This is a genomic window from Herbaspirillum sp. 1173 (genome assembly GCF_031455335.1).
GTDB classification, from domain to species: domain Bacteria; phylum Pseudomonadota; class Gammaproteobacteria; order Burkholderiales; family Burkholderiaceae_D; genus Herbaspirillum; species Herbaspirillum huttiense.
In genome coordinates, this window is record NZ_JAVDSP010000001.1 from 1,147,964 (window position 1) to 1,378,649 (window position 230,686).

175 protein-coding genes, 2 tRNA genes and 6 pseudogenes (2 of these 183 cut by a window edge) are annotated in these 230,686 nt (G+C 60.2%); 75 read left to right on the forward strand and 108 right to left on the reverse strand.

Annotated features, from left to right (window positions below):
- Both J2X56_RS05250 and J2X56_RS05255 read left to right on the forward strand, forming a co-directional pair.
- Positions 1-585: the 3' end of an efflux RND transporter periplasmic adaptor subunit gene (locus J2X56_RS05250; RefSeq protein WP_121041638.1), read on the forward strand. Its footprint begins 660 nt before the window's first position; 585 of the gene's 1,245 nt are visible here — the last part of the coding sequence; its start codon lies beyond the left edge, outside the window; its stop codon occupies positions 583-585.
- Positions 586-635: 50 nt separating this feature from the next.
- Positions 636-2,204 (forward strand): DHA2 family efflux MFS transporter permease subunit, encoded by a 1,569-nt coding sequence (locus J2X56_RS05255; protein WP_310158634.1) that lies wholly within the window; start codon positions 636-638, stop codon positions 2,202-2,204.
- A gap of 19 nt (positions 2,205-2,223) precedes the next feature.
- Here the strand turns inward: J2X56_RS05255 and J2X56_RS05260 are convergent, their stop codons facing one another.
- Positions 2,224-3,141 (reverse strand): LysR family transcriptional regulator, encoded by a 918-nt coding sequence (locus J2X56_RS05260; protein WP_039785660.1) that lies wholly within the window; start codon positions 3,139-3,141, stop codon positions 2,224-2,226.
- Positions 3,142-3,253: 112 nt separating this feature from the next.
- On the opposite strand from J2X56_RS05260, the gene J2X56_RS05265 reads away from it, so the two are divergent.
- Together J2X56_RS05265 and J2X56_RS05270 are read left to right on the forward strand one after the other, a co-directional pair.
- On the forward strand, positions 3,254-4,243 hold the full coding sequence (locus tag J2X56_RS05265) for an aldo/keto reductase (RefSeq protein ID WP_121041642.1): 990 nt from the start codon (positions 3,254-3,256) through the stop codon (positions 4,241-4,243).
- A gap of 46 nt (positions 4,244-4,289) precedes the next feature.
- Positions 4,290-5,213: a Gfo/Idh/MocA family protein gene (locus tag J2X56_RS05270; RefSeq protein WP_121041644.1), complete on the forward strand. Its 924-nt coding sequence runs from the start codon at positions 4,290-4,292 to the stop codon at positions 5,211-5,213.
- Positions 5,214-5,292: 79 nt separating this feature from the next.
- Here J2X56_RS05270 and J2X56_RS05275 read toward each other — a convergent pair whose 3' ends face one another.
- The 3 genes from J2X56_RS05275 to J2X56_RS05285 all read right to left on the reverse strand — a co-directional run bounded on the left by J2X56_RS05275 (position 5,293) and on the right by J2X56_RS05285 (position 8,053).
- Positions 5,293-5,766 carry a hypothetical protein gene (locus J2X56_RS05275; RefSeq protein WP_209570743.1) on the reverse strand — a complete coding sequence of 158 codons (474 nt, stop codon included), beginning with the start codon at positions 5,764-5,766 and terminating at the stop codon, positions 5,293-5,295.
- 318 nt (positions 5,767-6,084) lie between these two features.
- The gene (fghA, locus tag J2X56_RS05280; RefSeq protein ID WP_121041648.1) at positions 6,085-6,936 is read right to left on the reverse strand and encodes an S-formylglutathione hydrolase; all 852 of its coding nucleotides are present in this window, start codon (positions 6,934-6,936) and stop codon (positions 6,085-6,087) included.
- Positions 6,937-6,946: 10 nt separating this feature from the next.
- On the reverse strand, positions 6,947-8,053 hold the full coding sequence (locus tag J2X56_RS05285; RefSeq protein ID WP_013234687.1) for an S-(hydroxymethyl)glutathione dehydrogenase/class III alcohol dehydrogenase: 1,107 nt from the start codon (positions 8,051-8,053) through the stop codon (positions 6,947-6,949).
- Between the two features lie 638 nt (positions 8,054-8,691).
- Between J2X56_RS05285 and J2X56_RS05290 the strand changes: the two genes are divergently transcribed.
- A complete protein-coding gene (locus tag J2X56_RS05290; protein ID WP_252695819.1) occupies positions 8,692-11,895 on the forward strand; it encodes an EAL domain-containing protein in 3,204 nt (1,067 codons plus the stop codon).
- A gap of 24 nt (positions 11,896-11,919) precedes the next feature.
- Here J2X56_RS05290 and J2X56_RS05295 read toward each other — a convergent pair whose 3' ends face one another.
- Entirely contained in the window at positions 11,920-13,191 is a 1,272-nt protein-coding gene (locus tag J2X56_RS05295; protein ID WP_121041652.1) for an MFS transporter, read from the reverse strand.
- Between the two features lie 198 nt (positions 13,192-13,389).
- Between J2X56_RS05295 and J2X56_RS05300 the strand changes: the two genes are divergently transcribed.
- Complete coding sequence (locus tag J2X56_RS05300; RefSeq protein WP_121041654.1) at positions 13,390-14,439, forward strand: NADP(H)-dependent aldo-keto reductase; 1,050 nt, start codon at positions 13,390-13,392, stop codon at positions 14,437-14,439.
- A gap of 84 nt (positions 14,440-14,523) precedes the next feature.
- Here the strand turns inward: J2X56_RS05300 and J2X56_RS05305 are convergent, their stop codons facing one another.
- From J2X56_RS05305 to J2X56_RS05340, 8 genes are all read right to left on the reverse strand, one after another.
- Positions 14,524-15,531, reverse strand: a complete 1,008-nt coding sequence (locus tag J2X56_RS05305; protein WP_310158642.1) for a bile acid:sodium symporter family protein — start codon at positions 15,529-15,531, stop codon at positions 14,524-14,526.
- 126 nt (positions 15,532-15,657) lie between these two features.
- Positions 15,658-15,993 carry a zinc ribbon domain-containing protein YjdM gene (locus J2X56_RS05310; RefSeq protein ID WP_034330597.1) on the reverse strand — a complete coding sequence of 112 codons (336 nt, stop codon included), beginning with the start codon at positions 15,991-15,993 and terminating at the stop codon, positions 15,658-15,660.
- 166 nt (positions 15,994-16,159) lie between these two features.
- A complete protein-coding gene (locus J2X56_RS05315) occupies positions 16,160-17,497 on the reverse strand; it encodes a 4Fe-4S binding protein (protein WP_121041658.1) in 1,338 nt (445 codons plus the stop codon).
- 56 nt (positions 17,498-17,553) lie between these two features.
- A complete protein-coding gene (locus tag J2X56_RS05320) occupies positions 17,554-18,432 on the reverse strand; it encodes an FTR1 family protein (protein ID WP_134135871.1) in 879 nt (292 codons plus the stop codon).
- Between the two features lie 64 nt (positions 18,433-18,496).
- On the reverse strand, positions 18,497-18,847 hold the full coding sequence (locus J2X56_RS05325) for a cupredoxin domain-containing protein (protein WP_039785565.1): 351 nt from the start codon (positions 18,845-18,847) through the stop codon (positions 18,497-18,499).
- Positions 18,848-18,953: 106 nt separating this feature from the next.
- On the reverse strand, positions 18,954-19,499 hold the full coding sequence (locus J2X56_RS05330; RefSeq protein ID WP_039785564.1) for an iron transporter: 546 nt from the start codon (positions 19,497-19,499) through the stop codon (positions 18,954-18,956).
- A gap of 247 nt (positions 19,500-19,746) precedes the next feature.
- Entirely contained in the window at positions 19,747-21,387 is a 1,641-nt protein-coding gene (locus J2X56_RS05335) for a methyl-accepting chemotaxis protein (RefSeq protein ID WP_121041662.1), read from the reverse strand.
- 105 nt (positions 21,388-21,492) lie between these two features.
- Entirely contained in the window at positions 21,493-22,608 is a 1,116-nt protein-coding gene (locus J2X56_RS05340; RefSeq protein ID WP_134135873.1) for a patatin-like phospholipase family protein, read from the reverse strand.
- A gap of 482 nt (positions 22,609-23,090) precedes the next feature.
- On the opposite strand from J2X56_RS05340, the gene J2X56_RS05345 reads away from it, so the two are divergent.
- Complete coding sequence (locus tag J2X56_RS05345; protein WP_245201982.1) at positions 23,091-23,507, forward strand: response regulator; 417 nt, start codon at positions 23,091-23,093, stop codon at positions 23,505-23,507.
- Positions 23,508-23,623: 116 nt separating this feature from the next.
- On the opposite strand, the gene J2X56_RS05350 is transcribed toward J2X56_RS05345, so the two are convergent.
- A tRNA-Arg gene (locus tag J2X56_RS05350) sits at positions 23,624-23,700 on the reverse strand.
- A 231-nt stretch (positions 23,701-23,931) separates the two neighbouring features.
- On the opposite strand from J2X56_RS05350, the gene J2X56_RS05355 reads away from it, so the two are divergent.
- The 3 genes from J2X56_RS05355 to J2X56_RS05365 all read left to right on the forward strand — a co-directional run bounded on the left by J2X56_RS05355 (position 23,932) and on the right by J2X56_RS05365 (position 27,237).
- Positions 23,932-24,591: a sensor histidine kinase gene (locus J2X56_RS05355; RefSeq protein ID WP_134135875.1), complete on the forward strand. Its 660-nt coding sequence runs from the start codon at positions 23,932-23,934 to the stop codon at positions 24,589-24,591.
- 74 nt (positions 24,592-24,665) lie between these two features.
- Entirely contained in the window at positions 24,666-25,319 is a 654-nt protein-coding gene (locus tag J2X56_RS05360) for a response regulator transcription factor (RefSeq protein ID WP_121041669.1), read from the forward strand.
- 295 nt (positions 25,320-25,614) lie between these two features.
- Complete coding sequence (locus tag J2X56_RS05365; RefSeq protein ID WP_034332073.1) at positions 25,615-27,237, forward strand: GGDEF domain-containing protein; 1,623 nt, start codon at positions 25,615-25,617, stop codon at positions 27,235-27,237.
- Between the two features lie 20 nt (positions 27,238-27,257).
- On the opposite strand, the gene pnuC is transcribed toward J2X56_RS05365, so the two are convergent.
- The 11 genes from pnuC to J2X56_RS05420 form a co-directional block, all read right to left on the reverse strand.
- Positions 27,258-27,863, reverse strand: a complete 606-nt coding sequence (gene pnuC, locus J2X56_RS05370) for a nicotinamide riboside transporter PnuC (RefSeq protein WP_134135877.1) — start codon at positions 27,861-27,863, stop codon at positions 27,258-27,260.
- A gap of 23 nt (positions 27,864-27,886) precedes the next feature.
- Complete coding sequence (gene ftsB, locus J2X56_RS05375; protein ID WP_121041673.1) at positions 27,887-28,279, reverse strand: cell division protein FtsB; 393 nt, start codon at positions 28,277-28,279, stop codon at positions 27,887-27,889.
- A 54-nt stretch (positions 28,280-28,333) separates the two neighbouring features.
- Complete coding sequence (eno, locus tag J2X56_RS05380) at positions 28,334-29,617, reverse strand: phosphopyruvate hydratase (RefSeq protein ID WP_013234743.1); 1,284 nt, start codon at positions 29,615-29,617, stop codon at positions 28,334-28,336.
- Positions 29,618-29,748: 131 nt separating this feature from the next.
- Entirely contained in the window at positions 29,749-30,603 is an 855-nt protein-coding gene (kdsA, locus tag J2X56_RS05385; RefSeq protein WP_121041675.1) for a 3-deoxy-8-phosphooctulonate synthase, read from the reverse strand.
- Positions 30,600-32,270: a CTP synthase gene (locus J2X56_RS05390; protein ID WP_039785542.1), complete on the reverse strand. Its 1,671-nt coding sequence runs from the start codon at positions 32,268-32,270 to the stop codon at positions 30,600-30,602. The genes kdsA and J2X56_RS05390 overlap by 4 nt, the downstream gene beginning before the upstream one ends.
- 179 nt (positions 32,271-32,449) lie before the next feature.
- Positions 32,450-33,268 carry an alpha/beta fold hydrolase gene (locus tag J2X56_RS05395; RefSeq protein ID WP_204726567.1) on the reverse strand — a complete coding sequence of 273 codons (819 nt, stop codon included), beginning with the start codon at positions 33,266-33,268 and terminating at the stop codon, positions 32,450-32,452.
- 117 nt (positions 33,269-33,385) lie between these two features.
- The gene (locus J2X56_RS05400; protein WP_310158659.1) at positions 33,386-35,875 is read right to left on the reverse strand and encodes a DNA internalization-related competence protein ComEC/Rec2; all 2,490 of its coding nucleotides are present in this window, start codon (positions 35,873-35,875) and stop codon (positions 33,386-33,388) included.
- Positions 35,875-36,681, reverse strand: a complete 807-nt coding sequence (locus tag J2X56_RS05405; protein WP_134135881.1) for a TatD family hydrolase — start codon at positions 36,679-36,681, stop codon at positions 35,875-35,877. Before J2X56_RS05405 ends, J2X56_RS05400 begins: the two co-directional genes overlap by 1 nt.
- 316 nt (positions 36,682-36,997) lie before the next feature.
- Positions 36,998-38,170 (reverse strand): acetylornithine deacetylase, encoded by a 1,173-nt coding sequence (argE, locus tag J2X56_RS05410; protein WP_310158662.1) that lies wholly within the window; start codon positions 38,168-38,170, stop codon positions 36,998-37,000.
- 106 nt (positions 38,171-38,276) lie between these two features.
- Positions 38,277-38,993 carry a lipoprotein-releasing ABC transporter ATP-binding protein LolD gene (gene lolD, locus J2X56_RS05415; protein ID WP_134135883.1) on the reverse strand — a complete coding sequence of 239 codons (717 nt, stop codon included), beginning with the start codon at positions 38,991-38,993 and terminating at the stop codon, positions 38,277-38,279.
- Positions 38,986-40,251 (reverse strand): lipoprotein-releasing ABC transporter permease subunit, encoded by a 1,266-nt coding sequence (locus J2X56_RS05420; protein ID WP_121041685.1) that lies wholly within the window; start codon positions 40,249-40,251, stop codon positions 38,986-38,988. The genes lolD and J2X56_RS05420 overlap by 8 nt, the downstream gene beginning before the upstream one ends.
- Before the next feature lie 329 nt (positions 40,252-40,580).
- On the opposite strand from J2X56_RS05420, the gene J2X56_RS05425 reads away from it, so the two are divergent.
- The 4 genes from J2X56_RS05425 to J2X56_RS05440 all read left to right on the forward strand — a co-directional run bounded on the left by J2X56_RS05425 (position 40,581) and on the right by J2X56_RS05440 (position 47,409).
- On the forward strand, positions 40,581-42,704 hold the full coding sequence (locus J2X56_RS05425) for an ATP-dependent helicase (protein ID WP_310158665.1): 2,124 nt from the start codon (positions 40,581-40,583) through the stop codon (positions 42,702-42,704).
- Between the two features lie 72 nt (positions 42,705-42,776).
- Positions 42,777-43,808 (forward strand): hypothetical protein, encoded by a 1,032-nt coding sequence (locus J2X56_RS05430; protein ID WP_204726570.1) that lies wholly within the window; start codon positions 42,777-42,779, stop codon positions 43,806-43,808.
- The gene (gene recJ / locus J2X56_RS05435; protein ID WP_310158667.1) at positions 43,805-45,499 is read left to right on the forward strand and encodes a single-stranded-DNA-specific exonuclease RecJ; all 1,695 of its coding nucleotides are present in this window, start codon (positions 43,805-43,807) and stop codon (positions 45,497-45,499) included. The genes J2X56_RS05430 and recJ overlap by 4 nt, the downstream gene beginning before the upstream one ends.
- A gap of 224 nt (positions 45,500-45,723) precedes the next feature.
- Positions 45,724-47,409 carry a diguanylate cyclase domain-containing protein gene (locus J2X56_RS05440; RefSeq protein ID WP_310158669.1) on the forward strand — a complete coding sequence of 562 codons (1,686 nt, stop codon included), beginning with the start codon at positions 45,724-45,726 and terminating at the stop codon, positions 47,407-47,409.
- On the opposite strand, the gene J2X56_RS05445 is transcribed toward J2X56_RS05440, so the two are convergent.
- On the reverse strand, positions 47,351-48,082 hold the full coding sequence (locus tag J2X56_RS05445) for a hypothetical protein (RefSeq protein ID WP_310158670.1): 732 nt from the start codon (positions 48,080-48,082) through the stop codon (positions 47,351-47,353). The two genes, J2X56_RS05440 and J2X56_RS05445, sit on opposite strands and share 59 nt — an antisense overlap.
- A gap of 89 nt (positions 48,083-48,171) precedes the next feature.
- The gene (locus J2X56_RS05450; protein ID WP_134135891.1) at positions 48,172-50,127 is read right to left on the reverse strand and encodes a PhoX family phosphatase; all 1,956 of its coding nucleotides are present in this window, start codon (positions 50,125-50,127) and stop codon (positions 48,172-48,174) included.
- A gap of 177 nt (positions 50,128-50,304) precedes the next feature.
- Between J2X56_RS05450 and prfB the strand changes: the two genes are divergently transcribed.
- From prfB to J2X56_RS05480, 6 genes are all read left to right on the forward strand, one after another.
- Positions 50,305-51,409 (forward strand): peptide chain release factor 2 gene (prfB, locus tag J2X56_RS05455; protein ID WP_121041699.1). Its coding sequence is split into 2 segments (ribosomal slippage): positions 50,305-50,385 and positions 50,387-51,409, totalling 1,104 coding nucleotides; the frame shifts between segments, so codons are not numbered across the junction.
- Positions 51,410-51,484: 75 nt separating this feature from the next.
- Entirely contained in the window at positions 51,485-53,026 is a 1,542-nt protein-coding gene (gene lysS, locus J2X56_RS05460) for a lysine--tRNA ligase (protein ID WP_310158673.1), read from the forward strand.
- Between the two features lie 298 nt (positions 53,027-53,324).
- Positions 53,325-54,023 carry a glycine zipper 2TM domain-containing protein gene (locus J2X56_RS05465; protein ID WP_209566797.1) on the forward strand — a complete coding sequence of 233 codons (699 nt, stop codon included), beginning with the start codon at positions 53,325-53,327 and terminating at the stop codon, positions 54,021-54,023.
- A 418-nt stretch (positions 54,024-54,441) separates the two neighbouring features.
- Complete coding sequence (locus J2X56_RS05470) at positions 54,442-55,374, forward strand: carboxylesterase (protein ID WP_121041705.1); 933 nt, start codon at positions 54,442-54,444, stop codon at positions 55,372-55,374.
- Between the two features lie 108 nt (positions 55,375-55,482).
- Positions 55,483-55,998 carry a DUF4118 domain-containing protein gene (locus J2X56_RS05475; protein WP_209566801.1) on the forward strand — a complete coding sequence of 172 codons (516 nt, stop codon included), beginning with the start codon at positions 55,483-55,485 and terminating at the stop codon, positions 55,996-55,998.
- A gap of 113 nt (positions 55,999-56,111) precedes the next feature.
- The gene (locus tag J2X56_RS05480) at positions 56,112-56,546 is read left to right on the forward strand and encodes a histidine kinase (RefSeq protein ID WP_121041709.1); all 435 of its coding nucleotides are present in this window, start codon (positions 56,112-56,114) and stop codon (positions 56,544-56,546) included.
- Here the strand turns inward: J2X56_RS05480 and J2X56_RS05485 are convergent.
- On the reverse strand, positions 56,528-58,003 hold the full coding sequence (locus J2X56_RS05485) for a PLP-dependent aminotransferase family protein (RefSeq protein ID WP_310158682.1): 1,476 nt from the start codon (positions 58,001-58,003) through the stop codon (positions 56,528-56,530). The two genes, J2X56_RS05480 and J2X56_RS05485, sit on opposite strands and share 19 nt — an antisense overlap.
- Before the next feature lie 104 nt (positions 58,004-58,107).
- Between J2X56_RS05485 and J2X56_RS05490 the strand changes: the two genes are divergently transcribed.
- A complete protein-coding gene (locus J2X56_RS05490) occupies positions 58,108-58,851 on the forward strand; it encodes a GNAT family protein (protein ID WP_310158683.1) in 744 nt (247 codons plus the stop codon).
- On the opposite strand, the gene J2X56_RS05495 is transcribed toward J2X56_RS05490, so the two are convergent.
- Positions 58,826-59,743: a LysR family transcriptional regulator gene (locus J2X56_RS05495; RefSeq protein ID WP_121041715.1), complete on the reverse strand. Its 918-nt coding sequence runs from the start codon at positions 59,741-59,743 to the stop codon at positions 58,826-58,828. The two genes, J2X56_RS05490 and J2X56_RS05495, sit on opposite strands and share 26 nt — an antisense overlap.
- A gap of 164 nt (positions 59,744-59,907) precedes the next feature.
- Between J2X56_RS05495 and argC the strand changes: the two genes are divergently transcribed.
- Both argC and J2X56_RS05505 read left to right on the forward strand, forming a co-directional pair.
- The gene (argC, locus tag J2X56_RS05500; RefSeq protein WP_121041717.1) at positions 59,908-60,840 is read left to right on the forward strand and encodes an N-acetyl-gamma-glutamyl-phosphate reductase; all 933 of its coding nucleotides are present in this window, start codon (positions 59,908-59,910) and stop codon (positions 60,838-60,840) included.
- Positions 60,841-61,068: 228 nt separating this feature from the next.
- On the forward strand, positions 61,069-61,296 hold the full coding sequence (locus J2X56_RS05505) for a hypothetical protein (RefSeq protein WP_039785514.1): 228 nt from the start codon (positions 61,069-61,071) through the stop codon (positions 61,294-61,296).
- A gap of 82 nt (positions 61,297-61,378) precedes the next feature.
- On the opposite strand, the gene J2X56_RS05510 is transcribed toward J2X56_RS05505, so the two are convergent.
- The 6 genes from J2X56_RS05510 to J2X56_RS05535 form a co-directional block, all read right to left on the reverse strand.
- Positions 61,379-62,404, reverse strand: a complete 1,026-nt coding sequence (locus J2X56_RS05510) for a TRAP transporter substrate-binding protein (RefSeq protein ID WP_121041718.1) — start codon at positions 62,402-62,404, stop codon at positions 61,379-61,381.
- A 54-nt stretch (positions 62,405-62,458) separates the two neighbouring features.
- Positions 62,459-63,583 (reverse strand): zinc-dependent alcohol dehydrogenase family protein, encoded by a 1,125-nt coding sequence (locus J2X56_RS05515; protein ID WP_310158689.1) that lies wholly within the window; start codon positions 63,581-63,583, stop codon positions 62,459-62,461.
- Positions 63,584-63,659: 76 nt separating this feature from the next.
- On the reverse strand, positions 63,660-64,499 hold the full coding sequence (locus tag J2X56_RS05520) for a CoA ester lyase (protein WP_310158691.1): 840 nt from the start codon (positions 64,497-64,499) through the stop codon (positions 63,660-63,662).
- Positions 64,499-65,689 (reverse strand): CaiB/BaiF CoA-transferase family protein, encoded by a 1,191-nt coding sequence (locus J2X56_RS05525; protein ID WP_310158693.1) that lies wholly within the window; start codon positions 65,687-65,689, stop codon positions 64,499-64,501. The genes J2X56_RS05520 and J2X56_RS05525 overlap by 1 nt, the downstream gene beginning before the upstream one ends.
- A 24-nt stretch (positions 65,690-65,713) precedes the next feature.
- On the reverse strand, positions 65,714-66,880 hold the full coding sequence (locus J2X56_RS05530) for an acyl-CoA dehydrogenase family protein (protein ID WP_310158695.1): 1,167 nt from the start codon (positions 66,878-66,880) through the stop codon (positions 65,714-65,716).
- A 43-nt stretch (positions 66,881-66,923) separates the two neighbouring features.
- Positions 66,924-67,784 carry a MaoC family dehydratase N-terminal domain-containing protein gene (locus J2X56_RS05535; protein ID WP_310158696.1) on the reverse strand — a complete coding sequence of 287 codons (861 nt, stop codon included), beginning with the start codon at positions 67,782-67,784 and terminating at the stop codon, positions 66,924-66,926.
- Between the two features lie 295 nt (positions 67,785-68,079).
- On the opposite strand from J2X56_RS05535, the gene J2X56_RS05540 reads away from it, so the two are divergent.
- On the forward strand, positions 68,080-69,018 hold the full coding sequence (locus tag J2X56_RS05540; protein WP_310158697.1) for a LysR family transcriptional regulator: 939 nt from the start codon (positions 68,080-68,082) through the stop codon (positions 69,016-69,018).
- Between the two features lie 20 nt (positions 69,019-69,038).
- Here J2X56_RS05540 and J2X56_RS05545 read toward each other — a convergent pair whose 3' ends face one another.
- On the reverse strand, positions 69,039-69,803 hold the full coding sequence (locus tag J2X56_RS05545; protein ID WP_039789598.1) for a sulfite exporter TauE/SafE family protein: 765 nt from the start codon (positions 69,801-69,803) through the stop codon (positions 69,039-69,041).
- Positions 69,804-69,815: 12 nt separating this feature from the next.
- Between J2X56_RS05545 and J2X56_RS05550 the strand changes: the two genes are divergently transcribed.
- From J2X56_RS05550 to J2X56_RS05565, 4 genes are all read left to right on the forward strand, one after another.
- Entirely contained in the window at positions 69,816-69,962 is a 147-nt protein-coding gene (locus tag J2X56_RS05550; protein ID WP_157845819.1) for a hypothetical protein, read from the forward strand.
- Between the two features lie 96 nt (positions 69,963-70,058).
- Positions 70,059-70,847, forward strand: coding sequence for an SDR family oxidoreductase (locus J2X56_RS05555; RefSeq protein ID WP_310158699.1), 789 nt, complete (start codon positions 70,059-70,061; stop codon positions 70,845-70,847).
- Between the two features lie 123 nt (positions 70,848-70,970).
- Positions 70,971-71,060, forward strand: a tRNA-Ser gene (locus J2X56_RS05560).
- Positions 71,061-71,178: 118 nt separating this feature from the next.
- Entirely contained in the window at positions 71,179-73,089 is a 1,911-nt protein-coding gene (locus J2X56_RS05565) for a DUF6538 domain-containing protein (protein WP_310158701.1), read from the forward strand.
- A 131-nt stretch (positions 73,090-73,220) separates the two neighbouring features.
- Here J2X56_RS05565 and J2X56_RS05570 read toward each other — a convergent pair whose 3' ends face one another.
- The 5 genes from J2X56_RS05570 to J2X56_RS05590 form a co-directional block, all read right to left on the reverse strand.
- Complete coding sequence (locus J2X56_RS05570; protein ID WP_310158703.1) at positions 73,221-73,757, reverse strand: hypothetical protein; 537 nt, start codon at positions 73,755-73,757, stop codon at positions 73,221-73,223.
- A 345-nt stretch (positions 73,758-74,102) separates the two neighbouring features.
- Complete coding sequence (locus J2X56_RS05575) at positions 74,103-74,645, reverse strand: hypothetical protein (protein WP_310158705.1); 543 nt, start codon at positions 74,643-74,645, stop codon at positions 74,103-74,105.
- 193 nt (positions 74,646-74,838) lie between these two features.
- A complete protein-coding gene (locus J2X56_RS05580) occupies positions 74,839-75,162 on the reverse strand; it encodes a hypothetical protein (protein WP_310158707.1) in 324 nt (107 codons plus the stop codon).
- A gap of 17 nt (positions 75,163-75,179) precedes the next feature.
- Positions 75,180-75,995, reverse strand: a complete 816-nt coding sequence (locus tag J2X56_RS05585; protein WP_310158709.1) for a hypothetical protein — start codon at positions 75,993-75,995, stop codon at positions 75,180-75,182.
- 112 nt (positions 75,996-76,107) lie between these two features.
- Complete coding sequence (locus J2X56_RS05590; RefSeq protein WP_310158711.1) at positions 76,108-76,629, reverse strand: hypothetical protein; 522 nt, start codon at positions 76,627-76,629, stop codon at positions 76,108-76,110.
- Between the two features lie 181 nt (positions 76,630-76,810).
- Here J2X56_RS05590 and J2X56_RS05595 point away from each other — a divergent pair, with 181 nt between their 5' ends.
- The gene (locus tag J2X56_RS05595; RefSeq protein ID WP_310158713.1) at positions 76,811-77,059 is read left to right on the forward strand and encodes a helix-turn-helix transcriptional regulator; all 249 of its coding nucleotides are present in this window, start codon (positions 76,811-76,813) and stop codon (positions 77,057-77,059) included.
- A 35-nt stretch (positions 77,060-77,094) separates the two neighbouring features.
- Here J2X56_RS05595 and J2X56_RS05600 read toward each other — a convergent pair whose 3' ends face one another.
- From J2X56_RS05600 to J2X56_RS05620, 5 genes are all read right to left on the reverse strand, one after another.
- Positions 77,095-77,673: an SHOCT domain-containing protein gene (locus J2X56_RS05600; RefSeq protein ID WP_310158715.1), complete on the reverse strand. Its 579-nt coding sequence runs from the start codon at positions 77,671-77,673 to the stop codon at positions 77,095-77,097.
- Positions 77,674-77,726: 53 nt separating this feature from the next.
- Entirely contained in the window at positions 77,727-78,374 is a 648-nt protein-coding gene (locus J2X56_RS05605; RefSeq protein ID WP_310158717.1) for a hypothetical protein, read from the reverse strand.
- Positions 78,371-82,870 (reverse strand): AAA domain-containing protein, encoded by a 4,500-nt coding sequence (locus tag J2X56_RS05610; protein ID WP_310158719.1) that lies wholly within the window; start codon positions 82,868-82,870, stop codon positions 78,371-78,373. The genes J2X56_RS05605 and J2X56_RS05610 overlap by 4 nt, the downstream gene beginning before the upstream one ends.
- A gap of 500 nt (positions 82,871-83,370) precedes the next feature.
- Positions 83,371-84,642 carry a phage/plasmid primase, P4 family gene (locus J2X56_RS05615; protein WP_310158720.1) on the reverse strand — a complete coding sequence of 424 codons (1,272 nt, stop codon included), beginning with the start codon at positions 84,640-84,642 and terminating at the stop codon, positions 83,371-83,373.
- Positions 84,639-84,890, reverse strand: a complete 252-nt coding sequence (locus J2X56_RS05620; RefSeq protein WP_310158721.1) for a helix-turn-helix domain-containing protein — start codon at positions 84,888-84,890, stop codon at positions 84,639-84,641. The genes J2X56_RS05615 and J2X56_RS05620 overlap by 4 nt, the downstream gene beginning before the upstream one ends.
- 358 nt (positions 84,891-85,248) lie before the next feature.
- Here J2X56_RS05620 and J2X56_RS05625 point away from each other — a divergent pair, with 358 nt between their 5' ends.
- Positions 85,249-86,175 carry a hypothetical protein gene (locus J2X56_RS05625; protein ID WP_310158722.1) on the forward strand — a complete coding sequence of 309 codons (927 nt, stop codon included), beginning with the start codon at positions 85,249-85,251 and terminating at the stop codon, positions 86,173-86,175.
- 43 nt (positions 86,176-86,218) lie between these two features.
- Here the strand turns inward: J2X56_RS05625 and J2X56_RS05630 are convergent, their stop codons facing one another.
- Positions 86,219-87,010, reverse strand: a complete 792-nt coding sequence (locus J2X56_RS05630) for a replication-relaxation family protein (RefSeq protein WP_310158725.1) — start codon at positions 87,008-87,010, stop codon at positions 86,219-86,221.
- A gap of 1,004 nt (positions 87,011-88,014) precedes the next feature.
- Here J2X56_RS05630 and J2X56_RS05635 point away from each other — a divergent pair.
- Positions 88,015-88,998, forward strand: coding sequence for a hypothetical protein (locus J2X56_RS05635; RefSeq protein WP_310158728.1), 984 nt, complete (start codon positions 88,015-88,017; stop codon positions 88,996-88,998).
- Between the two features lie 737 nt (positions 88,999-89,735).
- Here the strand turns inward: J2X56_RS05635 and J2X56_RS05640 are convergent.
- Positions 89,736-91,130 (reverse strand): DUF6602 domain-containing protein, encoded by a 1,395-nt coding sequence (locus J2X56_RS05640; RefSeq protein WP_310158731.1) that lies wholly within the window; start codon positions 91,128-91,130, stop codon positions 89,736-89,738.
- A 53-nt stretch (positions 91,131-91,183) separates the two neighbouring features.
- A complete protein-coding gene (locus tag J2X56_RS05645; protein ID WP_310158734.1) occupies positions 91,184-92,356 on the reverse strand; it encodes a helix-hairpin-helix domain-containing protein in 1,173 nt (390 codons plus the stop codon).
- Between the two features lie 1,107 nt (positions 92,357-93,463).
- On the opposite strand from J2X56_RS05645, the gene J2X56_RS05650 reads away from it, so the two are divergent.
- Positions 93,464-94,036 carry a recombinase family protein gene (locus J2X56_RS05650; protein WP_310158737.1) on the forward strand — a complete coding sequence of 191 codons (573 nt, stop codon included), beginning with the start codon at positions 93,464-93,466 and terminating at the stop codon, positions 94,034-94,036.
- 64 nt (positions 94,037-94,100) lie between these two features.
- Here J2X56_RS05650 and J2X56_RS05655 read toward each other — a convergent pair whose 3' ends face one another.
- The gene (locus J2X56_RS05655; RefSeq protein WP_310158739.1) at positions 94,101-94,745 is read right to left on the reverse strand and encodes a hypothetical protein; all 645 of its coding nucleotides are present in this window, start codon (positions 94,743-94,745) and stop codon (positions 94,101-94,103) included.
- Positions 94,746-95,005: 260 nt separating this feature from the next.
- Here J2X56_RS05655 and J2X56_RS05660 point away from each other — a divergent pair, with 260 nt between their 5' ends.
- The 3 genes from J2X56_RS05660 to J2X56_RS05670 all read left to right on the forward strand — a co-directional run bounded on the left by J2X56_RS05660 (position 95,006) and on the right by J2X56_RS05670 (position 100,730).
- Positions 95,006-97,591, forward strand: coding sequence for an AAA family ATPase (locus J2X56_RS05660; RefSeq protein ID WP_310158742.1), 2,586 nt, complete (start codon positions 95,006-95,008; stop codon positions 97,589-97,591).
- A 251-nt stretch (positions 97,592-97,842) separates the two neighbouring features.
- On the forward strand, positions 97,843-99,468 hold the full coding sequence (locus tag J2X56_RS05665; RefSeq protein WP_310158745.1) for an AAA family ATPase: 1,626 nt from the start codon (positions 97,843-97,845) through the stop codon (positions 99,466-99,468).
- Positions 99,465-100,730, forward strand: a complete 1,266-nt coding sequence (locus tag J2X56_RS05670) for a hypothetical protein (protein WP_310158748.1) — start codon at positions 99,465-99,467, stop codon at positions 100,728-100,730. The genes J2X56_RS05665 and J2X56_RS05670 overlap by 4 nt, the downstream gene beginning before the upstream one ends.
- Before the next feature lie 604 nt (positions 100,731-101,334).
- On the opposite strand, the gene J2X56_RS05675 is transcribed toward J2X56_RS05670, so the two are convergent.
- From J2X56_RS05675 to J2X56_RS05700, 6 genes are all read right to left on the reverse strand, one after another.
- Positions 101,335-101,604 carry a hypothetical protein gene (locus J2X56_RS05675; protein WP_310158752.1) on the reverse strand — a complete coding sequence of 90 codons (270 nt, stop codon included), beginning with the start codon at positions 101,602-101,604 and terminating at the stop codon, positions 101,335-101,337.
- 192 nt (positions 101,605-101,796) lie between these two features.
- Complete coding sequence (locus tag J2X56_RS05680) at positions 101,797-102,000, reverse strand: hypothetical protein (protein ID WP_310158756.1); 204 nt, start codon at positions 101,998-102,000, stop codon at positions 101,797-101,799.
- A gap of 123 nt (positions 102,001-102,123) precedes the next feature.
- The gene (locus J2X56_RS05685) at positions 102,124-105,297 is read right to left on the reverse strand and encodes a UvrD-helicase domain-containing protein (RefSeq protein WP_310158759.1); all 3,174 of its coding nucleotides are present in this window, start codon (positions 105,295-105,297) and stop codon (positions 102,124-102,126) included.
- On the reverse strand, positions 105,297-107,915 hold the full coding sequence (locus tag J2X56_RS05690) for a PD-(D/E)XK nuclease family protein (RefSeq protein WP_310158762.1): 2,619 nt from the start codon (positions 107,913-107,915) through the stop codon (positions 105,297-105,299). Before J2X56_RS05690 ends, J2X56_RS05685 begins: the two co-directional genes overlap by 1 nt.
- Before the next feature lie 157 nt (positions 107,916-108,072).
- The gene (locus J2X56_RS05695; protein WP_310158765.1) at positions 108,073-108,249 is read right to left on the reverse strand and encodes a hypothetical protein; all 177 of its coding nucleotides are present in this window, start codon (positions 108,247-108,249) and stop codon (positions 108,073-108,075) included.
- 370 nt (positions 108,250-108,619) lie between these two features.
- Complete coding sequence (locus J2X56_RS05700; protein WP_310158768.1) at positions 108,620-109,612, reverse strand: WYL domain-containing protein; 993 nt, start codon at positions 109,610-109,612, stop codon at positions 108,620-108,622.
- Positions 109,613-110,686: 1,074 nt separating this feature from the next.
- Between J2X56_RS05700 and J2X56_RS05705 the strand changes: the two genes are divergently transcribed.
- The 3 genes from J2X56_RS05705 to J2X56_RS05715 all read left to right on the forward strand — a co-directional run bounded on the left by J2X56_RS05705 (position 110,687) and on the right by J2X56_RS05715 (position 113,657).
- Positions 110,687-111,628, forward strand: a complete 942-nt coding sequence (locus J2X56_RS05705) for a DUF932 domain-containing protein (RefSeq protein ID WP_310158769.1) — start codon at positions 110,687-110,689, stop codon at positions 111,626-111,628.
- Between the two features lie 68 nt (positions 111,629-111,696).
- On the forward strand, positions 111,697-112,704 hold the full coding sequence (locus J2X56_RS05710; protein ID WP_310158771.1) for a lambda-exonuclease family protein: 1,008 nt from the start codon (positions 111,697-111,699) through the stop codon (positions 112,702-112,704).
- A 50-nt stretch (positions 112,705-112,754) separates the two neighbouring features.
- Positions 112,755-113,657, forward strand: a complete 903-nt coding sequence (locus tag J2X56_RS05715; RefSeq protein ID WP_310158772.1) for a hydrolase or metal-binding protein — start codon at positions 112,755-112,757, stop codon at positions 113,655-113,657.
- 15 nt (positions 113,658-113,672) lie between these two features.
- On the opposite strand, the gene J2X56_RS05720 is transcribed toward J2X56_RS05715, so the two are convergent.
- Positions 113,673-113,936, reverse strand: a complete 264-nt coding sequence (locus J2X56_RS05720) for a helix-turn-helix transcriptional regulator (protein WP_310158774.1) — start codon at positions 113,934-113,936, stop codon at positions 113,673-113,675.
- Between the two features lie 66 nt (positions 113,937-114,002).
- On the opposite strand from J2X56_RS05720, the gene J2X56_RS05725 reads away from it, so the two are divergent.
- Genes J2X56_RS05725 through J2X56_RS05740 form a run of 4 tightly spaced genes read left to right on the forward strand, consistent with a single transcriptional unit; the run spans position 114,003 to position 115,430 of the window.
- On the forward strand, positions 114,003-114,344 hold the full coding sequence (locus J2X56_RS05725; RefSeq protein ID WP_310158776.1) for a hypothetical protein: 342 nt from the start codon (positions 114,003-114,005) through the stop codon (positions 114,342-114,344).
- A gap of 29 nt (positions 114,345-114,373) precedes the next feature.
- Complete coding sequence (locus J2X56_RS05730) at positions 114,374-114,679, forward strand: hypothetical protein (protein ID WP_310158778.1); 306 nt, start codon at positions 114,374-114,376, stop codon at positions 114,677-114,679.
- A 53-nt stretch (positions 114,680-114,732) separates the two neighbouring features.
- Positions 114,733-115,065 carry a lysozyme inhibitor LprI family protein gene (locus J2X56_RS05735; RefSeq protein ID WP_310158780.1) on the forward strand — a complete coding sequence of 111 codons (333 nt, stop codon included), beginning with the start codon at positions 114,733-114,735 and terminating at the stop codon, positions 115,063-115,065.
- Between the two features lie 26 nt (positions 115,066-115,091).
- Entirely contained in the window at positions 115,092-115,430 is a 339-nt protein-coding gene (locus J2X56_RS05740; protein ID WP_310158783.1) for a hypothetical protein, read from the forward strand.
- A gap of 330 nt (positions 115,431-115,760) precedes the next feature.
- Here J2X56_RS05740 and J2X56_RS05745 read toward each other — a convergent pair whose 3' ends face one another.
- The 4 genes from J2X56_RS05745 to J2X56_RS27015 form a co-directional block, all read right to left on the reverse strand.
- Complete coding sequence (locus J2X56_RS05745) at positions 115,761-116,873, reverse strand: hypothetical protein (protein WP_310158785.1); 1,113 nt, start codon at positions 116,871-116,873, stop codon at positions 115,761-115,763.
- Positions 116,867-118,306, reverse strand: a complete 1,440-nt coding sequence (locus tag J2X56_RS05750) for an inovirus-type Gp2 protein (protein ID WP_310158786.1) — start codon at positions 118,304-118,306, stop codon at positions 116,867-116,869. The genes J2X56_RS05745 and J2X56_RS05750 overlap by 7 nt, the downstream gene beginning before the upstream one ends.
- Positions 118,307-118,544: 238 nt before the next feature.
- Complete coding sequence (locus J2X56_RS05755) at positions 118,545-120,011, reverse strand: DUF3987 domain-containing protein (protein WP_310158788.1); 1,467 nt, start codon at positions 120,009-120,011, stop codon at positions 118,545-118,547.
- Entirely contained in the window at positions 120,008-120,238 is a 231-nt protein-coding gene (locus J2X56_RS27015) for a helix-turn-helix transcriptional regulator (protein WP_409025205.1), read from the reverse strand. Before J2X56_RS27015 ends, J2X56_RS05755 begins: the two co-directional genes overlap by 4 nt.
- A 148-nt stretch (positions 120,239-120,386) precedes the next feature.
- On the opposite strand from J2X56_RS27015, the gene J2X56_RS05760 reads away from it, so the two are divergent.
- The 5 genes and pseudogenes from J2X56_RS05760 to J2X56_RS05775 all read left to right on the forward strand — a co-directional run bounded on the left by J2X56_RS05760 (position 120,387) and on the right by J2X56_RS05775 (position 123,204).
- Positions 120,387-121,748: a hypothetical protein gene (locus J2X56_RS05760; protein ID WP_310158790.1), complete on the forward strand. Its 1,362-nt coding sequence runs from the start codon at positions 120,387-120,389 to the stop codon at positions 121,746-121,748.
- A 117-nt stretch (positions 121,749-121,865) separates the two neighbouring features.
- Complete coding sequence (locus J2X56_RS05765; protein WP_310158792.1) at positions 121,866-122,117, forward strand: hypothetical protein; 252 nt, start codon at positions 121,866-121,868, stop codon at positions 122,115-122,117.
- Positions 122,118-122,234: 117 nt separating this feature from the next.
- Positions 122,235-122,359, forward strand: a pseudogene (locus J2X56_RS27020) (IS5/IS1182 family transposase); the annotation flags it as partial.
- Positions 122,360-122,581, forward strand: coding sequence for a hypothetical protein (locus J2X56_RS27025; protein ID WP_409025212.1), 222 nt, complete (start codon positions 122,360-122,362; stop codon positions 122,579-122,581). It abuts the pseudogene before it with no gap.
- 305 nt (positions 122,582-122,886) lie between these two features.
- The gene (locus tag J2X56_RS05775; RefSeq protein WP_310158794.1) at positions 122,887-123,204 is read left to right on the forward strand and encodes a hypothetical protein; all 318 of its coding nucleotides are present in this window, start codon (positions 122,887-122,889) and stop codon (positions 123,202-123,204) included.
- Positions 123,205-123,339: 135 nt separating this feature from the next.
- On the opposite strand, the gene tssA is transcribed toward J2X56_RS05775, so the two are convergent.
- The 7 genes from tssA to J2X56_RS05810 form a co-directional block, all read right to left on the reverse strand.
- Positions 123,340-124,932: a type VI secretion system protein TssA gene (gene tssA, locus J2X56_RS05780; protein ID WP_310158796.1), complete on the reverse strand. Its 1,593-nt coding sequence runs from the start codon at positions 124,930-124,932 to the stop codon at positions 123,340-123,342.
- A 60-nt stretch (positions 124,933-124,992) separates the two neighbouring features.
- Entirely contained in the window at positions 124,993-125,730 is a 738-nt protein-coding gene (locus tag J2X56_RS05785; protein ID WP_310158798.1) for a response regulator transcription factor, read from the reverse strand.
- A gap of 10 nt (positions 125,731-125,740) precedes the next feature.
- Positions 125,741-127,975 (reverse strand): ATP-binding protein, encoded by a 2,235-nt coding sequence (locus J2X56_RS05790; protein WP_310158800.1) that lies wholly within the window; start codon positions 127,973-127,975, stop codon positions 125,741-125,743.
- Positions 127,976-127,983: 8 nt separating this feature from the next.
- Positions 127,984-131,928 carry a type VI secretion protein IcmF/TssM N-terminal domain-containing protein gene (locus tag J2X56_RS05795; RefSeq protein WP_310158802.1) on the reverse strand — a complete coding sequence of 1,315 codons (3,945 nt, stop codon included), beginning with the start codon at positions 131,926-131,928 and terminating at the stop codon, positions 127,984-127,986.
- Complete coding sequence (locus tag J2X56_RS05800; RefSeq protein ID WP_310158804.1) at positions 131,925-132,614, reverse strand: DotU family type IV/VI secretion system protein; 690 nt, start codon at positions 132,612-132,614, stop codon at positions 131,925-131,927. The genes J2X56_RS05795 and J2X56_RS05800 overlap by 4 nt, the downstream gene beginning before the upstream one ends.
- 66 nt (positions 132,615-132,680) lie before the next feature.
- Positions 132,681-134,069, reverse strand: a complete 1,389-nt coding sequence (tssK, locus tag J2X56_RS05805) for a type VI secretion system baseplate subunit TssK (RefSeq protein WP_310158805.1) — start codon at positions 134,067-134,069, stop codon at positions 132,681-132,683.
- Positions 134,070-134,076: 7 nt separating this feature from the next.
- Positions 134,077-134,838 (reverse strand): type VI secretion lipoprotein TssJ, encoded by a 762-nt coding sequence (locus tag J2X56_RS05810; protein WP_310158807.1) that lies wholly within the window; start codon positions 134,836-134,838, stop codon positions 134,077-134,079.
- Positions 134,839-135,204: 366 nt separating this feature from the next.
- On the opposite strand from J2X56_RS05810, the gene J2X56_RS05815 reads away from it, so the two are divergent.
- Positions 135,205-136,011 (forward strand): hypothetical protein, encoded by an 807-nt coding sequence (locus tag J2X56_RS05815; protein ID WP_310158809.1) that lies wholly within the window; start codon positions 135,205-135,207, stop codon positions 136,009-136,011.
- Positions 136,012-136,119: 108 nt separating this feature from the next.
- Here J2X56_RS05815 and J2X56_RS05820 read toward each other — a convergent pair whose 3' ends face one another.
- The 17 genes from J2X56_RS05820 to J2X56_RS05900 all read right to left on the reverse strand — a co-directional run bounded on the left by J2X56_RS05820 (position 136,120) and on the right by J2X56_RS05900 (position 160,695).
- Positions 136,120-138,819, reverse strand: a complete 2,700-nt coding sequence (locus J2X56_RS05820) for a DUF2169 domain-containing protein (RefSeq protein WP_310158811.1) — start codon at positions 138,817-138,819, stop codon at positions 136,120-136,122.
- Positions 138,820-138,833: 14 nt separating this feature from the next.
- Positions 138,834-141,563, reverse strand: a complete 2,730-nt coding sequence (locus J2X56_RS05825) for a type VI secretion system tip protein TssI/VgrG (protein WP_310158813.1) — start codon at positions 141,561-141,563, stop codon at positions 138,834-138,836.
- Between the two features lie 16 nt (positions 141,564-141,579).
- Positions 141,580-142,359 carry a hypothetical protein gene (locus J2X56_RS05830; RefSeq protein ID WP_310158814.1) on the reverse strand — a complete coding sequence of 260 codons (780 nt, stop codon included), beginning with the start codon at positions 142,357-142,359 and terminating at the stop codon, positions 141,580-141,582.
- Between the two features lie 180 nt (positions 142,360-142,539).
- Positions 142,540-142,935: a DUF4150 domain-containing protein gene (locus J2X56_RS05835; RefSeq protein ID WP_310158816.1), complete on the reverse strand. Its 396-nt coding sequence runs from the start codon at positions 142,933-142,935 to the stop codon at positions 142,540-142,542.
- 49 nt (positions 142,936-142,984) lie between these two features.
- Entirely contained in the window at positions 142,985-143,641 is a 657-nt protein-coding gene (locus J2X56_RS05840) for a DUF3540 domain-containing protein (RefSeq protein ID WP_310158818.1), read from the reverse strand.
- 89 nt (positions 143,642-143,730) lie between these two features.
- Complete coding sequence (locus tag J2X56_RS05845; RefSeq protein ID WP_310158820.1) at positions 143,731-144,735, reverse strand: pentapeptide repeat-containing protein; 1,005 nt, start codon at positions 144,733-144,735, stop codon at positions 143,731-143,733.
- Positions 144,736-144,762: 27 nt separating this feature from the next.
- On the reverse strand, positions 144,763-147,459 hold the full coding sequence (locus J2X56_RS05850; RefSeq protein ID WP_310158821.1) for a DUF2169 domain-containing protein: 2,697 nt from the start codon (positions 147,457-147,459) through the stop codon (positions 144,763-144,765).
- Between the two features lies 1 nt (position 147,460).
- The gene (locus J2X56_RS05855; RefSeq protein WP_310158823.1) at positions 147,461-150,151 is read right to left on the reverse strand and encodes a type VI secretion system tip protein TssI/VgrG; all 2,691 of its coding nucleotides are present in this window, start codon (positions 150,149-150,151) and stop codon (positions 147,461-147,463) included.
- A 177-nt stretch (positions 150,152-150,328) separates the two neighbouring features.
- Positions 150,329-152,968, reverse strand: coding sequence for a type VI secretion system ATPase TssH (gene tssH / locus J2X56_RS05860; RefSeq protein WP_310158825.1), 2,640 nt, complete (start codon positions 152,966-152,968; stop codon positions 150,329-150,331).
- Positions 152,969-153,098: 130 nt separating this feature from the next.
- A complete protein-coding gene (gene tssG, locus J2X56_RS05865) occupies positions 153,099-154,052 on the reverse strand; it encodes a type VI secretion system baseplate subunit TssG (RefSeq protein WP_310158828.1) in 954 nt (317 codons plus the stop codon).
- Complete coding sequence (gene tssF / locus J2X56_RS05870; protein ID WP_310158830.1) at positions 154,049-155,773, reverse strand: type VI secretion system baseplate subunit TssF; 1,725 nt, start codon at positions 155,771-155,773, stop codon at positions 154,049-154,051. The genes tssG and tssF overlap by 4 nt, the downstream gene beginning before the upstream one ends.
- 145 nt (positions 155,774-155,918) lie before the next feature.
- Complete coding sequence (tssE, locus tag J2X56_RS05875; RefSeq protein ID WP_310158832.1) at positions 155,919-156,335, reverse strand: type VI secretion system baseplate subunit TssE; 417 nt, start codon at positions 156,333-156,335, stop codon at positions 155,919-155,921.
- Positions 156,336-156,361: 26 nt separating this feature from the next.
- Positions 156,362-156,850 carry an Hcp family type VI secretion system effector gene (locus J2X56_RS05880; RefSeq protein ID WP_310158834.1) on the reverse strand — a complete coding sequence of 163 codons (489 nt, stop codon included), beginning with the start codon at positions 156,848-156,850 and terminating at the stop codon, positions 156,362-156,364.
- Positions 156,851-157,308: 458 nt separating this feature from the next.
- A complete protein-coding gene (gene tssC, locus J2X56_RS05885) occupies positions 157,309-158,793 on the reverse strand; it encodes a type VI secretion system contractile sheath large subunit (RefSeq protein WP_310158835.1) in 1,485 nt (494 codons plus the stop codon).
- 84 nt (positions 158,794-158,877) lie between these two features.
- Complete coding sequence (tssB, locus tag J2X56_RS05890) at positions 158,878-159,372, reverse strand: type VI secretion system contractile sheath small subunit (RefSeq protein ID WP_310158837.1); 495 nt, start codon at positions 159,370-159,372, stop codon at positions 158,878-158,880.
- A 423-nt stretch (positions 159,373-159,795) separates the two neighbouring features.
- Positions 159,796-160,140 (reverse strand): STAS domain-containing protein, encoded by a 345-nt coding sequence (locus J2X56_RS05895; protein WP_310158839.1) that lies wholly within the window; start codon positions 160,138-160,140, stop codon positions 159,796-159,798.
- Positions 160,141-160,248: 108 nt separating this feature from the next.
- Positions 160,249-160,695 carry an ATP-binding protein gene (locus J2X56_RS05900; protein WP_310158841.1) on the reverse strand — a complete coding sequence of 149 codons (447 nt, stop codon included), beginning with the start codon at positions 160,693-160,695 and terminating at the stop codon, positions 160,249-160,251.
- 378 nt (positions 160,696-161,073) lie between these two features.
- On the opposite strand from J2X56_RS05900, the gene J2X56_RS05905 reads away from it, so the two are divergent.
- The 7 genes from J2X56_RS05905 to J2X56_RS05935 all read left to right on the forward strand — a co-directional run bounded on the left by J2X56_RS05905 (position 161,074) and on the right by J2X56_RS05935 (position 171,685).
- Positions 161,074-161,925, forward strand: coding sequence for a formyltransferase family protein (locus tag J2X56_RS05905; RefSeq protein WP_310158843.1), 852 nt, complete (start codon positions 161,074-161,076; stop codon positions 161,923-161,925).
- Positions 161,926-161,947: 22 nt separating this feature from the next.
- Positions 161,948-162,844 carry a diaminopimelate epimerase gene (gene dapF / locus J2X56_RS05910; RefSeq protein WP_310158846.1) on the forward strand — a complete coding sequence of 299 codons (897 nt, stop codon included), beginning with the start codon at positions 161,948-161,950 and terminating at the stop codon, positions 162,842-162,844.
- Positions 162,841-163,617 carry a hypothetical protein gene (locus tag J2X56_RS05915; RefSeq protein ID WP_310158848.1) on the forward strand — a complete coding sequence of 259 codons (777 nt, stop codon included), beginning with the start codon at positions 162,841-162,843 and terminating at the stop codon, positions 163,615-163,617. The genes dapF and J2X56_RS05915 overlap by 4 nt, the downstream gene beginning before the upstream one ends.
- 1 nt (position 163,618) lies before the next feature.
- On the forward strand, positions 163,619-166,648 hold the full coding sequence (locus J2X56_RS05920; RefSeq protein WP_310158850.1) for a PP2C family protein-serine/threonine phosphatase: 3,030 nt from the start codon (positions 163,619-163,621) through the stop codon (positions 166,646-166,648).
- Positions 166,645-169,173 carry an MFS transporter gene (locus J2X56_RS05925; RefSeq protein WP_310158852.1) on the forward strand — a complete coding sequence of 843 codons (2,529 nt, stop codon included), beginning with the start codon at positions 166,645-166,647 and terminating at the stop codon, positions 169,171-169,173. Before J2X56_RS05920 ends, J2X56_RS05925 begins: the two co-directional genes overlap by 4 nt.
- Positions 169,170-170,258 (forward strand): ABC transporter substrate-binding protein, encoded by a 1,089-nt coding sequence (locus J2X56_RS05930; protein ID WP_310158854.1) that lies wholly within the window; start codon positions 169,170-169,172, stop codon positions 170,256-170,258. The genes J2X56_RS05925 and J2X56_RS05930 overlap by 4 nt, the downstream gene beginning before the upstream one ends.
- A 76-nt stretch (positions 170,259-170,334) precedes the next feature.
- Positions 170,335-171,685 (forward strand): IS3 family transposase gene (locus tag J2X56_RS05935; RefSeq protein WP_310159364.1). Its coding sequence is split into 2 segments (ribosomal slippage): positions 170,335-170,792 and positions 170,791-171,685, totalling 1,353 coding nucleotides; the frame shifts between segments, so codons are not numbered across the junction.
- Between the two features lie 175 nt (positions 171,686-171,860).
- Here J2X56_RS05935 and J2X56_RS05940 read toward each other — a convergent pair.
- The 3 genes from J2X56_RS05940 to J2X56_RS05950 all read right to left on the reverse strand — a co-directional run bounded on the left by J2X56_RS05940 (position 171,861) and on the right by J2X56_RS05950 (position 173,758).
- Complete coding sequence (locus J2X56_RS05940) at positions 171,861-172,007, reverse strand: hypothetical protein (protein WP_310158857.1); 147 nt, start codon at positions 172,005-172,007, stop codon at positions 171,861-171,863.
- Between the two features lie 205 nt (positions 172,008-172,212).
- Positions 172,213-173,169 (reverse strand): DUF4868 domain-containing protein, encoded by a 957-nt coding sequence (locus J2X56_RS05945; protein ID WP_310158859.1) that lies wholly within the window; start codon positions 173,167-173,169, stop codon positions 172,213-172,215.
- Positions 173,156-173,758, reverse strand: a complete 603-nt coding sequence (locus tag J2X56_RS05950; protein ID WP_310158860.1) for a hypothetical protein — start codon at positions 173,756-173,758, stop codon at positions 173,156-173,158. The genes J2X56_RS05945 and J2X56_RS05950 overlap by 14 nt, the downstream gene beginning before the upstream one ends.
- A gap of 273 nt (positions 173,759-174,031) precedes the next feature.
- On the opposite strand from J2X56_RS05950, the gene J2X56_RS05955 reads away from it, so the two are divergent.
- Complete coding sequence (locus tag J2X56_RS05955) at positions 174,032-174,178, forward strand: hypothetical protein (RefSeq protein ID WP_310158861.1); 147 nt, start codon at positions 174,032-174,034, stop codon at positions 174,176-174,178.
- Positions 174,179-174,442: 264 nt separating this feature from the next.
- Here J2X56_RS05955 and J2X56_RS05960 read toward each other — a convergent pair whose 3' ends face one another.
- Positions 174,443-174,634 (reverse strand): hypothetical protein, encoded by a 192-nt coding sequence (locus J2X56_RS05960; RefSeq protein ID WP_310158863.1) that lies wholly within the window; start codon positions 174,632-174,634, stop codon positions 174,443-174,445.
- An 8-nt stretch (positions 174,635-174,642) separates the two neighbouring features.
- The gene (locus J2X56_RS05965) at positions 174,643-174,966 is read right to left on the reverse strand and encodes a hypothetical protein (RefSeq protein ID WP_310158865.1); all 324 of its coding nucleotides are present in this window, start codon (positions 174,964-174,966) and stop codon (positions 174,643-174,645) included.
- A gap of 343 nt (positions 174,967-175,309) precedes the next feature.
- On the opposite strand from J2X56_RS05965, the pseudogene J2X56_RS05970 reads away from it, so the two are divergent.
- Positions 175,310-175,492, forward strand: a pseudogene (locus J2X56_RS05970) (GntR family transcriptional regulator); the annotation flags it as partial.
- Positions 175,493-175,553: 61 nt separating this feature from the next.
- Here the strand turns inward: J2X56_RS05970 and J2X56_RS05975 are convergent.
- From J2X56_RS05975 to J2X56_RS06010, 8 genes are all read right to left on the reverse strand, one after another.
- Positions 175,554-176,225: a DUF2169 domain-containing protein gene (locus J2X56_RS05975; RefSeq protein WP_310158867.1), complete on the reverse strand. Its 672-nt coding sequence runs from the start codon at positions 176,223-176,225 to the stop codon at positions 175,554-175,556.
- A gap of 3 nt (positions 176,226-176,228) precedes the next feature.
- Positions 176,229-179,159: a type VI secretion system tip protein TssI/VgrG gene (locus tag J2X56_RS05980; RefSeq protein WP_310158869.1), complete on the reverse strand. Its 2,931-nt coding sequence runs from the start codon at positions 179,157-179,159 to the stop codon at positions 176,229-176,231.
- 81 nt (positions 179,160-179,240) lie between these two features.
- Positions 179,241-179,729 (reverse strand): Hcp family type VI secretion system effector, encoded by a 489-nt coding sequence (locus J2X56_RS05985; protein ID WP_310158871.1) that lies wholly within the window; start codon positions 179,727-179,729, stop codon positions 179,241-179,243.
- A gap of 515 nt (positions 179,730-180,244) precedes the next feature.
- Positions 180,245-181,351, reverse strand: a complete 1,107-nt coding sequence (locus tag J2X56_RS05990; RefSeq protein WP_310158874.1) for an ATP-binding protein — start codon at positions 181,349-181,351, stop codon at positions 180,245-180,247.
- Between the two features lie 741 nt (positions 181,352-182,092).
- On the reverse strand, positions 182,093-182,794 hold the full coding sequence (locus J2X56_RS05995; RefSeq protein WP_310158876.1) for a response regulator transcription factor: 702 nt from the start codon (positions 182,792-182,794) through the stop codon (positions 182,093-182,095).
- Positions 182,795-182,879: 85 nt separating this feature from the next.
- On the reverse strand, positions 182,880-184,154 hold the full coding sequence (locus tag J2X56_RS06000) for a hypothetical protein (RefSeq protein ID WP_310158878.1): 1,275 nt from the start codon (positions 184,152-184,154) through the stop codon (positions 182,880-182,882).
- Positions 184,155-184,303: 149 nt separating this feature from the next.
- Complete coding sequence (locus J2X56_RS06005) at positions 184,304-184,792, reverse strand: Hcp family type VI secretion system effector (RefSeq protein ID WP_310158880.1); 489 nt, start codon at positions 184,790-184,792, stop codon at positions 184,304-184,306.
- Positions 184,793-184,907: 115 nt separating this feature from the next.
- Positions 184,908-185,117 carry a hypothetical protein gene (locus J2X56_RS06010; protein ID WP_310158882.1) on the reverse strand — a complete coding sequence of 70 codons (210 nt, stop codon included), beginning with the start codon at positions 185,115-185,117 and terminating at the stop codon, positions 184,908-184,910.
- 146 nt (positions 185,118-185,263) lie between these two features.
- Between J2X56_RS06010 and J2X56_RS06015 the strand changes: the two are divergent.
- Positions 185,264-186,259: pseudogene (locus J2X56_RS06015) on the forward strand (serine hydrolase domain-containing protein); the annotation flags it as partial.
- Between the two features lie 267 nt (positions 186,260-186,526).
- Here the strand turns inward: J2X56_RS06015 and J2X56_RS06020 are convergent.
- Positions 186,527-187,011, reverse strand: a pseudogene (locus J2X56_RS06020) (transposase); the annotation flags it as partial.
- A gap of 850 nt (positions 187,012-187,861) precedes the next feature.
- On the opposite strand from J2X56_RS06020, the gene J2X56_RS06025 reads away from it, so the two are divergent.
- The 10 genes and pseudogenes from J2X56_RS06025 (at position 187,862) to J2X56_RS06070 (ending at position 202,462) form a co-directional block, all read left to right on the forward strand.
- The gene (locus J2X56_RS06025; RefSeq protein WP_310158884.1) at positions 187,862-188,923 is read left to right on the forward strand and encodes a hypothetical protein; all 1,062 of its coding nucleotides are present in this window, start codon (positions 187,862-187,864) and stop codon (positions 188,921-188,923) included.
- 143 nt (positions 188,924-189,066) lie between these two features.
- Complete coding sequence (locus tag J2X56_RS06030) at positions 189,067-189,309, forward strand: hypothetical protein (protein WP_310158885.1); 243 nt, start codon at positions 189,067-189,069, stop codon at positions 189,307-189,309.
- A gap of 292 nt (positions 189,310-189,601) precedes the next feature.
- The gene (locus tag J2X56_RS06035; protein ID WP_310158887.1) at positions 189,602-190,270 is read left to right on the forward strand and encodes a hypothetical protein; all 669 of its coding nucleotides are present in this window, start codon (positions 189,602-189,604) and stop codon (positions 190,268-190,270) included.
- A gap of 824 nt (positions 190,271-191,094) precedes the next feature.
- Positions 191,095-192,648 (forward strand): glycosyltransferase family 39 protein, encoded by a 1,554-nt coding sequence (locus tag J2X56_RS06040; protein WP_310158890.1) that lies wholly within the window; start codon positions 191,095-191,097, stop codon positions 192,646-192,648.
- A 272-nt stretch (positions 192,649-192,920) separates the two neighbouring features.
- Positions 192,921-195,701 (forward strand): pitrilysin family protein, encoded by a 2,781-nt coding sequence (locus J2X56_RS06045; RefSeq protein ID WP_310158892.1) that lies wholly within the window; start codon positions 192,921-192,923, stop codon positions 195,699-195,701.
- A 298-nt stretch (positions 195,702-195,999) separates the two neighbouring features.
- On the forward strand, positions 196,000-196,329 hold the full coding sequence (locus J2X56_RS06050) for a hypothetical protein (protein WP_310158896.1): 330 nt from the start codon (positions 196,000-196,002) through the stop codon (positions 196,327-196,329).
- A gap of 854 nt (positions 196,330-197,183) precedes the next feature.
- Positions 197,184-200,438, forward strand: a complete 3,255-nt coding sequence (locus J2X56_RS06055; protein ID WP_310158899.1) for an autotransporter domain-containing protein — start codon at positions 197,184-197,186, stop codon at positions 200,436-200,438.
- A gap of 150 nt (positions 200,439-200,588) precedes the next feature.
- Positions 200,589-201,044 carry a DUF4440 domain-containing protein gene (locus J2X56_RS06060; protein ID WP_310158901.1) on the forward strand — a complete coding sequence of 152 codons (456 nt, stop codon included), beginning with the start codon at positions 200,589-200,591 and terminating at the stop codon, positions 201,042-201,044.
- 771 nt (positions 201,045-201,815) lie between these two features.
- Positions 201,816-202,010: pseudogene (locus tag J2X56_RS06065) on the forward strand (DUF1153 domain-containing protein); the annotation flags it as partial.
- A 41-nt stretch (positions 202,011-202,051) separates the two neighbouring features.
- Entirely contained in the window at positions 202,052-202,462 is a 411-nt protein-coding gene (locus J2X56_RS06070) for a hypothetical protein (RefSeq protein ID WP_310158903.1), read from the forward strand.
- Between the two features lie 241 nt (positions 202,463-202,703).
- Here J2X56_RS06070 and J2X56_RS06075 read toward each other — a convergent pair whose 3' ends face one another.
- Positions 202,704-203,903, reverse strand: a complete 1,200-nt coding sequence (locus tag J2X56_RS06075) for a phage integrase central domain-containing protein (protein WP_310158905.1) — start codon at positions 203,901-203,903, stop codon at positions 202,704-202,706.
- Positions 203,904-204,446: 543 nt separating this feature from the next.
- On the opposite strand from J2X56_RS06075, the gene J2X56_RS06080 reads away from it, so the two are divergent.
- Entirely contained in the window at positions 204,447-205,622 is a 1,176-nt protein-coding gene (locus tag J2X56_RS06080) for a hypothetical protein (RefSeq protein ID WP_310158907.1), read from the forward strand.
- Positions 205,623-205,672: 50 nt separating this feature from the next.
- On the opposite strand, the pseudogene J2X56_RS06085 reads toward J2X56_RS06080, so the two are convergent.
- Both J2X56_RS06085 and J2X56_RS06090 read right to left on the reverse strand, forming a co-directional pair.
- Positions 205,673-205,777 (reverse strand): annotated as a pseudogene (locus J2X56_RS06085) (VOC family protein); the annotation flags it as partial.
- Positions 205,778-205,909: 132 nt separating this feature from the next.
- Positions 205,910-208,483, reverse strand: coding sequence for an EAL domain-containing protein (locus tag J2X56_RS06090; RefSeq protein WP_310158909.1), 2,574 nt, complete (start codon positions 208,481-208,483; stop codon positions 205,910-205,912).
- A 340-nt stretch (positions 208,484-208,823) separates the two neighbouring features.
- Between J2X56_RS06090 and J2X56_RS06095 the strand changes: the two genes are divergently transcribed.
- The gene (locus J2X56_RS06095) at positions 208,824-210,014 is read left to right on the forward strand and encodes an MFS transporter (RefSeq protein WP_166675567.1); all 1,191 of its coding nucleotides are present in this window, start codon (positions 208,824-208,826) and stop codon (positions 210,012-210,014) included.
- A 27-nt stretch (positions 210,015-210,041) separates the two neighbouring features.
- Here the strand turns inward: J2X56_RS06095 and J2X56_RS06100 are convergent, their stop codons facing one another.
- From J2X56_RS06100 to J2X56_RS06115, 4 genes are all read right to left on the reverse strand, one after another.
- A complete protein-coding gene (locus J2X56_RS06100; RefSeq protein WP_134135910.1) occupies positions 210,042-211,496 on the reverse strand; it encodes a TolC family protein in 1,455 nt (484 codons plus the stop codon).
- Complete coding sequence (locus J2X56_RS06105) at positions 211,486-212,829, reverse strand: HlyD family type I secretion periplasmic adaptor subunit (RefSeq protein ID WP_134135912.1); 1,344 nt, start codon at positions 212,827-212,829, stop codon at positions 211,486-211,488. Before J2X56_RS06105 ends, J2X56_RS06100 begins: the two co-directional genes overlap by 11 nt.
- On the reverse strand, positions 212,826-215,003 hold the full coding sequence (locus J2X56_RS06110; RefSeq protein ID WP_121041750.1) for a type I secretion system permease/ATPase: 2,178 nt from the start codon (positions 215,001-215,003) through the stop codon (positions 212,826-212,828). The genes J2X56_RS06105 and J2X56_RS06110 overlap by 4 nt, the downstream gene beginning before the upstream one ends.
- A gap of 91 nt (positions 215,004-215,094) precedes the next feature.
- On the reverse strand, positions 215,095-218,682 hold the full coding sequence (locus J2X56_RS06115) for a calcium-binding protein (protein ID WP_310158915.1): 3,588 nt from the start codon (positions 218,680-218,682) through the stop codon (positions 215,095-215,097).
- Positions 218,683-219,463: 781 nt separating this feature from the next.
- Between J2X56_RS06115 and J2X56_RS06120 the strand changes: the two genes are divergently transcribed.
- The 5 genes from J2X56_RS06120 to J2X56_RS06140 all read left to right on the forward strand — a co-directional run bounded on the left by J2X56_RS06120 (position 219,464) and on the right by J2X56_RS06140 (position 227,742).
- Positions 219,464-220,450: a helix-turn-helix domain-containing protein gene (locus J2X56_RS06120; protein ID WP_134135913.1), complete on the forward strand. Its 987-nt coding sequence runs from the start codon at positions 219,464-219,466 to the stop codon at positions 220,448-220,450.
- 696 nt (positions 220,451-221,146) lie between these two features.
- Positions 221,147-222,508, forward strand: a complete 1,362-nt coding sequence (locus tag J2X56_RS06125; RefSeq protein WP_310158918.1) for a DUF1329 domain-containing protein — start codon at positions 221,147-221,149, stop codon at positions 222,506-222,508.
- Between the two features lie 40 nt (positions 222,509-222,548).
- On the forward strand, positions 222,549-224,240 hold the full coding sequence (locus J2X56_RS06130) for a DUF1302 domain-containing protein (protein ID WP_310158919.1): 1,692 nt from the start codon (positions 222,549-222,551) through the stop codon (positions 224,238-224,240).
- Between the two features lie 114 nt (positions 224,241-224,354).
- The gene (locus J2X56_RS06135) at positions 224,355-226,724 is read left to right on the forward strand and encodes an RND family transporter (RefSeq protein ID WP_209566834.1); all 2,370 of its coding nucleotides are present in this window, start codon (positions 224,355-224,357) and stop codon (positions 226,722-226,724) included.
- A gap of 22 nt (positions 226,725-226,746) precedes the next feature.
- Positions 226,747-227,742, forward strand: a complete 996-nt coding sequence (locus J2X56_RS06140; protein ID WP_310158926.1) for a YCF48-related protein — start codon at positions 226,747-226,749, stop codon at positions 227,740-227,742.
- Positions 227,743-227,834: 92 nt separating this feature from the next.
- Here the strand turns inward: J2X56_RS06140 and J2X56_RS06145 are convergent, their stop codons facing one another.
- Both J2X56_RS06145 and tynA read right to left on the reverse strand, forming a co-directional pair.
- On the reverse strand, positions 227,835-229,265 hold the full coding sequence (locus J2X56_RS06145) for an aldehyde dehydrogenase family protein (RefSeq protein ID WP_310158929.1): 1,431 nt from the start codon (positions 229,263-229,265) through the stop codon (positions 227,835-227,837).
- Between the two features lie 71 nt (positions 229,266-229,336).
- Positions 229,337-230,686 carry the 3' portion of a primary-amine oxidase gene (tynA, locus tag J2X56_RS06150; RefSeq protein ID WP_310158932.1) on the reverse strand. Its footprint extends 942 nt past the window's final position, so 1,350 of the gene's 2,292 nt are visible here — the last part of the coding sequence; the start codon falls outside the window, past its right edge; its stop codon occupies positions 229,337-229,339.

Here is a 230,686-nt window from a genome sequence, read left to right on the forward strand (position 1 = left end):
TATGCCCGCGTGAACATCGTGGCACCGGTCTCCGGTTTCGTCTCCAAGCGTTCGGTGCAGGTCGGCCAGCGCATCGCGGCCGGCAATCCGCTCATGGCCATCGTGCCGCTGGAACAGATCTGGATCGACGCCAACTTCAAGGAAAGCCAGTTGCAGCACATCCGCCTGGGGCAGCCGGTGGAAGTGATCGCTGACGTCTACGGTTCCAGCGTCAAGTACAAGGGCACCGTGATCGGCTTCTCGGCCGGGACCGGTGGCGCCTTCTCGCTGCTGCCGGCACAGAACGCCACCGGCAACTGGATCAAGGTGGTGCAGCGCGTACCAGTGCGCATTGCGCTCGATCCGGAACAGGTGCGCGCGCATCCGCTGCGCATCGGCCTGTCCACTACCGCCACTGTGGACATCCATGGCGATGGCCGTGCGCTGGAAGCGGTGCCGACCAATTACCAGACCAATGTCTATGACGACCTCGGCAAGCAGGCCGATGCCATCGTCGAGCGCATCATCAGCGACAACGCCAGCGGCCTGCCGCAGGCGCGCAAGAGCAAGGCGGCCGCCGCACCGGTGGCGGTGCCGCACACCTGATGGGGTGCGGCTGTCCCTACCCGACCTTCACCGGACATTGATCAAGCCTTATGGCCACTACTCCCCCCAAACCCTACACGCCGCCACCGCCGCTGACGGGTGCCAACCTGGTGCTGGGCACCTTGTCGGTGTCGCTGGCGGTGTTCATGAACGTGCTGGATTCCTCCATCGCCAACGTCGCCATTCCGACCATCTCGGGCAACCTGGGTGTGTCGGTCGATGAGGGCACCTGGGTCATCACCTCGTTTGCCGCTGCCAACGCCATCTCGATCCCGCTGACCGGATGGCTGACGCAGCGCCTGGGCGCGGTGCGCCTGTTCGTAACCTCGGTGCTGCTGTTCGTGCTGGCCTCCTGGCTGTGCGGCCTGGCGCCCACCCTGCCCATCCTGCTGGCCGCGCGCGTGCTGCAAGGCCTGGTGGCCGGCCCCATGGTGCCGCTGTCGCAATCGCTGCTGCTGGGGGCCTACCCCAAATCGAAATCCTCCTTCGCCCTGGCGCTATGGGGCATGACGGCGGTGGTGGCACCGGTGGCCGGCCCCGCGCTGGGCGGCTGGATCACCGACAGCTACACCTGGCCCTGGATCTTCTACATCAACATCCCGGTGGGCCTGATTGCCGCCGGCCTCACGCTGGCCATCTACCGTTCGCGCGAGACGCCGACCCACAAGCTGCCCATCGACAAGATCGGCCTGGCGCTGCTGGTGACCTGGGTCGCGGCCTTCCAGATCATGCTCGACAAGGGCAAGGACCTGGACTGGTTCTCCTCGCCCACCATCGTCACGCTGGGCATCATCGCGCTGATCGCCTTTGCCTACTTCGTCGTGTGGGAACTGAACAATGACCATCCGGTGGTGGACCTGCGCCTGTTCGGCCGGCGCAATTTCGCCGGCGGCACCATCGCCATTTCCATCGGCTACGGGGTCTTCTTCGGCAACCTGGTGATCCTGCCGCAATGGCTGCAGCAATACCTGGGCTATCGCTCGATCGACTCGGGGCTGTCGACCGCACCGATCGGCATCTTCGCGGTGATCCTGATGCCGCTCATCGGACGCTTCCTGCCGCTGGTGGATGCGCGCAAGGTGGCCACGGCGTCCTTCATCGGCTTTGCCATCGTGTTCTGGCTGCGCTCGCGCTACAACCTGCAGGTGGATCAGATGACGGTGATCCTGCCCACGCTGCTGCAGGGGATTCCGACGGCCATGTTCTTCGTGCCGCTGACGGTGCTGCTGCTCTCCGGCCTGCCACCGGAACGCATCCCGGCGGCGGCCGGCCTGTCGTCCTTCGTGCGCGTGTTCTGCGGCGCGGTCGGCACCTCCATTTCGACCACGGCCTGGAACAACCGCACCATCATGCACCACGCACAGCTGACCGAACACGCCACCCCCTACAGCCCCTGGCTGCAGGAAACCGTCAACAACCTCAGCAGCACCTTGGGCCTGAACGCCGAGCAGACCGCAGGCATGCTGGAGCGGACCATTACCTTCCAGGCGGCCATGCTGGGCATCAATGACATTTTCTATGTCTCGGCGGTGATCTTCATCGTCATCATCCCGCTGATCTGGATCATCAAGCCCTCCAAGGGCGGCGCGGGTGCGGCCGAAGCGTCGGCGGCACACTGAACTGGCCGGCCTGTGGCGGCTAACGCAGCCGTGACAGGCCGTGCTGCAGGCGGATGATGTCGATGAGCTTGCGCAAGGCCGGATGCGCATGGCGGCGGCTGCTGTAGTACATGTGAAACGGCTCGCTGGGGGCCGCCCATTCTTCCAGGATGGCTTCCAGCGAGCCTTCATCGATTTCCTTGCTGATCCTTCCCTCCAACAGATAGGCGATACCCACCCCGGCCTTGGCCGCCGCGATGGTGGCTGCCGTATTGTTGATCGTCACCAGGCCCGGCACGCGAATGCGCTGGCGGTGCTTGCCTTTACCGAATTCCCACTGGTAGCTGGAGTTGTCACCCAGAAGCAATTGCAGGCAGGTGTGCTGCTGCAGGTCTTCCAATGTGAGCGGCCGTCCATGCCGATCCAGATACGCCGGCGAGGCCGCTGCCACCCAGCGATGCGCGCGCGTGAGCGGCGCAGTCACCATGCCCTCCGGCACGTAGTGGCCGTAACGGATGCCGGCGTCATAGCCTTCGCTGACGATGTCGATGGGCTTGTCATCGACCACGATGGTGAGCTTGACCTTGGGACATAGCCGCACGAATTCGGGAATGGCCGGCTCGATCAGCAGATGGGCGGCGTCGGCGAAAACGTTGATGCGCAATTCGCCCAGGCTCCCCTCTGCCGAGCTTTCCAGCTGGCCCAGCGCCTGCGCGATCTGCTCAAATCCTTCTTCCAGCCGGGCCGCCAGTTCACTGCCGGCCGCCGTGGGCGAGATCGCGCGGCTGGACCGGTACAGCAATTGGGTCGACAGCCGCTCTTCCAGCCGCTTCATGGCATGGCTGGTGGCCGAGGGCGTCAGGCCAAGCTGGATCGCGGCGGCCTTGAAACTGCCGGTACGCAGGATGGTGACGAAGATCCGCAGATCGGAAAATTCGATATGGTCGAGGAGGGACATGAATGAATTGAAATCACTTCAGGAATGAATCTGGCTCATCTTAAACCAGCCACCTTCGCGCGTGGTGCGCGGTATAACTACGGCTTTTGGAATGCTCAGAAGGAGTACCGGCATGAAAACAAGACGCTTTGGCCGCACGGGTGCGGAAGTTTCCGAAATCGGATTTGGCGCATGGGCCATTGGCGGTTCGTGGGGTGACGTCTCCTCCCAGGATGCCAAGGCCGCGCTGCACGCCGCACTGGATGCGGGCGTCACCTTCATCGACACGGCCGATGTCTATGGCGATGGCCGCTCCGAGCAGTTGATTGCGCAAGTCCTGAAGGAACGTGGCGGCGCACGTCCGTTCGTGGCCACCAAGGCCGGCCGCCGGCTCTCGCCGCATGTGGCCAGCGGCTACAACAACAAGGACAATCTCACCGCCTTCGTGGACCGTTCGCTCAAGAACCTGGAGGTCGATTGCCTGGACCTGGTGCAACTGCACTGCCCGCCCACCGAGGTGTATTACCAGCAGGAAGTGTTCGCTTACATGGATGATCTGGTCGCGGCCGGCAAGATCCGCCATTACGGCGTCTCGGTAGAGAAGGTGGAAGAAGCGCTCAAGGCCATCGAATATCCGAACGTGAAATCGGTGCAGATCATCTTCAACATCTTCCGCCAGCGCCCCATCGGGCTGTTCCTGCAGGAAGCGCAGCGCCGCGACATCGCCGTGATCGCCCGCGTGCCGCTGGCCTCGGGCCTGCTGACCGGCAAGATGAATGCGCAGACCACCTTTGCCGCCGACGACCATCGCCAGTTCAACCGCCATGGCGAAGCCTTCGATGTCGGCGAGACCTTCTCGGGCGTGCCGTATGAGGTCGCACTGGCCGCCGTGGAAAAGATCCGCGCGCTGCTGCCGCAAGGTGTTCCCATGGCGCAATTCGCGCTGCGCTGGATCCTGATGGAAAGCGGCATCAGCACCGTGATCCCCGGTGCACGCAACGTTGCGCAGGCGCAGTCCAACAGTGCGGCCAGCGCCCTGCCGCCGATCACGGATGAGGTGATGCAGGCGCTGCGCGAACTCTATCTGCATGACATTGCACCGTACGTGCATCAACGCTGGTAATCTGTGGCGCCTCCCCTTCATGTAACCAATAATAAGCAAGGACACCATGACACCCATCCAGCTCGCCATCGCCGGCGTCGGCAAGATCGTTTATGACCAGCATGCCCCGGCCATTGCCGGCAATGCCGATTTCAAGCTGGTCGCGACCGCCAGCCGCAACCACAGCATCGAGGGCGTGACCGCCTACAAGAGCATGGCCGAGATGCTGGCCTCGGGCACGGCCATCGAGGCCATCTCCCTGTGCATGCCGCCGCAGTACCGCTATGAAGCCGCACGAGAAGCACTGAGCGCGGGCAAGCACGTGTTCCTGGAAAAGCCGCCAGGTGCCACGCTCTCCGAAGTCGAGTCGCTGAAGAACCTGGCGGCGGACAAAGGCGTGACCCTGTTCGCCAGCTGGCACTCGCGCCATGCGCCGGCGGTGCAGGTGGTCAAGCGCCATCTGCAGGAACATGCGCCGCGCAAGGTCAAGGTGATCTGGCGTGAAGACGTGCGCCACTGGCACCCGGACCAGGAATGGATCTGGCAGCCGGGCGGCCTGGGCGTGTTCGATCCGGGCATCAATGCCTTGTCGATCGTCACCGAGATCCTGCCGCAGGCGATGTTCCTGAAGCAGGCCACGCTGGAAGTGCCATCCAACCGCCAGACGCCGATTGCCGCGCGCCTGGGCTTTACCGATGCTCTGGGCACGGATGTACAAGCGGACTTCGACTGGCGCCAGACGGGTGAACAGACCTGGGACATCGTCATCGAGACCGACAGCACCCGGGTCCACCTGAAAAAGGGCGGACATGAACTTTGGATCAACGATGCGCCGTGCCAGCTGCCGGTGGAGGGGGAGTATCCCTCGCTGTATGCACATTTCTGCCAATTGATCCGCAGCGGATCGTCCGATGTGGATGTGGCACCGCTGCGGCATGTGGCAGATGCGTTCATGCTGGGGGAGCATGTTGTTACTGACGCGTTCGTCTGATTACGCGCATGCGGCGTCGAGCTGCATCGATTCAGAAAAATCGGCCCTCGGGCCGATTTTTCCGCTTTTGAGCGCTGAATCAGTCCACTAGCCCATCGAAGAAGAACAGCCTCCCCTTCTTCCACGTCTCCAGCAGATAGCCATATCTGGCTTTCTGGAAACTGCCACTGCGACCGATACCGTCGAACTGATCGCTGACGCACAGATATTGCTTGCCGTTCTCCCGGATCAAGGACCAGTCTGCAAGCGCAACCTGGATGGCGGGACGCTCCCTTGATCTTGTCTGCGGCAGCTTTACTGCCCGCCTCAGCGGGTAGAGCCTGCCGCGATACAGCAACGCATCGCCGCGCCCCGATTGGGCGCTCCCGATCTCCATGCCACGAAATAATAAATACTCGGCCTGATAACCGGGCTGGCATTCGTCCTGAAGATAGAAAGCCCCGGTTTCAATCGCAGTTCGCGATACCCCATTGCGGGCCGTGCTGGAGAGACAGCTTTTGACGACATCCTCTGAGGGTGCGGCAAGCGCCGTCAACGAGACCAGCCACAACACAAATGGAAGCGGCCTCATTGACTTGCCCTTCCTTTGAAGTCACCACAAGAAATCCGGCTTGTCAGGAAAATCACGGAGCACATCGGCCCTCCTTTGAAAATCGACAAATTAAACGAGTAGCGCCGCAAGACCTATCGTTGCATGACGATTTCCATACGTCCGGATAAGGGTTGGGATCCGCGTAGTCAATCAATCACAGCAAGCGTGCATCAGTTCAAAAGTGAACATTACGGGTCTGCAGAGCATGTGGAAGGACTGAAGAAAAAAATAAGGGCTGACGATGTTGATCGTCAGCCCTTCATTTCAGCTCAAGCGAGTTCAAGCCATCAAATTCGCATGATGGAATCGCAAATGATCTTCCACAAAACTCTCGATGAAGTAATACCCATGGTCATACCCCGCATGCCGACGCAAGGTCAGCGGCTGTGAGGCTTCCTTGCAGGCTGCCTCGAAGCGTTCCGGGTGCAGCTGCTCGATCAGGAATTTGTCTGCGAGCCCCTGATCGATCAGGATCCCCTGCGGGAAAGGCGCATACAGCTTGCGCATCAGCTCGCTGGCGTCATGCGCCTGCCAGCTTTCCTGATCCTCGCCCAGATAGTGACTGAAGGCCTTCTGCCCCCACGGGCAGTGCACCGGCGCGGCGATCGGCGCGAAGGCCGATACCGAGCGGTACAGATCACGATGCCGCAAGGCCAGCGTCAGTGCGCCATGCCCGCCCATGGAATGACCGAAAATGCCCATGCGCTGCGGGTCGGCCGGGAAGCGCTCCAGCACGGCGCGGCGCAAATCCTCGACCACGTAACTTTCCATGCGGTAGCGCTGGCTCCACGGCGTCTGGGTGGCATCCAGGTAGAATCCGGCACCCACGCCAAAGTCCCAGCTGTCGCTTTCACCGGCAATGCCGGCACCGCGCGGGCTGGTGTCACAAGCCACCAGAATCAGGCCCAGTTCAGCCGCCACGCGCTGCGCACCAGCTTTGATCATGAAGGTTTCTTCCGTGCAGGTCAGTCCGGCCAGGTAGAACAGCACGGGCAGCTTGCGGTCGCCCTGCCCGGCCTGCGGCGGCACGAACACCGAAAAGCGCATGTCCAGCCCGATGGCGGGCGAGGCATGGCGATAAAAGCCCTGCACGCCGCCAAAACAGCCGTGCTCGGAGAGAGTCTCCAGCATCGCGCTCTCCTCAGAACTCGACTACGGAGCGGATCGACTCGCCGCTCTTCATCAGGTCGAAGCCTTCATTGATGCGCTCCAGCGGCAGCTTGTGCGTGATCAGGTCATCAATGTTGAGCTTGCCTTCCATGTACCAGTCGACAATCTTCGGCACGTCGGTACGCCCACGCGCGCCACCGAAGGCCGAGCCCTTCCAGACGCGGCCGGTCACCAGCTGGAACGGACGGGTCGAGATCTCCTGGCCGGCTGCGGCCACGCCGATGATGATGGACTGGCCCCAGCCCTTGTGGCAGCACTCCAGCGACTGGCGCATGGTGGTGGTGTTGCCGATGCACTCGAAGCTGTAGTCGGCGCCGCCATCGGTCATGCCGATGATGGCATCAACCACGTTGGGCACGTCCTTGGGATTGATGAAGTCGGTCATGCCGAACTTGCGCGCCATGGCTTCACGCGCCGGATTCAGGTCGACGCCGATGATCTTGTTGGCCCCCACCATCTTGGCCGCCTGGATGACGTTCAGGCCGATGCCGCCCAAACCGAACACCACCACGTTGGCACCCGCTTCCACCTTGGCGGTGAACAGCACCGCACCCACGCCGGTGGTCACGCCACAGCCGATGTAGCAGACCTTGTCAAAAGGCGCATCCGAACGAATCTTGGCCAGGGCGATTTCCGGTACGACGATGTAGTTGGAGAAGGTGGACGTGCCCATGTAGTGGAACAGCGGCTTGCCGTCCAGCGAGAAGCGGCTGGTGGCATCCGGCATCAGGCCGCGGCCCTGGGTGGCACGGATGGCCTGGCACAGGTTGGTCTTTTGCGAGAGACAGAACTTGCACTCGCGGCATTCCGGCGTGTACAGGGGGATGACATGGTCATCCTTCTTGAGCGACTTCACGCCCGGGCCGACGTCGACCACCACGCCCGCGCCTTCGTGGCCGAGGATGGCCGGGAAGATGCCTTCCGGGTCGGCACCCGAGAGCGTGTAATAGTCGGTATGGCAGATGCCGGTGGCCTTGATCTCGACCAGGACTTCGCCGGCCTTGGGGCCGCCGAGTTCGACTTCCTCGATGGTCAAGGGCTTGCCTGCCTGCCATGCTACCGCTGCTCTTGTCTTCATAGGGATGGGTCCTTTGCGTGATGATTGAAGTAAAACTTCCCGACCGGCCAGTTGGGCCTCGTCAGGAAAATTCAGTAAAACTGGTGATGCCTGTGAAACTTCCGGCTGGGCGGTATTATCGCATTGCAAACGAAAACGCATCTGCAACGCTTAACATCCTTCATGTTGATGCCAGAACAAGTGAAAATTTCCATCTGACATGAAAATCACGCTGTCGCGTTGCCGCGACGTTGCGCGCAGGATGACAAAGCCCTTAGCTTGCGGTAAGGTTGCTACAAAACAAACGGTGAACGTGGCTGGCGCAGCGGCCATTGATCAGCGCACAACAAGGGCACAAAGCAAGGACAAGCGCCAACAAAGCGCAGCAGGACACGAGGTGGCATACTGACGCCTCGCGTATCACGAAGTGGGGGCATCCACGTAATTTTGGCGTAAGCGCGATCACACCGTGTGAACGCGCGCGGCTTGCCGCACTGACAAGGGCTATCCACCATGCCCGTGTCAGCAGCCGCCGTTCCGCTGGCAGGAACGTGCCGATTGCGTGCGAGGGCTGTCGAAACGGTCGTCCGGCATCTTTCCGGGCCAAGGGACGTGCAGCAATCTGCTGCCTAACGACAGGTAATGTGATAGTGGGTCACATGGGAAAACAGAACAAATCGCCAGGACGCCCAGGCTACACCCTGAAAACCTTGCTGCTGTTCGTCGGCTTCGTCGGGTCGTTCATTGTCGTGCAGACCTGGTGGGAAATCCGCCAGGACCGCCAGCTGACCATCGACGCCGAACGCGCCAGCTCGATGGCGGCCGTGCGCAGCGTGCAGGAGCACGCCGAACGCGTTTTCGGCGAACTGGACAAGTTGCTCTGGTCCGCCGCCGAGCAAATCCACGTCGCCGGCCCCGACCTGCTGGACGACGACCAGGCGCTGTACCGACTGCTGTCGGACACGCAACAGCGGCTGTCCACCGTGATGGTGCTGCGCTACATCGACCGCAACGGCAACACCCGCGCCAGTTCGCTGCGCCCCTTCGACACCACCAGCATCCCCGAAGACCACAAGCTGACCCACGTGGACGGCAATCCGGCCAGGCCCAACCTGTTCGTGGGCCAGCTCATGCGCAGTCGCTACAACCGCGACCTGGTGCTGCCGGTGGCCATGAATCTCTACGACCGCAGCAGCCGCCCCATCGGCCTGCTGGTCGCCGAACTGAAGGCTGCAACCTTCTTCGACTTCTACAAGCGCATCACCAATTTCGAATCCATCGTCTCGCTGCGCACCGACAGCGGCTCGATGATGCTGCGCTCGCCTTTCGAAGAGCGCTGGCTCAGCGTCAGCCTGGCCGATGCCAAAAGCATGGCACGCATCCGTGCCGGGGCCGAGGAAGGGTCGTTCGAAGAGATCTCGCATCTGACCGGCGAACCACTGCTGTTCTCCTACAAGCGCCTGGACAAATGGTCATTGGTGGCGGTCTATGCGCGGCGCATGGAAGACGTGCTCTCGCCATGGCGCAGCCGTACCGAAAACCGCATCCTGCTGACCACCGGCATCCTTGGTTTCATCCTCATCGCGCTCATTGCCTTCCTGGTGTACTACCGCTACCAGCGCCGCCTGGATCACGCCCTGTCGAGCAGCGAATACCGCTACCGCAAGCTCTACGAAGAAGGCAGCGATCCCATCGTGCTGATCTCCTCGGAGCTGCGCTACCTCGACTGCAATGCGGCCGCGCTGCGCTTCTTCGGGGTGCCGGACAAGGACCGCATCATCGGCCGCAAGGTCGGCCTGTTTTCTCGCCACAAAGCGCGCCAGCCCGACCAGCCGGACATCGATGAGCTGGTCGGCCGGGTGCTCGCGGGGCAACCGCAGCAGTTCGAATGGGTGACAGTCCGCCGCAACAAGATCATTCATACCGACGTTACCCTCAACCGCGCCGAATTCGATCGTGGCTATGCGATCTTCGCCATCCTGCGCGATATCAGCGCCCGCAAGCGCGCCGAGTTGCTGCAGAGCGAACAGAACCGGGTGCTGCACATGGTAATGGCCGACGATGACCTGGACGGCATCCTCAACGAGATCATCGGCTTTGCCGATGCGCAGATTCCATATGGGGCCAGTTGCGTGATGCTGGTCAATGAGCAAGCCTCGCATTTCACTTCCGTGCTGAGCAAGCGCTATCCGCCACGCCTGCTGCGTGCCTTGCAGGGCATGCCGATCCGTCATGGCTGCGGCGTCGGCGCTGAAGCGGCTTTGCGGCGCGGCCCCTGCATCGTCACCGACATCGCGCGCGATCCGGTGACCGAACACCTGCGGGTACTCATCGATGTGGAGATCTACCCGTCCTGCGGGGCCTGGCCCATCATGGGCAAGGAAGGCCAATTGCTGGGCGTGTTCGCCGCCCTGCTCAAGGAAAACCAGGCCCCCAGCAATGAATACCTGCAGCTGGCCAACATCGCCGCCGACCTCGCCAGCGTGGCCATCGAGAGCCGCCGCGCCGACGAGCGCATCCGCCACCTGGCGCACTATGACGAGCTCACCGGCCTGCCCAACCGCTTCCTGTGCACCCAGCACGTTTCCAATGCCATTACCCACGCCGAGCACCGCGACGGCATGGTGGCCGTGCTGCTGATGGACCTGGATCGCTTCAAGAACATCAACGATACCTTCGGTCACGAGGCCGGCGAAGCGGTGCTGCAGGAAATCGCCCAGCGCTTCCGCAATACCCTGCGCGAGCTGGATATCCTGGCGCGCGTGGGCGGCGATGAATTCATCGTGCTGGTGGATGACTTCGACGATCCGCTGCAACTGGGCGAGATTGCACAGAAGCTGCTCACCGAGGCGCGCAAGCCCTTCATCATCGACGGCCAGGAAGCCATGCTCTCGGCCAGTATCGGCATCGCCACCTATCCGGGCGATGGCGACAATGCGCAAACGCTCATCAAGAATGCCGACATTGCCATGTACCGCGCCAAGCACCATGGCAAGGATGACTATCGCTTCTTCTCCGACGAGGTCAACACCAATACGGTAGAGCGCATCGCGCTGGAAGCCGAACTGCGCCGCGCCATCGAACGCGCCGAGTTCGTGGTGCACTACCAGCCCAAGATCAACCTGGCCACCGGCGGCATCGTCGGTGCGGAAGCCCTGGTCCGCTGGCAGCATCCGGTGCGCGGCCTGGTGCCGCCGGGTGAATTCATCCCGCTGGCTGAGGAGACCCGCCTGATCGACCAGATCGGCCTGGTGGTGCTGGACGTGGCCTGCCGCGACATCGGCCTGATGCTGGAACGCGAACTGGTGTGCGGACGCATCTCCATCAATCTGACCGGCAGCCAGTTCGGCGATGAACATCTGCTGGAAGACATCAAGAGCGTGGTCCAGCGCCACGGCACGCCACCGGCCTGCCTGGAGTTCGAGATCACCGAAAGCATGGTGATGCACAACCGCGACCGTGCGATCGCGATCATGGATGGCATCCGTGCAGAAGGCTTCACCATTTCCATTGACGACTTCGGCACCGGCTATTCCTCGCTGGCCTATCTCAAGCGTTTCCCGGTCAATACGCTGAAGATCGACAAATCCTTCATCAACGACATTCCCGACGATGCCAACAGCAGCGCCATCGTGCAGGCCATCATCGCCATGAGCCATGCATTGAACCTGAAGGTGGTGACCGAAGGCGTGGAGACGGAGAAACAGTTGCAGGCGCTGCGCGAGTTCGGCTCGGATGAGTACCAGGGCTATTACTTCAGCAAGCCGGTTCCCTATGCGCAGTTCCTGCAGATGCTGGTGATGCAGCAGGAGCTCACGCGCCAGTCCAGCCAGATGCTGGTGACCGAGGGCGATCCGCCGTGAGCGCGCGGCTGCTTGCCGCCGGCTTCAGGACTGGCGTGCGGCCAGCCGGTCGACCTGATAGAGCGAGGGGAACAGGCGCATCCACAGCAGCACGATCAGCAGCGTGCCGATCCCGCCGATGAGCACGGCCGGCACCGCACCGAACCAGGCGGCGGTGAGGCCCGATTCGAATTCTCCGAGCTGATTGGACGTTCCGATGAAGACCGAATTGACGGCCGAAACGCGGCCGCGCATGGCGTCCGGCGTTTCCAGCTGAACGAAGGACGAGCGCACCACCACGCTGATCATGTCGGCTGCGCCCAGCACCGCCAACGCGGCCAGCGACAGCGGGAAGGAGCGTGACAGGCCAAACACGATGGTGGCCAGTCCGAACACGGCCACGGCGATGAACATGGTGCGCCCTACCCTGCCGCCCAGCGGAAAGCGCGCCAGCAGCAGCGCCACGATCAAGGCCCCGGCCGCCGGTGCCGAGCGCAGCAGACCCAGGCCGACCGCACCGGTATGCAGGATGTCGTTGGCGAAGACCGGCAGCAAGGCGGTAGCACCGCCCAGCAGCACGGCAAACATGTCCAGCGAGATGGCACCGAAGATGGCGGGCTTGCTGCGGATGAAAGCCAGTCCTGCGAACACCGACGACAGACTGGCCCCGGTCGGCTTGGCCGGTGCAGCCTGGGCCGCCGCGACCTGGGCCGGACGCCGGATCAGCGACAACAGTACGCTGCATGCAACGAACAGCGCGCAGCTGCTGGCATACACCACCGCTGGTCCCGCCACGTAGAGAAAGCCCCCCAGCGCCGGGCCGATGATGATGGCGAACTGGGTCGCCGAGGCCGAGCCCGCCACCGCGCCCGGCAAGGCCTTGGGCGACATCAGGCTGGGCAGCAGCGCCGACATGGTCGGTTTGGAAAAGGCCCGGCCCGCACCGATGATGGCCACGATCACGAAAATCATCTCGCGGCTGAGCCAGCCATGCAGGCTGCCCAGCGCCAGCGTGGCGGCAGCGGCGGCTTCCACCAGCGAACTGACGCGCGCAACGTTGCGGCGATCAAAGCGGTCGGCCACATGGCCCACCACGAACACCAGGATCAGCGAAGGAATGAACTGCACCAGGCCCACGATGCCGAGATCGAAGGCGCTGTGGGTGAGCTGGTAGACCTGCCAGCCAACCGCCACGATCTGCATCTGCAGGGCAATGGTGGATGCGACGCTGGCGCACCAGAAGAGCTTGAATGGGGTGTGATGGCGCAGGGATTCGGCGGCTTCATCCGGGGGGATACTGGGGGAAGGAACTGACATGTCTCGTGGATGGGAAGGAAGTGTTCTGGCGTTATCGAGTCCGGGCACTGCAAGCGGCAACCGGCCTGGCGCGAGCGGTCTTGGCGCCGCTGCGGCCCTGCCCTGCAAGGCAGGACGAGCGCCGCTATACTACCCGATCCCGCGCCAGCCGGCAGGACACGCCCCGGTCCCTGCCTGCGCATCACAAGGAGAATCCGCATGCAGTACCGCCAACTCGGCCGCACCGACCTGAAGGTCAGTCTCATCACTCTGGGTACCATGACCTGGGGCGAGCAGAACACTGAAGCCGACGCCCACTCGCAACTGGACTACGCCGTCGAACGCGGCATCAACCTGATCGACGCCGCCGAAATGTATCCGGTCCCGCCCAAGGCGGAAACGCAAGGACTCACTGAACGCTATCTCGGCACCTGGCTGAAGAAATCCGGCAAGCGCGACCAGTTGCTGATCGCCACCAAGTGCACCGGCCCCGCCCGCAAACCACACAACCCGCGCCACATCCGTGGCGGCAACAACGAGCTGGACCGCAAGGGCCTCACCGATGCACTGCATGGCAGCCTGGAGCGCCTGCAACTGGATCACGTGGATCTGTATCAGCTGCACTGGCCCGACCGCAGCGTCAACAGCTTTGGCCAGTTGGGCTACGAGCATGTGGAAGATGAAACCACGGTACCCATCGAAGAGACGCTGACGGTGCTCTCTGAATTCGTGAAGGCCGGCAAGATCCGCACCATCGGCTTGTCCAACGAAACCGCCTGGGGCGTCGCGCAATTCCTGCGCGCGGCCGAGCAGCATGGACTGGAGCGCATCGTCACCATCCAGAATCCGTACAACCTGCTCAACCGCAGCTTCGAAGTGAACCTGGCCGAATTCGCCCATCGCGAGCAGGTCGGCCTGCTGGCCTACTCGCCGCTGGCTTTCGGCATGTTGAGCGGCAAATACCTGGAAGGGGCACGTCCTGCAGGCGGACGCCTGACGCTGTTCGAACGCTTCGTGCGCTATAACAATCCACAAGCGGAAAGCGCCACCGCGCAGTACGTCGCACTGGCGCGCCAGCACGGACTGGATCCGGCGCAGATGGCGCTGGCCTACGTCAACAGCCGCCGCTTCCTGACCTCCAACATCATCGGCGCGACCACCCTGGAACAACTGCGCAGCAACATCGACAGCACCCAGGTGCAATTGAGCGACGAGGTGCTGGCGGGCATCGAAGCCATCCACCGCAAGCAGCCCAATCCGGCGCCCTGAGCCGAAACGGGCGAACCGCCAAAGCAAAAAAAATGACCGGCCTTGCCGGTCATTTTTTGTTGGCGGATACAGCGCCCGGGAATCTCAGTCGCCGCCACTTTCAGTAGCCACGGCCGCCTTCACCTGTTCGTCACGCGCGCCATACCGCGCGGCCATGACGGCACACACCATGAGCTGGATCTGGTGGAACAGCATCACCGGCAACAGCACCATGCCGATGGCACCGCTGGAGAACAGCACCTTGGCCATGGGCACGCCCGAGGCCAGGCTCTTCTTGGAGCCGCAGAAGACGATGGTGATCTCGTCCTCCTTGTTGAAGCCCAGGCGGCGGCTACCGAAGGTGGTCAGCCCCATGATGATGGCCAGCAGCACCGCATTGATGACCAGCAGCGCCACCAGCATCGACAGCGGCACCTGGTGCCACAGGCCCTGCACCACTGCCTCGCTGAAGGCTACATAGACCACCAGCAGGATGGAGCTCTGGTCGACGAACTTGAGCCAGGACTTGTTGCGCTCGACCCAGCGGCCGATGAAGGGACGCGCGATCTGGCCGGCCACGAAGGGCAGCAGCAATTGATAAACGATTTTCAGGATGGAATCGAGCGAGGAATGCCCGCCGCCATCATGGGCCACCACCAGCACGCCCACCAGCAGCGGGGTCAGGAAGATGCCCAGCAGGTTGGAGGCGGACGCCGCGCAGATCGCCGCCGGCACATTGCCGCGCGCCACAGAAGTGAAGGCGATGGACGACTGCACGGTGGAGGGCAGCACGCACAGGAAGAGCAGCCCCAGGTACAGCTCGGGCGTAATGAATTGCAGCAGCACCGGCTTCAAGGCCAAGCCAATGAGCGGGAACAGCGCAAAGGTACACAGCAGCACGGTGACGTGCAGCTTCCAGTGCGTGAACCCGGCCACCACGGCTTCCCGTGAGAGCTTGGCCCCGTGCATGAAGAACAGCAGGCCGATCACGAACGTGGTCAGCCCGTCGAAGGCCTCGGCCACCTGGCCGGTACAGGGAAGGAAGGATGCGGTCAGCACGACGGCCAGCAGCATCAAGGTCATGTTATCGGGCAGGAAGCGGGGACGGGCCATGGCGGTTTCGTTGTTGTCTTGATCGGGAAACCCGCAAGCTTATGTATACATAGGCTGCAGGCAAACCGCCATTCTACGTGAGAGCGGGCCCGGCTTGCAGGGCTCCGCTCAGGATGCAGGCCAGGATCAGGCCTTGCGCACGAATTCGGTCTTCAGGCCCATGGAGCCGAATCCGTCGATCTTGCAGTCGATATCGTGGTCGCCCTCAACCAGGCGGATGTTCTTGACCTTGGTGCCCATCTTGACCACGCCACCGCCGCCCTTGAGCTTCAGGTCCTTGATGACGGTGACGGTATCGCCATCCTGCAGCACGTTGCCCGAGGCATCGCGCCAGACGCGGGCCTGCTCGGCGGGAGCAGCCTGGGCACTCCATTCGTGGCCGCATTCGGGGCAGACGAACTGGCTGCCATCCTCATAGGTGAATTCGGACTGGCATTGGGGACAGGCGGGCAAGGTGCTCATGTAAATTAAACTCCGGCAATTGGCTTGAAAAGGCAGCGATTGTACTGCTTCGGTCGCCAACTTCACATAGCTTGCGGGACCCAAGATCAAATAAGACGCAAATAAAAATGGCAGGCTTGCGAGCAAGCCTGCCATTTTCCTTCATATCACTGCTGCGGAAGACGCTTTACCAGCCCCAGAACATCAGCCACCAGGCGGTATTGACCAGCGCCAGGCCACCGATCAGCGGCAGCATCGCCAGCACTTGCTGAACCCAATGGGTGGCATGGCGCGCCACCACTTTCCAGCACAGCCACAGGCTCCACAGCGTCATGACCGTCAGGAGCGCCGCGCGCACGTCATTGGCCCAATAGACCGGCCAGTGCTCGGCCCGCAGCAGGCTGATGGTGGTCGCCGACAGGCCGATGAAGACGCCGCAGCCCGCCAGCGGGATCAATGCCTGTACCAGGTGGTTGAAGCGGCTCCACTCCCACTTGCCCAGCAGGCGCGTGGCCAGCCCGAACATCAGCGCCACGCCGGTGCCCAGCACCAGGCCGGTGGCGAGAATGTAGCCCACGACCATGGCGCCATCGAGCCAGGTGAAGACATCGCTTTGCTGCGGATAATTGGTCAGCAGCCACCACGGTGCCTGGGTCCCGAAAGGCCACATGATGTCGCGGTCAATCAGCCAGGTGGCGATGTCCTGCTTGATGGCGATGAACCAGGGGCTGACCGTCCAGTGGAAGGCACCGATGGCGATGCCCAGCAGGCCGTAGAGCACCAGGGCGCTTTCCCACAGGTTGTTCTGGGTCTTGCCGAAGTGCACCACCTCGACGGCAGGCGGACGGAAGCTCAGGGCAATCGCATCGCGGTGGCCACTGCAGCGGCCGCACATATGGCAGTCGGAAGCACCCTTCATATTGCGCAAGGGGACCAGCGGCGCGCAATTGATGGGAATGATCTTGTGCTCGGGATGATAGGAGGCGCGCCATGCATCTTCGTTCACTTTGTAGTGAACCGGGGCCAGTTTGGCCAGCAGGCCGAAGACGCCATTGACCGGGCACAGGTACTTGCACCAGACGCGCTTGTCGCGGCCATAGAGGTAGCCGATGATCATGGCACCAACGGTGGAGCCGCCCAGCACCAGCAGCACCGCCTTCGGATACTGGTACACGCTGACCATCTGGCCATACACGGTGGTCAGGGCGAAGGCCACGAAGGGCCAGCCGCCCCAGCGTACCCATTTGGGAATCGCACGTCCGCGTCCATGGCGGCTGGCGAACTCGGTCAGCGCCCCTTCCGGGCATAGAACGCCGCACCACACACGGCCCATCAGCACCATGCTGACCAGCACGAAGGGCCACCAGATGCCCCAGAAGGCGAACTGGGCGATCAGGGTGAGGTTGGACCAGAGATGCGCGGTTTCATCAGGCAGCGGGAGGAACACCGGGACCAGGATCAGCAGCGCATAGACAGCCACCACGATCCATTGCAGGCCTCGGATGAATGCGCCATGGCGGCGCATCCAGTCTCCGGTACGCGTGAGCAGAGTCGGCGATTGCGTACAGGTTGTCATGAGGTTCAGACGGCTTCCTGCCTCTTGCTCTTGAGCTGAGGCTGGGGTTTTCGATAGAGGAACGAACATACCACGACCCAGTAAAGGGCGTAGACGATCACCGACAGCAGCGCCGGACGGGCGCGGTAGCCGGTCAGGGTCGAGACCAGGCTGCCCAGGGTGGTGGAATCATCCAGCAGCGCCGAGGTATCCCAGAGCTGGCCAGTCAGGGTCATGGTCCAGTTGGCCGAGGCCAGCATGTCGGAGCTTTCCAGCAATACGTCGAACAGCTTTTCCACGCCGGTGACCAGCAAACCGGCCGCCAGCAACAGCAGAATCACTTCGGTGACCTGGAAGAAACGCCGCCAGGAGAAAATCTTGCCGCCCAGCTGCAGCAGATAGAAGGTCAGGAAAGCCAGTCCGAAACCGATCGCGCCTGCCAGCACCAGCGACGCCGTGCTGGCATCCTGCTGGCCCAGGCCAATGCCGTACAGGAAAACGGCAGTCTCGCTGCCTTCGCGGGCGATCGCCAGCATCACCAGCACGAACACGCCCCACCAGTTGCCGCTTTCATAGCTGGACTGCATGGAGCTTTCCATTTCCTTCTTCAAGGTCCGGCCGTGCTTGCGCATCCAGAACACCATCTGCACGATCAGCACCGCCGCAATCAGGACGATGGCTATCTGGAAGTAGGTCTGGGCATCGCCCGAGAGCAGTTCCGAAAAGCCCAGCAGCGCTGCGCCCAGGGCACCCGCCAGCACCACGCCGGCAACCACGCCGCCCCACAGATAGGGAATGCCGCGCCGTGCGCCGACATCACCGTTCTTCAGCCAGGCATACAGAATGCCGACCACCAGAAGCGCCTCGACGCTTTCGCGCCAGACGATGAACATGACCTGTCCCATGAAACTCTTCCCTTCCTGAAAACCTGGACTTCCCTGCTTCCTTACTGCTTGCGCGCATCCCCTCTTACTTGGCGACGATCACGCCGGGCGGCATGTTGAGGTGGAAGTCATCGAAAAACTTGTATTCGCCCGGACGCAAGGGCGCGATCACCACGAAGGACTGCGCACCCGGTGCCAGCACCTTTTCCTTGCGCAGTTCAACGCTCTCGAACTCGGCGGCGGACTTGCCGATGTTGTGCACTTCGATCTTGATGCGCTGTCCGGCCGGCACTTCGATGCGCGGCGGGATGAGCTTGCCATCCTGCATCTCCAGCTTGAAGGTCAGCAGGTCGGAAGCGCTGGCCTGCACGGCGCTGCCCAGCATGGCCATCGCAGCCAGGGACAGGCAGATCAGTCGGACGATTCTTGCGATCATGAAAACTCCGGAACTCTCAAAACGGTGAAGCCGGTCCGCCATCACGGCGCGGACCGGCATCGCATCACTGCAAACGTGCGGTCTGGATCAAGACCCGGCGACCTGTTTAGTAGCCGCCCTTCTTGCCGATGCCGGCGAAGGTGAAGTCGTAGTTCAGCTCGAAGGTCTTGAACCACGGACCGACGCCGGTTTCCTTGTCGACGTGACGGCCGAAGTGGGCGTGTTCATTGGCTTGCGGCGAGGAGATGGTCAGCTTGAGCTTGTACTTGCCCGGGCCTTCCAGCTTGACGTTGTCGCCGTAGTGCGGACCGTCGTTGGCCACCATGGGCATCATGTCGCCCTTGATGGACTTGGTGGAACCCACCTTGGTCAGTTCGTACTTGATGACCATGTAAGGCATCCAGTCGCCTTCGGCGAAACCATTGGGGTTCTTGGCCACGGCGCGGATATCGGCTTCGAGGTGGATATCGGATTCCTCTGCCTTGCGCATCATGCCGTCCGGCTCCATCTTCACCGGCTGCAGGTAGACGGCGTTGACTTCAAAGCCGTTCTGGATCTGCGGCTTGCCGATGGGGTATTCGGCGGCCGAAGCGGTACCTGCAAAGCACAGTCCGAGTGCTGCGGCGACCGCCAGTTTCTTGAAACCGATCATTGCGTATTCTCCTGGTGACAAATGATAATGATTAGCATTAAGTATATCACCCTTTGAGGCAGCCGACGCCGCACCTTAGTGCAATCCTTCACAGCAATGCTGACCAAAGCGTAAAAACAGGCAAAAAATGAAAAACCGCCCGGCGTTGAAACCGGGCGGTTTTTCAGGGTGCGGAGTGCGCCGGTAGCGGCATGCTGCCACCGGTGCCGGGTTCAGAATCCGGGAGTCAGGATTCGGAACTCAGCGCTCAGAATTCTTCCAGCTCAGCGATCTGGCCAGCGGCCACCGGTGCTCGCGGTGCCGCCACCGGCTTCACCTCCACGCTGCGCACAGGCATGGCTGCGCGCCCTTCCAGCTTGAAGACGGCAACCACGCTTTCCAGCTTCTCCGCCTGGCCCTGCAAGGCCTGGGCTGCTGCGGCCGCCTCTTCCACCAGCGCCGCATTCTGCTGGGTGCCCTGGTCCATTTGCGAAATGGCCTGGTTGACCTGGGTGATGCCGGCGCTCTGCTCCTCGCTGGCGTCGGCGATGTTGCCCACGATCTGGGTCACGCGCTGCACGCTATCGACGATATCGCTCATGGTGGCGCCCGCCTGCTCGACCAGCTTGCTGCCGCTGCCGACCTTGTCCACGGAGTCGTCGATCAGCTCCTTGATTTCCTTGGCAGCGGCGGCCGAGCGCTGCGCCAGCGAACGAACTTCAGAGGCAACGACGGCAAAACCGCGTCCCTGCTCTCCGGCACGGGCCGCTTCCACTGCCGCATTGAGCGCCAGGATATTGGTCTGGAAGGCAATGCCATCGATGACCGCAATGATGTCGACGATCTTGCGCGAGGAGGCATTGATGGAGTTCATGGTATCGACTACCTGGCGCACCACGTCACCGCCTTGCGAGGCGATGTGCGACGCCGATTGCGCCAGCTCATTGGCCTGACGGGCGTTCTGGGTGTTCTGGAGCACCACCGAGGTCAGCTCCTCCAGGCTGGACGCGCTTTCCTCCAGCGCTGCCGCCTGCTGTTCGGTACGGGCCGACAGGTCGGCATTGCCGGCGGCAATCTGGCGCGCCGCCACGGTTACCGAATCGGTCGAGGTACGGGTCGTCGCCACCACATCGACAATGCGGGCCAGCAGCTTGTTGAAGGCAGCAGCGGTGCGGCCGATTTCATCCATGCGTTCCACCGGCACCGGACGCGACAGGTCCAGCGTCTGGCTGACATGCTCGAAGGTCTGCTGGATCTTGCCCAGGCTGCGCGTGACGCTGCGCAGGGTGCGGATGCCCAGCACGCCGGTCAGCAGCACCGCCACCACGATCACGGCGATCATCGCGCGCAATGCGAAGGCATAGGCGGCATCGCTCTCCTGCTTGACGGTATCGATCATCTGGCGACCCACCAGAATGTGGTCGTCGAAACCCTTCTTGGCAGCAGCCGCCGACACCGCCAGCGGTGTCCCGGCCTGCAGCGTGGCGCGCACGCCGTCCATGTCATTGGCATAAGCCGCGGCGAAGAATGGCACCAGAGCCTTGCGGTAGGCCTCGATGTTGGCCTTGTCAGCCTGGATCAGGGCGCGGTCCTTCTCATCGAAGATGAGATCGCGCTCATAGTGGGCGAATTCCTCATCCAGCGCCTTGTTGGAGGCATCGACCGCCTTCTGCAACGCGGTCTTGTCGGGCAGGTTGGCAAAGACCGAGAGGCGATAGCCGGCCAGGCGTGAATCGGCCAGATAGCCCTTCAGCAGGTTGAGGCTGTCCATGCCCGGAATGATGCGGTTCTGGATCAGTTCCAGACGCTGCTGGGCGCGCTGCAATTGCCAGAGTCCGTCGGCACCGACGAACAGCAGCGCCAGCAGGGCTGTCGAGAGAGTGAGGATGAGGCGCTTGGTAATGGTCATGATGGAAAATTCACCGGAGAAAGGAAAGCGCGCCGCAGCGCGCCGGTTCAGCTACACAACAAAACAAGGAGATGAAGAAACAGGCCCGCTGGCCAACCCGCCCGCCTACGCGGCCAGCGGCGCATCCTGCGCCACGGCACCCAGCAGCTCGCCGTGCTGGCGACAGAAGTCGACGCCGGCGCGATATCCCACGCCGAACAGCAGCTGCATGTTGGAAGCGGACCAGTCCAGCACCTGCGGCCAGTGATCCTGCGGCACACCGGCCATCAGATCGACCTTGAGCAGCTGGCGCAGCGGCGCGCCGGTCGCGGGATCACGGTTGTGTTCCAGCTCGAAGAGACGCTGCTCGGTCTGGGAGATCTTGACCAGCGGCGTGATGATGGAACGCACCCAGGCGTCATACAGGTTGCGCGGCTTGCGGATCAGGCGATCCTCGCCCAAGATGTCCAGCACCACCAGAGTATCGACCTCACCGGCCGGCGCCACGCCGGTGGCCGGATCGGTGATGAAAGGCGTGAAGTTGAGCGTATCGAGCGCCGCGCCTTCGATGTAGTGCTCGCCATCGATCTCGGTGGGTGCATACAGGAAGGGAAAGGACAGCGAGGCCCGCACATGCGCCGCCGTGATCTGCTCCTTGCTCCAGATCTGCATCTGGTGGCGGTCGAGGTTGTAGGCGTTGATGTAGAACTCGGGGCGCATCTGCGGCACCGCCGAAAAATCGATCGATTGCTCGAGGAAGGGAAGATGGGCGCACAGTCCCAGGCTGCCCGAATGCAGGTCGGAAGGTGACAAGGCCGACATCATCAGATGCATCCAGTCATTCCACTTGGCCGAGGCGTCGGCGAAGTGCTGATTGAACATGGCGGCGAAGGGCGAGGCGGCCAGGCCCGGCATCTGCTGCCATTGCGCCAGCATGGCATCGCGGTAGTTCTCCGCCTGCGCCCCCGGCTTTTTGAAGACCTTGTAGTTGACCGGGAACAGCTTGTAGATGCTGTCGGCCACACCCACTTCCGCCCATTGCATCAGTGCGTCCTGCGGCGCGGCGTCGCGCGGTGCGGTCGCCAGCAAGCCCATGAGCACCCCGGCACCGGAGGCCGAGATGACATCGAACTCCACCCCTTCCGCGAGGAAGGCCGCCAGTGCCCCGGCGATCAAGGTCGAATTGGGCGCCCCGCCCCCGATGACCAAGGCCTTTCTGTTTCGTCGTGGCGACACCTTCATTGCACTCCCCTTGTTGAATGCCTGTCCTGATTTTTTTGGATTTTTTGTGCGACGCACCGGAAGCATCGCCGCCACGTACGCGATGACGGTTTACGACGTAATTTCGTCTCAAGCTGTGACGTGGCTGTCAGGAATATAGCCCAGCAGCAATGAAGAAATGCTGCAGTGCGAGATTTTATTCACGCATATCTGGCATTCAGAAATTGAATGATCCAGTATCGAGGCCGAGGAGCGCGGCAAAAGGCGTCGGGAGGGGGCAGTCAAGCTTGCGTTGTAATTCTCACGTAAGCTCACTGCGGTAGCGCGCGCTCGCGGCGGAATGCGTCGTATCGGGGAGACTCAAGCGCTGCCGGGCTTGGCGAGCGTATTCAATAATGGATTTCTGCACCCTGCTATGTCAAACTTGCCGGAAATCAGAAATGCAACATTCAAAAAACAATACCCAGTCCCGCACATAACGCATGTCTCCCCCCAGCATATTGATGGTTGATCCCAGTCCGGAGTCGGTGGAACTGGCGCGCTTCAGCCTTTGGCGCAGCAAGCTGGAGTGCGACTTCGGCTGGTTCGAAGATGCGGAACGGGCCATGGAATCGCTGTTCAGCCCGCACGCACAACACCACCCCGACACCCTGCCCTGCCTGATCCTGCTGGAACCCCGCCTGCCGCGCATGGAAGGCCTGGACCTGCTGCACATGCTGCGCAGCCAGCCACATACGCAGGCCCTGCCGGTCATCATGTTTGCCACGTCCTACGACGAAACCGACGCCACCCGCTCGCGAGAAGCGGGGGCCAATGACTATCTGGTCAAACCGGTGGATGCAAGGGAGTTCATGCAGTTGATCAACCAGACCGTGAATTACTGGCTGCAACATCCTCCGGTGACAACAGAACCAGGCTGATCCTGCGACGACACCCTGCCTGCCGCACGGAGCGGCACCACAGAGAAGACACCGGAAAAACAAAAACGGAAGCAGAAAAGACAAAAGGGTCCATCTTGCGATGGACCCTTTAAATCTGGTGCGGCTGGCAGGAATCGAACCCACGACCCCTTGGTTCGTAGCCAAGTACTCTATCCAGCTGAGCTACAGCCGCGAAAAACAAAATTATAGCAGCATGTTTTCCCGTTTGGGAAGGCCCTTTTTGAAATTTTTTTGCCTGACGAGAAATTCGGCTTTTCTTCCCTCTTCATCCCATGGGTCCTGAACGCCACGGCCACCGAACGCCAACGGCGCATCTACGCTATTGATGCAGGATGGATGACCAGCCGGTCCCTCACAGCTATTATGAAGGAATATTCACCACCGTTGACCTGATCCGCCCCGAATGTCCGATCCAGCTGCCCCCGCCCTGTCCGCCGCTTTTCGCCTACGTGAAGAAGAACGCACGCGCATCGCCCGCGATCTGCATGATGAGCTGGGCGCGCAGCTGACCGGCATCGGCATGGCGCTGGGCCAGTTGCGCGAACAGCTGGCCTTGGAGCGCCATGCCGCCCTGCCCCAAGCCGACTACGCGGCGCAATTGCTGCAGCAGGCACGCGAGGGCATGGAGCGCATCATTGACGATCTGCATCCGCCCATCGTCGAGTTCGGCCTGGCCGATGCCCTGCGCTGGCAGTGCCGCCACTTCAGCCGCCAGAGCGGAGTGGATTGCCGGTTCCTGGCCACGGATCAGTTGGCAGTACAGGACGACTTCCTGGTACTGAGCCTGCTGCGCATCCTGCGGGAGGCACTCAACAATATTGCGCGGCACGCTGCCGCCAGTCAGGTCGAGGTTCGCGTGGAGCAGACCGACGACAGCCTGCATCTGCACATCGACGACAACGGCCGTGGCTTCGACCCCGCCGCTACCGGGCGCGATGGCAGGCGTGGCCATGGCCTGGCCAACATGCGCCAGCGCGCCGCAGCCCTGGGCGGCAGCGCCGCATGGGAGGCGCGCGCAGGACATGGTTCTCGCGTACATATCTGCATACCTGTCGCACACTGAATGAACGCTATAGAATACGCCCTCGCCTTCAGCAGCATGCAGCAAGGCTTCCAGAGGAGTGTCGCCGTCCGCCCATGAGCAAGAAATCCACCGCCGCCATCAAGGTCCTGATCGCCGACGACCACGCCATCGTGCGCGAAGGCCTGCGCCAGATCTGCGCCGGCAGCAAGGACATCGTCGTGGCCGGCAATGCCGCCAACGGGCTGGAGGCCATCAAGCTGGCCCGCGAAGGCAATGGCGATGTCATGTTGCTGGACATCGTGCTGCCCGACCGCAGCGGTATCGATATCCTCAAGCAGATCCGCAAGGAACAACCGGACCTGCCGGTGCTGATCCTGTCCATCCATCGCGAAGACCAGTACGCGATCCGCTCGCTCAAGGCGGGGGCCGCCGGTTTCCTGAACAAGCAGGCCAGCCCGGGTGAGCTGCTGGCCGCCATCCGCCAGGCGGCGGCCGGGCGCAAGTACGTGAGCCCCTCGCTGGCGCAGGAACTGGCCAACCAGATCGGCTTCGACCACGACACCCCGCTGCATGAAACCCTCTCCGACCGGGAATACCAGACCATGGTCATGATCGCCTCCGGCAAGACCGTCAGCGACATCGCCAGCGAACTGCTGCTGTCGGTCAAGACCATCAGCATGTATCGCTCGCGCGTGCTGGCCAAGATGAAGATGCGCCACAACGCGGAACTCACCCACTACGCACTCAAGAACAATCTGGTCGAGTAAGCCATCGCCACGCTCCCGTCACGCGGGAAGCGCTGGCTTCCCAGTTGGAAAGGGGCTTTTCTCCTCCTATTAAATGCATCCAGAGAACAGGCGCTGACGTACAATTAGTTGTCATTTTTGCCTCTCCCTTCCGGGCGAGCGGCAACGGACTGCAACTGAGGGGGGAGACCAGGGTGCGTCCGCACGATGATCGGGGTGGAAGGCCGTGCTCAAGCAATGCCTGCCTGCGCCGATACCGTAGGAAATTCCCCGTGGCACACAGACAATCACACCAACAATACAGTCACCAGCCGGCATGTCCAAGAAACCGACCACGCTCACGCCCGTCGAGATCGCCCGAGAAGCTTTCCAGAGGCTTGGGGCGCGTCGCATCTCGCCTACCCCGGATGCCTATCGCATCGCCTACGAGGAAATCCAGGGGGGCATGCCCGGCGTGACGGCCGAGTCGGTACTGAGCACCTTCGCCACCAAGCTCTCGCGCCAGCCAGGGGAAAACGGATTGCTGGGCACGCGCCTGGTGCGCGCCCGCGAGAATGGCGACTGGACCGAGTTCGAGCGCCAGCTGATCGAGTTCGCTGACGCCAACTGGCAGAGCCGACCCATCGTACCGGCCAAACCGGCCGTGCCGCATGGTGAACTGGTGCCGATCGACCTGGAACGGCAATTCATCCGCGACAGCATCAAGGAGAAGATGCTGCGCGAAATGCTGGCCCGCATCCTGGTCTTCAACCTGCCCTCGCTGCTCTCGACCGCACCGGAACTGGCCAACGAGTCGCGCAACAGCGGCCAGGATCTCAAAATGGCGTTCTCCGAGCAGGCGATGAACGAGATCATCACCCGCGTCAAGCAGCTGAGCTTCCAGATCGAGCTCAAGACCGACGACATGGCCCAGCAGCAGGAATTGCTGATGCGCCTGTTCCAGCTGCTGCTGGAAAACATCAACGGGCTACTGGAACAAGGCTCCTGGCTGTCGAGCCAGATCGAAACGGTGCAAAGCCTGATCGCCGGTCCGCTCAGCAATACCTCGCTGGCCGACGCCACCAAGAACCTCAAGGAAGTGATCTACAAGCAGGGCCTGCTGAAGAACACGCTGTCCGAGGAAAAAGTGGTGGTCAAGAACATGATGCTGACCTTCGTGGACCGGCTCTCGGCCATGGTCTCCACCACCGACAACTACCAGCGCACCATTCGCGGCTTCTCCCAGCAGATCAGCCAGGCCGGCAACATCGCTGACCTCAACAGCGTGCTCAGCGAAATCATGACCGAGACGCAGAAAGCCCAGGAAGAAGCCACCCGCTCGCGCGACGCCATGGTCGATGCGCGCCAGGAAGTGGAAAAAGCCGAAGAACGTATCCAGGCGCTGGAACAGCAATTGCAGCAGATGGGTGAACTGGTGCGCGAAGACCAGTTGACGGGCAGCCTCAACCGGCGCGGCATGGATGAATCCCTGGATCGCGAGATCGCCAACGCCCTGCGCCGCGAAACGCCACTGTGTGTGGCCTTGCTGGACCTGGATGATTTCAAGCGCATCAATGACACGCATGGTCACGCCACCGGCGACGAAGTGCTGGTGCACCTGGTGCAGGTGATCCGGGAAACCTTGCGCAAGCTGGATGTGATTGCGCGTTTCGGCGGCGAAGAGTTCGTCATCCTCATGCCGGAGACCAGCCCGCAGGATGCGGTGCAGATCATCACCCGCGTACAGCGCGAACTGACCAAGCGCATCTTCATGCATGAAAGCCAGCGCCTGCTGATTACCTTCAGTGCCGGCGTGTCGGTCTATCATCCCGGCGAGAGCCAGGCCGAATTGCTCAAGCGCACCGACGTGGCGCTGTACAAGGCAAAGAATGCCGGCAAGAACCGCATCGTCTTTGCCGATCCGCCGGCGGACGCTCCCAGCCTGCCGTCGCCGGACTGAAGGGATCCGCTGCCGGCGCTTCAGCGCCGCATGTCCGCCAGCGCACGCTGCCAGCTGCGCCAGCCGGCCATCGCCATCAGCACGAACAGTGCGTACAGGATGGCGGTGAGCGTCAGGTGCTTGTAGAGATACAGGCCGACGTAGAGCACGTCCACCGCGATCCAGACCAGCCAGTTTTCCAGCTTCTTCCGAGACAACAGGAACTGCCCGACCAGGCTGCCCGCCGTGAGGAAGCCATCCATATGCGGCACATCGGTGTCGGTATAACGCTGCAGGAACCAGGACAGCAGCAGCCACCCGCCCAGCCAGGCGACTGCCATGATTGCCCAGCCACGTGCGGCCAACTGCGATACCTGCAAAGCCTGGTGCTGGTCGCCGCCACGCAGCCACTGCGTCCAGCCCCATACTGACACTGCCACGAAGACGAACTGCAAGCCGGCGTCGCCATAGAGGCGCGCATCGGCGAAGACGGCCGCGTACAACAACGAAGAGAGAATCGAAAACAGCCATGCCCAGTGATTCTGGCGAATATTGAGCCAGACCGTGATCACGGCCAGCGCGAAGGAGACCAGTTCCAGTGGCGTGGTGCTCAGGCCAAGCCACACCAGCGGGGTATCAGGACGCATGTGAAGGAAAAAACTGCAGGTGCTCAGCGCGAGGCGACACGGCCACCGGCGGCGGGCGCATTGGCCGGCACGGAGACACTGTTGGGCTGCCCGGAACCAGGCATGTAGGGATTCGGATTGACGGCTGCCGCAGGCTTGCCGGAGCTGCCATCGAGCAGCTGAATGAAGATTTCGTTCTGGCGGATCATGCCCAGCTCAAAGCGTGCACGTTCCTCGACGGCCCCCTTGGACTGCTTCAGGTCGTCCACTTCAGAGGACAGCTTGGCGTTGCGTTCCTTGAGTTCGTCGTTCTTCTTGTGTGCCAGTTGAACCTGGCGGTCGAGCTCCCAGACCTTGAACCAACCACCCTTCCCCAGCCAAAGAGGATACTGGATCACGACCAGCAGGAAGGACAGGCAAAGGATGATCAGGCGCATAGCCGGGAGCTCTCGATGCGGTGCCTGCCTTCAGGGTCGGCACCGCAAGCTTGTTTACTTCAGGTTGTAGAACGCAGCGCGGCCGGGATAGCTGGCGATGTCGCCCAGATCTTCTTCGATACGCAGCAGCTGGTTGTACTTGGCCATGCGATCCGAACGCGACATGGAGCCGGTCTTGATCTGCAGGGCGTTCATGCCCACGGCGATATCGGCGATGGTCGAGTCTTCGGTTTCGCCCGAACGGTGCGAGATCACGGCGGTGTAGCCGGCACGCTTGGCCATTTCGATGGCAGCGAAGGTTTCGGTGAGGGTGCCGATCTGGTTGATCTTGATCAGGATCGAGTTGGCGATGCCCTTGTCGATGCCTTCCTTCAGGATCTTGGTGTTGGTGACGAACAGGTCGTCGCCCACCAGCTGCACCTTCTTGCCCAGGGTTTCGGTCAGGAGCTTCCAGCCAGCCCAGTCGTTCTCGGCCATGCCGTCTTCGATGCTGATGATCGGGTACTTGTCGCACCAGGATGCCAGGAGACCCGTCTTTTGCGCCGGGGTCAGCACCATGTTTTCACCGGCCAGATGGTAGTTGCCGTCCTTGTAGTACTCGGAAGCGGCGCAGTCCAGGCCCAGGGCGATCTGGGTACCCGGCTCGTAGCCAGCCTTCTCGATGGCTTCGATGATCAGCTTGATGGCTTCTTCGTGGCTGGAGACGTTGGGGGCGAAGCCGCCTTCGTCGCCGACGGAGGTGGCCAGGCCACGGTCGTGCAGGATCTTCTTGAGGGTGTGGAACACCTCGGCGCCGTAGCGCAGGGCTTCACGGAAGCTCGGTGCGCCAACCGGGATGATCATGAATTCCTGGATATCCAGGTTGTTGTCGGCGTGGGCACCGCCGTTGATGACGTTCATCATAGGCACCGGCATCTGCATGGAGCCGCTGCCACCGAAGTAACGGTACAGGGGCAGGCCCGATTCTTCGGCAGCGGCCTTGGCCACGGCCATCGAGACGGCCAGCATGGCGTTGGCTCCCAGGCGGCTCTTGTTCTCGGTGCCGTCCAGGTCGATCAGGGTGCGATCCAGGAAGGCTTGCTCATTGGCGTCCAGGCCCATGATGGCTTCCGAGATCTCGGTGTTGATGTTTTCGCAGGCTTGCAGCACGCCCTTGCCGAAGTAGCGGCTCTTGTCGCCGTCGCGCAGTTCGATCGCTTCGCGCGAACCGGTGGAGGCGCCCGAAGGCACGGCAGCGCGGCCCAGCACGCCGGATTCCAGCAGCACGTCGCATTCCACGGTCGGATTGCCACGCGAGTCGATCACTTCGCGGCCGATAATATCAACGATTGCACTCATTCCAGATCTCCATCGAGGTTTTAAAAATTGTTGGCGGGAGCAGGCCCGGTCGCCGGGACAGCCGCACCCTGTCAGCGTGCGTTGCGCCCATGATGAAACGGCCGCCGGGCGGCAGCCGTTTCATGCACACATCAGGAAAAATTGTTTTCCAGGAAGCCTGCCTTCTTCACGATGCGATCCAGATCGATCATCGTGCCCAGCAAATCCTTCATGCGCGCCAGTGGCACGGCATTGGGACCATCCGACTTGGCTTCGGCGGGGTTCGGGTGGGTTTCCATGAACACACCCGAAATGCCCACGGCGATGGCGGCGCGCGCCAGCACCGGCACGAACTCGCGCTGGCCGCCTGACGACGTGCCCTGCCCGCCCGGCAGTTGCACCGAGTGGGTGGCATCAAACACCACCGGAGCGCCGGTTTCGCGCATGATGGCCAGGCTGCGCATATCGGACACCAGGTTGTTGTAGCCGAACGAAGCGCCGCGCTCGCAGGCCATGAACTGGTCGGTCGGCAGCCCGGCTTCCTTGGCAGCAGCACGAGCCTTGTCGATGACGTTGACCATGTCGTGCGGTGCCAGGAACTGGCCCTTCTTGATATTGACCGGCTTGCCCGATTGCGCACAGGCGCGGATGAAGTCGGTCTGGCGGCACAGGAAGGCCGGCGTCTGCAGCACATCCACCACGGCGGCCACGGGCTTGATCTCGTCGATCTCGTGGATGTCGGTGAGGACCGGCACGCCGATTTCCTTCTTGACCTTGGCCAGGATCTCCAGACCCTTCTCCATGCCCAGGCCACGGAACGAGGTACCCGAAGAACGGTTGGCCTTGTCGAAGGACGACTTGTAGATGAACGGGATACCCAGTTCCGTCGTGATCTCCTTCAGGGTACCGGCGGTGTCGAGCGCCATCTGCTCGGACTCGATCACGCAGGTGCCGGCGATCAGGAAGAACGGGTGTTCCAGACCGACATCAAAACCGCACAGTTTCATGCTTTGCCCTTTGCAGCGGCATCCTGTTGCAACTCGGCGTGATGCGCCAGGGCTGCACGGATGTAGGAAATGAACAGCGGATGACCATCACGCGGGGTGGACTTGAACTCCGGGTGATACTGCACGCCGATGTAGAACGGGTGAGCGTTCTCGCCGGTGCGCGGCAGTTCCATGATTTCGCACAGGTCTTCGGTCGGGGTACGGGCCGAGACCACCATGCCGGCTTCTTCCACGCGGGTCAGATAGAAGTTGTTGGCTTCATAGCGATGGCGGTGACGCTCGGTCACGCTGTCGCCATAGATCTCGGCCGCCAGCGTACCCGGCTTGACCGCACAGGTCTGCGCGCCCAGGCGCATGGTGCCGCCCAGGTCGGAATTGGCATCGCGACGCTCGACCTTGCCATCATGGTTCTGCCATTCGTCGATCAGAGCGACCACCGGTTGCTCGGTATCCGGATCGAACTCGGTCGAGTTGGCCTTGGACAGGCCGGCCTTGTTGCGGGCATATTCCAGCAGAGCCACTTGCATGCCCAGGCAGATGCCCAGATACGGAACCTTGTTCTCACGGGCGTAGCGGGCAGCGGCAATCTTGCCTTCCACGCCGCGCTTGCCGAAGCCGCCCGGGACCAGGATGGCATCGTACTTGTTCAGGCTGTCAGTGCCGTTGGCTTCAATCTCTTCCGAATCCAGGTACTCAATGTTGACGCGGCTGCCAGTATGAATACCGGCGTGGCGCAGCGCTTCGGTCAGCGACTTGTAGGACTCGGTCAGGTCGACATACTTGCCGACCATGCCGATGGTGACTTCGTGCGAAGGATTGTTCTGCGCATCGATCAGCTTGTCCCACATCGACAGATCGGCCGGCTTGGGCGACAGGCCCAGCTTTTCGCAGATGATGGTATCCAAACCCTGGTCGTGCAGCATCTGCGGAATCTTGTAGATGCTATCGGCATCCCACACCGAAATGACGGCGTCGGCGGCGACGTTGGAGAACAGCGAGATCTTGTCACGTTCGTCGTCAGGAATGCGGCGGTCGGCACGGCACAGCAGCGCGTCGGGCGAAATGCCGATCTCGCGCAGTTTCTGCACGCTGTGCTGGGTAGGCTTGGTCTTGAGTTCGCCGGCCGAGGCCAGGAACGGCACCAGGGTCAGGTGGACGAAAGCGGTGGCGTTGCGGCCGGAGCGCAGGCTCAGCTGGCGCGCAGCCTCCAGGAAGGGCAGCGACTCGATGTCACCGACGGTGCCACCGATTTCCACCAGCGCCACTTCGAAACCTTCGGCGCCGCGATGGATGAATTCCTGGATCTCGTTGGTGATGTGCGGGATCACCTGGACGGTCTTGCCCAGGTATTCGCCACGGCGCTCCTTGCGGATCACCGATTCATACACCTGGCCGGTGGTGAAATTGTTCACCTTCTTCATCTTGGCCGAGATGAAACGCTCGTAGTGCCCCAGGTCGAGGTCGGTTTCGGCGCCGTCATCGGTGACGAACACTTCACCGTGCTGCAACGGGCTCATCGTGCCGGGGTCGACGTTGATGTAGGGATCGAGCTTCAGGAGGGTGACTTTGAGGCCGCGCGATTCGAGGATCGCAGCCAGGGACGCGGCGGCAATCCCTTTACCCAGGGAAGACACGACGCCGCCAGTGACAAATACAAACTTGGTCATTACAGATGAGTGCCGAACGGCACATGCGGGAAATTCAAATTATACCCCAAAACCGGCTCGTTTTTTAAGCCTGCTTGCGATTAGTGTCTCGCCATCGACAAACTTGCAGCAAGAAAACACGCCCGGCCGCCGGGAATGGCTTCTTGACCATCATCCCGGCAGATTGGTTCATCTCCGCGCTATTTAACCTGAAGCCCCCTGCCCTGCAACAGCTGCCCGATCATGGCGTGCGTGGCTTGGGCCGCCTCCACCGGCGACTCCATCGGGAACAGGTGCCCTCCGGCGATCTGCAGGAAATTCGGTCCGACCAGCCGGCGCGTGGCGTCCAGTCCGGCCAGGCGGCACTCGACCGAATCGACGCCACCGACGAAGCCCACCGGCACCGGATAGGTCTGGCGCGCCAGACGCCCGAGGTGATGCGGAATGGTGCGGTAGACCGCCGTTTCGGTCTCCCGCGAGAAGCGCAGCCTGACGCCCCCGCCCGGCTGGGGCACCAGCCCATGCTGCACGTAGTCGCGCAGCACCTGCTGCGGCCAGGCAGCAAACAGGGACTTGGCCGCGTAATGCTCATAAGCCGCTTCCATGTCGGGCCAGTTATCGCGGCGGCGCGCCGAGGCCACCGAGGGCGAATGGCGGCTCTCGTATTTGAGGATTTTAGCCAGACGCAGCAGGTGTGCACGCCAGCCAGCCACGATGGGCGAATCCAGCAGCACCACGCAGCGCACCAGCGCAGGCCGCTTGCGCGCAGCCATCAGCGCCAGGATACCGCCCATGGAATGGCCGACCAGGATCACCGGTTCGGTGTAGCTGCGCTCCAGCTCCTCGCGCAGCTCGCGGGCCAGGGTACGCCAGCCGTCATCGACCGGGAAGCGCGGATTGTGGGCGTGGATCGGCAAGGCACGCACATCGTAATGGGCGCGCAGCTGCTCGAAGAACATGCCGTAAGTCCCCGCCGGATAGCTGTTGGCGTGGGCGAAATGAAGAATCGGATGGCTCATGGAAAGGCACAGGCTGGGCAATGGCCGCAGCATAGCAAAACGGCCAGCGCCGCGAGCGTGCTATTTTCCCGCATCGCGAAATGAAGGATCAGGCAGGACCGACCCCGCCCAAGGACATCACTGCTCGTACCAGTAACGCGCGTGCTGCTTGCGGTATTGCTCCACCTGCAACTGGTCGCCCAAGGTCATGGTCAGCGCGCCGGTTTCGTCAGTGCGCAGGCGGCGAATGCCGAGTCGGCCATAACGTTCATAGACTTCCGGCTTGGGATGATTGAAACGGTTGCGATAGCCGACCTGGAACACCGCCAGTTCCGGCCGCACCGCGCGCAGGAAAGGTTCGGTGGACGAAGTACCGCTGCCATGATGCGGAGCCAGCAACACCGTGGAGGGCAAGCGGTCGGCCAGCGGCCCGCTCACCAGCTCATCTTCCTGCACCGCCTCGATATCCCCGGCCAGCAGGACCGATTGCCGTCCGATCTGCACCTTCAGCACGCAACTGCGGGCATTCGGCCGCCATTTGTCGCTGTCATAGCTGGCTGCATCCGGATGCAGCACGGTAAAGCCGATGCCATCCCAGTTCCAGGATTGTCCGGCCTGGCAGCGCGTGTGCTCGGGGGCGGCGCGCAGGATCGGGCTGTCCGGCGACAGAGAAGAATAGACGCTGTCAACCGGCAAATGCCTGAAGAGCGATACCGCCCCGCCGGAATGATCGTTGTCATTGTGTGAAATCACCACGCGATCCAGATGGTCGATCCCGCGCGCACGCAGGTAGGGCACGATCACCCGCGTGGCCCCGTCCGACTCGGCCGTGTAATACGGGCCTGTGTCGTAGAGCAGGCGATGGCCCGGCGTCTCCACCAGCACCGCCATCCCCTGCCCGACGTCGAAGGCAGTCACACGCATGCTTCCTTCCGCCGGCGCTACCGGGGCATTGAGCAGCAAAGGCAACCAGCCGAACAGGCCCAGCCAGCGCACCGGCCAGCCGCGCGGTGCCAGCACCAGCAGGGTTCCGCCCAGGGCCAGGGCAAACATCCAGGTGCTGGGCAGCGGCGTTTGCCACACGGCCCAGGGCATGGCATTGAGCCCCTGCAGGAATTCGGCCAGCCAGACCAGCAGTTGATGCGGCACCTGCAGCACGAATTGCGCGAGCACGGCCGGCAGGATGCTGCCCAGCAGCGCCAGCGGCGTGATCACCAGCGAGACCAGCGGAATGGCCACCGCATTGGCAATCGGGCTGACCAGCGAATATTGTCCGAACAAGAGCACCGTCAGCGGCACCAGTCCCAGCGTGACGACGTATTGGGCATAACCGGCTTGCTTGATCCGCTGCAGCAGCGCCGACCACCAGTGCTTGTGCGAAGCGGCAGCGGCCATGGCCTGCGGCGGCTGCATGCGCCCGACCGAGCCATACAGCAACAAGGCCACCGCACCGAAGGAAAGCCAGAAGCCCGGCCACAGCACCGCCCAGGGATCCAGCAGCAAGACCAGTGCCAAGGCCAGGCACTGCACCACCGAGACGCGCACGATGCGGCCGCGCCAGAAAGCGATCCCGACCACGATGAGCATGTAGAGGGTACGTTGCGCCGGCACCCCGAACCCGGCCAACAACACGTAGATGAATGCCGCTCCCATCCCGACGATCACCGCCACCTTCTGGGCCGGCAGCCGCAGCGGCAATTGCGCGCCCGTGAAGAAAGAGCGCCGCCACAGCCAGCTTGCCAGACCGCCGCACAAGGCAGCCAGCATGGTGATGTGCAGGCCGGAGATGGCCATCAGATGGCCGATGCCGGTGCGATTGAACACGGTCCAGTCCGCCTGGTTGATGCCGCGCTGGTCGCCCATGACCAGGGCTGCGATCACGCCGGCATAGGGGGCGCCGGGCAGCGCCGAGTAGATGCGGTCGCGCAGCCAGCCGCGGGCGCTGTCGATCATATGGGAAGGCGTCCAAACGAAGTCGTCGACACGGCGATTGAGCGCCGTCAGCGCAGCACCCGAGGCCGCCGGACGGCCCACCACGTAGCCGGTGGCTCGCACATCGTCCTGCAGCAGCCACAGCTCGTAGTCGAAGCCATCCGGATTGGCATTGCCATGGGGACGCTTGAGCCGCACCTGCAAGCGCCAGCGCTCACCCGGCCGCAGGTCGGGCACGGCCATCCTGGGCGGCGCGGCCTGCTCGCCATCCTCGGAGGGCTGCTGGTAGCGCTGGTTGCCGTACCAGGACAGCGCCAGCCGGGGCGGCACCGGCGGCTTCACGCCCCCCTGTACCACCACCTGCTCCACATCGAAACGGAAGCGCACGCCCTGCTCGGTATGCGCAGGCAAATCCGCGACGGTACCGATGACGGTGATATCACGTCCTTCCCAGGCTTTGGGGAGCTCCTGATCGAGGTAATACAGGGCAAAGGAAGCCGCCCACAAGAAGCCCAGCCAGGCACCACAGGTCAGCAACAGGGGCACCCGCAGCCAGGGCTGCCAGAACTTCCAGGCCGTCAAACCCAGCAAGAGCGCCAGCACCAGCCCGACCGCATACCATTCGGTGCCCGGCAACTGGCCCTGCACCTGCAGCAATCCCACGCCGATGGCAAACCCGATGATCAGCGCGCGCATCAGAGTGGCAATCCTGCATGCGCCAGGCGCGGCAACGCGGCCCGGGCATTGGCGGTGGTGGCGGCGGCGATCTCCTGCAGCGGCAGCTGGCGCAGCTCGGCCAGGACTGCACCGATGCGCGGGATCTGGTCCGGGGTGTTGATGCCGGGATGCCGCCAGGCCGGTGAAATATCCGGCGCGTCGGTTTCCAGCACGATCGAGGACAAGGGCAATTCGGTCGCCAGCCGGCGGATCTGCAGCGAACGCGGGAAAGTCATGGCGCCGCCAAATCCCAGGTGCAGCCCCAGCTCCACGAAGGTCCGGGCCTGCTGGTCGCTGCCATTGAAGGCATGCGCGATGCCACCCGGCACGCGGATGCGGCGCAGGTATTTGAGGATGATGTCCTGCGAACGCCGCACATGCAGCAGCACCGGCAGGTCGAAGTCGCGTGCCAGCTTGAGCTGCTCGGCAAAGAAGAATTCCTGCTTCTCGCGCAGCGGCGCTTCTTTCAGGGCCGGCACGAAGAAATCCAGCCCGATCTCACCGATCCCCACGAACAGCGGATCGCCCAGCGCCTCGCCGATGGCCGTACGCAAGATCTCCAGATCGGATTCCTTGGCAGTGGGGACGTAAAGCGGATGAATGCCCAGCGCATAGACGGCATTGCCGACTTCGCGCGCAAGCCGTCCGACTTCCTTGAAGTTCACTTTGGCGATGGCGGGAATGACGATGGCGCGCACGCCGGCCTGCGCAGCCTCGGCGGCCACGGCAGCGGAACGTTCGCCGAATTCCCCGGCGTCGAGATGGCAGTGCGTATCGACCCACATGTGCTGGCTTGGCGAAAATCGGAAGACCGGCCTCAGGGCAGCGGTTCCGGATAACGACACCCGCCGCAGGGGCCGCGATCGCATGATTCAGCCAGGCTGCTGATGCGGCTCGCTTCCCCCGAAGCGTCTTGTTGTTTGAACAGCATAGCCGGTTTGAACCGGCTTCAACCCGCGCAGTTTACCGTCTAACGCCCTCTTGCAGTAATTAACAATGGTAAAGAAATCCCGAATCCTTCACGCGCGGACATGAAAAAAAGGACGCGATCGCTCGCGTCCTTCATCTCGCACGCCACCGGGGTGCACCGATCAGGCGTGATCAGGCCGGCTGCAGCGACTTGCCCAGCTTGCGCAGGAACTGCTCGCAGCGCTCCATCTGCGACAGTGTCACGAACTCGTTGGGCTTGTGGGCATTGCCGATGTCGCCAGGACCGCAGACGATGGTCGGGATGCCGATCTGCTGGAACAGGCCGGCCTCGGTGCCATACGCCACCTTGCGGGTTTCACGATCCCCCGTCAGTGCGCGCACCAGCTCGGTGATGGCCGGCTGCTCGACCGCTTCCAGCGCCGGGCTGCCGGCGAAGTTGTCGATCTCCACGCGGGCGTCCGGGAATTCGCTGCGCATCTTGGGCAGCAGCACCTCGGCGATGTACTTGTCGATCTGCGCCTGGATGTCGGCCACGCTCATGCCGGGCAGGTTGCGGAATTCGTAAGTAAATTCACATAGCTCGGGAATGGTGTTGACCGCGATGCCGCCACGGATCTGATTGGTGGTCATGGTGCTGAAGGGCACATCGAAGAATTGGTCATACGGGCCATTGGCCTTGTAGCCATCGGCGAAATCGCGGATGGCGCAGATCAGGCGTGCGGCGTGCTCGATGGCGTTGCAGCCCTGCGGGGTCAGCGAAGAGTGCGCGGACTTGCCGTGCACCTTGCAGGCAAACACGTTGATGCCCTTGTGCGCCACCACCACGTTCATGCTGGTGGGTTCACCCACCACGCAGCCATCGACCTTGATGCCGCGCTTGACGATTTCTTCCAGCATCACGGGCGCGCCGATGCAGCCGATTTCTTCATCATAGGAAAACGCCAGGTGAATCGGCTTTACACGCGGCATGGCCAGGAATTCAGGCACCAAGGCCAGCGAAGTGGCGATGAAACCCTTCATGTCGCAGGTACCGCGACCGAACAGGCTGCCATCCTTCTCGGTCAGCTTGAAGGGGTCGGTATCCCATTTCTGGCCATCCACCGGCACCACGTCGGTATGGCCGGAGAGCACGATGCCGCCTTCGGTGCTGCCGGCATGGGGGCCGGCGGTCGCGGGCAAGGTGGCGAACAGGTTGGCCTTGGTCTGCTCCTTGTTGTGCGCCAGCCAGGAGGAGATGCCCTGCTTTTCCAAGCTGTCACGCACGGTGGTGATGAGTTCCAGGTTGGAATTGCGGCTGGTGGTATCGAAGGCGACCAGGGTCTCTAGCCATTGGCGGGTGTTCATTGTCTTGCTCCAGTTTCCGTCTGTACAGGTATTCGTGTCTTCAAAAGCAGACCGCCGTCTTGTATCAAGACGGCGGCGTCAAAGGCGATAGCTTACCCGGAATGCATCAAGGCTGCTGACCGGCCACTTTCAGGCCTTGGTCGGACAAGCGCAATACGCGCGCGCAGCGGCCTGCCAGTTCGATGTCGTGGGTCACGATCACGAAGGCCGTGCCCAGCGTGCGCGAGAGTTCGATCATCAGCTCGAAGGTGCGGTCGGCCGTGCTGCGGTCCAGGTTGCCGGTCGGTTCATCGGCCAGCACGCAGGCCGGACGCGTCACCAGCGCGCGCGCCAGGGCCACGCGCTGGCGCTCGCCACCGGAAAGCTCACCCGGCACGTGCGTCACGCGCTGCGCCAGGCCGACCTTGTCCAGCATCTCGCGCGCCTGCTCCTGCGCTTCGGCCCGCTTGACGCGGCGAATCATCAGCGGCATGGCCACGTTGTCCAGCGCCGAGAATTCCGGCAGCAGATGGTGGAACTGATAGACAAAGCCCAGCGACTGGTTGCGCAGCGTGCCGCGCTCGCTCTCGCCCAGGCTGGCGAAATCCTTGCCCAACAGGCTGACGGTACCGGTGCTGGGCGTATCGAGCCCGCCCAGCAGGTGCAGCAAAGTCGACTTGCCGGAGCCCGAGGCACCGACGATGGCGACTTGCTCACCATGGTAGACGTCGATATCGACATTACCCAATACCTTCACCGAATACTTGCCCTGAGTGAAGGTCTTGCCCAGGCCGCGCGACGACAGCACGGCCTGGCGATTCTTGATCGGATCGTTGTTATTCATAGCGCAGCGCCTCCGCCGGTTTGACACGGGCCGCTGCCCAGCTCGGATACAAGGTAGCCAGGAAGGCCAGCACCACGGCCAGACCGCCGATGGTATAGACGTCCGACCAGATCAGTTCGGATGGCAATTCAGAAATCACGTAAATGCTCTTGGGCAGGAACTGTACGTGGAAAGCCCGCTCTATGGCCGGTACCAGCACGTCGATATTGAGTGCCACCACCACTCCCAGGCCGACGCCGATGGCAGTACCAACCAGGCCCACCAGGGCCCCCTGGATGACAAAAATCTTCATGATGGAGGCGGGAGAAGCCCCCAGCGTGCGCAGGATGGCGATGTCCGCCTGCTTGTCGGTGACCGTCATCACCAGCGTGGACACCAGATTGAAGGCCGCCACCGCGATGATCAACGCGAGGATGATGAACATCATCCGCTTTTCGGTCTTGACGGCCGCGAACCAGTTGCTGTTCTGCTGCGACCAGTCGCGCAGGTACAGGTCGCCGCTCAGGGTGCGCGCCAGCTGCTGGGTCACTTCCGGGGCCTGCAGCATGTCGCGGATGCGCAGGCGCACGCCGGTGGGGGCATCCATACGGAACAGGGTTTCGGCATCCTGCAGCTGGATGAAGGCCAGCGACGAATCGAATTCATAATGGCCGGCTTCGAAGATCCCGGTCACCGTGAATTGCTTCAGGCGCGGCAAGACGCCGGCCGGGGTCACCTGCCCTTGCGGCACGATCAACGTGACCTTGTCGCCCAGGCCCACGCGCATGCCGCGCGCCAGCTCGCCGCCGATGACGATGTTGAATTCGCCGGGTTTCAGGGAATCGAAACTGCCCTGCTTGACCTGCTTGGCCACGTCCGAGACCTTGGGCTCTTCCTCGGGCAGCACGCCGCGCACCAGCACGCCACGCAGGTTGTCGTCACGCGTCATCATGGCCTGGCCCGATACATAGGGCGCAGCGCCCAGTACCTCGGGGTTCTGGAAGGTCTGCTTGGCCACCGCCTGCCAGTCCTTCATGGAGCCGGAGGCATCGAAGACTTCGATGTGGGCCAGCACGGAAAGCATGCGGTCACGCACTTCCTTCTGGAAACCATTCATGACCGACAGCACCACGATCAGGGCAGCCACGCCCAGCGCGATGCCGGCCATGGAAATGAGGGAAATGAAGGAAATGAAACTGTTGCGGCCGCTGCGCTTGCCGGCCCGCGTGTAGCGGATGCCGACCAGCCATTCGAACGGCAGGTTTTTAATCAGACTCAAAATTGCTCCGGGAGAGGGCCTGCACAATGTGCTGCCAGTGGCCTCGCCTCCCGGTTCCGGGACGCAATCCTCTGGCCGCACGCCAACACGGGCGAAGACAAAGCGCGAAGTTTGCCACAGTTTGCAGTCATGGCCCATCCCTGGCCATCTGCTCCATACTCGCGCCGGACCCGTCGGTCGTCTGCCGTGAAGCCTGTAGATTCACTTCTACGGCAGAGGTTCGCGCCAAGATGTTTCATATAGTGGATGTGCCTGATGTTGCATCGGGGACTGGTTATATATACAGTACCTCCTTGCCCAGCCATCGCCGATATGAATTTCCCCGCACCATGCCACCCGAACTCGCCCAGGACGTCCCCGACACCAGCAGCCCGCCCACCGGCGAGCGCGGCCCGTTTGCGCGCCTGAACGCACAGCAGCGCGAGGCGGTCGAGCATGGCAGCGCCTTGCCAGCAGCACAGCAGCCGCCGCTGCTCATCGTGGCCGGTGCCGGTTCGGGCAAGACCAATACCCTGGCGCACCGGGTGGCCAGGCTGATCCTAGACGGGGCCGACCCGCAACGCATCCTGCTGCTGACCTTCTCGCGCCGGGCGGCGGCCGACATGGGCCGGCGCGTGGGCCAGGTGATCCGCCAGGTGCTGGGGCTGGCGGCCACCGACAGCCCGCCGCAACTACCCTGGTCAGGCACCTTCCATGCCATCGGCGCGCGGCTGTTGCGCGAGTACGCGGCCGTCATCGGCCTGGAAGAAGACTTCACCATCCAGGATCGCGGCGATTCCGAAGACCTGATCGGACTGCTGCGCCACGAGATGGGGCTGTCCTCTACCGACAAGCGTTTTCCGCTGAAGGGCACTTGCCTGTCGATTTATTCACGTGCGGTCAATACCCGGCAAGATCTGGGCACCGTGCTGCAGACACAATTCCCCTGGTGCCGTGAATGGGAGAGGCTGCTGGGCGAACTTTTTACCCGCTATGTCGAGGCCAAGGAAGCACAGCACGTGCTCGATTACGACGACCTGCTGCTGTTCTGGGCCGACATGCTCTCCGACCGCGAGATTGCGCAATCGGTCGGTGCACGCTTCGATCATGTGCTGGTGGATGAGTACCAGGACACCAACCGCCTGCAAGCCGAGATCCTGCAACGGATGAAGCCCGATGGCGCCGGCGTGACCGCCGTGGGTGACGATGCCCAGTCCATCTATTCCTTCCGGGGCGCGACGGTGCGCAACATCCTCGATTTTCCCGAGCTGTTCACCCAGCCGGCGCGGCTGTTGACGCTGGAACAGAATTACCGCTCCACCCAGCCCATCCTGCAGGCCTCCAACGCCGTCATCGCCGATGCGCCGGAACGGCACGTCAAGCAGCTCTGGAGCGACAAGCCGTCCTCACAGAAGCCGCAACTGGTGGTCATCCCGGATGAGGCCGAACAGGCGCGCTGGGTCGCCAACCGCATCCTGGCGCATCGTGAAGAAGGGCTCACCCTGAAATCCCAGGCGGTGCTGTTTCGTACCGCCACCCACAGCGCGGCGTTGGAACTGGAGCTGGTCCGGCGCAACATCCCCTTCGTGAAGTTCGGCGGACTCAAATTCCTGGAAAGCACCCACATCAAGGACCTGCTCTCGCTGCTGCGCCTGGCGCACAATCCCAGCGGGCGCATGGCGGGCTTCCGGGCGCTGCAACTGATTCCCGGGGTCGGTCCCGCTACGGCCAGGAAGGTACTGGACCTCATGGCCGCCGCCAGCGACCCGGCCGATGCGCTGCTGAACTTCGGCGCACCCGCGAGTATCGCCCTGCAATGGCAGGCCTTTGCCGACACCTACGACCTGATGCGCCGCGCCAGTGCCAGCTGGCCGACCGACATCCAGGCCGCGCGCGACTGGTATCTGCCGCACCTGGAGCAGCGCTATGAAGACGCCGACGCCCGCGCTGCCGACATCGAGCAACTGACCGCGCTGGCCAATGGCTATGCCTCGCGCGAGAAATTCCTGACCGAACTGACGCTGGATCCGCCCGAAGCCAGCAGCGACTTCTCCGCTCCGCCCTACCGCGACGAGGATTACCTGACGCTCTCCACCATCCACTCCGCCAAGGGCCAGGAATGGCGCTCGGTCCACGTGCTCAATGTGGTCGATGGCTGCATCCCGTCGGACCTGGCCACCGGCAGCGAGGCCGAGATCGCCGAGGAGCGGCGCCTGCTGTACGTGGCCATGACGCGTGCGAAGGAGTATCTGCACCTGGTGGTGCCGCAGCGTTTCTACATCACCCAGCAGACCGCGCAGGGCGACCGCCACGTCAACGGCATCCGCAGCCGCTTCATCACGCCGCGCATGCTGCCCTTCTTCGAAGACAGCCTGTGGCTCTCGGCCGAGACCAATGGCGCGCGCACGCCCATGCCCGACAGCGTGCGCATGCTGGTGCGCCAGCGTGCAAAAAAGGCCTGGAACAATGGCTGACCCCGCTTTGAAGTGAAGCCTTGTTCAGGCAACCGGGGCCAAGCGGCGCGCCAGCCGCTAAAATAGCGCCCCATGAATCAACTCGACATCCTCATTCCCTTTGCCCTGCCCCCGGCTGAACTGGCGCGCGACCTGTTGCGGCAGAGCCAGGCACCGGCCCTGGCCATGCTGCTGGGCCGTGGCAAGGCTGCGCCACGCCTGGCGCATGACCCGTTTTCGCGCGCCCTGCCGCATGAGCACTGGCTGGCCCGGCGCTTCGGCCTGCCGCCCGCGCCCCAGGATTCCAGCCCCGCCGCCGCCAGCGCGCTGATGCAGCGCCTGGGTCACACGCCTGCGGCCGGTCACTGGTTCGTGCTGCATCCGGCCCACATCCACGTGGCGCGTGACCACCTGGTGCTGACCGACATCGGCCAGCTGCAGTTGGAAGAGGATGAATCGCGCCGCCTGTTTGCCGCCGCCCTGCCCCTGTTCACCGAGATCGGCCATGAGCTGGTCTATGGCGATGCCCGCACCTGGTTCATCCGGGCCGACGCCTGGGCCGGGCTGCGCACCTCCACGCCCTCGGCCGCGAGCGGGCGCAACGTCGACATCTGGATGCCGGAAGGACCGGGCGAACTGGCCTGGCGCAAGCTGCAGAACGAAGTGCAGATGCAGTGGTTTGCCGAGTCGCTCAATGAACAGCGCGAAATGCGCGGCCAGAAGGCCATCAATTCGATCTGGATCTGGGGTGGAGCCGATGCTGGCGTACGCGCCGACGCCACTTACGCCGCCCGCTTCGGCCTGCGCGGCTGGCTGCGCGCCTTCGGCGAAGAGCGCGCCGACGGTGGTGCGGCCCAAGTGGCCCAAGGCAGTGGCCATCGCCTGCTGGTACTGGATGCGCTGGCCGAAGCGGCACTGGCCGAGGAATGGGGCCTGTGGCTGCAGCATCTGGAACACCTGGACCGCGACTGGCTGGCGCCCTTGCTGGTGTCGCTCAAGGCCGGCAGCCTGGAATCGCTGAACCTGATCCTGACCGGCGCTGACCGCAGCCAGGAAGTGGCGGTCACGCGCGGCGCACTGCGCCGGTTCTGGCGTAAAGCTTCACTGGCGGGGCTGTCGGCATGATTCGCGTCACCACCCGTTCCTATGACATTTCCCAAGCCGAGCATCTGATCGCCGAAGGCGTGCATCCGGTGCTGGCGCGGGTCTACGCGGCGCGCGGGCTGTCCACTGCGCGCGAACTGGCCAGCGAGCTCAATGCCCTGATTGCGCCTTCCGGCTTGCTGCATATCGAGGCGGCCGCCATTTACCTGGCCGACGCCATCGCCGAGCGCAAGAAGCTGGTCATCGTCGCCGACTACGACTGCGACGGTGCTACCGCCTGTGCCGTCGGCCTGCGCGGCCTGCGCCTGCTGGGCGCGCAGGTGGACTACATCGTGCCCAACCGCTTCGAATACGGTTATGGCCTCACGCCCGAGATCGTCGAACTGACCGTGCGCGAGAAGAATCCCGACATCATCGTCACCGTCGACAACGGCATCGCCAGCATTGACGGCGTGGCCGAAGCCAAGCGGCGCGGCATCGACGTCGTCGTGACCGACCACCACCTGCCGGGCGACGCCCTGCCGGACGCACGCGTGATCGTCAACCCCAACCAGCCGCAGTGCGGCTTCCCCAGCAAGAACCTGGCGGGCGTGGGGGTGATGTTCTACGTGCTGCTGGCCTTGCGCGCCGAGATGCGCAAGCGCGGCCTGTTCGATGCCCAGACCCAGCCGCGCCTGGACAGCCTGCTGGACCTGGTGGCCCTGGGCACGGTGGCCGACGTGGTCAAGCTCGATGCCAACAACCGCATCCTGGTGGCCCAAGGCTTGAAGCGCATGCGCAGCGGCAAGATGCATCCCGGCATCGCCGCCCTGTTCCGCGCCGCCGGCCGTGAAGCCCGCCGCGCCACCCCGTTCGACCTCGGCTTTGCCGTGGGCCCGCGCCTGAACGCAGCCGGCCGCCTGGCCGACATGTCGCTGGGCATCGAATGCCTCACTACCGATGACGAAGGCCGGGCCTGGGCCATCGCCCAGCAACTCGATGCCATCAACCGCGAACGGCGCGACATCGAGGCCGGCATGCAGGACACCGCCCTGCTGCTGCTGGACGATTTCAATCCGGCCGACCGCCGTACCATCGCCATCTTTGATCCCTCCTGGCACCAGGGCGTGATCGGCATCGTGGCCTCGCGCCTGAAAGACAAGTTCTACCGCCCCACGATCACCTTCGCGCCCGGCGATGAAGGTTTCATCAAGGGCTCGGGCCGCTCGATTGCCGGCTTCCACCTGCGCGACGCGCTGGACCTGGTATCCAAGCACGCGCCTTCGGTGATGACCAAGTTCGGCGGCCACGCCATGGCGGCCGGATTGACCATCCATGCCGACGCCTTCGATGCCTTCTCCCAGGCCTTTGAGGCGGTCGGCCGCGACTGGCTCACGCAGAACCAGCTGGAACGTGTCATCGAGACTGATGGTGAACTGGAGGAAAGCTATTACTCGGTCGAATTCATCACCCTGATGGACCAGCAGGTCTGGGGCCAGGGCTTCGCCCCGCCGGTGTTCTGCGACCATTTCCGCGTACTCAGCCAGCGCATCCTGAAGGAAAAGCACCTCAAGCTGCAGCTGGAAAAGGGGGGCCGCAAGTACGATGCCATCTGGTTCGGCCATACCGATGCCCTGCCCGATCACGCCCAGGTTGCCTTCCGGCTCGATGCCAATGAGTACAACGGCAAAACCACGGTGCAGCTGATGGTGGAGCACGCTGAGCCGGCCTGATCGGACACAGCCGCTTCCTGCCGGAAAACTGACGGATCATCACACCCTTGTCTGGCCGCGAACCCGCGCCAGACAAGGATTGCGGCATGGAAACAAGCGTAAAAAAAGCCAACAATCGCAACGTTGCAGTGGCACAATGTTGGCTTGGAGCGACTTCCGAATCGATTTGAGGGAAGTGGACAACACGGGCGCTCCGAGGAATAACAACAACAGCAAACCCCTGAATGAAGCTCAAGCGCATCCATTGCAGCCTGGTGACTCGTCTCGTCCTCTTCGGCCTCCTGCTGATCGTGGGCAGCGCGCTCCTGCGCTATCACATCCTGATCGGCTTTCTCGAAAAGGAGCAGGCCCAGGTCGCCGCCGACCAGCAAAGCACCATCGCCAGCTATCTGGCCGAAGACATCGGCTACCGCGTGCAGGAACGTGCACGTTATCTGGAGCGCCTGGCCCGGCACATGCCCTCGCCGATGCTGGACGACCGTGCCGCCATCCGCGCCTGGCTGCAGGACCACCAGGAGCTGCAGCCGCTGTTTGCCCAGGGCCTGTTCGTGGCCGATGCCAATGGGCTCATCGTGGTCGACTACCCCACGCTCAATGGCCGCCGCGCGCTCTCACTGACCCAGTACACGGATTTCGAACGGGTGCTGCAAGGGGCGACGGTGATCTGTCCCCCCATGACCAGCCCGGCCAGCGGCAAACCCATCATCGCCATGCTCACCCCGCTGCGCAATACCGAAGGCAAGGTGGTGGGCGTGCTGGGCGGCAGTACCGAACTCAATGCGCCGGGCTTCCTCGATCATCTGCAACGGGCCCGGCTGGGGCCGACCGGCAGCTTCCTGCTGATTTCGCCGAGCCAGCGCTTGATCATCGCCTCCAGTGACGAAGCCCTGGTCTACAGCCAGTTGCCCCCGGTCGGCAAGGACCTGCTGATGGACCGCGCCCTGCAACAGGGTTTCCGCGGCAATGGCGTCGGCCTGGCCGCGAATGGCATCAATGAAATCAAGGCCTTCGCGTCGATTCCCGGTACCAGTTGGCTGGTGGCCGTGACGCTGCCGCTGGCCGACGCCCTGCCGACGGTCGAGCGCACGCGCGCCCTGATCGGACGCGGCGGACTGATCCAGGGAGCGATGGTGATCCTGCTGGTGACGCTGGCCTACTTGTGGTTCTTCCGTCCCCTGCGCCGCGCCGCCGCACTGGCAGACCGCATGACGCGCGGTGAATTGCCCTTGTCGCCGCTGCCAGTGGAACGGCGCGATGAAGTCGGCCACCTGACCATGGCCTTCAACGGCTTGCTGTCGCGCCTCAAGCTGCACCAGGCGGAATTGCAGCACCAGGCGCATCACGATGTACTCACCGGCCTGCCCAACCGCATGATGCTGGCCGAACGCATGGAAGCCGCACTCACTCACGCCTGCCGCGAACGCAATGGGGTGGCGCTGCTGTTCCTCGACCTGGATGGATTCAAGCCGATCAACGATACCCTCGGCCACAAGGCCGGTGACCAGGTGCTGCAGGAAGTCACGCGGCGGCTGCGTCAGGTGGCCCGCCACGGCGACACGCTGGCGCGTGTGGGCGGGGATGAATTCGTGCTGCTCATCACCGACCTCGGCCAGCCCTATGAAAACGGCGCGCAGGTACTGGCCGAAAAATGCATCCGGGTGGTCTCCGAACCACTGCAACTGGCGCAGGGCGAGTACCAGCTGGGCGTGTCAGTAGGCATCGCCGTGTGTGATGGAAGCTGTGACGCCGACAGCCTGCTGCAGGCCGCTGACAAGGCCATGTATGCCGCCAAGGGCAATGGGCGCGGTTGCTACGTGATTGCACCGGCTTGGCCGGGAGTGCCAGGAGAACTCAGCGCACCGGGAGGAACTGCAGGAATGACCCGCCCAGCAGGTTCTGCACATAGCTGATGCCGGCGCGGCGATAGCGCTCGGTCATGAATTCGGCCATCAGGTCGAGACGGCCGACGATCTTGCCGAATTCCCGTTCAAAACTCAGGTTGCGTGCCTCGCTGCCGATCTCGTCGGACAGCAGCAGGGGCGCTCCGTTGGCATTCTTGCGGCTGGAGAGGATCCAGGCGGCGATTTCCACATTGCGCGCGGCATTGTAGAGATGCTGGGCGTCGAGCCCGTCGACCAGAAAGAATTCGATCTTGTTGCCATGCGCGACGATGATCATGTCGGCGGTCGCATCGATGAAGGCGGCGACCCGATCCCCCTTGAACTCCGGTGACAAGGCCAGCGTCATGGCCTGGATATCGCGCTTGCCCTGCAATTCGGGCCAGGCCTGGCGCTGTTCGATGGCTTGTTTCACCTTCTTCTCGGCCTCGTCGCGGCTGCCAGCGGTTTTCTTCCACTCGGCCGGATTGCGCCGATACAGCTTGGACATCAGCAGGTACAGGCTATCGAGATTGGCGCGCATGGCCAGGGTGGCCACACGGTTGCTGTCGGATTGCCCCATCTCGCGTGAACTGGCCTCGGCCCCCTTGACTTCGCCATGCGGCGCGGGGGGCGAGGCGCAGCCGCCCAACAGGGTGGCGCACAGCAAGGACAGGGGCAGAAGGGAGAACAGCTTTCTGGTCATCGGCGGGCGGGACGAAACGAGCTGATAGGACTGATCCTAGCAGAATGCGTTCCGTCCGCCCCCTTCAGGCTGAAGCCTTTTGCTTCACATCAGGCCTTGCCGGTCTGCGGCAAACCGGTCAGGTAGCCCACGGTGGCACCGAAGCGGTCCTTGAAGTTGGCGCGCACCAGGGGATCGAGGGTGTCCTTGACCTTGTCGTGCAAGCCTTTCTCCCAATCGCCGGCGTGCTGGAAGTTGCTCATCACGTAGGTCCAGCCGTTGATCTCATCCACCGCATGCAGGCCGGTCGATTCAGCGCCCGCCGGGCAGGACAGCACGCGGGTGAGCGCCTTGGTATCGACGTTGTAGGCCCACAGGAAGTTGTTGACGTGCATGCCGCTGTCTTCACCGATGAACAAGGTACGCAGCTTTTCCGAGAACTTTATGTTGTCCGGATTGGCGATGTGTTCTTGGTCGGCCAGGTTGCCCAAGGCATCCGGGGTCTTCAGGTCCACGCCCACCAGGGCAGCCGGCGGGGCCATGTCGATGGCCACCCATTCGCTGTCGATGGCATTGCCACCGGCATCGCGCTGGCCACCGCGCAGGTTCAGGGCATACACGGCGCCAGCCTTGGGGCCTTCGACCTTGATGTGGCCGGAGCCGTTGAGCATCGAGGTCTGCACATAGGACATGGCCGAATAGGCGATCTTGTCGCGAGCATTGACGGTGGTGCCTTCCATCTTGGTGAAGCCCAGGCTGCCACCGGCCAGTGCCGCGTAGCGGTGGGTTTCCAGGAAGGCGGCGGCCTTCTGCATGCCCGGCTTGACGCGCACCCAGTTGAACTTGCCATTGAACGGGATCTTGGAGAAGGAACCGTCAGCCGGATCGGTAGTGCGGATGTCCATGATGTCGGAGGACTTGTAGCGGTCCGCCATGGCCTTGATTTCGGCACTGGTGGCGCTGCCCAGGCGTACCCAGGACAGCTTGCCGGCACCCGGACCAACGCCCGAGACCTGCTCCCAGCGCGCCACATAGAGCGTGCCCGCGGACAGGTCAGCGGCGCGGTCGGCGATGAACATGAACAGGCCGCCGTTGGTGGCATCGTCGCCCATCAGCACGGTACGCTGGTCCGGCATGACCTGTACCAGCTCGTGCGAGATGCGGCCCAGGCAATAGTGCTTCTTGATGGAACCGGTGCCGTCCGGGTTGACGGTCACTTCCGGCAGGTGGCCGTAGTGATAGGGATTGGCGCGGTTTTCGTCGCCATACAGGTTCTTGCTGAAGGCCTTGAATTGCGGATTGGAGGCGATGGCAGAGGCGTCCGGTTCATATTCTTCCGACGACAGGTGCGTATTCCAAGGCGACAGGCTGGCACCGCAAGTGATCCACAGGCCGTTGACCTGGGAGGTATCAACATTGTGGTACTGCACCAGCGAGAGCTTGCCCGACGAAGGATCCTGGTCCAGGGTCAGCACGGCGATGGGCGACGGCAGCTGGCCGTACATGGCCGCCTGCTTCTGGTCGCGCGTGGTGTATTCGAATTGCACCACGGCAAATACCGCATTGCCCTTCACGCCCGGCACCTTGGCACCGGCCACGGTCAGCAGCGAAGAGCCGTCCGGGCAGTCGGAATAGAACTGGCGCTCCTTGCCCGGCACCGAGCGGTCGATGATGGGCTGGTTGTTGATGTCCAGGTAGCCGCCGGCGAGGATGCTGCCGCCCTTGCCGTTCGGGACCATGTCGCCGGTCATGAAGAAAGGCTGATAGGCCAGCTTGTAGCTCTGCTTGCTGCCATCTGCAAAAGTCACTTCCAGGGCCGAGCCGACGGTGGTGGCGGCCATGGCGGCCGGGTTGTCCAGGGTCGGGGCCGGCATGCCGGTGAAACGCGCCGAGGCGAAGGGCTTGCCCGCACCCGGGGTGGCGCAGGCGGCCAGCAGGGCCGAGGCCGACAGGCCGCCCGCCAGCGGCAGCAGGGGCGCAGCGCCCAGAGCCTTGAGCAGGTTGCGGCGGCCGGCTTGCGGCTGGTCGGCGACGGTTGGGGTGGCGGTGGGGGCAGGCTGTCTCATCGAGGATTCTCCGGTGGTGGCTAGCAGATGTCGGGCAGCGGCGGACGCACCCGTCAGTATTTTGTCAGTCAAACAAGCGCGCCGATGGTAGCGACGGAAAATGACAGGCGCGTGACGGGGGTGAAACTGCCCTCCTCCTCTTGTATAATTCGAGGTTTGATCGCAAAAGAAACCATCATGGAAGCAGAACGCCTCAATTCCCTCCAATCCTTGCTCGATGATCTGGCCACCCGTGCCACCGAGCTTCGGAGGTATCTTTGACTTCGATGTGAAGTCGGAGAAACTCGAACAAGTCAACGCCGAACTGGAAGATCCCAACGTCTGGAACGACCAGAAGCGGGCCCAGGACCTCGGCAAGGAAAAGAAATCGCTGGAAGCGATCGTCCACACCCTCATCAAGATCGACAGCGAGTTGGCGGATGCGCGCGACCTCTTCGAGATGGCCCGCGAGGAAAAGGACGAGGACACCATCGTCGCCATCGAAGCCGATGCCGAGACCCTGAAGAAGCTGGTCGAAGACATGGAATTCCGCCGCATGTTCAGCGGCCCCATGGACGCCAACAACTGCTTCATCGACATCCAGGCCGGTGCCGGCGGTACCGAAGCCCAGGACTGGGCTTCCATGCTGCTGCGCCAATACCTGCGCTACTGCGAGCGCAAGGGCTTCAAGGCCGAAATCCTGGAACAGTCCGACGGTGAAGTGGCCGGCATCAAGACCGCCACCATCAAGGTCGAGGGCGAATACGCCTATGGCTTCCTGCGCACCGAAACGGGCGTGCACCGCCTGGTGCGCAAGTCGCCGTTCGACTCGTCCAATGGCCGCCATACGTCCTTCTCGAGCCTGTTCGTCTACCCCGAAGTGGATGAATCCTTCGAGATCGAGATCAACCCGGCTGATGTGCGGGTGGACACCTACCGTGCCTCCGGCGCGGGTGGCCAGCACATCAACAAGACCGACTCCGCCGTGCGCCTGACGCACGCCCCGACGGGCATCGTCGTGCAATGCCAGAACGACCGCAGCCAGCACCGCAACCGGGCCGAGGCCTGGGACATGCTGCGCGCCAAGCTGTTCGAACTGGAACTGCGCAAGCGCATGAGCGAGCAGCAGAAGCTGGAAGACTCCAAGACCGACGTCGGCTGGGGCCACCAGATCCGCTCCTACGTGCTGGACCAGTCCCGCATCAAGGACCTGCGTACCAACTTCGAAACCGGCAATACCAAGGCCGTCCTCGATGGCGACATCGACGACTTCATCGCGGCCTCGCTGAAACAGGGCGTCTGATCCAGGCGGGCCGCGCGGCTGTGCTGCGCGGCCCGGCTTTCCGGACTGACCGTTCAACCATCAAGAATTCCAACCATGACCACGCAAAACACCCCCGCCGCCCAGCCGGCAGCCGACGAGAACAGCATCATCGCCGAGCGCCGCGCCAAGCTGGCCGCCATCCGCGAGCAGGGCGTCGCCTTCCCCAACGATTTCCGCCCGGCCAACAATGCCGCCGACCTGCACGCCAAGTACGATGGCCTGGAGAATGAAGCGCTGGAAGCCGAACCGGTCCAGGTGACCGTGGCGGGCCGCATGATGTTGAAGCGTGTCATGGGCAAGGCGGCCTTCGCCACCCTGCAGGACGCCTCGGGCGCGCGCGCCGATGGCCGCATCCAGCTCTACGTGACCCGCGACGTCACCGGCGAAGAAGCCATGGCCGCTTTCAAGCACTATGACCTGGGCGATATCCTGGGCGTTGAAGGCACCCTCTTCAAGACCAAGACCGGCGAGCTGTCCATCAAGGTCACCAAGTTGAAACTCATCACCAAGTCGCTGCGCCCGCTGCCGGACAAGTTCCACGGCCTGGCCGACCAGGAAATGAAGTATCGCCAGCGCTACGTGGACCTGATCATGAGCGAAGAGACGCGCCGCACCTTCAAGGCGCGTACTGCAGCGATGTCGTCGATCCGCCGCTTCATGGAAACCAACGGTTTCATGGAAGTGGAAACCCCGATGCTGCACCCGATCCCGGGCGGCGCGGCGGCCAAGCCCTTCATCACCCACCACAATGCGCTGGACATGCAGATGTTCATGCGCATCGCCCCCGAGCTGTACCTGAAGCGCCTGGTGGTGGGCGGTTTCGAGCGCGTCTTCGAGGTCAACCGCAACTTCCGCAACGAAGGTGTCTCGCCGCGTCACAACCCCGAATTCACGATGATGGAGTTCTACGCTGCCTACGTGGATTACCAGTGGCTGATGGGCTTCACCGAACAGGTGATCCGCCAGGCCGCCATCGACGCCCACGGCACCGCCGTGCTGACCTACCAGGGCCGCGAGCTGGACCTGTCCAAGCCCTTCGACCGCCTGACCATCACCGGCGCGATCCTGAAGTACGCTCCGAACTACACCGAAGCGCAACTGGCCGACATCGACTTCCTGCGCACTGAACTCAAGAAGTTCGGCGTCAAGACCGACCAGGCCCCGCTGGCCGGTGCCGGCATCGGCGCGCTGCAACTGGCGCTGTTCGAAGAAACGGCCGAATCGCAGCTGTGGAACCCGACCTACATCATCGATTACCCGGTCGAGGTCTCGCCGCTGGCGCGCGCTTCCGACACGGTCGCCGGCATCACCGAGCGCTTCGAACTGTTCATCACCGGCCGCGAGATCGCCAACGGCTTCTCCGAGTTGAATGACGCTGAAGACCAGGCCGCCCGCTTCCAGGCGCAAGTGGCCGCCAAGGACGCTGGCGATGAAGAAGCCATGTACTACGACGCCGACTACATCCGTGCCCTGGAATACGGCATGCCGCCGGCCGGTGGCTGCGGCATCGGCATCGACCGCCTGATGATGCTGATCACCGACTCGCCCAACATCCGCGACGTGATCCTGTTCCCGCACCTGCGCCGCGAAGACTGATCGTCACGCGGGACGGCGCTGCGCCGCTCCCGCGTTGGCGCATCCCGCCTTGCTGCCTCCGCATCCCGCCCGGGATGCGGAACCCCATCCCCCCTGCACGCCCCTCCCTTCCCGCCTGAAACGCCCTTCGATTGCTCCAGAGCAGTGTTGTCTTGCCGCAAACCCGTGTCCAGACCGACTGTTGCAGGATTACAAGTCCTTACAACTGACACAGAATCGGGATTTTTTTTGGCCCATGACCACTCCATAATCCAGTCATCCACTCATCAACGACAACAGAACAACTAGAGAGGTCATCATGGAAACCAATGCCAATACCAATACCCCGCAAAACCTGAACGCAAGCAACAACGCCGTGAGCCAGCCTTCCGCACCTGCTTCGTCGGGACGGATTCATCCGCTGGTCGCCGGTGCCTCGGTGGCCGTGATTCTGGTCAGCCTGATCGGCGTGGCCGCGATGACGGGTCTGTTGCCCAGCTCCAAGAGCGCCAATTCGCCGCAGCAGGTCGCGGCCATGGAGCAAGCCGGCCAGCCGGGCCAAGCCGCCCAGGGCCAGCAACCGCTGGTGCAGCAACAAGCTCCGCAATCCACCTCTTACCAGCCGCAACAGGGCGCCTACCCGGCCCAGGCAGCAGCCCCCGTGGCCCAGCGCGCCGCGGCCGTTTGCAGCAGCTGCGGTGAAGTGATCGGCGTGCGGACCGTGCGCCACAGCGTCCCGACCAGCGGTGTGGGTATTGCTGGCGGTGCCGTGGTCGGCGGCCTGCTGGGCAACCAGATCGGTGGCGGTACCGGCCGTACCCTGGCCACCATTGCCGGTGCCGTCGGCGGCGGTTACGCCGGCAACGAAGTGGAAAAGAACGTGCGCTCCACCACCAGCTACGTCGTCGACGTCCGCATGGACAATGGCAAGACCCGCAGCTTCCCGCAAACCAGCGAAAACTGGCGTGTCGGCGACCAGGTGCGCGTGGTCAATGGCCGCCTGGAAGGCCGCGGTTAAGTCCGACAGCCCCTTCGCCCGGTCTCCGGGCGCGAGCAAACAAGCCCTTCGAGTCGCCTCGAAGGGCTTTTTCTTTGTTGTCATTTAACCGCCCGGTATTTGTCTTTTGGTGCTGGATATGAAGATTTGTGCACCAATTGCGTCTTTACAACGTTATCCTGACATCAGATTGTCATTTTCCTGCCGGATGGCATGCCAGGCAACCGTCACCCGGCGTTTCCGGGAAGGCAATTGATAAACGCTGGCAACATTTCAACGAGGCAGTTAGACTTTCGCGAAAAGTCATCCGCCTGGACGGCAGCGGAGTTGGTAGTCGGGAAACAGAACGCTGAAGCGTCGACCCGCTTACTCGTACTGAACGGGGGGCGAAGAATTCGCCGGGCGGCGCCCACGGGGCGCGAAAAGCGTTTGAAGATTTATGGACTCACTGTCATCCACCGATACCAGCAGCCCGGCCAGCACAGCGGCCGAGCCTGTCGAGCAACCTCAGCCTGAAGAGCGACACGGCGGCCCGCACAAGGAGCATGCGGTCATCCTGCTGCACGGCCTGTGCGGTTCGCAGCTGGAAATGGGGTCCATCCCCAAGCAGCTGAAGAAGGCTGGCTGTACCGTCATCCCGCTCAACATCGACAACTATTCCGCTGCCCTCACCAATCCGCGCGTCTCGCCCAATTGGGAAGACTGGTGCGCCGTGGTCGAAAGCCGGGTGGCGCGCCTGAAGGAAGAATTCCGTACCGTCTCGTTGTGCGGCCTGTCCATGGGCGCGACGCTGGCGCTGGCCGTGGCGGCGCGCAGCAAGGAACTGCTGTCGGTGGTGCTGCTCTCGCCGGTGCTGCAATACGATGGCTGGTCAGTGCCCTGGTACTGGAAAATGTTGACCGTGGTCTATGACATGGGCGTGCGCAACTGGTCCTACAAGGAAAGCGAACCCTACGGCATCAAGAATTACGAGATGCGCCGCCGTGTGGCCGCCGCACTGGAAAAGGATGGCGTGGCCGCCGTCGGTGCCGCTGCCATCCCGGCACGCCACCTGCGCGCCGCCCTGCGCATGATCGCTTTCGTGCGCAAATCCCTGCCCCTGGTCCGCACCGATACCCTGATCATTCACTCCATCGACGATGAAACCGCATCGCCGCGCAATGCCGAGCTGATCCTGCAACAGATCAACGCCGAGGTACGCAAGGTGATCTGGCTGGGCGACTGTTATCACATCATCACCGTCGACAATGAACGTGAAATCGTCACCAACGAAACCGTGATGTTCATCAAGCGCAGCATCGAGATCCACGGCAACGAGATGAACCGCAAGTATCTCGCCCATGCCTCGCCACTGAAGGACAGACGGCACTGACTTGATGTGAAGATACAACGCAGCCCGGCAATTTGGCCGCCAGTAAGTCTTTTGACAGACAGCATTCTTAACATGAGCCCATTGCACCACCGTGCAATGTGAACCAAGATGGATACGACGCGCCCCCACTCCAAGACCATCATGAGCCTGATCCGACTCAAGAACGCCAAAAGCTGGCGCCCGCAGGGCTTCAGGCCGTTGTACGTGAGTACTTTCGGCTTCGTCGCCGCCTTCGGGCTGCGCTATGCGCTGGCGCCTTTTGTCGAGGAATCGCTGTCGATGCTGTTCTTTGCCGTCAATTGCATCGTGATGAGCTATCTGTTCGGCTATCTGTACTCCCTGGGCCTGCTGGCCATCAGCATCCCCACGGCCATGTTCTTCTTCCGCAAGCCGTATTACACGATGGACGGGCTCAACGACAAGGACATCTTCCTGATCCTGGTCTACATGGTCATCGTCGCCACCGCCTCGATCATCATCGAGTGGCTGCAGCGCGAGCGCTATGCCGCGGTGCTGCAGCAGCGCGTATCGGAAACCCGCTATCGCCTGCTGATCGAATCGGACCAGGCGCGCCGTGCCGAATACGCCAGACAATTCGAAAGCAGCGCCCGCGAAAGCGCCTGATTTCGATCCGCACCGGGGCTGCCGGCAACACCTGCGCAGCCCATCAGGAAGCTCCTGATACCCTGCCCGCAGCCTCTCCCCTAAGATGCCTCCATACCAGCAAGGAGGCTGCCATGTCCCTGACCCATCACCTGCCCAGCGTACTCGTCGTCGATGCCGACCTGGACGCCATCGAAACCGCCCGCTTCGCCGTCTGGCGCAGCCAGTTGCCCTGCCAGTTCGAATGGTTCGACGATGCCGAACTGGCCAATGCTTCGCTGCTGACCAAGGCGCTGTGCCGCAGCAAGGAGCTGCCGGCCCTGATCCTGCTGGATCCGCGCAGCTTTACCGGCACCGAAGGGTATGAATTGCTGCGCACCCTGTGCATCTACCAGCAACTGGCGCATATCCCGCTGGTGCTGTTCACGGCCGCGCCGATGTCCGCCGATTTCGCCCAGGAACAAGACAGCCGCATCTGGTATGCCGCCAAGCCGGCCCGCGCGGCCGATTACATGGACCTGGTCACGCGCTGCGTGAAGCAGCGCCTGCATCAGCCGGCCACGCTCTGATCACGCTGCACGCGCCTGACGATCCCCGCCAGGCGCCTGATCAGCGCGGCGTATTGCTCTTGCGAGGTATTGCCGTAACCGATCACCAGCCCGTTGTTGCCAGCCTGCGCCGGCCCAGCCGAAAACGACGACAGCGCCCCGACGTTCATGCCCGCCGCCCGCGCCGCCGTACTCACGGCGGTATCCGGACAATCCGGCGGCAGCCGCAAGGTCAAATGCAAGCCGCTGTCGCCCCCTGAAATGCCGAACTCCGGCAACTGCGCCTGCAAGGCCGCCCGCAGAGCCTGCTGGCGCTCCCGATAGAGCCGCTTCATGCGTCCCAGATGGCGCGCGAACTGGCCGCCGGCCATGAACTCCGCCAACGCCAGCTGCTCCAGCCGGTGCCCGCCGCGCAACAACTCGGACAGCGCGCGCCCCGCCCCCTCTCCCACGGAAGACGGCAGTACCAGAAAACCGATGCGCAAGCCCGGGAACAGGGTCTTGCTGAAGGTGCCCACGTACAGCACCGGCGCATCCGGCACCAGTCCCTGCATGGCCGGGATGGGATGGCCGTGATGGCGGAAGTCGCTGTCGTAATCGTCCTCGATGATCCAGCAGCCGTGTTCACGGGCCCGCGCGATGAGCGCCAGCCGCCGCGCCAGCGACAGTACCGCGCCGGTCGGATATTGGTGCGAAGGCGTCACATGGATCAGCCGGGGCGGCGAGCGCCAGGCCCGCTCGGCAATCAGGATGCCCTCCTCGTCGACCGGCATGGAACGAATCTTCATATCGCCTGCATGGAAGGCGGCACGCACCCCGCCATAGCCGGGATCCTCCAGCCAGGCGCGCTCACCCGGATTGGCAAAGAGCCGCACGCACAGCGACAGCGCTCCTTGTGAGCCCTCGGTCACCACTACCTGTCCCGCTTCGCAACGCACGCCGCGAGCCACCCGCAGATATTGCGCGATGGCCTCGCGCAAGGCTGGCTCGCCCAGCGGATCGCCATAGGCCAGCGCCATCGGGCCGGCCCGTTTCAGCGCGCGCTCCTGCGCGCGCAGCCAGGCATTGAGCGGAAAGCGATTGAGCGCCGGCATCCCCGGCGTGAGGGCCAGCCCGCGGTCACCGGCATCGCGCGTGGGCTGCATGGTGCTGACCCGGCGCGATGGGCGTGCGTGGCCAGTGCGTGACGCAGGGGACACGGCATGCAGCCTTGCCGGCGCTGCCAGCAGGGTCGCCACGCGCGTCCCCTGCCGATCCGCTACGGCATAGCCCTCGGCCACCAGTTGTTCATAGACTGCCAGCACGGTATTGCGCGCTACCTGCAACTGCTCGCACAGGCTGCGGGTGGAAGGCAGGCGACTGCCGGGCGGCAACTGGCCACCGAGGATGGCGCGCTTGAAGCGCGCCAGCAATTGCTGCTGGCGCGAGGCCGCACCGGGCCGTACATTGAGCGGGGAAGACAGCAGGGAAAGTAGCATGGCAAGCGAGTTTTCGTGGCTCCATCAAATCATCAACCTGTGGCACTTTTGATGATGCCACGAAAACGCTATCGTGCCAGCTCTCCCTCGCCATGAAAGCCACCATGACCGATCTCGTCCGCAGCAACGATTACCAGCAACCCATCGGCCCTGCCCTGCCGGACTGGCAGCCGCGTGCGCGTCCCGATGGCCGCACCCTGCAAGGCCGCAGCTGCCGGCTGGAGCGGCTGGATGCCGACCGCCACGCCGCGCAACTGCACGCCGCCTTCGCCACCGCCCCGGATGGACGCGACTGGACCTACATGATGAGCGGCCCCTTCCCCGACGCCGCCAGCTACCGTCAGCAGGCCACGCAGATGCAGGGCACGCAGGATCCGCTGCACCATGCCGTGATCGACCTGCGCACGGGGGACGCCATCGGCACCCTGGCCCTCATGCGCATCGAACCGGCGCACGGCGTGATCGAGGTCGGGCACATCGCACTCTCGCCGCTGCTCAAGCGCAGCCGTATGGCCACCGAAGCGCACTACCTGCTGATGCGCCACGTCTTCGAGGATCTCGGCTATCGCCGCTACGAATGGAAGTGCGACAGCCTCAATGCGCCCTCGCGCGCTGCCGCGCAGCGCCTGGGGTTCAGCTTCGAGGGCATCTTCCGCCAGGCCATCGTCTATCGTGGCCGCAGCCGGGATACGGCGTGGTTCTCCATCATCGACAGCGAATGGCCGGCACTACGCGCAGCCTTTGAACGATGGCTGTACGACGGCAATTTCGATGCAGCGGGCCAGCAGCGCCAGTCACTTTCCGTCCTGACACGCGCCGCGCTCACGCAGACGAACGCGGTGTCTTGAGCTGCTTGAGTTCCCACAGCGCTTCCAGCACATGGCGCGTCGCCGGTTCCAGCTGGCTGGCGCGATGGGCGATACCGAGGGGCCGCCACAGCGCTGGCCGCAAGGGCCGCATGACGATGCGCGGATCCAGCGGCACCGGCCGCCCTTGCGCGCTGGCCTCATGCGGCAGCAGCGTGGCACCGTAACCGGCGGCCACCAGACTCTTGATGGCATCGTTGAAATTGAGCTGGATGCGCGCCTCCGGTTGCTCACCGGCCCCCGCGAACCATTCGCTGGTGAGGCGCGAGAGCCGCGTCTCGGGCGCATTGAGGATCAGCGGCTGCGCGGCCAGCCAGCCCGGCGTGACCAGCCGGGGCGCGTGCCAGGCCGCCGGCAGGAAGGCCATCACCGGATCACGCCGCCACGGGCGGACCGTCAGGCCGCTCACGGGAGACTGTGGCAAGGCCACCAGGCCGATGTCCAGCAGCCCTTCGTTCAACTGCGACAGTGTCTCCTGCGAGGTCAGGATGTGGATCTGCACGTCGATATCGGGATGGCGCTGCCCCAGCCGTTCCAGCACCTGCGGCAGCAACGTGGCAATGGCCCCGGTGGAGGCACCCAGCCTGACGCGCCCGGCCAGCCCCAGCACTTGCCGGCCGACTTCTTCCAGTGCCTGGTCGGCCGCCGCCAGCAATTGCCGTGCGCGGGCGATCAGGGTGGCACCGATGCCGGAAGGCCGCACCTGGCTGCGCTGGCGCAACAGCAGCGGCGCACCGATGCGCTCTTCCAGTTCGCTGATGTGCAGGCTCACCGTGGGTGGAGCCAGGTGCAGTTCGCGCGCGGCGGCGGCAAAGGAACCCAGGTCGGCAATGGCCACCAGGGTACGCAGACGGTCCAGGCTCAATTCACGCATTGCATGACTCCCGTGGAAAAGACGACGTTCAGGAAAACTGAATGATCTCTTTGTGATATTCAACTTTTCCAATTATACGATCCGGTTCACCATGCAGGTCTTCGGCAAGCGCCAGCCGACCTGATTCGGCGCACATCCCTGTCTTCCCTGCATTGGAGCAACCCGTGAGCACACTTCCCCTGATCTTCATCGATGGCGACCAAGGCACCACCGGCCTGCAGATCCATGAGCGTCTGCGCGACCGCAAGGACCTGCGCATCCTGACCCTGCCGGCCGCCGAGCGCAAGGATGCAGCCCGCCGCGCCGAGGCCATCAACAGCGCCGACATCGCCCTGCTGTGCCTGCCGGATGCCGCTGCCCGCGAAGCCATCACGCTGATCGAGAATCCCAAGGTGCGCGTGATCGATGCCAGCTCGGCCCATCGCACCAGCCCCAGCTGGGTTTATGGCTTCCCCGAACTGTCGGCAGAACAGCCGCAGGCGATTGCCCATGCACAGCGCGTGACCAATCCCGGCTGCTACCCGACCGGTGCCATTGCCCTGCTGCGTCCGCTGGTCCACGCCGGCCTGGTGCCCGCCGATTATCCGCTGGCCATCCATGCGGTCTCCGGCTATTCCGGTGGCGGCCGCGCCCAGGTCGAGCAATACGAAGGGGCGGAGGCCGCGCAAGCCGCGCCCTTCGTGCTATACGGACTGGGACTGGCGCACAAGCATCCGCCGGAGATGCAGTTGCACGCCGGCTTGTCGCAGCGCCCGGTATTCGTGCCCAGCTATGGCGCCTTCCGCCAGGGCATCGTGCTGTCCATCGCCTTGCAGGCCCGCCTGCTGCCGCCGAACGCCACGCTGGAGAGCCTGCGGGCCGCCCTGCAGGCGCATTACGCCGGTGCGCGCCACGTCACCGTGCTGGATGCGGAACAAAGCGCGGCCACGGCCCAGCTCGATCCAACCCGCCACAACAACAGCAACGACATGACGCTGGGGGTCTTCGGCAATGCCGCCGAAGGACACCTCCTGCTGTGCGCCGTGTTCGACAACCTGGGCAAGGGCGCCTCCGGTGCCGCCGTGCAGAACCTGGACCTCATGCTGGGTGCCCGCTGACTCGTGTATCAGGACCAAGCTCATCAGCACGTATCCATTGACCGGCGGGCGACACCCACAAGGCCGCGCCCGCCGTCAAGCGTCTGACTCGTAAATTGTGGTAAAGGACTGAAATAGCGCAAGGCAGGAAAGCGCAGGCTGTGGCATGATGGCACCTCGATTTGCCACCCAACCTGCAGGTGCCGGCCCTCCCCCCTCAGCAGTGACCGCCGCCCGCTTCGAAGCAAGATGTCCACCACCTTAGGCGCTATCGCGTGCAAGTATTTTGACGCGACCATCAAACTGACTCCCGTATTGCGTACCGATGGCAAGTGGACGGCGTTCGTCCATATCGACTTTCCGGACCGCACCACGCATGAATTCGGCGATTTCAAGCCGGGCAATTCCAAGATGGAAGCCCTGCAGAATGCCGTCACGGCGGCCGAGCAATACGTCCGCGAGCGCAAGAAAAAGTAAGTTTTTTCTTCCCTCCTCTGCCGCATGAAAAAACGGCCTGCATCGCTGCAGGCCGCGCTTTCGGCTGTTGCGGGCTGTACGCTCAATTCATCTTCACGCCCGCCGCCTCGCTTTCCTTATAGATTGCATCGATGAGATCCTGCCCCACGCGCGAGGCCATGCTCTTGTGTACCGGCAGCAGTGCGCGCCGCCATTCGGCTTTCTCGTCCTCGCTCAGAGTATAGATCTTGGTCTTGCCACTGGCCTTGATGGCAACCAGGGCATCGTCATTTTCCTTCTGGGCGATGGTATTGGCATACACGGTCGCCTCCTTCATGGCCCCTTCAAGCTGGCTGCGCACGTCCGCCGGCAAGGCTTCCCAGAACTTCTTGTTCACGATCACCGCATAGCCGATGTAGCCGTGGTCCGACACCGTCAGGTTGGACTGCACCTCGTGCATCTTCTGCGTATAGACATTGGACGGGGTGTTCTCGCTGCCATCCACCACGCCGGTCTGCATGGCCTGATACACCTCGGAAAACGCCAGCACCTGCGGATTGGCCTTGAGGGCGCGGAACTGTTCATCGAGTACCTTGGAGGACTGGATGCGCATCTTCAGTGCCCGGAAGTCCGCCACCTTGTGCAGCGGGCGGTTGGCCGTCATCACCTTCATGCCGTTATCCCAGTAGGCCAGGCCCTTGATGCCCTTGCTCTCCAGCTTCTGGAACAGCCCCTGCCCGATCGGCCCTTCGGTCACCCGTTTCAGCACGGTCTTGTTGGGGAAGATGTAGGGAAGATCGAAGACCTCGAACTCCTTGGCGCCCAGCGGGCCGAACTTGGCCAGCGAAGGAGCAAGCATCTGCACCGACCCCAGTTGCAGGGCTTCCAGTTCTTCCTTGTCCTTGTAGAGCGTGCTGTTGGGATAGACCTCGACCTTGACGCGGCCATGGGTCGCCTTCTCGGCCAGTTCCTTGAAGCGTTCCGCGCCCTTGCCCTTGGGCGTGTCATTGGCCACCACGTGGCTGAACTTGATGACGATGGTCTGCTGGGCCAGCGCTGCCGTGGCCGACAGGCTCAGCGTGGCGAAGGCGCAGGCGGTCAGTGCCGCCCGCTTTGTGATGATGGTCATGGATGTCTCCTCCGGGGGTGAAGCCGGCAGGCCGATGACCTCGGCCTCCCGGCGTTAGAACACGATCAGGTCACGCAGGCCCTCCCCGCTAAGCAGGCGGTCGAAGCCGCGATTGATGTCGGCCAGCGCCAGGCGCTCGCCTATGAGCTTGTCCACCGGCAGCTTGCCGGCCTGGTACAGGCCGATATAGCGCGGGATGTCGCGCACCGGCACGCAGGAGCCGATGTAGCTGCCCTTGACGGTCCGTTCCTCGGCCACCAGGCTGACCTGCTGCAAAGGCCAGTTCTGATTGGGTGCCGGCAGGCCGGCCGTCACCGTCATGCCGCCGCGCCGGGTCATGCGATAGGCGGCCTCCATGGCCTGGACCGATCCCGCCATCTCAAAGGCGTAATCAACACCGCCCTTGGTCAGCGCCTTGACCTTCTCCACCGCATCCGGATCACGGGCATTGACGGTGGCCGTAGCGCCCAGGGCGCGCGCCACTTCCAGCTTGCTGTCATGCAGATCGACGGCAATCACTTCGCGGGCACCGGAGGCCAGCGCGCCCAGCATGGTGCACAGGCCCACGCCGCCCAATCCCAGCACGGCCGCCGTGGTCCCGGCCTTGACCTCGGCCGTATTGACCGCCGCACCCACACCGGTCAGCACGGCGCAGCCGAACAGGGCCGCCTGTACCGGATCGATGTCCGCCTCGATCTTCACGCAGGAGCGGCGCGACACCACCGCATGATCGGCAAAGGCCGACACGCCCAGGTGATGGTGCACATGCTGCGCGCGGTCATGCAGCCGGCGCTGGCCGGAGAGCAATTCCCCTACCGCGTTGGTTGCCGCACCCGGCTCGCACAGCGCGGGACGTCCTTCCATGCAAGGCAGGCAGTGACCGCAGCTCGGCACGAAGACCAGCACCACCAGGTCACCCGCACGCAGGTCGCTCACGCCGCTCCCGACCTCGACCACTTCGGCCGATGCCTCGTGCCCCAGCGCCATGGGCACCGGACGCGGACGCACACCGGTGATGACCGACAGGTCCGAGTGGCACAGGCCCGCTGCCTTCATCTTGACCAGCACTTCACCGGGGCCCGGCGGATCGAGATCGAGTTCCTCGATCTTCAGCGGCTGGCTCACCGCAAATGGGTAAGCCTCGGTCATTTCACGCAATACGGCGGCCTGGATTTTCATGGTGTCGTCTCCCTGCTTGTTGGAAAACGCCTAGATTACACGAGCGCTGCCCGGCGCAACGCGGGTCAAGCTGCGCTCAGTCCACCAGACGTCCGGCCTGATGCAGGAATTTCTCCGCCTGCAGGATCACCGGTTTGTCGATCATTTTTCCCTTGAGCGAAATCGCACCGCCATCGCTGGTACGCACGGCCGCCATCACTTCCTCGGCCCACGCCAGCTCCTGCTCGCCGGGCATGAAGCCACGCCGCACGCCCTCCACCTGCTTCGGATGGATGCACAGCTTCGCGCCAAAGCCCATGCGCCTGGCCCGCTGCACCATGCGTGCGAGGAAGGCATCGTCATTGAAGTCCGTGGTCACGCCATCGATGGGCGGCGCGATGCCCGCCAGGCGCGATGCCATCACCATCTCCATGCGGAAATGCATCAGCTCTTCTTCCTCCGGGCCGCATTGCATGCCCAGATCGACCTGCGCATCGATGGAACCGAAGGCCAGCCGCTGCACCCCCGGCACGGCGGCGATCTCGCGCATCGCGGCCAGGCCGGCGGCACTTTCGATCAGCGCAATCAGACCACGCCCAGGCCCCAGCCGACGCGCGATGGCAGACAGGGTCTTGGCCTCCTCTGCCTTCGGCAGAACAATGCCCGCCATCGATAGTGCAGAAAACGTCAACAGGTCATCACCGTGCCAGACGGTGTCGGCCGCGTTGATGCGCACCCACAGGCGCGGCTGCGGACCATTGCCGCGCAGCCAGCGGGCCAATGTGGCGCGCGCTTCCTCCTTCTGCGGCAGGGCGACTGCATCTTCCAAGTCAACGATGACGGCGTCCGCCCCGCTCTCCAGCGCCTTGGCGTAGCGCTCGGGACGATTGGCCGGAACGAACAGGTAGCTGCTGGCCGTGGCGATGTGCGGTGCCATTACACGGCTCCCCGTTCGCGCAGCGCAGTGATGGCTGCTGCGTCATAGCCCAGTCTGGCGAGGATGGCCTCGGTGTGCTGACCCAAGGCAGGAATGGCTTCCATGCGGTAATCGAAACTGTCATTGGCACCCGGCGGCAGTAGCGCCGCCACCTTGCCGGCCGGCGTATCCACTTCGGTCCAGCGTTCGCGCGCGGCCAGTTGCGGGTGCTGCCACAGTTCCTGCATGGTATTCACGCGCGCATTGGCGATCTGCGCCTGGTCCAGGCGCGCCACCACCTGCTCGGCATTCATGTCGGCGAACATGCCCAGGATCAGCTGGCGCAGCGCTTCGCGATGTTCATGGCGGCGCGCATTGCTGGAAAAGCGTTCATCGGTGGCCAGCGCGGCGTCCTGCAAGACCACCTCGCAGAAGACTTTCCATTCGCGTTCGTTCTGCAAGCCCAGCATGACGGTCTTGCCATCACCGGCCTTGAATGGCCCATAGGGATAGATGGTGGCGTGCTCCGCGCCCGAACGGCCCGGCGCGCTGGCTCCCTGGTAGGCGTAATACAGCGGAAAGCTCATCCACTCCGTCAACGCTTCCAGCATCGAGAGATCGATATGGCTGCCGCGTCCGTCGCGCCCGCGTTTGATGAGGGCGGCCAGAATGTTGGAATACGCGTACATGCCGGCGGCGATATCGGCAATCGAGCATCCGGCCTTGACCACTTCATCCGGCGTCCCGGTGACCGACAGAAAACCGGCTTCACTCTGGATCAGCAGGTCATAGGCTTTCTTGTCGCGATAGGGACCATCCTCGCCATAGCCGGAGATGTCACACACGATCAGGCCCGGATGCTTCGCATGCAGCGTCTTGGCCGACAGGCCGAGCCCGGCGGCGGCGCCCGGCGCGAGGTTCTGCACCAGCACATCGGCTCCGCCCAGAAGCTGGTCGATGATGCGCTTGCCCTCTTCATCCTTGAGGTTGAGGGTCAGACTTTCCTTGGAACGATTGGTCCAGACGAAATGCGAGGACAAGCCGTTGACGCGCGTATCGTAGCCGCGCGCAAAATCCCCGACACCGGGCCGCTCGATCTTGATGACACGGGCCCCCAGGTCTGCCAGCTGGCGCGTACAGAACGGCGCGGCGATGGCGTGTTCCAGACTGATGACGGTGATGCCCTCCAGCGGGCGATTGGCGTGCGACATGGAGACTCCCTTGGGCGGCCTGATTCAGAAGGAACGGGGCAGACCGAGAATGTGCTCGGCCACGTAGGAAAAAATCAGGTTGGTCGAAATCGGCGCCACCTGATACAGCCGTGTCTCGCGGAACTTGCGCTCGACGTCGTATTCGCAGGCAAAGCCAAACCCGCCATGCGTCTGCAGGCAGACATTGGCCGCCTCCCACGAGGCCTTGGCCGCGAGATACTTGGCCATGTTGGCCTGGGCACCGCAGTTCTGATGAGCATCAAAGAGCGCACAGGCCTGGTAGCGCATCAGGTTGGCGGCCTCGATCTCGATGTAGGCATCGGCAATCGGGAACTGCACGCCCTGGTTCATGCCGATGGGGCGATCGAAGACCACGCGTTCTTTGGCATAAGCGCTCGCCTTGTCGATGAACCAGTAGCCGTCGCCGATGCACTCGGCGGCGATCAGGGTGCGCTCGGCGTTGAGGCCGTCGAGGATGTACCTGAAGCCGCGCCCCTCCTCGCCGATCAGGTTCTCGGCAGGGATTTCCAGATTGTCGAAGAAAAGTTCATTGGTCTCATGATTGACCATATTCAGAATGGGCCGCACCTTCAGCCCCTTGCCGATGGCTTCCCTCAGATCGACCAGGAAGATCGACATGCCCTCGGACTTTTTCTTCACCTGATCCAAAGGCGTGGTCCTGGCGAGCAGGATCATCAGGTCGGAATGCTGTACCCGCGAGATCCAGACCTTCTGGCCATTGACCACGTAACGATCGCCCTTCTTCACCGCCACCGTCTTGATGCGCGTGGTGTCGGTACCGGTCGTGGGTTCGGTCACGCCCATCGATTGCAGGCGCAGTTCGCCGCTGGCGATCTTGGGCAGGTATTGCTGCTTCTGCCGTTCCGAGCCGTGGCGCAGCAGCGTACCCATGTTGTACATCTGGCCGTGACAGGCCCCGGAATTCCCGCCAGTACGATTGATCTCTTCCATGATGACCGAGGCTTCGGTCAGCCCCAGTCCCGAGCCACCGTATTCCTGCGGAATCAGGGCCGCCATCCAGCCGGCTTTGGTGAGCGCATCGACGAATTGCTCGGGATAGCCGCGCGCTTCGTCGACCTTGCGCCAGTACTCCGGCGGGAAGGTCTGGCACAGGTCACGCACGGCGTCGCGCAGGTCGGTGTAGGCATCAGGGACGGCTTGATACGACATGAGGGGGCTCCGGCTCTATATTATTTAAATGATTTATTTAGTTTCAGTCCAGCAGGGCTTCGGCCTGCATCGCCAGCTCGCCACGTTCGTTCTGCGCCCACAGCGCCACGCTCTTGCCATCGGCAGCAGGCTTGCCGCACAGCGTGAAGGGCTCGGTATCGAACAAGGTTCCCACCGAGCGGAAGTTGAACTCGCGCATCACCGCCTGCGGCATTTCACGCGCCACCAGGTCGGCCAGCAAGGTGGCGATCAGCGGCCCGTGGACGATGAGGCCGGGATAGCCCTCCACTTCGGTGACATAGCTGCGGTCGTAATGGATGCGATGACCGTTGAAGGTCAGCGCCGAATAGCGGAACAGCAGCACCGGGTCCGGCTCCACGCGGCGCGACCAGCGCGCATCGGTGGGCGCGCTCTTCGGCACCACCACCGGGGCGCCCGGCTGGGGCAGATCGCGATAGACGATGTCATGCTCTTCGGTCAGGCACAGCTGACCCTGATGACGGATGGTGTGCTGCACGCTCACGAAAGCGAGCGCGCCGGTGCGGCCCTGCTTCACGTCCACGCTGGCGATGCGCGAGACCTTCTCGGCCCCTGCGCCGATGGGCAACGCAGCCGCAAACCGCAGCCTTCCCCCGGCCCACATGCGGCGTGGCAGCGGCACCGGCGGCAAGAAACCACCGCGCTGCGGATGGCCATCCGCGCCCACTTCGGACTGGCGGCACACGCTCCAGAAATAGATCCAGTGCCACAGCGGCGGCAGCGCGTCGCCGACCTGCGGCTGGCGCGGACCGTCCAGCGTAGCCGCCAGCGCTGCCGCGAAGGCCGGGCTGATCTGGTCGTGGCGCGTTTCGGTCTTGTCCAGCCACTGCCGCAGCAGGGCGAGATCGAGGTCGGGGTGCGACATGGCTCCTCGCATCGTGGTTGTTGGTTGGGCACGAGTCTGCGGTGTCCACCCGCCGGGGACAATCTGTATTTTTGGAAGGGGGGCTTACGCAGAACTGAAGTCACGCGCAGCACAGGGATGCGGCATCGCGTCACAACTCGTCCGTATTTCACGCCATGCAGCGACGCGATTCGGCGTACCATGGACAGCCACCGAGAGCACGCGTGCACCGATGGCGGAAGCGTGCCGCAATACAGGATGGCCAGGCTTGCCGCAGTGCAGGCGGCATCCTCACCGAATCTTTCCGGGAGACATCATGCTTTTCGATCTGACCGACCTGCGCCTCTTCATCCTCATCGCCGAACTCAACAGCCTCACCCGCAGCGCCGAGCGCATGAATCTCTCGCTGGCCGCCACCAGCAATCGCATCAAGGAACTGGAAACGCGCTTCGGCACCCGCCTGCTCTATCGCGAGAGCAAGGGCGTACAGCTCACGCCAGCCGGGCATACCCTGCTGCATCACGCACAGCTCTTCATGCAGCAGGTGGAACACCTCAAGAGCGACATGCAGCAGTACAACAACGGCATCAAGGGCTATATCCGCATTTTCGCCAACACCACGGCGGTGACTGAATTCATGCCCGAGATTCTGGGCAAGTTCCTGGCCAGACATCCGCAGGTCAACGTCTCACTGGAAGAGCGCCTGAACCATGACATCCTGCGCGGCATCCAGGAAGGCACGGCCGATATCGGCATCGTGGCCGGGCCGGTGCAGGGGGATGGACTGCAGGTACTCAACTTCTCGACGGACAGGCTGGTGCTGGCCACTGCGCTGGAACACCCGCTGGCGGGCGCCGGCAGCGTTCCCTTCCAGGACACGCTGGAGTACGAACACATCGGCCTGCACGAAGGCAGCACCCTGCACCACTTCCTCAACAAGATCGTTTCCGAACAGGGGCAGCGTCTCAAGCTGCGGATTCAGGTGCGCAGCTTCGAAGCCATGTGCCGCATGATCGAGACCAATGTCGGCATCGGCATCGTGCCGCGATCAGCGGCGCAGCGGCATCAGCAGACCATGCAGTTGGCGGTGGTGGAGTTGAGCGATCCGTGGAGCGTGCGCGAGCGCAGCTTGGTGTTCCAGAACATGGATACGCTGTCGCCGCATGCACGCAATCTGGTGGAATTCATCCGCGAGCAGATGGCGCAGGAGAGCGACGAAGACAAGCTCGCCGCACACGCCAGAAAGACCGCCTGAGCGGCGGAGATGGCCGGCCCTCAGCCGGCGATCATCATCCAGACCGACAGCAACAGCAATGCGGCGCAGAAGAGGATGCGCAGGCGTCGCTCCGGCAGATGGTGTGCCAGCGCCACGCCCCAGGAGATGCTGAGCACGCCGCCCAGCGCCATCGGAATCCCCACTGACCAGTCCACGTGCCCCGCCTGGGCGTAGGTCCACAGGGCCACCAGCGTACCGGGCGTGACCATGGCCAGCCCCAGTCCTTGCGCGGCGGTCTGCGTCACACCGAACAAGGCCGTCAGCAAGGGCACGGCGACGATGGCGCCGCCCACGCTGAAGAAGCCGGCCGAGGCGCCGGCAGCCATCCCCACCAGCGGAATGTAGCGACGCGAGAGGATCACGGACGATTCCACGCTGCGCTTGTTGCGCAACAGCGTCCACAGGTAATACAGCGCCAGCAGGCCCATGAAGGCGGCGAAGCAGACATGCAGGCTGCGCGCCGCCATGGCCGTGGCGATGCGGGCCGAGACATAGGTCGTGAAGACAGCCGGCACGCACATCATGGCGGCGGTACTCCATTGGATGTGATTGCGCTGCTTGTAGCGCCAGAAGGCGATGACGACGTTGGGCACGATCATCACGAGTGCCGTGCCTTGGGCCAGTTGCTGGTCCATGCCGTATAGGTAGCCCAGCACGGGGATGGCGATGAGACCGCCGCCGATCCCGAAGAGACCGCCCATGGCGCCCAGCAGGCCGCCGAGCAGGAAGTTGACTACGCCGGAGAAAAACAAGGAAGCCGTCATCGGTGTACAGTGATGCCTCTGCTGGCCGGCTGCAAGGTGCAGTGGCCGCATCGAAGGATAAAAAAGGAGACTGACATGAGCGGCGTCATCGTGTTTGCGCTGGAGATGGGCGTGGTCGCCCTCATTGCGCTGGCCATCTACATGGTGATGAAGAAATAGCGCCGCCGATCAGGCCCGACAGTGTAGCGCAGGCGGACCGGGCTGTCCCGGCGGCTGTGCTTTCCTGCCATCCCCCCTCAAGCAAAGGAAGACAGAATGGATCTCGGCATCAAAGGTAAAACCGCCCTCGTCTGCGCATCGAGCAAGGGCCTCGGCCGCGCGTGCGCACTCTCGCTGGCGCGCGAAGGCGTGCACGTCACCCTGCTGGCACGCGGTGCGGAGGCACTGGAAGCAACGGCCCAGGCCATCCGCACGGAGACCGCCGCCACCGGTGCCATCACCACCACGGTCGCGTGCGACATCACCACCCCGGAAGGACGCGCCCTGGCGCTGGCCGCCTGCCCTGCCCCGGACATTCTGGTGACCAATGCCGGCGGACCCAAGCCGGGCGATTTTCGTGAGTGGACGCGGGATGACTGGATCGCGGCGGTCGACGCCAACATGCTGACGCCCATCGAGCTCATCAAGGCCACGGTGGATGGGATGATCGCGCGCGGCTTCGGGCGCATCGTCAACATCACGTCGAGTGCGGTGCGGGCACCGATCGATATCCTGGGGCTCTCCAATGGCGCGCGCTCCGGGCTGACGGGTTTTGTGGCGGGGCTGGCGCGCAAGACGGTGGCGCACAACGTGACCATCAACAATCTCCTGCCGGGGCCGTTCGAAACGGATCGCTTGCGCTCCACTGCGACGGGGGCGGCCAAGGAGAGCGGGCGTACGGTGGACGAGGTACTGGCGGACCGGCGCAAGCTCAATCCGGCGGGACGCTTTGGCGATCCGGCCGAGTTCGGGGATGCCTGCGCGTATCTGTGCAGTGCGCAGGCGGGGTTCATCACGGGGCAGAATCTGCTGATGGATGGGGGGGCTTATCCGGGGACGTTCTGAGCGGGATGCAGGGTGGTCTGGTGGGCGGATGCCTTGCATGCCGGAAAGGGTGGATGCAAAGCAAGTGATGTGATGTATAATGCGGCCCTCGTGCGACGGGCAACATGCCCGGCTGCCACGCAAGGAGGTTTGGGTGAGTGGTTTAAACCAGCAGTCTTGAAAACTGCCGACGGGGTGACCCGTCCGTGAGTTCGAATCTCACAGCCTCCGCCAAGTTGCCGCAAGTCATTGTTTTAACGTAATATAAAGTACTTTTTTAATTGCGTTGGTACAAATGGCAGGCACAAAGCATAGGAAGCAGTTAGAGGCCCTTCACACCGAAAGGGGCCCGATGCCGCCGAATCTTAAGAAAAGTAAGACCGGTATCTACACTTACCGCAAAGTCCTACCTGCCGACGTCCGGCACGTCTTCGAAAACAAATCCGAAATCAAACGCTCCCTTGGCGACAACAGGGAGCAGGCTATGCTTGCCTACCATCGCATCGAGGCAGAAATTGGCCAGAAAATAGAGAACGCGCGTCAGCAGGCCGAGAGCGAGAAGAACTTTGAAGCCCATTTGCAAAAGCCCCGCTCCCAGCGCCAGCCGGTCCGCATCAAGGGCGATACTCCCAATTTGGGAGCGAGCATTGCTAAATGGACGATGGATGCAATGGCGGCTGAAATGCAAGCCCGCCGTGAAGGGACGTTTGATGACTATGAGGACGTTAATAAGCAAATCGAAACAAATGTCCCCATCATCAACAAAGCCCTCGCCACCGGGAAAGTAAAGCCATGGCGCTCGCAAATTGAACTGTGGTTGGCAGGAAAAGGGTACTACCTTGACGCTACGGAAGCGCAAGTACAAACGCTTACCATCGAATATCTTCGGTTGTTGAAGAAGGCTTATGAAGTGCTGGCCTTAAGGCAACAGGGTGAGGATGTTGAATTTGAGGTAATCCTTCCTGAAGGCCCTCTCCTGCGCCCCGTCTGGGAGCCCAAGGAAGTATATATGGCGCCTCTCTCCTCGCAGCCCCGTTCGCCAAAGCTATCTGACGTTATCCCTTTGTACGAGAAGCATCTGAGTATCGTCCAACGCAAAACACGTACAACGCGTCTTTCGTGGTGGCGCCGGCTTGTCGATTTCTGTGACGACAAGCCTATCCAGGAAGTCACTAAAACAGATATCTACGCTTTCTTCGAAACCCGCCTCAAGGCTTCAGGCGATGACAATTGGACGATGGATACGAACAGCAAGGTCAAACGAGAATTCATTTTCGTGTTTTCCTTGGCTGATGCGCACGGCATTACCAATGAGAATCCCGCCAGTGCGCTCCGTGCTATGCCCCAAATTTCCGCCGAAGATGAAAAGAAACGGCGGAAGCCTCGCTATCCATTCACAGACGAGAAACTGAACACTATCTTTGCATCTGAGTGGTATGACCCTGACTCGGAAAAGATGCGCGGGCGTATGAAATGGGACTTGGCAGCACGATACTGGATTCCACTGATTTGCCTCCATCACGGTCTACGGGTCCGAGAAGCGACTCAGATATGCGTGCACGACATTATCTTTGCCGCGTACCCTCTTCTTGCAATTCAAACGGATGAGGAAACCGGGGAGCCTACGACTCAGAGTAATCTGCTCCCTATGCGCAGCCTCAAGAACGAGGCGACAAAGCGGACCGTCCCAATTCATCCTAAGCTGGTAGAGCTCGGATTTATGGAACTGGTTCAAGAAGCCTTATTGCGCGGCCCCAATGCACCACTGTTCTTATCATCTCTCCCTGACGTGAAAGAAGAAGACACAGAGGAAAAAAATGGGGAAACGTCAGCCGAAGATGAAGTGGAAGCAATGTGGGGACGCGCTTTCGAGCAAAGCTTTGTACGATACGTCCGTGACAAGCTTGGTTTCGGAAGCGGCTATGGAACACATAGTTTCCGCCATACCCTCGAAGACTGCCTTCGCAACATTCAGCTCGCACCAGGAGGCGTCTGGCCAGCTGGCTTGGGCCAATATTATTCCGGACGCAAGGTACCCGGAGACCATGACCGAGGCTTCTTCAGAAACATTGGAAGTGAGCAGCACTACGGGGACGGCTTTAATCCCGAACTGGTGATGCCATTTGTGGAAAAGGTGCAGTACGACAAAGTCAAACTGCCTCGCCCGTATGCTCAGTGGCTTAATGGCCGTCCGTCAGTTGACGGCCGTTTGATTGCGATTCTGGACCGGGACTACGGTACCGCGTGGAGAAAACATCCGTAACCCCCTTTTTGTCCCGATTGAAATGAAAAAGGCGCCTTCGGGCGCCTTTTTCGCATTTATGTCTGACAAATCACAGCGATAGAAAATTACTCAAATTTATTCGTCAACAAGAATTCGCGAATTCTCTTTGCTTAATAACTACTTGCCAGTGCAGGAATCTGTCCAAGAACAAAAGTGCGGTCATGCCCTCGCATTATTGTAGAGACGAATGCACTAAGCACCGCCAGCAACTGGTTGAATGTCTTTTCAAATTCTTCCTCTCGCTCCAACTGCCATTGAGCCTCTACCGAAGGAAAAACCGAATTTGGATTAGGGCGACCGTGGCACTCCAAATCATAGAATTCGTTGTAGCGTCGTATTAACGGAGCTCCAGGCCACTGCGAAAACGCCTCATGGTACGCGTTGCTGCAAATCCCCAGCACGTAGTCCATCTCTGGCGCCCCGGCCTTCCAATAACCGTACAAGCCGTCTGGTGGGGCAATATCGCCTTCAACACCTAGCTCTCGCATCTTTTGAACCGCCATCGGGTGAAGGTCATACCGTGGACTGATGCCAGCTCGATATACCTCCATGTGCCCCTTACTGAGGATTCGAACCAATGCAGCAGCGAGCGGGCCGCGCGCCGAGTCACCCCGGCTCAAAATCAAAACTTTATGGACCTTATCCATTTTTCACCTCTTTCAGTTTGAGGTGACCGCGAAATGCGGTCACTCCTCTACCGAGGTATAGGCAAAATTGTGTGTGATGATTGTTCTTAGGGGAGCTCCGCAGTCGGGATAGCCGTTGGGAAATCAGCCAAAGCCGACAGCATTACCTCTTCGCAGGAAGTGGATTGGCACAAGTCCAGTGCCACATAGCGGGAGGTTATGACCTCTTGTAATTCGGGGAAGTGAAGAATGAAAAGGCGCCATGAGGCGCCTTTTCATAGAGTATGTTCTGATTAAGGAACTAGAACGCTTGCACAGGACGCTACCAGAAAAAATCCGTGGGGTACACTTTCAAATATCGTGGCCTTAAAGGTCTGCAATCACTGGCAGCTCGGCGGGCACAAATTCTCGCCCATCCACCATAGTCATCACTGTGACAACATATTCAGTGATATCCCGTATCATCTCCTCAAGAACTTCGTAAAAGATAGGCAGATTGGGCCAGTCATTGATATCGATATCAACAGCTGCTTGCCCGTCATTGTCCCATACCTGAAATGGCGGCTCCAATTCCCGAAAAGAGCTGTAACGACTATATCGCGCTTCGCCAGGCCAATTGCCGAAGGTTAGTCTAGCCACCTCACCGCAAACACCGTAGATAAAGTCGGCTTGCTGGCCCCGGAGTTGCCAATGGTCGTAGATATTCGACGGCCCATTGCTCTCCTTCTTTTCATATCCAATTGAATCCATCAATTCCTTCGCATACGGATGGACCAAGTGCGTCGGAACAATTGAGGCATTGAACGGCCTTATTCGTCCCTTACTTAAAACACTCATCAACGCTTCAGCAATTGGCCCTCGCGCCGAACCATTCATGCACACAATCAGCACATCCACAATCTCATCCATTTTTGACCTTTCTCCAGTTAGGTGGCCACGAAATGTGGCCAACGCCTCTGGAGAGGTATAGGAAGAGGTGAGTATGATGATTCTCCTCGATAGCGATGGCGCTATAGCAGGAACGTGCTCGGGCGAGGCCGAATAGATACCGCTAGAAAGTCTCAAATCAGAACAGCCGTCGGAATCGCGGCTAGAACATCAACTACGGCAGACCGGATTGCCTCTCTGCGCGAAAAGACTGACGCGTAAATTCCATTACAACTTTCCCTTCCGGGCCAATACCAACTAAAGCATTAATGCAGCCCGCAGCGCAAAGTCGCTCCGTAATGTCCTGAAGACTCAAGTCGTCTGCGTACAGCTTGAACGCCAAAGTGAATTTGAATTCCGCCATTGCAGCTTTAGCTTGAGCAATGAGCCTTCTGGACTCAGCTTGTAGCGCAAACGCGTCTTCCGGTTCGAATCCCAAGTCAGCGAACACATTGCCGCCAACTTGGGTCACATGGCTGGATTTGGTATCAGACAGCATCGCAGATTTGGATTTTATTACTGCCCCACGTACTGCCCGTTAGAGAAGCGACATGTAGCACTCGGCCCATACAAGGAATCAAGGCGCAGGTATTGTTGACCAATCATCGTCTGGACACCGACCAACGGCAATCTGATGTCGAAAATGGTTCCGCAATTGGTCTCACTGCCAATTCGAACAGTCTTTTGAAGCTGCGACGTCTCGTCGGCAATCTTCTTCGCCTTAGCCGCAGCAATACGTTCCCGCTCGTCCTTAATGGCCTTGAGATTTCCTGCCCGAACCGCTGCCACCTGCTGCACGCGCTCCGCAAGCTTCTTTCGGTCTGCGTCACTCAGAACCTCTGTCTTCCCGCTCCACATGGCCGGCAACTCACGGCGTGCGTCACCCAACTTGCCATCCGCTCCCAGCGGAACAGTTGAAGTGAGGTTGCTGAGCGCTCCCTCGGTCAGAAAAACAAAGCTCATGCTGCCACCACTGCCACTAACCTTTTGTCGGTAAGAGCAATACTTCAATGCCCTATCGCACGAGAACCAAGCCGGCCCCGGCCTACCAGGCAGTATATAGTTCACGACCGAGGTATTCGTCCTACCGTCCTTAAACAGCACCGTCAGCTCTGTCTCACCGCTGATTTTGCGAGGCTTGCCTGTGATGCTCACAAGGTCCCTGGCATTGTAGAGCTGCCCGTCCAGTTCGAGCGCGGTTATCCAGTCGCGGTCATCCGACCAGGCCCAGGCGGCAACCCCAGAGTCTCCGCTGAATTTGAACGCAACGGAGTTATCGTCATAGACCTTTAAAGTGGTAAGCCGCTGGGCTTCTTTCTGCTCATCGGTCAATTTCGGAGTTCGAGGTGTGGTACTACACGCAGCCAGGGACAATGCGACCGTGGCCGCAGCGAGGATTACGATTGATTTCATAGTCATAGTTTTAATATGCGATGTCCGAGCGCTATTCAGATGGTGTGTCGGAAGGCTGAACGAGGGGTGTTCGTTGAGCTGCCCCTGTGAAAGTGAAGTCGACAAAGGCTCTAACCTTTTCATCGTGCTGCGCCACGCGGTCGATTCGGGCCTGAACCTGCTCCAGCCATTTAGGCCGGTCTTCGACCTTCATACTCAATAGGTCTTCTGCAGTGACCTGATGCTTTTCCAAAAACACCCCAGGGTTGCGCCATTTTTCGCTCACGCGATAAATCACCTCATCCGGCTTCCCAGGGCAGATTTTCCGATTCCAGATGAATGCCTGGCCAGCCACCTTGTCTGGTTCGGGTGGCAAAACAGTTTCTATCTCACCATTCTTGACGGTCTCAGGCCAATCCCTAGCATACGGAACCATGACTCCCTGGAAGTGGCACTTGCTATCGTCCCGCCACCACTCGCGATGGGCGCTGACCACTGTGGCCACATCCTTTAATTCCCTGGTTCGCTGTACCTCGTAGTCCGCATCGGAATACAAAGTGATGTTGGCGAGCATGGTGCTTCCCAAGACCACGCCATTCAACACATTCAGTACATCTAGCATTCACACCACCCCTATGTTTTGCTCTATTGGCAACATGGAAATTATCTAAGCAACATTCAATATTCCCGCTATAGCGGGAAGACTAAAGAGTACCACGGGGCAAGTATTTCTCCTACTACAGCGGGAGAAATCGATGACGCAATTGCAAGCAGAAGAAGTGGCAGAAGCTGCCGGGAAAGTGCTCAGGCGGCTCCGGAAAGAGGCGGGTTTATCACAAGAGAAATTGGGATTTAAGGCGACAATTCAGCGGAATTTTGTTTCTGAAATTGAATTGGGGCAAAAACAACCGTCTCTGTTCACGGTTTTCAAAGTTGCCTATGCACTTGACTTGGACCCTCAAGACTTTATGCGTCTTGTCCAGGAAGAATTAAAGAAGATGTAAGTTGGTCTCCGACAACTGCGGAGACCGTTCTACATCTACTTATTGAGGAGTTTATTGCGCGCGTCACTATATTCTTCTTCTGTAATGTGCCCCTCCTCTCGCAGCTTCGCCCATTTCAAAAGTTCGTCTGCTACTGAAAACGATGCCAGCTTCTCGGCATGCACAACCTTTGTTGAAGGATTTTTAACTAATGTAGCTAACGGCTTTTCTTTCGTTGCAAATATCCCATTCCGAGCAACCCATTCTTGGTGTGCCTCAAGCGGCCGCCAATACAGACGGTCCAGGATGCAGTAATAGAAGAGTGAAAGCGCTAGAAAAAATACTTCCGCTATCACCAAGCTATCGTAGTCATACGGCTTCTCATTGCCGAAAGTGCCCGTCGCAATAAGTAATATGACCACCACAACAATCATAATCAAAACAACGTATCCCTTCGCTATTTTGACTGTAGTCCTAATGTAAGAAAAATCTCCACTTCGCCTCATCATAAACACGCCGAATAGCAAAAAAAACACCGGCAATATCCCAACAAACAGCGGCAAGGTCGGAATCATCAATAACGAGAAAAGTACAATTTTGCTTTGGTCTCCACTCGACAGAGCTTTGTTTTCCATATGATTTCCTTTGAACCCAAAAAGCGTATAACGCTTACAATCGACAAGCCAATTCAGTGCCGAGCTTGCATATGTTTAGCCAATAATAAATAAGAGCTTGATATTTCCTTCAGCACCTTTTGGGCGGTCTCCGCTGAAATTCCCGAACCTGGCCGATATCTAAACACCTGTGCACGCCGCGCCGCCTCGATGTCGCTCCACGAAGCATCAATTGGCAACCCGAAGAAATTAAGTGCCTGGCGTACATCAGAGGGGACCGCTACTTCTTCGTCAGAAGCCTCCCCCTTTGACACCTGCAAAGCCGGCTTTGGCCGTGCGCTCGCCTGCGAGTTCCCAATCGCACCACGCTCACTCGTTGGGAATGACGGCACATTCTGCGTCTTTAACAACTCTAACAACTTCTTAGATTTACCAGAATTTCTGGTCTCAAGAACTGAAATTAGTGAAGTTCTCACGTCCTTCAAATCAAGAAATGATGCGTATAAAATCTCCAATTCCGGTAGCAAAAGAGATTGAAACAACCGGCCCGACGCATTCATCGCCAACACCTCTAAAACACGCTTGTTCAGCACGACGGCTTTCGGAGTATTCCGGTGGCGAAGTTCTTTAACCAACTCCAACGCGACTGCCACATCGCCATTTGCCGCGTCGAATTTCTCTATGAGGTCAACAATCGAGAGACTGAGCAAAGGACGGTTCATGCTGCAGCTGCCCCTTTCCCTTCCTGTTGGTCGTCATTCGCTGATTCAAGTGCGGCCGATGCTATTGGGTCGATAACGCGACGTTCAACGTACTTTGTATTGTCGACATCTTCAGCACCTATTGCATCAATGCCCATTCGTTCCATCGTTGCAAAGAGGTCTGCGAGAACTTCATCTTTTCTCATGTAGTAACTGGACGCAAAACATCTCCAGAACGTCCAGCCGGCGCGCTCCAAAATGCGCTGGCGTGTCATATCATCAAGCCACTGACCTGGTCCGTGGAAACGGTCACCATCGAGCTCAATCGCCAATCTACGGTCCTCTGCGCCCTCAACCACAAAATCGATTTTGTAACCTCCGACTTTAACCTGCGGCTTGACGCGATACCCCTTCTCTGTAAGCACGTCGTATACCTCGCGTTCAAAGCCTGAATCACAGAGTTCACGCAAATTGCTCAATTCTTGGGCGTCTTGCTTAAACGGTGCAGCAAAATGTCGAATGAGCTTTGCGCGCAGGTCTTCGGGCTTCATATCAGCCTCATCGACCGACCGGAAGAGCATCATGCGTTCTCGGGCTCGAGAGGCGGCCACGTTATAGCGTTGTTCGAATGTCGCAGCGCTGCTTGTCGCTCTGTCTCCTTTCGCGGACACCATGGATAAAAGCATGATGTCTCGCTCGCCACCTTGGAAAGTAGGAGGCGTCCCCACCATAATCTGTCGCTCGAGGATTTCACTCATGGGAATCCGCTGATGCACAAGGTCATGGATATGGGCGGCTTGAGCGGTGCCCTGCAAGGTTACTATGCCAATACTTCGCCCCGACAGCGTGGGGTCTCCAATAATGCGTTCGATTTCATCAACTATTGCGTCTGCCTCCGGCGGATTCAAATCCCCTTTTCTATAGCCGCTCTTCACATACACATCAATCAGCGGTGGGTCGAGACGCTCTGAACGGCGAGGAATTCGCATTGGTCGAATTTCATGCTGATAGAACTCTCGTTTGGAGAATTCGATAATCGCGGGAACACAACGGAAATGCTCCTTTAACATGGTCGAGTTCCCAGCGAAAACAACTCGCGCCAAGTCATAAATGGACTTATCGGGAGTCATTTCAGAGCCGTGAGGCTGGCTGGCCAGGAAGCGGTGGTGCAGCTCCTTAATCTTCTCTTCCGCCATCCCGACAGCTCCTGGAGAGACCTGCTTATGGTCTCCTACGATAAGGAGTTTTTTTCCTCTCAATAGCACCGGGAAGGCCCAAATGTCTGACTGCGAAGACTCGTCAACAATAACCAGGTCGAAAAGACCTAATTCAGCTGGGATGCTTTCTGAAACACGCCACTGAGGCATGACCCAACAAGGCACTGCAGAGTAAGCACGAGTCATCGCTTCTCGAGCATTCCGTCGATGGCGGATTGCTCGAATACCCGTACCACTCCCTACCGATTGAATCGAATTCAGATATTGTTGCAACGCCTGTTGCACCGATTCAGGGGAATTTTGATAGACGCCCAACCACGTCTTCGCGGCAATCAGTTCTTTGTAGACGCGACTGAGAGAGCGCTCAGTTTCATGCCGCTGAGCCTGCAGCTTTTTGAGCTCTTCGTGCACATCAATGCTATCCAAGAATGTTTTGGCGCAGCGCCAGAACCATGCTTCCAACCAATTTGATGGAGTCAAGAAATCCACTTCACCCATGGCAGCCTCTGTACGCAAACGGTCAGCCCACCGTGGCGCGCCAGCTCGTTCAACTTGGTCCGCCACTTCGGCAACCGTGTCCAACATTCCTCTAAGTTCGCGAACACGTCGCAGTTCCGCCAATTTATCTGTCCATTCGAGACTGATATATTCTGAAGTCCTTTCAGGATTTCCTAGTTCGTGGCGCAAAAATGCGTTTAACTCAATTGTAATAGCCCCATTCTTTTGCTCGAGCTTTGACAAATAGTCTGAAACTCGCAGAATGGCATAGTTAAGGCGATTTTTATCGAGATGTTGAGCAAGCGCTGAGAGCAGCACCTCGGCCCCTTCCTCACCAGCTACAAGCACTCGCTTACCAAATACAGACTCGACTTTGGCGGGCAACGCGCGTTCATATCCTTGGACAAACTCCTTGAGACGCGTCACTTTCTTGGCGACCTCATTTAGGCAACGTAAAGCTTGAAAGTCAGCATCCACATTTGGAAGGTCATATTCGGCAGCCACGGCATTCCATCGCGATACGAGTTGCCGAATATCCTTTCTTAGCTGGCAGGTTGCCGCAACAGCTTTCCACCCCTCAGCACCAGCGGGCTTGGCACCAGATACAGTTATCGAACCGAGAATGTCGCGCGCGTCTTTCTTTCCAAACGGAAGTGAGAAAGCACTTTTCCCTTGGATGAGACGACCTAAAGCTTCCATGAAATCGCTATTCGATTCAGCATTCGTTGGAAGCTCCACCGGGGCCGTCATGAGATTTTTCCGCTCGACCTCCAGAGCCTCCACTATCGCAATCAGTTCGCCAAGCTGTACTAGCACCACATCAGGCTGTGTCTCTTGATATGCCTTTGACAAATTAGAGACCCATGGCGCGTCATATGCATCAATTTCTGTTTGGAGTTCCAGATAGGACTCTAGGAAAGGAACCAGCTCCTGTGCCCTCATCAATGTCTCAGGAGTGGCATCAGTCAGCGGCAATGTAGCCCCCGCCTTAACCTGAGACTCAATCTGGCGAGCTCGTACCAAATCGTCGTGCAGTGCTGCCAACTCGGGGCCAGAGCAGAAGTCGTCAACAGATGGGAGCTTTGCTAGCAGATAGCCCAAATCGCCCTTGAGAGCGACGCGCGCACTGTGTGCATCTGCGATGATGTGCTCTGCAAACGGTACGTTCCCGTTTCGGACGGCGTCTAATGAATCATCCAGCCAATCAAAGTTATCTTCATTTTCCAGAACAAAATGCGCCAAGTCAGGAGGATTCATCTCCCGCCCATGCAACACAAACTTAGTCATATGCTGTCTCGCAAATTCCGCAATATTTGAATCTATCGCGGCGAGCTTGCGATGTAGCTCGTCCAACTGTTGTTCGGAGTTTTTGATGTCTTGTGCAACCCGTCCCGGTTGTAACGAGCTGACACGCGTGGCGATTTCTTGAATGGAGGCTTCAAACTGCTTCATGCCAGCCTTATCTTCCGAAAGCAGTGCGACGCAGAGCGGCCGAATCGACTCAGGAAGTTTTTCTTGAACAACTGAAAGAGCTGCCTCTCCCTTTGAAGTCACCAACACACGTTTGCCTTGCGCCAAGTAGTGACTGATAATGTTTGCAATCGTGTGCGTCTTGCCCGTCCCTGGCGGCCCTTGCACAACCGAACCATTTCCGGTTTCCAGCTGCTGAACGATAGCGACTTGCTCATCGTTATAGGGCATTGGAAAGTACAACTCCCGTACCCCGTCTGCTGAGCTACTTGATGACAAACCTCTAAAGAGAATCGGGTCAGGTGCCTTGACCTGTGCGCTACCACGTTCGACAAATCCACGAATAACGTCCGGCACCTCAGAGTTATCCTCTAACTTAGAAATAAGCCGCTCAATGTCTTGCAATAGAATATGCTCTGAGCGTTTCCTAGCGTAAAGCACCCAAGTATCGGTGACGCAGAGTTTCTCGGTCGCATCTGGCATGACACGGTCATCTGGCGTCAGGTAATGTCCATTCGCGTCAAGGTTGGCCACCGCATTCTTCAATACCCGCTCAAAAGTCAAAGAATCAAACGGAGTCAGGTTATTCGCCGCTGCTGCCTGGTCTGCCTTCCAAAAGCCCATTACGGCTGGAACTCCAGCATTCTCTATTTCGGCATAACAGTCCAACTCTAGCCTTGGCTCCATATCTCGCGGACGCACTTCAAGGGCATAGGTGCGGTTGTTCAGCGTCAAATCGCACAACTGAGTGATAAGGGGATGCTTGATAGTCCTGCCCTTACCTTCTGGCCGCCATACAGTGTGGCCAATACCCCAGACTAGCTCAATAGGCGTTTCAGCACCTTCTGTCGACATGTGCTGCTGAAGTGAAAATAGCTTTGTATAGACGGCCATCGTCTTTCGCCGCTCTTTTTCGACCAAAGCCCAAGGATTCCAAAGATGCGACACATACCAGTCAAAAAGCTCTCTGACCTCAGGGTGGTCCTGCAGCTTCAAAGTAAGAGCCACGGCATCCTTCTTATGGGAGGATTTCTCAGCAATTTCTGTACGCAGTTCTGGCTCTTTGCTGGGAGACTTCGAAAGTACGAGCCACTTCGCAAGCTTTTCTTCTGGCTGCGGTGGGTTGACTTCCATCAATCGCGGAACATGCAACCACACGTCGTCGCCATTTTCGACCTGATTGAACTCAAGCCCTGGAATTGCACGCATATCAGATTCGAGAGCGGCAAAGTATTCCGTGGGTACTGCAATTGGCGCGGTTTTGGTGAGCTTTTCAACGTGCTTGATGTAATCTAGCACTCCAATCACGGATGCATTTTGAGTTGCGGTCATTTTGTTATCTTTTTGATATTGACGAATGAGCCTCACACGTCGACGAGACGCCTAGCCCATCCGGTATATGTTCAAGAACTGCCCTGCGATGTCTCAACGCGCTCTACGCCCCTGCTCAGCGCCGCCTCCCATCGCTCCCATTGATACGCATACAATTGTAACGGCGATAATATTTTGGGGCAAAAAGCTGACATTGCGTCAGAAAAAAATATAACCGACTAGCCTAGAAGAGCGATTTGGGACAATTTCCACCGGAATATCGGGGCCAGCGTCGTGATGATGTAGTGCGTTGCTCTGCCCCCTGGCTGCCGCCGCGCAGCGTCACTTTATAGATGACCAAGATGACCAAGTAATTTTGAAAACCTGTTTTCTTCTCCCCCTTTAACCTAAATACGGTACGAAGGGAGAAAAAATAAGAGTTTAGAAAAATAGCTGGTCATCTTGGTCATCAAGAAAAGCGGCGCGTACACCGACACTTTTTGCAACCAGGGACTGTAGCCTTAATTTGCAGATAAGCGAATATTGCAGTCCCGTCTGTATCCCCCTGCTTGTTTGTGGCGACAGAACAATATTGCGCCACCGAGCACATCCGGGATACGTTTCCAAAATTGGGGGGATGCGACAGCAATCATCCCATTTGCTTTACACCAAGCGGCATAGTGCTCATAGACAACTACTTTTGACGTATCAATCACAGTCGACAACTCAATCTCCGCTTCTTTAACCCAAGCAGCAACGGAGTTAGTTTCTACCTTCGCACTTTCGCTTGCCCGTTGTATTGCGAAGGGTAATTGCTCGTCAAATCGACCTCGAGCAACTAAACGCATCAATCCCTCCAAAGCCCAATTCAATACGCCTGTAAGCTCGTGCTTGATAATACGTTTCGCTAGCAGCGAGTCCCGCTCGGCAGGGGGAATTACGACATCAAACGGTACGATATCCCAGCGACGCCAAAATCCTTGCGATTGGTCTGTCACCACAGGGATATGGTTGGCCAAGACCAAAAGTTTACCGGTGAGGCAAGTACTGATAGGGGCGCGGTACTTTATATCAATTGAGACCTTTTCCCCCGCGATAACTGATTTCAATATCTTTTCGTTGATACCCCGTAGCGGCGCTTCGTCACAGTAAAGTAGCGACGCGCCGACCATATCGGACATTGAGAATCCTTCCAGATTGTCTAGTTGCACAGCTGCTGTTCGAGCATGAAGTGCTTGCACAATATTCGCTAGCACACCCTTCCCGTTGGCTCCGCTTCCCAGCCATAAATGAGCCCTCTGATGTCGAGCGTCGGCAGTCAACGTGTACCCGACATATTCCTGTACGCGTTGACGTACTGCCTCATCGGGCAAGACTCGCGCAAGAAACCTTGAGAACTCTGTCGGTGCTGGTGCTCCGGCGTCATAACTGCAGTCCAGCACATACATCTGGCCGCACGCTTTGTCGTGCGGCTCCAAACGCATGATGGCATCTTCTATATGCAGGTAGCCATTCATTAAGGGAATGATGGTGCATTCCGCATCCGGAGTCTTCAGTGTTGGAAAATGGAGCAAAGCCGTTTCGTAAGCCGAACGTGCGTTGGAGGCAGACACAGGCCAGACGGTATCCTGACGCAACCATCGAAGTGCCTTTCTCTTAATGTCGTCCTCATGGACGGTTCTCCAGTGCGTTCCACACCAGTGCAGCATCTGCCCATCATGGACAGCGTAATCATTAGTCGCGTCAAGCTGCTCAGCGAACTCAATAGGGTTGAAGGGCGGAATCTTGCTCATTTTTGATGATTTTCTTGATACGAACGGCAGACGGCTGGAATCTGCTTAGCGTTTGGTGTGGATTTGGAAGTGCACTCGAACAGCTTTTGCTGTAGCCAGGTGTCAACATCCTCGCGTCGGAACCGTAGGAGTCGGCCGAGCTTAATGCTGGGCGGAAGGTCGTCACGATTGGAGTGACGGTTGTAGATGGTCTGCTCTGCGACCCCCAGCACTTTGGCCAGGTCGTGAGGAGAAAGAAGGGGAAGCACTTGTCTCGTTCCTATGTCATACAGTCATATGACTGCACTGAGTATAAGCACGCAACTTTTTTGGTGATTCTGCATAAATGCACTTAACTTGCAGGAACCATCAGTAAATTAAGGTAAGTATTTTTTTATCCCTGCTTCGGGAAGTTGGAGGCTTTGTAACCTGAGTGATGAGTTCCAGTGCCCGAATGGTTGTTGACAGGAAACAATTTCGGCGGATATGATTAATGCCCTCTAGCACTTAGATGCGACGGCACAGCTAATACTGTGATGGAATCCGTCCGTGCCCTTACGATTCGTTCCTCCCCCTGTCCTGGGCGAATCTCTTTGATAAAGTTCACCAACTCTCAAGGAGATTCTTTTGCCACGTCCCACGCACTTCTCGTCGCAGTCCAAACCCACATTTCAACTGATTCAAGGTGGTTTTCAAGATTTCTCCGAAGACGAATACACCGACGAAAAGTTAATCAGAACCAGTGCGACATGGCATGTGCGACAGTTTGATACTGTGAAAAAGGCACTACGTGCCGTGCTTGAGGCCCGCATTACACCGACGAAGTCCGTGGAAGCCGCATGTCATATGAATTTGGATATGCTCGATGAACATGAATCTCCGAGCCCCAGTGAATATCTGGCAGATACCCGCCTTATGCTAAGTGCCGGTCTTCAGAAATGCGGCGAATTCGAACTTCCTGCACATATCAAAATTTGCGATGTGAATTTGTTCCTAGCGACGTTTCCGCATCTGGCGAATGTAGTTCCGATTATGCTTGCCCATCAAGGAGTCCAGCCGTACACCAATGGCGAACCCGCCTCAGCAGACCCTATCGAAATTCCTGCGTATGAGTCGATGTCGCTGGGCCGATGGAAGCGACAGCACTGGTTCCCCACAGGCCGTCATCCCATGGTTGCGCTCGGACACCACAAGAGTGTTGAGGAGGCCCTATCGACGGTTCTGAAAGCGAAACTACATCCGACGCTCACGGTAGAGGCTGCGTCAAATTTGCCACGTCCATCTGGAAGACGAGGTAAATACGTCACCCCCGAAATGCAGCAAGCACAAAGATGCATGCTGATGGCCGCAGGTTTGAATGTGGAGACCAGCGGAAAACTTCCACCCGGAATTGTTCTTACGAATCCGGATGCATTTGTTCGTAAATTTCCCCATCTGGAGATTCTGGTGGGAGTGATGGTTGCTTACGGAGGAGTGCAACCTTACACTGGCGGCCAGCCTCGAAGGCCTGAACCTAAAGGAGTGAGGAAGCAACGAAAGGCTATAGCCGCATGAAGAAAATGGCAGCCCTCGGACTGCCATTTTCTCAGCAAAGGCATCAGACGGCGACAGGCAATAGCTCTAAAACCTCGGCATCCAGCAGGAAGACTTTGATGTGCTTTTCCAAAATCCGTGAATCCAGCTCCTTCACTTGGAGCGGCAAGCCGGAATCTGAAGGGTGCGATAACATTCGCCGAAGTCGGTCACCGATACTTTTGGCGCCAGGGCGAGTGATGATGAAATACAGGGTGCGCACCTGTCCTGGAGTTCGAAACACAGAGCGCATGAACGCGTGCAACTTCCGCATATCCTTATCGCTACGCCAGCTATTTTCGACCTCGACCCATATTAATCCGCCGTCGTGCAATTGCATGACGACATCGGGAATCTTCGACGTCGACTTGCCTTCGAATTGAAACTGGTACTCTGTGAGGGGAGAACTTCGATTTCGAATCTCGATTTCAGACCACCCACCCGGTTCGGGTATCAACCCGCACAAAGCCGCATAGACGCTGTTGCACGCAGTTCGATGACCATGCGCATGACGCAGCCAATCCCTCGCATGCGCCTTTCCCCCAACCATAGGCTCGCCGTGTTCCGCTAACCATGCCGCCCCTTTGGCGGTAAGTGCAACGAGCGTCTCTCCAGCAACGCTATCACCTTCTCGCCGAGTCACCACCAGGCGTTCCTTTTGCAGCCATTGAATCGTCCGCAGCATCATCTTGCGCGTAGACATCGAACACAGTCGATGCACAATGCGCGCAAGCTGCCGTGTAGTCGCGTAGCCCAGATGTGCCAGCGTCATCAATGCATGTACCCGATATACCTGCCCTTGGTCTCTTTTGTTCATCGCGTTCTCTAAAGTGATATGTGTATCTGTATAGAGAAACGCGCGGAAACATATATGCACCCATAGCCTTGGTAACGTCTCCGACGTTACCCTTCGCCCCCTATCGGAGGCTGCTCGGGAGATAAATCTCCCTTGCGTGACAGCGTCTTTTTTTTAACGGGCTGGACGCCCTAAAAAAGACTCGGCCCTAGTGGGCCGTGTCACTGCGGCCCCAAGCTGCGCTCGGGCAACCGGCTACAGCCAGCCCTCCACCAGAGGTGTCGCGGCCCTTTGGGCTCACCTCCCTCCCATCCACCGGCAAGCCGGCGGCGGGGCCCGGGTCGGCGCCGGTCTGTACCCGGTTGCCCGACCGCAGTCGGGGCCGTGGGACTATCGTCCCCCCAAGACCAGGTCGTCGCTTGGGCGACTAGCCGGTGAGGCCGGCTCCCTGGTCTTGGCTCCCCCCTAAGTGCATGCTGGCCGTGGGCGGCCGGCACCCCTCCGCGCGAGAGCGCTCCGGGTCCCTTCGGGTGCGCGCGAATCAACCGGCTCTCGCATGGTGCAGTGACTTCGAGACGTTTGGAAAGTCGTCTCAACTCAAACCACGCCTACTCGTCACTGCTATCTGGGACACCATCACAATAACACCGCCTCCGTGTACCGCAGATACAACAACTCGTATACCGTTAAATTCGCCCTTTGCCAACTGCGCAGATAAAGCTGTTGCCCGCTGACAGATTCAATTGTTAACGTTAGGCAATGCGCTATTTATTTCATCTTCCGCGACGCCAAATATATGGAAGCGACATTACAAAATCATCCCGCCTGGCTTGCAAAAGTCAACACAGTTTGCATACGCACCACCATACCTTGCGAACAGCGTCAACAGCCGCCAAGACATGGTGACAATGAACTGTACGAACAAGCATTGCTTAGTGACGCAATCGAAATATTGGCGGACCAGTTAGGCGCTGAGCTGGCCGGGAAACAGACCGGCCGAGAGATAGACAAAGATGTGAATAGCAATGAAGCAAATTAGCGTTTATACGATGCGCTTTCCAAATCGCCATTCACTGATAAGCGGACTTACATCACTCTTCACGGTTCTTCTATTGATGATTGCACAGCACGCTTGGGCAAACATCAAAATCGCTAATCAGATTGTGGGGAAATCGACATTAGAGGATGGTGCCAAGTTACCGCCAAAGAGCTTCAGCATCGAGAAAGCCGCAGTCGACTATTCTGGTGGTGAGGCTCTATGGGTAGAAGGACCAATCGTAGGCAATATGAAAGGCTCCGCCATCCTGCTGTACGACGCGAAAAAGAGGCTTACAGCCGTGTTCATATGGGCGAGCAACTCGCCAACGGAGATGCTGAAGAGACTAGCGAAGTCATCTCGTGCCAAGTCTCAAAAAGACAAGTCTTTCAATGTGGGCGACTGGCACATGCGAATTGAAGGCGGTGACCAAGACAAGTTCATTGCAATTAGCACCCCATCGTTCGACGCGCAATTACTTAGAGATGCTCAAAAGCGCAAAGACGAGCGAAATCTGACGCAACGACTGACTCTTATTGCGAGCATTGCCGCTGGCACCATCGCCACGTTTTTCATCTATTTGATATTACGGATGAAGAAAAGGAACAAAGGGTGGGCTCCTCGGAACACCACGATGTACTTAGAAAAGAAGAGGCCTAACTCAATGAAATCAACTCAACCAGCGAGACTGCTGCCCGCCTCAAGCGGGGCAGCAATCTTAGCGACAGCTACCAGCATCTCATACCGTAATGCACCGGAAGAGATAAGTGCAAACTACACTCCAAGTATTAAGCAGAGCGCTATCAAAGCGTACGACCATGCAATTTATGAATCGGAGTCGGATACGTCATCTAGCGTCGATAGCTATGATTATTGGGAACCAGCCGTCAATTGTGCAAACGGTATGCCAATGCACAATGGTGTCGATATATACGGAAATTTCTACGGGTCGAATTTTAATGACCCTTGGTAAGGAAATATAAAACGCTGCAGGGGCAGCCTACGTATGCTGCCCCCCTTATGAGCGCAACCCCGGCATGACCGACTGACCGGAAATCATGCGTTGAGACGGGTTGTGAGTTAGTCTTGTATGCCGAGTCCACACCAGGATGACAGCACTTCTCGAGTTGGGCTAATCATCCATTTATGTATAGGGCTACTCTAGCACCATGATTTGATGCACTAGGGGTGCCGGCAATCAACAGACTCGGCAATTACTGGCTGCTGCTAAAAAAACTGCACAGCCTTTCGAGTCGCCCAATACACGTCATCCTGGACGGGTTGGGCCGAAAGAGGCAGGTCCGCCACCGGCACCAGTTTCAGCCGCACCAGCCAGTATTACCCGGCATGCAGCTAAGGCGGTGTACACGAGGTTGGCGCCCCTTGCGTGTCTTTCGACATGTGTGTGATTTACAGTTGGCGGTCTGCCCGCAGCCCCCCCCTAGAACGGTCTATAGGGCTCGTGCCCCCTCCCGTGCATGCGAGGAGCCCAGGCTTCGCTGCAGCAGCACGTGCCTTGCCACGTATAATCCACACTCGTTATAGCCGAGGCTAAGGGAGATGCCATCTCGATATTCCTACAATAAAATCTAGTTAGCCGGCAGGCTTCAACGAGGTAGTGCCTGATGTGACCGACATGAAAGACCATTGCGCGTCTTACTTTCGATAGTGAGACTGCCAGCAGACAAGCCAGAGTCCGACGCATTTTGCTTACTTAGAGTCATCCTCGAGCACAGGCATATTGTTTTTCGAAAATTCTTCCCATGACTTGCACTTTGGGCACGGGTCCAGGATTACTGGCATGTAATGCTGTGGAATTAGGATTCGCTGCCCTGTGCTCAGCAGATGAACAGCGTCATAAGCTAGCACCTTCGCTACGGCCTTCTCACCATCTGGTAGGGTCATCTCCCTATCGTTGGCTAAAATCTGAGAGAGTGGACGTGCTTCTGGGTTGTATACGAAAACATTGTGGCTATTCTCCCTTCTGTTTTCCTCACCCGAGCTACCCATAAAGATTTCCGCGTCCAGCTGCATCCAGTTGAATGCAGTTGACTCCGAACACCAAGCAATCAGCTTCTCCATATTTTGCACGGAAATTTTTTTCGCAAATGGACCGTGCTTCGCACACTTAAGAACTTCAACGAATGGGCCAAAGATAAATTCGTAGGAGTATTTATCAGCGACTAAAGGAACGTCGTAGTAACCATTGAATGGGACCTCACTGACTGTAGTTGCACGCAACAACTCCATCAACATGGAATAGAACGAGTGCAAAACATCATTTGCCCGGTCCGGAAAGCCGAAAATAACAGGCTTGGAAAGTTGGGCAATATCTGGGTTGTACAGTACGGCACGTTGCCCGTCACCCACCATGAAATGACCATCCGATAGCACGACGATGGCGTTGGGAACAAGATGCTGCTCCGTCTCGGAATAAAGCAGTTTCAGCTCGGCGACAAGGTCTGCCCAAGACAACTCACTCTCGTAGGCAAAGATTAATCCAAACGGACGCAAACTGTTTGGCCTACGGGAATTCGAAAATTGGACTGTGGGCTTATGTGACGGTTTAAGCCTTTTGAACGACGCAATGTTCTCGAACGCCTCGCGCAGAACCGTTCTATTCAGTCGCGATTTGATTTGAATTGTTCCGTACGTACTCTCGATGGGCAGAACCTGGAACGATTCCTCTTGTTCCATCAAAATGATGGATTCTTCAGCATCATAAAGGACAAGGTCGAGCTCGTTGCTTATGTGTCCGCTAGTTGAAGCAACGCGTGTACTCATTTTCGACACACCATACTTTTTGGGTAGGAAGCCGCTATTTGTTAGGAAGCTTCTTAGAATCCCCTCTCGTACAGCACCTCTATCACGCGGATGTGCGATGTCCTTGGACTTTACGTATCCCGCTAGCAAGGACTCCTTCCAGAATCTGAACTCTTTAGCCAACCCGTGGAACGTTCTATCTTTCCGCCTGAGCTCATTGAGAAGTACGAAACTATCCGTAAGCCATTTACGGGTACTCTCCTCTTTCTTAGAGAATTCGACGTCCTCTTGCTTTGAACGTCGGGTTTTTCGTGGGCGACGCGGCGCGCTACTTTTGTTCATAAGACCTCATTTTTTCCCCCTATCTATGAAGATTTTCCGCGCCATCTCAATCCTTAGAGTGAAAACACGGTAACTGCTTTCGCAAGAGTTTTAGCCCCCACTCCAGGTACTTTTTCCAGTAAAGACTTGTCAAGCCTCCCATGCTCTAATCGAGCTTTGAAAATTTCTTTTGCAGTTGCTCGAGTCACATTCAAGAGGGTCTCAAGTTCATCGAGTGATGCGGAATTAATATCTAACTGAGCTTTTGGTTCTTTTGCTGCATCGATGTATCCAAGCAAATCGGCAACGACCAAATAAAGATGAAATATCGCCTTCACTGCTTCGAGCTGTGTTACTTCCGCATGCACTCCTTTATTCGCAATCTTATTTGTTTTCTCTAACCAAGCACCTAAAAAATCTACATGTGCTTTTGCGAGCTCTTTGTTGCTATCGGACTCAATGGCCTTATCCATGAATGCCCAAAGGCGATTGACGTATTGAGCCTGGTTAAGCGGCCGCCCCTTCGTAGGTTCGGTACTTGCCGGATACAACTGGTCAGCTAACCCTTCCAAGAACCTCCGACTTGATGTAAGAGCCTGCGACCATTCTTCATCTTTCGCACTTGAGACCCCCTTAAACGAAAGCATCAACTGCTCTGCCAGCATTGGATTGATGTCCAACAGCTTGTCATCAACTGCGGATTTCAATACATCGAAGCAACTGGTAACCGTACCGGAAAATTTCAACCGATTAAATAATTCAGAAGCGTGGCTATGAGTTTTCTGTTTTACGTAGTTTAAATGACTCAACAAATTGTTCTTGTAGTAAGTACCATCGTTCCCTTTTTTTGTTCGCACAAGGTCTGCATAGCGCTCCTCAATGAATGCAATACCTTCATAACCGCCAGAGCCAACGTCAATCTTTAGCTGAAATTCCTCAGAGCTATAGTGAGTGCCGGATTTAAGGCCCATTTCGTCGAGCGTCTCTCGTGCTGCATAAATCGCCTTTTGCTTTTTTTCTTTGTCACCATCATCTGGTGCACGAATTAGGTCGTAAAGTTTCTTCAGCGGCCCAACAAAACGACTATTCCCCAACTGGATTTCACACCAATACTGAACCTCATGATTATTGACCAGAGCAGATGCCCTCAAGAGCTTCTGAACAGCGGATAAGACGGAACCCCTCGACGACTCAATTTCTTTTAATGACTCATCTAAGAGGCGAAGTGCTTCATTTTTTTGTGTCATTTATGTACCGTAATCTTGTTGTTTTACATGCAGATTTTCAGCCCCAAAGTTACTTCTCTCGTTTCCCAAGGGAATCTGCCTCTAGCCCGTCAACTCTTCTGTGTTGAATTAAAGCTTCCGAAGGCGTTTTGCTCCTTTCCTCAACTACTTTCTAGTTCTGATGGTCCAATTCCCAAGGGAATCGCCTTGACTGCTCTATCCTCAATTGGAAGCTGAGCCAATAGCCTCAAAAAAACTTCTATCATGCGCCTCCAAAGGCTGAAGCCCCGACTAGCGGGGCTTCTGGCACATCGGGTCCGACTCCTCTTACCTAGCGGTTGCTAGCCCAAGCGGAGCTTGGAGGGCGGCCTCACGAGTCGGCTGGAGAGGCTCTTTCAAATAGGTTACCAATCTGCCGCCCAAAAGGCAATCTAGGGCGCTTGCCAGCAGCTAGCGGCGCCGCTTGCGCCCTTCCCATTCGCCATTTCTAAAGGGGTTTTCACCACGCTCTGATTTGCTTTTACCAGGCGCACATCCTCTACCTCGTAGCCATACAGCTGCTTCAATGATGCAACGACACCCGCTGACCGCGAAAATCCACCTTCACAATGAACGACCAAGCTATGGACGGACGCTGGAGGCGCTTGGACAAACTGAAGGAAGCGTTCGGCGTCGACCTGCGTCATTGCGGCCGGGAGTTTCTCTGCCGCGCGAGAGGACAGCTCCGTGGACAGAAAGTCGACATCTGCGAAGCTGAGCTGCAAGAGATGCTCGTACTCAGGTAGCTGCGCTGGCCCCTTTTTTTGGCGCCGTGATGGAAATCATGGCGCCCTATCGATACACGGCACCCGCTCAGCATCTTCCCTGGAGAGAGGGAAGGCCTGCCACCCCTGGGCCGGAGGACGATATAGTTTGGCGATGATGTCTTTGACTCGAGTATTCATCCAACAAATCTACCCTACTCGAGTGGAGGCACGTCAAGCCCTCCTCAACACTTCGCGGCTGACGGACGTCCGGAAACCGGTGGTTTTCCGGACACCCTCCGCCAAACATCGATTTCGGCCGCTCTATACCTCTTAAAGTGTACGGATTCCCGTACGCAAATCATCATTCGGAAAAGGGTATGCAATGGCAGTTATCGGATATGCGCGGGTCAGTACAAGTGAGCAAAGCCTCGACCTTCAGCTCGATTCGTTGAGATTGGCAGGTGCGAGCGAAATCTATGAGGAGAAGGCCAGCGGCAAGTCCGCTAACCGGCCAGAGCTGGAACACTGCTTGAAAGCACTTCGACCAGGCGACGAGTTGGTTGTCTGGCGCCTCGACCGGTTGGGGCGCAATCTCAAGGACCTGATTCGAATCGTTGAGGACCTGAAGGACAAAGGAGTCTCCTTCCGCTCCATCACCGAACGCATAGACACATCTGGACCAACAAGCACATTGGTCTTTCACCTCTTTGCTTCGCTGGCGCAGTTCGAGCGGTCTCTGATTTTGGAGCGTACGCAGGCTGGCATGGAAGCGGCTCGCGCCAGAGGGAGGAAAGGAGGACGGCCGCCGGCCTTGGATGCCGAGAAAGCACGTATGGCAAAAGCCATGATGAAAAACCGGGAGTTTTCAGTGGCTAGCCTTGCGCGGCAATTTGGCGTGAGCCGAACAACTCTCTATGAGCTGGCTAGCCAGGACAAGAAACAACCATATTCATAAAACGCAATCGAAACAATGGTCGCAAATGCGGCCATTGTTGACGTGCTACATACTGCTTAGATGGTCATTTCTTGGCTGCCGGCTTTTTTGCTGCAGCAGGCTTTTTCAAGGTGGGCTTCGCCGCTGCTGCTGGCTTCTTCGCCGCAACCACCTTTTTCGCATCTTCAGCTTTTTTCACTGTAGCAGCCTCTTGTTTTTTGAAGTTCCTGTGCTTAACCAGCCAGGCTGCGCCTGCGTTCTTAGAGTCTTTCTGCACTTTCTTGACGACATCGGCAAACTTGGCGCCGGTCAGATTTGCGACCAATGAGCCAATACGCTTCGCGCCAGTTGCTGTAACGACGAAAGGCAATTCGGGCAGGCCCCACTCGCCTTCCACAACGTGCTCTTGATAGACCTGCTCTGCTTCTTTACTTGCCAGCTTCAGATAGCCGAGCGAAGTCAAGCTATCCAGGGTGATTTCGACAAACTGGCGAGCATCTTGACGGTCCATGATGCCGTAAATCATGCCAAGCTCCATGTGCAAGCCGATGCTGCTGTATTGGCCCTTCAAGCACATGAGAGACAAAATCATGGCCTCTGCAGGAGGAAGGCTTTTAGCTTCCTCCTTGCCCACCAATCGCGTAATTGGATAATTCACATAAAGGCTCATCATCGAAGAGAGCAGCGTTGCTACCGGGTCTTGTTTAACAAGCTTTTCCCAATTTGCCATCTAGTAGTTCCCTCATGAAAGAATTGCATTATACAAACTTTCTATTAGGAAATTTATTACACTTTATTTTTAGGTTTTAAAAACTCAACTTGATTCGCAACAAGCTAGGCAAATAGGGATGAATTCTTGTGCCTCTGCGAGGTTTAAAGTACGCTGCTGTGGCGTGTTTTCTTTGCCAAATTGACATTAAAACTACATGGGGAAAGTCAATGAGTGTGATAGCAGACATATTGCAATGGTCAAGAGGGCAACCGGCCTGGATGTCCGATGCACTTCGGAAAATCTTCGAGGCCGGCGCTCTATCGCCGAAAGATGTTCAAGACATGGCTTTGTTTGCAAAATCCGATTTAGGCCTAAAAACAGATGGTGCCCCTCAGCCTCAAGTTTTAGATGCAAGCACCTTGCCCGCCCCACGTGACGACGTAAACAGCGTTGCACTGCTTGCGCTCAAAGAGCCTCAACATCTAAATGCCATCGATTCAGCTCAAACCTTATCGTTCGAGGCAGATGGGCTAACAATCATCTATGGATACAACGGCGCCGGCAAATCCGGTTACGCCCGCGCGCTGAAGAAAGCCTGCAGGGCACGAAACAACGAGGCCATCGTTCCAAACGTATTCTCCCCGCCTGGGAAAATAGTGCCTGCCAGTGCATTTCTTGAATGGCGCGCAGATGGGAAGCAAGAAAGTGCCCGTTGGACTGACGGCACGACCTCTCCTGCACCACTGTCTCGCATTGCCGTCTTCGACTCGCTCTGTGCGCGCGTGTTTGTAGACGACCAAGCCGAAGTTTCATACGTACCTTTCGGCATGGACGTCCTGAAAATTCTAGCGTCGGCGATGCAGGATGCACAAAAACTAGTAGACACGGAGCGCGCCCGCACGCAACTTGATAGAACAAAGTTTGCTGCATTAGCAGGGACCCACAGTGTAGGCAGAATGATTTCTGGCCTGAGCCGTAAGACTGACGTCAAGCAGGTAACCGAGCTCGCTGTGCTGACCGGTGATGAACAAACAGAGCTTTCCGCCTTGATTAAGCAACTTCGAGAAGAAGACCCGGCGCAGCAAGCGCAGCCCCTTAAACGCCTGGCATCTCGTATTCAGAATGTTCAAACAGAACTGGAGGCGCTTGAACTAGCGTTGTCGGACGTCAAAATCGACGAGCTGCGAATTGCTCTCACTGATTTGCGCACGACTGAGGCAGCATCGAAGATTGCTGCTGACGAATTACGTGAAGGCGGAAAGGCGTTAGAAGGAACTGGTAGTGAACCCTGGGAAGTTCTGCTACGAAGCGCAATGGCATTCGCTGCTAGCGGACCGTACCCTGAAATCGGCTTGCCAGGCCCAGAGGATGGAGCAAGCTGCGTACTTTGCCAGCAACCACTATCGGCAGACGCTCACCAACGCCTTCAGAAATTTCTGCAGTTCCTTGAAGCAGATGCTCAGACAAAATTTGCAAAGGCGAGGGAAAAAGCGACCCGTATTTACAAGGACATTGCTGGCGTAAAACTAGATACCTTCCCGTCGGACAAGGTCCTATTCGAGGAACTGAAAGAAAAACACCCAGAGGCTATTTCGGCCATCGCCAATTTCATCGAGTCACTTCGAGCACGCCAGACGATAGTGAAAGAAATGGCGGCAGAGCGCCGGATTGGCGAAATAGCGCCTCTTCCCCCACCACAAGCGACTGTACTCGCACAAATTCGAGAAACTTTGTCTCGGCAAGCTGCGATTTTAGAACAAGCATTGAAGCCCGAGGAAAGAGCGGCAAAAACTGCAAGACTCGCTGAACTCGAAGCTCGACGAAATTTAGGACCGCTGATACCAACAATTCATGAGGCTGTCGCTACATTGCAGCTAGACCATGTCCTTTCCGAAGCTTCTCGCGGATTTAATACAACAGGCATTACCCGGAAAATCAGCGAACTCTACGAGAAATATGTGACTGGCGAACTGACTTCCAGATTGACCAGCGAGCTCACTGAACTTGGCTTATCCAATGTGAAAATTGGCCTGGAATTAGCGGGGCAAAGGGGCATGCGGGTTCAAAAGTTGAAGCTCGGCGCTTCTTCTCAATTTTCCAAGGTCAAGCTGTCAGATGTATTGAGTGAGGGAGAGCAGCGTGCCATTGCCTTGGCTGCATTCCTTGCAGAGATTGGGGTAGAACCAGGCAAGTCAGGCATCATTTTCGATGACCCCGTCTCCTCCTTAGACCATGTGCGCCGCGAACGTATTGCAGACAGGCTAGCCAAGGAAGGAAAAGACCGACAAGTTATCGTATTCACTCACGACCTTGCATTCGCATGGTCGCTAAGGGAATCGGCCGAACGCTTCGGAGTTAAGCATGCTGAAAGACATGTCTACGCCGCAGGAGCGTTGAAAGGATATTGTGGAGAAGCCTTGCCATTTGAAGGCAAGCGATTGGACGCACGCGTCAACGAACTGAAGACCTTCGCCGCCAAAGCAAAGAAGACTCTCGAACAGGAGCACGACCATGAGACATACAATGACATGGTTCGTGCTGGCTATCGACGTATGCGCGACACCTGGGAGCTTCTCGTTGAAGAATTGATGTTCGCCGGCGCAGTAAAGCGGTTTCGCCGGTCAATCGAAACCAAAAAACTACGTATGGTTTCAGTGGAAGATGACGACGTCGCAGCTGTTTTCGCGGGAATGACTCGTTGTTCCAATTTTACTCACGAGGGTGGCGCCGAGGCCCCTCCTCCGCTTCCAGAACCAGATGCGTTTATAGCCGACATTGATAATCTATGTCAGGCAGTTGCGAACATCATTGCAAGGAATAAAGAAGTGGAAAAGCGCCGTGAGGCTGCTGGTATATCTGCATGAACCTCGTAGTAACGAGGAGCGAATGCGACCTTTCGTTGAAGTGAACAGTCAGCATTTCGATGCTGAATAGGGATTTACTTGCTCGACCTTGTTGACCAATTCGGCGTCACCAGGTCCACCCTCTATCACTTAGCCATGCGGCTGAAAGTATATGTATGCGACGGTTTCTAAGACAATTAGTATTGACACCTAATATCTAGCTTGATATTTCATAGCGTTCTTGGAAATGAAATTAATGATATTCACGGAGGATGGAAACGATGCAGTTTTGTTTAGCGGGCGCTGGAATTATCTATCAACAACCTAATTACGAACACGTCGTTCTTCAGATAGATAGATGGAATGACTATGACTTTGTTACCCAGTTCTTTGCCACTTATATTTCACCGGTAGGTGAAAAGCTAAAACTTGGAAATATCAAAATTGGCTATCACGGCCAAGAAGAGTCCTCTACCACTTTTGAAGAGATACTTAGGCGATACGGAGAGACTTTTCAAAGCCTTGAAGAAGATTTTTTCTCGTTGGGAGGAGATGCTGATTTCTATAAAAATTGCTCATCCCTAGATAGTCAAATCAAGCTTGACATATTAAATTCACTTCGCGACGTCGTTGCGAATCAGACCATTCTCACGTCAATCGGTGATGAACCTGTTTTTCACATCTCACTGCTTCGCAACACCAGTTATTCGGTAATTCAAGGTCAATACACGAGACTCATTCGTGGGGAAAGCGCTCATCAAAACTACAATTTTAGGTTTGTGTGTGCTCAACGCAAAAATATAGAAAGACTGACTCTCGAATTCAGCGTTGATATAAAACGCCGACTGAGCACAAACATTCATGCGATTATCGGCCGCAATGGCGCTGGAAAAACTACCATTCTCAACGAGATGATTGGTGCGCTTACTAATAAGTCCCCTATAACACCCGACCAGGCTAGATTTGAGAGCAGCCAATCCAACAGCCCCTATCAGTCGCCCAACATAAGCAGTACCGATTTTTTTAGCGGTCTGGTTTCTGTTTCCTTCAGTGCATTTGACCAATTTCCGCCCCCGCCTGACCAGCGAGGCCCACATAAGGGACCAAAATACCGCTACGTGGGCCTTCGTGCGAAAGAAAATCGTCAAGAATTGCGTACTATCTCTCAACTTCATCAAGAATGTATCGAGGAACTTGGCTATTGCTTTGATGATGAAAAGCGAACTGAGCGTTGGCTCGACTCCATGCAGATTCTTGGCCGCTCCGATGTTCTATTCGGTGCTCTTGGACTTATAGACCTTCCAGAGCGCTACGCAAGCACCATCGGAATTGAGCCATCCTTTTTTAAGCGGCGACAAATGCTTCTAAGTGGCGATTTCAATAACTTTGTTCAGCCTTCTCTCGACGCAATGAGCTCTGGGCATTTCATCGTTTTTCACACGATGACACAGCTTGTAGCAGCTGTAGACGAAAAAACTCTCGTGCTCATCGACGAGCCGGAGGTCCATTTACATCCGCCTCTGTTATCTGCGTTCATACGTGCATTAGAAGAGCTGCTACGTGAGCGAAATGGCGTGGCGATTATTGCTACCCACTCGCCTGTGGTACTTCAGGAAATACCCAGCACCTGCGTGTGGAAAATCTATCGGGTGGGGTCCCGGGTATCCGTTAGCAGGCCCGCTAGAGATACGTTCGGAGAAAATGTAGGTGTATTAACATCTGAAGTCTTTGGCCTCGATGTAGAGCGCTCGGGATTCCATACGCTTTTATCCGAAGCTGTCAAAAAAGGGCATACCTACGAAGAGATTTTGGAAAGCATTGATTGGCAACTGGGGCTTGAAGGTAGGGCGGTCTTGTCTTCACTGATTGCAAATCGAGACAAAAGGAGTAAACGTTGAAACGCCTTACTCCTCCGGGCTTTTTGTACGATGACATTATAAAAAGCTGCATTGAAGGAGCAGCCTCAGATATCGCTTTCCAGAAGAGACTTGATGATAGTAAGCCATCATTACTGTCTAAATCGGTAGCCTATTTCAACAATGCAAAAAACCAAACGTTATATTTGCAGGCACCTCTGGGAAAGGTCGATAGCAATCACACGGTCGCTCATACTTTGACCGTTGCAGACCTTCATTCAGCATACGACACCTACTTACGAGAAAGAAAATCTGGCCGCGAAATTTACGACGCAATAAAATTACGCGCACATGAGATTTGCCTTTATTGCGCCCTACCCGGAGCCAGCACCCTCGACCACTATCTACCGAAGGCTCACTTTCCTGAGTTTTCAATTTTTCCAAATAATCTAGTCCCCTCCTGCACAAAATGTAACGAAGATGAAAAGGGGCAGAAATTTGCCACTTCGATAAATGAACAGATTATTCATCCTTACCACGAAAAAGATGCTGTTTTTCAGCAGCAGTGGCTATATGCTGATTTTCTTCCAAAAAGTCTCACTCGAAGCGAGGCCATCATTGAATACTACGTAAGCCCCCCGGAAAATTGGGATGATGCTGATAAAAAAAGAGTCGCACATCATTTCCATTTTTTCAAACTGGGAAAAAGATACGGAACGAATGCCGCCGTACACTTGAATCAAGTGATAGAGACAATGGAGGCTTACCACGCTGATTACGGGTCATATACCGAAGGGTGTAAGCGATATCTGCAGGTCGCTGCAAAGGTCCGGGACAACCAAGCTAATAACGATTGGCGCAGAGTTATGTACGAAGCGCTACTTGGATATTATTCGCATAACGTTCGGGACCTCCATGTACCTCATGACTCAATTCAGTGGTTACACGCCGATTTTATCGCTCCCGGCCATGGCCGCTCTTGGCCCGGACGTATTGAATATTACGTCGCGCCGCATCCTAACATGAGTGACTCAGCCAAAGAGGAAGTCATCACCTACTTCGAAAACAATGGACTAGCTAGAGAATATTCAGAAGCTGCGGAGAAAGAATTAGAAGTGGTACTGCGTAAGATAGAAAAAAGTTGTTCTCGTAGCGGCTCTTACGTCCGGGCATGCGGGTCAGTTTTGGAACCATTGTTGGTAGGAACGTCTCCCCCAAATGACTGGAAACGAGTTATGTATCAAGCGCTACTCTCACACTACGTATGGTTTAAAACTTATTCGATGCCAAGTCCCCCCAACTAACGGAAAGACGTGTAACCAAAGCCGCAAATGAATCCCTGGAGCGAAAGAATATGGTCTCTCAGGCGTTAATTTGACTATATCGACATGTACGGCTAAAGTACAAAAATCGGTACAAATGACCGGTACAAGGAGAAAATCGATGGCAAATATATGCCGCTGATTTATATAGGTTTTTTTTCTGAATTATCCTCTCACAGCCTCCGCCAGAACATCATATAGAACGGGCCTTTGCGGCCCGTTTTTCTTTTTATCCCACATAAAATCCCACATAAGAAAAATATCGTTCACGCATCAAATGGCGGATTTTTCTCTTAGCGACGTCAAGTGCTCGCAATGCTAGCTTCGCTCTGACTCTCTGCGGTCAAATACCCGAACCGGACCTTAAACTTCCCTAACGGCGTATTCCCGCACCCCAAGCTGCCGACAGACGTCGACCACTGGTGTGCCACCCTCAGCAAATCGCAACGCATATCTCAGCGTACAAGTCCTCTTCTATTCTTATCCTCCGATAATTCTTCCATCACTACCTACAGCAATCGCATCTGCACCAAGTTCTCGGACATGGAGAATCTCCCAAGAAGTAACGATACCGTTTGCAAGCTCGTCACCTTGCTCTGACTTTTCGCATGCCTCCAAGGGAGTGGCCGGTGGTATAAATTGCACTCACCTGAACGCCCGAGTTACTCAATTGTTCCTGGGCAGTCCCTAGTGCTGAGGCAGCAAACTCGTTGGCAACAGATTGCGCCTGCTGCATCGCTCCCACCGTAATTTCAGCATCGGAAATGATGCTCTGAACATTACCAACCGTGCCGCGATCCGCAATGATCACCTCGCCAGTTTGCGTGTTGATGTAGGCCTCGCCTGAAAAGCCCACCTTGTCAAGATCGGCTTGCGTAAGGGTAGGATTTTGCTCCAGAATTTTGGTCTGGGAAACCTGAGTTCACTGGCTTCCCATAGCGGGCTCACCCACTTTTCCGGTGTTGTAAGCAGCGACTGCAGCGGTTGCCAAATCGTTTAGTGTTACGGTGGGGGCAGATTGGGTCATGGCGTATTTTTCTTAAGCGAGTTATTGAATAAAGTAAATTTCAACTGAGCTTGCGAAACCCAGTGCCAATCTGGAGCCCGTCGGATCAAGCGCAAAGCCATCGCCCCCATCCGGGACACGTCCGAATTGAGCAACTGATGTTCCTGAACTGGTGTCGATAATAGTGTTTGCGAGTGAGCTACGCCCACCATGCTTAAAGCTCATCCCCTTCAGATAGATAAACATGCCGTCCGGACTGATGGCCATCTCTGATGTACGTTGGTCAAAATATCTGACGCGAGCCATATCCGCGGCTAATCAATCGCCAGACGAAGATCTCGGCGGTGAAATTTGAAATGAAATAGAAACTCACGCGAGGCGCAACGCACGACCAGCAACCGGAAGGTATAGCCACTGCTCGGCGACCGATATTCCAGTGGCAGCAATCAGAGCCTCCGCATACACAGCGAGTTGCGGACCGTGCTCAACGGCCAATTGCTCATTCCGATCGGCGCCACCTGGATTGGATTTATGGTCGAGAAGAATCCATCCCTTAGGGGACTGCACCAGTAGATCGATACGGCCCCTTACGCGCGTCCCATCGGGACGATTCGCCTCAATTGGGACCTCGAAAAAGGTCGAACACCCAGGCCAACGCTCATTGCACCATGCGAGAAAAGCGGTAAGCTGCGCGACGACCGCGGTGTTGTCGACAGTATTGCCTACACCCCAATTGCTGAGAATACTACATACATCAGCCTGCTCCACCGCTCCCCGGACGCCAGCCCGTGCAATGCAGTGGTGGACTGCCGTCCCCAAGTCCGCCATGTTGGGCTTTCCCGTCAGCGTAATGCGAATGCCAACCTCTACGGTCTCAGCGATGTTGAACTGTCCGCCAACAGCACTACTAGGCCGATACCACAAGGGCAGAGCCGATGCGTGAGGCCGACGGGTGAACCAATGACGGTCCTGCGGCGTCCGTACTGGCGGCTCCGTTGCGCATTCGTCTTTGTTCCAGTCCTTGGATCCTCTTGAGCACCGCTGGCCATCAGGAAGGACCACCTCCTCAGTTGGGCCAAATAGAAGCGGACTAGCCCTCGGCACCTCATCCACCCAGCCGCGCATTGTTCCAGATTTTCTGACGAACGACACCAGAACGTTCAAATCTCTGGCACGGGTCAACCCAACATAAAGCAAGCGTTTACTCTCAGCCACCGCATCTTGCTGCATGGCCACCCCGGTTGCGCTTGCCTCTGCACGTACTGCCGCCTGGGGTGCAGAACGCTTACCCCAAGTCTTCAGCCAGCAGTGAATGAAGCGATTACCAAGCGGCAGTTGCGGATCAAAAGGGCCTTCCGTTCGTGCTCGCACGCTCCAAATGGCGCTCCTAGCTGTTTCTCCAAGCGCGGTGAGGACAACCACTGGCCATTCCAAACCTTTGGAGCCGTGATATGTGAGAACTGTGACGGCGTTATCCGCTGTCGCCGCTCGGCTATCATCTTCCGCTTCCGCAGCCGCATCGAGCCATCTCAACATCCCGCTAACTGTCGCCGGTCGCTTAGCAGAAACACACTCGTCTTCGTAATTTTTCCCCAGTTCAACTAGCGCTTCAACATTAGCCAATCTATTGTGAGCCTCATGCGGAGAGCTGGACCATTGTGCGACAAGCTGAGCGACGTGCGATTCCGCAACCGATAGGCGCAGAGCTTCCAACGGTGTCAGAGACGAAAACGAAGGCCGCAGTCCTTCAAGGCGCACAAGAAGGGGATGGGCTGAATCGCCGATTGTCTTCCACTCGTGAGCAATGACATCGGCTTGCTCAAGGTAATCGAGACGGTCCGCAAGCCATGTGGCTACAGGGGTAGCATCTACCAGCGTAAGCACCAGAGCAGATGCAACCGTATCGCTAACATCATGCATGCGGCGCAGACAAGCGAGAACAAAGATTGCCTCCGCAGTCCCTAGCAAGCCCGCACGAGGGCTTGCCGACGGAATTCCCCATCGAGTGAGTGACGTGACGGCCAAGCTCACTTGGTCATTTCTCCGACAAAGAACCCCTATGTCACCGGGTCGGATTGCCCGAATATTTTTTGTTTTCTTATCTTCCACCTGCACCTTAGAGGCAAGTAGCTCCGCAATAGCCTGGCCCAATGCCAGATAGTCCGTGCCGTTCTTGTCGCTGTCAAAATTCCAGTTCAAAAGCGAAGGCTGATCAGGCAACTCCTTGCGAACGGGTTGTAGCTGAACATCCTGTGGTGCGAGGTCCGGCAGGAAAGCATCCCCAAACACTGCATTCGTAAGCGAGACCAAGGCTGGAGTGGATCGACGCGATGTTGTTAGAGGCTCTCCGATAGTGCTGCCCCAACCCGGGATAGCTCCAATGACTCCAGAAATGAGACTGGCGTCGGTCCCCCGAAAGCCGTAAATCGCTTGTTTGGGGTCACCGACCCAAATGGAACGCTTGGCTAATTTAGCCAGCTCCACAAACAGAGCTAGCTGAAGAGGGCTTGTATCCTGGAACTCATCAACCATCACGAGATCAAGTTCGTCAGCCAAGACTGCTTGAACGCTCGCGTTCTCTCGAATCGCCCTAAGCAATAGCACTTCTTGGTCACTGAAGTCCACTGCCCCCAGAGCCTTCTTGGCTTCAGAGTAGGCATCTCGAGCGTCGGCGGCGAGATTAAACACCAGTTCCAAATACTGCCGCACGTCAGCGTGGAAGGCCGGATGGGACTCGTGCCTTTGAGCTGCCTCTTTCACGGGATCAAGAAAATGTTTTACCTTCGCGCCAGCATTGATACCTGCAGCACCAAGCCAATCCGGCCAAGACCATCGACCCTCACGAAACGCACGTTCGATCTTTTGCAAGTCGGCCAAACCGTCCTGGAGGTTCTTAGCCACATTTGTACCAGCAGCAACTTGCGCGTCGACATAAGATGAGACATTTTTGAGCGCCGTAGCAAGTGCCCCAGAAAGAGCTGCGGTTGGGTCTACGCCGGCAGTAGGCGCGGACCAGTTCGCGAGCATCTGATCTGCATTACGCCCCCCCATCTGCCGCAGCGTCACGGGCTCAATATCGTTGTCCAATGACGCCTTGACTACATCCTTGACAGTTTTTGCCCAGTCTTCCTGTTCGATTCCAAATTTTCGGGTAAGCCGAACAAACACGGACTGCCCCGCTGAATCGAGAGTCTCAGCAAGTGACGTTTCTAGAAGCCGCTTCGTTTGCCCTTCGCTGAGAACGGTCTGATCGGGGGACAGTCCCAACTCAAAGCAGAACTGCTTGAGCATCTGTCCGCAGACACTGTTTACTGTCCCCAATCTGGCTTGTCCAATGGCCGTGGCCAGGTCCACACGACCTTTCTCCAGTAACCATGACCGTGCGCGTTCCCGCAGCTCCGAGGCAGCCTTCACTGTGAACGTCGTCGCCAAAATGGCGTGAGGCCGGGCGGCTCCGGACTCGAGGGCATGGGCGAGGGTCTCGGTCAGCTTATAGGTCTTACCGCTTCCGGCACCTGCGCTCACAAATTCAATGTTATTCATTACTCCCACCCTCCCAGCAACACGAGATAGTCCCGGTCCCACTGACTGGGTCCTTTCACCGGCAAAGTCCCCTCGGGACCGTTGTAGTCGTCAGTGGCCTCTTGCGGAACGACTTCAATTTGCCCTTCTGCGAGCTGGCTAGTTCTCCACGTCCAAGTCGCTTTTGCACGGTTGAGAAGGGTCTCAACCGTAACGTTATCCGGTGGCTGTGTCAGTTGTGCCTGTGGGAAGACTCCAGGATGAGAGATGAACAGCGCTCCACTCTCCAGAATGAAGAATCCCAGTGCCGCAGGCGCAGTACCAGTCTTTTGCTTGACTAGGCTGGAATAAAGGGCCAGCTGAAGATGGCCGCCCTCGCGCAGCATCCGAGAGTAGTAATTGTCTCCGCGCCACTTCATATCAAGCGCAACAAGCTTGTTGCCTGGCAGTTCGACCAAAAGGTCAATCTTGCCTGTCAATGGAACTGGACCGAGTGCGCCATCGAACTCGGCTTCAGTCTGCACACGCACTGCTTGGGCTCCCCGCAAATGATCCAAGAGCGAGCCGATTGCGCTTTCGCATGTCATCTGGAACCGCTGGAGACTGATGCCTGCGCCTTGCATCAAGAGAATAGCGCCCTCCGTACGGAGCAGCTCATCGGCCTGAGCTCTGAACCAGTCGGTGGCCTTTTGGTTCGACCATGTAAGGGCATCTGCGTGCGCGAAGAGCATTTCAAAGACACGGTGCGCGAGAATACCTAAAAGACGGTTACTCTCCTCCACCGCAAGGATAGATGCTGGATTCAGCCGAGCAATGCGTTTTAGCACAAAGAGCGCAGGCGCGTTGAACAACTCGTTGAGAGCCGTGTAAGACTGTGAACTAGTAGATAGATTTAGCGGATCGCGAAGCTGGATATGGCGTTGCACATCAGGGAACGGGAGCGATGCCACCCGTTCAGTCAGGTTTCCCAGAAATTGGCTGTCGCATGCCGCATCCAGGTCCAGGGCCTGAGCTTCAAAATCCGGGATAAGTTTTTGGATAAGTTGTCGTACAGGATGCTCTTCGGCGCCGGGAGGAGGCGACACCATTACAAAGCGTTTGCGAGCCGCCAACAAAGGGCGTAGCCACTGCATTGCCAAGGCTGCTAACTGCCTCGAGGGGTGCCGCAGTTCGACGTTTAATTCCTTCAATGCTTGGACTTCCACACTTGGCCAAGGGAGTTGCTGCGCCAGCATTGGCGTAGAAGGCATCCACCAGATCACCTCATCAGCCGGCTCAATACAAGCGGCTGCATTGCTTGCGGAACGCATACACCCGACTTGTGAAATAGCACCGGGATTAGATGCACCTGTGGGTGTCGCATGGGCCACAAGCTGTTCAACCTGTCTGGGCGTCAACGTACTTACTCCCTGCCGAGAAAGTTCAGAGAGACTATCAAAAACAGCCGCGCATTGGTGATGTGCGGGTGCAAAAGTGGCCACTGTAGCGGGGTTGCCAGACAACCTGCGTCGCATAGCCTCTTTGAGCCTGTCGGTTCGTGCAAGCAGGGCATCCACGGGTGCACCTTGATCCCTTTGCCAGCGCTCACCTTCAAGCCAGAACTCGATCTCGAGCACCAGTTCTTTTCCATCATCACCTTCGGCAATCTTGTTCTTAGCCTTGATCCAGGACGCTCCGCCGATCCCAGGTTGCTCAGCGACGGCTTTTGCGAGCGCGGATCGCGCTTTCCGACTGAAGGGTCCCACAGGATGGACTAGGAAATCGACCAGGCGACCAACGTCAAGAGGTGTCCAGCACATCTCCAAGGCCAGGCCCAGTGCCTGCAAGGCAGGGCGAAGTTGGCTTGGGTTCTCAAAGCCGCAGCTGACGCCCCCGGTAGCAACCAACATGGTATCGAGCGAGTCACCCTGTTCTTCTGCGAGAACCACTCGGTCTATCGGATACGCTGCAGCATGCGCACTGAGCCAATGCTCAGCAGTAGAAAAAGAGAGCGTGCGAACGAGCTGCACACTACCGTCCTCAATAGACGGAATCTTGCTTAGCGGCTCCTTTCCCGACATGACAAGAATCGCCTTTTCTTGCAGGGCGCGCAGCGCCCCTTCTCCATGCGGGATAGGATTTTTTACTTGCACGCCTGGCAAGCAAGCTAGTACCCTCCGCCACAAGGATGGGAAGTCTTCCAACGGATCAACAAGGGAAACGGAGGTAATCGGGCTAGGGCCAGTTTTCTTGAGCATCTCCTCAACCAACTGCAGCCGAGTAGCTTCTCCGGCGGGAATAGCAACGGCGGTCGATTCAACCAGAGCCAGTTCCCGAAGTCGAACGGGATGAGACGCAAGTGCCGTTCCCCGCCAGCCACCTAGAAGCCACTCATCGCGCCAAGACAGGAGCTTTGCCGCTGTACCGACGCTGTCGACTTTCATCGATGCACTGTAGAAACGGGTGCCGTCGTCATGGTGCTGCAAATGCCCCATATAGATCGCTACGCGCTGTGCCGCTGCGACCTCAGGTTTGGCCAATCCAAGATACGTTTCCAGTAACGACAAAAAGCCGAGCCGCCCCACAACTGGGGCGTTGAAGGAATTCTGCAGCGACGGCCCCTGACGGGCATCGAGACTCAGACCAAAGGTGACATGCATGGCGCGCTAAAGAAATAGCTTAGGCACGTCTGGGAACCGTGCCTAAGCGGTCCAAGCGAAAGGCAACATCAGCAAGCTCGGCTTCACTTCCCAGAACGTTGACCCGGCTTATCTGATGAAGGTCCAACGCTGCCCAATTTCTTGAGCAGCACATTCGTTACTTGTGTTCCTTGCGAACTCCCTTAAAAGGTTCGCCATCCTTCTTTTGGTCCATGAAGCGCCCGTTGCCGGTATCACGCTTGGTCCAGGTCTGATTTGCAGGGTTGAACACTTGCGAACGGTCACGTACAGCACCGCGACGAGCATTGTCACCAACGGGAGGATTCTTGGCCATTTCAGTCTCCTATGTAATTACACGTCGAGTGAGTGGGTCCAACCAGGAAGCCCACTACGAGAAAGGAAATTCACCAAAGGTGGGCTTCCAAAAAACTGCAACCGCCCTCCGGACATAAAGGCTAGAGCAGCTTGGTCGATGCGAAGGTTTGCGTTGCGTGCTTTGGCAGTCAGCTCGGCTAGCAAGCGGGAGTTGTCGTTTTGAGTACCAGAGGACGAGCGAGCCTCAAAGACGGCAAAACTAATCCAGCCGCCGTTCTGTGCACGCTCCCGTAGATGGGCGAAATTCACTTTCATTTTTGCAACCTCCTAACCAGTAAGAATGTTGAGCATGAGTTCATTATTGCGTAAGCACTAGCTCAAATAACGACCTACTGGCTGGCGGCGGGGAGATTTTTTCGGGCAGCGGCGCACAGCGCTGCGTGAAGGCGCTGACGCAGCTCTGGTGGTTCTAGAATCTCGACTTCTGGACTGTGTCGCAGAAGGTCCATCAACAGCTCTTGGTCGTTGGAGTACGGAACCTCCAAGACATAGCTGCCATCCTCAAGATGCTTACATGACTGGTCGTGGTGCCAAGTCTCCTTGCTGACCCACTGAGCTCGCTCAGGGGTGAACTTCAGGCGAGCACGGTGAGCCGCCTGGCCAGCGAAGATTCCGTAGCCGCTACGGAAATGCTCCTGCATTTGCTCTTGGCTGACTTCGAAGGCAGCTTCATCAACAACATGAACATCGTCAACGGCCTCCAGCGCGAAAGACCTAATGGCATCCCGGGAGTGGCACCACGCGTCTAATATCCAGTTTTCTCGGTAGTGCACCAACTGTTGGGGCGAAATGACGCGCTCTGTATGCTCTTTACGATCACGGTTCAGATATCGCAAACGCAAGCGCTTTCCGTCCAGCAAGGCTCCCGCTATGAGTTGAAAGTGCTTTGACTCAACTTTCCTGGACGCAAAATGAATAAGTTTAAGCTTGCGCTCAATCGGCTTAGCTGACTTGTTGCCTTCAGCGAGTAAGCCGCGAAGGCGGGACTTCAGTGGCCCGACGTGCTCATCGAGCAGTCCAGGCTGGACGCCCTCCACCAGATGGAGCATTGTCAGCAGCGCAAAAATCTCTGATGCGTTGAACCAGACGCCGGGGAGCTCAAATCGGCCACCATCCGCCAACTCGTCACGAACAATCCAGCCGCGGCGACTACGATCCCATTCGAGTGGGCACCCGAGTCGATCCCGGAGAAACTCAAAGTCACGCTTTACAGACGCTTTAGACACCTCAAGTTCGGTAACGAAAGTATCCATCGATACAGCGCCACGTTGTCGGATAAGACGTACGATTTTCGTTATACGCTCGATACTGATCTTCGACATGATTGCCTTTTCAAATAGCAATATTAGTCAGCTCATTGCGTGATAGGTCCTTGCCTTATCCTTCCAAGGCCGAAGAAACCTTACTCGGAAACCATGGCCGCGAGAAACAGTGGTTGCGGTTGAAACCTAAACAGCGCCATTATGACTTCTTGCCGGTATGAAATTGATTATTCCGTGCCCCAATTACCCCTAAAAAGCTTTAGAACACCCGCTAACGGCGCTAACTCCAATCGTTCTTCCCCAAGCTAGCCACAACCTGCTTCCTCAAAGTTGCCCCAACGGGAGCAAAGATCTACTCAAAACCAACCATCATGAAATTTTTAGGCACCCCATCTCTCCTACGTCTTTTCCTCGGCCATGAGCCCCTTATCTTTCTCAAATATTAACTCATAGGCTTACAGATTGCTGACTAATAGTTGACTGAAATCAAATATTGAATTCAACGCGACCGGGGACGAATTTTGTAGCCACCGGTTAAGTGTGTTCTTTATCCACATCTACTTACTGCCTCATCCTAGATTTTTTCAACTACATATTCCTTGTGTGAGATTGGAGAATTACCCGTACTCCAGCTCCTTGTTTTAACACTCACCAAGGAATAGCAATGTTGAATCTCCGCATCATCCTCATTCTCAGTATCGTAGGAAACGCCCTCCTGACGCTCCTGTTCCTGACTGACAAAGGCACAGCATGAGTCTCGCCTGCCCGGTCTGTCACTCCTTGAATCTACTCCCGCAACGTTGCGGGCAACGCATCGGTAGCATGATCGGTGCCTCGGCGGGTGCCGTCGCAGGGCTCTCTACGTCACTAACCGACGGTGACAACGAGAGGGGAGCCGGTCCGACCACAGGACTGGTCTTGGCGACGTTGGCCAACGCCATCATGGGCGCGCTGGCAGGCAGCGCCGCTGGCGGCATAACAGGATCAAGGATTGGCCACATGGTCGACGCGAAGGTCCTGGGCACCTACCGTTGTGCCGACTGTAACTACACATTCTCGAGTTAATCCCCTTCATCGCACGCTCAACGGCCCGTCCTATGACGGGCTTTTTTCATTTTAGAAAAGGAAATCACCATGGCTCACCTGATCGAAACAATGGCATATGCCAATACCACTCCCTGGCACGGTCTGGGTAATCAGCTCTCGGCTAGATCCCCCCTCTCCGTCTGGGCCAAACAGGCCGGCATGGAGTGGAATATCCAAGAATCTCCCGTCTACTTCCAACCTGGAAAGAACGCAGACCACTGCGCTTTCGAGGATCAGAAGGTGCTCTATCGCTCTGACACAGGCGCCGCCCTCTCAGTGGTCTCGCAGCGGTTCCAGGTAGTACAACCTCGCGATGTGCTGGAGTTCTACCGTGATCTGACCAAGGCGCATGGATTTACCTTGGAAACAGCGGGTGTTCTCAAAGGTGGCCGTAAAGTATGGGCATTGGCCAAGACCAACATGAGCGCCAACATCAGGGGCAATGACACGATGAACGGTTATTTGCTCCTGGCCACCGGATGCGATGGTACGTTGGCCACAACAGCCCAATTCACCAGCATTCGGGTTGTCTGCAACAACACCTTGGCCATTGCTCTTAAGGATGGAAACGCTGCCGTAAAGGTGCCTCATTCCACTACCTTCGATCCCAAGGCAGTCAAGAGACAGCTGGGATTGTCATCGTCTTCGTGGGAAGACTTCGTCTACCAGATGAAGAAACTTTCGGAACGCAAACTGAAACACATTGAGGCCGATGCCTTCATTACGCAACTCTTTGCCAATCCTCAGGAGAAATTCACCAACGAACGCGCCATGAAGAAAGTACGGGAGCTGTATGTCGGCCATGGCCGGGGTGCGGAACTCTCCTCTACCAAAAACACCGCATTCGGTCTCCTCAATGCGGTGACCGAGTTTGTGGACCATGAACGCCGCGCCAGAAGCACGGACTACCGCCTGGACTCAGCTTGGTTCGGTACAGGCGCCAATCTGAAGAATGATGCCCTGGCCCAAGCCATCGCCCTGGTGAGCTGAACCTTGATCTCAACGACATAAAGCCCGAGCCGCGTGCCCGGGCTTTTTTCTTTTCTGAAAGGAGTGCTATGCCTGTATTAAATGTGCAGTCGACCAGGCGTCCCGGCCGTGCTGCTTTACGGTTGGTCAAAACCCGCGACCTGTCTCGAGAAGAATGGCTATCCGTCCGGCGTAAGGGCATCGGCAGTTCAGATGCGGCTGCCGCGATCGGATTGAATCCCCATCAATCCATGCTGGAGCTGTGGATGATCAAGACGGGGCGCGCCCATCTGTTGCCCCAATCCGATCCAGGAGACCGTAACAATGCAACCTATTGGGGCAGTCTTCTGGAACCTATCGTGGCTGCTCACTACACGCATGAAACTGGCAACAAGGTGCGTAAGATCAACGCAGTCCTCCAACACCCCGATCCTGACAAGGCCTGGATGCTTGCCAATATCGATCGTGAGATCCTTGGTGCGCCTGATGTCCAGATCCTGGAGTGCAAGACCGCCGGTGAGTTTGGGACCCGGATCTGGCGTGAAGGTGTTCCTGAATACGTGCAATGTCAAGTCCAGCACCAGTTGGCGGTGACAGGTAAGGACGCGGCTGATGTGTGTGTACTGATCTGCGGTCAGGAAATCCAGATTCACCGGATTGACCGCGACGACGAGCTGATCGAAGGATTGATCAGGCTAGAGCGTGAGTTCTGGCATTACGTCGAAAGGGACATTCAACCACCTCCCGATGGGTCGGAGTCGGCAGACCGCGCCTTGCGGTCGTTGTACGCGCATGACTATGGCGACGTGGCGGATTTCCGAGAAAACCGTGCCATGTCGGCCGTCTTTGCGGATCTGCAGGCCATTCGGGAAGAAATTGCTACTCGCGACAAGATCGAACAGCAACTGAAGCAAACCATCCAGCAGATGATGGGGAGCTCCAGTCGAGCGCTTTTCGAGACGGGATCAGTCTCTTGGAAACGCACCAAAGACAGCATCCAGCTCGATGTCAGCCGACTGGAAGCCGATCATCCATATCTGGTCAAAAGCTATCTCGCTCCCAAAGCTGGCAGCCGCCGGTTCCTCGTTTTCCCCTGATCGCCAGGCATCTTCGGATGCCTGGCTTTACTTTTTTTTTGGAGCTTCCCATGATCAAAGGTCTATGCATTACCCCGCCTGTTCTCGGGCGAATTTCAATTGGTAAGGTGGTAGAAAAAAACGGCCGACGACTGCCGGAGAAAGACGACCAGTTTACCATCACCAGCCAGGTGCAAACACCGGATGGCTGGGCGACCCACCCCCTCGATGCGGTCTATCGGGCAGCTTCCCCCGGCAATAAGCTGCGCGCCATTCCAGTCACGGTCATGTTCAGTCAGCCTGATCTAAACCTGCGCGCATCCTACTGCTTCTTTGACCGACATGCCGGCAGGCCGCTGTGCAATGGCAACGGAGTCACATGCAAGCGGCTTACGCACGAGGGGATTGCAGATCTTCCCTGCCCTGGGCCCGATACCTGCGAATTTGGGCTGGGTCAGTGCAAGCCCTATGGGCGGCTCAATGTGCAGATCGATGCCGCCGATGAACTGGGCACCTTCATCTTCCGCACCACCGGCTATAACAGTATCCGCACACTCACAGCCAGGCTGCACTACTACCAGGCGGTTTCTGGAGGTTTATTGGCCTCCCTACCGCTGGAGCTGCGCCTGCGCGGCAAAAGCACCGTGCAGTCGCATCGCACGCCAATTTACTACGTGGATTTAACGATTCGGGAGGGAACCACGCTGGATGACGCCATCCGGCAAGCACAAGAAACGCAGGATCGACGAGAGAAAGGAGGATTTGATCAGGAGGCCCTGGATCAAGCAGCCAAGGCAGGATTGGAAAACGGCTTGTTCGAAGAATCTGCGGAGGAATTGCCGGCTGTAGCAGAGGAGTTTTTTACTGCCAATCACGCATCTGATGCGCAACAAACGGCCTCATCAGACTCCTTAGCCAAAAAAGTCAAAGCACGAGAAAACACCAGAACGAACCTAGAGCGCTCTCTTAAATAAAGAACGCCCTAATACTTAAAGCCCCTCAAATAAGCGCCCCGCCGAAACTCTCAAAGACTTCGCCAGGGTTTCTATCGCTGACAACGATGGATTTCGCACCCCGCGCTCAATCCCACTGACATACGTTCGATCAAAACCACATAGATCAGCGAACTCCTCCTGAGAAAGGTCTAGCCCCTTTCTCAGTTCTCTGACTCGTTCCCCAAAGCGTATTGACAATGATTTCACGCGGCTATTAACCCATTTATGAGGACTAATTGACCACGGACTAATCGTCACATGCAATAATGAAGACTAATCGTCACATTTTAAATTAACTATCTATCAACAAAAAAAGGAGTGAATATGCATGCCCATAGTCTTCTGCAGCAGCTACAGCAAGGAAATTCACGATACCGCGCTGCACTGCCCGCGGTGTGGGGCGCCTCAAGCTACCTCAGCCACCGAGCCCCCACCGGTTCGCCCTGGCTGGGGATTACCAGGGTCGTCCTGGCGATCGTGGCAGCCATTAGCGCTATTCAGATTGACACCTTTAACAGCGACCAGATTGTCGGCCCCGGCGGCGTCTTTGCCAGCGCATTTGCCGCCGGCACCTTCAACCTGCAGCAAAAGAAGCCCGGCAAGGGCATGTCCACTGCCGCCATCTCCATGGCGGTCGTTTCATTTCTTGTTCTCATCGGCTCGTAGCACCACCAATAACTATCAAAGGAAAAAAAATGCCAAATTTCGTGAACTGCCCGCACTGCCAGCATCAAGTGCATGAAAGCGCTTCCGCATGCCCTAACTGCGGTGCCCCCAACCAGGCGATGACCTATACCAGCTATGACCAAGTGCCTTGGTATCGCCGGCGTTGGGCACTCGTACTTGCCGCGTTCGTGTTCATGCCTATTGCCCTAATCATCGTCTTCACGGGCGACGTCTATTTGTTCAAAGATGGCGAAGTCCAGACCTTCCCCAAGAACTTCAAGTACACGCTTCTCCTCATCTTTGCGATTTTGGTCGCAATCCAACTCTCACGCTAACGAGCATCTGTGAGCCCCATATATCTAGGTTCTTCAGCTATTCAGGAGAAACAATGAAATATCTTTTGGCTGCTTTAATCGGGATGACCGGTATTCCCCTCCAAGCCTATGCGGGAAATAGCTATTGCGACAGCCGTCAACCTAATCGGGAAGTCATCGCCTGCTACAAAAGCGGGATTGAAGTGCATGCTAGCCAGATCAAGAAAAACTATCAAATCCTGATGCAATCACCAAAACTTAGTCCGCAAGAAAAGGACGCGTTGCGAAAGGATCAAGAAGCATGGATCAATAAAGTAGGTCAACACTGCGGTAGCGACGTTCGATGCGTACACGATGCAGCGAAAGAGCGCAACGCCTACTTATACCTACGCGTGCATAAGTCCTGATCCACATTTCAACGAAGGAGTCAATTATGAAGAAAATCCTCACTACCGCAGCATTGTCTCTGGTCAATGCCCTGCCGGCTCATGCGGGCAACGTAGGACAATGCGTCTTCCCGAAAACCACGATCCAGAAGAATGGCAATTTGCAATTCAAGAAACCGATCGCAGTCTATAGCGCCCCCGATTTGAAAAGTAACCAAAGTACCTTGACTGCTTTAACGGCATTTAGCGTCGCGAAAGAATCCAACGGACTGGCGCAGTTAGTGGAAGTCCCAGGTTTTGACGGCAGCAATCCACGCGCCGGCAAAGCAATCGGGTGGGTGAAACTGTCGGACTTTGATTTCCAAGAACTCCGCAACTGCAATTGACGATGAAAAGAGCTGCTTAGGTAGCTCTTTTCATTTGATGTCGAGATTTTTTTTGCAAATTATCGACAAACTACGCACTGCCTAGCTGGCTATAAATTACCGACGCAGGTCACTTGGTCACACTGCCTCTCGTAGCGCTTCTCTTAGTGCGCGGGAAAATGCAGTGACGTTGAGAAGTCACACGCAGTCATGACCGAAGAATGACCCGAAGTCCGCCAACGCGTATTCCGATGGTGAACTTCCGCTATAAGGACTGCCTGCCAGTAGTGAAGTGAGCCTCCAATGGTCATTACCGGCGGTTCAGATAGTCGTGACTCGCCATGACCGAAGTCACGTGACCGACTTCTGCGAAGCCTGTGCCATGACCGCCTTCAGATGACGGGTGAAATCCAGAGCGAGAGGCTGGCTGCACCCCAAAAATTCACGAACCTTCACAACGGTCGGTTCGTACTTGCCAGCCCGCACTTGCGCTTCGAGCCATACCTGCCTGACTTCCCGTGGTGTTTCTTTTCCGGGCATCTGCTCAGTCCAATCGCTGCTTTGCTCCGAATTGGATACCGATTCGGATGTCTTTTGCTGTCCGTCTGCATCAGCGACTTCCGTTCTTCCAGGTAGGGCTGCATCTAGGCTGGTCCCAAGGGAACCTGGGCTCACCTTGGCGGGCCCTTGATGGATAGAAAGAGGCCTATCCGCAGATAAAGCGAACAGCCACCCCAAGCAAGCTAGCCCCTCCAACACGACCGCAAATAAAAAGGCTTGGGTGACGTTGATGTCATCGACGGAAACATCCAGCACCTCGGATAGCTTGGCTGCCACCAGATCTTGGCGTGCCGCATCCTTTTGCTGTCGAAAAATTTCGGCAGCCTGATCACGATCATGTTGCCAGCGCCTTACGGCAGTTTCCTCTGTAGTCAAGGTGTCCAGCCTTGCACGCAAAGCCGTCGACCTGACCTCCCGCCATGGACATGGACTACTACAGACATACGCCTGATTTCTAGCCAAATCGACAGAAACCTTCTCGCGTTCATTAACGATCGCCAGCAAACTTCGAGGCGCGGCATCGGTGAGGCTTTGGTCGCCCTGGTCAATATGGACGGCTGCCGCCCGTTTTTGGCCAGCATGCTCTTGGCTCAGCAAATAAAACGTTGCGTGGCTATATATGGCCAGTCCCAAGCAGCAAATCCAAATTGCCATGGCCGCGGCACGTCCTTTGCCTTGATCGGCGAATCGAATAGGCAAAAAATGGGTTCCCAGTACTGTCACACATCCAACGGCCATCCAGAAGCCGTTCTCTACGGAAGATCCAGCTCTGTACCAACCAACATAACCTGCCAGGGCGACCCCAAGTGCGGTAGCCGGAATAGCGAGGATCAATGCGATAACCCTCGGCAGGTCAAGCGGACTTTTGCCGGCACGGCCACCATTCACTGCGCTCTTTACCATGATGTCCTCCGTGTATTTTTTCCCATGCTGGCAGTGCGCCAACTTTCATCGTCTACGCATCGCGATAAGGATTGCCTGGCCTCGCTCGTCTCAGGCTTGCTCTCCATGGAGGTCGGCGCAATCCATGGCTGGACCTGGCTTGGTACCATCTGTGATATCCCCTTCGGAAGCATCTCGGATATCACCTTTTTCGTCACGTCGCTCTTCTTGCGCGGACGGCCAGGGCGTGTCGACTTCACCTTGGGTAAATGCCCCGTAGTGAACATCTTTCCGCGCTTGGATGGTTTGACGTGCACAAACTGGTCGCGCTTGGCCAGATAGCTCAACTTCTCCATCAGCCGTTCGCGCTTGTCCGTTTCATAGTAATTGACGATCCCGATGACGTAGTCCGGATAGTCGTTGTAATGGCAATTATGAAAATGACCACGCCCTTTGGTGATATCTTGTACCCAATACACCCCAATTTGTTGGGCCAGCCACGCATGCTGCCGCACTTGGCTTTCACCGAAAATGAACGCGGCATGAATGTGATGTCCACCATCGCGACCACATTCGATGCGCAAGATGTAACCCACCAAATGTTTGAAGAGTGAAGTCTTCTTGCGCAGATTCGTCATCAGACGCTTGCGATCAAGCAAGATCTCCTTGATGCCACCGCGACGGATTCCAACATCTGGGTCTGCCGATTCCGGACTAGCCTCGATGTCCACCGTTTCGCGACCCTGCTCTGCCACAATGCGCTCAATGGCCGCCTCCGCCTCCTGCGGTGTCAACTTGGACGACTGATATCCCAGATCAACGCGGATGAACACAAGTCGACTATCCTGCTCGAAGAGTGCTGGGATATATCGGTTCAACCGGTCACAGTTATTCTTGGCATTACGTTCCCAATCAGCAATTGCCGATTTGAGCTGCATGGCCTTGGCGCGCTGACGCATGTAGTCAACGAAGTCATTGAATACCTGTGCCCGATCTGCAACGCAATCGACCTTCTTATTAGGCCAAAACTCCATGCATTCTCGAATCTGAACATGCTCTTGATAGGATTCGAAGAACAAGCGCAAGAGTGGCGAGAAATACAGATCCGTGGCGTAAATTTGATTGAGGGCCTGCAGCATCGGAAAAAAACCGGCAATCGGCTTGCCCCGAGCCATGATGAGCGTTTTCTCGCCATGTAGTTTTTCAATGAAAGCGTAGGGAACATCTTTCCCGTAAACCACCTCAGTCATAAACTTGACCAGGGCCGATAGTCTTTCAGCAAAATCCGTTTTGATATGGAGGTTTTTTGTTTGCGTTGACACCGTGTGAAGTTGGCGGTCAACATCCCTAAAGTAGAACGCACTATTTTGCGTGCGCTCCTCATTGTTTTTTTGATTCAATTGCAGCTCCAATGTTAATGACCGAAGAGAGACGCTCTCGACCAGGTAGCTCAAGGCCTGTTAGCCTTGAGCCTCTATCTACCTAGTTCAAGCCGATATCAAGATCTGCTTTACCGAGCTGTCTTCATCTACTCTTCTGTCAATAGTTCTTCTCTGCTTCTTATCTTATTAAAAAGCAAAACTCGTCCGCTTCAGAATGTCCAGGCTTTACTGAGGACCCGATTCCAATCCACTGCTCAACGCAACAGACTCAAGTGGATACTCAGCATCCGAAACATTTCGACATTCAGGCCTAGAGCATCTGCCACTGCCAGCCTTCTGCCACCGACATAGGAAGCTGCGGCAGATGAGGGGACACGTGGAAGAAATCGCCATTGCCCTGAGCTACGATCTGGATCTTGCGCTCCTCGCACAACAACGCAAACGCGCGCTCAAAGCGCTTCTTATCGAATCCCCAGTTCTGCGCCAAATTGCGAATCAAGACCTTCTTGAAAACACGTTGGCGATCACGATCCAGATAGCATTGAATGTGAAGCTGGCGTTCCAACTCGCGCGCATCGGCGAAATCCTGGTAATCTTTTACAGGAACGGAGAAATGTTGTAGATATATGTCGAGGTGGTGGCGGCACACCTTCTCGGCACGTAATACGTAATCCAAGGGAACCTCACCTTCGATTTCCTCGAACAGAGCGAAAGATGCTGCCACCTTGATTGTTCGCTCCAAGTGACGCGCCAAATAAACACCGGCCGCGGATGGCTGACCAGTTCGCTGGCGCTGAACGTCGGCGCGCAATTGGCTGAGGAATTGCTCCGTTTGGGCTGAAAAGCCAATGGTGGGACGCGCCCCGAGGATCGCATATCCGGCAACGGCGCTTTTCTGCAACAGTGCTTGCACTCGCAAACCATATTTGACCAAAACAGCACGCAGTAACTCATCATCGTTCGAGACACTTGGCGTCTCATCGGGTAATACTGAGAATAGAAAACGAGAATCTAGACCGCTTTCGCTTGCCGTTTTCTCGTGAAGACGCCTGAACTCTAGGTACCGCTTATTTTGAGTCATCAGCACGAGTGCCAGGCGTGGTGAGGGTAAGAAAATCTCACCCGCGCCTGCCCTGTTGACGCGATATGGGCTTCCGTCCATCAACTTGATATATTCAGCAGGATTTTTCCCCACCCGATCTTTCAAGAAAATTTTCGCCTCGTCCAAAATAATCCCGGCCGAAGGCCATTGATGCAGCTTGCGCACCAGGCCTTCGATGGTAGTGTCACTGCATACGATGCCTGGGGAGACGACCTGCTTAGGCTCGTCTTCCAACGTCTGCATCAGAAGTTGCTGCAATTCCTGCAGCTTCTCCGGATTATGGATAGACTTCGCCATGCTGGCCTCGATGGCCTTGATCGTCGACTTTTGAGCACGCAAGTGCATCTTGCGTTTCTTCGCTGTTTCCTCCGCCAAACGTGCCTGCTCCACATCAGATTGATCAAATGGAGCACGGAGTTTGTCAAAGAGGGTAGTTTTCCCGGAAGTACTCGGAGTAATGACCTTGACGCTCACACCGGGGGATTGGGGCGAATATTGACCATATACAAAGTCAGCCAAGTCCTGAGTTGCAAGCTTGGCCAGACCCAACAGAACTGGCCCGGTCATCTCGGGGTAATAGCCGCAACGTGTGAAAGCTTGCATGACCTCACCTAACAAGCCCGGTAGCACGTCCGGATAGGCCGACATGGGAGCAGGATGAATATTGAGATTCACTTAGCCTCCTTGCAGCGGGTTGCTGCGTGCAGGCGAGGACGAGACGACAACCAAGCATCAAGCTCGTGTTGGAAGAAGCAGGTGCGACGGCCAATCTTGAGCGCGCGAGGGAAATCACTGGAAGTATCTGCCAGCATGGCGTACAACGTCGAACGCGAAAGGCCCACGATCTCAAGGACCTCGGTAACGGACAGGCACCGATGCTGCGAAGGGGAAGTAGCTTGCATTTCTAAACTCCAAAAAGACGTTTGCGGATGTGTGTGCGCACAACTGCATCTTGCTTTGGGAGAGGAAATCCAGCTACGGCATTGGAATGCAACCGTCTACGTTTGACACTTTTTAAAAACTGAGATAGAAAATATTAATAGTTGTCCTATGGATCTGAAACGACTTGTTCAATTCCCCCCGCCCCGGGACGCATCTAAACGTGCTCACGATAACTATTCATCTGCCATTTCAGCAAACCAGCTACGTATTGCGGATCTGGTATTTGTTCTGCAGTACGCCATCCGCCGTCTTAAATTGGAGCAAAGTGGCTATTTTGCGGAGCTGATGAAGTTTCGCCAATCAATCAACAGCGTTCTGGACAGCATTCCCGATCATCGATTTCCCGAATTGGCAACGAAGTCCCGACCACGGGTTCTATCGGAATTGATGAATTTTCTGACTGACGACGACATCCCTGAGTTGACGTATCCGCTCACCCCGGAAAAAGAAGAATTCTTCATCGCCAGACTGCTCCGCGTCTGTGATCGGGGATTTCTCTCTCATGGCGCAGCGGAGGAATTCTTCAGCATGCCCAAGCTCAGGGCCCTGTTGGGCATTTTCGCCTCCACGCAAGAAGTGCGGGCAATGATCGTCCAACTGAATTATTGTGAGTACTACACTCCGTACGCGCTTAGCACCCATATCGCTGGCGAGACTTTGTATACGAGCTATATCAAGGCCAAGGTCCAGGCAGCGCACGAACAAGGTGAAGACGCGCAACTCGCTACTGCCATTCTAGATAGCGCTTGGCTTAGGAAACCGGATCATCCGATTTCCGCGCTATTACAGACCGTCTGCTATGAGCCCCTAGGCGGTTACAACAATATAGACATTGTCGGAGGGTCAAGAAACACCGTGCTCGTGGATGGTAAGAAATTGACTGATAGACTATTGCTATCCGTTCCTATTGCTACCTCCCCTCGCCATATTGATCGCATGCTGGCGCATTTCAGGACAGTGCTACGGGAAGAAGCTGCGATGGAACATGGCGGCGACCACGGTATCAGCTCGCCCGAATTCGACAGCTCTGTCTTCATGAATCACCTCGCCCACACATCTTGCCTGATCGGAGCGTGGGATCAGGTATTGGGCCATACACTAGGTCTATGGGCATGGGACAAGATCCACGACGACGGCCAACCGGCAAAGCGTGTTTTCCAAGATATTGCGAATGAATTGGAAACGTGGCGCGATCGACTGGGCGAGAGCGTCCCAACGCTAAATGAACGCACCATAGAAGAGTACTACGAACGTACCGCAAGGGAAATTAGTCCAACAGAACACCGTCAATCGATTGGACCAGCGAATATCGATATGTTCCTGATCGGCTCCGTCGACAAAATACTAGGGGAGAGCGCCCGTGTTTCTGAGGACGATTGGATCGACTGGTATGTCGAGGAGGATGAGATACTAGAAGAGGAAAGTACTGAGGAAGGAGAGTTTGAGGGCGACGATGGGGTAATTGGATAGACGAACTTGGCTACGAGAGACAGTATGACTGTGTGGCAACAGTAGGAAGGTAGTGGAAGGTGGGTCAATTGGAAAGGGGCAACGCTGCGAGCAAATCAACATACTAAGGAGATAAAGATGGGAAGACCTAAAGGATCGAAGAACAAATCAAAACTACAGAATGAGTCCAAGCCGCAGGATGCGTCCCCTGCACAAATTATTCCTGGCTTCATTTCGGATCCGGCTGGACGGATCAACGTTCGCGTCAGCACCGCGACAAAGGAAGGATTAGCACAACTGAAGGACGACTTTGGCTTGCACAGTCAAGAAGAAGTTCTAGAGAAAGCAATTGCCATTGTCATGGCCTTACGAAAAGCTGTATCGGCGTAACGTGGAATCACCTTAAGGCACATTGCTGATAGTGACGGCTTCGCTAAATTCGCCACGGAGAAGTCCTCGTGAAGGTTACACCCGGGAATGCCTGGCCATCGAAGTTACCGCCAGTTGGCGCGTGCTCTCGTCGATAGCTCGTCGATTCGGGCCATGCTGGCGGGAAAAAAACAGGCCCGAATCCCACGGACCGGCGCAAGTTTGGCAGCAAGCATCATCTCATCGTCGACGCGCATTCGCTGATGTGCCGCTTCCAGAAGCCCGGCGATGAGAAGCGCAGCCTGGTGATCATCCCGCCGCAGGAGTACGACGCCTGGCTCAACGCCGGCTCGCCGGAACTGGCGCGGTCCATGCTGCGCCCCTACCCCGCGGCCGACATGAAGGCCTGGCCATTGCCCGCCACTCCGCCTGCCACCCGCCGGCGCGCGCCCGCCGACGACAGTCAGGCCTCTTTCGGGTTCTGACGCGTTATCTCACAGCGACGACGCCTTGCCGCGTCACCTCATTGAAAATCAGCTCGCATTTCATTAAAACCCGATTTTCTTTGTAGGAGCATGCCGTTTTTGAGCACATCATTGCCAGCATTGACTCGCATCGATACGCGCACCATTCATGAATAATTGTTTATTTAATTTACTCAAAATAGGCGCTCGCAATCCCATCATGCGAGAAATAACTTGTCATACAACAGCCGTTATAATCTCTGCCGCAAAGTCGCGCCTCACCTTGGTGCAAGGCCGATTCCGACTGTATGACCGACTGACAACTCATGGAAAAAGATCAATATTTCGGTGTCCCGCTCGACAACATCCTTGCCGCCCAGGCGCATAGCATTCACTCCCGTTCCTCTCGTCAATGCATCAACGTGCCGTCGCGCACCGAAGTGGCTTCATTGCCGCCCGGGCAGGTCCGAGAGGCCATCGTCGAATGGCTGAGCCGTCCGGCCATCGAGATCATTCCCAGCAAGACGCAGATCCAGGAAGTGCTGGACGTCCTGTACACCCGCCCCGACCACGACGCCGTGGGCGACGTGATGGTGCTGTGCGAGCACTACATCCAGGGCATTCGCATCCCGGCCATGAACTGAGCACGGCTCGCCTATAAAAAGCGCGCTCAGCGCAAAAAAAAGCGCCCCCTTGAACTGCACCCCAAAGGTTGGATTCATGTCCAACTTTATGGGGGCAGTCCACCTCGGGGCGCTTTTTTCATGGGCGATGCCGGCTCAGGTCACCAGCCGCACTGCCATCTCGGCATCCACGGCAGCCAATCGGGCCAGCAAGGCGTCGGTCTCGGCCTTGAGCTCGTCGTCGCGTGACAGCACACTCCAGGCAGCCGCCAGCCCGGCAGCCGCCAGCGGCGGATCCCATTCGGTCAGCTGGAAACGGTCGATATCGGCCAGCACCATGCGCGCGAACGGCGTCAGGTTGGCGCCGGGGCGCTCCGCCAGCATGAATTCGCACAACTGGATGCGCAACTTCATCTTGTCCGCCGGCGCGGCCGTCTGGCCGATGGCGTGCTGCAAGGACTGCGCGGCGCCCGTCAGGTTGCCCTCGGCGGCCATGGCGCGGGCGCGTCCGCCGGCAGCCTGTACCGCATCCTGGCGCGGCGCGCTGTCACCACCACCGTCGCCACCGCCCTGCGACAGCGATTGCAGCCAGGCCTGGGTGTCGGCGCTGGCAAAGGGCGTGCCGCTGGAAAATGCCAGCTTGTCGACGCCCGGCAGGCGCGTTACCAGCCAGGCGGTGGCGCCGGTCACTTCGCGGCGCGCGGCCTCATAGGCCGGGCCGAGCCGCTCCAGGGCCTGCGCGGCGACACAGTTGAGATCCAGCCAATAGGGGAAGGCTGGCAACTGGGCCTCGGCGAAACGGACGATGTCTTCGTCGGCCTGACGGTTCACCAGGCCCTTGAGCGCGTCCTGCACCTGCGGCACCGGGCTGGGCAGCATGGTCTTGCCGCCATTGGCCGGCGGCAGTTGTTCGAGCCCGCTCCAGGCGGCGAGCCGGTTCAGGCGGAAGGCCATCGGCTGGTTAAGGTCACCCTCGCCCAGCCAGACGGCGATTTCCGCCAGCCGCTGCAAGGCTTCGCCGCTGGCGGTCTCGGCCGCTTCCGGGCTGTCCACCGGGCCGCCCGACAAGGCAGCCATGGCCGGCGCCGGCGCGGCAGGCGCAGCCGCGCGCGCGGCCGCAGAGGCGGCGGGCTGAGCCGACGACGCAGCCTCCGGCGCGGCGGCGGGTGCCGGCGGCGGCGGGGGCGGCGCGGTTTCCTTGACCATCAGCGTGCCGACCTGGGCAATCAGCGGGCGCAGCGACGGCGCGTCGCCATCCTTGTCCGCGACAAAGGCGTCGATCGATTTCAGCAGGTCCCGCAGACCATTGACCAGTTCTTCTTCCTGCGGCGCAAAGGACGACCAGTCATGCTCGTCGCCGTGCGCCTTGACGCGATCCATCAGCCATTGCAATGCATTGCGGCGGGCGCGCAGGCGCGAGACGGGCGGAAACAGGGTGTCCCAGTACATCACCACCATGTCGTCCACCACCTTCAGGCCAGCCTGCAGCCCCGGCAAGCCCTGGGTCTGCAGCAGGCCGCCCGCCAGATAACAGCCGACCATGATGTCCTTTCCCTTGGTGCCGGTCAGGTCCGCGGCCTGCTTGACGACTTCGTTCCAGTCCACACCGCCGGTGCCGGTGAAGCTGGACAACTTGGCGATTTCGTTTTGCAGCAGGTCGAAGCCGTTTTCCTCGCGCACGTCATTGCCGGCGGGCTGGGCGTCGGAGATCGGCTTTTCGCCAAGGGTCGAGAGTTCAGTGAGTTCCACGTGAGTCCGGTGTCAATGTTGAGGGTGGCGGGGCCAGGGTCCGGGCGAGCGGGAAGCCGCTCACCCCCACAGGGCGTCGCTGTCCGTGTCGAGGTAATAGCCGGCGCCGCGCTCGGTGCGCAGCAGGGTCGGGTTCTTGGGATCGGCTTCCAGCTTGCGGCGCAGGCGCAGGATCTGGACGTCGATGGCGCGATCGTAGATGTCGTCGAAGGAGCGCGTGCTTTCCAGCAGCTTCTCGCGCGAGATGATGCGGCCCGGCGCGCTCAGGAACACCACCAGCAGATTGAATTCCGCATTGGTCAGCGACACTTCGCCCTTGTCCGGCGAGGTCAGGCGGCGGGTGTTCAGGTTCAGGCTCCAGCCGGCGAACTCGTAGGCGCGCGGGTGCTTGCTGCGCGTGACCGGCGTCGGCGCGCCCTGGCCGGCGGCGCGGCGCAGCACGGCGCGCATCCGCGCCAGCACTTCGCGCAGCGAGAACGGCTTGGTGATGTAGTCGTCGGCGCCCAGCTCCAGGCCCATGACCATGTCGGCTTCTTCATTGCGACCGGTCACGCAGATGATGGACATGGTGGTTTCCTGGCGCCAGCGGCGCGCCAGTTCGACGCCGTCCACATCCGGCAGCCCCAGGTCCAGCAGGACCAGGTCGTAGGCCTTGTTCTGCACGGCGGCGATGGCTTCCGTGCCGTCGACCGCGCTGTCGGCGGCGATGCCATGGCCGGCCAGATACTCCACCAGCAGCTGGCGCATCGAGTGGTCGTCGTCGACGACCAGGATCTTGGGTGTTCGTGTGATGCTCATTGGCTTTCCCTCATGACTCCTGTTCTTTTCCCTGATGATCCGCGTCCAGCGCCGCCATGATGGCGCGCCGCAACGCGGCCTGATCGAAAGGCTTGGCCAGCGCCGGCACGCCCAGCCGCGCCGCGATCTCGCTGGTGTCGCGCTCGCCGGAGCACAACAGCACCGGTAAGTCGGCGCGCAGGGCGCGGGCTTGCGTGATCAGCGCGTCGCCCTTCATCTGCGGCATGTCGAAATCGGTCACCAGCAGATGCAGCGCGTCGGGCTCGCGCGCCAGCTCGGCCAGCGCCTCCAGCGGATCGGCGAAGCCGACGGGTTCGAAGCCCATGCCGGCCAGCCGGTCCTCGGACAGCTCGCGTACAGCCTGGTCGTCATCGACCACAAAGACCAGCTCGCCCATGCCGAGCGGGGCCAAGGGCTCCGATGATTCCGATGATGCCGATGATTCCAATAACGCCGGCGACGCCGACAACGCTGTGAGCACGGGCGCATCGGACACGTCCACCGGCTCCTCCCCTTCTTCCGCCCGCTCTGTCGTCCGTTCTTCCGTCGCCTCACCTGGCACCGGTTGATCCTGCGCCGTCGTCGGGCCGGCGGATATCGTGTCCTGCGCGGGCAGTCGCAAGCCGGCGTCCATCGGCAGCAACAGGCGGAAACGCGTACCGGCCTCGCTGCTGCTCACGGCCACGCCGCCATCGTGTTCGGTGGCGATGCCGGCGACAATCGCCAGCCCCAGTCCCGTCCCCTTCCCGCCCGGCCCGGTGCGGGTGGAGAAGAAGGGATCGAACAGGCGCGACATGTGTTCCGGCGCGATACCCGTGCCATCATCGGCCACTTCCAGCCACACCGCCTGGTCGGCTGGCACATCGCCTACGCGCAAGTCGGTGTCAGGCGCCTCGCCCGCCTGCAGGCTGACGACCACCTTGCTGCGCGCGGCCTGGCTGGCATTGCGCGCCAGGTTCAGCGCCACCCGCGTGATCTGGCCGGCGTGCGCTTTGACCACCAGCGGCTGCGCCGGCGGCGTGAATTCGATGACCACGCCGGCCCGGCACAGCGGCCGCGCCAGCCGCACCGCTTCCTCGACCGGCGCGCGCAGGTCGAGCGGCGCGCGATGACGGTCGCCGCGACGCGCCGCCAGCAGGATCTGCTCGGTCAGGTCGCGCCCGCGCGAGACCGCCGACATCACCTCTTCCAGCGGCTTGCGCGCCGGCGACTGCACCGGCACGCGCTCGTGCGCCATCTCGGCATAGCCGCCCACGGCGCCCAGCACATTGTTGAAATCATGCGCGATGCCGCCCGCCATCAGGCCCAGCGACTCGAAGCGGCGCATGGTTTCCATGCGCGCGGTCAGCGCCTGCCGCTCGCGCACGGCGACCGCCACGAAGAAGGCCAGCACGGCCAGGCCCATCAGGTCGATCTGCAAGCGCCAGGTGCTGTCCAGGCCATCCTGCCGATACGGCCCCAGGTCATGCAGGGTCAGCAACACCGCCAGCACAGCGGCGGCGCTCATGGCCGCCGTCGCGCTGCGCATGCCGCCATACAGGGCCGCGCCCGCCAGCGCCAGCGACATCAGCACGCGCAGGACTTCTTCCGAAAAATCAAAGCTCACCGAGGCCAGCAAGGCGCTCACCACCACCAGCATGGCCAGGAAGGAAGCCCAGCCCACGTGGCCACCTTCTGCCCCGGTCGGGCCGCGCTGCGGCCGCGTCCAGGACAGGAAGGCCGGCACCAGCACCAGGATCGGCAAGCCGTTGCCGACCAGCAGCGTCTGCCATTCGGCCCACCAATGGCCGCCCATGCCCTCGACCACGAGGGTCGCGCCCATGGCCGCCACGAAGCACATGACGCCCAGCGGCAGCATCAGCAGGAAGCGCATCAGGCGGCGCACCGTGTCGATCTGCCCGTCGCGCGCCACGAAGCGGCGACCGATCAGCGTGCAGACCGCGATCTCGACCACATTGAGCAAGGCAAACCCGGCGTCGATCGACATCGGCAAGCTGTCCTTGTCGCCGACGAACATCATGGCCACGAACACGGCCAGCAGATGCGGCGCCCATTCGCGCAGCGGCTTGTGCCACAGCAGCGCGATCAGCAAGGCCGGCGCCGGCCACGCAATGGCGGCCAGCGTGGTGCTCTCGGCGACATTGGCGGCCGGACTGGCCACCAGGTAATACAGGATCCCCGAGATGACCGACGCCACCAGCAGGCGCGGCCATTCGATAGCGTCTCCGGGCGGCGCGGTCTGCATCAGCGCGCTCAGTTCTTGCGCGCCGGTGCGGCCCCGGCTGGCGCCGGCGCGGCCTGCGCCGATGGCGGCGTGGTGCGGGCGGGGACGCTGCCGGTGCTCATGGCGTCGAAGGAGACCTGGTTGTTGACCAGCTCATTGATGATGGAATGCATGTTCTTCGAGCGATCCTTCACCGCGCCCTGGTCCCAGCATGCGCCGATCTGCGGCGGCAGGAAGACCTCGTTGGCCTGCGGCTCCACGCGCGGCGCCTGCGCGGCCAGCTTCTGCTGGATGTTGGCCTGGGTGCGCTTGAACTGCTCATCCTGGAGCTTGGCCTTCTCGACGGCGGCTTCCTTGTCCACCTTGTCATAGGCGTCCAGTTGCTGGGCGGTCTTGATGATGGCGTCGGCGCCCTCGAAGTTGTAGCTCACCGTGATCTGCTTCACGCCCAGCGCGTCCAGTCCTTCCTTCGCGGCCGGGAACTCGTCGACGTCGAAGCGACGCACGCCGCCGCGGAAGTCGCGCAGGAAGTTCGGCACGCCCATGGCGCCCGGATACTTTTTGGTCAGCACCAGCGTGTCGATCTTGATCTGGAGACTGACTTCACCGCACTGGCCGGACGCCCACGGGAAGCTGGTCGACACCGGGAAGTTGAAGTTATCCAGCAACTGCGCGCCCGCCGCGCACTGGATCGAGAGGATGGTCTCGAAGGGCTTGGAGCGGGCAGCTTCGTTGACGCCGGTCGGCTGGGCCGTGATCGACAGCTGCGAGACCTGGGCCTTCAAGGCGTCGGTCTTGGCCTTGACCTCGGCCTGGGTGCGCTCGATCTGCGCCGTCGCCGCCTGCGCCGCGGCCTGGTCCTGCTGCGCCTGCAAGTCGCTGGCGGCCTTGTCGGCCTCCTGGCGCTGCTGGGTCACCAGTTGCAGCACGCGCTTGTCCACGGCGTTGTTGATGGTCGGCAGGAAGGCGTCGGTGAACGGCACGCTGTAGCCCAGGGTCTCGACGATGCGGAAACGACGGGCATCGCGTTCCAGGAAAGGCTTGGCCGGACCGTCGACGAAAGCCCACACCGAGCCCTTGGCGCCGTACAACTGGTCGATCATGGCGGCCTTGTCGGGCGCGGTCTGCAACGGCCAGTGCACCTTCGACTGCCACTCCTTCTGCAATTCGCACGATGCCTGCTGCTCGATATAGGTCAGCGTGAAGTTGAGCGGGCCTTCGATCAGCTTCCAGATCGCCTCGTAGGCCGCCTCGCGGTGGCCCATCAGCTGCTTCAGCTGGATCAGGGCGCCCGCCGCCACATGCGCGCCGGAGGACTTGATGTTGGGATCGATGCCGAACTGGTGGAACTCCGACGCCAGCTGGTAGGACTTGCCCTGGCCGGTCACCGCATCGGCGGCCAGCTTGTTGATTTCGTCCTGGTACTTGGCCAGCGTGTCGACTGCCGACATGTTGTTGCGCACGATCTGCTCGCCGTTCTTGGGCGCGCCGCCGAGCGTCTCGCGCACGGCCTGGCCGCCGACGGCGTTGATGGCGTCGACCACCTGCACCGCCTTGCCGACGGTCTGGCTGGCCATGCCAACACGCACCGCCTGGCCGCGCAGTTGCCGGAAATCGCGCGCCAGCAGCAGCCAGCCCGGCAAGTCCTTGGCGTCGACATCCTGGAACTCGTCGTTGAGGCGATCGATGACGCGGTAGTACGGGCTTTGCGAACCGGTGATGGTGCCCAGCGCCGCGCGCCATTCGGTCTCGCCGCGCAGCGAACGGTCGGCGCCGCTGAAGTTGGTCACGAAACGCTGCCACGCCAGGATGCGCTGCTCGCGATACCAGGCTTCAAAGGCGGCGCGGTGGGCCAGGAACTTCGGGCCGTCGTCCACGACCTTTTCCATCTCGCCCAGGAAGGCGTCGATCTCTTTCTTGCCAGCCTTGGTGTAGACCGCCGGCACCTTGTTGGTGGCGGCTTGCGAAGGATCGGCCGACACGCTGCCGGTCCAGAAATCGGCGGCCGTCACCGGGGTGGCCGCGCTGCCGGGCGCGCCATTGTCCGGCACCAGCCCGGCCAGCCAGCTCATCTGCGGATCGGCATAGGCCACGCGGTCCAGCGTGTTCAGGTTCTCGCGCAGGCGATCGGCCAGATATGGATCGGTCAGTGGCGTCCAGGCCAGATGCGACACGCGCAGCGCATTGAGCTGCTGGAACTGCTGCGGCGTGTAGCGCACGCCGTGGATCAGTTGCGGCATGCGCTGCAGGGTGTCGTGGTCGGCGCCATGGATGCGCGCGTCCACCATCGACGAATAACGCACCAGGTTCTGCACCAGGTGCGGCAGTTCGTGATCGGGATCGGCGACCTGAAGGCGCGCGACGTCGTCCCGGTAGTTTTGCAAGGTGACCGGGAGGATGTACTTGCGGAAGCTGGAGACGTAGTTCTTCTTCAGCTTGTCTTCCAGGTCATCGATATTGGTGGCGATGACCATCCATTCGGTCTTCCAGTTGTCATTGCGGCGCTCCACGAGCTGGACGGCGTCGCTGACCCGTTGCAGTTCGGGGATGTCCTGTTCGATGTTGCCCGTGTAGCGGGCCTCGAACGGACGCTTCTCGCGCACCAGGGAAATGGTTTCCATGTTGGCGACGAACGACACGGTGATCATGATGCCCACGGCGACCATGATCAGGATCCAGGCCATCACGCCGAAGTTCTGCGTCACCTGGCGCCAGCGGTTGACCAACTGGGCCGGACGCGACGAGAAGCGGTCCTGCGGCAGGATGCGGCCGAAGAAATCATGCAGGAACAGGCCGGCGTTGGCGTTCGGATGCGGCGGCACCGGCGGCAGCACATGGCCGAGCACGGTCGAGACCGCACCGCCCTCCTGCAAGCCGCTGGAGAAGAACAGGCCGCGCAGGAACGGGCGTTCGAGATACGGATTGTCGGCCAGGCTGGCATTGAGGAACATTTCCAGCTTGCTGCGCAGGCCCTGCAACTCATTGGGGAACAGCAGCAGCTCAGGCATCACCGCGCTACCGTCAGCGCCCGCGCTCATGCCGCTGCGCGCCACCAGGGCCACGCGCAATTGCTGCAGGCGCGCGCCGATGCTGGTGAAGGCGCCGTCCAGGAACTGCGCCTCGCCGTGCGCGCCCTCGAACTCGTCGGAGAGGTAGCCCATGGCCTGTTCCAGCGCGTTGTCCGGCAACTGGCGCACCCATTCTTCGAAGCCGTACAACTGGTCGCACTTGGTGACCAGCACATAGATCGGGAAACGCTTGCCGAACATCTGGATCAGTTGCTCGATGCGGGACCGCACCACACGGCCCTCTTCGATCAGCTCATCCTTGGTGACGGTCGCCAGGCGGTCGGCGCTGATGGCCAGCACCAGGCCGTCGAGGCCGTCCTTGGGGCGGTAGCGCGCCAGCAGGTCCAGGCCCAGTTCCCACTCGGCGCGGTCGCCGTCCATGTCCTGCGCATCGACGAAGCGCCCGGCGCTGTCGATGACCACGGCCTGGTCGAAATACCACCAGTCGTAGTTCACGGTGGATTCCACCGGCCGGCCCTGGCTGACCTTCTGGATCGGCGAGGACAGGCGCGCGCGGGTCAGCGCCGTGGTCTTGCCGGTGCCGGACTTGCCGATCACCATGTACCAGGGCAGCACGTACAGCGGATTGCCGCGACGACGCAGGCTGGACGCGCGCAGCGTGGCGACCGCGTCCTTCCATTTGCGGCGCACCAGCGCTTCCGGCGAGGCCGCCATCGCGACGCTGCTGCGCGAAGCCAGGTCCTGCTGCGCCAGCTTGCTGCGCGAGCGCATCACGATGAACATGCGGCGCAGGAACTTGGCCAGGAAATACAGGCCGATCACGCCCAGGAACAAGGCCAGCGCCACCCACAGCGGCCACTCCATGTACAGCGCGGCGCCCCAGCATGCCAGGGCGAGCAGCACCAGCACGATCAGCCACAACAAAATCTTCCCTAATGTCTTCATATGCTTATCTGCGGCAGGATCGTGTTCACCAGTTGCCAGATGATCACGTGGTAGATGCCATACAACACCAGCACCACCACCAGCGGGATCACCATTGCGTTGAATGCGAGAGAGGAAAACCAGCGGCGACGGCGGCTGCGCGCCGGCTTCTCGATGACCGCGTGGGCTTGCAGGGCGGCGGCATAGCCATCCGGGAACAGCAGCTTGCCGGCTTCGCCGGGCAGGCCGTCATCGCCTTGCAGCAGGATTTCGGCATTGGCGCGCTTGATGTCGGTCAGCGCCTTCTGGTTGCGGTCGTAGCCGTAGCGGCCGGCAAAGCCCAGCCCCAGGCACAGGAAATAGACCTCGCGCACCTCGACCTGATGATCGGACAGGTTTTCCAGGCGGGTATAGAAGGCAACGCCGGCATTGGTCACGCCGAAATAGCGGCGTTGCAAAAGGCGGCGTTGCCACTCGCCGCGGCCGAGCCAGTCGGTGGCGAGGATCAGTTCGTCAGCCAGCGCCAGCACCGCGAACAGGGCTTCCTCGGTGTCGGCGTCGGCATGCCCGCCGTCATGGGCGTCACGACGCGCCTGGCCGACGGCGGCGTCGAGCTGCGCGGACAGCGCCACCGGATCGCCGTCGGGCTGGCGCTGGAACTGGCGCACTTGCGCCAGCAGGGGAATGAAACAATCAACCAGTCTCATGAGCATCCTGGAATACGGGGTTGGCAGCGCAGGGAGTCCGTGGGACGCCCCTGCCCTGCGCGTCGATTAGCGTCGAAGCACGACAATTTCGGCCTTCATGTCGTCGGGGGCATCCAGCCATTGCAGCGCGATGCTGCCCTGGCGTTCCACCGAATCCCACAACTGGCTGATCTGTTCGATGCGGAAGTAATACGAATACGCGCGGCGCGGCAGACCCTGCGGCGCCGCCTGCATGTGAATCAGCTCCAGGCCCGGCAGGGCATGCGAGATCAGGCCGGGAATGTCTTCCGGCGTGGCCAGGCGCGCATCATTGAGCAGGGAGTCGACCAGCCACTTGGCGTCCTTCTCGCTGCGCACCACCATGTAGAAGCGGTTGCGGCGGTCGAAGAAGGTATGCGGCAACTCGCCGGTCCAGTAGCCATCGCGGTACTCAAGGATGGACAGGAACTCGGGACCAACGGTGATCTCGTTGAGCAGGTTGCTGATCAGCGAATGCGCGCGCGAGAAGCACTTGTTGAGCTCGTTGTGATCGTAGGGCGGCAGGCCCGGCGTGCCGTCTTCGGCTTCGCCCAGCATGTTGAAGCGCTCCGAGAACGAGCTCAGCTCGCCGATCAGCTGGCGCAACGCCCCATAGGCCAGCCACGGGTGCACCTGGCGGGTCTCAGTCAGGTGGAACAGATAGGGGCTGGCGCGGTTCAGCGAGCGCAGCGCCAGCAGGAACACCATGTAGCTGGCGTCGAACTCGGCCTTCTGCATCTCGCGCGGGCTCTTGTATTCCTGCAACTGGCGGGTGCGCCCGGAGAGCTCGTCGCGGATGTCGCGGATGGTGCGCATCAGCACTTCCGAGCCGCCCAGGGTGTAGCACGGCGGGATGAAGTTCTCGGCCAGCTTGATGTTCTCGCCATCGCGCACCAGGCGCGCGATCGGCACCAGGTCGTAATCGCCCAGGTTCTCTAGTTCGCTGTCGAAGAACACTTTCACCACGTGCTGGAGCGTACGCACCTGCGACGGCGGGCCGTCCGAGTAGAGATCCGGCACTTCCGGACCGTTGGACAGCGCCGCGAACCGCGTGGTCGCCGCAGCCGCCTCGGCCTGGGTATTGACCAGGGTGGCGTTCTTTTCCTGGTCGCTCAGCTTCTTCAGGCCCAGATAGACATTGAAAGGCTTGTCGCCCTCGACCCAGGCCGAATCGAAGGAGCGCGGCGCGATCGCGGCGTTGCCCGGATATTCGATGTAGCTGCGATCGGGGAACAGCAGCTGGGCGCGTTCCACCTCGATCATGCGGTTGGCGGCGGCGGCCGTGGACAGGCTCAGTTCACCGACGCCCCAGAAATGCGGCAGCCCTTGTTCCATCAAAGGCTTGTTGAGGAATTGTCCATGCAGGTCGGCCAGCTGGAAATGCTGGGGCTGCATGAACATGCCCTGGTGCCAATAGATTGCCTTTTTGTCTTCCATGCGTGCGTCAGTCCTTGAGTTTGGGCAGGTTGACCGAAGGCAGGCTCTGCGCCGCCTTGGCTGCCTTCTGGATGCCGTCCACCGTCATCTTGATTTCCTTGCCGCCGCCGTCGAGCGGCACGGCTTCGGACAATTTCTTTTCGCTGGGGTCGTAATTGAGTCGTTCCGAATTCACGATGCCGTCGGCGCCGAAGCGCATACGCGCAGCCAGTTGCGCCGGGGCCGCCTTCCAGGTGGTGCTCACGAGCCCCTCGCTGGTCACCGTCAGCGGCACTTCGAACAGGCGCGCCGACGTGGCGCCGCTCATCTGGTAATAGCCGGCCACCACGCCGATGAACTTGGCCTTCTGGGCGCGATCCAGCACCAAGATCGAATGCTGCTCGGGCGCCACCACATACCGGTTGAACTGCGTGAAGCCGTCATTGCCCTTGTTGGCGCCCAGGCTGCGCGACAAGGCCGCCGGATCGGCGATCATCTTGTAGAACGGCGCGGAGTCTTCCATCTGGTACACGCCCACCAGCAGCGTGTGCGACTGCCCGGCGTAGCGGTTCAGCTCGGGATCGGCGGACATCTCGATCATCACGCCATCCTTGGCGAAGTCCCAGGTGATTTCCGCCAGCGCCTGCTTGCGGGAATTCCCGCCCAGGGCCGCATTGGCTGCCGAGCAGCCGACGCCGCCGGCCACTGCCAGCGCCACCGCCGTCCAGCCCAGCCAGGCGCGCCAATGCGCGCGTGGCCGGTCCGTGCCGGCTTGATTCTTCCCGATCATCCCTGTACCCATGTCAACACCCCTTCCATCCCGACGTCTGCCTTATCTGGCCTGGACGCCGTCTCCCTGAATTCGTCTGGCGCGATTATAGTCTGACAAATTAACAACATTTCGTAAAAGTACGATTCAAAAGCGATCAATTTTCGTATAGAGCCAAGGCAATCAAATGGCGGATTACCGGATGATTTCCCCCGCTTTGCTGGCGTCGGCGCATCCGGTCGCGCCAGGACGGGCGCAGGTGACGGCAATGTGACACCCGCATGACAACTGCAACACGAAAAACCCTGCCAGCCACTTCTCAGCACGTCGCGATGGCGTTAGCATCTCGGCACTGCTCCATTTCCGCCGGCCTGCCGGCCTGCGCCCATGACCGCCCCGCTCCGCCTGACCGCTTGTGTGACCCGCCCGCTGCTGGCGCTGGCCCTGCTGAGCCAGGCGCTGCCGGCGGCCGGCGCGCCGCTGACCCTGCCTTCCCTGCCTGACTTCGGCGAGCCTGCGCCCGTCACCACCGTGGCCGCGGTCGAGTACGTCTACGCCAGCCAGAACCGCGATCCCTTTGTCGGCCAGCAGTGCTGGGACACCCTGATCTCGCAGCGCGATCTCGCCATGCGGGAGTACAAGAACTACCAGTCCACGCCCTTCTTGAGCCGCAACATCTGGCCGCTGGTAGGCGCCGCCATGGGCGGCATCTCCGGCATCCTGCTGCTCAAGCGCATCACCTCGGCCGCCACTGCGCGCAAATGGCTGCTGCCGGTCGTCGCCGGCTCCGGGCTGGGCGGCTACATGGTCGGGCCGGGCGGCGTCGCCGGTGCCTGGCTCGGCGGCGGCATCGCCGACAAGCTGGGCAAGCACGACCGCTACAAGAAAACCCTGCCGGGCGCACTGGCCGGCGCGCTGGTCGGCAAGGCCTTGTGGGACATGGTGTTCCCGCCGGTCAAGCCGCCCGAAGCGCTGCCGTCCGATCCCGATGGTCCGATCGCCGCCGAGGTCTTCGTGCGCGACCAGACTTGCGGACCGCAACTGCTGACCTCGCACGAGGACTCCCTCTACCGCATCGGCTACCGCTTCAACGGCGAGCAGTACGACGTCGACGTGCCCTTCGAGCCCGGCGAGGCCGTGCTGCTCGACGACACCGGCAAGGTGGTCGGGCCGGCGCGCGGCCAGTTGAACTGAGCGCCCGCCTTTCCTTTTTTCCCGCCTTTACACCTCTTACGCCCCTTACGCCCCTTACGCCCCTTACGCCCCTTATGCCCCTTATGCCCCTTATGCCCCTTATGCCCCTTATGCCATCGGCGGCCGGAACCGCAGGATGGTGTTGGCCGTATCGGCTCCTTCCAGCGCCGCCACCCGCACCCGTGTGCCTTCGAAATCGACGCCCACCAGATTGGAGAAATGCAGCACCGCGTCCGTCAGCACCGTTTTGCGCAATGAGCCCTTGAGCAGGTTGACGCGGGTCAGGTCGGCTTGCGCCAGGTCGGCCTTGCCGAATTTGGCGCCGCGCGCTGAAGCGTCCCGGAACACCGCCCCTTGGGCCTGCACCTTGCTGAAATCGACCGCATCGAGCTGCGCGCCCTCGAAATGGGCCGCCGTGACATCAGCGCCTTCCCAGGTGGCGCCCGTCAGGCGCGCGTCGCTGAAGACCGCCTTGGCAAACACGCTGCCCGCCGCCGCGCGCGCCGCCGTCAGGTCAGCCCCGTTAAACCGCCCGGCGCTGGCATCGGCGCCATGCAGATCGATATGGCGCGCCGATACGGCGGACAAGTCGGCCTGCGCCAGCTTGCTGCCCTGGAAAACCGCCTGCGTCAGCTCGGCTTGCGCGAGCTGCGCACCGGACAGGTCGGCGGCGGAGAAATTGGCCATCGGCGCCCGCATGCCTGCGCCCACCAGCTTGGTCATCACGGCCTGCGCGAAGATCGCCCCCGCCGCGTCCGCTTGCGACAACTGCGCCTCGGCGAAGTCCGCGCCGGTGAAATCGGCGTCGCGCAGCTGCGCGCCGGACAGTCTGGACTTGGCGAACTTGCTGCCGGCGGCGCTTGCTTCATTCAGTTTCGCGCCGGTCATGTCGCTCTCGCTACAGTCAGCGCCCTGCATCAGGCACTGCGAAAAATCAGCGCCCGCCAGACGACTCTTGGCCAACACCGTGCCTTCCATCAGGCTGCCGGAGAAATCGGCGCCGGACAGGTCCAGCGCCGACAAGTCCACGCCGGAAATATCAAATCCCTTGAGCGACTGACTGGCCGCATGACGCGCGATGACCTCCTCCCGCGTCAATTGCGCCCGTGCCGGGGCGGCCGGCAATGGCGGCAGTTCCGGCATTGCCGGCGGCTTGAGCGCACCGCCAAAGGCGGTAGCCGCCGCTACGCCGGGCAATACAGGCGCTTCATTGGGCACCGCTGCCAACAGGGCGGACAGATCAGCATCAAGATTGCCGAGGGCAGCTGCCATGTCCGGGCGCTCGGCCACGAACTTCTGCATGTCCTGCATGGTGATCTTGTTCTCGGCCATGAAGGCCTGCGTTTGCGCATTGAGATCACTGATGGCAGCCTTGGCTTCCGCCAGGCTGGCACCTGCATCCGGCGCCTGCGGCGGCGGCATGAACTTTTGCAGGTCGGCATCCGTCACGTTGTGCTTGCGCATGAACTCGCGCGTCTGCAATTCCAGATCGGCGACCGCGCGATGCGCCTCTTCCATCGACACGGCAGGCAGCGGCTCTTCCACCGGCATGAACGCCTGCACTTGCGCCGGGGTGATGCCGTGCTGTTGCATGAGCTGGGCTGTCGCTTTTTCCAGTTCGGCCACGGCGCGATAGGCTTCCTGCATTTCCGGCGCGGCGTCGAGCACCGGCGGCGCGGCAGCCAGGGCGGCCAGTCCGGCGGGCATGGGCGGCGCCACCGCGGGCGCTGCGGCAGCAGGCGCCTGCGGCGGCGGCGTCTCGGCCACCACCGCCGGCGCGGCGTTGGTCAGCGTGTGGAATCGTGCCTCGTAGGCAGCGAAGGTCTGCGGCGCATCGACCAGCCGCTCCCACGCCACCATGATCTGCGCCACATCGCTGGCATCGTCATCTTCCGTGTCCGACTGGGCGCGGTACAGCACGATGCCGCACTCCAGTTCGGGAAACAGCCACACCGTGTCCAGGCGCGCCTCGACCTCGGCAAAGCGCGTGACGCCATTGGGCTGGCGGCGATTGACGAAACAACGCGCGCGCAATCCCGGCAGACGCCCGGTCAGCACGCGCTGTTGCGGATGCATGCCGCGCAGCTCGAAGTCTTCGTCCCCCTTGAAATAACCGCTGACGCGCTGGTCCGCCGGCACGGTGTGGAAATACTCCACTTGCGTATCCAGCGGCAGGTGCGGCCAGGTGTGCTTGAGCCAGTTGTCGTCGAACTTCCCCAGGCTGGCGGTGCGCATGAGCGCGGCGGCGTCAAAGCCCCAGAACCCGGCGGGCGCGGGCTGGTCGCTGCGCTGGACCATCCGCTTGCTCATCCATTCGACATTGGGCAAGGGCCATTGCTTACTGCCGTCGGCGACATCCACCGCGTGGATGCCCCGCCCCAGCGGGTTGGCCGCATGCCCTTCGCCGCCGAACGCGCGTTGCTGGGTCAGCGGCATCACCGTAAACGGCGTGGTCGCCGAAATCCGGCCAAGCGCGCCAAAGCTGCGATCGCCCAGCACCAGCAATTGCTTGGACACCGTGCCGACCCGCGCCGCCACCGCCATTTCCTGCACTGGCGTGCCGCCGGGCGCGTGGGCATTGCCATACACCTTGAATTCGCCCGCCGGCTTGGGATAGCCCTCGTCGAGCACGGCTTCGCCCATGGCTTTCTTGACGGCATCCCACAGCTCTGGCTCATCGCGCAGGCCATCCAGCGAGGCCTTCCCGAACGGGAACAGGCCCAGCATGCCGATGGCCAACGTATTGCGGCGGGCAAACTGGAAACTGCGGTGCAGTACCGCCTGGTTGTTTTCGCGATAGATTTTCATGCCTGGTGACTTTCTTAACCCAGCTGGATCATCATGCCGTTGACCTTGGCGCCGGCTGGCGACACCGTCAGGCTGCTGCTGCCGTAGCTCAGTTCAGCGGCCATGGAGCTCAGCTTCATCTCGGCCTTCATATAAGTGGCGCTCACGGCGAGCGGCTTGGCGGCGAAGCCCTTGGTGGTGGAATACTCCAGGGTCGCGCCCGTCGCGCTCAGGTTCAGTTCGGACAGGCCGGCCGCATTGGCCTGGGCCACCAGCCCAGACGCGCTGGCCGTCAAGCGCCCGCCCGCCGGTGTTTGCAGCGCAACCTTGCCGACCGGGTTCGCCGTGCTCAGTTGCGCCTGGGTCGCGTCCAGATCAAGCGCGCTCTGCAAGGCCGGCAAGCCGGCACCGACGACCGAGATCTTGGAGCCGGTGATATCCAGATGCGAATTGCCCGGTGGCGCGGTTCCGGCCACGCCCAGCTTGATGCTGTTGTGCTTGACGTCGATCTCGCCCAGTCCCGGTGGCAGCAACTGGTCGGCCTTGATGTTGATGCCGCTGTTGTTGACCTTGATGTTGCTGGCATAGGTGACGTCCTTGCAGACGGTTTCGATGGCTGTGGCCGCCTTGTCCAGCACGAACTGGGTGATGCCGATGATCAGGCCGTTGGCGGCGGTCTGGCCGGCGGTCAGCGCGCCGCTTTCGAGCGAATCAAAGGCCAGCTTGCCGCTGGCGCTGTCGGACAGCTTGGCGCTGGCCGCGGCCGCGCCGCCAGCCACGACCATGTTGGCCACCGTATTGACGATCACGGCAGTCTTGACCGCCGTCTTCAGCGCCTCCACGGCGGTCTTGATGACCACACGCTGGCCGCCGGAGATGGTCACGGTTTCATTGGCCTGCAACTTGCCGTCGGTCTTGAAGGACACGGAGGTGGAATCGTCGACACTGAAGCTCTTGCCGAACTTCCAGGCCACGTCGCGGCCGTAGCTCACGCCAAAGCTGGCGCCCACGGCGGCCTTGGTGGTCACCGACGCGGTGGCGCTGTTTTCCAGCGACAGGCCCAGCGAGTTCTTCACGCCCACCGAGATCGAGGTCGAATTGCCCCCCGACAGGCTGAATGAACTGCCCGAGGTGCTTTGCCAGATGCCCTTCACTGCCGCCGCCGGCTGCTTGCCGATGATCGTCGCGGTGCCGCTGCTGGCCGACTTCAGCGTGATCGACTCGCTGCCCTTGGTGTCGTCGATGACGATGCTGTTGCCCGGCGTGATGAGGCGGCTCACCACCTTGTTGTCGTCCGGCCCGACGGTCACATTGGGATTGAGGGAGTTGGCCACTGCGCCCAGGATCACCGGACGGTCCGGGTCCCCGCCCTCGAAGGACAGCAGCACTTCGGCCCCCTTGTGCAAGGGCGTGTGCATGCCGTAACCGACCGCCTTGTCGTCCACCTTGACCGTGCCGGCGTAGGGCGATGCCATGCGGATGCGCACCTTGTTGGCGTCGGCGCTGGCGCTCTGGGTGAAGCGCAGCTTGACCAGATAGCGGCCCTTGTCATCCAGATCGGCGTAGTAGTTGTCGGTCTTGCTGGAATCGATGGTGGCGCTCATCGTGCCCTGGCGGTAGGGCCAGGGCGTGACGCGTTGCGCGCGGAACTGCACGTCGGCCGGGATCGCCTGGAAGGAATTGGCGTAATAGGTGGCCGGCGTGTCCGCATTCATGTCCTCGTTGAACGGCGTGCTCATGCCGTTGAGCAGCGCGCCGGCCTGCGAGCCGCGGTGCTCGATCTCGGTCACCAGGTACTTGCCGTTGAACGAAGAACGGTAATGCTGCGCCAATGTCAGGAAGAAGCCGCTGCGCAGACCGACCACCGTCGACTCGCCGTAATAATGGCGCGAGGCGCAGATCAGCTCCTGCGCGCGCAGCTTCGCATAGCGCTTGCCTTCTGCTTCGGTGCGGATGTTCTCATTTTGCAGCATGACATCGCCGATGCCGCTGGCTGAAACGGTTTCCTCGAAGCGCAAGGCTACGTCGGCCGCGGTGTAGTTGTAATCCTGAAGGATGACCTTGTTCGGCAGCGGGCGCTGGCCGCCGACAAAGGATTGCACGGCCTTGTTGCTGCCGCCCGTGTCGAGCCGGTCCGCCGGCCGGTAGCTGGCCTCCACGGTCGTGGCGGCATGACTGTTGATGCCGTCGGCGACGTTGAGGATGTCCTTGTTCTTGTCGTGCGAAAAGTAATAATACAGGCCGTCCCGCTCCATCCAGCGCGACAGGAAGGCCAGATAGGTCTCCTCGTACTGGGTCACGTAGTCGCGCTTGTCATACACGCCCGAGGTCACGAAGTTGCGGTCGTCGCTGAAGATGCGCCCCTTGTCGAGCACCAGCTTGAGCAGCTCGGGCGTCACCTGGTCGCCGACATAGAGATCGGTGATCCGGTACAGCGACAGACGCCACAGGCGCGGCACCAGCACGGCGCGATAGAACACATAGCCATCGGCCTTGTGCAGCTGGTCGAACGCGCTGAGGACGCCGTGATACGGCGTGGCCGTCGACCCATCGGCCGGATAGATCAGCAGCGACGCCGGTTTCTGTAGCATGTCGCCAAAGTCGATGTCCGCATCGGCAGACACCAGCGTCAACTCGAAGCGGAACATCTGCGAGATGGCTTCCTTGCCATGCAGATTGACCACGGCGAATTTCTGCGCGTCGTCGAAGGCCTTCGACGTGAATTCGAAGCGTTTGTTGGCAGCCAGGTTGTCAAAAAGGGACATGTCGTTTTCCTTCTGATCAGGACAGCGTCAACACGGTAGCTTCGCCGTCGCCGCTTTCGGTGTATTGCAGGAACAGGATGGCGCTCGGGCAACCCTTCACGCGGGCGTAGTAGGACTGGCCCTCGCCCACCTGGTTGCGCACGGCCCAGGCCGTGTATTCGGTCTCGCCCAGTTGCAGCTTCATGCCCTGCTGGGCGAATTCCAGCACGGTCTTCTCGGGCAAGCCATTGGCATCGCCCACCGCCTGGAAGTTGATCTCCGCGCCCTCGCCGGCCACGCCGAACATCACGCCATCCCAGTTGCCGGCGCGCGGGCCGATCTCGAACCACTGGCCCAGCTTTTCGTCGCCCGCCACGTTCAGGCGGTATTCCGGCGCTTCGGCCTTGCCCGGCATATTGGCCTTGGCCACGATCTTGGCGGGCCAGGCGGCATTGGCTTCTTCCAGGTGCAAGGCGTTGCGCAGCAGCGGCGGCAGCGTGTCAGGCGCGGGCGCCTTGTCCTTCCACATGAACACGATCGGGAAGCCATGGCCGCTGCCCTCGCGCAGCGACGCCGCCATCAGCGACAGGCCGTAGCGCACGGTCGGCTTGGCCATTTCCTCGGCGTCGGCCAGCACCAGCCACACATTGGCCTTGGCCTCGACCAGCGAATCCAGCGCCACGCGCCAGGCCATCTTCTCGGCCTCATCGGTCCAGAAATGGCCCTTCACGTCGAGCCCATAACGTTTCAGCACGCCAGTGAACGCCTGCACGCGCGGGGGATTGTTGCCGAGAGAAGTAATCCAGACTGTTTTCATGGCGAGACCAAAAAAATAGGAAATAAACAATAAAAAATAAGCACCCAGACTACGTTTCGGCATGTCGTGAGCGCGTAGCGAGCGGAGCTGAATGTTTGCCGAGAAGCGCAGCCGTACGTAAGTACGGTGAGCATCGCAGGTGAACAGTCAGGTTCGCGCAGTAGCGTTCATGACATGCGTTTAACCCATGATCATTACCTTGGCCTGACTCGGCACCAGCACCGCGCCCACGGTATTGCCGTCGTTCTGCTTGGTGGTCGCCGTCAGGCGCACCGCCGGGTTGCCTTCCAGCTTGACCTTGAAGCTGGCCAGCACGAACTCGCACGGCCCCATGATCTTGCTCGACGCCACGCCACCGGCCACGCCGGGCTGGTCGCCATTGGACATCGGAATCTTGGAAGCCTTGGTCAAGGCGGGCATGCCCGAGATCGACACCTTCAGGGTGGCCGGATTGCCCATCATCGGCATGGCGATGTTGGGATACGGGATCGGGATCGGGCCGGCAGGCGGGATCGGCGTCTTGCAGACATCGGGCATGGCCATGGCCTGGCCGGCTTGCTTGGTCACTGCGAACATGGTGTGCTCCTTGAGCGAATCTTGAGTGGGCGAAGGCAGGCGGTGGCGCTCAACCGAGGTCGATCTTCTCGCCGTCGATCTTGACCTGGCCATCTGCCAACAAGGTCGTGTGCTTGGCCTTCATGTGGAAACGCTCCTTGACCTGCATGCGCACGCGGCCGGCGCGGGTCTCGTCAAGGTTTTCCACCCAGCGGAAGCTGTCGCGCGCCTTCTGCACCAGGCGACCCACGGTCGAGGTGATGCTTTGCGCCATGCTGCGCACCACGCCGAAGCGGGCGTTGACTTCCTCGGCGCTGGTGTTCAGACGCGAGAAGCGCACATCGCCCTGCACGCCGGCCAGCTCCACCTGCGCGCCGACCACGGTCACGCGCTTGCGGCCGGTCAGTTCCAGCTGCTCGGCCTGCACCTGCAACTGGCCCTGGGCCGTGTGCAGCGAGACATCGCCCGGCAGCTTCAAGGTGGCCTGTGCCGGCGTGGCACGCGCCAGCACCGCCAGGATGTACGAGGTCTGGGCGCCGCCGTTGCACACCAGCACGGTGTCGCCGCTTTCCGGCTCGATCAGGCAGCTGTCGGCGCGTTGCGCGCGCTCGACCGACAAGTCGCCGCCCGACAGGAAGAACCATTTGTCGGCGCGACCGGTCACGGTGGCATAGACCAGGCCGACAGCGGCGTCGGGGCGGGACATCGGGATCAGTGTGTTTTGCATGGTGGACTCCATTTCAATTCAGTGTCGGTTCAAGGGGACTGCATTGATCTTCATGACGGGCGCGACGGGATGCTGGCGCGACCGGTGCATCATCGGGCGGCGGCCTTGGGCTGCCATTGCTCGGCTTTTTCCAGCGCCGGATCGGTCGGGCGCACGCCATCGAAATTGGCGCCGTCCCAGCGGGTATCCTTTTGCAGCATGGCGTGGATATTGGCGCCGCCCAGATCGGCGGCGCTGCAATCGGCGCCATTGAAGACGGCGTTCGACAGGTCGCAATACACCCACTTCGACTGCTTCAGCTGCGCCTGCTGCCACACGGTCTTGTGCATCACCGACATGTGCCAGCTGCCGCCCACGCCTTGCGCGTCAGTGAAATCCGCGCCGGAAGCATCGCTCATGTCGAACTTCACGCCGCTGAAATTGGCCTTCTGGCCCTGGGCATCAATGAAACAGATATAGATGCCGCTGGCGTTGCTGAAATTGGCTTCTGGCAGCTGCGCCGAGAGGAAGCTGGTGCGATCCAGCACGGCGCCCGCGAAATCGGCCTTCGGCAACTGGCATTCGCTGAAGTTGGTCATGGTCAGGTCGCAGGCCGGGAACCGCTGGCCCGCCAGGTTGCTGCCCCGGAAGAAGGCTTGTTCCATCTTCGCGCGCTCGAACTTCACGGTCGTCAGGTCGCTGTTCATCACGGTCCAGCGCGTGAGGTCGGCGCCGCTGACGTCGACCTGGGCCAGGCTGACATCGTTCATGTCACAGCGCACCAGTTGCGCGCCGGCCAGGCTAGCGCCATCGAAGCGGCAGTTGCTGAACACCGCATGCTGGAAATCGGCTTCCTGGCATTGCGCGTCAGAGAAATCGATGTCCGACCAGTTGCTTTCATGGGCCTGCAACTTCTGCAAGCGCGCCCCGCTCAGCTTGATGTTCTGCAGGTACGCGCCATGGAGCACGGTGCCGACCAGCGTGGCATTGGCCAAGTTGAGATTGATCAGCGTCCAGCCGGACAGGTCGCGGCCGGACAGATCAACGCCGCTCAGATCGACATCGACCAGTTGCTGGTCTTCGCTGGCGGCTTGCAGGAGTTCGTTCAGTTCCATATGTCTTCCTTTCATCAGGATAGGTCGTCACGCCAGCGGCGGACGGAAGCCCAGAATCGTGCCACCGGTGTCTGCGCCTTCCAGCGCGACGACTTTGACTGTGACGCCTTCAAAATCCACGCCATAGAGATTGGCGAAATGCAGCGCGGCGTCTTCCACACGGGCCTTGCGCAGCGAGCCTTTGAGCAGGTCGACCCCGGTCATGTCGGCCTTGGACAGGTCGGCCTTGGACAGCTTGACGCCACGTGCGCGGGCGTTTCTGAAATTTGCGCCTTGCGCCTGCGTCTGGCTGAAATCGGCGAAGTCCAGGCGCGCGCCGGTAAATTGCGCACCGGTCAACCGTGCGCCCTCCCACGCAGCCCGGTGCAATTGCGCTCCCTCGAAACTGGCCCGGGAAAAATTGCTCTCCTTGTCTGCGCGCGCCGCTGCCAGATCAGCCTGGGCAAACTGGGCGCCCGTCGCGACCGCGCCCTGAAAATCTGCACCGCTGGCTTGCGCCTCATGGAAGTTGGCGGTCACCAGCTTGCTGGCGACGAACATGGCGTCAGTGAGAACGGCTTGCCGCAGATCCGCTCCGGACAAGTCCGCACCGGTGAAATTGGCGCTTGATGCCTGTACGCCAGCGGCCGACAAGCCGGTCATGACGGCGGCCTCGAACGTTGCGCCAGCAAGACTCGCCTGCCCCAACGAGGCTTCGACAAAATCAGCGCCGGTGAAATCGGCGTCCTGCAACACGGCATGCGACAAGCGCGCCTTGGTAAATTTGCTGCCGCTGACGCTGGCGCGCAAGAACGTGGCCTGGCTGCAATCGGCCTGCGTGAAATCCGCGCCTTTCAGAAGGCAGTCAGTGAAATTGGCCTTGGTAGCGAGGCTGTCGGCAAACCGGACGCCCTCCATCAAGCTGTCGCTGAAATCAGCGCCGGATAAGTCCAGACCGGACAAGTCCACACCGGACAAGTCAAAACCGCTGATCGTTTCTCCTGCGGCGCGACGCGCCACAACCTGCTCGCGCGTCAACGGCGGATGGCTGGCCTTGGGCAAGGTCGCGCTCAGCAAGGCAACTTCCGGCAGCGCTTGTGCGATATCGATCTCGGGTAAAGCGGGCAAGCCGGCAAACATGTCCGCAGCACTGCCCTCAGCGCGCTGGAACGCCAGCGCTTCACGGTAGGCCGCGAGCAACGCGCCGCCATTCGGGTTAGCGGCAAGCAGCCGCTCGACATCTGCTTCGGTCAACCCGTGCTTTTGCATCTGTTGCTGGGTGGCCGCCTCAAGCTGTCGCAGGCTCTGGTTGACCTCCACCACCGACGCCGACGCCGGAGCAGCTTCGGCCTGGCTGATCACCGGCGCCAGATCGGCCTGGGTCAGCCCATGTTGTTGCATCCGCGCCTGGGTCTCGGCGTTCAGCTCAACGATGACACGATCCACTTCTTCCAGCGTGGCGGGCGGCACAGATGGCTCCACCGGCATGACCCGTTGCAAGTCGGCGGGCGTCAATCCGTGGCGCGCCATCTTCTCGGCAGTGTCGCGCTCCAGGGCATTGACCACGGCATCGATTTCGCTCGTGTCTGGCAGGCCGGCATCCATCGCAACTGCGCCAGCGGCCGCAGCAGCAGGCGCCGGCACGACCAGCGCTGCTGCCGGCGCAGTCGCCTCGATGACCGGCTCCGCTGTGGGTTCAGCGGCGATTACGCCTTCATCCAGCCGCTCCCGAAACACCCGTTGATAATGATCGAAAGACGCCGGCGCGTCCGTCATGCGCTCCCACTCAGCCATGATATGCAAGACATCGCTGCCGTCTTCGTCAGCGATGTCTGACTGTCCCCGATACAGCACGATGCCGCAGGCGGCGCCGGGAAACAGCCAGACCGATTCCGCCCTGGTCTGGAGCTCGCTGAAACGCTCGCCACCAGCCCCATCGCTGCGGTTGATGAAGCAACGCGCCCGCAGGCCCGGCAAATGACTGGTCAGCACCTGGTGCTGCGGATGCATGCCACGCAATTCCATGGTCTCATCGCCACTGAAATACGCCGTCAAGCGCTGGTCGGCCGGCGCAGTCTGGAAATATTCCGCCTGCGTATCCTCAGGCAGATGCGGCCAGGTATGGCGCAACCAGCTATCGTCGAAGCGTCCGAGCATGGCGGCACGCACCGGCGCATGCGGAGGCAGGCACCAGAAACCGGCCGGGGCATGCTCGTCATCGGTCTCCACCATGCGGTCGTCCAGTGTTTCCACGTTGGGCAGCGGCCAGAACGCCTCGCCATCGCTCCCCATGATTTCCTGCGCGCCCTTGCCCAACGGATTGGCGGCGTAGCCAGGCCCGCCAAAGGCGTGCGCCGGCGTCAGCGGCATCTCGTAAAACGGTGATGGATCCGACGCCAGCCCGAGCGCATTGAACACGCGGTCACCGTTGACGACGAGTTGCTTGCGTAACGCGCCGATCTGCACCGACACGCCCATTTCTTCCACCGGCGCACCTTGGGCTGCCCAGGCGCTTCCGTAGACGGCGAACTCTCCTACCGGCTTCGGATAGCCTTCATCGAGCACGGCGTCGCTGCCCATGGCCTCGGCGGCGGCGGCCCACAGCTCGGTCTCCGTCAACAAGGCACCGCGCTCGCTGGCGTCAAAGCGGAACAAGGCCAGCATCCCCACTGCCAGGGTGTTTCGGCGCGCGAAGCGAAAGCTTCGGAACATCAGCGCCATATCGTCTGGGCGGAATATCTTCATGTCAGCCGAGCTCGATCTTGAGGCCGATGATTTTCGAGCCGGTTGCGCCGATCTTGAACTGGGTGCCACCGCTCTTGACCAGAATATCCGTTGCCGTGGCCTTCACAAACGCGCCACCTTTCTGGCCGATGAAGGACTCGGAACCATCAAGTTTCAACATGGAAGACCCTTTTTCCAGCTTCGCATCCGACGAGGTCAAGGACAGCGTCGTTTCACCGGACTTCAGCTCGGTGGCGTCCTTTTTCATCAGCAACACCGCGTTTTCGACCGTAGCTTTCACCTGATCCTGCGCCACACTGAATGTGGTCTTGTCGGCAGTCGTGGTCACGCCCCGGCTGTCCTGGATGGCGATCCCGGTCGTCTTGTCGCCTGCGGAGGCCGTAATCTTTTTGGTCGCATGGCTGCTGATGGCATCGCTGGCGATGAAGGCGATGGTGCCAAGCCCGAACTTGCCGCTGGCGTTCGACGTCTGCCCATTCACATCGTCGACCTTGATATCCACGCCTTTGTCGTCCACCACAATGTTGCTGGTGTAAGGATTGGTCTTGGAATCCATCAGGCCTTCGAGATAGCTCCCCGTCTTTTGCAGCGCGACCTGCGCCAGGGTGCCCTCCAGACCGGCCAGCCCGCCATACAGCGTAGCGATACGCTTGTTGTCCTCATCGTCCATTGGCAGCTTGCCGCTGGCATCGGTGTTGGCCATCATCGATATCTCAGCGGTCGCCGCCATGCCGAGCGCCACATTCACCGCAGTATTGGCCAGAACGGCCCCCCGGATGCCCAGCTTCCACTTCTTCAGCGTTTCCTTGACCAGCGTTTTCTGCCCACCCGCGATGGTGACCTTGGTGTTGCCCACCAGTTTGCCGTCTTCCTTCAGGGAAACCGACTTCCCGTCATCGATGGTGAAGGACCGTCCGGCCTTCCAGCTCATGTCGAAGGCCAGGCCGAAACTGACCGAACTGCCCAGATTGAACTTGGTCGCAACGCCTGCCGACAGGGAATTTTCCAGCGCCAGGGTCACGGAGTTCTTGACGCCGGCAGTCACTTTGGTGTCCGTGCCCACGGTCAAGCCATACGAGCTGCCGGAGGTCGAACGCCAAAAACCCTGCTGGCCGGCCGGAAGCGCGCCGACGGCAACGACCGTGCTGCCCGTCTTTGATCCGATACCAACCGCTTCCTGGCCCTTGGTTTCATTCATGGCAATGCGGTTACCGGGCGTGCTCAAGATCGTGCGCGCCTTGTTATCCTCGTTCACGACATTGACATTTTCCGAGTTGGAGACGGTGGACATGATGACCGGCCGGTCGGGATCGCCGCCATCAAAGCTCAACAGCACTTCCGTCCCCTTGCGCAAAGGCGCATGCATGCCGTGCTGCGCGTCCTTGCCGTTGGTCGAAAACGGCGACGCCATGCGCACCCGCACAGAGCCCTTGCCAGCGTCGCGCCGGGTCTGGTTGAAACGCATCTGGACCAGATAGCGGCCCTTCTTGTCGAGATCGGCGTAGTCTCCCGCGCCGGATGAATCGATGACGGCCGTGACCGTACCGGACACGCTTGGCCACGGCGTAAGACGCGGCGCCCGATATTGCACGTCCGACGGAATGGCCTCGAAGCTGTTGGTGTAGAACGTGCGCTGCTGCGCCAGCTCGCCACGGTTGTACGGCGTCTCCATGCCATTGAGCAAGGCGCCCGCCTGCGAGCCGCGATGCTCGATGCTGGTCACCAGATACGACGCATTGAAATCCTTGCGGTAGTGGCCGCTCATCTGCATCAGGTATCCGCTGCGCAATCCCACCACGGTGGATTCGCCGTTGTAGAGTTTGCCAGTGCAAATGATCTCTTCAGCCCGCAGCAGCGCATAGCGCTTGCCTTCCGCCTCGTCGCGGATATGCTCTCCGCGCAGCATGACTTCTCCCGCGCCGGTGGCGGAAACATCGTGCTTGAACTCCAGCGGCAGGGCTGCCTTCTCATAGTTGTAGTCCTGCACCATCACGCTGGCCGGCAGACGGCGATGGGAGCCAGTGAAGGACTGCACCGACTTGTTGCTTACGCCGGTGTCAAGCTTGTCGTGCGGATGGTATTCGGTCTCTACCTTGTTGCCGTGCGCGCTGCTTTTATCAACGATGCGCAGCTTGTCAAGCTTGCCGTCGTGGTCGAAATAATAGTAAAGACCGTCACGCTCCATCCAGCGTGAGATGAAGTCCAGATGCGATTCCGCCACCTGGCTCACATAATTGCGCGGCTGATAGAAGTCGGTCGTCGCATCGATCTGGACATGGTTGCTGTTGAACATGGCCTTCTCCAGCACTGACTTGATCAGATCCGGTGTGCGCTTGTTGTCCAGATAGAGATCGGAGACCCTGGACAGCGACAGTGTCCACACATGCGGCACCAGCACGGCGCGATAAAAGGTATGGCCGCCGGCGTGATGCAGTTGCTCGAACACCGACAGCACACCGTGATAAGGCGTCCGGGTCTTCTGATCCGCCGACAGGATCGTCAGCGTCATGTCGTTGGCGAGCATGCCATCCAGGTTGACGTCGATCTTGTCCGTCACCAGGGTCAGATCAAACTGGAACAGGCGCGACAAGCCCTCCTGGCCCGTCATCGACACCACATGGAATGTCGCCGAGTCCGTGCCCACAGCGAATTCAAACCGCTTATCCTTGCCCAGGTCATTCAATGCAGCCATCTCGAAATCCTCAATGCTTGATTTATCATGCGCCTGATTCTGCGTATGCTGTCTTACCAGCCCATTTCAGCCTTGTTACGACCGTAATACCGCGTCCTGCCCGATGGGTGACAGGGCATTCAACACAGAGGGCCGGACGCCGCTTGCGCGGGGTCCGGCCCTCTGTGTCATCCCCGCTTACGCCGGGAACTCCACCTTGAAGCCGCCGTCTTCGGCCACGTCCAGCGTGATGGCCGTCGGTTGCACTTCGCCGCTCATGCGCGCCAGGATTTCCTGCGACATCAGCGGCATCACGGTGCCACGCAGGATGAAGTCGATGTTGCGCGCGCCGGTTTCCACCTCGGTGCAACGCGCGGCGATCTGATCCACCACGGCGTCGGTGTAGGTGAAGCGCATCTTGTTGTTGCGCAGCAGGCGGCTGACGATCTTGTTCATCTTCAGGCGCACGATGCCGGCCAGCGCGTCGCGGGCCAGGGTGAAATACGGAATCACCGTCATGCGCGCCAGCAGCGCCGGCTTGAAGTGCGCCGACAGGATCGGACGCACGGCGGCCAGCAGGGTCTCGTGATCCGGCACCTCGTCACCGGCGGTCATCTCGGTAATGACGTCGGTGGCCAGGTTGGAGGTCAGGAAGATGACGGTGTTGGAGAAGTCGATCTCCTTGCCTTCGCCGTCCGACAGCATGCCCTTGTCGAACACCTGGTAGAACAGGTTCAGCACGTCCAGGTGGGCCTTTTCCACTTCATCCAGCAGCACCACCGAATACGGACGCTGGCGCACCGCTTCGGTGAGCACGCCGCCTTCGCCGTAGCCGACATAGCCCGGGGGCGAGCCGATCAGGCGGCTGACATTGTGCTTCTCCTGGAACTCGCTCATGTTGACGATGACGGTGGACTTCTCGTCGCCGAACAGGATGTCGGCCACCGACAGCGCGGTTTCGGTCTTGCCGACGCCGGAAGGACCGGCCAGCAGGAACACGCCCAGCGGCTGCTGCGGATCGCGCAGGCCGGATTGCGCCGTCTTGAGGATCTCGCCGATCTGGTGCATGGCATGGTCCTGGCCGCGCACGCGCGCCGACAGGGTCTTTTCCATGTTCATCACGGTTTCGGCCTGGTCGCGCAGCATCTTGCCCACCGGGATGCCGGTCCAGTCCGAGATCACCTTGGCGACCACGTCCGGATCGACGTCCACGCGCACCAGCGGCTCCTTGCCCTGGGCGGTCTTGAAGGCTTCGCTGGCGGCTTCGATCTCTTGCACCAGCTTGGCCAGCTCGTCTTCCGACGCGCCTTCCTCGCGCGCCTTGGCGCGGGCGGCACGGGCGGCCAGCAGCGCGTCGGCGGCGTTCTTCTGGGTCATCCAGATGGCGCGCAGGCCGCCGGCTTCGTCTTCCAGTTTGACCAGCAGGTCGTCGATCTCTTGCAGACGGGCGATGTCCACCGGTTGCAGGTTGTCGCGGTCACGCTCCAGACCGGACTGCTCGCGGTGCAGGGCCTGGATCTGGCGTTCCTTGTCTTCCAGCACGTCGGGCTTGGCGCTTTGCAGCACCTTGACGCGAGCGCAGGCGGTGTCAAGCAGGTCCACCGCCTTGTCCGGCAGCTGACGGCCGGTGATGTAGCGGCTGGACAGCTCGGCGGCGGCGACGATGGCGTCGTCGCGCATCACCACGCGGTGCACGTCCTCATACTTTTCCTTCAGGCCGCGCAGGATCAGCACGGCGGTGGCCAGATCCGGTTCGTCCAGCTTGACCAGCTGGAAGCGGCGGGCCAGCGCGGCATCCTTTTCGAAATACTTCTTGTACTCGGCCCAGGTGGTGGCCGCGATGGTGCGCAGTTCGCCGCGCGCCAATGCCGGCTTGAGCAGGTTGGCGGCGTCCGAGGTGCCGGCCTGGCCGCCCGCGCCGATCAGGGTGTGGGCTTCGTCAATGAACAGGATGATGGGCTTGGGCGACGCCTTGATCTCGGTGATCACGCCCTTCAGGCGGTTCTCGAACTCGCCCTTGACACTGGCGCCGGCTTGCAGCATGCCCATGTCCAGACCGAGGATGGTGACGTCCTTCAGCGAATCAGGCACATCGCCATCGACGATGCGCAGGGCCAGGCCTTCGACCACGGCGGTCTTGCCGACGCCCGGATCGCCGACGCAGATCGGGTTGTTCTTGCGGCGGCGGGCCAGGATGTCCACCATCTGGCGGATTTCCATGTCGCGGCCGAAGACCGGATCGATCTTGCCGTCACGCGCCTTGGCGGTAAAGTCTTCGCAGAAACGGGCAATCGCGCTGCCGTCGCCGCCGGCGGCCGGCGATGCGGCGCCGCCGCCCTCGCCTTCGTCCTTGCTGGCCGATTCTTCGATAGAACCGCCGCAGACCTGGCCGAAGGTGGCGATCAGGGTTTCACGGTTCAGCGCGCGCAGCGGCGTGGCATAGTCGCCGGTGGCGTAATAGGTGGCGCGGGCCAGGAAGGCCAGCAGGATAGAGCCCGAACGGATGCGGGTCTCGAACAGGTTGACCGAGGAAATCAGCCAGGCGTCTTGCAGCAACTCCAGCAGCAGCGGCGAGAAGGCCGGACGACCGGCGTTGCCGGTGCGCATGTCTTCGATGGACTTGTCCATCGCGCGCTTGACCAGGGCGGCATCGACGCCGTGCTGGCGCAGCAGCAGCGGAATGTCGGACTGCACGTTGTCGAACAGCTTGATCAGCAAGTGCTCGACGGTGATTTCGTAATGCCCGCGCGACACGCACAGGCCCACGCCATCTTCCAGCGCCTGCTTGCAGAAACTGTTCAGGCGACCTACCAGGGGTTTCAATTCGACCAGCAGCATTTCAACTCTCCCATGATTTGCATTATTCAATGATGCTTGATGCTTCTCGTCCCCGGACCCGCGTGCGGGCGGCCCGTGTTGCCGCTGACGGCGTGACAAAACTGTGTGACAACGTTTCCCGCAGGCCTTGCTACAGCATGTACCGCACCACGGTGGGCGTATTCGACTGCGCCGGGTTGAGCCAGGTGTCCAGGCCCAGCCGCGACCACTGCTGACTGTTGGTGCGCATGGCTTGCGCTTCGTCGCTGCGCAGGCCCAGCTCGATCTCGACTTCCAGCGGATCGATCAGATAGAACCGCACCAGGAATTTCAGGCGCTGATGCCCCGAGGCGCCCGGCAGCAACTGATGGAACAATTGTTGCGGCAGCGCCGACAGACGGATGCGCAGGTTGCTGCCATAGTCGTCGATGAGCGTGCCCAGATAGGCTTCCTCGCCCAGCGTGCTGCCCTGCCCGCCCAGGCTCCATTGCTGGTCGGACGGAATCGGCAAGGTGCGCAACACGCAGCTGTCGATGTCCACGCCGGCGCCGGCAAAGGCGTCGGCCAGCATGGTGCGCAGGCCCAGCACCGAGCGCGGCCGCTGGCTGAGCAGTCCGGCATAGCGCAACAGCCCGGCGCTGCCCGGCAGCAGGCTGGTGCGCAGTTCTTCTTCGTCCATCCCGACGAAGGAAAACAGGTGGCCCAGCGTGTTGACGTCGCCATCCTCGACCACCCGCTGTTCGAGCCGGTACTTCGACCAGGCCTCGAACAGCAGCGGATACAGCGCGTAGTGCACGATGTCGATGAATTCGCGCTGGGCGTGTCCGCCCTCGCGTTCTTCCTCGAACAGGTCCTCGGTGTAATACGTCGGCAGCGGCGAGGACACGCCGTACAAGCCGAAGAAATTGGCCGTGATGCGATAGCCGCCCTGCGGCCGCGCCTCGATCCCGTCGATATCGCTGTCCGGAAAGTTCAGCGACAGCTTGGGCCGGATGCGCAGGTTTTCCGAACGCGCCGCGCCCGTGTTCTTCTCGAACAGCCGCAGCAGCCGGATCGCCTGGAAGTAGGAATACCGCTCGCCCTTCTCGAGCAGATCCTGCTTCACAGGAGCGCTTGTTGTCCGAGTCGGGCCGGCCATTTGAAGACAGCTCCTGAAAAGGCGTCTTCCATCTCGACGCGGATATAAGAATTGATGCCGGCGTAGTCAGCGAGGAATCGCTCGATGACGCAGCCGAACACGTACATGTCGCCGATGCCGGCAAAGAAATCCTGACGGCACTTGATGCGCACCAGCTGTCCGCGCAGCACGCTGCCGCGTCCGACCAGCCGGGTCTCGGGCGTCGCCGTGACAGTCTGGATGCCCTCGATGCGGCGGCGGTTGGCCGCTTCCTGCCCCTGCTCCTGGCGCTCCGGGAAGACATACAGGTTCAACATCGCCTGAAGGTTCTCGGCGCTGGCCACCGAAAAGAAATTCAGCGACACATGCGAGATCAGGCGCCACAGCAGCGCCTCGCCGGTCGGCGGGTTGAGCGCCGGCGACACCGTGCGGATGTTGCGGAAATTCATGCGGTCCGGCGAGCTGCTGGTGGGCTGACTGATGTCGCCCAGCTTCAGGCTTTCGGCCAGTTGCCCGTTGGTGCAGGTCAGCCGCAGCGACAGGGTCTCGGGCAAGGGCGCCTCGCCGGACGGATAGTTCACCGACAGGAACAGCTCATTGCCGCGCCCCACCGTGGCCGAGCGCACCGTGGTGCGGTACGACAGCCGCGCGCCGCGGCGGTCATGGCGATACAGCCCGAACGGCACATACACGCGTTCGCGCGCCTGCCCCTGCTGGTAGCCGATGACCTCGTCGACGGAATAGATCTGGAAGTGGCCGCGCGTGCGCCCTTCCGGGGTGACGCGGTATTCGGTGACACGGTGCTCGTGATTGATCGGATCGGCCGGATGCGCGAACAGGTTGATCGCCGGCACCACATTGAGCAGGAAACTGTCGCCGCGGATCTCCGGCATCCAGTCGGGCAGATGATCCAGCGTGATATAGACGGAAAACTCGGCACCGCTGCGCTGCGTCCACTTGCGCAGACCGTGCAGTTCGACGAACAGGAACTTCTCGGGCTGGACGAAGAACTCCTGCACATTGCGGTAACCGGAAAAGGCATTGCCCGGATATGGCAGCATCGGCTGTTCGAAGCCGCTGGCGCGCAGGCTCTTGACGCCCAGGTCGAAGCGCGCGCCGTCGGCGCCGGCCACGCGCACCTGACTGACGTGGTTGGCCAGCAGCAGCAGCAACTTGGCCGCCTCGCTGTAACCGCTGCCGAGGAACAGGCGCAGGCTGTCGGATTGCCATTGGGAGAGATCCAGGCCGACCATGCTGAATTCGAGCACCAGGATAGGCGCGGCGCCGGCATGGCTGAGCACGTTCACGTCGAGCAGCTTGACCGGTTCGATATCCAGGTCGCTGGTGGTGACGAAACGGCAGGGCGTGCCGTCCACCGGCAGCGAGGACAACTCGGTGCCGGCGGCCACGCGCGCGGTTTCCATCAGCGCGCCCTTGGGCGCGAACGACATCATGGTGGTGCCGGGCACCGGGCGCAGGTAATGCGGGAACAGCAGGTTGGCCAGTTCCTGGACAAACTCGGGAAACTCGTCGTCGAGCTTCTGGCGCGTCATGCCGGTGAGGAAGGCGACGCCTTCGAGCAGGCGTTCCACGTCCGGATCGGCCGAGGAGCCCGAGAGCATCGGCGCCAGGGCCGGATTATTCTGGGCGAACTCCACCGCCAGGCCCTTGAGCTTGTTCAACTCCTCTTCGTAATATCGATTGAACATGTCGGCTGTAAAAGTGGGTGCGAAGTGAAACGGTAAAGCGGCAAAACGGTAAAACGCGTTTCGTCAGGAGCCGGCGCCGCCGTGACCGGGCGACACTGGAAAACCACTGATGAAACGGGTCTTGCGCGAGGCCGTGCGGCCGGGCTCAGCCGATATTGACCTTGCCGTTGGAACCGACCGTGGTCGACAGTTGCAACGGGATTTCGCGGTTGTCGACTTCCAGCACGCCCTCCAGCGAGAAGCGGATGGACAGGACGTCGGTCGTGTCGCGATTGAGCAGCACGCGCGGCGACTTCAGGCGGGGCTCGTACTTGAGCACCATGCGGCGGATCTCGTCTTCCATCTCCACCACCGAGCCGGCGCCGGTGCCACCTGCCAGGTTGGTGAAATCGGGCACCCCGAAATGCGGGTCGATCTGCACGCTGCCCTGGCGCGTGTTGAGCAGGCGGCCGAGGTGATCGCTCACCGATCGCACGAGGATATCCACTTGGGTCTGGCTGGTGCGTTCCGCATCAGCCTCGCTCCAGTTGGCGATCCTTTCCAGCAATCGGCGCTCTCTCACCCCGGCCTCCCTTCAGCGCGCGTCGATTACGACTTCGGAGCGAGCCAGGAATCTTCGGCTTCGATGCCGTCCGGATCGAAGGTCCAGGTGATCTTTTCGTAGGTGAAGGCGATGTCTTCCATGTGACCCATCTGGGCGTTGGCCGGGTTCAGGCAGTTCGGCGTCCAGGCGCGGATGTTGGTCAGGATGGCGTTCGACAGCTTGACGGTGTAGTACTTCTCTTCGGTGCCCTTCGGCGAGATGCGGTAGTACTCCAGGGTCACGTCCTTCATCTGTTCGCCCGAGGTCAGCGCCTGGAACAGCTTCGGCGAGGACTTGTCGATTTCCTTGGTGACGGTCATCGGCAGGTGAACGCGCTTGCCGGTCGGCAGGCCGGTCTGCGGGCTCTTCGGGATCTCGATGTTGTGATCAACGGCTTGCACCAGGATCTTGCCTTCGTGGCCCTTGATCTTGGTCGAGCCTTCGATCTTGCCTTGGTTCTGGCCTTCGAGGATGAGGTAGCATGGCATTGGCATGATGATTTCCTTTCAATGAATCGCTGATTAACGTGTGTCATGTCGGCTATCGCGGCGGGCGCCGTGACAGCCACCGTTGTAGAACGCTTTCCTAACGTCTTCGGAGCATCCGGGACGCCTGCCCAGTCCCCCACTTCCTGTGTCATGTGTCCTGCGCATGAAACACATTCTGAGGCCCAAGCGTTACCGTCTCGTGTCAGCGAATGTCGTTCCGGATGTCAAATGAAACATGTCAATGAAACATGCGCCATCCGTCACCCGGCATCGCCTGTCGTCGCTCCGGAAACAGGTCTTGCCGATGGAACGTCCGCGCCGGCATCCGGCGGCGGATAAAGGGTGGCCAAGCTGCGGCCAGCGAGGATTGCGGGACGATCCCTCCACCGTCCCGCACAGGGAAATGCGACCATGTTGCCCCTCCTTGGCAGACGCCGGGCGGCGTCCCATGGCCGTGCTGCCGATTACTTCTTGTCCAGCTTACCGACCAGCGACAGGGTGAACGAGGCGCCCATGTACTTGAAGTGCGGACGCACCTTCATGTCGACCTTGTACCAGCCCGGATCGCCTTCGACGTCGGCCACCACGATTTCGGCCTGACGCAGCGGACGGCGGCTGCGCACGCCTTCTGCCGGGTTGTCCATGTCGGCGACATACTGGCGGATCCAGTTGTTCAATTCGCTTTCCAGATCGCCGCGCTCTTTCCACGTGCCGATGTTTTCGCGCTGGATCACCTTGATGTAGTGGGCCAGGCGGCTCACCACGAACATGTAGGGCAGCTGGGTGCTGAGCTTGTAGTTGAGCTCGGCTTCCTTGCCTTCCTTGGTGTTGCCGAAGAACTTGGGCTTCTGGGCCGAGTTGGCCGAGAAGAAGGCGGCGTTGTCGCTGTTCTTGCGCATGGTCAGGGCGATGAAGCCCTGCTCGGCCAGTTCGAACTCGCGGCGCTCGGAGATCAGCACTTCGGTCGGGATCTTGTTTTGCAGCTCGCCCATCGACTCGTAGGTGTAGACCGGCAGGTCGCCCACGGTGCCGCCGCCTTGCGGGCCGATGACGTTGGCGCACCAGCGGTAGTCGGCGAAGCTCTGGGTCAGGCGCGACGCGAAGGCGAACGCAGCGTTGCCCCACAGGAACTGCTTGTTGCCACCGGACACGTCTTCCGAGTAGTTGAATTTCTTGGCCGGCACGGTATCGGCGCCGTAAGGCACGCGCAGCAGGAAGTGCGGCAGGGTCAGGCCGACGTAGCGCGCATCTTCGCTTTCGCGGAACGAGTTCCACTTGACGAACTGCGGGCCTTCGAAGATCGACGCCAGGTCCTTCAGGTTCGGCAGCTGGTCATAGCTGTCCACGCCGAAGAATTGCGGCGCGGTCGCGGCGATGAACGGCGCGTGGCTCATGGCCGAAACGCTGGCGCAGTATTGCAGCAGCTTGATGTCCTGACCGCCCGGGCCGAACTCGTAGTTAGCCACCATGGCGCCGAACGGCTGGCCGCCGAACTGGCCGTATTCCGCGGTGTACAGGTTCTTGTACAGGCCCGACTTGGTGATGTCGGCGGAATCCTGGAAGTCTTCCAGCAGCTTGTCCTTGCTCACGGACAACAACTGGATCTTGACGTTTTCACGGAAGTTGGTGCGATCCACCAGGAACTTCAGCGAGCGCCATGCCGATTCCAGCTTCTGGAAGTTTTCGTGGTGCAACACTGCGTCCACCTGGGCGCACAGCTTCTTGTCGAGGTCGGCGATCATGGAGTCCACGGTCGCCTGGGTGATGCGTTCCACCGAATTCTGCGGTTCCAGCAGTTGCGAGATGAACGCCTGGATACCTTGCTTGGTGATCGAGTAGGCATCGTCGCCCGGCTTGATGCGTGCCGATTCGATCAACTGGTCCAGCAACGAATCGCCGGCTTGTGCTTCGGCCGCTTCCGAGCCGGCCTGTTTCTGTTCTTCACTCATCCTATATTCTCCCTGCGATGCCGAAACGGCATCAGTGTTCGTGTGCAAAGCCCCCTGGCAATGCGCGCATGCCGTTGCCGGCGATTACTTCTCGTCGATGCCCAGTTCGGACAGCAGACGCGCGCGCACGCCTTCGTCTTCGATCAGCTCTTGCACCTTCTTGCGGAAGTCGGGGATGTTGCCCAGCGGGCCTTTCAGCGCCTTCAGGGCGTCGCGCAGCGCGATCATCTGGCGCAGCTCGGGGACGTTGTCGACGATGGCGTCGGGGGTGAAGTCGTTGATGTCGTTGAACTTGAGGTTCATCGCCAGCACGGCGTCCGGATCAGCCTTGTCGTCCAGCTTGTTCGGCACGGTCAGGTCCAGGCTCAGCTTCTGTGCCTTGAGCACGTCGTTGAAGTTGTCCTTGTCGATATTGACCGGCTTCATGTCTTCGATCGGGGTGTCGTCGTCGCGCAGGGTGTAGTCACCCATGACCAGCAACTTCAGTGGCAGCTCGACTTCAGCCTTGGCGTCGCCGGTTGCGGGCCGGTAGACAATGTTGACGCGTTCTTTGGGTGCTACTGATCCATCGGATGCCATGACTAATCTCCTGAAAAAAACGGCGGCGGAAAGGTGAAACCTAATCGATCGAGCGCGCTCGTCGAAAATCGAAAGTGTGGCAGAGTGTAATACAAACTAATTCGAGAAAAACAGAATAAAAATGGCTCTAGCGTTTCATTTGACATATTTAATGAGAGCCGCGCCCAGTAAGGGCCCACAAAAATCCCGCTACTCACCGGTAGGTCACACTGATGTCACAAAAAGGTGCTGCCGCATGCACTGAAAACACGCACGCAGACATGCCGCGGAGGACGCAAATTGCGTCGGCCACATCATTGAAAACAAGGATTGACAGTGAAAAAAGTTATGCCGGCCGCTCCGGTTCGGACGCGGCCGGCATTGTGACGGCGATCAGCAGCAGAAGTAGAGCAGCAGCGGCACACACCGCAGCCGGCGCCGCGCTCAGTCGAGATGGGGGAAGTGCTGCAAGGCCTGCTCGCGCGTGTCGCTGACATTGAGAATGCCCAGGAATCCGCTGATGTCGAACACCTCGCGGATCTGGCTTTGCATGCCGTACAACGCCAGCACGCCACCGGTCTGCTTGAGCTTCTTGGCCACCAGCAGGACCACGCGCAAACCCGCGCTGGAGATGTAGTCGAGCGCGCGCATGTCGACCAGCAGATCGCTTTCGCCGCGCGCCACCTGGGCCATGATATCGGCCTCGAACTGCCCGGCATTGACGCTGCTGATCTTGCCTTCCAGGCCAATCTCCAGGATCTCGCCAGCTTTTTCGAATGTGATGTTCATGATGCTAATCTTTGATGAGCGCCCGCCGCCGGTGCCGGAATGGCGCGCCTGGCGGCAAGAGGGACGCGAATGTAAAACAATGAAAACCGGTGGACGCGCGGGCGCGACTCAGGCGGCATCCAGCGCCTTGGAAAAGCGCAGGCAGTTATGACGCTCGGTGCGCGCGTAGGCCACCTCATCCATTAGGGTCCTGAGGAAATGCACCCCGAGGCCGCCCACCTGGCGCGACTCCAGGTCCAGCTCGAAATCAGGCGGGCCGCCCACCAGCGGGTCAAACGCCACGCCGGTGTCGCGCACCTCGCACACCACGCGCACGGGCTTGCCCTCGGCGGGCTCCAGGGCGACGCTGACGAAGATCGGCTCCTGCGCGTCGCCATCGGGGAAGGCGTAATGGATCACGTTGACGACCACCTCTTCCAGCACCAGGTTCAGGTTGAAAGCGACCTTGGGCGGCAGCCCGTGCTCGTCGCAATAATCCTCCACGAGCGCGGCCAGGCGTGCCACCTCGGCGAGCTCGTTTTTCAACTCGATGAACAGCGCGGATGATGCGGACATCAGACTTCCCCTCATTGCAGTCGATTCGACGGCGCAGTGTAGCACGCGAAGATGACGGCCCGATTTCGTCTCGAATTGGACGCAAGAAGGAAAAAAAACTTGTGCGCAACCGCACGGAGGGCGGCAATGAATCTACAATACGCGCCATATCGAACATTCGAACGCCAGTCATCGCGCAGCCGTCGCGCCATGCCCTTCCGGCCATACCTATAACAATCCCGCCACCGGCATGCCGCGCCGTTCGCGCACAGCGCGCACGGGGTCAGCGCGCCTTCTCGACCGGATCACGCGGCGTCGCGCCGCCTTGCCATCCGGTCAAGAAAAGGGATGCGCGCAGCAGCGCCGCGATGCATGGCAGGGGAAACAAAGGGGTTTAGGGTGAAAATTCTTCTCTGCACCAAGCGCGACCTGGTCGGCAACATCATGCTCAACCGGCTGCTGCCGGCGCTGGCCGCCGCGCACGAGGTCGAGGTGTTGCTGGCCAACCGCATCCGCCCGGAAACCGCCGCCGTGGCCGAACTGGGCTGGCTCAAGTTCTTCGAGCAGGATCTGCCCAACCAATTGCTGTTTCCGCTGCTGGACCAGGCTGACAAAGCCGGGCAAGGCGACCACGGCAGCCACTGGTGCTCGTTCGACGCGCTGGCGCGCCGCCATGACGTGCGTATCCAGGACGCCGGCCATATCGCCCAGTCCGCCGAGCTCAACCGCCGCGTGCAACAGGCCGCGCCCGATCTGATCGTGTCCTTCCAGTTCGGCTTCATCTTCAAGCCCGAGGCGCTGGAAGCCGCGCGCCTGGGCGCATTGAACCTGCATTCGGGCGCCCTGCCCCGCAACGCCGGGGTCAATCCGACCTTCTGGTGCATGAAGGCCGGCGAAGCCGACACCGCCTGCACCCTGCACTGGATCGACCGCGGCATCGACACCGGTCCGCTGCTCGAAGTCCGCCCGCTGGCGCTGGACTACACGCGCTCGCTGTTTTCCAACTGGATCGCCAACTACGGCAACGGCGCGCAGATGATCGAAGACGCCGTCCTGGCGCTGGGCCGCGGCGAGCAGTTGCCGTCCATCGCGCAAGTGGACAGCGAACGCCACTACGTCCCCAAGCCGACGCCGGAAGACTTCGCCGCCCTGGCTGCGCGCGGCGTGCGCCTGGTGGACACCGCCGACTATCTCGACCTGCTGGCGCGCTATCTGCCCGCCGCACCCGCGGCGCTGCCCGCGGCCGCCTGAGCTTCCCCGCGCCGGATCTGCCATGCTGCCTTTCGCCAAGATGCAAGCCTGCGGTAACGATTTTGTGGTCATCGACGACCGCGATCTGCGCTGCGCCGGCCTGGAAAGCCAGCTCGCCCTGCGCCTGTGCCATCGCCGCTTCGGCATCGGTGCGGACGGCCTGCTGCTGCTGCGCGAGGCCCGCCCGTCGGCCGCGACCGACGACACATCGCCCGCTTTCGGCATGGTCTTCGTCAATGCCGACGGCCTGATCGGTGAAATGTGCGGCAATGGCGCACGCTGCCTCGCCGCCTTCATCGGCGACGCCGGCCTGGCGCAGCATGCCCTGCAACTGGACACCGGCGCCGGCATCGTGCGCGTGCGACTGGAAGCACGGCAGATCCTGCTCGACCTGCCGCCGGCCCGCGCCCTGCGACGCGATATTCCCATCGAATGGGAAGGATCGACATGGCATTTCGACGCGCTGGACGTCGGCGTGCCGCACGCCGTTTGTTTTCTCGTTAGCCGGGAATCGCTGGATGCCGCGCCGGTGGTGGCCCTCGGCCGCCATGTGCGCCATCACCCGGCGTTCGCGCCACGCGGCGTGAATGTCAATTTCATTGCCATTGACGACGGCATGCTGCACCTGCGCACCTATGAGCGCGGCGTCGAAGCCGAGACCCTGGGGTGCGGCACCGGCGCGACGGCCGCCGCGCTGCTGGCGCACCTGCGCCATGCGCTGCCGTCGCCGCTGACCGTGGTGACCGCCAGTGGCGAACCGGTGCTGATCCGCTTCGATGCGCCCGGTGACGGTCCGGATAGCGTCCACATCGGCAGCGGCTTGCTGCAACTGGCCGGCGGCGCGCATTTCGTCGCGCGCGGCGAGGCCAGTCCCGAATTGCTGCACAACCTGATGCGGCCGGAGGCCGGCGCCGCATGAAACGCCTGTTGCACCTGACCCTCACCCTGAACCGCTTCTATGTGCTGGCCCTGGCGCTGGCGCTGGCGCTGGTGTTCGCCGGCGGCGTGCTGGCCTCGCTGTCGGCGCTGGAGCAACGCGGCGCCAAGCTGCGCGAAGGCCGCTTCGAATTCAGCCTCAACACCATCCGCAGCGGCATCGAGGCCGGCCTCCAGGTCGGCCTGCTGCTGCCCGACTTGCCGGGCGCGCAACAATTGATCGAGCAAACCCGGTCGCGCGAGCGGGTCATCCTGTCCATCGACATCTTCGATGCCCAGGGCCACATCGTCTTCACCACCGACAATGGCGGCGTGGGCGCGGTCATTCCCGCCACCTGGCGCCAGCCCTGCCTGGCGCACAGCCGGGAAAACTGGAGCGGCCAGGACGACGAGGGCCGCCTGGTCTGCGGCGCCGTCATCAACGGCTTCGACCAGGTCACCGGCGGCGTGGCCCTGCGCTACCGCCTCAGCGACCGCGCCGGGACCTTCGGCCAACTGGGCAGCTTCGGCTGGCTGGCGCTGGTGTGGACGGCGGCGCTGGGCGTCGTCGGCGCGCTGTTCGGCTGGCTGATCCTGCGCCCGGTGGAGCGCCGCTTGCATCGCCAGTCCGACGCCCTGGCCGGGTTGCGCGACGGCCGCAACGACACCCTGACCGGCCCGGTGGCCGGCGCGCTGCACGCCGCCGACGCCATGCAGCAAGAGTTCGACCGCATCGACCAAGAGGCGGATCGTCTCGACAATCTGGAGTCCCGCTGACATGCATGCCCGCCTGCGCACCTTGTGGATCGGCTGGAGCGTGCTGACGCTGGGCATGCTGCTGGCGTGCGCGATCGGCCTGGGCTGGCTCACGCAACGCGCCGCCGACCAGCTCGCCGCGCCCGAGCTGCGCCAGACCGCCGACGTGATCGGCCAGTCAATCTCGCGCGAGATCGAACGTGCCCTCAACTACAAAGTGCCGATCGATCAACTGGTGGAAGTCAACAGCTGGTTCAAGGGCATCGTCGATGACAATGCCATGCTCGACGTGCTGGTGCTGACCGACAAGGACGGCAAACAACTGGCCGCTGTCGGCGTGACGCCCGCCGTCGCCGCCGCCATCAGCCAGATGCCGGACGGCGACGCCGGCCGCCTGGTCGACGGCAATCTGTATCTGGGCGCCATCGTCCTGCGCGGCGCGGACGGCAGCGTCGCCGGCCGCCTGCTGGTCGGCAGCGTCGCGCCGCCGCTGGGATGGGCGGTGTGGTGCGCCTTGCTGAGCCTGGCGCTGGTCGCGGCCGCCCTGGTGTCGCTGGCCCTGCGCGCGCTGATCCGCCAGCGCTTGCACCGCCCGCTGGCCGTCAGTTTTGCCGCCGCCGAGGCGCTGGCCGACGGCGTCCTGCTACCCTTGCCGATGCCGCGCGTGCGCGATCCGGCGACGCAATACCAGATGGTGCTGGCCGAGCGCCTGCATGCCCTGCGCCGTCGCAGCGACTATCTGATGCTGAAGATCGGCGAAGTCCGCGCAGCCCACTTCGATCCCGCCATCGTGGCCTCGCTGGATCAACTGGCGCAGCCGCTGGCGGCCCACCAGCCCCGCGCCGACGCCGGGCTCGCGCAACACGCCGCCATTGGCGAAGGACGCCTGCCGAGCGGCCTGTGCCGCGCCCTGGGCGCCACCCTGGCCGCCCTGCTGGTGCTGGCGGCATGCGGCTACGGCCTGCATCACGAAATGCGCAAGGCCGACACCCGCCGCATGCTGGACAGCGGCGACCAGCTCCTGCAACAGACCTGGCTGGCGACGCTCGACGACGACCGCGTCCGCATGAATGGCGCGCTGGATCGCTTGCTGGCGCGTCCCGGCTTCGCTGCCCTGCTCGCCGGCGAAGATGACCGCGCCCTGGACGACATGCTGGAAGACGCCGCCACCCCCACCCTCGCCTTCGCCGTCTTCGCGCTCGACGGCACCCCGCGCGTGGCCAGCGGACAAAAGGATGAAACCACCCGCATTGACGCGCTGATCCTCGCGCCCTTGCGCGACAACAGCATCATGTCCGCGCCCTTGCCTTCGGTTCACGGCATCTGGCAAAACGTTGCGCATGCTTACCAGAGCGGCGTCGCGCGCCGCATGGACATTCCCGCGTCGGACGGCAGCCAGCGCACCATGGTCGTGATGGCAGCGCAACCGCTCGACGTCAGCCTGGCAGCGCTGCGCCGCCGCCTGCAACAGAGCCAGAGCCCGCTGTCGAACCAGACCAGCGCCGCCGTCGTCGAGACCGCTGCCGCCGACCTGCGCGGCCAGCCGCTGGGCGATGGCTACGCGGACCTGGTGGCCGACTGGAGCAGCCACGGGCGCGCCGACGCGCTGCTCCAGGACGGACAGCAGTCGGCGCTGCTGGTCGCGCTGGGTCTGACCGCGCCCACCGGCCACGCGCTGGGCACGCTGATGGCGAGCCTGCCGCTGGCGCCGCAAGGCACGATCGCGGTCAACCTGCTGATGCTGGCCTGCCTGGTGGTGGGCGCGCTGGCGCTGGCCAGTTTCCTGCTCTACCTGCGCGCGCTGTTCCTGCCGCTGGCGCAGGCCTCGCGCCGGCTGGAGCGCCTGGCCGATGGCGACACCGAGACCGACGAGCCCGAGCAGCAACAGCGCGAGACGCGCCAGCTGTACCGCATGGTGCGGCGCATCGCCGAGAAGATGGATGCGCTGGAAACCCTGCGCCGCTCGCGCGAACGCCAGGGCAAACGCCAGGCCCGCTTCATCCGCTTGCAGATGATGCAACTGGCCGAGCGCCTGGATGACGTGGCCCGCCGCGGCATCCTCGAAGACCTGGCGCGCATCGAACATGCCAGCCGCCCCGCCGTGGGCGAACAGGCCGGACTCGGCGCGATGCAGCCGGACGATCCACGCCTGGAGCGCATCGTCGATGAATTCGGCATCCTGGCACTGGGCTTCCAGAACCTCGTCAGCCGGGTCGGCCAGCAATACCAGGAGCTGGATCGCCTGGTGGCCGAACTGCGTGAAGCCCTGCGCACCAAGACCCAGTTCATCGCCCTGCAACAAGAGCTGGAAATCGCCCGCAAGATGCAGTTGTCGATCTTGCCGCGCGACTTCGACGCCAACCGGCACCTGGCCCTGCATGCCGTCATGCAGCCTGCCAAGGAAGTCGGCGGCGACTTCTACGACTTCTTCGCCATCGACGCCCATCGCGTGGCGCTGGTGATCGCCGACGTCTCGGGCAAGGGCGTCCCGGCCGCCTTTTTCATGGCGATCTCGCGCACGCTGCTGCGCGCGGTCGCGCCTTATGCCGACAGCACCTCGGCCTGTATCGCCCGCGTCAACGACCTGTTGGCTGCGGATAATGAAGAAATGATGTTTGTGACCTTGTTCTACGCCATCCTCGACACACGGGACGGCAGCCTGACCTATACCAACGCCGGCCATAACCCGCCCTATCTGCTGCGCGCCACCGGCGGCGTCGACCTCGTGCCCAACACGCGCGGCACCGCGCTGGCCGTGGCCGAAGGCCTGCACTACCGCGAAGGCACGGCGACCTTGCAGGACGGCGACGCGCTGTTCCTGTTCACCGACGGTATCACCGAGGCCGCCGCGCCCGATGAAGAACTGTTCGGCGACGCCCGCCTCGCCGCGGCCCTCGCGCAATGGCATGCGGCGCCGGTGGACCAGGTCACGGCGCAGGTGGTCGAGCGCATCAAGCTGTTCGAAGCCGGTGGCCCGCAGGCCGACGACGTCACCTGCCTGATGGCCCGCTATCAGCGCGCGCCGCACGCCGTCGCCGGGAGCGGGCCGTGAAGCGCCGCGCCTATCAGCGCCCCTTGTGGATCGGCGCGGCGCTGCTGACCATGGGCACGGTCATACTGCTGTTCATGAACTACGCCAAGTTCGACTCCACCCTGGAAGGCCGCGAGCGCGCCCGTCACGGCATGCTGGCCGCCCACCTGGCCAAGACCATCGAGGCGCGCCTTGCACTGGGGCTGGAGCTGGAGCCGACGCCGTCACTGCAAGCGGCGTTGCGGCAAGAGCTGACCCATGATCCGCGCCTGCACGCGCTGGTGGCCTTGGATAACGCTGGCGTCCAGCGCATTCTCGCCACCCTGGAAGACGATCCCGGCCAGCCCGCGCTATGGCAACGCGCGCGCCGCGCTGCCATCAGCGGCCAGCCCATGCCGGAACAGGCGCACTCCGGCACGCTGGCGCTGCCGCTGCAAAACGCCTTCGGCGTGCGCGCCGGATGGCTGGTGCTGGAATTCGACCTGAGCGCCCCGCAGCGCCAGGCGCAGCAAGCCTTCCGTCGCCTGTGGCCCAGCGCCGTCGGCGCGCTCGCTCTCACCATCCTGTTGCTGGCCGCCCTTGGCCCGCGCTGGTCGCGCGGCCTGCGCGAAGAAGAATTGCCCGAAGACGCCCCCGCGCCCGCGCTGCACGCCCAGCGCGAACGCCGTCGCCGCTCGATCCGCCAGTTGGGCTTGCTGTTGTCCTTGCTGCTGATGCTGGTGCAAGGGGCCATCGCCTGGCGCGCCTATGACGTGTTCAGCGAGGTCGGCACCGAAGATGCCCCGCGTCTGGCCGCCACCTTCGCCCACACCCTCACGCCCGGCCTGGAACGCGCGCTGGAACACGGCATTCCGCTGAGCAAGCTGCGCGGCGTGGACGACTGGTTGCAGCAGGCCTTCGCGGCCGGTGCCGAGTTCGCCAGCGTGACCATCGAAGACGCCGGCGAGCACCCTCTGTTCCGCGTCGACAATCCGCATGCCACGCCCAACCGCGACGAATCCGACGACAGCCTGTTCCGCTTCCCGCTGCTGCTGGACCATGAGGTCATGGGCAACCTGGCCGTGACCGTCGATCCGCACCCGCTGGCCGAACGCACGCGCCAGCTGGGCATCGAATTCGCCACGCTGCTGCTGATCGGCGTGCTGCTGTCGATGGAAATCCTGCATGGCCTGCTGGCGCGCAACCAGCACGCCCATGTCGATGATCCCCAGCATGCCGACGGCCGCCACGCCCAGGCCGCCGAGGCCGCGCGCATGCTGGCGCGCCTGCGCCTGCCGCTGTTCCTTTACTTCACCGGCTCCGAGCTGCCGCGCGCTTTCCTGCCGATGTGGGCGCGCCAGCTGGCCGGCCAGGTGCTGCCGCGCTGGTGGGAAGGGACCTGGCTGGAATCCTGGTTCGGCGTATTCAATCTGCTGCCGGAGGCGGTGCGCAACACCTTGCCGATTTCGCTGTTCCTGCTGACCATCGCCCTGGTGTCGCCCTTCGCGGGCCGCCAGAGCGCCCGTCATGGCCCGCGCCGCCTGCTGCACACCGGCCTGGTGCTGGCGCTGGCCGGCCATGTCACGGCGATGCTGGCGGATTCCCTGCTGACCCTGTGCGTGGCGCGTATCCTGACCGGCGCGAGCTCGGGCTTCCTGACCGTGGCGACCTTCGATTTCATCGGCCGCAGCGGCGCCCGCGCGCGCGGCATGGCGGTGTACCTGGCGGCCTATGTGGCTGCGGGCATCTGCGGCGCCGGCCTGGGCTCGCTGCTGGTGGACCGCACCGGCACCAGCGGCGTGTTCGCGGTCGGCATCGTGTTCACCGTGCTGGCCTTCCTCTCGGTGCTGAACCTGCCGACCCTGGGCGAGACCTCGCAAAAGCCGACGCCGCTGGCCGGCGCGCTCTGGCACCTGCTGCGCCAGCCGCGCTTCCTGGGCTTGCTGGTGCTGGTCGGCCTGCCGATGCAACTGCTGCAACAGGGCCTGCTGTTCTACTGGGCGCCGCTGGCCTTGTCGGCGCAAGGCGAACCGACTTCCTTCATCGGCCTGACGATGATGGCGTATTTCTTCCTGGTGCTGCTGCTCAATGCGCCGGCCGCCCGCTGGGCCGACCGCAGCGGCCGCCATGCCGGCATCGTGCTGGCCGGCCTGGCCATTGCCGGCCTGACGGCGCTGGCCAGCGGGATGATCGACACACCCGTGGCGATCGCCCTGTCGGTGGCCGCCATCGGCGTGATCTGGGCTGCGGGCTTCCCGGCCCAGGGCGCGCTGGTGCTGCGGCTGGACGAGCGCGATCTGGCCGGCGTGCCGCCGACCGTGGCCGTGGGCGTCTACCGCATGGTCGAGCGCATCGGTGCGATGCTGGCCGCGCCGGCGATCGCCCTGCTGGTAGCCAGTGCCGGCTATGCCGACACCGCCAACCTGATCGGCATCCTGCTGATCACCTGCGCCGCCCTGCAAGCCTGGATCCTGTGGCGCGAACAACGCCGCGAACGCCGGCAGATCAACCCGCTGCCCGTGCAGCCCCCCACCGCTGCCGGCTCGTGCAAGAAGGAAACCCCATGACAAGCCTCTTTTTCCTGACCGCTGGCCATTCACGTCCCTGGCGCGCCCTGCGCGCGGCCGGTCTGGCGCTGCTCGCCGGCCTGCTGACGGCGGCCGCCCCTGCCGCCTCAGCCGCCGGCGGCACCGGTGCTGCCGGCGCCGCCGCTGCGGCCATGGTGGTCAAGCCCAAGATCGTCTACCTGATCACCAACCGCGGCTGCGAAGAAGTCTGCCGCAGCTTCCAGCACAGCCTGTCCAGCCAGGGGCCTGTCAGCTTCGTGCTGCGCGACATCGACGGCGACGTGGCGCGCATGCCGCCGCTGATCGCCGAGGCGCGCCGCCTGCATCCGGACCTGATCGCCACCTGGGGCAGCGGCATCACGCTGGCCGTGGTCGGCCCGTATGACGCCGCCGACCGCAGCCGCTACATCGACGACATTCCGGTGATCTACATGTATGTGGGCAATCCGGTGGAATCGAAGATCGCCCGCGATCTCAAAAAATCGGGCAGGCCCAATGTGGCAGGGGCCAACACGGCGGTGCCGATGTCGGCGCAACTGAACCTGGTGGAGTCCTACCGCAAGGTGCGCAAGGTGGGCATGCTGTACAACACCAACGAGCCGGCCGCCGTGGCGCAAGCCGACGACGCCCGCCAGAACCTGGCGGCACGCGGCATCGAGGTGATCGAAGTCAAGCTGCCGCCGCGCGCCGATGGCAAGCCGGATGCCGATGACATCCCCGGCGCGCTGTCCAAGCTGGCCGAAGCCAGGCCAGACTTTCTCTACAATGTCGGCTCGACCTTCACCCTGCAACAGATCAGCCAGATCAGCAATGGCGCGATCGCCCTGGGCGTGCCGATGTTTTCCTCGGCCGAATCAGCGTTCCGCAAGGGCGAGATTTTGCTGGGCCTGATCAGCCCGCTCGCCGGGATCGGCCAGGTCTCCGCCTATCAGGCTGGTCAGGTGCTGTTCCACGACCAGCAGCCCGGCGACCTGAGCACGCCGACGCTGACGCGGCATTCCGTGCTGATCAACATGAAGGCCGCGCGCGTACTGCAACTCTATCCGCCGATGAAGATGCTGCAATTCGCGGAAATCTCCGAGTAAATCAGCGCCACAAAAAAACGCCGCCTGAACTGCACCCCAAAAGTTGGACATGAATCCAAGCTTTGGGGTGTTTTTCATGGCGAAGTACGATGTGAAGTTCAAGCATGAAGTGGTGCAGAAATATCTGTCGGGAGGCAGTGCCAGAGGCCTTGCCAAGGAATATGGTCTGCGCCACAGCATGGTTCAACGGTGGGTCCAGAGCTACCGCCATCACGGCATAGATGGGCTGAGCAAGAAGCACGATCACTACAGTGCCGAGTTCAAGCTGTCGGTATTGAAGCGCATGAAACAGGATCAGTTATCGCAGCGGGAAGTCGAGGCGATGTTCGGACTCCGTGGCTGTGGCACAGTCAGTCGGTGGGAACGCTTGTATCATGAGCACGGCCTGGCCGGATTGCAGCCCAGGCCGAAAGGACGCCCGACGATGATGAAACCCAAGATTCCCCCGAAGCCCACGAAGAAAGACGACACGCGCCCGCGCGAGGAATTGCTTGATGAGATCGAGTACCTGCGTGCGGAGAATGATTACCTAAAAAGCGTCGGGCCTTGATTCAGGCAGAGCAAGCAGCTGCGCAAAAGCAGCGCGACTCGTCCAGGAATTGAGGCCACATCACAAGTTGCCTGTTCTGCTGAGGGTTGCCGGATTGGCGCGCAGCACCTTCTATTACCAGGTCAAGACGCAGGAAGCTGGCGACAAGTATGCTGCCGTGAAGTCGCACATCCGCAAGATCTATGACCGACACAAAGGCCGGTATGGCTACCGCCGCGTCACGGACACGCTCAAGCAGGCAGGCCAGTTGATCAACCACAAGACGGTGCAGCGCCTGATGGCGCAATTGGGCTTGAAATCACTGGTGCGGCCGAAGAAATACCGGTCGTATCGCGGCTCTGGGCATGTCCATGTGGCGAACCTGCTTCAACGGCAGTTCAAGGCAGAGCGGTTCGGGGAGAAGTGGGTAACGGATGTGACCGAGTTCAAGGTCGGTGCAGAGAAGCTCTACCTCTCACCCATCATGGATCTGTACAACGGCGAAATCGTGTCATATCAGATGAGCCGTTCACAGCAATTCCACATGGTCGACAACATGCTGAAGAAGGCGATCTCGACCTTGAAAGGAGTGCTACGTCCCATGCTGCACTCGGATCAGGGCTGGCAATATCAGATGCACGCGTATCGGCGCGCCCTGGCCGAGAATGGCATCACGCAGAGCATGTCGCGCAGAGGGAATTGCCTGGATAATGCGGCCATGGAAAGCTTCTTCGGCACGCTTAAGTCGGAGTGCTTTTACCTGAATCGCTTCTCCAGCATCGAGCAGCTAAAGATCGAGTTGCGCAAATACATGCACTATTACAACCACCACCGCATCAAAAGCAAATTAAAAGGACTGAGTCCTGTGCAATACAGAACTCAGTCCTTGAGGCCTTAAGCGGCTATTGACCGTCCAACTTTATGGGGGCAGTTCAGCCCGGTCATGCCGGATGGCGTTTTTTCTTTCTGCTTTGCTACTGCGCTGCCACTTCTCCCTACCATTCCCCCTACCACTCCCCCCTCCATCTCCGACGGAAGGTCTTGCCAGGGTGTGCCATGCCGCGCAAGGCGGATCAGCGCACCCAGCCATTCATCAAGTGATTGAAACCATGCACGATATGCGCGCTGCCACCCTGCGCATCCAGCTCCTGGGCATACGCGACATCGCTGCTGCTGGCAAACATGATGGCCAAGGTCAGGCCCAACAAGAAAATACGCATGACATCCTCCAATTCAGTGTGGTGAACCAATGTGCCGACGGATGTGCTTGTGGCACGCTGTGCGGCGGGTCTGCCGCGTTGTCGGCTTGGCAAGGATGATGCGTCCGGCGCGTTGCGGATTGATGTCAATCCGGCGGCGCTCTGTTGCAATTGAAATGAAGCGGCAGGCGACGGTCCCCCGTCGCCCGCCGTATGAGGGCTTGGTTCAGTCCACGCGCGACTTTGCCGCCGAATCGAACATCTCGTCATTGATCGGCGACCGCAGCCGGTCATTGTTGAGCAGCTTGAGCAGCAGCTCGATGTTGTCCGGATCGACCACGATGCGATCCTGCTCCACCTGCACATTCCAGCCTTCCTGCTGGCTGACCGCCTTGAGCTTCCGGATGTAGTCCGGCTGCCGGTAATAGCCCGCCGCGCGGATCGCCGCCAGCTTGCGCAGGTGATGCAGGTTGTTGCCCACGAATTGCCGGATCAGGCCGACATCGGTGAACAGCTTGAGCGCCTCGATATCGGCCAGCACTTCCGCACCATCGGTCTTCATGCCTTCGCGGAAATTCATGGCGATCTCGAACTGCCGCTTGTTGGCGATGAACAGCGTGCCGTCGAAGGCAAAGAAATCGAAGCCCGGATCGATCAGGAATACCTCTTCGTCTTCGACATCCACCAGCCGGTGATTGCGGAAGAACAGCGTGCTGCGGCTGCGCACCCGCTTTGGCTGCATGTCGCCGCCGATCTTTCGCCAGGCGTGCAGGCGCTGCACGCCCTGCTCGAACACGGGGACATAGGCCCAGGCGCCGAGCAGTTCCTCGTAGCGCTGCACATGGGGCTGGCTAAAACCGTCCTGGATCGCGGCGGCCACCTGGGCAAAATCCGTTTCCCCGGCCGGCAGGGTCAGCATCACGTCGTCGCCATCGGCCGTGTTGAAGTCATACGGCGCGACGTGGAATGCCCGCGCCTGGTCTGCGGCATCCCGCTGCACCTGGGCGCGGACATAGCCCTTCAGCCGGGCTTGCAGCCGCGTGTCGGCATCCACCCGGATGACCTCATAACGCGCCGTCTTGTTGACCAGCTTGCGCCGCACCAGCCAGAAGCTGGTGCTCCAGGCGTCGAGATCCAGCGATTGCCAGGCCGCCAGGCGCGCTTTTCCCTCAGCTGGGCGCATGTCCGTCTCCATTTGGTGCCGCGACCGGCGTTGCGATATACAGGTAATAGGACAACTGCGTGACATGGTGGGTCTCGCCCATGCCGATCGGCGCGCGCGTGATCACCAGCGCCTGCCGCTCCTTGTCGTCGCGCCTGAAGGTGCAATCCACCAGCATGTAGCCCGCCATGGCCAGCACCGGATTGATGAAGACGGTTTGCGTGCGGTAGGCCATCACGAACAGCATGCCCATGAAAATGCACAGGCCGGCGACGGTCTGCCAGTCGTGCGGATCGATGCGGACAAAGGACAGCAGATATGGGATCGTGTAACTGAACATGTCGCCCGAGCGGTTGGCCGCCTTGGTGACCACGACGGGCAGGCCGCGCGAGAGACCGCGCACGGTCGCCAGCGTCGTCACGCAACTGACGACACCCAGCAGCAAGAGGATCGTGCAATACACCGGCGAGCGCACCCACCACGGACTGGCGGGGTCGATATCCTTGAGGATCAGGATCGCCATCAGCGGCGCGTAGGCGCTCAGGAACAACAACAGGGAGGCCCAGGGGCGCAGCCGCAATGAAGCGTCGCGCCGGGAAAGATCATTCACGCCATGCTCTCCTCTCGCTTGACATGGGCCAGCAAGCGTGGCCCCGGTGACGACGGCATGCCATGCCATCCTTTGTCGGCGGGCGTTTGTTGTTGTGCTTATCCGCGGGCAGGCATGCAGCGCGGCCGATGGTATCACGATGCCCTTGTTTCAGTTGCAACAGGCAGGCGCGCCGCCTGAAACAGACGCGCAACAGGCCGCGCCGACAATGGTCTCCATCGCAACCCGCAAGGCCCGGCAACCCGCCGCCGCCCTGCATCACCGGAGAATCCCATGCGCCTTTTCATCGCCATCGCCCTCATGACCGGTTCCCTCAGCGCCCGCGCCCTGGACCCGGTGACCTATGAATTGATGAAGCCCGCCGCGTCCGACCAGGAACCGGAATCCCTGATGACACAGTTCATGCGGTGGATGGGCTGACACGCCACATCGCCTGATGCCCGGCATCGGCGCGGTCGCACAGACCGCCTTACGCCGCAGGATCCGGGCGCGCAGCCATCACGTCTTCACGCCATCCAGCAATCTCCCTGCGCACACCCGTTCATGCGCCCCGGAAGCCTCGTCTTCCGGGGTGTTTTTTTGCGCGCGCCATCTGTTCCCGGCGCAAACAAAGACACCGGCGAGGCGGGAGCCGGGCCGGCGTCTTTGTTTGCGGCGGAATGATCGGTGATCGATGGGTGTCCATCAGGCGCAGACTCCCGCCAGGGCCTGCATCGCGTGCAGCTCGACCAGCAAGCCGTAGCGCAACGATTCCTGCCAGGCCTGGGGATCTTCCTGGCCGCCGCCGACTGCGGCGCGCACGTCCTCGGCTTGCCACAGCAGCCCGACCAGTTCCTGTTCCGCGTCGCTCATGGCGTCATGCAAAGAGGTCTTCATGACGGCACTCAGATGAAATGCAGGGTACTGCGCCGGTTGGACAGGACGTAGTTGGTGCACATCTGCGCCACTTCCTGCAAGTCGCCGAAGTCGGGCCGGCTGCACAGCACGCCCAGCACTTCGATCATCTGCATGCGGCTGGGGATGATCTCGATGGCGCTGTCGTCCATCCAGTCATGCAGCACGTCGCGCAACTGCAGCGGCGACATGGTCGCCACGTCGCTGCGGGTCGGCACGCGCACGTTGCGGGGCTTCAGGCAAGCGGTCGCCTGGTGGGCCTCGGCGGCGCGGATGTTGTCGAGGGGGATGCCAAAAAATTGATAAGCGTTCATTGCGTTCTCCAGTGGGTTGAGGTTGATCCGGGCCACCGCGCTACGCCTGGCGCATGACGCCGTCGGCTCGGGCAGGACGCATCTTGATCCCCTCGCATTGCAGCAAGGTTGCAAAAAAGACCATGCGCGTTTCATCTGCAACATAGGCATGGGAGACACGCGGAAGAACGGCCCGCGCCGTTTCGGTGCACGCGCGGCCTCCCCTGCACCGCCACGGGATCCGCGCACCGCCGGGGACAGCGCATCCAGCCCCGGCGCGCCTTTCCGGGGGCCGCCTCCCCCCGCGACAAGCCTCGCACAAGCTGTATACAGCCCTGGCACAAAAGCTGCATACAGCTTTGGCATGACCACTTCCGCCTACATCAGCACGCGCATCCTCGATGCGGTGCTCGCCAAGAAATTGCTGCCGGGCCACAAGTTGAGCGAACAACAGCTCGCCAGCCTGTTCGGTTGCAGCCGCACCGTGGTGCGCGAGGCGCTGACCCGGCTGGCAGTGCGCAAGCTGGTGACCGCCAGCGTCGGCAGCGGCTGGTATGTGGCGCGTCCCAGCGCGGAGGAATCACGACAGACGTTCGAAGCGCGCCGTGTCATCGAAACCGGCCTGCTGCGACTGCGGGCCACCATGGATGAGGCCGCGCTGACGACCTTGCGCGCGCATCGAAGCTGCCCATCCATGCGCGCCGCTCCGGGCCATTCAAGCCGCCCCCGAATCCCGACGGCGCGACCACCTCGCCCTGACTGATGAGGCAGGCGCCCGGCGCTTCGATATTCGGCAGCGGCCAGACGACCGCGCCATCTGCGTCCGTGATGGCGGCAGCGCCCTTGCCGGCCGGATTGGCCGCGTGGCCGGGACCGCCGAAGGCATGCGCCGGCGTGATCGGCATGCGCGAGAACGGCTGCGGCGCGGCGATGAATCCCAGCGCGTTGAAATGGCGGTCGCCGCTCACCAGCAATTGTTTGCGCGCGCTCCCCAATTGCGCCGACACCACCATCTCCGTCACCGGCGTGCCGCCAGGCGCGTGGGCGCTGCCGTAACACAGGAATTCGGCGGCAGGCTTGGGAAAGCCTTCATCAAGAATGCCGTCCTCGCCCAGCGCCGCCGTCGCGATCCGCCACAGATCGGCGGCCTCGCGCAGCGCGCCTGGTCCGCTCCGCCCGAACTCGAACAAACCCAGCAAACCAATGGCCAGCGTGCGCCGCCGCGCGAAGCGGAGGCTGCGGTGCAGCAGGGTCATGTGATCAGGGAGGAAGAGTTTCATGGGTCAGGCGATCCTGACGTTGCCGCCCTTGCTGAGGACAAGACTTTCTCCGATGTTGATGATTCCTTTAGGATGATTCAGCTTCAAACCTGCATCAGAAACCTCGAAAGCCTTCTCTCCGTTCACGATTGCTTCCATTCCATCGGGTCTAACCGTCAGCCAGGTCTTGTCGGTCCCCAACTGCACGCAGCCCGGCTCAAGGAGCAGCCATGCTTTTTCGGTCACTTCGGCGAGAAGGCTTTTCTTCGACATCGTCAATATCACATCTTCCCTATCTTTGCCGCCCTGAGCGAGCGTAATCCTGCCGTTGGAAGAAAGCGCGATGTCCTCATCGACCTTGATCAGACTCCTTTGCGCCTGACCGTTACCCGCATGCAAAATTTCCGCCGCTGTCTTGCCAACCTTGAGGGAAGTTCCATCCAGCACGTCTGCCTCGAAGAGAAAATCACCTAGGTAGGTCTGATCTTCTTCATGAAACAACTGATTCAAGCCTTCTCCTTCCGGATCGTCAGCAACCCCGATTTTCCCCTTCCCCGCAATGCCGAGACGTGAAGTCCCGGTGTCACTCGCCGGGACAAGCTGAGTCTCGTCGCTTACGGCATCCACTTCCATATTGATGCCATGGCGGGCAACAGTCATGCTGCTCGCATAATCATTGTCCTCATCCAGACGCTCGATCGCCTTGGCCGTATGACGCAATACGCCTTGCGAGACCCCCATGGCCACGGCATTCGTACCGACTTGCGCCACCGTCGTCCCCCATCCGGCAACATCCTTCACCTTGAGTTTTCCGTCATTTTTTGAGGATCGACCACGGTCAGCCGACACGCCCACTGCGGTCGCCGCCCCTGCGGCCAGGACGCCATTGATGACCAGATTCGCGATGACCACATCCCTCACCCTCTTCTTCAATGCCGCAATCTGTGCAGCCTTGCTCTTGCGCTGCCCCGCCTGTATCAGCACTTCATCGGTCGCTTTCGTCGTGGACGAAGTCTTCATGCTGACACTATCGGCATCGTCAATCGTGAAGCTTTGTCCCATCTTGTAGCTGACATCCGCGCCTGCGGTGAAGTTGATGCTGGTGCCGGCTTCCACCTTGTACTTCAGGCCCAGCGACAGGGAAGTCTCGAAGGTCGTGCTGAATGAATTCTTGGCCCCCACCGTCAGCGAATTCGATGAGCCCACCGTGATGCTCGTTGCGCTGCCCGAGGTGCTGCTCAGCACTCCGCCGCCGCCCTTGTCATCAGTCTTGCCGACGCCGAAGAAGCTGGTTTTATAAGGTGAACGCATCCAGATCACTTGCGCATCCGCCACGTCGCTGAACTCCACGCTGTTATTGTCGGGCGTGCGCAACAGGTTCTGCTGGGGCTTGTTCTTATCGACAAGGCTTTTATTTTCGGAATTCGGCACCGCGCCGACAATGACCGGGCGATCGGGATCGCCATCTGTGAATGACACAAGGACTTCGTCACCCGTCATCAAGGGAAAATACATGCCATGTTTGTCACCGGCATGCGGCGTCGCCATGCGCATCGGCGACGACGCTTTCCCTGGCATTGATCTCGCAGCATCAAAGTGCATACGCACGCGATAGCGTCCGTTTTCGTCAGGAGCGTAGGCAGGTGGAAGACGGGTGCCAGGCGGAGGATCATCTTTCGCCCTTTCCTTATCCAGGTCGAGACGCATCACAGGACCATCGCTGCCTTGCGCTCTCTTGTTCTCCAACTCGACATTGGCGGTAATCGTGCCCGCGATACGAGGCCTCGCGGTCACACGACCGGCGCGGAACTGCACTGTCGCCGGAATCGCCGTGAAGTCATTGGCGTAGGCAATCTCTGCCTTTTCACGCCCCGTCGAATAAGGCGATGGCAGGTCTTGCAACAACAGGCGTGCCTGCGATCCATGATGAATGACGCCGGTGACCAGATAGCTGTCGTTAAAGCTCTGACGATAATGCCCTGACAAGCGCATTCGATGTCCGCTCCGTATGCCGACGACCGTCGACTCGCCCTGGAAGACCTGGCCGCCGCAACGAATTTCCTCTGCGCGCAATTCAATAGAGCGGTCCATTTCGGCCTCTGAACGCAAGCCTTCGTCATGTAATGTCACGGCCCCGATACCCGAAGCGCTGACGACAACCATCTTTTCAAACGTCACTTTCGCGTTCTGGGGATCATAATCCTGCATGAACAAGAGTCCGGGCAGCACACGTCTTTTGGCGGTAAACACCTGAACAGCGTTATTGAGCGGATTGCTATCCCGCGTATCGACCGGCTTGAAACTGACATCCTGACTTGCACCAAAACGGAAATCCCCGTCATCGGAGATGACCATGGTCTCGGCATGCTCCCCATGCTCAACCCAGTAATACATCCCCTCTTTTTCCAGCCATCGCGAAATGAAATCAAGGTGTGATTCCTGATACTGGTACACAAATTCCCTGACTGGAATCACATACCGGTTGGCGACAACCTCCTCTGAGGATCCTTTGCTCTTCAAGCTGAACTCGATATCGGTCGAGCTTAACCCTTGCTCCAGGAATATCTTTCGCAACAAGTCTGTGATCGGTCCGCCGACCCAATGGACAGCCGATGTCCGAAACAACGACAGCTGCCATATGCGCGGCACCATGACCGCACAATAGAACACGTAGCCCCCTGCTTGATGCAACTGATCGAATTCGCTCAACCTCCCGTGATAGGGGGCAGCCGTCTTGCCATCCGCCGCGAGAATCGTAAGATGCACGGCACCGTCGATCATCGCGTCCAGATCCACGTCTGTCTTGTCGCTGACCAACACCAACTCAAAGCGAAACAGCCTGGACAGTTCTTCCGTTCCCGCCATGCTGACGACATCAAACAAGTCTGCAGCGGACAAGTCGTGCGTGAACGTGAACCGAGTGTTTCCTGCAAGCCGGTGCGTGAGCGTAGTCATGGAAAGGCCCTTCATGAATGAGGCTGCAATGCAAAAAACCGGACACCGCCCAAGCGGTGTCCGGCAGGTCCGGCGGAAGGGTCAGGCCTTCGGTGCCAGCCAGGAGTCTTCGGATTCGATGCCGTCCGGATCGAAGGTCCAGGAGATCTTCTCGTAGGTGAAGGCGATGTCTTCCATGTGGCCCATCTGCTGGTTGGACGGGGTCAGGCAGTTCGGGGTCCAGGCCTTGATGTTGGTCAGGATCGCGTTCGACAGCTTGACGGTGTAGTACTTTTCTTCCGTGCCCTTCGGCGAGATGCGGTAGTACTCCAGGGTCACGTTCTTCATCTGTTCACCCGAGGTCAGCGCCTGGAACAGCTTCGGCGAGGACTTGTCGATTTCCTTGGTCAGCGACATCGGCAGGTGCACGCGCTTGCCGGTCGGCAGGCCGGTCTGCGGGCTCTTAGGGATTTCGATGGTGTGGTTGACGGCTTGCACGAGGATCTTGCCTTCGTGGCCTTTGACTTTGGTGGAGCCTTCGATCTTGCCTTGGTTTTGGCCTTCGAGGATCAGGTAGCAGGGCATTGGCATGATAATTTCCTTTCAGTGAGCGGTGCGCGCGGCGGCGCATCAGTACGCGTTGAACAACGAGGGTTGGTTGGCGGCGCCGGTGTCTCCGTCGCCTTGCCCAGTCCGCGGTGTGCTGTGTGGCCTGTGCATGTAACGTATTCTGGGCGCCGCGCGTTACCGGACCGCTTCAGGAAACCGCGCCCAGGTTACGGTTGCAACATGCGCCTGACCCCGCTCCGGGGCCGCATTGCTGTCATGGAAGAGTGCGAGCACTGTACAAAGGCGCCCGGCCGGCGACAATCGCTGAAATCAGTGAGTAGACGCACTGACAAGTACCGCAGACAGCGGCATCTCCACCGCCACGGGTTGACCGTGCCCAGACCTTAGTGAAAGGCAAAGAAACGAAAAGAAAGGGATGGCAGGCCTGAGAGGACCTGAAGGCCTAAGAGGCTTACAAGGACTAACAGGACTGGAAGGACGAAAGGGGACTGACGAGAAAAAGGAGGCCGGCCGGCGCGCACTGTGCCGGCGAGCGCTTACAAATCCTTCAGGATCACGGTCACGGTCGTCGCGCCCGGCGCGGAGGCGATGTCGAGCGTGCCGCCCAGCCGCCCCACCCGCGCGCGCATGCTGCGCAGCCCGGTGCCTTCACGGCCGGCCATGTCCGGCGGGAAGCCCGCGCCGTTGTCACGGACGGTCAGGCGCAACTCGCCCTGCCGGTGCCACATGTCGATCTCCAACCGGCTGGCGCGGCTATGACGGAACACATTGGTCAGCGCCTCTTGCAGCACGCGCATCAGCTCCAGGCTGGACGCGGGAGGCAAGGCGCAGGTGTCGATGCCATCCAGATGCCAGGCGCAGTCGATGTCGCCGGCCTCGAACTGGCGCGTGAGCCGGTGGCGGAACGGCGACAACTGGCTCTCCAGCGTGGTGGCGCCATATTGCTGGTTGGTCGGCGAATCGATGATGATGCGCAGGTCGTCGCGCAATTCCTTGAGCACGCCCAGGAAACGCGCCGCTGGCATGTCCTGCGGCGTGCGCTCCAGCGTCACGATACTGGAGACCAGCGTGCCGCCGAGGCCGTCGTGCAGGTCGTGCGCCAGATTGAGCCGGGCCGCCAGGCGTGTGTTGGCAATTTCCAGTTCGTGCTGGCGCTGCAAGGTCTGGGTCAGCTCGCCGCGCGCCTGCTCGATGCCCAGCTTCAGTTCGGTGTTGAAGCGCTCGATGCGCCGCAGGTTGGTCACGAACTGCCAGCCCAGGATCAGCGCCATGCAGACCATCTCCACCAGCACCGACAAGGGGCTGAGGTAGAGATTGTCATTGAGGATGCCGACGAACAGCAGCGTGTCATGGATGGCGGCGGCCACCGCCAGCGCCAGGAACAGCGCCAGGATGCGCTGGTCGATGCGGCCGCGCCGTACGGCGAACACGGTGAAGGCCAGCGACACGGCGATGTAATGCAGCGTCTGCACGGTGGACAGCGCAACGCGCAGGGTCGCCAGCGACTCGCCCCGCGTCACGCACAGCGCCGCGCAAGCCAGCGCAATGCAGGCCCAGACGACGCGCTCGTAACGCGGCCAGTGACGCCCGGAAAAGCGCAGCACGAACAAGGTGAACGCGCCATTGAACACCATCAGGCACATCGTGTTGACCGCTTCCCAGGCATCGGACCCGGAAAAGGGCCAGGGGGCTATAGGCGATCTGGTTATAGGTGCAGCCCCACCAGGCCAGCGACATCAGCGCAAACCAGCCGTTGACCGCCGCCTGCCGCCGCATCAGCCACATCGCCAGGAAGAAGCAGCCGATCGAGAACACCACCGCCAGGCAGTACCACTGCGAACTCACGCGGAGCCAGTGCGCGCGGTCGAAGAGCGGCATCACCGCCGCCGGCGCGCCCACCAGCACCTCGCCCAGACCTGCCTGGTAGCGCGCCTGGCCGGACACGCGGATGTCGACCACATTGTCGCCATCGCGCAGCAAGGCGGCCGGCAGAAGGAAATAGCGGGGAATGTTCCAGGCACGCGACAAGGGTTCGGTCAGCTGGCTGTCGCGCGCGAGCAGGTTGCCGTTGAGATACACCACGCCGGCCATATTGAGGTAATCGAACATCAGGGCCGCCGGTTGCTGGCGGTCGCGCTGTTGCCAGTGCACGCGATACCAGACCACGCCGTCAAAGCCCGGCCAGCGCGCCGACCACATGTCGGGCAGGCTGACCGCCTGCCAGCCTTGGGCGGGCGGCTGGTCGCGTTCGATGCCGCCGTCGCCCTGCGCCTCCAGCGCCTCGGCGCGGACCACCTCCACCCGCACGACCGCCAGCGCTTGCGCGGAGGCCGGCTGGGCGTGCGCCGGCCACGCCGCCATCAGGGCAGCGAACAGCAGGAAGATCAGGACAGAAAGCCCAGCGCGTGCGCCTCGTAGACGGCTTGCGTGCGCGATCGCACCGCCAGTTTCTTGTAGACGTTTCTGATATGGCATTCGACTGTGAACCTGGAAAGTGACAGCACCCCGGCGATCTCGCGATTGGTGAGCCCGCGCGACACGAGCTGAATGATCTCCGTTTCGCGCGGACTTAGCAAATCCTGCGGCGGCTGCACCGCAGGCGCGGCCGGGCTGTCCGGCACACGCTCGGCGATCAGCTCCAGGATGCGCCGCGCCACGAAGGGATCGATGGGCGCGCCGCCGCGCAGCGCGCTGCGGATCGAGAGCGCCCCTTCGACGTCCTCGCGCTCCTTGAGCACATACCCGGTCGCGCCGGCCTGCAAGGCTTCGACGATCACGCGCTCGGTGTTCCAGGTCGAGATCACCAGCACCGGCAAGGCCTGGTCATGCTGGTGAATGCGGCGGATCAGGCCGATGCCGTTGCCATCCGGCAAGCCGACGTCGACCAGCACCATGGCAAACGGACACTCGGCCAGCAAGGCTGTCGCTCGCGCGATGGTGTCGGCGAAGGTCAGCGCTTCCTCGGTGTAGCCCAGCGACAGCAACACGCCGCGCAGGCGCATCTGCGCCAGCGGTTCGTCTTCGACCACCAGCAGCGGGCTGGGCAAGACGGATTCTTCTGGAGTTATGGAGGGGACGGGATTCATGGTCAGGGCCTCGGATCGGGTGAAGTGTAACGCATCGCCTCGGGGCGGCGCGGCGGTGACTGCCGCTCCCGGACGGTCAAGCGCATCATGAGGAAAAGGAAAAGATGGCGCGCAGCGTGAACTGGGTCAGCGCGATGCCTTGCGCCTGTTGACGCAACACGCCGCCTTGCAGGATCGGACCGCCTGACGTGACATAAGTGACGGCGGCCGCCAGACCGCGATCGAGCGCGCTGTCGATCCCCTGCGCGGCCAGATTTCCGCTGGTGGCCCACATGGCGCGGCGGGCCGAGGTCAGGGTCCAGACGGTGCGGCCACTGGCCAGCGACACGGACAAGGTGGCATGGCGCGCGCGCACGGATTGACCACCGAAACCATCCGCCATCACCATTTCGCCGAACACGCGCAGGCCGCAGTCATGCCCCAGATCGACGCCGTAGTCGGCCGTCAGCGACGCCGCGTCCATGGCGCGCGCGCCCGCGCGGCCCTGCGCCAGATGCGCCACATCGCCGGCCAAGCGCCAGCCGGGCGCGGCCGGCATGTCCTTCACTTCCCAGGCCAGCCCGGCCGAGCGCAGGCCGGGGGTCTTGCCCAGGCCGCTGTCGTCAGTGTCGGCGCGCACCTGCGGATGGTCGCGTCGCCAGGTGTCGCGCAGCACGCCATGATCCCGCTTGAAGGCGATCGCGGTCAATGCGCCCTGCCCCCATTCGCCCTGCCATTGCTGCCGTGCTCCCGCGCCCAGCGCGCCCTGGTATTGGTAGTCGGCGGAAAAACCGGAATAGATGCCATCCATGCGATGCCATCCCTCGCCCACGCCGGCATCGAACTTGCCGGCGAACACCGTCTGATCGCCGGTCGGGCCGTCCGGCCGCCAGGCCAGGAACAGATTCAGCAATTGCCCGTCGATATCGCGCAAGGCGCGATTGCGGTCACCCGGCGCGAAACTCCTGACCTGGCTCAGCGCGTACAGGCCCAGCGAGGGCGTGAGCTTGAATTCCAGCGCGTGCTGGATGATGGGGTCAAGATAGTTCAGCCGCGAAAACGGCAGTTGCCCGCCATCGGCCGACAGGTGCGACAGGTGCGACAGATGGCTGTTTTCCAGCACCGCCAGCATGGCCCAGCTCAGGCGCGGCGCGTCAGCGGCGGGCGGTGCATCAGCGGCGGGCACCACATCGGCCTGGCCGGCGCTCTGCCCCGTGATGGCGGACTTGCCCAGCCGCTGCGCACCGGGGTCGATGAACAGCTCGCCCGGATTGTCGGCGCGCGCGGCGGTCAGGCCGATCCCGTCATGCAGGACGATGACGGCGCTCAATGCGTAGAGGAAATGGCAAAGGCGGGCCGGGCGGCCTGCGGGCTTGGGCATGGTGGTTTCGCGTGTTCGGATCGAGGCCGATGATACCGGCGTATGGCAAATTGACCATCGCCAGAATCAGTGAGCGCCCGCTGTAACACCACGAAAAAAAACCGGCCCCGCCAAGGCGGGAGCCGGTTGTCAGCGCATGCGGCGACGGATCAGGCCTTCGGGGCAAGCCAGGAGTCCTCGGCTTCGATGCCGTCCGGGTCGAAGGTCCAGGAGATCTTCTCGTAAGTGAAGGCGATATCTTCCATGTGGCCCATCTGACGATTTTCCGGGGTCAGGCAGTTCGGGGTCCAGGCCTTGATGTTGGTCAGGATCGCGTTCGACAGCTTGACGGTGTAATACTTTTCTTCGGTGCCCTTGGGCGAGATGCGGTAGTACTCCAGGGTCACATTCTTCATCTGTTCGCCCGAGGTCAGCGCCTGGAACAGCTTCGGCGATGCCTTGTCGATTTCCTTGGTCAGGGTCATCGGCAGGTGGACGCGCTTGCCGGTCGGCAGGCCGGTCTGCGGGCTCTTGGGGATTTCCACGCTGTGGTCCACAGCTTGCACGAGAATCTTGCCTTCGTGGCCTTTGACTTTGGTGGAGCCTTCGATCTTGCCTTGGTTTTGGCCTTCGAGGATCAGGTAGCAGGGCATTGGCATGATAGTTTCCTTTCGGTGAAGTGGTATGTGAGCAATCAGTCTGTGCGCAGCGCCTTGTGTTCTGTGTGGCCTGTGCATGTGAGACATTCTGGGCCGCGTCGGTTACGGCTTTCCTTCAGAAAACACCTGTTTGTATTACAGATGAAATAAAGTGCAGAAATAATGGCGGGAAATCAGCGCCAACACCGCCGCCATCGGGGATGCCGGCGCGACTCACTGATTTCAGCGATTGCCCGCCGGCATGCCTGCTTTGATACTCACGTCGATTCCGCTCCCATGCCATGGTCATGGGATCCTGACCACCCTTGCGAAAGCGCCCTGCCATGCCCTTCCCTCCTTCTGGTTCGCCTGCCCCGTCCGTGTTGACCGAGTTGACCGGCCTGCCCGCCTCCCGTCCGCGTCGCGCGCGCGCCCACGGCGGTGTCCGGCGTGCCGATCCCGGCCGGCCAGATCGCCGCCGCCGTCGACAAGGTGGACGGCCTGGCGCGCGCGCTCATGGCGTCGTCCGGCATTCCGGGTATGGCCGTGGCGGTGGTGGCCGATGGCAAGCTGGTCTTCGCCAAGGGCTATGGCGTACGCAGCGTGCTGACGCAGGCGCCGGTGGATGCCGACACCGTGTTCCAGCTCGCCTCGCTGTCCAAGCCGATCGGCGCCACCGTGGTGGCGCGCCAGGTCGGGCGCGGCGTGGTGCAATGGGAGACGCCGGTGAGCCGCTGGTTGCCCGGCTTCCGACTGGCCGATCCCTTCGTGACGACGCACGTCACCGTCGGCGACCTGTATGCGCATCGCTCCGGCCTGCCGGATCATGCGGGTGACTATCTGGAGCAGATGGGCTATCGCGGCGACGACATGCTCAAGCGCCTGCGCTACTTCCCGCTGGCGCCGTTCCGCATCAGTTATGCCTATACCAACTTCGGCCTGACCGCCGGTGCGCAGGCCGTGGCGCGCGCCAGCTACACCGATTGGGCCACCCTGTCCGACACCGCGCTGTACCAGCCACTGGGCATGCGCGCCACCAGTTCGCGCTACGCCGACTTCCTCAAGCGCGCCGACCGCGCCACCGCGCACATCAAGACGGCGCGCGGGTTCGAAGTCACGCCCGACTATCCGGCCGACGCCCAGTCGCCGGCGGGCGGCGTGACATCGAGCGTCAATGACATGGCGCGCTGGATGCAGATGGTGCTGGCGCAAGGCTGCGTGGATGGCCAGCCGCTGATCGACGCCAAGGCCCTGCTGCCGGCGCTGACGCCGCAGATCGTCTCCGGCGCGCCGCACACGCCCGAGGCGCGCAGCGGCTTCTATGGTTATGGTTTCAACGTCTCGGACTCCGCCGCCGGTCGCGTGGTGCTGGGGCATTCGGGCGGTTTCCGTGGCAATGCCACGGCCTTCAGCCTGCTGCCCTCGGCGCAGGTCGGCATCATCACCCTGACCAACGCGCAACCGATGGGCGTGCCGGAAATCCTCAATGCGGAATTCCTCGATCTGGTGCAGTTCGGCCAGGTCGCGCAAGACTGGAACCGTCTCTACACCGAGGCGGTAGCGCCGATGGCAGAGGCGCAAGGCGCGCTGGCCGGCAAGACGCCACCCGCCGATGCCCGCCCGCCACAGGCGCTGTCGCGTTATACGGGTCATTACGACAGCCCGCTCTGGGGCCGCGCGGATGTCACGCTGGTCGGCGGCCAATTGCAACTGGCGCTGGGTCCCTACGCCATCCGCGCGCCGCTGAGCCATTGGGATGGCGTGAATGCGTCGATAGCCGTAACGCCCATACTGGCTGGCCAGTTCGATGATGGCTCCAGTCAGCGGTGCCTCATCGGCGCGTGGCTGGGCAGCATAACGAACCGAGGAACGGGAGAGATGGAGCGCCCGGCAGATACGCCGTTCAGCGTGACCCAAGCTCATTCTGACATGGGCCACGGCCTGGCGGCGACGTGCCGGGCTCAGAAGTTTCCCCGGCTGACCTCGCGCAGTATCTGGTTATCGATGACAGCATCCGACAGCGCTCGGCGCAAGCGTGCATTCTCTTGTTCCAGTTCCTTCAGTCGCTTGGCCTGGTCAATCTTCAGGCCGCCATACTCCTTGCGCCAGCGGAAGTAGGTTTGCTCCGTCACGCCAAGTTGGCGGCTGATTTCGGCCACCGTTTTGCCTTGCGCTGACATGACTTCTGCCTCGCGCAACTTGTGGATGATGTCTTCGGATGTGAATCGCTTCTTGGGCATGGTCTGACTCTCCTTTTCAATAGCATATGAAATTTCAAGTCGGACCAGTTTTTTCAGGTCAGGTCACGATCAAGGCTCAGTCACGGCCAAAGGCAGAGAGCCACAGAAATGCTTCTAAGTTGGGGAGCATTGCGCCATCTTCTTCTGAAAAGCCTTCAGATGTCCTTTTACCAGATATTCTGCAAATATCGGCCCTAAAGTAGCATCCATATTCTATAAAGCGGAGCCCCTTCCAAACAACTGGCTACTGTTCACGAATACAGCAGTGCTGACTCTGTCTTGGAGCGTGGCCGTTGAAGAACGACTTCAGACAGCTAGGGGGATACCGTCATTCACGACTGACCAATATCAGCTATTTACCGCAGATGCCGATAGTGGTTTTCAGGCGCGAGCCGATGGCGGTTTTGGGATAAGAATCACTGGGATATTTGTGCGAATACTGATCAGGCAGAAAGAGTGGCTGGTTTGAGATGCGGATACCCAGCCGATTTGAAGTGAGAACGGGTGGCCGGTTTGCCAGGAGAATAGCCTGTCGATTTAGCGAGAATACTCAGTCGAGTCCAGTCTGCTGCATCTTTTACCTGTCGGTTATGCTTCCGAATTGGATCGGAGAGAGATGCGAGGGTTGTGACTCGGACTTATGGGCTAGGTAAGGAACAGGTTAAGCTTAACGCTTACCGGTTGGGCTGCTTGTTCTTCGCTACCAAAGAAATCCATCGGCGCTGGAGAGCATGACCAAACGCGCTGCAGATCTACCCATGGCCCACTGAACGGGCTGATGCATTGAGAGGATCGGCCCCGGGGTGCTGGCCAGCGAGAAAAACCAGACTGATGGGAGGCATGGCCAACTATGAAGCTCAAGAGGGAGGCAAAAACCTTAAAGGTTAAGGCTATTGCATCGTTAAAACGTGGCCTAGAAGCCTTCAACAGTCATGACGATGATGGAAGAGTCGAAGCAGTTCTGCTCATGCTTCAACACGCCAGCGAAATGTTGATTAAGGCGCTATTGGTTCAAAAGGGATTGGACGTATTTGATAAGCAAAAAGGTATGTCGATCGGTATCGAGAAAGGTTTGAATCTTGCCGTCGCTCAGGGCTGGCTTAAAGCAGAACAGGCAGGGTCGATTCGCGTAATTGACGCGATGCGAGATCAAGCACAACACTGGATGATCGTTGTTCCTGAAGATGCTCTATACATCAATGCTAGAGCACTAATTACAACATTGGATGAACTACTTGCAGAGCATTTTCTTGACACGCTTGCGGATAATCTACCATTGCGAGTCCTCCCACTTTCTACCCAGCCGTTCCCAGACTTCGTAATGCTTGTGAACCGTGAGTACGGACAAATTCGTGAGTTGCTGGCACCTGGGAGAAGAGCTCGCGATGAAGCAAGAGGCCGAATCACGACGCTACTGTCCATGGAGGCACACGTCAGCGACGAGGTGGCTGTTTCAAAGCGAGACTTAGACCGTATCGAAGAGGCTATCAAGGCGGGCACTCAAATAGAACAGGTATTTCCGCGCTTATTGACTCTGGCGTCAAAGGTTGAGGGTGAAGGTCCGACAATCCGAGTTCGCATAACCAAGTCTTTGGATGCTCCCGCAATTCGCTACGTATCGGGCGATGACCCACAAGCTGCGGCTGCCATTCGTGAAGTAGATCTTCAAAAGAAATATCACTGGAGTCCGAGCGCACTCGCAGCCAAACTTAAATTATCCTCGAACAAAGCGAAAGCGGTACGAGATTTCCTTAAAATTGATGCCGATCCGGCAAACGTGATGGTCTTCGAGTTTCAATCACAAAGACATCCTCGATATTCGGATAATGCACTGCGTTTGATGCAAGAGGCTATTACGCCGGAGTTGGTTGATCAAGCATGGAGAGAGCGTACAGCGGGCCGACGTGGCTGAGATAATGCACGCACATTCCCTGCTGAACCAGTACGTCGACGGTGCTCACCTCAAGATAGGCGACTAGCGTCTAATGGATTGAAAGGAAAACTGGTTTTCTAGCCCCGTACTGACCGATAGTCAGAATTACTGGAGTCATTGAAATGGTATTGACTGTTACAGACCTCAAAGAAACCGCTTCCCGTAGCAGCGGCGGCATGGTGCTCGACGCAAGCAAGTACACTCCGACCGATTTGAAAGAAATCGCATCGCGGGCCAAGGGGAAAGGCTCTCGTATCTACCTGACTAATGTGGGTAGATGCACGCCCGCCGATTTGAAGGAGATTGCATCTCGCGGCGAGGTGATTGGATCTCAGTCAAGAAATCAATTTATCGTCAAGGATTAGCGGCGCTTTCGACCAGCGAATGCCCGCAGGATTTAACCACGTGACAGCGTCTGCATCAGAGGCCTGCGAGTAGCGACTTCGAAAGTCATGGCCCGATTTTCAGAAGCTGATGCTCTAGTTCCCATCGGTCATTGCACGAAACTGACTATTGGTCTCAGCGCGGCCAGCTCCTTGACCAACGGCATATGGGAAAGTGTAAACAGCTAAGCGAGAAAATAGCCTTTGTTTACAAAATACTTTCAAAAATATGCATTTTTCAAGTTTAGGAGGCCTAGAGGTAGCAGAAAGTCACTTGTTCACTCTCGTTGACATTCCTTCTAACTATGCGGAAGAGGATAATCTTGCAAAAGGCCATTTGCTGTTGATCAGTAACGATGCCAATCTGGACGAATTTCAGAGAAAGTGCGATCAGATTACCGCTCGCATCAAAGATAAGAACGATTACATAAGCTTTGAGGAGCTAATCGGGATTTTTCCTGATGTGCACAACTATTTGCTGATCCTGCATGCCGATAAGAATCCCGAGATTAGCGGCGACACCTTGCAGAAATTGCTGCCGTATATATCGGCCGGTGAGGTCGCTAGCAGTAAGAAGTTCATTTACGCAATCAAAGACAGAAGCAGTCTGACACCAGTCCTATTCAGCGACTCCAGAATTCACGAGAAGATGAATAAATTCGTCGGCCGCCAGACGTATATAGACTGTTCTGAAATCTCGCTGGAAGCGATTAAGTCCTGCCTACAGGGCAAGAGTAAGGTGGCACTCAGCTGCGCGGATGGCAACGAACTAGTGCCGATCTTTGAGGACAGGCAGATGCTTTCCACCGGGCTGAATATTCTGCTCGGCGAGCGCTCATCCGGCAAGACCTACACCTTGGAGAAAATCAAGGAGGGAATCGAGAACCCCAAGTACATTGCGCAATTCTCGCTGGTTCAGCAGGATTCATTGACTCGTCACTGATCCTCCCCCAACGATCAACACCGCGAATTACGTGCCACTCTTCAAACCGCTCACTGCCAGCCAATCTAAATACGCGGCCACAGGACATAGTCGCGAAAGCGCCGGTGTTTTGTAAGTCGTGCCTTTCAGGCTTCGGTCTGTTTTTGTTCGAGGCAACTGTACGGTCAGTCAAAGCGGAAAACGCCATATTTCGTGACCACGATATATATCAGATCGTGGCTGTGACCTGCGTCTGTGGTCTAAACATGGGTCAACTTAGGATACAAATTTCCTGAGAAAAGTGGGTCAGATTTAAATGCAATTCAACAAAAAAGGTCCGCTTCGCATTTTTGCGAGAGCGCCGCGATGAAATTCTGCAATCCGAAGAGAAAACAAATTCGATGGCCATCATGTACTCGCCTGACCTGCTATCTATGCACTGCTGATCATTCTCAACGGGCGTTTGAAAATCAAACTCCATCACAGATAGCATAAGCGTCAAACACCATTCCCCGCGTAGAAATTTTTTGCTATTCAAAAATAATTTTTGATAGGTCCCGATGATTTTGTTGCAATTAAGTTAATTTAATATGCAAAATATGAAAATTATTGTAAATATTTTGTAATAATTCCATGGTAAAATATTAAAAATAAAACCAATTAATTTTGTCGGGATAAAAGACGCTCGCTAGAGCGGGGGCTGGATTTAGTTTTAGCTTGAGTTTGATCGGAGCATGAAATTTCTCCTGACCTCTTACTCGTCAGTTCGCCTGCAATTCTGCCCAACAGAATCGCGGCAGCGTTAGTGCCGAAGCTTCAAAAATACTTACTGTCTCAGGGGAAACGTGCAACAACAATTAGAAACTTACCGGGGAGTTGCCGAGGCTAATTCGACTGCTACTTACGATGCGACATTGATTAGGCACAAGCGATTTTTATGCTGCTACATATTTGTATATGTAATCGCATGGACCAGCTTGACATTCTCAGCAAATTCTACGGTTCCCGGCGGAGATGCCATCGAAGCATTTAATTGGGCGACGAACTTAGATTGGGGTACGCCGCGCAGTGGATGGGCAATTGGACTTTCTATGTATCCAGCCCTTTTTTTCGAGAGCGTTACAGCGCGAAGCTTCTATTGGTACTTCGCACACTTCTGTGGAGTGGGCATTGGCGTCTGGGGCGTTTGGGCTCTCACGTTTCGGCTCACGCATTCCCAAGGGCTAGCATGGCTGGCGGTCTTGCTATTGCACTTGACCGCGATTATCAATACTGACGCACAAAATCAGAACGACAACTTTCTACTCATAATGACGTGGCCGTGGATGTTCTATTTTTTCATCCGCGCAGGCTTTGACGATCATCGATTTTGGCTTGCCTTCGCAGGTATTTCTGGTGTGGCGACGATGGCGAAATACTCCTCGCTTGCTTTCGTAGGAAGTGTTTTTCTGCTAACCCTGGCGAGTCCAAAATTAAGAAGTAGCTGGCGAAGCCAGTGGTTTTATTTGGCCATTGCGTGCTTCATTGCAATGGTTATACCCAATGTGGTTTGGCTTTGGGAGCATGAGTTCGTTGCAATAAATTGGTTTGTAAGTGACGCTCACAGGGGCCTTGCGTTCTCCACGATCGAGAGCGCTTTGATGGTATTCACAAATGCGTGGCTGCCATACTTGGTCTTTCGGCTTATGCGCGTGCCTTTCCGTTGGCCTGTTCTTGCAGTACAGCGTTGCGCTATCCTGTGTATGTTGCTGCCATTAATCCCAATAACGCTCTATCTCGTTTTTTTCCCCACGCAGAATCCCAGCCGCATCACGGAATGGCTGATTCCGTTCAGCATTTTAGCTCCGCCGCTCTTAATGACATGTGTTTCGAATATCCCGATGACTTTGGTGCGAAGGGCATCAATTGTTCTAGTCATAGCTGGCGCTATTGTGTTCATAGGGTACGCTATCGCCAAACTCTTTAACGTAGGAAACACATACTATTCTGGACATGGTGAAGCGGTAATCAGTGCCCAAGGACAGGACTTATGGAAAGCTAGATATAGCACCAAGCTGCGATATGTTGGAGGTTCAGCAGTGGCCGGAGTCGCTACATTCTATGCTAGCGATCTCCCCGCCATTTTGATGCAATGGTCTTCCGCCACCCAGCCTAATATTTTTACTCGCGATCTAAGTTTAGAAAAAGTTAGTAAATATGGTGCATTGCTCTTTGGGGAGCCAGGAGAGCCGTGTCGCGTAGCAGACTTCACCAAGACATTGGCCAACTGGCCAGGTATGCGTATCGATATTCTGACTGAACTCCCCTTCGCCTATTCGCCATCTGCTGCTATGCAACCAATATGCCTGGCTTTTGTGGCACCTGGGGCGCAGCTTATAAGCAGTAATATCACGGACTGATCGTGCAACAATTTTTCAGAGTTACGACTAGCCGCCCACAGCTCCGAAAGCAGATGAGATGACTGAGATACACATGTCGGGCAACTGATGCGGTCAAAGTTGTTCGCATGCTCTTGCCAATCGCCAGTGATGTGGGTGCCATACTGAAATGTTGCAAGCGATGCCGATGAGAACATTACTCCCTCCGAGCTGCGAGGCCGCGCTGGTGGTCTTTACATCGCATCGCGCTTTCCAATAGCAACTACTACCTTTCCATTTTTTAGGAGAATCGCGTGTCTCTTTCCAAGAGCTGTAGCCTTGTAGTTGTCCTATTGCTGAACTTGGCGTCGTTCTCGCTAAGTTTTAGGCTGGCACCAGCACAGGCTCAGCCAGCTATCCCCACTGACATACATGCCTTACCAATAGGTATCACTGCTGGCCCCGTCACCGAGGGGATCAGCGAGTACCGATTCTCTAACGGCTTCAGGCTATTGCTGCTGCCCGACGCCTCTCAACCAACTGTGACCACGAATATCTCCTACTTGGTCGGCTCGCGCCATGAAAATTACGGTGAGACCGGCATGGCTCATCTGCTGGAACACCTGCTGTTCAAGGGTACAACGCGCCATCCAACCATTACCCAGGAATTCAGCCGCCGCGGAATGACGTTCAATGCCGTCACTTGGGTCGACAGCACGAACTATCATGAGACCTTCGCCGCGAGCGACGATAACCTTCGTTGGGTCATCGATATGGAGGCCGATCGGATGATCAACTCGCGCATCTCGAGGAAAGACCTTGACACGGAAATGACCGTAGTGCGCAACGAGTTTGAAAATGGTGAAAATTCACCTGACCAAGTCATGCTAAAGCGCATACAAGGAGCAGCTCTCGATTGGCACGCTTATGGACGGCCTACTATCGGCAACCGCAGTGACATTGAGAACGTGACGATCAACAACCTGAAGGCGTTTTATAAGACCTACTATCAACCGGACAACGCGGTACTGGTCATTGCGGGAAAGTTCGATCCTGTCAAGGTACTCGGCTGGGTTAACCTTAGTTTCGGCAAGATATCGAAGCCCTCCCGCAAGCTGCCAGTTTTTTGGACTGTCGAACCGACCCAGGATGGTGAGCGACAGTTCTTCATCCGTCGACAAGGGGATGTGCAACTAGTATCAGTGGCCTATCGAATTGCACCCCAGTTGCATCCGGACGCGAAGGTGCTTGAACTCGCAGGAGCTATATTGACCAACCCCGTCGATGGACGCCTGCAAAAGTGCCTAGTAGAAACTGGACTTGCGGCGACTGTAGTACAGCAAGAACTGGGGGCTGTGGCACCCGGTCTCCAAATCATTACTGCGACGGTCAAAAAGGGCGGCGATCTCGAAACCGTGAAACGCAAGTTGATTGCAGGGGTCGAGTCCTTGGTAGTACAGCCGCCCACAGAAGAGGAATTAGCCCGCACCAAACTTACGCAGATCAATCTGTATGAGCGACTGGAGAGCAATCCCCAGATGATGGCGATGGCGCTTAACGAATCCATTTTGCTCGGCGATTGGCGTCAACTTTTCGCGCAACGCGATCAGATCGCGACGATAAGTGTCGAGCAAATTGTCGCTGCAGCCGCTAAATACTACCGTCGCGACAATCGAACCGTCGGCATGTTCATTCCAGAAGAAAGTCCGCAGCGTACCGAGGTCCCAGCGGCTCTGACGATGACCCAAATTTTGGCGCACTACCAGCCGCACGCCTCGCTGAAGCGAGGCGAAAACTTCGATACCTCACCGGCTAATATCGAAAAACGTACCCAGGTCTTTCAGCCGATGAAAGGGCAGAATACTCCTTTGAAGATAGCCCTGTTACCCAAGAAGACCAGTGGCGGCGTAGTGTCGGTGGGCCTAGCCTTAGACTTCGGCAACGCAAGTAGTCTTTTCGGCAAGCAGGCCTTGAACAAGATGACAATGCTCATGCTGCAACATGGAACCACCACCATGACCCGCCAGCAATTCGCCGAAAATTGGCAGCGCCTGAAGATGAGCGGCGATTTGCTACTATTCCAGACCACTGGCGACAACTTGATTCCGGCGCTACAACTGATGGGAGACGCGTTGCGACATCCGCGCTTTGACGAGGATGAGTTCACGCAGATGCGCAATGAACTTCTGGTCTCTTTGGAGGCATCGCGCGGCGATCCGCAATTTATAGCCAACGAAGCGTTAGCGCTCCATTTCAACGCTTATCCTTCTGGCGATGTCCGCTCTGCCATGTCGCTCGATGAGCAAATAGCTCAGGTAAAGAACGTTAGCCTAGAGCAGATCCGTCAGTTCTACCTCCACTACTATGGCGTGGCGAACGGCCGACTGGTCATTGTCGGAGAATTCGATCCCGCAGCAGCCATTCACGCCCTGAACCAAAGTTTCGCAAATTGGACGAGCCCTGCGCCTTATGATCGGATCATTTCCACCTGGCACGACATCGCTCCGATCCACAGGATCATTGATACCCCAGATAAGGAAAACGGGGTGTTCATGGCACGCCAAAATGTGCGACTTCGCGATACCGACGAAGACTATGCAGCGATGCAAGCAGTCAATTACCTCGTTGGCGGCTCTTCCAAGACGCGCCTCAACGACCGATTGCGTCAGCGGGATGGGTTGTCCTATACAGTCCTGTCCGTCTTAAATACGGATGATTTTTCCGACGACGCCAATTTTTCGGTCATGGCCATCGCCGCTCCACAGAACCTAGAAAGGGTGGAAGCAGGCGTGCGCGAGGAACTGACACGGCTCCTTAAGGATGGCTTCACCGTGGAAGAATTGGAACGCGCCAAGTCAGGCATCCTATTGATGCGACAGCAAAGCCGCGCCGACGATCTGGGCTTGGTCGCGCAATGGCAAAATCTGCTGGACCGCAGCCTTACACCAGAGTGGATGCGCAACCGGGATGCCAGCGTCTCAGCCCTCACGTTGGAACAAGTTAATGCTGCGGCCCGCAAGCATCTCGATCCGAGCAAACTGAGTGTAATCATCGCCCGCGACTCCACTAAGGCCAAGACAGTTGGGACAAAGTGAGGCACCAGGCGCGAAAAGATGTACTTGCTTCCTATCGGAGTTCGGTCGCCGTCACACGCACTCAATACCATGGAATGCAAAAATAGGCTTGCTTAGCCGAGCAAAGTATCCATTACCTCCGATGAAGTGCGTCTTTTACGTTGTTGCAAGCAACCTTATCTGGAGGGGGCGATGGGAAACTTGTCTATTATCGCTGCAGGGTTCTTCTTAAACAGGATCACAAATCAGTCGAAGAAGAAAGGGCCGCTCTCGATATCCAAACTTTCACAAACATGTGATTAGATTTTAAGGCCTCCAAATGTCGACGGAATATTTGAAAGAGATTGTAGGACGCCATTTTCTGATAATCCTAAAAATCGCTACGAAAGCGGCGGACGGAGAAGTTTTCGGCGACCTCGTTAGAAAACAAGTTAGAAAATGCTTGATCGAGATGCATGCTGCAGGTGCCGAGCCAGAAGATATCAGAGACATCTTCGGCAACTTAGAGAGTTGCGCGCAGATTGCCTCCCTAGTCTTGGAGCCAAAATTCTTGCCGCTTTTAAAAATGGTAAGACTACATGTTGAATTTCTACTTTTCATTGAGGAAAACGATAGCTCGAACAGCGATGTAAAAAAGCATATTGGATAGAAATTTAAAGATCTCTGAAATACCACCAGGGCGCGCAGAGAATGCGATGGGAAATAGTGCTTTCTAGCAAAAATCCTTAACCGCAATGGACCAGTGACCCGCGACGACTTGTCAGCGATCGGAACGGGTGCAGTTCCTTTCCTTGAACGAGTGAACAGGCCGAGACATAGTCCGATCCCGTCCCTATCAACTTCCAATCAACGAGGCAAATACATACGCGCGATGACGCAGACATCAATATCTACGGAACTATCATGGTAATCCTGACGACCTTCCCAGGGCCTGACGAACGCTGAAACCTGATTATTAATCCCCTTTATGTGCACAGGTGGCGAAGTTCGGAAAGGCGTTCTGTAATGCTGATTGCGCGACGATTTCGAGCGAGCGTAACCTGCACAAAAATGAACCGGTGATTACTTCAAAGATTAAGCCCTCCTCCCTCATCACTTGATCTCAGATCCCGAGAGGTGCGGCATACAGTTTTGAATCCTGCACACGACGTAATAAGGAAGTAGCCGGAATTGTGACTGCAGGACAATCATCGCGACTGTTGCAAAAATACGCTCAGCAGTATTTGCCTGCGGCCAATAAGTCGGACTACAGACAAGACGCGCGGCAATCTGTGTAATCGAGGGCGTAAACAGCCCCATTTTCCTGCTCTGCCATTTTGCTCGTCCCTGTATAGTGACGTCTTAACAAAAACACGCAAAGCGTAAAGATACGCGCCGAAAGTCAGGACTGCCGGGGGGGCATCAGGGGCTAGCATGAAGAATTTCGTATTAAAGGCCGTCGCTGCAGCGGCGATGTTGGCCTGCGCGCAGACTCAGGCGCAAACATTTGAATCACACACAATCTTGGACAGCAATCGGGTGCCGATCTTCGAGGCCCGCTTCTACGGGCCTGCTGACGGTGCCTTCTTCAAAGAGGGCAAAGAGTTCAAATCCTCGCCGTTTGCACTCTCGGACATGTTCAAGCAGCAGACCCTGGCGGGGCTTCGACAGTGGGCCAACTATATTAAGGTGATCCCCGGCACGTCCCCGGCGGTGATCAATATCGGCAGCGAGCCCAGCAACAACAACGCCCATGCCGACAGTGAGCCGGTGCCGGGCCTGATCATTGCGCCGAGCCAGGTGCAGGCCGCGCTGCAGAACCTGCAGGCGGGGCAGTTGACCCTGGGTGCGCACGGCTTCGTGGCGATTGGCGACCTGCCGGTGAGCACGAATGCCTACATTCCTTCCCAGTTGCCGCGCAATGTCACTGGTTGGGATTTGCCGGCGGTCGTCTTTCACGAGATCGGGCATGCGCTGGGCATCGGTGCCTCCATCGGTAATCCGGCCCCGTCCTCCGGTACGTCCCCGGCCTCCGGTTTTGAAAAATATCGATTCGACGACAATATCAATCAGTGGACTTCGCACCTGCGCGACGACAACGGCAAGGCGGCCCTGCCCGGCCAGGTGATCTGGTGCATGACATGCAGCAACGTGGCCGGCGCCGATGTGTTCGACCTCAGCAAGAACTCAGGGTATTTCATCGGTCCGAATGTGGCTCAGGTGCTGGCCGGCTCCGGCATGCGCGGCATACCACTCAGTACCGGCACCGCGACCGACGCCGATCCGCCCTTCATGTCGCACGTGGAGCTCAAGAACAGCCTGATGAGCCATCAGAGCTATCGCAACTACACCACCTTCATGGAAGCCGAGCTGGCGATCCTGCAAGACCTGGGCTATGACATCGACCGTCGCAATTTCTTCGGGCGTTCCGTCTACGCCGACGGGCAGGTGATCCTCAACGACGACGGCTTTTTCCAGCGCAATGCAGAGGGTAGTGCCTACCTGCCCAATACCTATAACTTGGCTACGCTGGGCCTGGGTCTGCACGTCTATGGTAGCGGCAATACCATCTATCAGCGCGCTGACCTGCTCTCAGCCGGCGCAGGTGGCGCCGGCATGCGTATCGATGGCGCCGGCAACAATATCATCATCCTGCCCGGTACTCGGGTCTATGCCGATGGCGCCTATGGTCGCGGCGTGATGTTCACCTATGGCAAGGATCACACGTTCACCCAGCGCGGTGACGTGCAGGCTCTGGGCGAGGACGGCATCGCAGTGAGCTTCGATTTCGGCAACAATATTCTGGGCAATGACAGTGACTACCGCGGCTCCTACATCTATCGAGGATCGCAGACCACAGGCGCCCTGCTGGCGGAGCTGGATGGTCCGCTGGTCAGTCGCTTCGACCTGACCGGTCGCCTGGCTGGCCGCACTGCCGCCATCTATATTTCCAGCAACGCTTATGTGGGCCAGATCAACGTCATGCGCGGTGCTTCGCTGCAGGGAGATATCCGTTCCGACTATGCAGAACTCGACGGCAGTTTGCCACGCCTGACCACCCTGAGTTTTGGTTACCTGCCGGACGCCGATGGGCGCGCCACCGCCTCAGCCGACCCTGGCTTTGCATTGCGCTATGACGGCAACATCGTAGGTATCAACAATCTGTCGCTGGCCTTCGAGGGCGGCACTACCCTCCTCACCGGCGAGCATCAGATCTACCAGGTCAATATCGCCCAGGGCGCCCTGCTGGGCGGCAGCAGCCGTTATACCTTGAATTCCGCCGGCCTGTTCACCAACCATGGCACGCTGGCCCCCACGCTGGGGAGCAGTATCACGGTGGTCGGCAACTACGAGCAGGGCGCCGACGGCCGACTGCAGACCAGCGTAGATGGTAGTGGCAATATCAGTTCCCTGGTCGTCAGCGGCAACGCGGCGCTGGATGGCAGCCTGACCATCGCGCCGCAACGCAGCTGGTACGCGAACCGTTTCGCACTTACCAGCAATCAGTGGCTGCAGGCTGGCAGCATCACCGGCGCGTTTGCGTCGGCCAGTGCCCTGCTGGCCTCGCCGACATTGGTGGCCGGCGTCACTGCGACTGGCGGCCTGAGCTATACCGTCTCGGTGCAGCGCCGCGATGAGGCCTATTCGCGCTATGCCAACGATGACTTGACGCGCCAGGTTGCCCGTGCGCTCGATGTGGTAGCCGGCAATGCAAGGGGCGACCTGCGTTCGCTGGTGGCCGCTCTAGACTTTTCAGCGGCCGACGGTAGCGCCATCGCGCCGGCGTTGCGGCAGCTCTCGCCGGTGGCTTATGGCGAAATGTTTTCGGGCGCCTTACTGCGCGAGCGGCACATCGGTGATCTGTTGGCCGCCCGCGCACCGGTCGTAACGATGCTGGACGGACAGGTGCAGGCCGGCAGCGACTGGACGGCCTTCGCCATGCCTTTCGGTAGTGGCTACTGGCGCGACCGATCCGAGCGTGCCGTGGGGGCGAATGGCAATACCTATGGCGTGGTGTTGGGGGTGGAGCGCAGCGGTCTGTCCATGGATGGCTGGACGGTGGGCCTGCATGGCGCGGTCAGTGGGCAGTCGACCCGGGTCGATGGCCGCACGCCGGCGTCGGGCGAGACATCGGCGCTGGACGTAGGAGCACACGTGACCTATGCCGCCGATCCCCTGGCCGGGCCCCATATCTTCGCCCAGGCCCGCGTGGGCGTGGAAGACGGGCGCCTGGAACGCAAGATCAGTTTCAACGGATATCAAAGCGCACCGCGTGGCACCTGGACTGGCACCGTCGCCAGCGCCACGCTGGGTGGTGGCTGGCGCTGGCGCATTGCCGAGGGCAGCAGCGCCGGGCCGCTGGCCGGTCTCGACTATATGGTGCTGTCGCGGCCCGCGATCACGGAAAACAATACGGATGGGCCGGGCCTGCAACTGGACAGCAATTCCTTCCGTTCCATGCGTGCACGCCTGGGGGGCGAATGGCGCAGCGACTTGGCACTGGCCTCGGGGCGGCAGGTCCGTGCCAATTTGCGTGCTGGCGTCAGTCGCGACATGCTGGCGCGCACGACCACGCAGACGGCGCGCCTGGCGGGTTATCCCGACGTCGCATTTGCGGCAAGCAGTGAAGTGATCCAGCGCGACAGCCTGGACCTGCAGGCCGGCGCCGCCTACCGGGTACGGCAGGACATGGTGGTCGACGCATCCTTGTCCAGCACGCTCTGGCGCGGCGGTGATGCGGAGCTGACGGCGGCCATCTCTGTCAACTGGCGTTTCTGATCCCCGCATACTGCAGGCCGCGCGATGGTTGAGCTTTTTGCGATTGTGCTTAAGATTGCGCAGGCAATTTTTTGCGAATTGCCATGCGGTCTTGTCCTATTAAGCTTTGCTATAGTTCAAAATAATTTCAACAACAAAAAGGAGTAAGATATGAAATACGCTACTCAAGTTGCATCGCTAGTTCTTCTTTTTGCATCAGCAAACGTGTATGCCAAGTCAGAGGTATGTCACGGTACGTCCGAAAAACAAGTTGCGTCTTTGTTTGACCGGTGGAATGCTTCGCTTCAAACTGGTGACCCAAAGAAAGTCGTCGCCAACTATGCTCCGAAATCTATCCTATTACCTACGGTTTCCAACAAACCGCGCTTTACGGCGGTAGAGAAGGAAGACTATTTCGAGCATTTCCTTCATCATAAGCCAGTGGGAAAGATCGATAGCCGATCTATCGAAATCGACTGCAATAGCGCGATCGACGCAGGGCTGTACACGTTCAAATTTGACGACGGTTCTGAGGTGAAGGCGCGATACACGTTCACATATAGATGGACCGGGAAGAAGTGGCTTATTTCTAGTCACCATTCCTCGGCTATGCCGGAGAAGCCCTGAGTTCAATCTGGTAATCTTCCGGAAATTAGGCGGCTTTGAAATAGAATTTTCTCAATTTTGAATTGAGGAAGTTTTACGCGAAGCAGTCACGTTTTTCGGAAAGCCAAATCATCGCCATCCTCAAGCATCGCATACGTCGGAAATCCGGTTCCTGAGCTATGCCGAGAGCGCGGCAGAGCTCAGCCCTGTTTTACCGCTGGCGAAGCAGGTACCTCGGTATGGACGCGTCGATGAGGCGACTGAGAAACTCGAAGAAGAGAGCCGTCGCCTGAGGAGGATGTATGCCGAAGAGTGTTGAATTGCATTTAAATCTGACCCACTTTCTCAGAAATTTGCATCCTAAGTTGACCCATGTTAGACCACAATCCTGCTCATGACAGCGAGCGGGAGAACGGAGTGATAAACGTGGCCCTACTTGGAATTATTCGACGCTGGTACATCAGAGACCACATCTCAATCCGGGAAATCGCCCGCTGCCTGGACATCTCCCGCAATACGGTTCGCCGTTATATTCAGTCAGACGCGATCGAACCAGCATACCCAGCAAGGCATTCGCCTAGTTCTCTTGATGAGTTTGCTCCCAGGCTCTCCGCTTGGCTGAGCGCTGAATTCGTTAAATCGCGCAAGCAACGAAGAACCCTGAAACAGATGTTCCTGGATCTGAGAGAACTGGGATATGAGGGGGCGTACGACCGTGTGGCCGCCTTTGGTAGACGGTGGAAGGTGGGTCAAATGGAGAGGGTCAAATCCGCGAGCAAATCAACAATTATACCGCCTTCAGAAATTGAAGAATGGGTCGATGAAGGCCGTAAAGGGATGGAGAACGCTCTGCGTGCCAAGCCCTTGGATGTCCGCGAGCAGTACGAACGGCAACTCAAGGAGCTCCAAGAAGCCTACGGAGAAGCCATGCTGGAGCTGCGCGCCAGAAAAAAATTGGCGTCCCTGTTGGGCGAGGAAGACAAGTAATCGAGACCATACGCCAGGGAATCAAACAAGACGGTTTCGATGTGGCTGTCAGCAAGCTCTGTGCGTGGTTTGGGATTGCCAGGCGCAGCGCTTACTACAAGCCGGTGAAGGCTGAGCCCAAGGTGCAGCAGCGCTTTGTCGAACCCATTCGCAAGATGATCCTGGAAGAGCCGTCCTTCGGCTACCGCACGGTGGCTGGCCTACTCGGGTTCAACAAGAACACGGTGCAGCGGATCTTCCAGCTCGAAGGCTGGCAGGTCAAGAAGCGGCCCATTGGTTTCCGTCCCAGGGGGAAAGCCTTGCCGTCGGTAGCCACAGGACCAGACCAGCGCTGGGCTACTGATCTGTGTCGGATCTGGACAGGACGCGATGGCTGCCCTCGCACGCCTGTAGATCACCCACCACCGGCGGGAATTGCAGCAGGTCTTCCAACGGAATCCGCTTGTGCTTGAGCAGGTGATAGCGGGCCGGCACGGCCACCAGCAGCGAGACATTCCACGCCGCTTCAGCGGCTATGCTTTCGCTACCTCAGGGGCACGGTGCGGCCGTTGTTGTAGCGCGGTTCATCCAGTTTGAAGCGATCGGTCTCGACGAAGACGTGTCCGGCGCCACAGGTGGAGCTTTGTTACTCGTAAGAGATGAGAAAGGATCTATTCAAATGCACGTCATCATCACAGAGCGGACGGCGCTTATTCAGCGATTCGGCACTAATTTCAGGTAGTTCGCCCAATCGTTCATCATCACTCGTCGCTTACCTAACGCATCTCCGCGCCGATAAGCTGCCTCGACCTTGCTTTCCAACGTGTGGGCGAGAGCTTGCTCGGCGAGCTCTCGCGGATAGAATGTCCGCTCGCCAACCCAGTCTCGAAATGTGGAGCGAAAGCCGTGCGGAACAGCGGCAACCTCCATACGTCGCATCAATTGGGTCAAAGTCATATCAGAAAGTTGCTTGCCTTGCGGCGAAGGAAAGACCAGTGGAGATTCAGCTAAACGAGGTAGCTTTCCAAGCAATTCGACAGCGTCATCTGAGAGCGGTACACGATGCTCCACCCTCGCCTTCATGCGAGTTGCTGGCACGATCCACACGCGGTTCTCTAGATCAATTTCTTCCCACGTGGCGCCACGAACTTCACCTGATCTTGCAGCCGTCAGGATCAAGAACTCCAGAGCTCTTGGGCCCCAACCTTCTTTTTGGCGCAGCCTTGCGAAAAATTCTGCGACATCATCCAGCGCCATCGCGGCGTGATGCTTCACGTTCTGCACCTTCGAGGGTGCTGGCAATATAGTATCTAGGTGACCTTTCCAACGGGCTGGATTCTCACCGAATCGATACTTCCGAACTGTAGCGAAATCTAATACTGCCTCTATTCGGCCACGCAATCGACTTGCTGTTTCATTCTTGGTCTTCCAGATTGGCTCTAAGCACTCCAACACATGCTGCAAATCGACCTCTGAGACAAGTAGCTGACCCAAATACGGGTAGGCGTAGCTGGCCAGCGTGTTACTCCATTGTTGGCGATGCTTCGGATTTTTCCATTCGCCAGATTTAGCTTCAATATAGGCTTCTGCGCACTGCTTAAAAGTTTTTTCGCTAGCCTGCTGGGTGCGTAACGCGATTTTTAGCTGACGCTTGTGAGCCAACGGATCAATTCCGTTTTGTACGTTCTTCCGGTAGTCCCGTGCGAGGTCTCGTGCTTCTGCGAGCGAGACCGCAGGATATGCTCCCAGCCCTAAATCTCGGCGCTTATCGCCAATTTGAATCCTCAGCACCCACGCTCGCGCGCCGGTCGAAACACGCAAATGCAACCCATCAACACCGCCCACTGCATGCCGGCCTTGCTCTTTTATCTTGCTAACGGCTAGCGCAGTTAATTCCTTGGCTCGCTTTGGCACAATTCACTTCCCCTCACGTAAAGTCTGCCCACATTGTGCCCACATAAAGCATTGGATTTCAAGAGAAATCCTCGGACAAACCTGGATAACAAGAGGATACATAAATGTTTATAATCAACCAATTACAGAACATCCTTGGATATTCCCGCACAAAACCTTAGCGGACACAGCCTCCGCCAGGACATGATGAAAACGGGCCCGAATGGGCCCGTTTTCATTTCTGCCAGCAAATTCATCCGAATTTCAAAACGTCTTAGTACTTAATACCGCGCTCATATCTCTAGAGCTCATTTCATATGCAGACGTGAGATGGGTTGCCCGCCGTTGTTGGAGATCGTCGCCGCAACAGCGCTACGACGCGTGGCCGCGCCTAGTCAGACCATGCCTGACCAGCTCTCGCTTTCGGAGACTGAATGTGAACAGGCCATAGTTTTGATGCCACTCCCGATCCTGATATCGGGTAACGACAAGTGAACATCGGGCTGCTACAGTTCAACCTGTCACCCACCGATCAGCGTCATCACACCACCTTCTGCGCCCCCGATGTCACCAGCGAATTCATTAACAAGAAAAATCATCTGCCTGCTCTTCCTGTTGGCGTGTGCTGTGCCAGCATGGGCCGTATCGACGGACAATCTTTGCGCGGCACTCACCCCGTATCTCAAAGACCCCCGGCATCCCACGCTGCCGAACCCGGCACGTGAACCCAATGCCGTGGAAAAAGCCCTCATCGATCGCTCTGACATTGATCTGCTCTCCTGGACCGACTATGACAACGGCGCTGCCCTTGTGGACGCGGATAATGACGGGGTTGATGAGTTGTACGTCTGGAACGTGAATGGATCAGGACGCTTTGCCCTCATCCAGTTTTTTGAGTTCGGCAAGCAGGAGGACGGTCAATCGCAGCGCCTGATCGACAAGGGCAGCGTCAACAATGGCGTTCTGCTCTCGCCCTATTTCGTGCGCTTCGAAGGAATCAATTACCTCGTCTCCACCGTCAACGGTGACCACGAGGGGCTCAATATCCACCAGTTCGAGAAAGAGCCGGATGGCCGATATCGGATGCGTACCGTCTGCTCCATGAAGACCGTGATCACGACTGATCAGCGTTGTCGGCATCCCGCCTGCAAGGCCTTGCAAAAGCGGATGAGCAGCGAGGAGACAAATGACGCATTCGTCACGGCGGAATGGCCGCACAAGTATTTCTGGCCGGCCGGTCTGGCCGCATTTTTTGCCGACGCCGAGGGCGATATTGATAACACGGGAGAGTCGGCCTCGATATGGCGTCTCGGCAGGGAGGGCTATTACTTCGGATACATCTACTGGCATTTTCTGGCGATGGGCGACGAGCCGCCCGCGCTGGACGCGTCGCTGCGCGGCGAAGCAGAATCGGGCGAAAATGGAAGGGCGGCACGACGTGTCCTGCCCGGACCGGCGCATGCGCGCCTGAGCAAGGTGCTGCGCAGCCAGAGTGCGCTGCTGACCAGGGCGCTGCGTCAACCTGTGGAGCTTCCGAAGACCGGTCAGTTCTTCCTCTTCCAGGCGGAGAACGGCAAGACTTACTGGGCCTGGGATCTCGAGCCCAGGCCATATGGTGCGGCCATCCACATCGTCTACACGAGGAACAAACGCTCGGATTACATCGGCCTGGTCAAGTCGGTGCGTACCTCTTTTCTGGAGCCTTGCCGGGCGGACTGTGTGTATCCGCTTCAACGATGATGCCGCATCAGCGTTGCCGGGCAAGATCGTTTCGAACTTCATCCATGCATCGCGCCTGTCCGCAACACCGGCCCCTCAATGATCGGCCAGCCCTTCTCCTGCAAACGCGCGATCACCTGCGCCAGCGGCACCGACGCCATGAAGCACAGATCCAGATCCTCCAGGAAGACATGACGAAGCATTGTCTGTCAAAAAGCGCGGGCGCGTGTCATACGCCAGCCGCTACCCCCTGCCGCCAAAAGATCGCTGAAAACGCTCCGGCAATCGACTCAACAGGATAACGGCGTTCACGCCCGGCCCCGGCTATCTATCCACGCCACCAGCGCCTGCGCCGCCATCGGCCGCGCAAACAGATAACCCTGCACGAACGCACAGCCCATGCCTCGCAGCAGTTCGGCCTGCTCCTCGGTCTCCACGCCTTCGGCCACGCACTCCATCTGCTGCGAGCGCGCGATGCCGATGATGGCCGGCAGCAGCGACGAGGCGCGTCCCTCTTCGCTCACGCGCAGGATGAAGGAGCGATCAAGTTTCACGCAGTTGAAATCAAAATTGTGCAGCGTCGACAAGGAGGAATAGCCAGTACCAAAATCATCCAGGCACAGTCCGAACCCATACGTGCTCAACTGACGAAACTGCGCCTGCAGATGATGCGAGTCATCGATGAGCAGACTCTCGGTAAGCTCCAGCGTGATCATCGGCGGAGCCACGCCGGAGTTGAGAACGATGTCGCGCACCTGCTCGAAGAAGTGCACGTTCATCGCCTGCCGCACCGAGACGTTCACGTGCGCCGTGAATCCTTCCGGCAGGATGCCCAGCGCCTGCCACTGCGCCACATCGGCTGCCACCTTGCGGAAGGCCAGCGCACCCAGCTGCGAAATACGTTCGCTACGTTCGGCCAGCGGAATGAATTCGGCTGGCGAGACCGCGCCGAAGGCCGGCGAGTGCCAGCGCATCAATGCCTCCACGCCGTGCAGCGCACCGCTGCGCAGATCGCAGATGGGCTGGTAGACCATGCTGAACTCGGCCTCCAGCGTGGCGGCGTCCATGGCCGCCAACAGCGCCTGCACCCGTTCTTCGCGCGCCAGCATGGCCGGCTGGAACACGCAGTAACCGCCACCGCCCGGCTGCTGCGCCTGGCGCAATGCAATGGCGGCATTGGCCAGGCTCTTTTCCATGGCGGCCTTGCTGCGCTGTTCGCAAATACTCACGCCAAAACTCAGGAATACGCGCACCTCTTCCGCCCCACCGGTCGACAGCACCAGTTCGGACTTGCTGCGCAGGCGCATGAGCATGTCTTCATGGTCGACAGGCGCACCCAGCATCACCACGGCGATACGGCTCTCGCTGTAGCGGCAACGGACCAGCCGCTGCGCCGCAAAGTCACCCCACACAGGAGCCACCTGCTGGCACAGGCTCTGCCACAGGTGACGCAGCGCGACCTTGTTGAGCGTATCCGCCAGGACCACATAGTTGTTGATTTCCACCATGCAGACCGTGGCCTGTTCCCACGCGCTCTGCTCCAGCCGCTCGGCTGCGCCGATCAGGCTCAGGAGGCCGCTTTCCTGATCGCGGTCGACCTTGTCGCGCAGTTCGTGATACAGCCTGTAGAGATTGCCGGCCATGCGCTCGACGGCATCCTGCACCGAGACGATTTCCTCGATGGCCCAACCTTTGGGATAGAGCAGCTCGAAGCGATGCGTCCCGCTGGCCTCGCGAAAAGCCACCTGCTCGGCCTGATGGCGCAGACGCATCAGCGGCGAAGTGATGCTGCCGCGATACAGGCGGATCAGGACCAGGCCGCCGACCAGCATGACCGCGAGTGCGACCCAACTGATCCAGAAGATGCCATCGAACACCGACAGCAGTTCGGAGCGGGACGAAATCACCAGCACCCGGTAACCGGCCAGTTCAGCGGGTGCGCCGTCGATCTTCGACAGCGGCTGCTGGTAAATCAGGAACTTGCCGTTGGCATCGGTCTTGAGATTGACCATGCGCGAACGGTCCGCCAGGCGCGCAATGGCCAGTTCGGTAAAACGCGCGCGGCTGCCAGGCGGCTGGTCGATCAGGAAGCGCTTGTCGGCGGCACTGAGGCGATCCGATTGCAGCAGTACGCGTTCATTGTCATCGACGATGAAGACCCCCGCCACCAGCGACTGCTGGACTGCCGCATCCAGCAGATGCTGCAGCCGCGCCTGCGAGAGATCGACGGCAATCACGCCTTGATCTTCCGGCGAGCGATTGACGGGACAAGTCATGGACGCATTCCACTGCGCATCGGCTCCCATGCTGAAGTAGATCGCGGAGACCTGTGGACATTCGGCGGTGGCATTCACATACCAGGGACGCTGGCGGGCGTCGTAGTCCGGCGTGACGGACAACGGCGCAAGGTGCTCGCCGTCGGGGCGCTGGTCGAAGTGTTGCAGGCCGGGATGGGCGTCATCCTGCAGGTAGTAGTCGAGGCTGCCGTAGCCCTTGAGATTGACGGCAATCAGCTGGCCACGGTTGTTGCCGAACTGGATGTAGGAAAAGCGCGGCTCCTCGGCATTCTCGCGGCGCGCCAAGGACTCGATGAAGCGGGCCAGCGAACGCAGATCGCCATGCAGTGGGATTGAGGATTCCAGCATCAGGCCCTGCATCTGCTTGATGAACACCCCGCCCGCCAGGTACTCGGAGCGGAAGCCCTCCAGCACGCGATTGAGTTCGCGCTCCAGCAGCGGCTGCACGATCTTCTCTTCGAGGTCATGCTGCAGCCAGAAAAAACCGGCCGCGCCGAACGCCGCCAGGCAGCCCAGGAAACAGATCAGCGCGCCCGCGATGAGCTGACCGATCTTCCACTGGTGATGTTTGTTGAGAAATCGCATTTCCCCTTCCCCGCCGCTGTTGCGCGTGCTGTGGTGAGCCAAGCTCTCTGGCTGGTGCGCCCCGTCTTGCTTGATATCGCTTGATATCGCCTGATATTGCGTGGTGATGCGTGGTGATGCGTGGCGCTGGGTGGCCTCGCGCTCCGCTGCGGCCCTCTGCTGTCACTGCGTCCCGGCTTCAGGCTATCAGGCTTCCGCTGTCCGACGCTATCAGGAAAAGCATGAACGCGTGTCTTTTCCTACAATCATGGTCTTGATGCCTGGCCGCAACGGATTTGCCGTGCGGGAAAGCGCAGGCATCCTTATTTTTTCCGGCCAGTCCGGTAACGCGATTTTGTCCATGCATCCCTTCACCGCCCTGCTCCTGCTGACCGCCATCCAGATCGCCACCTCCTTTGCCGCGACAGCCGTGCTGACCATCTCGCCCCTGCTGGCCGAGACGCTGGGCATTTCCGTCCGCTGGGTCGGGGTCTACACGGCGGTGCTCTACGCGGCGGCGGCCTGCTCGTCGATCTGGTTCGGCAACCGCGTCCATCGGCTCGGCGCATTCCAGGTCAGCCGCTGGTGCCTGGCGCTCTGCGCCCTGGGGATGCTGCTCATCGCGACCACCCACGTGGCAGGGGTGCTGGCCGGCAGCGTACTCATGGGCATGGGCTACGGCGGCATCACGCCCGCCAGTTCCTACTTCCTCAGCCAGAGCGGCCCGCTGAAAAACCGCAGCCTGCTGTTCTCGATACGGCAAAGCGGCGTCCCCGCCGGGGCTGCACTGGCGGCCTTGCTGGTGCCGGTCATGACGCAGCATGTCGGATTGCTGTGGGCCTTCGTGGCGCCGGGCCTGATCGGCCTGCTCGGTGCGATCGCCTTCAACAGCAAGTCGGCGCAAGACCACGACCCGGCCCCGGCGGCCAGCAAAGGCGCAGCATCCGCAGAGAGCGTCTGGTCGCTGCTGCGCAGCCATCCGCCACTGCGCATCCTGACGCTGGTGGCCTTCCTGTTCTCGGGCTTGCAGGTCACTGCCATTGCCATGCTGCTGCCCTTCCTGCACGGCTTCCAGCAGATGTCGATCGAACAGGCCGCCATGCTGCTGACGCTGTTCAATCTGGTGGGTGTGGTGTTCCGGCTGATCTGGGGCCGCTGCGTTGACCGCGGCGTGCCGGCGCTGCGCATGCTGGCCGTCTCCGGCCTGCTGGGCACGCTGGGCTTTGCCATTCTCGCGTGGTCGGCCTTTGCGCCCACACCGATGCTGATGTTCCATGCGGCCGCCGCCGCGCTCGGGGTGGCCGTGGTGGCCTGGAATGGCGTGCTGTTCTCGGAGATCGCCATCCTCGTGCCGCGCGCCCAAGTGGGCCGGGCCACCGGGCTGTGCGTGTTTGCCGGATTCATCGGCGTGGTGCTCATGCCCACCGTACTGACCCTGGCCATCGAGCAGCGCGCCGCCTCCGGATTGGTGTTCGCGCTGGGCGCAGCGCTGTCGATGCTGGTCGGCTGGCAGACCTGGCGCCGCGCAGCGCGCCCGGGCCAGGCAACCTGATTCGCCTGCGCCACCGGTCGCGCGCGCTCACCGGCGTGCGGCCTTGGTGAAGCTGACCCGCCCCATCTCGCCGGCATTGGCCAGCAGGCGCAATCGCGCCGAGCGCCACTCTCCCAGCGCACGGATGCGTTCCAGTTCGGCATCGGCCAGGGCCGTCTGGGCGTTGAGCATCTCCACGATATCGGCCGCACCCGTGTCGTACTTGCGCCGCACCGACTCTACCGAGCGCTGGGCCGCTTCCAGCAGGCCGCGTGCAGAGGCCATGCTGCGCAAGGCGGTGGTCGCCTCTGCATAGGTAGTGGCGATGTCGCCCAGCACCTGCGCCTGTACTTCACGCAGTTCGGCCTCGCGCATCTCCAGTTGGGCCTGCGCGCCATCGACCTTGTAGCCGTTGGCAAAGCCATCGAAGATCGGGATGGTCAGGTTCAGTCCGACCACCGTATCGCGATCGCCGCGACTGCCGGGCTGGTTCGGACGGCCGTTGATGTAACGGCTGGCCGTCATGTCCAGCGTCGGCAGGCCGTCGGCCACGGCGACTCTCACCTTCTCGCGGGCGGCCTCCACCTGCCCGCGTGCAGCCAGGATCGCCGGGTGATACTGCCGGGCCGATTGCAGCCAGCCCGGCAGGTTCTGCTCCAGCCCGAGCGGATCCTCCTCGGTCTCCGAGGACAACGTGATGACCGGTACGTCGCCCACCTCGTCCAGCAAACCCAGGCCCACGGCCAGCATCACCACGCTGCGCTTGTACTGGCCGATGGCGCGCGCCAGTTCCAGCTCGGCCCTGGCCACGAAGGTGCGTGCCTGCAAGGTCTCAGGCAGGGCTCCCACGCCGCGCTGCTCGCGCTTGATGGCGGCCTCCAGGATCTGGCGCGCCAGCGCCAGGCTGCGCTCGCGCGACTGCTGTGCGGCGCGTGCGCTGTGGGCGTCGTAATACAGGCCGACGGCATTGCCCATGGCTTTCTGCAGGGTGGCGTCCTGACTGGCCGAGGCTGCCTGCAGCAGCACATCGGCCGCGCGCTGGTTGGCACTGCGCCCGCCGAAGTCGAGCAGGCGCCAGGTCAACGTCGCATACAGCGTGCCGATCGAGCGCTTGCTGCTGCCCTGGTCCGACGTGGCGCTCTCGCGGTACTGGCCGACACCCGCCCCGAGGGTGGGCAGGTAGGCTGCACGCGCCTCGCCCAGTTGCGACGACTGCAGCTTGATCGCGGCCCATGAGGCTTGTACCTGGGGCTGATGGCACAGCGCCAGGTCCACCGCATCGACCAGCGTGAGCACCTTGCCCGGCGTGAAGGGGCTGGTTGCGCAGCCCGTTGCCCGGTCGTCGCCGGGCAGTATTTTTCCCTTGTCCAGTTCGGGCGGGCGTGCCAGCAAGGGATCGAAGCGCGCAGGCGGGGCCGCACCAGCCGGTGCCGCAAGCAGCGAGACCATCAGGATCAGGGCCGTTACCGCATGGCGCGGTCGCAAAGAGTCATCAACGCTCATGCAAAGCCTCCTTCTGATGCCGCATCAACGGCGACAGCACATACTCGATCACGCGCCGGCTGCCGGTGCGAATCCCGACATTGACGGCCAGCCCGGCCGACAGCGGCAAACTGCGACCATCGACATTCAAGCTGTTGCGGGCAAGCAGGATGCGCGCGGAATAGACCAGGCCCTTCTTCTCATCCTGAATGGCATCGCGCGACACATGCACCACGCGCGCCGGGACGGTGCCGTACTTGGTGTAGTCGAAGGCATCGATCTTGACCTCGACCTCCTGCCCGATGCGCACGAAGCCGACGTCCTTGTTCTCCAGCCAGGCCTCGATCTCGATGTCGCCCTCCTCCGGCACGATCTGCATCAGGGGCTGGGCGGCCGCCACCACACCGCCCACGGTATGCACGGCCAGCTGCTGCACGGTGCCGCTGACGGGGGCCATGAGCGTGAGCAGGCGGCTGCGCTCTTCGGCGCGGCGCTGGTCCTGCTGTGCGGATTCGATGATCTTCTCGGCTTCGATGCGACTGTCGTGGGCTTCCTTCTGCGTCAGCGCCAACAGCGCGGTGCGCTGGTTGCGGGCCTCGCTCAACTGGCCTTGCAGATCCACCCTCGCCTGCTCCTTCTCCAGCCATGCATGACGCGAGACGGTGTTGTCGGCCATCAGCTCCTTGTAATCGGCGGCACGCGCGCTGGCCAATTGCAAGGCCGCTGCGTAGCGCGTGATCTCGTCATCGATCCGGGCCAGCCGCGCCCGGAAATCCTGGTACTGGCCCTGCAACTGGCGCTCGGCCGAGTCCCGCTGCGCGCGGCCTGCGCCGCCAAGCTCCGCCAGTTGCGGCGCCTGCAGCTGCTGCACCGCCTGCATCATGGCCGCCGCGCGCGCCACCTGCAGCCGCGCCTGGGCCACGGCGTCGGCGGCCTTGTCGCGTTCGGCATCACTGCTGGTGGCATCGAGTTCCATGAGGATCTGGCCGACTCGCACGCGCTGTCCTTCCCTGACCAGGATGTCGCGCACGCTGGCCACCTCGATGGACGCGATGGTCTTGATGCGGGCCGACGGAATGACCTTGCCGGTAGCGTTGACCACGATGTCGATGTGGCCCACCAGCGACCACAGCAGCGTGAGCAAGACCATCGCCATGAGCAGGCGCGCAGTCCAGCGCAGGCTGGCCGAATCGGGCGATTCCTGCAGCGACAGCGCGGCCGGCAGGAACTCGGCTTCCTGCTCGTTGTAGAAGCCGCTCTTGCGCGGATCGCGCTGGCGCCATGCATGCCGCAGTACGCGCCCATAGCGCTGCCACAGCGCCAGCCAGGCCCGGGAACGATGATGCAGACTCATGGTGTCTCCCCTTGCAATGGCTTGCCGGCCTGCAGCGCACAGAGGTGCGCATAGATGCCGTCGGGCAGCATGAGCAATTCCTCATGGCTGCCGCTCTCGACGACGCTGCCGCGCTCCATGACCACGATGCGGTCGGCATCGCGCACGGCCGACAGGCGGTGCGCGATGATGAGCACGGTGCGCCCGGCACAGATCTGGCGCATGTTGTCCTGGATGATTTTTTCGGATTCGTAGTCCAGCGCGCTGGTGGCCTCGTCAAAGATGAGGATGCCGGGATTGCTGATGAGTGCGCGCGCAATGGCGATGCGCTGGCGCTGTCCGCCGGACAGTCCGCTGCCCTGCTCGCCGACCAGCGTGTCATAGCCCTCGGGCAGTTCGCAGATGAAGTCATGCGCTCCGGCCAGCTTGGCGGCGGCGATCACCTGCTCGATCGGTGCGGAAGAATCGACCAGGGCGATGTTGTCGCGGATGGAGCGCGAGAACAGCGTGTTCTCCTGCAGCACCACGCCGATCTGCTGGCGCAGCGAGGCGGTGTCGATGATGGCGATGTCCTGCCCATCGACGGTCACGCGTCCGCTCTCGCAGACGTAGAGCCGCTGCACCAGCTTGGCCAGCGTGCTCTTGCCGGAGCCGGAGCGGCCGACGATGCCGATCACCTCGCCCGGCTGTATCTGCAGCGTCAGTCCGCGAATGACTTCCGGCGTTTCGGGACGATAGCGAAAACTCACGCGCTCAAACGCAATCGCACCGCTCACGCGCGGCAGGCGGGTGCGCTGGCCGGCCACTTCGCTGCGCGCATCGAGCACATCGGCCAGCCGGCTCATGGAAATGCCGATCTGCTGGAAATCATTCCACAGCTGCGCCAGCCGCAGGATGGGTGCCGCTACTTGACCTGCCAGCATGTTGAAGGCCACCAGTTCGCCCACGGTCAGGGTGTTGTCCACCACCTGCAGCGCGCCCATCCACATGATGCCCACGCTGACCAGCTTGCTCACCAGGTTCACGCCGCCGTTGGCCACCAGGCTGATGTTGGTGGTGGTGAGACCGGCGGCGACATAACCGGCCAGCTGCTGGTCCCACTTGCGTTGCCAGTGCGGTTCCACGGCAAGTGCCTTGACGGTGTCCATGCCGGTCAGGGTCTCCACCAGGAAGGACTGGTTCTCGGCGCTCTTGTTGAACTTGTCGTTCAGGCGTGCGCGCAGCACCGGTGTGAAGATCAGGGACAACAGCAGATAGACCGGGATGGAAGCCAGCACGATCAGCGTCAGCGGCACGCTGTACCAGAGCATCACCGCCAGGAAGATGAAGGAGAACATCAGGTCCAGCACCAGCGTCATGGCATTGCCGGTGAGGAAGCTGCGGATGTTTTCCAGCTCGCGTACGCGGGCAATCGAGTCACCCGCGCGGCGTACCTGGAAGTAGGCCAGCGGCAGGCTCAGCAGATGGGCGAACAGGCGCGCGCCCAGTTCCACGTCGATCTTGCTGCTGGCCTTGGCGAAGATGGCGGTACGAATCCCGGTCAACAGGGCTTCGAAAATGGTGGCGGCGATCAGGCCGACCGCTATCACGTTGAGCGTCATCATGGCGTGGTTGACCAGTACCTTGTCCATCACCACCTGGAAGAACAGGGGCGTCACCAGGCCGATGATCTGCAGCACCAGCGAGATCAGCAGCACCTCGGCCAGCACCTTGCGATACTTGACCACGGCCGGGATGAACCAGGTGAAATCGAAGCGCGAGGACTCGCCCGCATAGCTGGCCTGGCTGGTCATGAGGATCACCTGGCCACCCCAGAGCGCCATGAATTCGCTGCGCGTGAGCACCTGCGGTGCTTGGCCCGGCCGCTGGATCAGGATGCGCAAGGGCGCGCCCGCTGCCTCCTGCGGCGCGGCGTCGATCTTGGCCAGCACGAAGAAGTTTCCGGCGTGATCGACGCAAATGGCTGGTACCGGCGTGCGCTCCAGCCTGGCCGCTTGCTGGCGGATGGCGCGCGCCTTCATGCCCAGTGCGCGCGCGCCCAGCAGGATGGTCTGCACGCTGAAGGGCTCGCGGCCGAATCGGTGCTGCAATTGCACGGCATCGGCTGCGATGCCGTGCAGCTTGGCCAGCATGATCAGGCACAGCAAGCCGCTGTCCGTCCCCGCCTGGCCGGGGTCGTGGTCCGTCTGGTTCATAGGATTTCCGAGAGGGTTGCTTCGAGGATGGTGGGTCAAGGACGGCCGCTGCCCTGCTTGCCGGCCGCCTTGACGGACCGTGGGTCCGTGTTCAGTGGGTCACGGTCAACAGCACCTGGTCCGCACTGGACTGGCCGCTGCGCCACTCGGTCTGGGTCGCCGCCGGCGGTGCGAAGCTGGCCATGGCCTGCACCAGTTTTTCCACATCGCTGTCGTAGAGGGTGTAGCCCTCGGCGGTCCTGATGCGCTCGATGTGGTTGTCGCTGCCGCTTGCACCGCCGACGTACCAGTCCTTGACGGTGATCTGGTCCTGTCCGCCCAGCACGTCGATCTGCAAGTCATTGCCCACGTGCTGGAACCACAGGTTGGTCTGCCTGATGTCGGTGAACTGCAGCGTATCCAGGTTGCCCTGGGTGGCATCGTTGTCGGCCACCAGGTCCTGGCCATCCCCGCGGCTGAAGACGTAGGTGTCGTTGCCGGCCTGGCCTGCCAGCGTATCGTCGCCTCGGCCGCCGGTGAGGATGTTGTTGCCGCGATTGCCGACCAGCTGGTTGTCCAGCGCATTGCCGCTGCCGTTGAGGCTGGCGTCGGTCATCTTGATCGGTGCCACCGTGATGAGCGCATTCGCGCCGTCGACATTGGCCGCGTAACGCAGCTGCTCCATGGTCAGGAAACGGCACATGTCGCTGGCATTGCCCTGGCCGGAATCGGTGATGTAGACGCCTTGCGCAACACCCGTGGCCTCATCGCAAACCACACCGGTGAGCGTGATCACGTGATCGCTGCGTACCGGGCTGCCGTTGTCGCCATGCCCCCACAGCCGTGACGAGCACACGCCGATGATGGCACCTCGGCCTGCCTGCAGGGCATCCAGCAGCTTCTGCTCCTCATAGCTGGTGAACATCTGGTGGGCCATGTGATAGCTGTCCAGAATCTTGCTGCGTTCGTAGACATTCGTGCCGCCTCCCATGCCGCTGGCATTCTTGGGCGTGCACCAGCCCATCTGGATCGCGCGGCGTACTACATCGGGCTCGCTGACGGACTGTCCGGCGATGGTCAGCAGGTTGGCGATGCTGGCCTCGCCACAAGTGCCGTCGTAACCCGCGATATCGCCGCCCTGGTCGTAGTCGAGGTGGTAGTCATGCGGCGCGCCATAGACCAGCACCGGCTTGCCGTCCATGCTGGCGCGCTGCGGTGTGCCCGCGTCCAGCAGCACCAGATTCTCGACGTTCTCCCCGAGGGTAGTGCTGATGCGGGAGTAGACGGTATCGATACCCTCGCCTGCCTGTTCCGTCACCTTGTCGCCGGGGTTGTCGATGAAATAGCTGTCGTTGCCCTTGCCCCCGATCATGGTATCGGCACCAGTTACGCCGTCGATGACGTTGTCCTGGCTGTTGCCCACGATGAGGTTGTCCAGGCCATTGCCGCCGGCGTTGTAGTTGCCGCCTTCCAGCAGATGCAGTTCTTCCACGAACTCGGTCAGCGCATAGCTGCTGCCCGCCAGCACCGTATCGTAGCCGCCATTGTCGCGCTCCAGCACCACATCGCCGGGACTGCTGACGACGTAGGTATCGTTGCCGCTGCCGCCTTCCATGTGATCGTTGCCGGCGCCGCCATCGAGATAGTCATCGCCTCCGGCGGTGATGAGGGTATCGTCGCCGGCGCCGCCATGAAGTTTGTCGTTGCCCACCACGCTGGCCGGCAATGGTTCCAGCCAGTTGGCGCGGATGTCGCTGCCGACCAGGTAATCATTGCCGTCGCCGCCGTAGAGGATGTCGTCACCATTGCTCCCGGTCAGTTGGTCGTCCCCCTCTTCGCCATGGAGCTGGTCATTGCCGTCGCCGCCATACAGCTTGTCGTTGCCGCTGCCGCCCCGGAGCTGGTCGTTGCCCGCATTGCCCATCAGGCTGTCATTGCCCGCTCCGCCGAAGATCACATCGTCGTCCGAGGGAAGGACCGTCAATCCGAACAGGGACGCGCTGCCGATATCGTTGCCCATGAGGCTGTCATCGCCATCGCCCCCATGCAGCCTGTCATTGCCCCAGCCTCCGAACATGCTGTCATTGCCCGCACCGCCATCGATGAGATCGTCACCTTCGCCGCCGGAAAGCTGGTCATCGCCGTCTTCGCCATAGATCCGATCATTGCCGCCGAAGCCGTTGACGCTGTCGTTGCCATTGCCTGCCCAGAGGATGTCGGCCCCGTTGCGGCCAAAGACCTTGTCGTCGCCGTCACCGGCCAGCAGGGTGGTCAGCCGTGCCGGATCGATGCCCAGCGGGTAGTCCAGTCCGTTGTTGCCGGCGCTGAGCAGGTCGGCACCATCGGTGCCGATGAGAGTACCCGGCGCACTGCTGACGATCTTGAACTGGTTGACCCGGAAATTGATCACCCCGCCGCCGGGCAAAGACATGCTGTTGTCGTTGTCGCGCAGGGTGCGGTAGTTGCTGGGCGGGACTGGCGGATTCTCCCCCGGAGCACTGGCCTGCAAGCGCGCATTGCCGGCAGTGAAGATGCCGTAATCAGTGGCCCGCAGTGCATCGCGTTGCACTCGCTGCAGGGCATCGGCCAGCGCGCTGATCTCGCCGGGCTGGCCGATGCCGTCCTGGTTGGCATCGGACCAGGCCATGAGGCCGGACAATTCCGCGCCACTGAGTTCTCCGTCCCGGTTGCCGTCCAGCGCTGCCAGCTGAGCCGCAGTCACGCCTTGCAGGCGCGCATCGAGAATGCGCCAGCTGCGATCGCTCACCTCATTCCTTGAATCGGCCTCGCTCACCTGGCCTTCGCTGAAGGCCTGCTGCGGCAGGAAGCTGCCGGGATTGAAGCGGCCCGCCTTGCGATAAACGGCGGGGGCATTGGACGAATCCTCCGGTGCGGACGCGGCGGCAGGAACTGGGACCGATGCGTTGGCAGGTGCCGTGGTGGTGCCGCGCGTGATGATTGCTGGCAAGCTTGCCAGCGGCATGAGCGCGGGGCAGTAGAGATCGATGGGACAGAGCATCACCTGGCCATCCAACAGAACCGGCACATACACCGGAACCGGCTGACCCGTCTGCACCGACACCGGGGCCGGTGCGACCGGACAGGCGGGTGCCAGCACCGCAGGGGACATGGCCGGGGGCCGCACGTTCCTGGGCGCAGGGGCTGCCGGCGACAGCGCCACCAGCGCCGCAAGGGATGGCGTGGAAGTGGCCGTGGCAGCGGCGGTGGCGGCCGGTGCGCCGGCCGTCTGGGTAGATGCGACAGAGATCTCGCCCGCTGTGAGCGCCGCCTTCTCGGGCAGCCCATGCGCCGCTACAGCCTCACTGACGTCCACCGACGCAAGAGATGAAGGCGGCGGCAGCAGCGGTCTGGACTCGCCGGGCATCGGGCCAGGGATCTTGCCCGCAGCCTTGCTCGCAGCAAGCGGCGCGGAAGTGCTGCCCGTGCTCGTCGCGGAAAATGCCGCCCACAGCAAGCTGCGCAATGGCAGGCCGGCGTTGTCCGATCCCCTGACGGCAAACTCGGCCGGGCTGAACGCCACGGCTTCCGCCTTCTTCGCCATGGGCGGGCCCCCAGCGCCAAGGAGAACCGCTGGCGCTGCCGCCCGCGTCTTGCCGGACAGGTGCGCCAGCAGCTTCTCGGGCGTCACCAGCGTAATGACAGGCAGGATATCCTTGCGGTTTTCGTTTATTGTTTTCATGTTGTTTTCCCTGAGCGGAGTGCAGCCAATGCGTGGAGGCGGGGCAAAACGTCCGTCTTTCCTCCCTTCGTGGTCCGGGGTGCGCAGCGACCGGCGCGGCGACATGCCGCTGCTCTGTTGTCACTGCAAGCTTGCCCTCCCCAGGGCAGCTTCCGTCGGCGGACGACACATGGTGTCAACCCGGCCACTTTTGCTGAAAGACAAAACAATTTTGCCCCATGGCAATTCAACCCCGGCACAGCTTCCCCGTAAATCGCACCAAAGGACCGCCATGCCGCTGAAAATGGCGGCCCCCGCCCCATGCGGCTTGCAGGCCAAATGAAAGTTTTTTCCGCGACGCAGCGCGCAAAGCGCCACCCCATGCGACATGCAACGCCGATCAAATAGATCAAGCGGAAACGATATGAAGATTTCTGTCCGTGGACGGCGCGCACGAAACTTCACCTAGGTACAGAACGAAGCGAGCATATTTTCATTTTTGAGACACATCGCCGCGTTACCACGAATGCTCTGCCCGCCGCAATACTCCAGAATCCCAATGTGACGAATGCGCCCTTGTGCTTTACCCTGTGATTCAGTAGATTGGCGAAAAAAATGAAAGTCCGAGAGCCACCCTCGAAGGTGCTCCGAGACAACGGAGACGGAAATCAATCACCCTGCCCCTCGCCGCCCGCAGACCTGGTTTGCGGCGTCGATGAGCCTCTTGCTTGCCGTTTCCGGATGTTTGACAGGCTGGTGCGAAATTTGCATCGTCTGACACAAAACAACAGGAGCCCGCGCCATGCATGCCGACCATTTTTCCGTTCACGCCGAACAGTTTTCGGATGTGGACCAGCAAGCCAGTACGCTCACCGGATGGGAGCAGGAGTACCAGCAACTGGGCAGTGGCCGTTTTGTCGGCGCGCTGGCCATGGTGCAGACCGACGAGTTCTGCTTCATCCGCGAGACCACCAACACCGCCCTGCACGAACGCATCGTGCCGCCGCCCGAGCAGATGGTCATCGGCATCTGCAACACCAGCGCCCAAGGCCACCTGCTCAACGGCCGGCCGCTCACGCAGGACCAGTTGATCGTGCTCGATGGCAGCCGGGCACACCACATCCGCACCAACGGTCCGATCGAATTGCTGGGCATCTCGGTGCAGCGCGAGCTGTTCCTGTCGCAGCTGCACGAGCAGGATGAAGCCAGCGTGCGCAAATGGCTGGACCTGTCCGTGCTGCAGCTCGATGCGGCCACGGCGGGCATGCTGCGCCATTACTTCTCGGTTGCCTTCGATCTCCTCAACACGCCAGCGGGCAAGGCCACGCGGCCGATCAGCCCGCGTGCGCTGGCTTCCACCGCCATCAGCAACGTGGCGCTGGCGCTCTCGCTGAACCAGGGCCATCACGAACTGGAATCGACCCTGCCCTCGCGCCAGCGCCGCGAACGCATCGTGCAGAACGCCATCGACTACATGCGCACGCATGCGGGCGAGGAGATCGGCATCCTCGATGTCTGCCGCGCCACCCACGTGAGCCGCCGCACCCTCCAATACTGTTTCGAGGAACGGCTCGACATCTCGCCGCTGCAGTACCTCAAGGCGCTGCGCCTGAACGCGGCCCATCGCGAAATCAAGCGGCGCAGCGGCGAAGAACGCGGCCACGACACCATCGGCAACCTGGCCGCCCTGTGCGGTTTCAACCATCCCAGCCGCTTCGCCTCGGAATACAAGAAGATGTTCGGCGTCCTGCCTTCGGAAACGGTCATCAAAACGGCCGCACAATCCTGAGTCTGCCGGCACAGTCCATATTGGTAACACCCGTTACCAATATGGACTGTGCCGCTGTCCTGGGCAATTTTGGGGCAGAGGTCTAGCCGTTTTTGGCAAAGCTGCCCTGTCTTGGTCCACCACCTCCATCGTCCACTCTCATTTGCACCCGGAGCACGCATCACCATCTGCGCGTGCTCCGGGCAAGCCCGCCTCAAAATACGAGCTTTTCTCACAATAAAACCGACCAGTTGGTTGATTAATATTGTTTCCGGCAACAATCCTGTTTTTGTCACAGGTCAATTCAACGACAAGGGAATAATCCGCTCCATTCTTCGCCTATCAACATCCTGCCGGACAAATCGCTCAGCCTCGCCCTGCAAGCCTTTTTCAAAGCCGATTACAGCGGGGCCGTCTGGTTTTGCACCATCCCCTCCGGGCGTTCCTCCCGAAAATTGCTAAAAGCGGCTAACAGTACCGAGGTGGCCCCTTCTACATTCTCCCTCGTCCACTGCTCCCAAAAAACCACCTATTCAGGACAACGCCATAAGCGAGTCAATTTCCCTGTACGTCAGCGTTTTGTCAGACATGGGGCCCAGCCCGAACGGGTTGTGGCAATAGGAAAGGCCTCCACGCCTTGGGAGCGGTCCGCCATCCGGACTGCGCGGCAGCGCATCCGGCCAACGCACACCCGCATCACAACAAGGGAGAACAACAATGAAGGTCATCCACATGAGCGCCATGGCCCTGGCGCTGGCTGCCACGTTCGCGCAGGCCGCCACGCCCGCCGACCTCGGCGGCAGCCTCACGCCGCTGGGCGGCGAGAAAGCCGGCGGCAACGGCGTGCCGGACTGGAAGGAAGACAACGTGGTCCTGCCCGGCTGGTCCTACGGCAAGCTGCGCCGCGATTTCTTCAAGTACAAGGACGAGAAGAAAACCGAGACCATCGATGCCGCCAACGTCGACAAGTACGCCAGCAAGCTCAGTGCCGGCCAGGTCGCCCTGATCAAGCAGATCAAGGGTTACAAGATGGATGTCTACCCCAGCCACCGTTACTGCAGCGCTCCCGATTTCGTGGTGGAGAACACCAAGAAAAATACCAGCGCCAAGCTCGGTGCCGATGGCTGGAGCCTGGCCGAGGCGGTGGTGCCGGGCATTCCCTTCCCCGTGCCCAAGAGCGGCGAAGAGGTCATGTACAACAGCAAGATGCGCTATCGCGGTGTGGCCCTGGAATGGAAGTCCACCATCACCGCCGTCTCACCGCGCAAGGGCAGCAGCGAATGGATCAAGGCCGGGTCGCAGCAGACCATGTTCTTCCCCTGGGCCGCCAAGGGCAGCGTGAATCTCTCGACCCTGCCGCCGGTGGAGTACTACACCTACTTCGCCTACAACTCGCCCACGGCGCTGGCCGGACAAGCCTTGTCGCTGACCACCTTCCTCAACCAGGCCGGCGGCGAAACTTTTTACTATTTCCCCGGCCAGCGCCGCGTGCGCCGCATGCCCTCCTACGCCTACGACTCGCCGCAGATCGGCATGGAGAACCAGTACACGCTGGATGAGCCCATGGTCTTCAACGGCACCATCGACCGCTTCGACTGGAAGCTGGTCGGCAAGAAGGAAATGTACGTGCCGTATGGCAGCTTCGGTGCCACCGACTTCAAGGCCAAGTTCGAAGACGTGGCCGGTGACGAGTCCATCGCCGAAAGCGCCCGCCGCTACGAGCTGCACCGCGTCTGGGTGGTGGAAGCCACGGTCAAGGCCGGCGTGCGCCACCTCGCGCCCAAGCGCACTTTCTATGTTGACGAGGACAGCTGGAACCTGGTCGCCGCCGATGATTACGACGCACAAGGCAAGCTGTGGAAGCACCGTGAAGCCTACGTGATCCCGGTCTATGAGACCGGCAGCTGCGACCAGGCCGGCTTCGCGCAATACAACCTGGCCGAAGGCCGCTACGTGTTCGACCTGCACGCCGCCGGCACCGGCAAGGACATGGCCTGGGAAGTCGACGGCAAGGGCAATCCGCGCGCCAAGGCCAGCTTCTACAGCGCCGACAACCTGCGTGCCATCAGCGATCGCTGAGCGGTCCTGAGACGGCATCCGCAACGGGAGAGGAACAACAATGAAAAATCATCTGCAAACCAGGGTCATCGCATTGGCCGCCGCCACGCTGTGCAGCGGCGCGGCACAGGCCATCACCTTCGAGGGCGAGACTGTGTCCGGCAATTTCGATTCCACGGTCTCGCTGGGTGTGGGCGTGCGCGCCAGCAAGCAATCCTGCGGCCTGATCATCGGCAGCAGTGGCGGCAGTGCAGCGGCCGCCTCCGGCACCAGTGCGCCGGGTGGCTGTGCCGATGCACTGTCATCGCTCAACGACCAGGGCGACCTGAACTACAACCGGGGCGACCGCTTCACCACCTATCTCAAAGGCACCCATGAGCTTTTGCTCAACATGCCGGAAGACGTGAAATTCCTGGGCCGCGTGAGCTGGCTGCGCGATTACTCGGCCACTCGCAGCACCGGCAACATCAGTGGAGCCAATACCACCGGCCGCGCGCTGTCGGATGACGCCACCAATGAATTGCATTCCAAGGTGCGCCTGCTGGACCTGTGGGTCAGCAAATCCTTCGACCTGGGCGAGGAACGCGCCCGCATCCGCGTCGGCAATCAGGTGGTGAACTGGGGCGAGAGCCTGTTCATCGCCGGCGGCATCAACCAGACCAATGCCATCGACCTGATGCGCCTGTCCAATCCGGGTACGCAGTTGAAGGAAGCCATCCTGCCCGCCCCCATGGTCAACTTCGCCACCGGCCTTGGCCGTGGATTCTCGGTGGAAACCTATGTGCAGCAAGGCTGGGAGAGCAATTACTTCCCGCCCGTGGGCAGCTACTGGTCGACCGCCACCGTGGGCAGCGGCGCCGATGCGCTGGGTGTGCCGGTCACCGGCCGTCCGCGCTCCACCGGCCAATATGGTGTGGCCCTGCGCTATACGCCGCCGGGTGCCGATGTGAACTTCGGCCTGTACGTGATGAATTACCACGACAAATCGCCCGTGCTGTCGACCGCCAATACCGCCAGCGGCCTGGGCTATTCCTATCTGGAAGACCGCAAGATGGTTGGCCTCTCGGCCAATTTCCCGCTGGGCAACTGGGCCATCGGCACGGAACTGTCGTATCGGCCCAAGGATGCGGTCTCGCTCAACGGCTCGGTGCAGAACGCCAATGGCGGCCTGTGCCAGACCAATGGCAAGTGCTACATCGAGACCGAGAAATACCAGCTGGCCATCACCGGCATGCTCAGCCTGACCCCCAGCGAACACGGTGCCGTGCTCAAGACCCTGGGGGCCGATACCGCCACGCTGATGGTGGAAGCGGTGGCCATCAAGTATCCCAACCTGAAGAGCGCGTATGGCGGCATCCCCGTGGCTGCGGGCCTGTGGGGCTGGGGCTACGACACCACGGCCAATGCCAGCAATACACTGGCCAATGGCGGCAATACTTCCGGCGTGGGCAGCGCGACTTCGTATGGCTACAACTTCGACTTCAGCTGGGTCTACGACGGTTCGGTGATCCCTGGCTGGCAGGTCATTCCCGATGTCTACTTCTTCCATGCCGTCAAGGGCCGCACGCCCAATGCCACGGCGACTTTCATGGAAGGCGCGAAGATGGCCAACTTCACCGTGACCTTCACCCAGAACCCGGCCAAGTGGCAGGTGGCGCTGAACTTCGCCAAATTCTGGGGAGGAGCCAGCGTGTTCGATCAACCGCTGCGTGACCGCAGCTTCTATGGCATGACCATCAGCCGCAACTTCTGAGGCCGCGCGCCCGGGCCCTCCACGGTCCGGGCGCATTGACGTGCAATCCCGTTTTGCTTGAAGCCGCCTGCGGGCGGCCCGCGTTTTTGAACTCCGACCCGAGACCACCGCACCATGGCCAACGCCCCTTCCCTGTTCAGTCTGGATAGACTCGAAGCCAGCCTGTTCCGCCTGCGCATTCCCATCCTGGCCCTGCTGCTGGCCTTCACCGCCGTGCTGTCGTATTTCGCGCTGCAATTGCGCATGGACGCCGGCTTTGAAAAACAGATGCCGACCCATCACGAATACATCGACACCTTCAAGCAATACCGCGATGACGTGCTCGGGGCCAATCGCCTCAACATCGTGCTGCGCGCACGCAAGGGCAGCATCTGGACCAGGGAGGGACTGACCCGTTTGTCCGAGATGACGCAGGCCGTCATGTTCCTGCCCAATATCAGCCGACTCGGCGTGCAGTCGCTGTGGACGCCCAACACTTTCGTGAACGAGATCACCGAAGAGGGTTTCCGCGCCGACCCCGTCATCCCCGGCACCGTGATCCCCTCGGCGCTCACGCCGGAGACCATCGAACAGATCCGCAATACGGCCGTCAATGGCGGCTTCGTCGGCACCCTCATCTCGCGCAACCAGGACAGCGCCATGATCGTGGCCGAGATCAACGAGTTCGATGCCAAGGGTGACAAGGTCGACTATCTGGCCTACAACAAACTGCTCAACGACCTGCGCGCGAAATACGAGAACGCCGACTTCGAAGTGCAGATCATCGGCTTTGCCAAGCAGATCGGCGACGTGGCCGATGGTGCCGAAGGCGTGCTCAAATTCTGCGCCATGGCCCTGCTGCTGACCACCGTCGCGGTCTACTGGTATTGCCGCTCGCTGCCCTTCACGCTGCTGCCGGTGGCCTGCTCGCTGGTGTCGCTGGTGTGGCAATTCGGCACGCTGCGCCTGCTCGGTTACGGGCTCGATCCGCTGGCGGTGCTGGTGCCCTTCCTGGTGTTTGCCATTGGCGTCTCGCATGGCGTGCAGCAGATCAATACCATCGTGCGCGGCATTGCCAGTGGCCAGTCCTGCGAAGCGGCGGCCCGCGCCAGTTTCAAGGGCCTGCTCATTCCGGGCGTGCTGGCGCTGGTGACGGCGCTGGTGTCCTTCGTCACGCTGGTGATGATCCCGATTCCCATGGTGCGCGAGCTGGCCATCACGGCGTCCATCGGCGTGGGCTACAAGATCATCACCAACCTGGTCATGCTGCCGCTGGCGGCCTCGCTGCTGAAGGTCGGCAAGACCTATGCCGACAGCGCCATGCGCGCCCAGCAGGCCAGAGGCCGCTGGCTGGCCGTGCTGTCCCGCTCGGCACAGCCGCGCGTGGCGCGCAGTATCGTCGTCATCACCCTGCTGGTGCTGGCCGGATCGGCCTGGTACAGCCATGACCGCCTGGTCGGCACGCTGCAGCCGGGCGCACCGGAACTGCATGCCGACGCACGCTACAACCGCGATGCCCGCTGGATCGCGGACAACTACGGCAACGGGCTGGACTGGCTGACGGTCATCCTGTCGACGCCTTCCAATTCGTGCGACAACGTCAGCTTCGGGCGTTATCAGGATCAGTTCGATACGGTCATGCGGCATGTACCGGGCGTGCTGTCCGTGAGCTCCTTCGCCGACCAGATGAAGATCTATAACGAGGGTTACAACGAGGGCAATCCGGCCATGTTCACGGTGCCGCTGGATGCCGCCAACTATGCCGCCCTGGCGGTAGAAATCGGGCGTGTACGCGGCTTCCTCTCCAAGGACTGCAACATGCTGGCCAGCCATCTGTTCCTGGCCGACCACAAGGCTGCCACCATCAATGGCGTGATCCAGGCCGTGAAGGCCTATCGCGACCAGCACAAGCTGGCCGGGCTGGAAATCCGCCTGGCCGCAGGCAACGCGGGCGTGATCGCGGCCGTCAATGATGAAGTGGAAAAATCCGAGCTGCCCATGATGCTCTACGTCTATGGGGCCATCGTGCTGCTGGTGTTTGCGGTCTATCGCGACTGGCGCGCCATCATCGCCTGCTGCCTGCCGCTGACGGTGGCTACCTTCATCGGCTATGCCTTCATGAAGCAATTGCAGATCGGCCTGACAGTAGCGACTCTGCCCGTGATGGTACTGGCCGTGGGCATCGGCGTGGACTATGCCTTCTACATCTACAACCGGCTGCAGCTGCATCTGGCTGCTGGCCTGCCCATTGAAGAGGCGCTGCACAACGCGATTCAGGAAGTGGGCATCGCCACCATCTTCACGGCCATCACGCTCGCCATTGGCGTGGCCACCTGGTCCTTCTCCGACCTCAAGTTCCAGGCCGACATGGGCAAGCTGCTAGCCTTCATGTTCCTGGTCAACCTGGTCATGGCGATGACCGCCCTGCCCGCCTTTGCAGTGGTGCTGGAGAAGATGTTCCCGCGCAAGTCGCCCATCAAGCTCAACAGCGCCCTGGCGCACTGATTACCGATCGCAAGGACGATTCATGATTTATTTCCGCAAACATTCTGTGACGCTGGCCTTGGCCGTGCTGGCCGGTGGCGTCTCCCCTGGCGCATTGGCGCAGGCCGGCGCGCCGGTCACGCTGTCACCGGCGCGCTCCGATGCGCATGCCCTGCACAACATGATGCTGGGCGCGACCCGTGCCGGCAGCCGCATCGTGGCCGTTGGCGCCTATGGCTACATCATCCTCTCCGACGATGGCGGTGCCAGCTATCGCCAGGCCGACAAGGTACCGGTCGATACCACGCTGACCTCGGTCAGTTTCGCCGGTGCAGAGCAAGGTTGGGCCGCCGGCCACGGTGGCGTGATCCTGCACACCGCCGATGGCGGCAAGACCTGGGCCCTGCAGCGCAGCGACACCAGCGTGGACCAGCCACTGTTTTCGGTCTGGTTTGCCAATGCCAATGAGGGCTGGGCGGCCGGCTTGTGGTCGCTGCTGCTGCATACGCGCGATGGCGGCAAGAGCTGGCAGCAAGTCAAACTGCCCACGGCACCGGGCCAGCAGCGCGGCGACCTGAACCTGCTGCACATCTTCCCCGGCCGCGATGGCGCGCTGTTCGTCGCGGCCGAGCAAGGCGTGCTGTATCACTCGCCCGATGGCGGCCAGCACTGGGAAGCGCTGGCCACGGGGAGCAAGGCTTCGCTGTGGAGCGGCGTGGTCACTGCCTCCGGGGCCATCATCGTTGGTGGTCTGGGCGGCAAGCTGCTGCGCAGCGAGGATGGTGGGCAGCACTGGCAGGTATTGGCCTCGCCCACCAGCGGCTCCATCACGGCCCTGCGCAGCGAAGGCAATCAGGTCATGGCAAGCTCGCTCTCCGGTTCGCTGCTGGTGAGCGAGGACGACGGACGGCAATGGCGCATCAAGGCTGTGGCACGCGATGCGCTGACCACGCTGGAATTGCAGGATGGACGGGCCGAGCGGCCGATCGCGTATGGCAAGGGCGGGCAGGCCAAGCTGGAGGCGAGCGTGACGCGCTAAGCTTTCCCACTGGGGCGCGCATGCATCATGTCGCTTCGGGCATTAAAAAAGGATATCCACGGATATCCTTTTTTTGATACAGCACCGTACGGTTATTTTTTCAAACTGATCACTTGCGGCTGCGTGACACCCTTCAATCCCTCCTGCCCGAATTCCAGTCCCCACCCCGAGCGCTTGTTGCCGCCAAAGGGCACCATGGGATGGACCATGCCGTGCTGGTTCACCCACACCGTCCCGGCCTGCAATCGGGTAGCCACTTCGGCAGCACGCTGCGTATCACTGCTCCACACCGACGCGCCCAGGCCGACGTCGAGCCGGTTGGCATTGGCGATGGCCTGCTCCAGATCGCTGTAGCGGATGATGGGCAGCACCGGCCCGAACTGCTCCTCGTCCACCAGACGCGCACCATCGCGGATCTCGGTCACCAGCGTGAGCGGATAGAAATTGCCCGGGCCATCCGGCAGCACGCCACCGCAGACGATGGTGGCGCTCTCTTCACGGGCACTGTCCACCAGCGCCGCCACTTTCTTCAACTGCATGGGATTCTGTACCGGCCCCATGGCGATGCCGGGCTGCAAGCCGTCGCCCATGGGCGTGGCCGCAATGATGGCCTTGAGCTCGGCCACGATCTGGTCATGCAGCGCATCGGGCACGTAGAGGCGCTTGACACAAGCGCAGGTCTGGCCCATGTTGAGGAAGGCGCCCCAGAACAGGCCCGGCGCAATCGCCTTGGGATCGGCATCTTCCAGCACGATGGCCGCATCATTGCCGCCCAGTTCCATGGTGGTCGGGGTGAGGTTGCGCGCGGCCGCCGCGACGATGCGCGCGCCGGTCGCACCGGAGCCGGTGAACATGATCTTGTTGACGTCCGCATCCTCCGCCAGCAGGGCGCCCACGCTGCCATCGCCGCTGACCGTATTGAGCACGCCGGCCGGCAGTGCTTCCGCAATCACGCGCGCCAGTTCCAGGCCGCAGACGCTGGTGTATTCGGAGGGCTTGAGCACGACCGTATTGCCGGTGTAGAGCGCCGGGATGATCTGCCAGATGGAAATCATCAGCGGCCAGTTCCAGGGTGCGATGGCGGCAATCACGCCATAGGGCTTGCGATGCAGTTCGTCGCGCCGGGTCTCATCCTCGAACACCACTTCCGGGGCCAGTTCCAGGCTGGCCGTGGCGCGCGTCCAGGCCTCGCAGCCCCACAGTTCGAAGCGCGAGCCCGGCACCTGGTCAGGACCTACGCCGCCCAGAGGACGGCCCTGCTCCAGCGTCACCAGCGTGGCCAGCCGTTCGGCGTTGGCGGCGATGGCATCGGCCACGCGCTGCAGATGCTCGCGCCGCTGCGCCAGTGACAAGGCTGCCCAGCCGGGCTGCGCCTGGCGTGCGGCGGCCACTGCAGCGGCGACCTCGATGGCATCGGAGTGCGGGAAGCGGCCCATGACCTGGCCGTTGGCGGGATTGTGCGAATCGAGCAGGCGGCTGCCCGTGCGCAGCTGGCCGCCGATGATGTTGGATGCGATGTGCATGGAGTCTCCTTGTGAAAAAAGACCGTCGGGCCGAAGCGCAGACGGTCAAGCTTTGCCGGCTTGGGGAAGCCTTATTTCTTCTTGTTCAGGCCGAGGATGGGCGTCTCGTCGAAGAAGTTCCAGGGCTTCAACAGGACGTGCACCCATTCGGTGGGCATGATGGGCCACTCTTCGGCACGCGCCACGTGCGTGGTGCCGGTGGTCAGCCAGACCACATCGTCCTGGTTGACGATGGACTGGTTGTCCTTGACGAAGGCGCCCAGACCGGTGTCCTCGTGCGAGCGGTTCGGATACTTGCCTTCCGGGAAGCGCTGCTGCGGGTCATAGCGGGTCACCCACAGCTGGCGGTCCATGAAGCTCAGGCGCTTGTTGAGCCATTCATCGGGCGAGAAGTTGGCGCCCTTGGCAATCGGGTGCGTACCGCCCGCATACGGGATCAGCTGGTAAGAGACCGGATTGCCGACCTTGTTGAACTTGTTCGGATTGCTCAGCAAACGAATGGTCGATGCATCGAATTTCTGCGCCGCCTGCTGCTCGGTCTCTGCGGTGCGCTGCACGGTCTGCATGGTGCTGCTGCGCGGGCCGCCCCGGGTGTTGGGCAACACCACCGGATCAACTTCGGTGAGCGTATTGCCTTCACCATCGATGTCCAGATCAAGACGGAAGTTGTAGATATGCTGGTGCGTGGTGCCGACGATGTTGTGATCGATCAGCGTGCCGTAACGCGTGTCCTCGGCCGCGCTGGCGTCACGCATGGTCGAGGACTTCACGCCCTTGACCGCTTCGATGCCGGTGGCGCCGGCATTGATGCCGATGGTGCCGTTCTCGGCAAAGACCCAGTCGAAGATGTAGTCGTAATTGCCGACCGTGCTGATCCAGCGGATCACCAGCTCACGCCGCTCCACCGACAGATTGGGCTGGCCGTATTCCTGGTGCTTGAATTCCGGACCGGCATAGCGTTCGAAGACGCCAATGGCGCGCGGGATGGTGCGCGGCTTGCCGCTGGTGTCGGCCAGCGTGGCATCGAGCAGCACCACGTTGTCAGGGGCATCCTTGCCGCGCTCGATGGGTGAGGTCAGCGTGCCCATGCCGTATTCGCCCGAATCCAGGTAGGCCTTGAAATACCAGCCCACGTCCGGATCACCGTAAGGCACGATCATGCCGCCCAGCGAACCCTCGTACATGATCTGGCGTTTCTTGCCGTGGTCGTTGTAGGTGACGGTAGAGAACATCAGCCCCACGCGCGAATCCAGCTTGAAGTGCATCTCCCAGTTGCGCCAGCGCAGGGTGTTGCCGGTGATGGTGTAGTTCTTGCCCTCGGGCTCGCTGATGTCCAGCGGCTTGGGCGGCGGCACCAGAGCGCGGCCGCTGCCGTCGTAGCCGGTCGGTTTCATCGGCACCGGGATCACGCCGTTGTCTTC

Coding starts and splice junctions, on each gene's coding strand:
- J2X56_RS05255 (WP_310158634.1), top strand. CDS start 636: ATGGCCACTACTCCCCCCAAACCCTACACGCCGCCACCGCCGCTGACG.
- J2X56_RS05260 (WP_039785660.1), bottom strand. CDS start 3,141: ATGTCCCTCCTCGACCATATCGAATTTTCCGATCTGCGGATCTTCGTC.
- J2X56_RS05265 (WP_121041642.1), top strand. CDS start 3,254: ATGAAAACAAGACGCTTTGGCCGCACGGGTGCGGAAGTTTCCGAAATC.
- J2X56_RS05270 (WP_121041644.1), top strand. CDS start 4,290: ATGACACCCATCCAGCTCGCCATCGCCGGCGTCGGCAAGATCGTTTAT.
- fghA (WP_121041648.1), bottom strand. CDS start 6,936: ATGCTGGAGACTCTCTCCGAGCACGGCTGTTTTGGCGGCGTGCAGGGC.
- J2X56_RS05285 (WP_013234687.1), bottom strand. CDS start 8,053: ATGAAGACAAGAGCAGCGGTAGCATGGCAGGCAGGCAAGCCCTTGACC.
- J2X56_RS05290 (WP_252695819.1), top strand. CDS start 8,692: ATGGGAAAACAGAACAAATCGCCAGGACGCCCAGGCTACACCCTGAAA.
- J2X56_RS05295 (WP_121041652.1), bottom strand. CDS start 13,191: ATGTCAGTTCCTTCCCCCAGTATCCCCCCGGATGAAGCCGCCGAATCC.
- J2X56_RS05300 (WP_121041654.1), top strand. CDS start 13,390: ATGCAGTACCGCCAACTCGGCCGCACCGACCTGAAGGTCAGTCTCATC.
- J2X56_RS05305 (WP_310158642.1), bottom strand. CDS start 15,531: ATGGCCCGTCCCCGCTTCCTGCCCGATAACATGACCTTGATGCTGCTG.
- J2X56_RS05310 (WP_034330597.1), bottom strand. CDS start 15,993: ATGAGCACCTTGCCCGCCTGTCCCCAATGCCAGTCCGAATTCACCTAT.
- J2X56_RS05315 (WP_121041658.1), bottom strand. CDS start 17,497: ATGCGCCGCCATGGCGCATTCATCCGAGGCCTGCAATGGATCGTGGTG.
- J2X56_RS05320 (WP_134135871.1), bottom strand. CDS start 18,432: ATGGGACAGGTCATGTTCATCGTCTGGCGCGAAAGCGTCGAGGCGCTT.
- J2X56_RS05325 (WP_039785565.1), bottom strand. CDS start 18,847: ATGATCGCAAGAATCGTCCGACTGATCTGCCTGTCCCTGGCTGCGATG.
- J2X56_RS05330 (WP_039785564.1), bottom strand. CDS start 19,499: ATGATCGGTTTCAAGAAACTGGCGGTCGCCGCAGCACTCGGACTGTGC.
- J2X56_RS05335 (WP_121041662.1), bottom strand. CDS start 21,387: ATGACCATTACCAAGCGCCTCATCCTCACTCTCTCGACAGCCCTGCTG.
- J2X56_RS05340 (WP_134135873.1), bottom strand. CDS start 22,608: ATGAAGGTGTCGCCACGACGAAACAGAAAGGCCTTGGTCATCGGGGGC.
- J2X56_RS05345 (WP_245201982.1), top strand. CDS start 23,091: ATGGTTGATCCCAGTCCGGAGTCGGTGGAACTGGCGCGCTTCAGCCTT.
- J2X56_RS05355 (WP_134135875.1), top strand. CDS start 23,932: ATGTCCGATCCAGCTGCCCCCGCCCTGTCCGCCGCTTTTCGCCTACGT.
- J2X56_RS05360 (WP_121041669.1), top strand. CDS start 24,666: ATGAGCAAGAAATCCACCGCCGCCATCAAGGTCCTGATCGCCGACGAC.
- J2X56_RS05365 (WP_034332073.1), top strand. CDS start 25,615: ATGTCCAAGAAACCGACCACGCTCACGCCCGTCGAGATCGCCCGAGAA.
- pnuC (WP_134135877.1), bottom strand. CDS start 27,863: ATGCGTCCTGATACCCCGCTGGTGTGGCTTGGCCTGAGCACCACGCCA.
- ftsB (WP_121041673.1), bottom strand. CDS start 28,279: ATGCGCCTGATCATCCTTTGCCTGTCCTTCCTGCTGGTCGTGATCCAG.
- eno (WP_013234743.1), bottom strand. CDS start 29,617: ATGAGTGCAATCGTTGATATTATCGGCCGCGAAGTGATCGACTCGCGT.
- kdsA (WP_121041675.1), bottom strand. CDS start 30,603: ATGAAACTGTGCGGTTTTGATGTCGGTCTGGAACACCCGTTCTTCCTG.
- J2X56_RS05390 (WP_039785542.1), bottom strand. CDS start 32,270: ATGACCAAGTTTGTATTTGTCACTGGCGGCGTCGTGTCTTCCCTGGGT.
- J2X56_RS05395 (WP_204726567.1), bottom strand. CDS start 33,268: ATGAGCCATCCGATTCTTCATTTCGCCCACGCCAACAGCTATCCGGCG.
- J2X56_RS05400 (WP_310158659.1), bottom strand. CDS start 35,875: ATGCGCGCGCTGATCATCGGGTTTGCCATCGGCGTGGGATTGCTGCAG.
- J2X56_RS05405 (WP_134135881.1), bottom strand. CDS start 36,681: ATGTGGGTCGATACGCACTGCCATCTCGACGCCGGGGAATTCGGCGAA.
- argE (WP_310158662.1), bottom strand. CDS start 38,170: ATGAACACCCGCCAATGGCTAGAGACCCTGGTCGCCTTCGATACCACC.
- lolD (WP_134135883.1), bottom strand. CDS start 38,993: ATGAATAACAACGATCCGATCAAGAATCGCCAGGCCGTGCTGTCGTCG.
- J2X56_RS05425 (WP_310158665.1), top strand. CDS start 40,581: ATGCCACCCGAACTCGCCCAGGACGTCCCCGACACCAGCAGCCCGCCC.
- J2X56_RS05430 (WP_204726570.1), top strand. CDS start 42,777: ATGAATCAACTCGACATCCTCATTCCCTTTGCCCTGCCCCCGGCTGAA.
- recJ (WP_310158667.1), top strand. CDS start 43,805: ATGATTCGCGTCACCACCCGTTCCTATGACATTTCCCAAGCCGAGCAT.
- J2X56_RS05440 (WP_310158669.1), top strand. CDS start 45,724: ATGAAGCTCAAGCGCATCCATTGCAGCCTGGTGACTCGTCTCGTCCTC.
- J2X56_RS05445 (WP_310158670.1), bottom strand. CDS start 48,082: ATGACCAGAAAGCTGTTCTCCCTTCTGCCCCTGTCCTTGCTGTGCGCC.
- J2X56_RS05450 (WP_134135891.1), bottom strand. CDS start 50,127: ATGAGACAGCCTGCCCCCACCGCCACCCCAACCGTCGCCGACCAGCCG.
- lysS (WP_310158673.1), top strand. CDS start 51,485: ATGACCACGCAAAACACCCCCGCCGCCCAGCCGGCAGCCGACGAGAAC.
- J2X56_RS05465 (WP_209566797.1), top strand. CDS start 53,325: ATGGAAACCAATGCCAATACCAATACCCCGCAAAACCTGAACGCAAGC.
- J2X56_RS05470 (WP_121041705.1), top strand. CDS start 54,442: ATGGACTCACTGTCATCCACCGATACCAGCAGCCCGGCCAGCACAGCG.
- J2X56_RS05475 (WP_209566801.1), top strand. CDS start 55,483: ATGGATACGACGCGCCCCCACTCCAAGACCATCATGAGCCTGATCCGA.
- J2X56_RS05480 (WP_121041709.1), top strand. CDS start 56,112: ATGTCCCTGACCCATCACCTGCCCAGCGTACTCGTCGTCGATGCCGAC.
- J2X56_RS05485 (WP_310158682.1), bottom strand. CDS start 58,003: ATGCTACTTTCCCTGCTGTCTTCCCCGCTCAATGTACGGCCCGGTGCG.
- J2X56_RS05490 (WP_310158683.1), top strand. CDS start 58,108: ATGACCGATCTCGTCCGCAGCAACGATTACCAGCAACCCATCGGCCCT.
- J2X56_RS05495 (WP_121041715.1), bottom strand. CDS start 59,743: ATGCGTGAATTGAGCCTGGACCGTCTGCGTACCCTGGTGGCCATTGCC.
- J2X56_RS05505 (WP_039785514.1), top strand. CDS start 61,069: ATGTCCACCACCTTAGGCGCTATCGCGTGCAAGTATTTTGACGCGACC.
- J2X56_RS05510 (WP_121041718.1), bottom strand. CDS start 62,404: ATGACCATCATCACAAAGCGGGCGGCACTGACCGCCTGCGCCTTCGCC.
- J2X56_RS05515 (WP_310158689.1), bottom strand. CDS start 63,583: ATGAAAATCCAGGCCGCCGTATTGCGTGAAATGACCGAGGCTTACCCA.
- J2X56_RS05520 (WP_310158691.1), bottom strand. CDS start 64,499: ATGGCACCGCACATCGCCACGGCCAGCAGCTACCTGTTCGTTCCGGCC.
- J2X56_RS05525 (WP_310158693.1), bottom strand. CDS start 65,689: ATGTCGCACGCCAATCGCCCGCTGGAGGGCATCACCGTCATCAGTCTG.
- J2X56_RS05530 (WP_310158695.1), bottom strand. CDS start 66,880: ATGTCGTATCAAGCCGTCCCTGATGCCTACACCGACCTGCGCGACGCC.
- J2X56_RS05535 (WP_310158696.1), bottom strand. CDS start 67,784: ATGTCGCACCCCGACCTCGATCTCGCCCTGCTGCGGCAGTGGCTGGAC.
- J2X56_RS05540 (WP_310158697.1), top strand. CDS start 68,080: ATGCTTTTCGATCTGACCGACCTGCGCCTCTTCATCCTCATCGCCGAA.
- J2X56_RS05545 (WP_039789598.1), bottom strand. CDS start 69,803: ATGACGGCTTCCTTGTTTTTCTCCGGCGTAGTCAACTTCCTGCTCGGC.
- J2X56_RS05550 (WP_157845819.1), top strand. CDS start 69,816: ATGCCTCTGCTGGCCGGCTGCAAGGTGCAGTGGCCGCATCGAAGGATA.
- J2X56_RS05555 (WP_310158699.1), top strand. CDS start 70,059: ATGGATCTCGGCATCAAAGGTAAAACCGCCCTCGTCTGCGCATCGAGC.
- J2X56_RS05565 (WP_310158701.1), top strand. CDS start 71,179: ATGCCGCCGAATCTTAAGAAAAGTAAGACCGGTATCTACACTTACCGC.
- J2X56_RS05570 (WP_310158703.1), bottom strand. CDS start 73,757: ATGGATAAGGTCCATAAAGTTTTGATTTTGAGCCGGGGTGACTCGGCG.
- J2X56_RS05575 (WP_310158705.1), bottom strand. CDS start 74,645: ATGGATGAGATTGTGGATGTGCTGATTGTGTGCATGAATGGTTCGGCG.
- J2X56_RS05580 (WP_310158707.1), bottom strand. CDS start 75,162: ATGCTGTCTGATACCAAATCCAGCCATGTGACCCAAGTTGGCGGCAAT.
- J2X56_RS05590 (WP_310158711.1), bottom strand. CDS start 76,629: ATGCTCGCCAACATCACTTTGTATTCCGATGCGGACTACGAGGTACAG.
- J2X56_RS05595 (WP_310158713.1), top strand. CDS start 76,811: ATGACGCAATTGCAAGCAGAAGAAGTGGCAGAAGCTGCCGGGAAAGTG.
- J2X56_RS05600 (WP_310158715.1), bottom strand. CDS start 77,673: ATGGAAAACAAAGCTCTGTCGAGTGGAGACCAAAGCAAAATTGTACTT.
- J2X56_RS05605 (WP_310158717.1), bottom strand. CDS start 78,374: ATGAACCGTCCTTTGCTCAGTCTCTCGATTGTTGACCTCATAGAGAAA.
- J2X56_RS05610 (WP_310158719.1), bottom strand. CDS start 82,870: ATGACCGCAACTCAAAATGCATCCGTGATTGGAGTGCTAGATTACATC.
- J2X56_RS05615 (WP_310158720.1), bottom strand. CDS start 84,642: ATGAGCAAGATTCCGCCCTTCAACCCTATTGAGTTCGCTGAGCAGCTT.
- J2X56_RS05630 (WP_310158725.1), bottom strand. CDS start 87,010: ATGAACAAAAGAGACCAAGGGCAGGTATATCGGGTACATGCATTGATG.
- J2X56_RS05635 (WP_310158728.1), top strand. CDS start 88,015: ATGAAGCAAATTAGCGTTTATACGATGCGCTTTCCAAATCGCCATTCA.
- J2X56_RS05640 (WP_310158731.1), bottom strand. CDS start 91,130: ATGAACAAAAGTAGCGCGCCGCGTCGCCCACGAAAAACCCGACGTTCA.
- J2X56_RS05645 (WP_310158734.1), bottom strand. CDS start 92,356: ATGACACAAAAAAATGAAGCACTTCGCCTCTTAGATGAGTCATTAAAA.
- J2X56_RS05650 (WP_310158737.1), top strand. CDS start 93,464: ATGGCAGTTATCGGATATGCGCGGGTCAGTACAAGTGAGCAAAGCCTC.
- J2X56_RS05655 (WP_310158739.1), bottom strand. CDS start 94,745: ATGGCAAATTGGGAAAAGCTTGTTAAACAAGACCCGGTAGCAACGCTG.
- J2X56_RS05660 (WP_310158742.1), top strand. CDS start 95,006: ATGTCCGATGCACTTCGGAAAATCTTCGAGGCCGGCGCTCTATCGCCG.
- J2X56_RS05665 (WP_310158745.1), top strand. CDS start 97,843: ATGGAAACGATGCAGTTTTGTTTAGCGGGCGCTGGAATTATCTATCAA.
- J2X56_RS05680 (WP_310158756.1), bottom strand. CDS start 102,000: ATGTTTATCTATCTGAAGGGGATGAGCTTTAAGCATGGTGGGCGTAGC.
- J2X56_RS05685 (WP_310158759.1), bottom strand. CDS start 105,297: ATGAATAACATTGAATTTGTGAGCGCAGGTGCCGGAAGCGGTAAGACC.
- J2X56_RS05690 (WP_310158762.1), bottom strand. CDS start 107,915: ATGCATGTCACCTTTGGTCTGAGTCTCGATGCCCGTCAGGGGCCGTCG.
- J2X56_RS05695 (WP_310158765.1), bottom strand. CDS start 108,249: ATGGCCAAGAATCCTCCCGTTGGTGACAATGCTCGTCGCGGTGCTGTA.
- J2X56_RS05700 (WP_310158768.1), bottom strand. CDS start 109,612: ATGTCGAAGATCAGTATCGAGCGTATAACGAAAATCGTACGTCTTATC.
- J2X56_RS05705 (WP_310158769.1), top strand. CDS start 110,687: ATGGCTCACCTGATCGAAACAATGGCATATGCCAATACCACTCCCTGG.
- J2X56_RS05710 (WP_310158771.1), top strand. CDS start 111,697: ATGCCTGTATTAAATGTGCAGTCGACCAGGCGTCCCGGCCGTGCTGCT.
- J2X56_RS05715 (WP_310158772.1), top strand. CDS start 112,755: ATGATCAAAGGTCTATGCATTACCCCGCCTGTTCTCGGGCGAATTTCA.
- J2X56_RS05725 (WP_310158776.1), top strand. CDS start 114,003: ATGCATGCCCATAGTCTTCTGCAGCAGCTACAGCAAGGAAATTCACGA.
- J2X56_RS05730 (WP_310158778.1), top strand. CDS start 114,374: ATGCCAAATTTCGTGAACTGCCCGCACTGCCAGCATCAAGTGCATGAA.
- J2X56_RS05735 (WP_310158780.1), top strand. CDS start 114,733: ATGAAATATCTTTTGGCTGCTTTAATCGGGATGACCGGTATTCCCCTC.
- J2X56_RS05740 (WP_310158783.1), top strand. CDS start 115,092: ATGAAGAAAATCCTCACTACCGCAGCATTGTCTCTGGTCAATGCCCTG.
- J2X56_RS05745 (WP_310158785.1), bottom strand. CDS start 116,873: ATGGTAAAGAGCGCAGTGAATGGTGGCCGTGCCGGCAAAAGTCCGCTT.
- J2X56_RS27015 (WP_409025205.1), bottom strand. CDS start 120,238: ATGCAAGCTACTTCCCCTTCGCAGCATCGGTGCCTGTCCGTTACCGAG.
- J2X56_RS05760 (WP_310158790.1), top strand. CDS start 120,387: ATGGATCTGAAACGACTTGTTCAATTCCCCCCGCCCCGGGACGCATCT.
- J2X56_RS05765 (WP_310158792.1), top strand. CDS start 121,866: ATGGGAAGACCTAAAGGATCGAAGAACAAATCAAAACTACAGAATGAG.
- J2X56_RS27025 (WP_409025212.1), top strand. CDS start 122,360: ATGTGCCGCTTCCAGAAGCCCGGCGATGAGAAGCGCAGCCTGGTGATC.
- J2X56_RS05775 (WP_310158794.1), top strand. CDS start 122,887: ATGGAAAAAGATCAATATTTCGGTGTCCCGCTCGACAACATCCTTGCC.
- J2X56_RS05785 (WP_310158798.1), bottom strand. CDS start 125,730: ATGAGCATCACACGAACACCCAAGATCCTGGTCGTCGACGACGACCAC.
- J2X56_RS05790 (WP_310158800.1), bottom strand. CDS start 127,975: ATGCAGACCGCGCCGCCCGGAGACGCTATCGAATGGCCGCGCCTGCTG.
- J2X56_RS05795 (WP_310158802.1), bottom strand. CDS start 131,928: ATGAAGACATTAGGGAAGATTTTGTTGTGGCTGATCGTGCTGGTGCTG.
- J2X56_RS05800 (WP_310158804.1), bottom strand. CDS start 132,614: ATGAGACTGGTTGATTGTTTCATTCCCCTGCTGGCGCAAGTGCGCCAG.
- tssK (WP_310158805.1), bottom strand. CDS start 134,069: ATGGAAGACAAAAAGGCAATCTATTGGCACCAGGGCATGTTCATGCAG.
- J2X56_RS05810 (WP_310158807.1), bottom strand. CDS start 134,838: ATGATCGGGAAGAATCAAGCCGGCACGGACCGGCCACGCGCGCATTGG.
- J2X56_RS05815 (WP_310158809.1), top strand. CDS start 135,205: ATGACCGCCCCGCTCCGCCTGACCGCTTGTGTGACCCGCCCGCTGCTG.
- J2X56_RS05820 (WP_310158811.1), bottom strand. CDS start 138,819: ATGAAAATCTATCGCGAAAACAACCAGGCGGTACTGCACCGCAGTTTC.
- J2X56_RS05825 (WP_310158813.1), bottom strand. CDS start 141,563: ATGTCCCTTTTTGACAACCTGGCTGCCAACAAACGCTTCGAATTCACG.
- J2X56_RS05830 (WP_310158814.1), bottom strand. CDS start 142,359: ATGAAAACAGTCTGGATTACTTCTCTCGGCAACAATCCCCCGCGCGTG.
- J2X56_RS05835 (WP_310158816.1), bottom strand. CDS start 142,935: ATGTTCGCAGTGACCAAGCAAGCCGGCCAGGCCATGGCCATGCCCGAT.
- J2X56_RS05840 (WP_310158818.1), bottom strand. CDS start 143,641: ATGCAAAACACACTGATCCCGATGTCCCGCCCCGACGCCGCTGTCGGC.
- J2X56_RS05845 (WP_310158820.1), bottom strand. CDS start 144,735: ATGGAACTGAACGAACTCCTGCAAGCCGCCAGCGAAGACCAGCAACTG.
- J2X56_RS05850 (WP_310158821.1), bottom strand. CDS start 147,459: ATGAAGATATTCCGCCCAGACGATATGGCGCTGATGTTCCGAAGCTTT.
- J2X56_RS05855 (WP_310158823.1), bottom strand. CDS start 150,151: ATGGCTGCATTGAATGACCTGGGCAAGGATAAGCGGTTTGAATTCGCT.
- tssH (WP_310158825.1), bottom strand. CDS start 152,968: ATGCTGCTGGTCGAATTGAAACCCCTGGTAGGTCGCCTGAACAGTTTC.
- tssF (WP_310158830.1), bottom strand. CDS start 155,773: ATGTTCAATCGATATTACGAAGAGGAGTTGAACAAGCTCAAGGGCCTG.
- J2X56_RS05880 (WP_310158834.1), bottom strand. CDS start 156,850: ATGCCAATGCCATGCTACCTCATCCTCGAAGGCCAGAACCAAGGCAAG.
- tssC (WP_310158835.1), bottom strand. CDS start 158,793: ATGAGTGAAGAACAGAAACAGGCCGGCTCGGAAGCGGCCGAAGCACAA.
- tssB (WP_310158837.1), bottom strand. CDS start 159,372: ATGGCATCCGATGGATCAGTAGCACCCAAAGAACGCGTCAACATTGTC.
- J2X56_RS05895 (WP_310158839.1), bottom strand. CDS start 160,140: ATGAACATCACATTCGAAAAAGCTGGCGAGATCCTGGAGATTGGCCTG.
- J2X56_RS05900 (WP_310158841.1), bottom strand. CDS start 160,695: ATGTCCGCATCATCCGCGCTGTTCATCGAGTTGAAAAACGAGCTCGCC.
- dapF (WP_310158846.1), top strand. CDS start 161,948: ATGCTGCCTTTCGCCAAGATGCAAGCCTGCGGTAACGATTTTGTGGTC.
- J2X56_RS05915 (WP_310158848.1), top strand. CDS start 162,841: ATGAAACGCCTGTTGCACCTGACCCTCACCCTGAACCGCTTCTATGTG.
- J2X56_RS05920 (WP_310158850.1), top strand. CDS start 163,619: ATGCATGCCCGCCTGCGCACCTTGTGGATCGGCTGGAGCGTGCTGACG.
- J2X56_RS05930 (WP_310158854.1), top strand. CDS start 169,170: ATGACAAGCCTCTTTTTCCTGACCGCTGGCCATTCACGTCCCTGGCGC.
- J2X56_RS05940 (WP_310158857.1), bottom strand. CDS start 172,007: ATGCGTATTTTCTTGTTGGGCCTGACCTTGGCCATCATGTTTGCCAGC.
- J2X56_RS05945 (WP_310158859.1), bottom strand. CDS start 173,169: ATGCGCCCAGCTGAGGGAAAAGCGCGCCTGGCGGCCTGGCAATCGCTG.
- J2X56_RS05955 (WP_310158861.1), top strand. CDS start 174,032: ATGCGCCTTTTCATCGCCATCGCCCTCATGACCGGTTCCCTCAGCGCC.
- J2X56_RS05960 (WP_310158863.1), bottom strand. CDS start 174,634: ATGAAGACCTCTTTGCATGACGCCATGAGCGACGCGGAACAGGAACTG.
- J2X56_RS05965 (WP_310158865.1), bottom strand. CDS start 174,966: ATGAACGCTTATCAATTTTTTGGCATCCCCCTCGACAACATCCGCGCC.
- J2X56_RS05975 (WP_310158867.1), bottom strand. CDS start 176,225: ATGAAACTCTTCCTCCCTGATCACATGACCCTGCTGCACCGCAGCCTC.
- J2X56_RS05980 (WP_310158869.1), bottom strand. CDS start 179,159: ATGACTACGCTCACGCACCGGCTTGCAGGAAACACTCGGTTCACGTTC.
- J2X56_RS05985 (WP_310158871.1), bottom strand. CDS start 179,729: ATGCCAATGCCCTGCTACCTGATCCTCGAAGGCCAAAACCAAGGCAAG.
- J2X56_RS05990 (WP_310158874.1), bottom strand. CDS start 181,351: ATGTGCCTGATGGTGTTCAATGGCGCGTTCACCTTGTTCGTGCTGCGC.
- J2X56_RS05995 (WP_310158876.1), bottom strand. CDS start 182,794: ATGAATCCCGTCCCCTCCATAACTCCAGAAGAATCCGTCTTGCCCAGC.
- J2X56_RS06000 (WP_310158878.1), bottom strand. CDS start 184,154: ATGCCCAAGCCCGCAGGCCGCCCGGCCCGCCTTTGCCATTTCCTCTAC.
- J2X56_RS06005 (WP_310158880.1), bottom strand. CDS start 184,792: ATGCCAATGCCCTGCTACCTGATCCTCGAAGGCCAAAACCAAGGCAAG.
- J2X56_RS06010 (WP_310158882.1), bottom strand. CDS start 185,117: ATGGCAGGGCGCTTTCGCAAGGGTGGTCAGGATCCCATGACCATGGCA.
- J2X56_RS06025 (WP_310158884.1), top strand. CDS start 187,862: ATGAAGCTCAAGAGGGAGGCAAAAACCTTAAAGGTTAAGGCTATTGCA.
- J2X56_RS06030 (WP_310158885.1), top strand. CDS start 189,067: ATGGTATTGACTGTTACAGACCTCAAAGAAACCGCTTCCCGTAGCAGC.
- J2X56_RS06050 (WP_310158896.1), top strand. CDS start 196,000: ATGTCGACGGAATATTTGAAAGAGATTGTAGGACGCCATTTTCTGATA.
- J2X56_RS06060 (WP_310158901.1), top strand. CDS start 200,589: ATGAAATACGCTACTCAAGTTGCATCGCTAGTTCTTCTTTTTGCATCA.
- J2X56_RS06080 (WP_310158907.1), top strand. CDS start 204,447: ATGTCACCAGCGAATTCATTAACAAGAAAAATCATCTGCCTGCTCTTC.
- J2X56_RS06090 (WP_310158909.1), bottom strand. CDS start 208,483: ATGCGATTTCTCAACAAACATCACCAGTGGAAGATCGGTCAGCTCATC.
- J2X56_RS06095 (WP_166675567.1), top strand. CDS start 208,824: ATGCATCCCTTCACCGCCCTGCTCCTGCTGACCGCCATCCAGATCGCC.
- J2X56_RS06100 (WP_134135910.1), bottom strand. CDS start 211,496: ATGAGCGTTGATGACTCTTTGCGACCGCGCCATGCGGTAACGGCCCTG.
- J2X56_RS06105 (WP_134135912.1), bottom strand. CDS start 212,829: ATGAGTCTGCATCATCGTTCCCGGGCCTGGCTGGCGCTGTGGCAGCGC.
- J2X56_RS06110 (WP_121041750.1), bottom strand. CDS start 215,003: ATGAACCAGACGGACCACGACCCCGGCCAGGCGGGGACGGACAGCGGC.
- J2X56_RS06115 (WP_310158915.1), bottom strand. CDS start 218,682: ATGAAAACAATAAACGAAAACCGCAAGGATATCCTGCCTGTCATTACG.
- J2X56_RS06120 (WP_134135913.1), top strand. CDS start 219,464: ATGCATGCCGACCATTTTTCCGTTCACGCCGAACAGTTTTCGGATGTG.
- J2X56_RS06125 (WP_310158918.1), top strand. CDS start 221,147: ATGAAGGTCATCCACATGAGCGCCATGGCCCTGGCGCTGGCTGCCACG.
- J2X56_RS06130 (WP_310158919.1), top strand. CDS start 222,549: ATGAAAAATCATCTGCAAACCAGGGTCATCGCATTGGCCGCCGCCACG.
- J2X56_RS06135 (WP_209566834.1), top strand. CDS start 224,355: ATGGCCAACGCCCCTTCCCTGTTCAGTCTGGATAGACTCGAAGCCAGC.
- J2X56_RS06140 (WP_310158926.1), top strand. CDS start 226,747: ATGATTTATTTCCGCAAACATTCTGTGACGCTGGCCTTGGCCGTGCTG.
- J2X56_RS06145 (WP_310158929.1), bottom strand. CDS start 229,265: ATGCACATCGCATCCAACATCATCGGCGGCCAGCTGCGCACGGGCAGC.